Genomic DNA, 168,746 nt, shown 5'->3' with positions numbered 1-168,746 from the left:
GGCCGGCGGCAGCGGCGTCGGCATCCGCTGCAGCGCGCGGGGCGCGGGCGGAGCGGCTGACGGTGGCGAGCCGGCCGAGGGTGGCGACGGCGGTCGCTACGGCGACCAGGCCGCCGGCCAGGAGCGTCCACACGCCCGCTGAGAGCATGGTGGCGCCCACCACGGTGAACACCAGGCCGATGAGCAGCAGCAGGGTGGAGAGGGCACGCATGGTGCGCAGGCGTTTGGCCTTGCCGGCCGGGGTGAGCGCTTTGGGTCGGGCGGCGGCGGCACGCAGTACCGCGGCGCGCCGGGCGGCCGTGGCGGCATCGCCGGCGGCCTTCGAGGCAATCCGGGCGTCTTCCTCGGCCTGGGCGAGGAGTTTGCGTTGAGCGGACACTCCGCGTGCGTTTGTTTCCACGCGTACCTCCTGGGGAATTTCCGACGTCTCGGCGAGGATCCGCAGGGTCTGCTGCAGACGCACGGCATTGCGTTCGGTGGCGAGATATTGCCGGCGTCTCGCCCATGTCGGCATGAGATACGTCACCCAGAGCGCGGCGGCAACGGCCACCATCACTCCCCCACCCAGGACTTCGCTACTCATGCTCCCTAACGTATGAGTCGCGGGGCCTTCCGTGCCTGATTACCGGGGGGTGTGTCACTTGTCGGCCACCTCGAGTGGATGCGCGGCGGCGGCCGTGTCGAACTCGTTCACGGACGCCAGACCCGGCGGCACCAGGCCGTCCTGCCAGCGGCGCAGCACGCCACCGCGCACCTCCTCGGCCACCATGCCGAACGCGAAGTGGTCGCGCCAGGCGCCGTTGATGTGGATGAACCGGCGGCGCAGACCCTCGTACCGGAAGCCGAGCTTCTCGACGACCCTCAACGACGGCGCGTTCTCCGGCCGGATGCAGATCTCCATCCGGTGCAGGCCGAGTTGGCTGAAGCAGTAGTCGGTGGCCAGGGCCACCGCGATCGGGGTGATCGACCGGCCCGCGAACTTCTCGCCGACCCAGTAGCCGATCGACGCGCTGGAGAGCGACCCCCAGGTGATCGACGACACGTTCAGCTGGCCGGCCAGTTCGCCGTTGTACTCGACCAGGAACGGCAATCCGCTGCCGGTGCGTGAGTGCGCGAGCAGGCTGCGAATGCTGGCCCGGGTGTCGAAGGACATCGGCGCGTACGGGTTGGTGGCCTCCCAGGTGCGCAGCCAAGACCGGTTCTCCATCAGCTCACGCTCGAGGGCCCTGGCGTCACGTAACCGGATCGGGCGCAGGGTCACGGCCCCCTCACGGAGCGTAGGAATCGCGGTCGGCACGATGAACCCGTCTACTTGGGGGCCGAAGCCCGATGATGACCGAATCTTAGTCCGGTGCCGACCTGATCAACCTGCACGCTACTCGAGAGTGGAGGTGAACTCCTTGAGCCAGGGGCGCAGTTCCACGCCGAGGTCGTCGCGGTCGACGGCCAGCTGGATGATCGCCTTGATGTAGTCGAGCCGGTCGCCGGTGTCGTAGCGGCGGCCGCGGAAGATGACGCCGTAGACGCCGCCGGTGGTCTCGGGGTTGACGGCCATCTCCTGCAAGGCGTCGGTGAGCTGGATCTCGTTGCCCTTGCCCGGCTTGGTGTGCTCGAGCACGTCGAAGACCTCGGGGCGCAGCACGTACCGGCCGATGATGGCCAGGTTCGACGGGGCATCCTCTGCTGCCGGCTTCTCGACCAGACCGGTGATGCGCACCACGTCGGGATCGTCGGTCTTCTCAATCGCGGCCGCACCGTACAGGTGGATCTGCGACGGGTCGACCTCGAGCAGGGCCACGACGCTGGTGTTGCGGGTGACCTGCTCGGAAAGCATCTTGTCCAGCAGCGGGTCGCGGGCGTCGATGATGTCGTCACCGAGCAGCACGGCGAACGGTTCGCGGCCCACGTGCATCTTGGCGCGGAGCACCGCGTGGCCGAGGCCCAGCGGGTCACCCTGGCGCACGTAGTGCATGTCGGCGAGGTCGGTGGACTCGTTCACCTTGGCCAGGCGGTCGCGGTCACCCTTCTGGATGAGCACCGCCTCGAGCTCGGTGACCCGGTCGAAATGGTTCTCCAGAGCGTTCTTGTTGCGGCCGGTGATCATGAGCACATCGGTCAGGCCGGCGGCCACGGCCTCTTCCACCACATACTGGATGGCAGGCTTGTCGACGACCGGCAGCATTTCCTTGGGCATCGCCTTGGTTGCCGGCAGAAACCGGGTTCCCATACCGGCAGCGGGAATAACGGCCTTTGTAATGTGAGTAACCATGGCATTAGGTTAGCGGCAACCTGTATTGGTTACGCACCTAGGATGACTTGTATGGATTCTGACATCGAGCACCGCAAGCGGGCGCTCCGCGCAGACCTCCGGGAGCGCCGCCACAACATGCCCGCAGCCGAGCGCGAAGCCGCCACCGCGGGGTTCACCGAGAACCTGCAGAGCATCGTCACCGACCTGTCCGCCCGGTCGATCACCTGCTATCTCTCCAGCCCCACCGAGCCGAACACCCGCCCGTTCGTCAACTGGGCCGAAGCCAGGGGCATCCGGGTGCTGTTCCCGGTGTCGCGGGACGACGGCCTGCTCGACTGGACCGTCGGCGAGGAGGAGACCGAGGTGCAGGGCCTCTCGGGTGCCCCGGAACCCCAGGGCGAGCTGCTCGGCCCGATCGCGATCAACGACGTTGACCTGATCATCGTGCCCGCGGCGGCCATCGACAAGACCGGTCTGCGGATGGGGTGGGGCCGCGGCTACTTCGACAAGACCCTCGGGTCGATGGAGAAATGCCCGCCGGTGTACGCCGTGGTCTACGACAATGAATATGTCGACGATGTTCCCCGGGAGGTGCACGACCAGCCGGTGAACGGCCTCGTCACTCCCACTCGCATCGTCGTCTTCTAGACTTTCCCCTTCCGGCACCTGCCGGTCAGCTCCGCACACCCGAACCGAAAAGACGCAGTGCCTACCTATTCATACCGTTGCACCGAGTGCGACACCGCCTTCGACATCCAGCAGGCGTTCACCGACAACACGCTCACGGAGTGCCCCGCCTGCGGCGGCAAGCTGCGCAAGGTCTACTCGTCGATCGGCGTGAGCTTCACAGGCTCCGGCTTCTACCGCAACGACTCGCGCGCCGAGTCCGGCGGTAAGTCGTCGCTCTCCGCCGAGAAGGGCGCCAAGAAGACGGACTCCTCGTCTGAATCGTCCTCGGCCAAGCCGGCCGAGAAGAGCAGCACCCCGGCCGCGTCGACCAGCGGGTCGTCCTCGAGCGGCTCGGGCTCCTCGTCCGGCTCGACGCCCACGGCGGCGCCGAAGGCGTCCTGACCCCTCTCCTCAATTCCTCGCAGTACCGCACCAGAAAGATCCCCGCCATGATCAACGGTTTCAAAGAATTCATCATGCGCGGCAACGTCATCGAACTGGCCGTAGCCGTCGTGATCGGTGCCGCATTCACCGGCCTGGTCAACGCGATCGTCACGGGGATCTTCAACCCGCTGATCGCCGCGATCTTCAACGCGGACACCCTGAAGAACTCCCTGACGGTTCCGCTGGGCGATGCCGAGCTGTCCTTCGGCCTGGTTCTCGCGGCGTTGATCCAGTTCCTCCTGGTCGCGGCCGTGGTGTACTTCGCGTTCGTGATGCCGCTCAACAAGCTCAAGGAGAACCAGGCACGTCGCCGTCAGGCCGGAGTGCCGCTGGACCCGAAGAAGAACCCCGTCACCGACCTCGACCTGCTCACCGAGATCCGCGACCTGCTCGCCGCGCAGAGCGGTACCGTCCTTCCAGTTGCGGCGACGGATGTCCCCGCACCGTTTGCTGCGTCGACCGAGTCCGAGGGCGCCAAGCACACCCTCTAGCCTGAGACCCACCCGGCAGCCGTCACTCCGGTTGCGCCCCCTGGTGCACTCGCAAGCAGTTCGTTGAACATGGCGGTGACGGCGTTCCCCTCTTGATCGAGGAGGCCGGAGTCCCGCAGTGCGTCGACGGCCTTGACACGTTTGGCGTCGGCCAGGTCCGCAGGGGTGACGAGTACCGCGGCAGCCCAGACAGCTCTGCGGTCAGGGTCAGCGAGAGCGCTATGACTCGGCGCCTGTCATTCGTTATGCGCGAATTGTGTCGCCCGGCATCACCCGGCACAAATCAGCGGAAGCGCCCGGGCGCCGTTCCCTTGCGGTCCCTGTTCCTGATCGGCAGCCGCTCCCCCATTTCGCGTGCCGATGGAGGTCCGGCGTTGAACAGTGCTGCCTCATCTTTTCGCCACTTCGGAGTTGCTCACTGCGCTTCAATATCGGTTTGTGGCGTCGCGACAGTGAAATTAAACGACTGAGCCTGCGGCGGCGCGGTCGTGTATACCTCCAGCGTGAGGTAATACCGCCCGCGGGTGTATTGGCGCTCAAAGCTATCCTTTCCCGCAGCCCATTCAGTATCCCGGTTTCGCACCCAGCCCTGTTCCGTAAGCCAAGGCTCCAGATCATCAGCCAACTCGGTCGGCGTGCGAGGGCCATCGGGAAGAAGGACGACCCAATTGACCCAATCATACGATCCCGGCAATTTTTTATCAGAATGGTATATCTGCCAAGGTCCTCCACTGAGTTCAACAGAGATGCTCTCAACCTCGGCGGAGGGGATCTGAGCAACGATATCCTCGCTCCAGTCACGGGCTTGGTCAATGAATCCTTTCAGTTCAATTTCCTCCGCCGCCGCCACTTCTGCCTTATGCGCCTCGGACATTGCACACCCGGACAACAAACACACCACGACCCCAGTCGTGATGACCGCCAAAACGGTCCGAATATTGAGTTGCATCATTTCCACCCCAGATATGCTCACCAATATAATCATCGTGCTAGCGACAGCTTGGCACAGGCTCTGTGACCGGCAGCGAATCCCGTAGACGCTTACCTCTTCGGATGAGCTCTCATGGTTCGTTTCTTCCGCAGGACAATGACAATCGCTCCCGCGATGACGAGCAGGCCACCCACGGCGCGGTAAGACCCGTTCCATCACGGCGATGGTGTGCGTTCGTGAGTAGAAGTCGCTCTCGGCCTCGACGGGTGGGACCTAGCCGATCTCGCCATGGAGACGCCGGTAGTTGAACCAGTCGATGTACTCGGCGACCGCGATCTCGAAATCGTCGATGCCCGCCAAGGCCCGCCGTTGCGGATGAGTTCGGCTTTGAAGAGGGAGTTGAACGCTTCGGCCATCGCGTTGTCGTGGCTGTCGCCCTTGGAGCCGACGGAGGCGACGGCCTCGGCTTCCGCGAGGCGTTCGGTGTAGCGGGTCGCCCGTTACTGCACGCCGCGGTCGGAGTGATGGATGAGCTGGGACGAGTCCCGGCCCGCGCGCCGGCGGGTCCACATGCCCATCGTGCTGCCTCGGCCGCTTCCGTAGGGCCTAAGCACACCCTCTAGACCCCGCCGCGGGATGCATAACTCCTGCAGAATCCCGGTGCCGAGTTGCGCTGCCGCGTGATCGCGGCATCCGTTGCCCGTCATGATGGGAATTGCAGGAGTTGCGCGGCCGGGCGCGACGGCGCGACTCATGCCCGGGAGAAACACGCCGAGATGACAGTTGAGGCCCCTTGAGTGCTCACACACCGGCCCCAACTGGTTTCTCGCGCTTGGGGTGCTCGGGGCTGCGGGGCTGACGGGAGCCGCTACCAGTGCGGGGGCTTGTCCTGGCGCAGGCGGGCGTCGTTCGCGCTCGTGGAGGAGCCGTCGCCGGCGGTCTGGCCGCCCTCCTCGCGGGAGGGCGGTTCCGGGCTGGTGTCGGTGTCCGGCGCTGGCGTCAGTCGGGCCCGGCGGGCTCCGGCCGACTTGACCACCGACTGACGCGGTACCGCGGCGTCGGCGGATGCCGCGGATACGGCCGTGCCATCGGGCGCAGCAATCAGGTCTGGTGTGGCCGCCGCGTCAGGCCGGGACGCCCGACCAGACCCGGTCGCCGGGCCTAACCCCGCGTCCGGGTCAGGCACGATGCGCCGGACCATCCGACCCTTCGGTCGGCGCGACGCCCGTGATGCCCGCGAGGGCGGCGACGCGGGCGGCGACGGCATCCGGGTTGCTGAACAGTTCAAAGCTGTGCACGCGCAGGTAGTGCCAGCCCAGGCGGCGCAGCACCTCGGGGCGCAGCCGCAGGGACTCGCGCAGGCTGGCCCGGTTGACCACGGCGTCGGTCTCCACGACCACGGCGCGGCCGGCGTGCGAGGCCGCCAGCGCCAGCTTGCCGCGGTGCCCGAGGGAGACGGTGAGCCCCTTGCGTTCCAGGCGGCGGCCCAGGTCGACGAGCATGGCCTCGCGGGCATCCGGCACGGCCACCTCGTTGCGGCGGGCTTCGGTCTCGGTGAGCACCTGCGACAGGGCCAGGATGCCGTGCCGTTGCCGGTCGGCGTCGATGTCGATCGGTCGGAAGCAGGAGACGATGTCCATGGCCCGGCGGGCGCGGGTCATGCCGATCGCGAGCAGGCGTTCGCCGCCGGGTTCGCCGAGCGAGCCGAAGTTGCTCAGCAGCCGTCCGTGCGGGGTGCGGCCGTAGCCGATCGAGAAGATCACCCGGTCGCGGCTCTGCGCCACGGCCTGCTCGAGCGTGAGCACCGTGAACGGTTCGGCACGGTCCTTGAGGATGAAGTCGCTCAGGTCGGTGCGCTTGGAGAACGCCGCCAGCACGGCCTGGTGCACCCGCACGGCGTGGCGGGCGCTGGCGGTGATGACCATGAGGGATTCGCGGGGCCGCTTGACGGCATGGTCCATGACCAGGTCGACGACCTTCGCCACCTCGGCGTCAACGCTCTCCACCGCGCCGCTGTCGACGTCGGGCATGCCGTGGCCGCCCTTGACGTAGTTGAGGGTGAGGCTGCCGTGGCCGAGGAAGCTGCCCGCCCAGGGCAGCGAGTCGATGCGGCCGCCGTAGAAGCGGTGGTTGACCAGTTCGGCGAGGTCCTCGCCGCCGGCCCGGTAACTGCGGGTCAGGGTGAGGGTGGGCAGCAGTTCACCCAGCCGGGCCAGCGCGGAGTCGGCGTGCAGGGCGTCGACGTTGGTCTCCTGCGGGCTCGGCACATCGGAGGGTTCGACGATGCCGGTCTCGAAGCCGGACGGCGTCTGGGTGACCGGGTCGCCGAAGGCCACGACCTGCTTGGCGCGGCGGATGGCGCCGACGTTCTCGGCGAGGGTGGTGGCGCCGGCGTCGACGAGGAGCACGGCGTCGAAGGTCATTCTGTCGTCGAGTGCGGCGACCTCGTACGGCGAGGCCAGCCAGACCGGGGCGAGCACCCGGCCCAGGTGCGGGGAGACCTCGTTGATGCGGGCCGGGGTGGCGCGGTCGGCGCGCAGCAGCCGGCGCAGCTGGTCGGCTTCGTCGGGCCAGTCGACCACACCGATCTTCCAGGTCTCGGCGAGCAGCCAGGCCAGGATCTGCCCGGTGGTGGAGGCGTGCGCCTCGTCGACGAGCTTGAAGTCGGCTTCGAGCCTGTCGAGCACCTGGGTGTTGGCGTTGAGCAGGGCCTTGTCGCCGCCCAACATCACCTCGAGCACGGACTGCCACCAGGCAAGTTCGAGCTCGGCGGCGACATCCTTCTCGGACACGTGGCGCTGGGACAGGTCGGTCATCAGCGGGTCGAGGTTGTGCTCGCGCAGGGTGGCGAGCAGGGCGGTGCGCTCGTGCAGGTTGGCGAGCACCTCACTCTCGGCGGCCAGTCCGGTCATCGTGGAGACGAGTTCACGCAGCGGCCGCGAGACCAGCTGACGCGGGGTCCCGGTGTTGCCCAGCGGCACGTCGAGCTTGCCGAGGTCCTCCGCGACGCGCTGATAGGCGACGTGCACGTCGTTGATACCGACCGGCACCTCCGGGGTCACGCCGGCGGCGGCGTAGCGCTGCCACAGGGTGCGCTGCTGCTGGATGCGCCGCAGGCTCTCGTTCATGTCACTCACGTGCACGCCCGGTCGCAGGTACTCGTCGGCGAGCTTGCGCAGCCGGCGCCGGTTGGCGCTGGTCATCTCGGGTGAGTCGCGGCGGGCGGAGGTGGCGGCGATCAGTTCGGTGAGGGAGCGGTCGAACACGGCGGGCTGGAACTTGTCCAGCGTCTCGCGGATGTCCAGCAGCAGGCGCAGGTAGATGCCCAGCTCGTGCACGGTCTCGAACGGGCGCAACCGGGTCTGGCCGATGAGGTGTCCGGCGCGTTCCAGCAGCCGGGGCAGGTCGGTCTTGCTCAGCCGCTTGGCCAGCTCGTGGGATGCGCCGGCGTCGGCGGTGGAAGTGAAGGAGGCTCCGTACCAGGGCGAGTCGCCGGGGCCGTAGCGGAACTGGCCGAGGACGGCGGCCTTGATCAGGATCGCGGCGGCGCTGGCCCGGTCGTGGGCGAGACGCTCCAGGGCGACCCTGTCGAGCCGGGCGGTCGTCGACGGCGGTGCCGGCAGCTGGGCAAGCCTGGCGAGCTCACCGAGGGCGTCGAGCACCGACACGCCGAGCGCGGCATCCTTACGGGTGAGCGCCGACCTGTAGTCCAGCAGCACCTTGCGCAGACGCACGAGGGCGTCGTCGACGTCGCCGACGCGCGGCTGGGTGCTCTTCTCGTTGCGGGTGATCGACTGGATCAGGTCGCGGCGCAGCGTGCGCGGGGTGACGGCGACGCCGGGCAGACCCACCTGCACGAGGCGGTGGGCGATGCCGTCGAGGCTGGAGCGGCGGGCGCTGACCACGAGTACACGCTTGTGCTGGGCGATGAGCGAGCCGATGGCGTTGACGATGGTCTGGGTGCCACCGGTGCCGGGCAGGGTCTTCACGACGAGGGAGTTGCCGGCGCTGATCTGGGCGACGACGTTCTCCTGCTCGGCGTCGGCATCCAGCAGCAGCGTGTCGGTGCCGGGCGGGCGCACGTCTTGAGCGATCGGCAGCACCGGGTTGTAGGCCATTTCGATGGCGCGCTTGGCGGTGGGGTTGCCGGCGACGGCGTCGAGCACCGGATGGGTGAGCTTCTGCGCGTCGGTGGCCATGGCCCGGCCGACGTCGGCGAAGGACGACGCCACCAGGCGGGGCACCACGTTGAACCAGGGCAGGTGCGAGGTGAGGCCCCGCAGCCGGTCGATCACCGGTTGCGGTTTGAACGCTCCGTTGGTCACGGCGAGCGCCACGAACGCGTCGGCGTCGAGGGTGATCTGGAACTGGTCGTGCAACGCCCGCGCCAGTTCGGGGTTGAGGAACGGTGCTCCCTTGAGCTTGAGCTCGAAGTCTCGACCGTAGCGGCGGATGGCCAGGGGGCGCAGCAGCACCGGTGCGGTGAAGTCCACGTCGCCGTAGCGCCACTGGGCCAGCCCGATCGCGAGGTGCACCGATTCGATGCCCCGCATCGACCGCAGCTCGATGCCCTTCTGGGTGATCTCGTTGGCGGCCAGGCGGGCGTTGCGTAGCGCCAGCTCGTCGCGGATGAGGTTGGAGAGCAGGGTGGTCTTGCCGGTGATGAACTGCGGCAGACCGCCGGGGTGGGTGGCGGACAGCTCGATGCGGGAGCGCGGGCTGTCACCGAAGTGCAGCAGCGGCGAGTGGCCGCCGACGGCGGCGAGTTCGTCACGCCAGCGTTGCCAGGTGGGTTCGGCGATGTTCCCGGCGACCAGCGCCGGGTCTCCCAGGCTCACCGAGTCCGGGGAGGTCGCGAGACGCGAGTCGGCAGACGGCGCGTCGGAGTAATCCGACGCGAAGTCGTCATCTTCTGGTTTTCTATCGAGGCGCCACACACCCACACCCTATTTCTCCACCGGCCGGTTCTCGGTTAGGCCACCCGGTTATTTCCCGCATTCGCAGGATTCTCTGCGGATACAGCCGTTTTCGCAGGCGCTATAGCCAGTCCTTGCGTTTGAACACGGCGTAGAGCCCGAATCCCATCGCCACCATCAGGGTGATCGCGAACGGGTAACCGAACTGCCATTTTAGCTCAGGCATGTGAGTGAAGTTCATGCCGTAGATGGTGCCCACCAGGGTGGGGGCGAACAGGATCGCCGCCCAGCTGGAGATCTTCTTCACTTCCTCGCTCTGCGCCAGCCCGGTTTCGCTCAACCGGCGGGTTTCGTCGTTCTGCCGTTGGGCGACGAGGGTGCTGTGCACCGTGAGGGCGTTCTGCAGGAGTTCCCGGAACGCGTCGACACGTTCGACGACCCGGATGGTGTGGTCGAGCACGTCGCGCAGGTGCCTGTGCAGTTCCACGTCCACGCCGTGCTTCTCGAAGCCTTCCTGCAGCGACTCGAGCATGCCGATCAGCGGCTGGGTGGCCCGCTGGAACTCGATGACCTCGCGGGAGAGGTCGTAAATGCGTCTGGACACCGCCTGGTCACCGTCGAAGAGCTGGTCCTCGATCTCGTCAATGTCGTTCTCCAGGCCGGCGACCACCGGCGCGTACTCGTCGATCACCTGATCGAGGATCGCGTAGAGCACCGCCTGCGGCCCGAAGGCGAGGAGGTCCGGGGTGCTTTCCAGCCGGCGGCGCACCGAGGCGAGGTCGGGCGACTCGGCGTGCCGGATGGTCACGACGAAGTCGGGACCCACGAAGACGTGCAGCTCGCCGAACTCGACTCGCTCGACGTCGTCGAGGTATCTGGCCGGGCGCAGCACCAGGAACAGGGTGTCGGCGTATCGTTCGATCTTGGCTCGCTGATGTCCCTTGAGCGCATCCTCGATGGCGAGGTGGTGCAGGGTGAACTCATCGGCCACGCTCCTGACCTCGGCATCGGTCGGCCGGTACAGTCCGATCCAGGCGAACCCGGCCTTCTCCTTGAGTACCTCAAAGACGTCCTGCAACGTTTCCGGGGTTGCCACCCGAAGGCCATCCACATAGATCGCGTCATCAATCAGCGCCACGGCTGCTCCTCACTCGCCGTACAAGTGTGGCACCGGCGACGGGGTGCGGCGCACCGGCGTCAGTGCGGTTGGCTGCCCTGTCGCTGTGGACCCTCGTGCTTGCGGTAGGTGGGGCTGAAGGAGAGCAGCACCAGGCCGACTCCGAGAACCAGCTGGCCGAGCGCCTGGCCGGGCAGCAGCGAGACGGCGCCGCCGGCCAGGATGAAGACGGCCGGCAGCACCCTGTAGACGCGGGCACGCAGGATGGCGGCGCCCAGCAGCATCCAGCCGACCCCGAACACCGCGGCGGTCAACAGCAAGCCGAACGCATAGGAGCCGGGCCGTTCGGCACCGTCGAGTAGGTCAGGTGCGACCCGGCCCAGGGTGGGGTAGAGAAAGGCCTCCGCCCAGAATTGGCCGCTGATCAGGATGGTGCCGGTGCCGGCCATGATCGCGGCGGAGAAGCCGAACGGGCCGATCTGCTTGGCGTGGCGCTCGTAGATCGCCACCAACGAGAGGATCAGCAGCAGTGCTCCGCCGAGCAGGGCTAGAGACCGCAAGGCATACAGCGGGGTCTGCACGAGTTCACTGACCGGTTCGCCGGTGAGGCGCATCGCCTGGTCCAGGATGCCGCCGATCAGGAATGCGGCCCCGGCGGCGAGAGTGGATGGCTTCGCCAGACCTTCGAACCTCTTCACTGGAACCTCACCCACCGCGCCTGGAGCCTCGACAGCCCCGCACTCCATCGATTGGGCTGGTCCCGACGATTCTCGCACCGGCCGGGTGGCGGGACAAGGGCCGCAACGGCCACCTCGGGCAGAAGGGTCGCCGGCGCTAGGGTGATGGCGTGCCCGATGCCTCTTCCCCCCGCGACCTCGACGGTGTGCGGGGCGTGGACCTGTCCACCACCGTGGTGGTGGCGCTGGGCACCCGAGCGGCGACCCAGGACGGCGACCACCGGGCGCTGGCAGAGCTGGTGGGCCGGCTGACCGGCGTCGCCGGCGCATCCATCACTCTCAGCCAGGTCTGCCCGAACTGCGGACGGTCCGGTCACGGCCCCCTCCGGGTCGAACTCGGCGGCGCGGCGGTGGACTCCCCCACCGTGCACGTGAGCCTGGCCCGGGCCGACGGCCGGCTCGCTCTGGCCGTCACTGCGGCCGGCCCGGTGGGCATCGACCTCGAATCCGTCGGTGCGCTCGCCCGGGCACCCCTGGATGACGTGCTGCTCTCCACGGCCGAAGCGGATGCCGTGGCCGCCCTGCATCCGCGATCGGCCACGGCCGCGGTGACCGCCATCTGGACCGCCAAGGAGGCGGTCCTCAAGGCCGCCGGCGTGGGGCTCAGGGTCGATCCTCGTGACCTCACCATCGCTCGTGCGCCCGACGAAGTGCCCGCCGAACACTCCCCCGGCCCGGCCCTGGTCGGCTGGCCGGCTGCGCCGTTTCCGCTGAACCAGGCGCACCTCATATCCGTGGCGGCTCCCGAGGGTCTCGTCGCTACAGTCGCCGTGGTGTGCGCCAGGCGCCCGCGGTTGTGCCTCGATCGGTGACGATCCCTTCGAGGTGTCCCCGCCGCTCAGAGCGTCCCCGACGTGCCGCAAACGCAACTCAGCGAGTGACGCGCGCGAGATCAGGGGGCGGGTTCGAGCGGCGCGGCGGGCTGCAGCCGCGGCAGGCTCTTCGCCGACACCCAGCGGGCGATGATCTTGTCGGCGACACCGGTGCCGGAGGCGATGCGGAAGCAGCCGAGCAGGTCGTCGGTGGTGACGCTGCCGTGCCGGTGGGTGCGGGTGTAGGCGCGCAGGGCGGTGAAGAAGGCCTCGTCGCCGATCGCCTGACGCACGGCGTGCAGGGCCAGGGCCCCGCGCTTGTAGACCCTGTCGTCGAACATGTCGTGCGGGCCGGGGTCGGCCACCACGATGTTCTTGGGCAGCAGGTCCAGCTCGGCGCGGTGCAGCAGGGCGTTCGCGTGGGCGGTAAGTCCGCCGCTGGACTCGGCCCAGATCCACTCGGCGTAACAGGCGAAGCCCTCGTGTAGCCAGATGTCGGCCCAGCGAGTGAGGGTGAGGCTGTTGCCGAACCACTGGTGCGCCAGTTCGTGCGCGATCAGCCGGTCGCTGCCGTGCAGGCCGTCCACGTGGTTACGGCCGAACACGGCCAGGCCGTGCGCCTCGAGCGGGATCTCGAGGTCGTCGGCGGTGACGATCACGGAGAATGCGGGGAACGGGTACGGGCCGAAGACCCGGCTGAACACCGTGATCATCTCGCCGAGCCTGGCGAAGTCCACCGCCACCGGCCGGGCCAGCGCGGGAGGGAAGAACAGGCTGTGCGCCACCGGGGTTGCGGCGATGTCGTGCCGGCGATAGCGACCTATCTGAACGCTGGCCAAGTATGCGGCCATCGGTTCCCGCACGTCGAAGGTCCAGGAGGTGCGACCGGACCGGGTGCTCTTGGCCACCAACGGGCCGTTGCTGACCACCGTGTACGGCGCCTCGCAGGTGAGCTGGATACGGAAGGTGGCCTTGTCGCTCGGGTGATCGTTGCAGGGAAACCACGACGGCGCCCCGCTGGGCTGACCGGCCACGAGCACACCGTCGGTGAGTTCCTCCCAGCCCAGCTCGCCCCAGTGGCTGCGCACCGGATGCGGCGCCCCGCGGTAGCGCACCACCACCTCGAACGCCTCTCCCACGGCCAGCGGCACGGCGGGAGTGATCACGAGCTTGCGGGCGGCGTGCACCGTCTTCACCGGCGCAACACCGTTGACCGTGACCTTGTCGACGCTCAAGCCGGCCAGGTCGAGACTGAACCGCCCGAGCGCGGTGAGGGCCCGCGCCGTGATCGTGGCGGTCGCGGTCAGCCGGTTCGTGGCGACCCTGTAGTCCAGTTCGAGGTCGTAGTGCGCCACCGTGTAGCCACCATTGCCACTCGCGGGAAGGTAGGGGTCACCCGCGGACGCGGACCCCAGGATGGTGGGTGTGGGCTGCAACATAGGGATCAAGTCTTCCATGGCGGCCGGTGCCACGGCGCAATCGGGTTGCCGGACCAGAGCGAATCGGTGGGCACCCGCTCCCCGCGCATCACCAGCGAACCCGGTCCAACGGTGGCGTGATCGTCGATGCGCGCCGCCGGCAGGATCACACTGTTGGGCCCGAGGGTGCCACCGGCGCCGATGTGCACGGTGTCCAGCTGCATGATGCGATCGTGGAACAGGTGGGTCTGCACGACACAGCCGCGGTTGACGCTGCTACCGGCGGCCAGGGTGACCAGGTCCGCCTCCGGCAGCCAGTACGACTCGCACCACACGCCGCGCCCGATCGTGGCGCCCAGCGACCGCAGCCAGAGCGCCAGCCAGGGCGTGCCGGCGGCGTTCTGCGCGAACCAGGGCCGCGCCACCATCTCCACGAAGGTGTCCGACACCTCGTTGCGCCAGATGAACGACGACCAGAGCGGATGCTCGGAGGCGCGGATGCGCCCCACCAGCAACCATTTCGCGGCGGTGGTCAGCGCGGCCGCGACGGCGCCTGCGCCGATCAGCACGAAGCCGGAGAGCAGCAGCGCCAGGCCAGGACCGCCGAAAAGCCAGAGGACCTCGAGGGCCACGAGCACGCTGAGGGCGATCCACGCGGAGGCGAACACCGGCACCAGGCGCAGCACCTCCCAGAGCGACCGGGCCAACACCAGACGCGCCGGCGGGTGGAAGGTGCGGGCCTCGTCGATGTCGGTCACCCGGCGACGCAGCCGTGTCGGCGGGTTGCCCAGCCAGGAGGAGCCGCGCTTGGCCTTGCGCGGGGTGGACGACAGCACCGCCACGAGGCCGTCCCTCGGCACCGTGCGGCCGGGGCCGGCGATGCCGCTGTTGCCCAGGAACGCCCGGCGGCCGATCTTGGCGCGGCCGATGCGCATCCAGCCGCCGCCGAGTTCATAGCAGGCGACCATGGTGTCGTCGGCGAGGAACGCGCCGGGCGCAATGGTGGTGAGCGAGGGCACCAGCAGGACCGTGGACGCCTCGACGCCCGGACCGACCTTCGCGCCGAGCAGCCGCAACCAGACCGGGGTGAGCAGGCTGGCGTAAAGCGGGAACAGCAGGGTGCGGGCGCCGTCCAGCAGTCGTTCGGTCATCCACACCTGCCAGCCCACCCGGCTGCGCACCGGGTGGTGGCCCTCGGTCAGGCCCAGGCCCAGCAGGCGCACGGCTCCGATCACGGAGCCGGCGTAGAGCGTTCCGGCGGCGAGCACGGCCGGCGGCACGGCCAGCGCGGCGCGGGCGACCGCGGCGCCGAGGGTGCCGGCGTCGCCGATCACCACGCCCACGATGAGCACGCCGAGCAGCACCGCCACGGTGGGAATGGCGGTGAGTCCCACCGAGCCGGCGCCGTAGGCGAGCAGCCAGCGGCGGGCGTTCGCCGGTCGTTCCGCGGGCCAGGCGCGGCGGGCCGAGCCGACCCGGGTGGCCGGTGAGCCGGCCCAGCGCTCACCTCGTGGCACCCGGCCGGAGACGGCGGAGCCCGGTTCGATCTCGGCGCCGTCGCCGATCTTGGCGCCGCCGAGCAGGGTGCTGCGGGAGCCGATCACGGCCTCCGCGCCGATGCGCACCCGGCCGATCCGAAGGGTGTCGCCGTCGAGCCAGTAGCCGGCCAGGTCCACCTCGGGTTCGATCGCGGCGCGCTCGCCGATGCTGAGCAGCCCGGTGACCGGCGGCACCGAGTGCAGGTCGACGCCGGGGGCGATGGTGGCGCCGAGCAGCCGGGCGTAGTAGCTGATCCACGGCGCCCCGGCCAGGCTGGCCGCGTCGACGAAGGTGGCCACCTGTTCGGCCAGCCAGAGCCGCAGGTGCACCGAGCCGCCGCGCGGGTAGTTGCCCGGTTTCACGCCCTTGAGCAGCAGCCGGGCGGCGGCAACGGAGATGCCCATCTTGCCCAGTGGGGTGACCAGCAGCACGAATCCGGCCAGCACCGCCCACCATGACACCGTGGGGGCGAAGGATGCGCCGGCGGCGGCGAGCAGATTGTTGGCCGCGGCCAGGTACACCAGCCACTTGGCACCCACGAGCAGGTGCAACGGCACGCTGAGGACGCCCTGCAGCAGCCCGGTGCGGGCCGGGGTGGGCAGCACCTGCCGCGTGGCGCGGGCCACCGTCGGAGTGCGGCCGTCGAGTTCGTCGGCGAGGGAGCCGATCCGCGGGTGGTCGTAGATGTCGCTGATCCGGGTGTTCGGGTGGCGCTCCCGAATCGCGGACACGAATTGGGCGGCCGAGAGGGAGCCGCCGCCGTAGGCGAAGAAGTCGCTGTCGGCGTCGGCGACGGGCACACCGAGGATCGCGGCCCAATGCCCGGCGAGCCAAGCGGCGGTCGGGCTGAGCGCATCCGCGCCGGCCGTCTCGGCGCCGGCCAGGCCGGGCAGCGGCCAGGGCAGGGCGGCACGGTCGACCTTGCCGGAGGTGCGGGTGGGGATGGATTCCACGACGGCGAGCAGCGGCACGAGGGCGGCGGGCAACGCCACCCGGAGGGCCGCGGTGGCCGCGGGCAGGTCGAAGGATCCGGCTGCCTCATCGGCGAGCGCGAGGTAACCCACCAGCACCTGGTTGCCGGCCGGGGTGGTCTGCACGACAGCGGCCGCGCCGGCCACGCCGGACAGCGCCTGCAGGGCGGCGTCGATCTCGCCGAGCTCGATGCGCCGGCCGCCGAGTTTGATCTGGTCGTCGGCCCGGCCCACGAAAACCAGCCCGGCGGGGTCGAAGCGCACGAGGTCGCCGCTGCGGTAGGCGCGTTCCCAGCCGAGCCCGGCGTGCGGGGCGTACTTCACCGCATCCTGGGTTGCGTCGAGGTACCGGGCCAGGCCGACGCCGCCGATGATCAGTTCGCCGGTCTCGCCGGCCCGCACCCGCTGGCCGGCCGGATCCACCACGGCCAGGCTCCAGCCGTCCAGCGGCAGGCCGATGCGCACGGGGTCGCTGCCGTCGAGCAGGGCGCCGCAGGCCACGACCGTCGCCTCGGTCGGGCCGTAGGTGTTCCACACCTCACGGCCGCGGGCGCTGATGCGGGCGGCCAGCTCGGGCGGGCAGGCCTCGCCGCCGAAGATCACCAGGCGCACATTCTCCAGCGCCTCCTCGGGCCAGAGTGCGGCGAGGGTGGGCACCGTGGAGACAACGGTGATGCCGTGCGCGATGAGCCAGGGGCCGAGGTCGGCGCCGCTCCGCACGAGCGAGCGCGGGGCCGGCACCAGGCAGGCGCCGTTCCGCCAGGCCAGCCACATCTCCTCGCAGGAGGCGTCGAACGCCACCGACAGGCCGGCCAGCACCCGGTCGCCGGGGCCGATGGGTTCGCCGGCCAGGAACAGGCCGGCCTCGGCGTCGACGAACGCCGCCGCCGAGCGGTGCGTCACGGCGACACCCTTGGGCACCCCGGTGGAGCCGGAGGTGAAGATGATCCAGGCGTCGTCGTGCGGGCCGGGCATCGGCTCGCCCCAGTGCGCCAGCGACGGGTCCTCCTCGGCGGCCAGGGGCCGCTCGGTGAGCACCCCGGCGTCCAGGCCGTCACGCACCGTGAACAGACCACCGTCGCCGATGACACCCACGACCCGGGCCTCGCCGAAGACCAGCCGGGCCCGTTCCTCAGGGTCGTCGGCGTCGACGGGCACGTAGGCGGCGCCGACGGTGAGGGTGGCGAGAATCGACAGGTAGAGGTCGCGGGTGCCGGACGGGATGCGGATGCCGACCGTGTCGCCGCGGCGCACCCCGGCCCGGCTCAGCCGCACGGCCTGGTCGTTGACCAGCCGCACCAGCCGCCGGTAGCTCAGGGCCCCGGCGGCGTCCTCGAGGGCCAGGGCGGTGGGGTGTTCCTCCGCGGTGGCCAGCAGGATGTCGATCAGGGTGCGCTCGGGGTGCACCAGATAACCGGCATCCAGCACGCCCTGCTCGTGGCCGGGCGTCGGCGCGGCCGGCAGCGGACGCACGATTGCCGGTGCGACGGTCGAGCCGGCGGACCGGGTGCTGGGATCGGGGTGGAACGAGGTCACGCATACTCCTGTCCGGGCTCGCGAGAATCCGCGATGGCGACAGCCTAGAACGACCGGGTGACCGGCGGGTGAACACGCGTCACATGAGTACATTCTTCGGGCGCGTTCCCGTCTCCGGCGGGTTTTTCTCCGCCACCCCTGTTCTCCCGGCGGCCTGCCCGCGTAGCCTTTTGATACCGGATGCGCCTCACGTCTTCGACCGAAAGCCGACCGAATGGATACCTCACCTCTCGTCTGGACCCTGACGGTCCTCGGAATCGTCGGGCTTCTCGCCTTCGACTACGTCTTTCACGTGCGGAAGGCCCACGCCCCCACGCTGAAAGAAGCGGCAATCTGGTCGTCGATCTACGTCGGGATCGCCATACTGTTCGGCATTGGTGTCCTGATCATCGGCGGCAGCACCCCCGGATCCGAGTACTTCGCGGGGTACATCACCGAAAAGGCGCTCTCGGTCGACAATCTGTTCGTCTTCCTCATCATCATGACAAGCTTCCGCGTGCCCCGGGAGGACCAGCAGAAGGTGCTTTTGTTCGGCATCACGTTCTCGCTCATCGCGCGCACCGGCTTCATCTTCCTCGGCGCCGCCCTGATCAACACCTTCGCCTGGGTGTTCTATTTCTTCGGCCTGATCCTGTTGATGACGGCGGGCAACATGCTCAAACCGGAGAGCTCGGAGTCCAAGTCCGCGGACAACTTCATCGTGCGGGTCGCGCGCAAGGTCTTCCACACCAGTCCCGAGTACGACGGCGACAAACTCTTCACCATCCACGACGGCAGGCGCGCACTGACCCCGATGCTCCTGGTGATGGTCGCGATCGGCGGCACCGACCTCCTCTTCGCGCTCGATTCGATCCCCGCCATCTTCGGCCTCACCCAGGATGTCTACATCGTGTTCACGGCGACGGCGTTCTCGCTCCTCGGCCTGCGTCAGCTGTACTTCCTGCTCGACGGCCTGCTGGACCGGCTGATCTACCTCTCCTTCGGGCTGGCGGCGATCCTCGCCTTCATCGGCGTGAAGCTGATCCTGCACGCCCTGCACGAGAACAACCTTCCGTTCGTCAACGGCGGCGAGCCGGTGCCGGTGTTCGAGATCAGCACGGGTGTCTCCCTGACGGTCATCATCGGTGTGCTCCTGGTCACCGTGCTGGCGTCGCTGTTCAGCCCGGCGGGCCGGGCACAAGCGGCCACCGCCAACGCCCGGCGGTACGCAACCGACTACCTGGACCTCGGCTACACCGAGGACCACACCGAACGCATCCGGGTGTACACGGCGCTTCGGGAAGAGGAAGAGTCCATCCATAAGCTCGGCCCGAAGTACCGGCAGGCGGTCCAGGACGACGCGGAGCTCGCCGATCTGCTCCGCAGGGCTCACCTCGAACACGACGCCTCTGTGCGCCGGGCCGCCCGCGAGGGGTGACCCCACGCCGGCCCGACCGTGCCCCGCACGACGGCCGGTCAGCGGATGCGGGCACGCACGGCGCCGGCCGCGCAGAGGATGACCGCGAGCGCGCCGATCAGCACGAGAGGGTCCAGGTCTTCACCGAGGAGCAGCGCCGCCCACGCGATGGTGAGCACCGGTTGCAGAAGCTGGATCTGGCTCACCCGGGCGATCGGCCCGATGGCCAGGCCCCGGTACCAGGCGAAGAAGCCCAGGAACATGCTCACCCCGGCAAGGTAGGCGAAGGCCAGCCAGGCCGACGCATCAGCAGCGGGCCGGCCGGAAGCGAGTCCGGCCAGCATCAGCGGCACCATCACCGGCAGCGCCACGATCAGCGCCCAGCAGATGGTCTGCCAGGAGCCCAGCTCGCGGGCCAGCAGCGCGCCCTCACCGTAGCCGATCGCCGCAAGCACCACGGCCGCCACCAACAGCAGGTCGGCCGGCTGCAGGCCGCTGAGCCCGCCCGCGGTGAGCGCCACGAATCCGACCACGGCCACCACGCCGAGACCGCTGGCCAGCCAAAAGCGCGGAGTGGGCCGTTCCCTGGCCCGCACGACAGCGACCACCGCGGTGGCTGCGGGGAGCAGGCCGATCACAACGGCGCCGTGCGCGGCCGGCACGCTCTGCAGGGCGAAGGAGGTGAGAATGGGGAAGCCCGCGATGACGCCGGCCCCCACCACGGCCAGCCGCCACCATTGGCTGCCCCTGGGAAGACGCTGCCGGAGCACGGCGAGCACAGCGATGGCGAGAATGCCGGCTCCGACGGCACGGCCGGCACCGACGAACAGCGGGTCGAGCTGGGCCACGGCCACCCGGGTGAGCGGCAGGGTGAACGAGAAGGCCAGCACGCCCAGCAGCCCGAAGACCAGGCCGGCGGCGGCGGGCGACGCTTCCGGTGGCGATAGCGCTGGCGGCGCCGCGACGATAGCGCTATTCTGTATTTTCATGAAAGAGGATAGCACCCGAGCGGGTTCCGCGGACAACGAATCGGCGCATCTCGCCATCGAACGCCGGCTGCGTGCCTTGGTCGCCAGCCGGCCGGCCGGCGACCGGCTGCCCTCCACCCGCACCCTCGTGCTCGACCATGCCGCCAGCCCGCTCACTGTGCAGCGCGCGCTGCAGCGTCTGGTGCTCGAGGGCCTGGTGGAGACCCGACCGGGCGCGGGAAGCTTCGTGGCGCGGCCGCATGCCGTGCACCGGGCCGACTTCGGCTGGCAGACCACGGCGCTCGGCGCGGCCCGCACCGGTGCCGACGCGATCGGCACCGCCATGACGAGCGCCGGACCGGGCATGATCGCCCTGCACTCCGGGTACCCGGCCGAGGAGCTGCTGCCCACCCGGCTGGTGCGCACCGCCCTGGTCCGCGCGGCTCGTACCGGCACCGCCGTCGACCGGGCCCCGATTTCGGGGTTGCCGGAGCTCCGCAGCTGGTTTGCGGCGGAACTGGCACCGGTCGGCGCCTCCGCCGCCGCCCCGCCGGCCGCCGACGACGTCGTCATCACCCCGGGCGGCCAGAGCGCGCTGTCGTCGATCTTCCGGGCGCTGGCCGTTCCGGGCGACGCGATCGTGATGGAGTCCCCTACCTACTGGGGCGCCATGGCCGCCGCCCGGCAGGCCGGGTTGCGCATCGTGCCCATCTCCCGCGGCGCCGGCGCCCCCGCGGCTGCCGACCTCGACGACGCCCTGGGCGTCAGCGGGGCCCGCCTGTTCTACGCGCAGCCGCACTTCGCCAATCCCACCGGGGCGTTGTGGAGCAGCGCCGATCGCAGTGCCATCACCGCGGTCCTCCGCGCTCGCGGGGCGTACCTGATCGAGGACGACTGGGCGCATGATTTCGGCATCGAAGCGGATGTGGCCACCCTCGCCGCCGACGACGCCGACGGCCACATCGTCTACGTGCGCTCGCTCACGAAGAGCCTCTCCCCCGCCATCCGGGTGGCGGCGGTCGTGGCCCGCGGCCCCGCCCTGGCCCGGATCCAGGTGGACCGCACCGTGGACGACCTGTACGTCAGCGGGCTCCTGCAGGCGGCAGCGGTCGATGTGCTCACCGACCCGGGCTGGCACAGCCACCTCACCCGGTTGCGTGGGTCGCTGCGCGGCCGCCGCGACGAGCTGGCCCGGCAGGTGCGCGGACAGTTGGGCGCGGACGCCCTTGAGCTGGTCCCCAGGGGCGGGCTGAACCTGTGGGTGCGCGCTGCCGACGGGGTGGACGTGGCCGACCTGGCCCGGCGCAGTCGCGCCGAGGGGGTGCTGTTCTCCCCCGGCGGCGACTGGTTCCCGGCCGAGCCGACCGGTTCCTTCTTCAGGCTGAACTACTCCCGCGCCCGCCCCGAGCTCTTCGAGGCCGCCGTGGCGACCATCGCCGGACTGCTGCCCTAGGCCAGCCGCTCGACGGCGGCGAGCCACTCGGCCCAGAACAGTTTCCACCGCTCGGCCTCGTCGAACGACGCCGGCTTCGAGCGAAGCACCAGGTCGAGACCGGGAAACAGATCGGCGCGGCTACCCTCGTCGAGCAGCAGTTCGCGCACCACGTCGCGGTCCAGGGCCAGCACCCGCGCGCGGCTCACGCTGAAGCTGCCGTCGGGCATCTGGCCGGGCAGCCTCAGGCCGGTGATGCGTTCGTAACCCACGGTCACGCTCTGCGCCCACCAGCCGTCCACACCGTGCGCGGCGTGCACCCAGGCGGCGATGGCGGTGTGCCCGGCCTGGTGGCCGGGGCCGTCGTCGATGAGATCGACCCACTCCTCCCACGCATGCCCGGTGTTCTCGAGGATCGCGTCGTCGGTCTGCACGGGCTCGGCCGCCCAGACCCGGGTGCGTGTGAAGGTTTCGTGTTCGGTCATCGGGACTCCTGTGCTCGGCACGACAATACTGGGTGTCTTCTGCCAGGTCCGACGCCGGGCACCCCGGGCGATGTGATGGCCGCGCGGAGTCCCTAGACTGAGAGCGAAGGGGGCATTTTCGGATGAGCAAGAACAAGAGCGACGAACCGCGCGACGAGTTCGACCGTATCCAGATACCCGAGTTTCTGGCCCGGCCTTTCGAGCGCCTCGCCGGCGGACCGGGCGTCGGCACACCCATCCGGCCCACCCCCAGAGACCGGTCGGACGGCAACACGACTGTTGACGGCGACTCGGATGCCGATCTCCCCGAGGACCTCGAGGACACCGAGCCGGCACCGCGTCAGTGGTGGGCCGGCTACAAGGGCAAGCTGCTGCTCTACGGCGCGGGCACCCTCGTCATGGTCTTCCTACAGTCCCGCGGCTAACCACCACGGTACGCCGACTACATCGCGGGTAGTACCCGGGTTCATCCGTCCAGGGGATGTCTGCGTACCCGTGTTTGGCGACGATGGAGGTACCGATCCCGTTCACCCGGTCGGCAGCCGCCCGTCGAGAGGACTCCCATGACCACGATCCTGCACACTATTCCTGCCCACCGGTCCCTGCGCCCCATCGTCATGACGGCGACCCTGGTCATGGTGTCGGCCGGCACCCACGGTCCCGCCGACCTGCCCGCCGGCCCGCCCGTGGCCGTCGACCGGGTGCCTGCCCACTCCCTCGACCGGATTGCCCTGTGGGCGGCCCAGCAGGCCGGGATCGACCGCGCGGCGTAAACCGCCGCAGGAGGGCCCGTGGGGCTCCCCCGATTAGGGCCCGACCAGCAGAAGTAACACCTCATAGGTCAGATAGACCGGCCAGACGATGGCCTGGAGCAGGCCCAGGATGAAGCCCCAGAACGATCCGTCCGACGTGGAGACGAAGTAGATGGCCGCTCCAACGTAAGCCAGAAGGAAGAAGAACCCCCACCCCCCGTCTCCCACCGTCACGTTGCCACGACCGTCCGATGCCATCAGCTCCTCCGCTCCCGTGAGAACTCCCTGACTACCCGATGGCACACAGGGTAACCGCGCTGACCGCGAAGCGATACCGCCGCACAGCGGCCGCCGGGTCCGATCCGATCGTCAGCGAACGGCATCGGCGAGCAGGGAGCCCGCACGACGACATCGCCGTTTACGCGATAGTGAGGGGATGCAGATCTACTCCGACTACGCCGCCCATCGCTCCCGTCAGGTCGCGGTCGACGTGATCGCCGTCGCCGCCATCGCCGCTTGGATCGGGCTCGGCGCTTTCGTCTACTCGCTCGTGATCGACCTCGCCCGGTTCGGCGAGCAGATGGAGTCCGCCGGCTCCGACTTCTCGACCACGATGACTGACATCGGCGACAGGTTCGGCGGTATGCCGCTCATCGGCGGCGGCATCCGGGCACCGTTCGAGGCCGCCAGCGGCGCGGGCCAGAGCCTGGAGGCGGCCGGCCGCAGCCAGCAGGAGGCCGTGCTGAATCTCGCCGTCGGCCTGGGATGGGGAATCGCCGTCGTGCCTGTCGCGACGATCCTGCTGTTCTGGCTCGTACCCCGCCTGCGGTTCACGCGCCGGGCGGCCACGACACGGCGGCTGGTTCGCGCAGGCATCACCGTGGACCTGCTCGCGCTGCGGGCCCTGACGAATCAGAAGCTGTCGGTGTTCGCGGCGGTCGACGCCGACCCCGTGTCCGCGTGGCGTCGGGGCGACCCCGAGGTGATGCGCTCACTCGCCGCGCTGGAGCTCAAGGCCTCGGGGGTGCGCATCCGCTGAGGCACCATCCGTGCCTGGGACCGCGTGGTGCTGGCGGCTGCCGCCGGTGCGGACGAGGATGGTCCCATGGTCGCAATTCTCACGGATGTCGCTCGGGAACTGTACGGCCTTCGGCCCCAGGACTTCACGGCCGCGCGCAATGCCAGGGCACAGGAGCTGAAGTCATCGGATGCCGCTCTCGCCAAGCAGGTCGCGGTGATGAAGAAACCCTCTCCTGCGGCCTGGGTGGTCAACCTCCTCGCCCGGGAGAACGTCGACGAACTTACTGTGCTCCTCGACCTCGGCGAACAGATGCGCACAGCGCAGGAGCATCTCGAGCGGGACGCGCTCAGGCGGCTCGGCGGCGAGCGCCGAGTCGCCATCGCCGCCCTCGCCGCTGCGGGCGCCGACCTCGCCGCCGGCCTCGGTCACCGGCCTACTGCAAGCGTCGTCGGCGAGGTCGAGCAGACCCTGCAGGCCGCAACGTCTGATCCTTCGGCCGCCGCGGCAATCGCCAGCGGACTTCTGGTCAAGCCGTTGCGGGCGGTCGGTTATGAGCCCGTCGACCTGGACGGTGCCATGGCCGTGTCTGATCCGGAGTCGTGGCCGGCGCCTCGGGGCCGCTCCCGCGGCGCGGCACTGCCGGATCCCGTTCAACTCGCCGACGTCCGCCGCCGGAAGGAGGCCAGGCGGGAAGCGCAACGTCTGGAGCGCAATGCGGACGTCGCCGAGGCGGAAGTCGACGCCCTGGACCGTCGCGCCCACCGGCTCACGCTTCGCCGGACCAGCCTCGAAGCGGAGATTGCGGAGCTTCGGGAACAGCTGGATACGGCCTCCGCGGCGCTCGCCTCCGTCGTCGCCGACGAGAGCGCCCTGGCCGACGCCCGCGCCGAGGCGCACACCGCTGTGGAGGACTCCAGAACCCGCGCCCGCGACGCACGCGAGGTCGCCGACTCCCTCGAGGAGGGCGACTGATCCGGCCGGCGGCACCCGGCGAACCCATCGGTGTCTTCGGCACTCGCCGCCGGCACGCCGACCCTCGCGGCACGCCGTCGTCCCGCCGTCTCGAAGCCCCAGTCTGCTGGCAGCGAACGGCGCCCACAGTCCAATCCGACGGACGTACGCTCTGGTGCCATGAACGATATCCCGGCGATGGATGACGACGGGCTGCTCGACGCCTACTCGAGAACCGTCACGGCCGTGGCCACGCGGGTGCTGCCCAGCGTGGCCAGTGTCTCAGTGCGCAGTTCCCAGGGAGCGGGAGCGGGCAGCGCGAGTGTCATCACCGACGACGGATTCCTCCTCACCAGCGCCCATGTCGTCGCCGGCGCCGGCACCGCTGACGTCGGGTTCGCCGACGGCACCGGGAGCCGGGTCGACGTCGTCGGCCGTGACACCCTCTCCGATCTGGCCGTGCTGCACGCACGCGATGCCACCCCGCCGCCGGTGCGGTTCGGCGACGCCGCGCGGTTGCGCGTCGGCCAGGTGGTGGTGGCCCTGGGCAATCCGCTGGGTCTGGCCGGCAGCGTCACCGCCGGCATCGTCTCGGCGCTCGGCCGGTCGCTCCCCACCCGGTCCGGGCGGGTGATCGACGAGGTGATCCAGACCGACGCCGCCCTCAACCCGGGCAACAGCGGCGGGGTGCTGGCCGACAGCACCGGGCGCATGGTCGGGGTCAACACCGCGGTGGCGGGCATCGGAGTGGGGCTGGCGGTGCCGATCAATGTGAGCACCCGGGCGATCATCACGGCGCTGATGACCACCGGGCGGATGCGGCGGGCCTGGCTGGGCATCGCCGGCGCCCAGGTGCCGCTGCCACCGACCCTGGCGGCCCGGATCGGCTCGCCGACCGGCCTACGGGTGGCGGCAGTGTCCCCGGGCAGCCCGGCAGAGGAGGCCGGGTTGCACCGCGGTGACATCGTGGTCGAACTCGCCGGGCAGCCGGTGGTCACGGCCACAGCAGTGCAGCAGCTGATGGTCGAGGCCGCGATCGACACACCCATCGAGATCACGGTCTGGCGAAACGGCGCCCTGGTCGACGCGATCACCGTGCCGCGGGAACTCGCGGAGTCCTGACCCGGCCCAACACTGCCGGTCGATCAGGCCGCGGCGAACCGCTTCGCCGAGCGAGCCCTGGCCTTGTCCGCCTCCACCTCGCGGTTCTTGGGCGGAGCGGTCGTGACCAGGTCTTCGAGCAGATGCCGCGAGGTGTGGGCGATTTCCGCGACCGCCCGGTTGAAGGCCTCCTCGTTGGCCTTCGACGGCTTGGTCGCCCCGCTGATCTTGCGCACGAACTGCAGCGACGCCGCATACACCTCGTCGTCGGTGGCGGCAGGTTCAAAATTGTGAAGCTGATGAATGTTCCGACACATACTTCGAGGGTACCCAGCCGGGCCCGGCCACGGAAGTGCGAGAAAGTGTTGCGCGAAGAGCGGATTGCCCACTACGGTGATGCCTACGCCATACGACGAAAGGAGCCTCGCGTGATTACTCAGAAGATTGCATTCGCATTCCGTACCACCGCCGGCTTCGTCGGCGTCTTCACCGCCTGATCGGCCAGTAGGTAACCCACCGGTCCAGACGGTGGTGACGCTCTCGAAGCCCGACCAGGCAGCATCCGCACTCTGTGCATCCCGCACCTTCTGCATCCGTCTGCCCGGGTCACTCACCCCGTGAGCGGCGCGCACTCCGCGCGTCGCCCTCGTGCCGCCGTGCGCGGCCACCCTTCATTCTGCGAGCCCGAACGTTCTTCCAGAGCGCCCGGATTCGCGAACCGTCCTCGTTAAGGAACGCATCATCATGAATACCCAACTGGCGCCCGATCCGGGCCGCCACGATCACCCACCCCAACCCGTTCTCTCGCCCGAGGCGCACCCGGCGCGCCGCGTAGGCCTGATCGACCGCGCTGCCATGCACCTCGGTGTCGCGCTGATCCGCTGGGGTCGCCGGCCCGTCAGGGCTCGTCGCCGGGAACGCCCCGCTCTCGCTCCCGAGTCGATCGCAGCCCGCCGGGAGTTAGACCGGGTTCGAGACGAGCATCTGGTCCTGAAGCTGACCCAGTTCCGGTGACCGGTGCCCCCACGTCGCACCCGACCGCGTTATGCGGGTGCCGCGCCGGTATGCGGGTGGCGCGCCACCCGCATACCGGCGCCTGACCCGCCTCACGCGTCGGTACTGGCTTCGGATGCGCTCAGCCGCGCGGTGCCGCGTCCAGTCCAGCCCGCCACTGCGCGAGCAGGCGCGCGACGCTGCGGCTGTGCGCCCACGGCACCTCGGGCGCCTCGGTCCGCCCGTCCAGCAGGGCCAGCGACACGGCATCGGCCTCTGCCGCGAACGGGTCCACCGTCGGCACCTCCACCAGTCGGTCACGGCCATCCGCCCGCACGAGGAACGACGCGGCCGAGTCGCTGCGGCTGCCGAACACATCGGCCAGCTCGATGACCCCGGCGCTCCCGCTGAGCCTCGCCGACCGCGGCAGCTCGGCGACGATGGAGCACTCCGCCTCCGCGGAGAATCCGGCCGCGGCAATTGTCGCGCTGGCGTGCTCGTCCACGCCGGTGTCGCCGACATCGCCCGTGGCGACGGTGACCGTCAGGTCTGCCGGGTCAACGCCGGCAGCAGCGGCGAGTGCCACCGCGAGCGATACGGGGTAGCCGCCCACGTCGAGGATCGCCCCGCCGGCCAGCTCCGGATCGAACAGGCGTCCCGATCGCTGCCCCGCCGCGAAGCCGAACGAGGCGACCAGCTGCAACGAAGTGCCGACCTCCCGGTTGGCGACGGCGGCATCCAGGGCCCGCGCGAACGGTCCGAACCGGTGCTTGTACGCCTCGACGAACGGCAGTCCGGAGGCCGCGGCCTGATCCAGGACTCGTTCGACCTCCGCCACGGTCGGCGCGACCGGCTTCTCGCACAGCACCGCCTTGCCGGCCCGCAGCGCGGCCACGGCGAGGTCCGCGTGGGTCGTGTTCACCGTGGAGATGTACACGGCGTCGATGTCGTCCCGGGAGAGGAGATCCTGGTAGGTTCCGGTGACGGGCGCCCCGTACGTGGCCGCGAACGCGGCCGCCCGCTCGGGGCTGGTGCTGCCGACTGCGTGCAGAGTGCCGTGCGCCGAGCCGGGCAGAGCCCGGGCGAACCAGCCGCCGATATCGCCAGGTCCTAGGATTGCCCACCGCGTAGTCTTCATTCCTCGAAGGTACCAACCTTCGGCGACGACCTTTTCCCGGTGAGGGAGCTGAATCTGTTGCGGCGGTGCGGGGTGCCCCTGGAGGGACTCGAACCCCCAACCCTTTCCTTAGGACGGAACTGCTCTTCCATTGAGCTACAGAGGCTGACCGGGAAAGTTTAGCCGTTATCCGCGCCGGTTGAGCGCAGGTACGCCGGGCTGCCCTCGTTCGGAGGCGGGCACGCCGCGACAGGAACTAGGTCGGCGGGTAGAGGTAGACCGGAACCTCGCTGACCGGCACTGTACGCGTGTGATAAGCGTGCGAGCCGTTCCAGTTGTATTCCTCGAGCACAACGGTGCCGTCCCCCGGCACCGACTGAACATAGGCGACGTGGTTGTAGGTGAACCAGGCCACGGCACCCACGACGGGTGCCTTGCTGCTGGCCCAACCCTTGTTCGCCCAGGCGTTGGCCCAGGCGGATGCGTTGCCGCCGCCGGGAGTCATCGTCGACCAGGTCCACTTGAACGGGCCGGTGGCGCCGGCGTCGCGGTTGAGCCGCCAGGCCACGAAGTCCACGCACTCGCGGTAGTAGTAGCCGAGCGGGGAGAACCCGCCGCCCTGGGATTCGGTGGCGGCGTCCCGCCAGGGGTAGTCGTCACCCTCGGCCCGGATGCCGACCACGGCGTACTCGGCCGCGGAGCTGCGGGTCTCTTCGGCAACCTGCTGCTGCTCGAGGTCCGCCGCGATGTTCGCCTCGATCTCGTCGAGTTCGGCCTGGCTCGTGGCGGTGAAGCTGTCGGCCGAAATAGTCACGGCGGCAGCGGCGGCGCCCACGGTGACGGCCTGGGTGTCCCCGGAGGCCTTGGCAGTGAGAGCGGTCGAGCCGCCCTGCGGGGTGAACGCGTAGGCGGGCAGCGCGGCAGTGAGGAAAATGGCCGGGATCGCCAGCAGGGTAACCATCTTCGCGAACTGCTTGCGGCGCTTGACGGGCCGCCGGGCGGGACCGGTGCGGGCGCCGGCGGGTGCCGTGGACGGTGCGGATGGCGTGGAGAACGGCCGGAACCGGGCCGGGCGGACCGCACGCGGCGGAACGGTGTCGTCCTGGGCTGACGACTCGTCGGCCCAGGTGCTCGCGCTGCCGACGATGACGGCGAGGTCCGGGGACACCGACCGGATCGAAACCGGCGGTACGGGAACCGCGGTGACGACCATCGCCTCGGCGGAAATGACAGCGGACTCGGCGGTGACGTCGACGGACTCAGCGGAGACTTCAACCGACTCGGCGGAAACGATGACGGCCTCGGCGGGCACGACAACGGCCTCGGAAGAAACGACGACGGCGGAAGTGCCGGATGCCTCAGCGGCTGCGCGCTGGGCCCGGGCCTCGCGGCGCGAAGGTAACGCGCCGACGCCCTCAGGCGAGCCGGCGGGGCCGGAATGAGTCACAGATAATCCTCTAAACAGCCACTACCGGAAGGGGGGACTTTTCAACTGTAGGCGATGCGTGGGCGGCTGTCACGTTGAGCGTTACGTTTTCGTGACAATGGCACTACAAAGGGGTGCACATCCACAAAGTCGAGCCGAGCGATGAGACTACGCGGCGGCCGGCGCGAGGAACTCGTCCCACTGCGGCAACGGTCGTTCCACGCCACTGACCACCCAGGTGGTGCCCTGCGGCATCCGGGGGTCGAAGCGCAGGTCCCAGCCCATTTCGGCGGGTGTGCGGTCGCTCTTGAGGTTGTTGCAGCGCAGGCAGCAGGCCACGAGGTTGTCCCAGGTGTCGCGGCCGCCGCGTGACCGCGGCTGCACGTGGTCGATGGTGCTGGCGTTCTTGCCGCAGTAGCCGCAGCGGTGGTCGTCGCGCCGCAGCACTCCGCGCCTGCTGACCGGCACGGCCCGCGACCGCGGCAGGCGCACGTAACGGGTGAGCAGGATGACGCTGGGCCGCTCCCACGACTCCGTCGCCGCCCAGACCGGGTGCCCCTGGTCCGCCTGAATGATTGTTGCCTTCTGGTTCATGACGAGCACGAGTGCCCGCTTGAACGACACGACCGCGAGAGGTTCATATCCCGCGTTGAGGACCAGTGTGCGCATGCGCTCCCTTTCGAAAAAGGCTGGACGGCTTCCAGCCATTCGAACTGCTGTCTGGCGTCGACGGGGAGGAGACGCGGGCAAACAAAAAGGGCGTCGTCATCATGACAACGCCCCATGGGCTTCGGTGTGCTCGGGGCACACGACACCCAGACAGATTTGACTGCTGTGCCGCAGCGCGAAGTGTCCGCGCACATCCATGGTGTGGATCGTGCGTAGCTTGCGCATTGGCTCTCCCAAAATCCCGCAGAACATCAGGGCATCAGGTTAACCCACAAATGGTGCGCTACGAAAACGTGTCGCACCATTTGTGCTATGCGTAACCCAGTGTTTACCCGGGCGGTCTCAGGAGCGGCCAGATCAAACGGCTCAGATGCCCAATCGCACGATGTAATAGTCAGCGGTCCAGATCGGCTGTACCCGCACCGCCGCCCCTTCGTACGGCGCGTGCAGGATGTTGCCGTTGCCGGCGTAGAACCCGTCGTGGCCGTCCATGATCACCAGGTCGCCCGGCTGGGCATCCGCCAGGTCGATCCGGGTGCCGGCCGCGCCCTGTCCGGTGGAAGAGTGAGGCAGGGAGATGCCGAACTGTGCATATACGTACATCACGAAGCCGGAGCAGTCGAACCCGGCCGGGGTGGCACCCCCGTACACGTAGGGAACGCCCTGATATTGCAACGCAACGCTGTAGACCGACGAGAGGCTGAAGCTCGGGTAGGCCGAGCTGGCCAGGTAGTCGGCCGCCGACGGGCCGGTGAACGACTCCGCATAGGTGGTCATTGAGGTCGCCGCGGCCGCTCGCGCGGCCTCGGCGGCCTCGGCGGCCTCGGCGGCGTCGATCTCAGCCTGTGGCGTGGCCGCGAAGGCGTCCTGGGCGACCGAGACCGAAGCGGCACCGTCATCGACGGCCACCCCCTGGGCGCCCGCCTGGGTCAGCTCGGTGGCGTCCGTGGCCGCGAAGTTACCCGCGGGGTCCGCCGGGGCGAACGCGTAGGCCGGCAGCGCCATGGTGGCGACGAGACCGGTGGCCAGGCTCATTATCACGACCGGACCCACTGTGCTGCGGAGTCTGGATCGCCTGACGGGCTCCCCCGGCCTCATGACGATGCGCGGCCCCACCTCGGATTGTGTCGCGCGCATCGGATCGGCCGGAGCGGGGCGTATGGCCACAGCAGTGGCACGTCGACCGCGGCTGGACAGTCTTCTTCTTAACAGAGTCAATTCGGACCTCCGGCGCCTCGACAACACTAGGAAGTTGCCCCGTCCAGGTGCGAGTGAACGCGTGAATTTCCGCAGCAAGCGACGGGAAGGGTAGAGACGTCTTGCGCGGGCCCGACGATCGGTCTCTGATCTGTGGGCAGGTCGAGGCTACGTGACCGAATCCGATTTGTCACCCAAAATGGACGATTTCTAACGAATTGGTAACAGGACGGTGAATTTCGCCGGAAATCCGGTCCGGCTAGGAGCCGGTGACGGGGGTGGTCACGAAGATGTGACCGGCGACCTCGTTGGGTAGTTCCAGGCCAGCGCCGAAGCCCTCCACCTGCACCAGTACGTAGGAGCCCACGGCGGAGAACACACCGGTGTTGCCCGGCAGAACACCGGACTGCTTGAGCTGAGCGAGGAGAACCGGGTCGAACTGCACGGGCTCCCCCAGCCGACGGATGACGGCAGTCACGGGGGCCTCCGACGCCGCGACGACGTCGAGCAGGTTGGTGACGCCCGCCATGAATGCCACGGCCGGGGAGTCGCCCAGTTCGTCGAGGCCGGGAATCGGGTTTCCATACGGGGATTCGGTGGGGTGACCGAGAATTTCGAGGATCTTGCGCTCGACCTGTTCGCTCATCACGTGTTCCCAGCGGCAGGCTTCGTCGTGGACGAACTCCCACTCGAGACCGATGACGTCGCTGAGCAGGCGTTCCGCGAGGCGGTGCTTGCGCATCACATGCACGGCCTTGGTGCGGCCGGTGAGAGTGAGCTCGAGGTGCCGGTCGCCGGAGACGACGACGAGACCATCGCGCTCCATCCGGGCGACGGTCTGGGACACCGTCGGTCCGGAGTGACCCAACCGCTCGGAGATGCGGGCCCGGAGGGGAACGATGTTCTCCTCCTCGAGGTCGAGGATGGTGCGGAGATACATTTCGGTCGTGTCGATAAGGTCAGTCATCCGCAGCCTCCCGCTCGGCCATATGTGCAACGCCACAACACTACCCGTGCGAGGCGGGCAACTAGAATCCTGTTATGCCGGACCTACAGATCCCCACAGAATTGCTGCCCGCCGATGGACGTTTTGGCTGCGGCCCGTCCAAGATCCGTCAGGAGCAGCTGGACTACCTGTCCGGCGCCGGCGCGAGCATCCTGGGTACCTCCCACCGCCAGGCACCGGTGAAGAACCTGGTCGGGCGCGTCCGCACCGGCCTCACCGACCTGTTCCGCGCCCCGGAGGGCTACGAGCTCGTCATGGGCAACGGCGGCTCGACCGCGTTCTGGGACGCTGCCGCGTTCTCGCTCATCGAGACCCGCGCCCAGAACCTCGTTTTCGGTGAGTTCGGTGGCAAGTTCGCCGCCGCCGCCGCCGCGCCGTTCCTCACGGCTCCCGATGTCATCAAGGCCGCCCCCGGCTCGCGCGCCACCGCCGTACCCACCGAGGGCATCGACGTGTACGCCTGGCCGCAGAACGAAACGTCTACCGGCGTGATGGCCCCGGTCACCCGGGTGCACGGAGACGCTGGTGCCCTGACCGTCATCGACGCCACCAGCGCCGCCGCCGGCATCGACTTCGAGGCCGACCAGGCCGATGTCTACTACTTCGCTCCGCAGAAGAACCTCGCCTCTGACGGCGGCATCTGGCTGGCTCTGTTTTCCCCCGCGGCCATTGAGCGCGTCGAACGCATCGCCGCCAGCGGGCGGTACATCCCCGAATTCCTCAGCCTCAAGAACGCCATCGACAACTCCCGTCTCAAGCAGACGCTCAACACGCCCGCCGTGTCGACCCTGCTGCTGATGGAGAACCAGCTCGACTGGATCAACGGCAACGGCGGCTTGGCCTGGGCGTCGGCGCGCACCGCGGAGTCCTCCTCGGTGCTCTACGACTGGGCCGCGACCGTGGACTACGCGACGCCGTTCGTGACCGACCCGAGCCACCGCTCACAGGTCGTCGCCACGATCGACTTCGACGACGCGATCGATGCCGCGGCCATTGCCAAAATCCTGCGTGCCAACGGCATCGTCGACACCGAGCCGTACCGCAAGCTCGGTCGCAACCAGTTGCGTGTCGCCACCTTCACGGCCATCGACCCGGCGGACGTGCGCAAGCTCGTCTCGTCGATCGAATACGTAGTGGCCAACCTGGGTTAGTCGCCCATGCGTTTCTGGCTCAGAGACAGCGAACGGCGGCCCGACCCGCTGCCCGCCCGCGCTAATGCGCGGAAAGCGGTGGCAGCGGGTTCGGTCGGCTGGCTAGTGCTGCTCGTGCTGGCCGTCGTCTTCCGAGCTGAACTGAACGACGCCGGCCTGGGCTGGTGGCTGTGGTGCGCCGTCATCGGTCTGGGCCTCGGCCTCTGCGGACTCGGCTTCGTGCTGTTCAGACGCCGCTAGCGCCTCGTCCACGTCGATCCCGTCGAGAACGTCGACGCCGTTGTCGACGGCGTCGTCGGACTCTGCGCTCTCGTCGTCGTCGTCACTGTCGTCGTCGTCGTCACTGTCGTCGTCGTCGTCACTGTCGTCGTCGTCATCATCATGATCGTCGTCGTCGCTGTCGTCATCGTCGTCGCTGTCGTCGCTGTCGTCGTCGTCGGACTCGGCGAACCCGGCGGCAGCCAGCTCCTCGGCGACCTTGGAGTCAGCGAGCCGGTCGCTCCACGGCACCCATTCCGGAGCGAGCAGGGCATCGTCGCCAGGCATGAGTTCGGTTTCCAGCACCTGCGGCTCGGAGTCGCCGTCGACGCGGGACAGGCTGACCGTCCAGCGCCAGCCCGGGTAACCGGTCATCAGGCAGTCGAAGAGCAGCGACAGCACGTGCTCACCCTCGACGATGTAACCGAGCGGTTCACCGATCGTGTCGGCCGGGGTGATCAGTTCGAGAGCGGACCTGGCCTGGTCGACGGCGGCCACGAGCACCTCATCGGCCTCGAAGACCTCGTCGTCGGCAACGTCGTCGGCGTCCTCGGCGGGACCGTCCCCCGTCGCACCCGCCCGGCCGTCGTCGACGACAGTGGTCTCGTCGGCCGTGGGTTCGTCGACGGGAGCCTCAGCCGCCGGGGTGTCGGTCGGAACGACCGGCGGGGCCTGGGGCGGGGTGGGGTCGAAAGGATTAAGCATCCAGTTCCTCGGCGACCTTGCGCAGCACGGCCGCGATCTTCTTGCTGTGCGCGGAGTCGGGGTACCGACCGCGGCGGAGGCTCGAGCCGATACCGTCGAGCAACTTCACCAGGTCCTCGACGATGATGGCCATGTCGTCAGCCGGCTTGCGGCTGAGCTTGGCCAGGCTCGGCGGAGCCTCGATCACGCGCACGGACAGCGCCTGAGCGCCGCGCTTGCCGTCGGCGATGCCGAACTCGAGCTTCATCCCGGCCTTCACCGTCACTCCGGCGGGCACTGCGGAAGCGTGCAGGAAGACCTCGTGGCCTTCATCGGACGTGATGAAGCCAAAGCCCTTCTCCTCGTCGTAGAACTTGACTTTGCCGGTGGGCATCTGAACCTCGCTGTGATTTTGAGGCGCGCAGAATACGCGCCGCTTCACTCAGCATATTCCGTTGTAGCTGACTATGCCCCGTATCCTTAGGTCTGTGACCACTCAAACTCCCCACGACCCCGGCCGGCTCGAGAAGATCCTGGCCTACATGGTTGCGGGTGTGGTCGGGCTGTCCATCCTGGCCTTCCTCGCCGTGATTCTCGGCACCGCGGCCGGGGCCGGCGACAACGACGGATTCAGCAAGGGCGTCTGGCCCGCCGTGCTCACTCTGCCCCTCTTCGGTCTTCCCCTCGGCTTCCTGTTGATCATCGCCCTGATGGTCGTCAGCGGAGTCCGCCGTGCTCGCGAGGCTCGACAGAAACTGGAGTAACCGACATGCTGACGCTCGCCTCACGCCTCCGCGCACTGAACGACGCAGCACTGCGCCGCACTATCGTGCTCCGATCGATTCCCCCGCACGGCATCCACGACTTCTTCGACCTCGCCGAAGCGCTCCTCGAGCCCGCAGCGATCCAGTCGACGCTCGCGCACCTGGACCGCAGCACCCTCGCCGTTCTGGCCGTGGCCGGCGAACTGGGCGCCGCCCCGATGGCCGAACTTGTCGAACGACTGGCCGACCTCGGGCACGACACCCTGAACGCCGACGACATCTCCGCTCGCGTCGACCGCCTCGACGAGCTGTTGCTCCTGGTGCGCACAGGCGACACCGTGCGGCCGTATGCAGCCGTCGCCGAACGCCTTCGGTCCTGGCCGGAGGAAGGTCTGCCCAGCGCCGCCGAGCTGGCCGGGGTGCCCGCCCCCACCCCACTGGCCCCGCTCTCGGCCACCGACAGCCGTTTCACTGAGCGACTGGCCGCCGAGCGTGCCTTCACCGCCGTCTCCTCGATCGCCGAACTCCTCACCGAACTCAGCCAGGAGCCGGCCCGCGAACTCAGTCGGGGCGGCCTCGGCCTGCCGGACACCAAACGTCTTTCCGTCGCCATGCGGGTCGACCTGGACGCCGTTGCCCCACTTGTGGGCATCGCCGCCCGCGCCGAACTGGTCACCCTGGGCTCCGGTTACTGGTCGGAGTCCGCCGAGGGAGTGGCCTGGCTGCTCGAGAACGCACCGGCCCGTTGGGGCGTGCTGGCCGCATCTTGGCTGGCTGCCCTGCCCGCCGACGTCCGCCAGATCGTCGCCGAGCGGCCCGGCGTGGCCTGGGGCGATGCCCTGCACCGTTTTGTGGACTGGCTGTACCCGGCCGGCGGCACCTGGATGGATGACCGCATCGCCGACTTCGCTCACGAGGGCGAGCTGATCGGCATCACCGCTCGCCAGTCCACCAGCCCGGCCGGCGCCTCAGTGCTCCGCGGCGACATCGACGCCGCCATCGCCGCCATCACCGCGTCGCTGCCCGCCGAGGTGGGTACCGTCTACCTGCAGCACGATCTCTCGATCGTGGCCCCCGGCCCGTTGTCAGCCTCGATCGACGCCCGGTTGCGCACCTTCGCGGATGTCGAGAGCCGCGAGCTGGCGTCCAGCTACCGGTTGAGCGGTGCGTCGGTCAACCGCGCCCTCGCGACCGGCGACGACGCAGACTCCATCCTGCACTTCCTGGCCACGATCTCGCTCACCGGTGTCCCGCAGCCGGTGGACTACCTCATCCGTGACGCCGCCAGCCGGTATGGGACGGTGCGGGTGGGCCGCATCGACCCGGAGGACCCGGCCGGGCCCAGCTACATCGCGTCCGAGGACACCGCGGTGCTCGGCGCCATCGCCGTCGACCAGACGTTCACGGCGCTCGCGCTGACAACGGTCTCCCCCAGCCGCCTCACCAGCCCCCATCCCGCCGGCACTGTGTTCTGGGCGCTCACCGACGCCCGCTACCCCGTCGCCGCCGAGAACGCGGCAGGTGAGGTGGTGCATCCGCGCCGGCACCCCGTCCTCCGTTCGAGCCGGGTGGAGATACCGGACCCCACGGTCGCGCTCGTCGAGGAGTTGCGCGCCACCGACGGCGGCGAGGCGAAGGCCGCGCACGCCTGGCTGGCCCGGCAATTGGATTCCGCCATCAAGCACCGGCAGACGGTGCTGGTGAGCGTGCAGATGCCCGGCGGCGATGTGGTGGACTACCTCCTCGAACCGGCCAGCGTCGGCGGCGGCCGGTTCCGCGCCCGGGACCGTCGGGCCGATATCGAGCGCACACTGCCGCTCTCCAGCGTCGTCAGCATCGTCCCCGCTCCCTGACCCGGCGGCGGGGCCGGTCGGGCGCACCCCCGTACGCGGGTAGGTACGGTCACAGCCCACGGGCGTAGCATTGTTGCTTATGTCCGATGGCCCGCTGATCGTCCAAAGTGACCGCACGGTTCTGCTCGAAGTCGCGCACCCTCTGGCCGAGGATGCCCGGCACGACCTGGCCGTGTTCGCCGAACTGGAACGCGCGCCGGAACACATCCACACCTACCGCATCACCCGGCTCGGCCTCTGGAACGCCCGCGCCGCCGGGCATGACGCGGCCAACATGCTGGCCACGCTCGAGAAATACTCCAAGTTCGCGATTCCGCAGACCGTCACGGTCGACCTCGAAGAGACCGTGGGCCGCTACGGCCGCCTGGTCATCGACCGGGACCCCGAGGGCCAGCTGGTGCTGCGCAGTCTCGACGCGCCGGTGCTCACCGAGGTGGCCGGTGCGCGGCGCATCGCCCCGCTGCTGATCGGCCAGCCCACCCCGGACTCGTTCCTGGTGGCGCCGTGGGCGCGCGGGCAGCTCAAGCAGGAGCTGGTGAAGCTCGGCTGGCCCGCCGAGGACCTCGCCGGCTATACCCCGGGCACCCCGCACGACATCGCGCTGCTGGAAGACGGTTGGGCGCTGCGTGACTACCAGCACAAGGCCGTGGCGAACTTCTTCGAGGCCGGCTCCGGCGTCGTGGTGCTGCCCTGCGGCGCGGGCAAGACCCTCGTGGGCGCCGGCGCGATGGCCACCGCCAAGACCAACACCCTGATCCTGGTCACCAACACGGTCTCTGCCCGGCAGTGGCGCGACGAGTTGCAGAAGCGCACCACCCTCACGGCGGAGGAGATCGGCGAATACTCCGGCCAGGTCAAGGAGGTCAAGCCCGTCACCATCGCGACCTACCAAATCCTCACCGCCAAGCGGAAGGGCGAGTACGCGCACCTCGAGCTGCTCGACGCCATGGACTGGGGCCTGGTGATCTACGACGAGGTACACCTGCTGCCCGCCCCGGTGTTCAAGCTCACCGCCGAGTTGCAGGCCCGGCGCCGGCTCGGCCTGACCGCCACCCTGGTGCGCGAGGACGGCCGCGAGGGCGACGTCTTCAGCCTGATCGGGCCCAAGCGGTTCGACGCCCCGTGGAAGGAGATCGAGGCCCAGGGCTTCATCTCCCCCGCCGCCTGCTTCGAGGTACGCATCGACCTGCCCCACAGCGAGCGGCTCCGTTACGCCGCTGCGCCCGACGACGAGCGCTACCGGATGGCCGCCACCGCGCCGGCGAAGCTGGACATCGTCAAGGAGCTGGTGGCGATGCACCCCGGCGAACGCATCCTCGTGATCGGCCAGTACCTCGACCAGATCGACGAGCTCGCCGAGGCCCTGCAGGCGCCCAAGCTCACCGGGGCCACGCCGGTGGATGAACGCGAACGGCTGTACCAGGCGTTCAGGGTGGGAGAGGAGAACCTGCTCGTGGTGTCGAAGGTGGCTAACTTCTCGATCGACCTGCCCGAGGCCTCCGTCGCCATCCAGGTATCCGGATCCTACGGGTCCCGGCAGGAGGAGGCCCAACGCCTCGGCCGGCTGCTGCGCCCGAAGGAGTCCGGCCTCACCGCCAGCTTCTACACCCTCGTCGCCCGCGACACCGTCGATCAGGACTTCGCCCAGAACCGCCAACGTTTCCTGGCCGAGCAGGGCTACTCGTACACGATCCTCGACGCGCACTCCCTCGCCCGTCCCACCGTGGCCGCGAACTGAGAGAAAAGCCCCAGAATCGCCAAGTTTTAGGGGCTCAGCTCACAGTTCGCGGGCGCGAAGGTAGCGCAGCAGCAGGGTGTCGCCGGCCGGGAGGGCGTGGGCCAGGCGCATCCGGCGCGGCGATGCGTCCGGCGCGCCGGCGATGCGCGCTGCCCGGCCGGACTCCAGCAGCGGGGCCAGGGTGAGGCAGAGCTCGTCCACGGCATCCGCGGCCAGGAGTGAGCCGAACAGGCTCGGGCCGCCCTCGCAGAGCACCTGCGGGTAGCCCCGCGCGGTGAGCGCGCGCACCATCAACGCATGGTCGACGGATGCCTCCCCGCAGACCCACACGTCGGCCACCGCGGCGAGCGCCGCCCGGCGTTGGGCGGGGGCCTGGGCGTGGGTGATCACGATCGGCCGGGTGGCGGCGGCGGTGAACACCGGGTGCGCCGGGTCCAGGTCGAGACGGCCGGACACCAACGCCACCGGCGGGTGCTCCGGTAGCGCGTGGGCAACTCGCCAGGCCACCGCCTCGTCGGTGAACCGGATGCCCCCGTAGCCCTCGGCGCGCACGGTGCCCGCACCGACGAGGATCACGTCGGTGAGCATCCGCACGGTGTCGAAAACCAACTTGTCGGCGTCGTCGCCGAGCCCGCCGCTCAGGCCGTCGTGGGTGGCGGCGCCGTCCAGGCTGCTGATGAAGTTCACCCGCAGGTGCGGGGCGGACCTGTCGTGCACCGTGTAGCGGGCCAGCACGTCGCCGGGATCGATGGCGCTCATCAGGTGAGGTTGTGGCGCAGGTACGCCGGTTCGCGCCAGCCGAGAATAGCTTCGGTCATCCGCACGGCGTCCACCGCGGCCGCCACGTTGTGCACCCGCACGATGCGGGCGCCCTGCATGATGCAGTAGACGACGGCGGCGAGGGTGCCCTCCACTCGCTGGTCGCGGCCCCGGTCGAGGGTCTCTCCGATGAAGTCCTTGTTCGAGACCGCCACCAGCGTGGGCAGGCCGAGCGTGGTGATCTCCGCCAACCGGCGGGTCAGCTCGAGGGAGTGCCGGGTGTTCTTGTTCAGGTCGTGCCCGGGATCGATCACCAGCCGGTCGGCCGGCATCCCGTGGTCGAGGGCGCGCTGCACCCTGGCCTGCAGGAAGCCGGACACCTCGGCGGCGACGTCGGTGTACTGCGGCGCCGGGTACGGCGTGCGGGGCCGGGCCAGGCTGTGCGTGATCACCAGAGTGGCGTCGCTGTCCGCGACGACCTCGGCCATCCGCGGGTCGTGCACACCGGTGGTGTCGTTGATCACGTGCGCGCCGGCGTTGATGCTGGCCTTGGCCACGTCGGGGTCGAAGGTGTCGACGGAGATCACGACGCCGGTGCCCCGTAGGGCGGCGACGACGGGTACCACCCGGTCGATCTCCTCCGCGACCGGAACGGCCGGACCCGGGGCGAACTTGGCCCCGCCGATGTCGACCCAGTCGGCGCCGTCGTCGATGGCCCGATGTGCCGCCGCCACGGCCTGATCGAGCGCGAAAGTGGCGCCCTGATCATAGAAGGAGTCCGGCGTGCGGTTGATCACCGCCATTACCGCCACCTCACGCGCGAAGTCGAAGTCACGCCCGTTGATGCGGCGCCGGGGCACGTCCAGCCGGGGCCGGATGACCCCGGTCGGGTCGGTCGAGCTGACCATCTGACTCCTTGTGGTGTTGGGCCGCGGTGCGACGGCGACGGGTGTGCGTTCAGGCGGCGCCCGGTGACGGATCGAGCAGGTCTTCCCAGGCTATGCTCTCATCCGCCAGTCGGCGCTGGTCCACCCTGACGCGCCGCGGAAGACGACCTCGACCTGCCGAAAGCGCTGTCACCGGATCATCCGCACACATACCGCCCACTCACAGGAAAGCACCAGCTAACGCGCAGATACTAGGGGCATGACTGACGGCCCCCGCATCCTTATCGTTGACGACGAACCCAATATCCGGGATCTTCTCACCACCAGCCTCCGCTTCGCCGGGTTCGCCGTGCGCGCCGTGGGAAACGGTGCCCAGGCGATTTCCGCCGTGCTTGAGGAAGAGCCCGATCTGATCATCCTCGACGTGATGCTGCCCGACATGAACGGCTTCGGCGTCACCAAACGCCTCCGTTCGGCCGGTTACACCGCGCCGATCCTCTTCCTCACAGCCAAGGACGACACCGAAGACAAGATCACCGGCCTCACCGTCGGTGGCGACGACTACGTCACCAAGCCGTTCAGCCTCGACGAGATAGTGGCACGGATCAAGGCCATCCTGCGCCGCACCATGCACGCCGACGAAGACGCGGTCATCCGTGCCGGCGAGCTCACCATGGACCAGGACACCCACGAAGTCCTCGTCGGCGACCAGCCCATCGAGCTCAGCCCCACCGAGTTCAAGCTGCTGCGCTACCTGATGCTCAACCCGAACCGGGTACTCTCCAAGGCGCAGATTCTCGACCACGTCTGGGAGTACGACTTCAACGGCGATGCGGGCATCGTGGAGTCCTACATCTCCTACCTGCGCCGCAAGGTGGACATGCACTCCAGCGAGCCGCTGATCCAGACCAAGCGCGGCTTCGGCTACATGCTCAAGGCCGCCAAGGCATAGACCCAGTTTCCCCTCCTTAGACTGGAACCATGCATGTGGCCCTGATGGACCGTTGGAGCCGGATTTCGCTCCGCTCCAAGATCACCGGTGTGACCGTGCTGATGCTGACCCTCGGCCTGCTCGTCTCCGGGGTGGGCACCATGGTCATCCTGCGCAACTACGTCGTGCAGCAGGTGGATGCCAGCCTGCAGACCGAGGCGCAGACCACCCTGATGGACTATCGCAACTCGATGGCCAACGGCAGCGCCGCCGGGGTGGACTCCGACTACTTTGTCGCGATCTATGACCAGAACGGTGTTCTGAAGGACCGCACCTGGCGGGACCGCCCGCGCTCCAGCCTGCCCGCGGTGACCATGGCGTTGGACCTGCCCAGCGTGATCGCCATGAACGGCGCCGTGCAGAAGCTCTCTGACGCGGAAGGCTCCACCGAGTTCCACGCGGTGGCGGTGCCGTTCGTGATCAACTCCACCGGCACCTACGGCACCCTGCTGATGGCTGTGTCCCTGCAATCAGCGCAGAACACCGTCAACACGTACCTCAGCATCTTCCTCGGCTTCGGGGTGGGCGTGGTGCTGGTGGGCGCCATGCTCACCCGGCTGCTCGTCACCACGACCTTCGCGCCGCTGCGCGAGGCCGAGCGTACGGCGGCGGCCATCGCCGACGGCGACTTCAGCCAACGGCTGGGCGGGGCCACCCCCAATACCGAGGTCGGCCGGCTCAATCGGTCCCTCAACACCATGCTCAGCCGCATCGACCGGGCCTTCAAGGACCGGGCCCGCACGATCGACCAGATGCGCCGCTTCGTCGGTGACGCCAGCCACGAGCTGCGCACCCCACTGGTCTCGGTACGCGGCTACGCCGAGCTCTACCGGATGGGCGCACTGCAGACCCCCGAAGACGTGGCCCAGGCCATGGAGCGGATCGAGAAGGAGGCGATCCGCATGGGCGGTCTCGTCGAGGACCTGCTCGAGCTCGCCAGGCTGGATGAGACCAAACCCCTCGTCCTCACCCGAGTGGACCTGCTGCCCCTCGCCCACGACGCCGCGCTGGACGCGATGGCCTCCTCCCCCGGTCGTCAGGTCACGGTACTGACCAGCCATCCCACCGAGTTCGACGCGGAAGCCCCGGCGTCGTCCATCGATTTGGCGCACTCCACCGGCGAGGTCGCACCAGCCCCGCTGACGCCTTCGCCGACCCCTGCCGCCGAGGGGACACCGGCCAAGCCCGCGGCAGCCAAAGCCGCCGCGACCAAGGGTGCGGCCACGAAGGGCGAAACGTCCGGCACCGGCACCATCTCGTTCGCCGGCGCCACCCTCGCCCGCCTCCGCACGCGCAGGCCCAGGCGCACGGATGCGGCTACTCCCGCCGCCGAGACCCCCGAGGTTGTGGAGGCCCCACCTGAGCTGGACGCGGTGATCATGGCCGAAGAGAACAAGGTGCGCCAGGTCATCACCAATCTGATGGGCAACGCTCTCCGGTTCAGCCCGGCCGACAGCCCGGTGGAACTCGAGGTCTCCGTCGACCGCCGCAACCAGCGGGCCTCCATCTCGATCATCGACCACGGCGAGGGCATCCCGCCACAGATCCGCGACAAGATCTTCCAGCGCTTCTGGCGGGCCGACACCTCCCGCGCCAGGGAAACCGGCGGCAGCGGACTCGGCCTGGCGATCGTGGCGTCCATCGTGGCCAGCCACAACGGGTCGATCGAGGTCGTCGAGACCCCGGGCGGCGGAGCCACCTTCCGGGTCTGGTTCCCGCTGGCCGAGTCGCCCGCCGCCCCGCAGGCGCTCACGTCGCCGACCCTGGACTGACCGGCGCCGGCGGCGGGGCCCCGCTCCTCCCCAGCCCGGTGGGGCGGCCGGTTGTCCTCAGGGCCGCCTCGGGCCCTTCGGCGGCTTCCCGCACGCCGTAGCGTCGCCCGCGGGCGTCACCCCGACGCCTACACGAGCGGACGGAGCCTCTTGATGACCCAGTTCCAGGTCGACAGCGATGCATTGATCACCACCACCGGCGCGGCACGCGCCACCATGGCCCGCATCCAGGCCGAGGTGGCGGCGCTACTCGGTCAACTCACCGGGCTGGAGGGTTCCTGGACAGGGCAGGCGTCGGCCCAGTTCCAGGGGGCCGTCGCGGCGTGGCGCACCACGCAGCTGCACGTCGAGCAGAGCGCGGATGCGCTCAATCAGGCGCTCGGGCAAGCCGGCCAGCAGTACGCCGAGGTGGAGCAGGCCAACGCCCGGCTGTTCGCCCGGTAGCCCGACACCGGATACAACAAAGGCTGGGCGCCTCCCGAAGGAGACGCCCAGCCTGAGGTGGTGCGTTAGTGCAGGGGCTGCGGGACTTAGAAGTCCATGCCACCAGAGGGGTCGCCGGCCGGAGCCGAGTTCTTCTCGGGCTTGTCGGCGACAACGGCCTCGGTGGTGAGGAAGAGTCCGGCGATCGACGATGCGTTCAGCAGCGCGGAGCGGGTGACCTTCACCGGGTCATTGATGCCGGCAGCGATCATGTCGACGTACTCACCGGTTGCGGCGTTGAGGCCGAATCCGACGGGCAGGTTGCGTACCTTGTCGGCGACAACGCCCGGCTCCATGCCGGCGTTGAGCGCGATCTGCTTGAGCGGAGCGTCGATGGCAACACGCACGATGTTCGCGCCGGTTGCCTCGTCGCCGACGAGGTCAAGAATTGCCTTGCCCTCGAATGCGGTCTTGCCGGCCTGGATCAGCGCAACGCCACCACCGGCGACGATGCCCTCTTCGACGGCTGCCTTCGCGTTACGAACGGCGTCCTCGATGCGGTGCTTGCGCTCCTTGAGCTCAACCTCCGTCGCGGCGCCGGCCTTGATGACGGCAACGCCACCGGCGAGCTTCGCCAGGCGCTCCTGCAGCTTCTCACGGTCGTAGTCCGAGTCGGTGTTCTCGATCTCGTTGCGGATCTGCTGAACACGACCGGCGATGGCCTCGGCGTCGCCGGCACCCTCGACGATGGTGGTCTCGTCCTTGGTGATGACGACCTTGCGGGCGTTACCGAGCAGGTCGAGGGTGACGTTCTCGAGCTTGAGGCCGACCTCCTCGGAGATGACCTGGCCACCGGTGAGGATGGCAATGTCCTGCAGCTGCGCCTTGCGGCGGTCGCCGAATCCGGGGGCCTTGACGGCAACCGACTTGAAGATGCCACGGATCTTGTTCACGACGAGCGTGGCCAGGGCCTCACCGTCGACGTCCTCGGCAATGATGAGCAGCTGCTTGCCGCTCTGGATGACCTTGTCGACGATCGGCAGCAGGTCCTTGATGTTGGAGACCTTGGAGTTGACGATCAGGATGTACGGGTCTTCGAAGACCGCTTCCTGACGGTCGGGGTCAGTGACGAAGTACGCCGACAGGAAGCCCTTGTCGAAGCGCATGCCCTCGGTGAGCTCCAGCTCGGTGCCGAAGGTGTTCGACTCCTCGACGGTGACAACACCTTCCTTGCCGACCTTGTCGATGGCCTCGGCAATGATCGCGCCGATTTCGGCGTCACCGGCAGAGATGGAGGCCGTGGCCGCGATCTCTTCCTTGGTCTCGATCTCCTTGGCGCTGGCGATGAGCTCGGCGATGACCGCAGCGGTCGCCTTCTCGATGCCACGCTTGAGGCTGATCGGGTCGGCGCCGGCTGCGACGTTGCGCAGGCCTTCGCGAACCAGGGCCTGAGCGAGGACGGTGGCGGTGGTCGTACCGTCGCCGGCGACGTCGTCAGTCTTCTTGGCGACCTCCTTGACGAGCTCCGCACCGATCTTCTCGTACGGGTCGTCGAGCTCGATCTCCTTGGCGATGGACACGCCGTCGTTGGTGATCGTGGGGGCGCCCCACTTCTTCTCCAGCACGACGTTGCGTCCGCGCGGGCCGAGGGTCACCTTGACCGTGTCAGCGAGGATGTTGAGGCCGCGCTCAAGGCCGCGACGGGCCTCTTCATTGAAAGCAATGATCTTTGCCATATGTGTTTCTCGTCCCTCCCGGACGTTACCAAAACGATGATGGGTTAGCACTCCGAACAGCAGAGTGCTAAACCGATTCTGGCACTCTGGGGTCGAGAGTGCAAGTGAACGGCGGGGGCCGGTGCCGGGTTCCGGTCGACCTACGGCACCAGTTCCACGCTGCCGTCGTCGGTGGGTACCAGTTCGATCCAGGTGTTGCCCGGTGCGAGCTCGATCGTGGCCCCGACAGCGTCGGCCAGCCGGATCGGCGCGGCCGCGGCATCCTTGAACCAGGTGGCGGGCATCGTCGAACCGCCGGTCGACACCCACGCCGTGCCCGACCCGGTCAAGATGGTGCGGGGCACGTCGCTGCCGCGATCGACCTCCACCCGCAGCACCACGACGTTGGTGGCGTTGAGCTGGGCACCGGTACTGTCCAGGTCGGCAGCGCCGTCCTGGCTGCGCAGGTACCCGGTGGCCGCCGGGTCCCAGGCCCAGGCCCTCCCGCCGGATTCGGAGAACCGGGTGACGATGGTGGTGGTCCGATCGCCGGCGAGGGACGCTGTGGCCTCCGCGGCGCTGTCGGCGTAGTCGAACTGGCCGGGCGGCGGCGCGAGGTCGGAGTGCAGGGTGACGGTCTCGTCCGCGGCGAGCACCACATCGTGCGGTGAATCCCGGTCGTCGGACCGGACGAACAGGCCTCCGGCGTCGTCGTCGAAGACCACGTTCAGCAGCGGAGAGGCCCTCATCGCGGCCACGAACTGCGGCTGGCCGCCGGAATACGCCACGATGCCGCCGAACGAGCTCAGGATCTCCGGGTCCATCGGACGGATGGAACGTACCGGGCCGACAGCATCCGGCACGTCGGAGTGCCAGAGGGCGACGTAGCGGGTGATGCCGCCCTCGACCAGCTCTTCAAAGACCAGGTCGGCGCGCTCGAGACCGAGCTGCGGCCTCGCGGCCGGGTGGTTGTCGATCTTCACGGCCAGGGACGGATGCTCGGCACGGGACGGGTCCACCGGTGTGCCGCGCAGCGGCATGATGCCCGGTTGCGGTGTCGGGTCCGCCGACGCCGTCGCTTCGGGCACCGGCGCAGAGCAGCCGACCAGCCCCAAGCTCAGTCCCAGGCCCAGCCCCAAGCACAGGCCCGCGCCGATCAGGGCCGCGCCGCCAGGCGTCCGCCGTCCGGATCGGATTCGACGGGGAGCAGCAGGGAACATCCGAAACGCAGTCACGCCACACACCCTAGCCCGCCCGGTATGTCTGCCCGGGGTCACGGTGGTGGCGTGACTGACACTCGGTGGTCGACCGATCATCCAATGATCAATGGTCGAGCACGTGCGTGGTGTTCTCAGCTGGTTGAGGCTGGCTGCGTTCGACGCCGGGCGGTTAGGCCGGGCGAACCGACTCGGCCTGCGGACCCTTGGCTCCGGTACCGAGTTCGAAGATGACGTGCTGGCCTTCCTCGAGAACCTTGTAGCCGTGCATGTCTATGGCGGAGTAGTGAACGAAGACGTCCTGCCCACCTCCATCGACGGTGATGAAGCCGAAACCCTTTTCAGCGTTGAACCATTTGACGGTTCCGTTCGCCATGTGAAACTCCCCTGTTGCAGTGTTGTGTTTCGGCACTCACCCGTTGGTGCTACCGGGCCTGGCGCAGAAGCTGCGTCCACCGTCTCGAAACGAGCACTCTCGGGTAGAGAGCGCTCAGCCGAGAAAATGAGCGACCACTGCAGACACTAGTGACGGGAGTGAAACTCAATAGGGGGTTGACTGGGAAGGGCAACCCCAGTAGGACGGGGAGTCGTCGGGCCGGGTCAGCCGGCGGGCATCGCGTAGTCGCTGCCCACGACGACGGTGAGGGTGGCATCCGAGCCCGCGAAGTCATCCGCCAGCAGGACCTCGGAACCGGGCAGCAGAGCCGCCACACCGCGTGCAGCGCCCTCCAGGGCCGCGTCCGCGTAGTAGACGGTCGTCGTGACGACGTCCTCGGTGTCTGCGTCGCTGGTGCTGCCGACGGTCCAGCCGCCGGTCGTGAGCAGGTCGCCAACCGACCGGGCCACCCCGCTCGTCGGAGTCCCGTTGAGCACCGTGACACTCGCACTGGGGTCAGTGGTCGGCTCGGCGGTGGGCACCGGCTCCGGCGTGGGCTCCGCGGTCGTGGTCTCGGCCTCGATGCCGGGAATGGTGATATTCAGCCGGTTGTTCAGGACCGTCAGACCGATCGCGCCGACCCCGATGAGGAGGGCGGTCGCGGCGAGGGCCCACCAGACGGCTACCCAGCGACGCCCCTTCTTGGCTGGTGCGCGGTGCGCCCCCACGCGGTCGAGCTTGTGCGGGAGGTCATCGAAGCGGTCTTTCGGGTACGAAGTGGGCATCGTCTGTCTGGTTCGATCCTCGTTTGGCTGAACACACGGTAGGAGGTTCCCTACTCGATGGGGCGGATGGCTCGGGCCGACCGCGCCTGCGACCGTGCGTCACGCATCCGTTGCAGTCGGTTGACCAGCATGGGATCGTGGGCGAGGGCAAGCGGGGAGTCGAGCAGGGCACCCAACAATTGATAGTACCGGGCGGCCGACAGACCGAATTCGGAGCGAATGGCCTGTTCCTTGGCACCGGGGTGTGACCACAGTCGCCGCTCGAACGCGAGCAGGTTTTCGTCACGAGGGCTGAGCCCGACGGAGCCCTCGGCGCCCCGCGTGCTCTCGTCGTGCCCGCTGGTCGCCATACGCGTCATCTTATTTGGCACGGACTGGGTTTTCGCTGACCGGTCCCGCCTGTCGCGCAACACGGACCCGCTAGCGTCGAGGGTGGGAATCGGCTGGGGAATCACCGGGTGCGCCGCATGCGGGAATGCCGGGGACCCCGGCCGAGTTTACGCTGGAGGCAGTTCTCTGCCGAGACTGGATCGAAAGGACGCACCATGGACTACGAGGTCACCAAGTCTGACGCCGAATGGAAGGCGGAGCTCACCGCCGAGCAGTACGCCGTGTTGCGCGGGGCGGCCACCGAACGCGCCTGGACCGGTGAGCTCCTCGACGAGGGTCGTTCGGGCGTCTACACCTGCGGCGCCTGCAATGCCGAGCTGTTCAAGAGCGGCACGAAGTTCGACTCCGGCTGCGGCTGGCCGAGCTTCTACGAGTCCGTGCGGCCAGAGGCCGTGGAGCTCATCGAAGACCGGTCGCTCGGCGTGGTGCGCACCGAGGTGCGCTGCGCAGCGTGCGGTTCGCACCTGGGCCACGTGTTCGACGATGGTTTCGGCACCCCCACCGGAGACCGGTACTGCATGAACTCGATCTCGCTCAACTTCACCCCCGTCGACTAGTCCGGCGCCGGCCTCCGCGGCCGCGACTGTTACCCGTGCGGACAAGTGCACCCGGCATACCGGGTGCACTTGTCCGCAGCGGGACCAGTTGCGTGGTCACCGGGCACCTCAGCCTTCGCGCAGCGGACGCAGCCGCGCCAGCGCCTTCGGGCCCATCCCGTGCAGTCGGGCGAGGACGTCAAGGTCCGTCGCACGCAGGTCGTCAACGGTCAGGATGCCGGCGGCCACGAGCGCGCGCCGCGCTGGAGCAGGGATCCCCTGAGCCAGCCAGACCGCCTCATCCGCACCCGCACTGCCAGAACCGTCCTGAGCCATGTCTCCAACCTACGATTCGGGTTCCGGAGCCGCAACGGTTCCCCGTACGGTGCAGGGTTCAGGCGAAGGCATTCACTCCGGTGAGCTCGGCCGAGAACGCCCAGAGCCGGGCCGCCGCATCCGGATCGATAGCGTGGTACTCGACCCCGCTGATCCGGGCCGTGGAGCTGTCGGGCTCGGTGGGTTCGGCGATGTCACAGTCTTCGCAGTAAACGCCGCCCATCCCGTCGAGCATCGGCGACGTGGCCGCCCAGGTGGAGGTGGCGGCACCCTGCTCCGGTGATTTGAACAGCGGATTGACGGTGCCATTCTCGGTCATCCAACCCGCGGCGACCATCTCCTCCCGGGGCAGGTGACGCTGCAACTCGGTCATGATGCCGCCGGGGTGCACCGCGAAGGCGCGCACGCCACGGGTGGCGCCGAGAGCATCCAGGTGCACCGCGAAGAGGCTGTTGGCGGTCTTCGCCTGTCCGTACGCCTGCCACTTGTCGTAGCCGGCGCTGAAGTCGGGGTCGTCGAAGCGGATGCCGCTGAGCTTGTGGCCCGTCGAGGAGAGGGCAACGACCCGAGCGCCGCCCTCGGCCGTAAGCGCGGGCCAGAGCAGGTTGGTGAGCACGTAGTGGCCGAGGTGGTTGGTGGCGAACTGGGATTCCCAGCCGTCCCCGACCCTGGCCTCGGCGGACGCCATGATGGCGGCGTTGTTGATCAGGATGTCGAGGCTGCGTCCGGTGGCCACGAATCGTTCGGCGAAGGCGCGCACGCTGACCAGATCGGCCAGGTCGAGGGCCTCGACCTCCACGGCGTTCAGGCCGCGCGCAGCCAGGGCGGCCCGGGCCACCTCCGGACGCCGGGCCGGCACGATCACCTGGGCGCCGGCCGCGGCGAGAGCGGCGACGGTTTCGATGCCGAGGCCGGAGTAGCCGCCGGTGACGATCGCCGTCTTACCGCTCAGGTCGACACCCGCGAGCACCTCGGTCGCGGTGGACTGGGCGGTGAATCCGGTGGACAGGGCGTGCTGGGGCGTGAGGGTCATCGCTCCAGCGTACGCTCGCCCACTGCGGGATCCTGCGAGGTCAGCAGGCCGGGGCCGGCCGGCACGGATAGACTTCCCCCGACCGGCCGGGAAGTCCGGCATTGGGGGAACTGATGCTCAGCAATCTGACTGGTTGGCACGCGCTCATCATCCTGGGCGCGCTCAGCACGATGGTCCTGGTCGCCCTCGCGATCGTATTCTTGGCCATTCGCGTGGCGCGCCGTCGGCAGGTGGGCGATCACGCTGACCGGTTGGCGCAGCTGGAGCAGTTGCATGCCAGGGGACTGTTGTCCGACGCCGAATACGCAACCAAGCGCCAGGATATCCTCGGGCGGCTCTGACGCGACGGGTACTGCGGTCCCGCATACGCTACCGGTCGGCGCCGTAAGTCAGGCCACACCCAGGCCGACCCGGTCGCCCGGCCCGATCTCGCGCACCACGCGGGCCGGGTTGCCGGCGGCGATGACCCCGGCCGGCACGTCCTTGGTGACGACGGAGCCGGCGCCGATGATGCTGCCCGCGCCGATGGTCACGCCTGGGCAGACCACGACGTTGCCGCCCAGCCAGACGTCGTCTTCGATGGTGATCGGCGAGACACGCTCGAAGCCGGCGCGGCGTTCCGCAACGTCCACGGCGTGAGTCGGGGTGTACAGGCGGGCGCTGGGTCCGACCAGCACGTTGGCGCCGATGGTGATCTCGCCACCGCCCAAAGCGAGGAAGTCCGCATTGATGAAGGTGTTGGCGCCCACGTGCAGCCGGGACCCGTAGTCCAGGTACAGCGGCGGCCGGAAGTCCGCGCCCGCTCCCACGCTGCCGAGCAGCTCAGTGAACAGCGCATGCGCCGCGGGCTCGTCGTCGTCGTAGAGCGCGGTGATCTGCCGGCAGGTGCGTTGAGTGCTCGTCGTCATCTCGGCGAGTTCGGGACCGGAGCGATACCGGTACCAGTCCCCCGCCACCATCTTGTCGAATTCGGAGCGAGCAGAATCCTGGGGTGTTTTGTTGTCTGTAACCACAAACCCAAGCGTAGCCCGTTGCCGGGTCGGCGTCAGACCGACGACTCACGCCCCTCCGCCAGCCGGCGTCGTTCGGCCAGCTCGGCCTCAAGACGACGGATGCGGGCCTGTTCGGCGTGGAAGTCGATCTCGCGGTCGAGAGCGGCCAGTTCCTCCTCGGTGCTCGACACCCGGCGTGCGGGCAGCACAGCGGATGCCCCGGCCGATGCGGGCCCGCTGCGCGGCGCGCTTCTGCTCGACCGCGCGGCCGGGGCGGGATACTCCCGGCCGATCGCGAACCAGAGCAGGCTGCCGATCACCGGGAGAAAGATCACCAACAGCACCCAGAGGACCTTGGGCAGGTGTTTCACCTGGCCGTCCTGCCGGGTGATGATGTCTGCGAGGGCGGCGACGATGAGAACCAGGAGCACAGCGGAGAACAGCGCATACATGCCGGTCAGCCTAGTGAACGGGGCGCTCGACCGACCAGCCCCCATTTGCGGCCGGATGCTGCGACCGGTCAAACCCGCCCCGGCCGGGTCCGTGGGGCCTTGCGTTGTCGATTCGTCCGGGCCAGCGTGGACTGGGACGCCGGCACGCCCGCACCCTATCGAGGAGGACCCCGACATGGACGCGCACCCCGACCCGTCGGCGCCGGCGAAACCATCGCCCGACCCACTGGCGGTGATCCGCTCCCGCGGCTACCTGCGCATCCTGTTGCTGGCCGGGCTCATCGGGGTGCCGGTGTCGATCGCCGCCTACGGCTTCCTCGCGCTGGTCGACTGGCTACAGGAGTACCTGTTCACCGAACTGCCCGGTGTCCTGGGCTTCGCCGACGTTCCGCTCTGGTGGCCGTTTCCACTGTTGGCCCTGTCAGGACTGTTGGTGGGTCTGTGCATCCAGCGACTGCCGGGCACCAGCGGGCATCCGCCGTCTGAAGGGTTCAAGGCCGGCGGCTTCCCGCAACCCCGGGAGCTGCCCGGAGTGGTGCTTGCTGCTCTGGCCACCCTGGCTCTCGGCGCCGTACTCGGTCCGGAGGCGCCGCTGATCGCGCTCGGTGGCGGTTTGGGCGCCCTGGCGATTCGGCTGATCAAGAAAGACTCACCGCCGTCGGCCGTGGCGGTGGTCGCCTCCGCGGGCAGTTTCGCGGCGGTGAGCACCCTCCTCGGCTCGCCGCTGCTCGGCGCCTTCCTCTTGATGGAGGCATCCGGGCTGGCCGGCGCGATGCTGGGGGTGGGCCTGCTGCCCGGTCTGCTCGCCTCCGGCATCGGCTCCCTGGTCTTCGTGGGCCTGGACTCCTGGACCGGCCTGGGCACGTTCTCCCTCGCACTCCCCGACCTGCCGTCGTTTTCCACCCCCACCGCGGCCATGTTCCTCTGGGCGCTGGGGATCGGGGTCGCCTGCCCGCTGTTGGCGTGGGGCATCCGGGCCCTGGCCCGCATCGTGCGCCCGTACGTGCACGCCCATCGGCTCCTGGTGACCCCGGTGCTCGGCCTGGCGATCGCGGGCCTGGCCGTGCTGTTCGCGCAGGTGACCGGGGAGGACACCGGCGAAGTGCTCTTCTCCGGCCAGTCGGCCTTGCCGTCGCTGATCAATGACGGGGCCTCCTGGCCGCTCGGCGCCGTCGGGCTGCTGATCCTGTGCAAAGCGCTCGCCTACGGCCTGTCGCTGAGCGCGTTCCGCGGCGGTCCGGTGTTCCCGGCCATGTTCGTCGGTGCCGCTTTGGGGATCGCGGCCTCGCACCTGCCCGGCATGGCGCTGGTGCCGGCGGTGGGGGTGGGCATCGGCGCCATGTGCGTGTCGATGCTGCGCCTGCCGCTGACCAGTGTGCTGCTGGCCACGGTGTTGCTCAGCAGCGACGCGTATGCCGTGATGCCGCTGGTGATCGTGGCGGTGGTCGTCGCGCACGTGATCACCGGCCGGTTACCCGAGCCGCCGGGCCGGCGGCTGAGCGGCGCGCTCCCCTCCGCCAGCCCGTCGACGGTCTGACCCGGCCTGCCCGCAATCAGGGTGCGGCGTCCCAGAATCCCGCGTGCACGGAGGCCGCTGCGTCGATCAGGGCGGGGCCGGCGACGATCACGGTGTTGCCGCCGCGGGCGAACACCTCCCGGCAGGGCAGGTCGAGCGTCGCTTCGCCGCCTTGTTCCGGCACCATCTCGCCGAGCATCTGCTCGGGCAGCGCGTAGGCGACCCGGCCGATTCCGGCCCAGTAGATGGCGCCGGAACACATCACGCACGGTTCGGTGCTCGTATAGAGCGTGCTCGCGTGCAGGTCGTCCCTGGAGAGCCGGGCACTGGCAAGGCGAACGAGGTTGGTCTCGGCATGGCCGGTCGGGTCGCCCGCGGTGACCACGCTGTTCTGGCCCTCGATGATCGTGCCGTCACGGGCCACCAAGATGGCGCCGAACGGGTGATTCCCGTTCGCGCCCGCCAGACGAGCCACGTCGATGGCCCGGGCGAGGTGCGTCTCGTCGGCTGCCGAGATCAGGGTCGGGTCGGCGACGGTCTCGCTGTCCGGACGGAATCCGGTCACAGGGCGACGTCCTCCACGGTCTCGGTGAGCAGGGCGCGCGGATTGCGCATCAGAGCAGCCCCCGGACCCTTCCAGAGTTCCTCGAGCGCGACCTTCATCTTCTCGGCATCGGTGCGGGAGCCGAAGTCAAGATCGATCCGGACCGCCGAACGGTCGTCGACCGGGCGCATGACCCGGAAGCTGCTGACGCCGGCCGTCTTGCGGCCGAGCGGATCAGAGTCGAACATCTGCTTCCACGCGTCGTAGTCCCCGACGGAGTGTTCGATGTGCAGGGTGAACATGGGAATCCTCGATTCCGCCGGCACTGAGGCTGGCCGGCACGCGGACATCGTAGCCCGGGCAGTGCCGTCGAGAAGTGCCGAAAAGATGGGGCCGGCCACGGGACTTGAACCCGTAACCCCCACTTTACAAGAGTGGTGCGCTACCAATTGCGCCAGGCCGGCATGAGGCGATCGAACTGCCTCGAGCATTCATCCTAAATCACCCGGCGACCGGATGCCGACGCAATCGTGCATCGGCGCGGCATCCGGCCCGGGAAACGACCGGTTACCCGGCCGGCGTCGGAGTGGGCGTCGGCGTCGCGGTGGAGTACGCCTCGCTGGCGGCCTGCAGCACGAAGGCCGCGAACTCCTTGGCGTCGTCGAGGGCGCCGACGTACTGCTTGCCGTTCACCAGCACCGTCGGGGTTCCGGTGATCGCTTCGAGGGAGGACGAGTTCGGGATCGGTCCGCTCAGAGCCCGATCCGTGGAGGCGAGAACCCAGGACTTGAAGGTGGTCTCGTCGATGCACTCGTTGATTGCGGTGATGTTCTCCGACACACCCGAGCTCTTCACGATCGCCTTGATCTCGTCGTCACTGAGACCGGCGGTGCCTTCGACGGGCTGGGCCGCAAAGAGCGCCGAGTTGAACGCCAGGAAGTCGTCCGGCGCGGAATCCGCCACGCACGCGGCCGCGTTCGCGGCACGCAGTGAGTACTGGGTTCCGGCGGACTTGCTGGTCAGGATCGAGATCGGGTGGATCTCGACGGTGGCGGCGCCGGAGTCTACCCACTGAGAGATCTGCTCGGCGTTGGTGGTCTCGAAGGTGCCGCAGAACGGGCAGAGGTAGTCGACGTAGACGCGGATGTCGGCGATGGTCCCGGTGGCGTCCGGGGTGGACGGCACCGGCTCGGCATCCGGCTGCAGCGCGGGGGTGGTCACCGCGGTCAGGCCCTCGCCGACCAGGAGACCGTCACTGGCCATGTTGCGCGGGCCCGGTCCGGCGGGCTGAACGGAGTTGACGATGATCAGGACGATGGCCGTCACGACGGCGATGGCGGCCAGGGCGATACCGCCCTGCAGGAACACCCGGTTGCGGCGATCCCGCTTCTTCTGCTCGACTCGAATCTGTGCTGCCTTCGTGCGCGCTGCGTCGCGTCGCTGATTCTTCGAGGGACGGGGGTCGCCTGGGCCGCCAGTTGTCATGGATGATCGCTCCGAGTTGAGGGGGTGCGCTCGCGGTTGTGCGCGGTAGCACTCCAAATAGTAGGACCCCAGTCTGGGAAATAACCAACCGGCAGCTCACAGCGGGCTCACTGCGGGCTCACCGAGTCCCTCCGGCGCGCGGTGAGCTGTCAATTCAGCGGTCACCCATCCCGGGCATGCCATACTAGAGAGGTCTTGCGCTGGCGCTACGTCGGCCGGACATAAATCCCATCACAACGGATCGTCCGGCACGTACCTGCCGGTGAAGGAGAATAACGAAATAATGGCTTCAGTAACCTTTGACAAGGCCACCCGTCTGTACCCGGGTTCCACCCGCCCGGCGGTCGATCACCTCGACCTGTCGGTCGCCGATGGCGAGTTCCTCGTCCTGGTCGGCCCGTCCGGCTGTGGAAAGTCCACCTCGCTGCGCATGCTCGCCGGCCTCGAAGAGGTCAACGACGGCGACATCTTCATCGGCGAGCGCAACGTCACCGACGTTCCCCCGAAGGACCGTGACATCGCCATGGTCTTCCAGAACTACGCCCTGTACCCGCACATGACCGTCGCAGAGAACATGGGCTTCGCGCTCAAGATCGCCGGCGTCAACAAGGACGAGCGCGCCACCCGCGTTCTCGAAGCCGCCAAGCTGCTCGACCTCGAGCCTTACCTCAGCCGCAAGCCGAAGGCCCTCTCCGGTGGCCAGCGTCAGCGTGTTGCCATGGGTCGCGCCATCGTGCGTCAGCCTCAGGTGTTCCTCATGGACGAGCCGCTGTCGAACCTCGACGCCAAGCTGCGCGTGCAGACCCGCACCCAGATCGCGTCGCTGCAGCGCCGCCTGGGCGTCACCACCGTCTACGTCACCCACGACCAGACCGAGGCGCTCACCATGGGTGACCGCATCGCTGTCCTCAAGGATGGCGTCCTGCAGCAGGTCGGCACCCCGCGCGACCTGTACGCCAAGCCGAACAACGTCTTCGTTGCCGGCTTCATCGGCAGCCCGGCCATGAACCTGTTCCTGGCCGACGCCGTCGACGGCGGCATCAAGTTCGGCACCGCGACGGTCCCCGTATCCCGCGAGACGCTGTCCGGAGCCAACGGCCCCAAGGTCACCATCGGAGTGCGCCCCGAGGACATCCAGCTGTCGACCACGATGGGCGAAGGCCTCGCCGTTGACGTCGACCTGGTCGAGGAGCTCGGCGCCGACGGTTACCTGTACGGCCACTCCACCGTCGAGGGCAAGCGCACCGACATCGTCGCCCGCGTCGATGGCCGTTCGCACCCGTCGGCCGGCGACACCGTCTACCTGACCACGACGCCGAACCACCTGCACGTGTTCAACGCAGAGTCCGGTCTCCGTCTCGGCGGCGCCGTCACCGACTAAGCACTGATCGACAAACTCGACCGCCGGCAGTTTCGGCGGTCGAGTTTGTCATATCGGCGCCCGGGTTCCCCGGCGCCTTTTCCTCGTCTTCGTGCCGATTCCGGCCGGGGCGGCTTGCGGCCCTGACGGGCCTTTTCGATAGTTAGGCTCCTCATGAGCGGTTCTCTCAACATCACCTCCGCCACGGCCGATCCGGCCCTGCTCGATCTCCCCTGGAACGTTCCGCTGGATGCCTGGCCGAACGAGAACATCGCCTCGCTGCCCAAGGGCCTCTCCCGGCACCTGGTGCGCTTCGCCCACCTCAGTGGCCGTGTCGTGGCCATCAAGGAGACCACCAGTGAGATGGCCAAGCGCGAGTACGAGATGCTCCGCACCCTGCAGAGCCTGGAAATTCCCTGCGTCGAACCGCTCGCGGTGATCACCAACCGCACCGACGAAGACGGTGACCCGCTCAACTCGGTGCTGGTGACCCGGCACCTCAAGTTCTCGCTGCCCTACCGGGCGCTGTACTCCCAGGCCCTGCGCCCGGATACGGCCACCCGCCTCGTCGATGCCCTCGCCCTGCTGCTGGTGCGCGTGCACATGGTTGGCCTGTTCTGGGGTGACGTGTCGCTGTCCAACACCCTCTTCCGCCGGGACGCCGGGGCGTTCGCGGCCTACCTCGTCGACGCCGAGACCGGGCAGCTCTACCCCGGCGGCCTGTCGAACGGGCAGCGCGAGAACGACCTCGAAATCGCTCGGGTGAACATCGCCGGCGAACTGATGGACCTCGAGGCCGGCGGCCGCGTGGCCGACGAGCTCGACCCTGTGAACGTGAGCAACGGCATCGTCGCGGCCTACCGGCTGCTGTGGAAGGAACTCACCGGATCCGAGTCCTTCGCCAGCAGCGAGCGCTGGCGCATCACCGAGCGCGTGGAACGCCTCAACCACCTCGGTTTCGACATCGAGGAACTCGCGATCAAGACCGACGAGAACGGCACGACTGTGCGCATCCAGCCCAAGGTCGTCGACGCCGGCCACCACCAGCGCCGGCTGCTGCGCCTGACCGGCCTCGACGCCGAGGAGAACCAGGCCCGCCGCCTGCTCAACGACCTCGACTCCTACGGGGTCGCCTACGGCAACCCCGATGCCGACGAGGAGATGATGGCGCACGAGTGGCTGGTGCGGGTCTTCGAGCCCGTCGTGCGCGCCATCCCGCGTGAGCTCAAGGGCAAGCTCGAGCCCGCCGAGGTGTTCCACCAGCTGCTGGACCACCGCTGGTATATGGCGCAGAACGCGAACCGGGACATCCCGCTGGCCGAGGCCGTCACCTCGTACGTTCAGGATGTGCTGCGTCACCGCCGCGACGAGGCCACCGTCATCGACCCGCCCACCACGCCGATCGAGGTGCAGGAAGGCGACGACGACGAAGACCTCGAGTCTGACGAGGTCGGCGCCGACGCCGACGATTGGCGCCTGAACGTCTAACACAGCCCCATGAGTTGCGCCAGAATGCCCCTTCGGCAGGTCCGAAGGGGCATTTTGCGCGTTCTCGCGACATTTGGCTGCGCCGACTTGCGCCCAAAGACCCCTTCGGATGCTCCCCAGGGACACTGTGCGGCAACTCGCGCGCCCGTTCGTCCGGTCCGCCGAGTTGCCAGTTGAGGCCCCCTCGGGCGTCCGCAATGGGCGCCAACTGGCAATTCAGCATGAGGTCCGCCGACGAGTTGCCAGTCGAGGCCCCCTGACAGCGTCGCACTGGGCCTCAACTGGCAACTCACGCATCTGGGCCCACGACGTGGCGCACGCAGGGTCTACGGGACGGGACGCGCGGCACCCACCGAAGCACCCGCGTCCATATCAGCACGCCGTGAACCGGGCCACAGCACCTCCACCACCAACAAGAAACGGCGCAGACCGACCCCGAAGGGACGATCCACGCCGTTCTCAGACGAACAACCTGGCGGGTTAGGCCTCCGCCGCCGCGGCAGCCTTGGCGACCTTGGCCGCGAGGGCCTCGGCGCGCAGCTTGGAGATCTCGTACAGGGTGACACCGGCGGCGATTCCGGCGTTCAGCGACTCGGTGTTCGCGTTGATCGGGATCGACACGATGGCGTCGCAGGTCTCGGTGACGAGGCGGGACAGGCCCTTGCCCTCGCTGCCGACGACCACGACGATGGGACGCTCGGCATAGCCGAGGCCCAGCTCGGGCAGCTCGGTGTCGCCGCCGCCGTCGAGGCCGATCACGAGCATGCCGCGCTCCTTGAGCGCCTTGAGCGTCTGGGTGAGGTTGGGGGCCATGGCCACGGGCAGACGGGCGGCCGCACCGGCCGAGGTCTTCCAGGCCGACGCGGTCACGCCGACGGAACGCCGCTGCGGCACGATGACGCCGTGGCCGCCGAACGCCGCGGTGGAGCGGATGATCGCACCCAGGTTGCGCGGGTCGGTGATGCCGTCCAGCGCCACGAACAGCGGCTTGTGGCCGCGGCTGATGGTGAGGTCGAGCAGCTCGATCGGGTGCGCGTACTCGTACGCGGGCACCTTGAGCGCGAGGCCCTGGTGCACGGCGTCCTTACCGGAGAGCCGGTCGATTTCGGGGCGCATGACCTCGAGCACCGGGATGTTGCGGGTCGTGGCGAGCTTGAGGACTTCCTTGACCCGGTCATCCATTTCGATGCGGGTGGCCACGTACAGCGCCGACGCGGGGATCTTGGCGCGCAGCGCCTCGAGCACCGAGTTGCGGCCGGTGACGACCTCGAACTCGGCATCCGACTTTGCCTTGCGGGTAGACGAACCGCCGCCGCCGGTGTTGCCGGTTCCGGTGTTGCGGCCGGTGCGCGGGGCACCGGAGCCGCCCGGGGCGCGGCTGCGGCCGCCGCCGGCCGCGGCGAAGCGGTCCTTGGCGGCCTTGGCCTTACCGGCGGGGTGGTACGGACGGTCTTCGGCCTTGGGGGTGGGCTTCTTGCCCTCGAGAGCCTGACGGCCCTGGCCGCCGGAACCGACCTGCGGTCCCCTGCTGCCCTTGCGCACCGCGCCGGTGCGCGACTTGCGATCTGTGTTCTTCATCAGTCAAAACTCCAATGTGCACCCGACGGGGTGTCTTCGATGGTAATGCCGGCGGCGACGAGCTCGTCCCGGATACGGTCTGCAGCCGCGTAATCGCGGCTCTGCCTGGCGGTCTCCCGGTCGTCGAGCAGGCGCTCGACGAGGGCGGTGAGGGCCACCATGGCGGGTTCATCTGTCGCGACGGCCCAGCCGGGCGACAGGGGGTTGATGCCGAGGACTTCGCTCATCGCGAGAACCTGACCGCGCGCGGCCGCGGCCGCGTGCAGGTCCTCGGCGTCGAGGGCCGCGTTGCCGGCGCGCACGGTGTCGTGCAGCACGCCGAGCGCCTGCGGAACTGCGAGGTCGTCGTCCATGGCCGTGGCGAAGTCATCCGGCACGATCTCGACGCCGGAGCCGGCGAAGCGGGTGTCGGCCAGGCGCCGGTCGGCGCGGTCGAGGAAGCTCTCGATGCGTTCGAGGGCGGCCTCGGCCTCGGCCAGCGACCCCTCGTGGAAGTCGAGGGTGGACCTATAGTGCGCGGCGCCGAGGTAGTAGCGCACCACGATGGCGCGGGCCTGGTCGAGCAGCTCGGCCGCGTAGACCGAGTTGCCCAGCGACTTGGACATCTTCTGGCCGTTGGTGTTGACCAGGCCGTTGTGCACCCAGAAGTTCGCGAAACCGTCACCGGCCGCATTGGACTGGGCCAGCTCGTTCTCGTGGTGCGGGAAGCGCAGGTCGAGGCCGCCACCGTGGATGTCGAACTGCGGGCCGAGGTAACGAGCGGCCATGGCGGAGCATTCGATGTGCCAGCCGGGCCGGCCGGTTCCCCACGGGGAGACCCAGCCCGCCGAGGCAGGTTCGTCGGCCTTGTGACCCTTCCAGAGGGCGAAGTCGCGCGCGTCGCGCTTGCCGCGCGGGTCGGCGTCGGTGGCCGCTTCCATGTTGTCGGGGTTCTGCCGGGTCAGCTCGCCGTACGCGGGCCAGCTGCGGGTGTCGAAGTACACGTCGCCGGAGTCGTCGGCGGCCGGGTAGGCGTGCCCGTTGTCGATGAGGCGGCCGATGATGTCCTGCATCTCCTGCACACTCGCGGTGGCGCGGGGTTCGTAGGTGGGCGCCAGGATGCCCAGCTTCTGGTAACCGGCGGTGAACTCGAGCTCGAAGCGGTAGGCGAGCGCCCACCACTGCTCGGTGGTGCCCGCAGCGTTCAGGAGGATCTTGTCGTCGATGTCGGTGACGTTGCGGATGAAGGTGACATCGTTGCCGCGGTAGCTGAGCCAGCGGCGCAGCTGATCATAGACCAGGGCGCTGCGCAGATGACCGATGTGCGGCGACGACTGCACGGTGGGTCCGCAGACGTAGATTCCCACCTTGCCCGGAACGATCGGCAGGAAATCGCGAAGGGTCTGGGCCTTCGAGTCGTATAGTCGCATGCTCACTGGTTCAGTTTAGGCGAGGGTCGGTCGGATGCTCGGGTGGGGCTGATCGGGTGAAGCAGTGCGGTGGCCAGGGCGGCGATGCCCTCGCCGCGTCCGGTGAAGCCCAGAGCGTCGGTGGTGGTCGCCGATACCGACACCGGGGCGTGCAGGATGCCGGTGAGCAGTTCCTGGGCTTCGATCCGGCGAGGGGCGAGCTTGGGGCGGTTGCCGATGATCTGCACCGTCACGTTGCCGACCCTGTAGCCGGCCTCGGTGACCAGGCGCAGGGTCTCGGTGAGGAACACCTCGCCGTGTGCGTCGGTGAGGCGGGGGTCTGCGGTGCCGAAGACCTGGCCGATGTCGCCCAGCCCCGCGGCGGCGAGCATGGCGTCGCAGATGGCGTGCACGGCGGCGTCACCGTCGCTGTGCCCGGACAGGCCCCGCTCCCCCGGCCAGTGCAGGCCGGCCAGCCACAGGTCGCTGGTGTCATCGAAGGCGTGCACGTCCAGCCCCGTACCCACCCGCGGGTCGGTGGATGCCGGTGCGCCGACGTCGTCGCGGAGCAGGAGTTCGGCGCGGCGCAGGTCCCAGGCGGTCGTGACCTTGAATGCCAACGGGTCACCGGGGATGACGCTGACGGTGTTGCCGGATGCGGCGACCAGCGCCGCGTCGTCGGTGAGATCCTGCGCATCCGCTGACGGCAGGGTCGCGGCCCAGGCGAAGGCGGCGTCGAGCATGGCGCGGGGAAAGCCCTGCGGGGTCTGCACGGCGGAGAGCTGTGACCTGTCGACGGTGCCCAGGATGGTGGCAGCCGCGTCGACGCTCTTGATGGTGTCCACCACGGGAAGACCGGGAACAATTCCGTGGCCGGTGCTGCGGACGGCGGCCACCACGGCGTCGATCAGGGCGGCGGGGGTCAGCGCTCTGGCGGCGTCGTGCACGAGCACCACGGTGGCACCGGACCGCACCACGGCGAGCCCGCGGGCCACGGATGCCTGCCGGGTGTCGCCGCCGGCGACGACGTCGAGGTACCAGGCGGCGGGGCCGGCGACGCGGCCGGCGATGGTCCTGGTCTCGGCCAGGTGCGTCTCGGGCGCCACCACGATGACCTGGGCCGGTTCGTTCAGGCCGAACACGCCGGCGAGGGCGTGCTCGAGGATGCTGCGGTCCCCCAGCGGCACGAACGCCTTGGGCTGGTCTCTGCCGAGCCGGCTGCCGCTGCCGGCGGCGACGACGATGACCGCGACGGCGGATACCGGGAATTCAGTCATGTCTGGAGGCTATCTGGTGGGGCGCGGTGACGCAGGGTGGAAAGGGCTGGCTGAGGCTGGGGCTGAACGTGCGAAAGGCGGCACCGCGGGGTGCCGCCTGTCGTTGGAACAGGATCTTCTACGAGGCGAGCACCTCATCGAGCACGGTTGATGCCTGGTCCTCGTCGGTCTTCTCGGCCAGGGCCAGTTCGGAGATGAGGATCTGCCGCGCCTTCGCGAGCATCCGCTTCTCCCCGGCTGACAGGCCGCGGTCCTGATCCCGGCGCCACAGGTCGCGCACGACCTCGGACACCTTGATGACGTCGCCGCTGGCAAGTTTCTCCAGGTTGGCCTTGTACCGGCGTGACCAGTTGGTGGGTTCTTCGGTGAACGGAGCGCGCAGGACCTCGAAGACCCGGTCGAGGCCGTCCTGACCGATCACGTCGCGCACACCGACAAGATCGACGTTCTCGGCGGGCACCTCGATGGTGAGGTCCCCCTGGGTGACGTTGAGTTTCAAATACAGTTTTTCTTCACCCTTGATGATGCGAGTTTTCACCTCGGTGATCGTCGCAGCGCCGTGGTGGGGATAAACGACTGTTTCGCCGACTTCAAATAACATGTATTGATATCCCTTCAGCAACGTCTATGATACCACCCCTCCCCGGCACCCTTTTGAGGGGATATTCGCGGCTCATCAGGGTCCGCCCTGCCCGGCACGATTCCGTAAGGTAAACTCGAGCCAAATCTGCAGCGTTCACGCCACTTGGGCTGAACGCTGAACTCTTGTGGAGGTCTTGTGAGAGCGCGAACCATGGCAACCGTCGTAGTGGCGGCCGGCATCCTGTTGGGCACCAGCGGATGCAATCTGTTCGCCCCCCAGGCGACGACCATCCAGTACGACGCCAGCGACGGCGTCAGCGGGGACCTGGGCGACTTGGCCATCCGCAACGCGATGCTGATCACCGAGGACGGTGAGAACGCCAACCTCGTCGTGCACGTGGTGAACAGCGCCGACGAAGACATCGAGCTGCTCGTGCAGTACGAGGGTGTCGACGAAAAGGTCGACACGACCCTGACGATCGACGCCAACGCGACCACCGAGATCGGGATCCCCGGTGGCGAGAGTGTCGCCGTCCAGAACCTCAACGCAACAGCGGGTTCGCTGTTCCCGGTGTACTTCCAGTACGGCGACCTGACCGGCCTCGAGCTTCTCGTGCCGGTGCTCGACGGCACCCTGGCGGAGTACTCCACCCTGGTGCCCACCGAACCTCCGGTTCCCACGGTGACACCGACGGAGCCCGCCGCCGAGGTCCCGGCGCCCGCGGCGACACCGGAAGCCACCACGGCCCCGTAACTTCCGCGAACCGCATCACAATGCCCCGTGACCTTGGGTCACGGGGCATTCTGATGTTTCAGGGGCGGATGGCCGCCCGGCGGGTCAGGCCTCGAAGCGGTAGCCGAGCCCGCGCACGGTGACGAGCATCGTGGGCTCCGACGGCGTCGCCTCGATGCGCGAGCGGATGCGCTTGATGTGCACGTCGAGGGTCTTGGTGTCACCGAAGTAGTCGGTGCCCCAGACGCGGTCGATCAGCTGCCCGCGGGTAAGCACCCGGCCGGCGTTGCGCAGCAGGAACTCGAGCAGCTCGAATTCCTTCAGCGGCATGTTCACCACGGCGCCGGACACCGACACCGTGTGCCGTTCGATGTCCATCCGCACGGTGCCGGCGGCGAGGACGCCGTCATCCTCTTCGGCCGGATCGGTGTGCCGGCGCGACACAGCCCGGATGCGCGCGAGCAGCTCCCGGGTCGAGTACGGCTTGGTGACGTAGTCGTCGGCGCCCAGCTCGAGCCCCACCACGATGTCCACCTCGGAGTCCTTGGCGGTCAGCATGATGATCGGCACCGCGGAGCGGGTGCGGATCTCCCGGCACACCTCGGTGCCGGGGAGGCCGGGGAGCATGAGGTCCAGCAGCACCAGATCGGCACCGGCCTTGTCGAATTCGGCGAGGGCGCTCGGGCCGTCCTCGGCCACCGTCACCTCGTAGCCCTCCCGTTCCAGCAGGAAGCTCAGCGGCTCGCTCAGCGCCTGCTCGTCTTCAACAAGAAGGATTCGGGTCATGGGGTGTCTCCTGTCGCCGCTGGTGCGGGGTGGGTCGCCTCTGGCAGGCGAATGGTGAAGGTCGAACCATGGCCGGGCTGTGACCAGACCCGGATGTCGCCGCCATGGATCTGCACGACGTGCTTGACGATGGCCAGGCCGAGGCCGGTGCCGCCGGTGTTGCGGGACCGGGCCTGGTCGACGCGGAAGAACCTCTCGAAGATCCGGTCCAGGTCGCTCTCCGGGATGCCGACGCCCTGGTCGGTGACGGTGACCTGGATCACCCCGTCCGACACTCGTGCCCCCACGCCGACCCTGGAGCCCGGCGCCGAGTAGTGCACGGCATTGGCGACCAGGTTGTGCACGGCCATCACGAGCAGTCTCTCGTCGCCGTAGACCTTGGCGCGGGACTTCTTGCCCAACGCGATGGTGATGCGGTCGGCATCTGCCACGACCCGGTTCTGGTCGATGCCGGCGGCCACGATGTCGTCGATGTCGAGCAGTTCAGGTTCCCGGAGGGCGTCTTGGGCCTGCAGCCTGGAGAGTTCGATGATCTCCTGGGTGAGCCGGGCCAGCCGGCCGGCCTCGGTGGTGAGGCGGTCGGCGAAACGCCGCACCTGCACGGGCTCGTCGGCGGCGTGGCCGAGGGCCTCGGCGAGCAGCCCGACGGCGGCGATCGGGGTCTTCAGTTCGTGGCTGATGTTGGCGACGAAGTCCCGGCGCACCTCGTCGAGCCTGAACGCCTCGGTGCGGTCCTCCGCGAGCAGCAGCACGTAGCGGGAGCCCAGCCGGGCCAACCGCACCCGCAGGTGCATGCTCGCGTCGCCGAACGGGCCCCTGGAGAGCACCAGCTCCTCCGACACGGCCTCTCCGGTGCGGCGCACGCCGCGGGCCAGGTCCAGCAGCTCCGGATGGGCCAGCTGCTGGTTCACCACCAGCCCCATGTTCAACGCCCCCGGCGAGGACTTGATCACGTTGTTCGACGGGTCCAGCACCAGCCCGGCGCTCTCCAACGCGTCGAGAACCTGGTCTATGCCGTCCGGAACCGCCGGGTTGACCACCTCGGCGGCCCGCTTGCCGTGCCGTTCCGCGACATACAGCAAGGTCACGAACCCGGCACCGACGGTGAGGCCCAGTGCCAGAGACAGCAACACAAGCCAGGTCGATTCCATTTCACCAGATTAGTGACTCTGGCACGAGTCGATCGCGACGGCAAGGGTGGGCACACGCTACTTTGGTAATTGTTCAGTCGCACGGCACCTGCCGTTAACCCTCGTTCGCCAATATTGTTCGGGGGCCAGGCGGGTCTCATGCGTTCGCGCGCTTTGGCGCGACCAGGAAGGACCACAGACACAATGCGAGAAGTATTTCAGCAAGAGCTCGCCGAGGTGCAGGACCGCCTCGCCGAGATCGCACGCCTCGTGGCCATCTCCATCGAGAAGGCCACCCAGGCTTTCAACAAGTCCGATGTGGCGCTGGCCGAAGAGGTCATCGCCGACGACGACAAGATCGACGCCCTCACCGTTGAGCTCGATGAGCTGGCCATCACCATCCTGGCCCGGCAGCAGCCGGTGGCCCGGGACCTGCGGATCGTCGTGAGCGCACTGCGCATCAGTGCATCGCTCGAGCGGATGGGCGACATGTCAACGCACATCTCGCAGCTGGCCAGGTACCGGTTCCCCGACAAGGTGATCCCCAAGAGCCTGCGCCCGACGTTCGCCGAGATGGGCGCTCTCGACGTGAAGATCGCGAAGATGCTCGCCGAGCTGCTCACCACCGAGGACATGCAGCTGGCCGAGGACATCCGCAACGAGGACGACAAGGTGGACGCGTTGCACCTGAGCGTGTTCGACGCCGTGCTCGGCGAGACGTGGAAGGGCCAGGCCGCCGACACCGTCGACGCCACCCTCGCCAGCCGTTACCACGAGCGGTTCGCCGACCACGCGGTGTCGATCGCCAAGAAGGTGCAGTACCTGGGCACCGGCGACTGGCACCAGCCGACGCCGACCGAATAGGTCGCATCCGCACACGAAAAAGCCCCCGTCAGTGACGGGGGCTTTTTGTTGGGCTGTGGGTTACTTCTTACCCTGGGCCGCGACGGCGGCGGCGCCGGCTGCGGCAGCGGCGGGGTCGAGGTACTCGCCGGCGCCGATCGGCTTGAGGTCTTCGTCGAGGCGGTAGACGAGCGGGATGCCGGTGGGGATGTTCAGCTCGGCGATGTCGGCGTCGGAGACACCGTCGAGGTGCTTCACCAGGGCGCGCAGCGAGTTGCCGTGCGCGGTGACGAGCACGGTCTTGCCGGTGCGGAGGTCCGCGGCGATGTCGGACTCCCAGTACGGCAGCATCCGGGCGATGACGTCCTTGAGGCTTTCGGTGCGGGGCAGGTCGTCACCGAGGTCCGCGTAACGCGCGTCGTTGGCCTGGGACCACTCGGAGGAGTCGTCGAGCACGGGCGGCGGCACGTCGAACGAACGACGCCAGGTCTGGAACTGCTCCGGACCGTAGGTGGCGAGGGTCTCGGCCTTGTCCAGGCCCTGCAGAGCGCCGTAGTGGCGCTCGTTGAGGCGCCAGGAGCGCTTGACGTCGATCCAGAGGCGGTCGGCCTCTTCGAGGGCGATGTTCGCGGTCTGGATCGCGCGGGTGAGCACGGAGGTGTGCAGGATGTCCGGCAGCAGACCGGACTCGGCCAACAGCTCGCCGGCGCGCAGAGCCTCGGCCCGGCCCTGGTCGCTCAGACGCACATCCACCCAACCGGTGAAGAGGTTTTGCTGATTCCAGGTGCTGTTGCCGTGGCGGAGGAGGATGAGGGTATAGGGAGCAGACATGCTCCAACTCTAGCGAGGCGCACGCGGACACACCGTACCCGTCTGCGTGACGAAAGTCCCGCCGGATACCCCGCATTCAGCCGCGGGGAACCCGCACGCCCAACCGCGGCAACCGCGGGATCTCCGCCACGGACCCGGCCGACTCCGGCACGATGACCTCCTGGCTGGCGGTGATCGAGAGGCCCTGGGAGAGCACGTGCAGGGTCACCGTTCCCGGCACCGTGCGCTTGATGACGGCGAGGGCGATCGGTCCGAGCTCGTAGTGGATGGCGCTGGAGGTGATGGCGCCCACGGTGCGGCGCTCGGGTGCGGCGTTGGCGACGAACCTGTCGCCCTGCACCTCGTCGCCGTGCGCGGGCAACACCGAATCGGAACCGTCCAGGTGCAGCAGCACCAGCCGGCGCGGCGGGTGGCCGAGGTTGTGCACCTTCGCGACGGTCTCCTGACCGCGGTAGCAGCCCTTGTTCAGGTGCACGGCGCTGCGCAGCCAGTCCAGTTCGTGCGGGATCGTGCGCTCGTCGGCGTCCAGGGCGCCGCGGGGGCGCCAGGCAGCAATGCGCAGCGCCTCCAGGGCCAGGAGCCCCGCGGCCTGCACGGTGCCGGCGGCGATGGCGTCACGCAGGGCCGGCAACGCCGACCGCGGGATCAGGACCTCAGTCCAGTGCCAGGCGGCGCCGGGGTGGTCGGTGTCGGCGGCGTACTGCCAGCCGCCCGGAGCGACCTCTGACCACGGGTCGCGCCAGACCAAGGGCACCCCGTTCGGGCTCGCCGGGCCGAGCGGGAGCGCCGCGGGGTCTGCGGCCATGGTGCCGATGGTGGCGTAGGCGAGGGTGTGGTCCACCACCTGCACACGCAGGGTGAACCGCATCCGGTCGAGCCAGGCCTGCAGGCCGGGCAGCTCGGCGGCCTCGACGAGCAGCCAGCTCTCCACTCCGTCGTCGATCAGGGCGATGGCGTATTCGAGGTGGCCGGCGGGGTCGAGCAGCAGGGTCTCGGTGGACTGGCCGGGGGTGAGGCCGCGCAGCTCCTGGCTGGACATCGAGTTGAGCCAGGTGAGCCGGTCGGGGCCGGCGATGGAGAGCACCCCGCGGTGGGACAGGTCCACGATGGCCGTCCCGGCCAGCAGCTTGCGTTGTTCGGCGTTCGGGCTCCCGTAGTGCGCGGCGACGCCGACGTCGATGCCGTCGGCTTGCACGGCGCCGTCGAGTTCGAGAAGCGGCGACCCTGCGGCGGCTGCGAGCGGTTCGGCGGTGGTGGTCATCGAGCTCTCCTTCGGTGAATGCTCCGGGCGCCCTGCCGACGAGACCGCCTGAGCGCTGTCGACAGGGGGGAACTCCGGCCCATATGCTAGCCCAACGGTCTGAGCGGTCCCCCGTATTCCCCTCACGTCCCGGCCGTCACCCGGCAAGGAGCTATAAATGCGTCTTCCCGCCCGTTCGATCGCCGCACTCCGCCTCAGTGCGGCGGCACTGACCCTGATCGCCGTCGGCGCCACGTTCTTCTCCACGGCGTCGCGGGCCACCATCAACCCGTTCAACTTCTTCGGGTTCTTCACCATCCAGTCCAACCTCCTGGCGGCCGCCGCGCTGAGCGCCACCGCGGTGTTGGTGCTGCTCGGCCGGACGGCGCCGGCCTGGCTGGTCCTGGCCAGGGCGGCGACCACGGCATACATGATCGTCGTCGGCCTGGTCTACAACACCCTGCTTGTCGGCCTGCCCGGCGGCGTGGAGCTGCCCTGGGCGAATACCGTGCTGCACGTTGTCTTCCCGGTGTATTGCCTGCTCGATTGGGCGCTCGTGGCTGACCGGGGGCCGCTACCGTGGCGCCGCCTGTGGGTGGTGCTGGTCTATCCGGTGCTCTGGTGCGCGGTTGTCCTGGTGCGCGGCGCGACGGACGGCTGGGTGCCGTACCCGTTCCTGAACCCGGTGACAGGGTACGGCTCGGTGCTGCTCTACGTGCTGCTGATCGCCGTGGCCGTCATCACGGCCGGCGCGGCGGTGTTCGGGCTCAGCCGGTTGCGCCCGGTCACGGTGCGCAGCGAGCCGGTCAGGACGCGCGGCTGAGCCGTCCGGACGCGTGCGATTGCAGGTCCTGGCCGAGCGCGGCGATGTCCCATGCCCAGAGCAGATGGCTGTCGACGAGGCCGTAGAGCCGGGTGGCGGCCGCGTACGGCTTGGCACCGCTGGTCTGCACGATGGCATCGGTGGCGAGATCGATGCGCGGACCCTTCACCTGGCCGAGGTAGAGCTCGATGATGCCGCCAGGATGCACCAGGCTCACCTCGATGTCGAAACCCCCGTCGGTGTTCCGCAGCGTCTCCACGGCTTCCGCGGTCTGGAACGGCGCCGGCCCGACACCGGGCAACAGGCCGGGGCCGGGGTCGCCGGCCTCCTGGGGGCGGCTGAGCCGCCAATAGCCGGTTTCGGTCATCAGCGGGACCGGTGCACCGGTCGGGGCGACGGTGCCGTCGGCATCCGGGGCGGCCGGTTCGGGCTCGAGCCAGGTATACGAGCTGTAGTTCAGGTGCGGCAGACCGTCGTGGCTGAAACTGATCCGGTGCCCGAACTCACGGGTGACCTTCTTGCCGTCAACTGTGTAGTCGAGGATCCCCGACCCCTCCCAGACGCCGATCAGCCACGACAGCGGAACGAGTTCGGACGGGAGGCCGACCGGAAGTTCGTACACGCTGGGTTACCGCTGGCCCCGGAACAGCTTGAACAGCACGATGCCGGATACCCAGGCGATCGACAGGCTGGCCAGCGCGAGGAGGCCCAGGAACAGGATTTCGAGTGCGAGCGTTGACATGCCCCAACTCTAGCCGTTGGCCGGCCGGAAGCCGCCAGGTGAGGCGAAGTGTTATACGAGGCCGATCAGGGCGAACAACCCCGTCGCGGCACCGAGAACGAGCACGGCACCCACCAGGCTGAGCGTGACTCTGTGCACGTAGCCTTCCTTCTGCCCCGTGGACAGTTGGGCGGCGAGGGTGAGGATCGTACAACCGGCCAGGGACAGGCTGACCCACACCAGCCGGTCCGCGGGGGCGACAAGGACGCCGGTCAGCACCGCACAGACGACGGCGACCAACCAAATCATCACTACACTCAAACGCTTCCAGCTCACTGTCCCATTCTGCACGCCCGAGTCGCATTCCGTGGCACGCTAGTATGGGCCGCACGATACTTGGAGGACCTGCGTGGCGCAGCTGTTGATCCTGACCTCGGCCCTGAATAATGACGTTCTACCGGCCCTGGCGTTGCTGTCCCACAGCACACGACTCATTCCGGCCCAGGCCGATCAGCTCGTCACAGCGCCCGATTCCGACCTGATTCTGGTCGACGCCCGGTCCAATCTGATGGCCGCCAAGTCGCTCTGCCAGATTCTGCGCACCACGGGAAGCAGTGTGCCGCTGCTCCTGGTGATCACCGAGGGCGGTCTGACCGCGGTCAGTCCGGACTGGGGTGTCGATGACGTGGTGCTGGACACCGCCGGCCCCGCCGAGGTCGATGCTCGCATCCGGCTCGCCGCCGGCCGCACCCCGCACAACTCGCCCTCCCCCACCATCCGCGCCGCCGGTGTCGTCATCGACGAGGCCAGTTACTCCGCCAAGGTGCACGGCAAACCGCTCGACCTCACCTATAAGGAATTCGAGCTGCTCCGCTTCCTCGCCGCGCACCCGTCGCGGGTGTTCACCCGGGAGCAGCTGCTCAGCGAGGTGTGGGGTTACGACTACTTCGGCGGCACGCGCACCGTCGACGTGCACGTGCGGCGGCTGCGCGCCAAGCTCGGCGACCAGGAGTCCCTGATCGGAACGGTGCGGAACGTCGGCTACCGGTTCAACGTGTACGAGGAAGAAGGAGATCGTGTCCCGCACTCTGTCGGCGCCTGACCTGTCCGACGCCGCTTTCGCGGCGCGCTTCCACGACGTGGCCGATGCGGCTGCGCACACGGATGGCTACCGCCCGTTCAACGAACAGGCCTTGCTCGATGCCCGGTCGGGGCGGCGCAGCCCGCAGCTGCTGCTCGAGGGCGAAGACGCTGTCGGCGCCGCGATCGTCGGGGAGGGGCAGATCGCCCTCGTCGTGCATCCGCGCTATCGCCGGCGCGGCCATGCCACCGCCGCGCTCCGCCGCCTGTTCGAGGATGAGGGCGGCATGTCCGGCGACCTCACCGCCTGGGCCCACGGCGACCTGCCCGGCGCCCGCACCCTGGCCGACAGGTTCGGCTTCAGCGCCGTGCGCACCCTGCTGCAGCTGGAACGTCCGCTGACCGACGCCGACACCGAGGCCTCCCCTGTGCTGCCCGACGGTGTCGCCATCACCGGGTTCCGGGCGGCCACCGCCGACGAGCCCGGCGACAACGCCGACTGGGTGAGCCTGAACGCGCTGGTCTTCGCCACGCATCCCGAGCAGGGCGCCGTCACCGAGGCCGATCTGGCCGCCCGCATGGCCGAACCCTGGTTCGACGCCGGCGACCTGCTGCTTGCCCGGGCGAGCACGGATGACGCCGCGCCCGGACGCATCCTGGGTTACAACTGGGTCAAGATCGAACCGGGCGCCCCGCTCGGCGAAATCTACGTGCTCGGCGTGCATCCGGATGCCGCCGGCGCAGGCCTCGGTCGCGCCCTCATGCTGGCGGGCCTGGCCCGCCTCCGGCGGCGCGGCTGCTCGAGCGTGGAACTGTATGTGGAGGCCGAGAGCACCGGGCCGGTTCGCCTGTACCGCAGCCTCGGATTCACCGACCGCACGGCGGATGTGCAGTACCACCGTTCGCCTCGTTAACGTTCCGTTCACCGTGAACGTCGCGCCCGCTCGGCGCCGGGTGTCAAGATGGACAGATGGACGGCGACAACATCCCAGGCACCTCAGGGCTCGAGAGCGAACTCGACGACGATTTTGACCCCCAGATCGGCAAAAACGATCCGGCGCTACCGAGCGAGCGGTACCTCGACCGGGAGCTGAGCTGGCTGGCCTTCAACCAGCGGGTACTCGAACTCGCCGAGGATCCGGCCCTGCCGGTGCTCGAACGGGCGAACTTCCTGGCCATCTTCGCCAACAACCTCGACGAGTTTTTCATGGTGCGGGTCGCCGGCCTCAAGCGCCGCATCCTCACCGGGCTGGCCGTGCCCACCAATGTGGGCCGAGCCCCGCAGGATGTGCTCTCCGACATCGCCGCCGCCGCCCACGTGCTGCAGGACCGGCACGCTCACGCGTTCCAGGAGCTGGTGCGCCCGGCGCTGGCCGAACACGGCGTGGACATCGTCACCTGGGACAGCCTGAGCGACGTGGACCGCCGGTCGTTGCGCGGCTACTTCGGCAATCAGATCTTCCCGGTGCTGATGCCGCTGGCCGTCGACCCCGCACACCCGTTCCCCTATATTTCCGGTCTGTCGCTGAACCTGGCCGTGCGCCTGCACAGCTCCAAGACCGGCAAACAGGAGTTCGCCCGCCTCAAGGTGCCCTCCATGCTGCCGCGCTTCGTGCGGGTGGACCGCACCGAGTCCGTCGACAAGGTGCGCTTCATCACCCTCGAGGACCTCATCGCCAACCACCTCGAGGACCTCTTCCCCGGCATGGACATCCTCGAACACCACGTGTTCAGGGTCACCCGCAACGAGGACGTCGTCATCGAGGAAGACGACACCGAGAACCTGATCAAGGCCCTTGAGAAGGAGCTGCTGCGCCGCCGGTTCGGCCCGCCCATTCGCCTCGAGGTCACCGAGGACATGGACGAGGTGACCCTGGGCCTGCTCGTGCGTGAACTCGACGTGACCGAGCAGGAGGTGTACAGGCTGCCGGCGCCCCTGGACCTCGGCGGGCTGTTCGACCTGCGCATCGACCGTCCCGACCTGCACTACACGAAGCACGTGCCCACCACGGCCGCGCAGCTACTCACCGGCGAACCCAACGACGAACCCGACATCTTCCGCGCCATCAGCCGCGGCGACGTGCTGCTGCACCACCCGTACGAATCCTTCGCGACCAGCGTGCAGGCGTTCCTCGAGCAGGCCGCCGCGGACCCGAACGTGCTGGCCATCAAGCAGACCCTGTACCGTACCTCCGGCGACAGCCCGATCGTGGAGGCTTTGATTGCCGCCGCGGAATCGGGCAAGCAGGTTCTCGCCCTGGTGGAGATCAAGGCCCGCTTCGACGAGCAGGCGAACATCTCCTGGGCGCGCAAGCTGGAGAAGGCCGGCGTGCACGTTGTCTACGGCCTCGTGGGCCTGAAAACACACTGCAAGCTGGCCCTGGTGGTGCGTTATGAGAAGGGCGTGCTGCGGCACTACAGCCACATCGGCACCGGCAACTACAACCCCAAGACCAGCCGCATCTACGAAGACATGGGGCTGCTGACCGCGGATGACCAGGTCGGCAAGGACCTGACCCGGCTGTTCAACGAGCTCTCCGGCTACGCGATCGAGAAGAAGTTCAAGCGCCTGCTGGTTGCTCCCCTCCACCTGCGCAAGGCCCTGCTCAAGCGCATCGCCGATGAAACCGCGAACGCGCTGGCCGGCAAGCCCGCCGGCATCCGCATCAAGGTCAACTCGATGGTGGACGAGGACATCATCGACGCGCTGTACCGCGCCAGCCAGGCCGGTGTGCCCGTTGACGTGTGGGTACGCGGCATCTGCAGCCTCAAGCCCGGCGTGCCCGGCATGAGCGAGAACATCCGGGTGCGGTCGATCCTGGGCCGCTACCTCGAGCACTCGCGGATCTTCTCGTTCCACACCCTGGGCGAGACCCAGGTCTTCATCGGCAGCGCGGACATGATGCACCGCAACCTCGACCGTCGGGTGGAGGCGCTGGTGCGCCTGGTCGACCCGCGGCACCTGGGCGAGGTGGATGCCCTGTTCACCCGGGCGATGGACGAGCGCACCTCGTCGTGGTGGCTCGACGAGAACGGTGAGTGGACCCGGCACCACCAGGACGCCGACGGGAAGCCGCTGGACGACATGCAGAACCGGTTGATGCAGCAGATCGGCCAGCGCAAGCGACCCGTGAGCCGCCGATGAGCGACCTCGCCCCCGTGTTCGCGGCCGGAGCCGTCTGTTGGCGCCTCATCGACGGCCGGATGCACGTGCTGCTGATCCACCGCACCGTGCACGGCGATATCACCATCCCCAAGGGCAAGGTCGACCCCGGCGAGACACTGCCGGTCACGGCCGTGCGGGAGATCGAGGAAGAGACCGGGCTGGCCATCGCCCTGGGCGTGCCGCTGGGCGTGTCGGAGTACCCGATGCCCAACGGCAAGGCCAAGATCGTGCACTACTGGGCCGCCGAGGTGCTGCCGGAGCACATTCTGCGCTCCACCTTTGTGCCCAACGGTGAGGTCGCCGCCCTGGAATGGGTGACCATCAAGAAGGCCAGGACCTACCTCAGCTACGCCCCGGACGTGGAGATCATCGACGCGTTCGCCCGCCTGGTGGCCCAGGGCATCACGAGCACCTTCGCGATCATCGCGCTGCGCCACGCCAAGGCCACCGCGCCGCACGACTGGTCTGGCCCGGACGCCACCCGCCCGCTCAGCGAACGCGGAGTGACCCAGGCCGCCGCCCTGGTCCCCACGGTGAGCGCCTGGCAGCCGCAGCGCATCTTCACCAGCACCGCCACCCGCTGCGTGACCACCGTGGCACCGCTGTCGGCCGCGACAGGGGTGCCGTTCAAGCGCACCGACCTGATCAGCCAGGATGCGTGGGAGCAGGGCACCTCCGATGTGCGCCACAACGTAGGCAAGCGCATCCGCGCCCGCAAGACCGCGGTGCTCTGCAGCCACGGCCCAGTGCTGCCAGACATCCTGCGCGAGATCGCCCTGGCGACGGGCTCCCCGATGACCCAGCAGCTGGGCAACGCCGCAGCGTTGTCGCCCAGCGGGTTCTCGGTCGTGCACCTCTCCAGCGACAACCCGAGCGCGGGCATCCTCGCCATCGAGACCCACCCGCCGCGCCTCTGACCCGGTTCTCCCAGCGCTCACAGACCCGACCGGGACTGCGGGCGCTGATGTGCGCAGCGCAGGTGGCACGAGGTCCACTCGACGGATGTCGTTTACCTCCCGTTCACCAAGGAGGGGGAGTGTCGTTAACCACACGGATTAGCGTCTACCGAGGGCCAGCACCGGCCCGAAGTTCGCAGGATTCTCCTGTGATCGCATTCCCTGTAGTCAACCTGAAAAGGATCCTTGTGAATCTCATGCGTTTTGGCCGCCCCGCGGTCATTGCTATTGCCGCAGCCCTCGTTCTTTCCTCCTGCGCCTCGAACGAAGCCGGCAGCACGGCTACCGACGACGCCGCCGACAGCACCCTCACCGGCACGATCAACGCCGCGGGCGCCTCCTCGCAGGGCTCGGCCCAGGAAGCGTGGATCTCCGCTTTCCAGACGGCCAACCCGGACGTCACCATCAACTACGACCCGTCGGGCTCCGGCGCCGGCCGCGAGACCTTCATCGCCGGCGGCACCGACTTCGCCGGTTCTGACTCCTACCTGAGCGACGAGGAGCTGGCCGGCACGTTCGCCGCTTGCGCCCCCGACACCCTCGCCGTCGACCTGCCGGTCTACATCTCCCCGATCGCCGTCATCTTCAACGTTGAGGGCGTCACCGACCTCAACCTGGATGCCGACACGCTCGCCAAGATCTTCACCGGCGCCATCACCACCTGGAACGACCCGGCCATCGTCGCGCTGAACGCCGACGCCGACCTGCCGGCCACCGCGATCACCGCCGTGCACCGCTCGGACGACTCGGGAACCACCAAGAACTTCGCGGACTACCTCTTCCAGGCCGCACCCGACGTGTGGACCGAAAAGCCGGCCGACCCGTTCCCGTACGCCACCGGTGAGGGCGCCCAGGGCACCTCCGGTGTCGTCGACGCCGTCACCAACGGCACCGGCACCATCGGCTACGCCGACGCTTCCCGCGCCGGTGACCTCGGTGTCGCCAAGATCAAGGTCGGCGACGAGTTCGTCGAGTACACGGCCGAGGCCGCCGCAGCAGTCGTCGACGGTTCGCCGCTCGTCGAAGGCCGCGCCGACAACGATCTGGCCGTCAAGCTGGACCGCCTCACCACCGACGCGACGCACTACCCGCTCGTTCTGGTGAGCTACGCGCTGGTCTGCACCGAGTACGCGGACGCCGAACAGGGCGCCCTCGTCAAGGAGTACGTCAGCTACATGGCCAGCGAGGACGGCCAGGCTGAGGCTGCGGCATCCGCCGGCGCCGCACCGCTGTCCGCTGACCTGCAGGCCAAGGTTGCCGCTGTCCTCGAGACCGTCAAGTAACTCAACATCCGCTGAGCTTCCGGCTTCAGTAACACCGCCCGGCAGGGCGATCGCGTTGCACGCGGTCGCCCTGCCGGGCACACTGAGGCTTGGGGTCCGGCTCAAGATCCACCCTTACCGGTATCACCTCACCCCTCCAGGGAGACGCTCGGAATGACGACCGCAGTTGACCGTATTGCGATCAAGGCCAAGGAACGACCGGGCGACCGCATCTTCTCCACCGCAACGGTGGTAGCAGGCAGCCTGATCCTGGCCATGTTGGCCGCCGTGGCCCTGTTCCTCTTCGTGCAGAGCATCCCCGCCTTCGTGGCGCCGGCTGACGCCTTCAAGGGCGACTTCAGCAACTTCTGGTCCTACGTGGCCCCGCTGGCCTTCGGTACGGTCTGGTCGGCCTTCCTGGCCCTGCTGATGGCCGTGCCCGTCGCCATCGCCGTGGCCCTCTTCATCTCGCACTACGCCCCGCGCAAACTCGCGCAGGGCCTGGGCTACCTCATCGACCTCCTCGCCGCCGTTCCCTCCGTGGTCTTCGGCCTCTGGGGCATCGGAGTGCTGGCCCCGATGGTGCAGCCGTTCTACGCCAACCTCGTCGACTGGTTCGGCTGGTTCCCGCTGTTCGCCGGCCCCGTGTCCGGCACCGGCCGCACGATCCTCACCGTGGCCATCGTGCTCGCCGTGATGGTGCTGCCGATCATCACCGCCATCTGCCGGGAGATCTTCCTGCAGACCCCGGTGCTCTACGAGGAAGCCTCGCTGGCCCTCGGCGCCACCCGCTGGGAAATGATCACCATGGCCGTGCTGCCCTTCGGCCGCGCCGGCATCATCTCCGCCGCCATGCTGGGCCTGGGCCGCGCGCTCGGCGAGACCATGGCCGTGGCCATGGTGCTCTCCCCCAACCCCGAGGTGATCTTCCAACTACTCACCTCGCAGAACTCCAACACCATCGCGGCCAACATCGCGCTGAACTTCCCCGAGGCACACGGCGTCGGGGTCAACATCCTGCTGGCCACCGGCCTCGTACTCTTTGTCATCACGCTGATCGTGAACATGATCGCCCGCGTGATCATCAACCGCCGCAAGGCCTTCTCAGGAGCGAATTGATGAGCATCACCATGACCGCCTCCTCTCCCGTGACGAACTCCCTCACCGCCGGCAAGCTGCCCAAGAACGCCCCCATGATGGTGCTCGCCGCCAGCTGGCTGGTCGTGGGCGCCATCTTCGTGGTGATCTTCCTCTCCGGCGCCACCGAGAGCTTCAACTGGGCCGGCACGCTGTTCTTCGGAACCGTCCTGTACTGCATCGCCCTGTTCCTGTTCTCCTACTTCGTCGAGGGCACCCGCCGGGCCAAAGACCGCCTGGTCACCGCCCTGGTCACCATCGCGTTCGTGGTGGCGCTGATCCCGTTGATCTCCCTGGTCGGCACGACCATCGTCAACGGGCTGCCCGCCTTCATGACCCCCACCTTCTTCACCGAGTCCCAGCGGAACGTCGTGGGCGCCGGCGGCGGGGCCCTGCACGCCATCGTCGGAACCCTCTTCGTCACCGGGCTGGCCACCCTCATCTCGGTGCCGATCGGGCTGCTCACGGCCATCTACCTCACCGAATACGGTCGCGGCCGGCTCGCCCGCGGCATCACCTTCTTCGTCGACGTGATGACCGGCATCCCCTCGATCGTGGCCGGCCTGTTCGCCTACGCCCTGTTCTCGCTGCTGTTCAACGACCCCGGCATCCGGTTCGGCTTCGGCGGCTCGGTGGCTCTGTCGGTGCTGATGATCCCGGTGGTGGTGCGCTCCAGCGAAGAGATGCTCAAGCTGGTGCCCAACGAGTTGCGCGAGGCCGCCTACGCACTCGGTGTGCCCAAGTGGCTGACCATCGTGAAGGTGGTGCTGCCGACGTCACTGGCCGGCATCGTCACGGGCATCATGATCTCGATCTCCCGCGTGATCGGCGAGACCGCGCCGTTGCTGATCGTCGCCGGCTTCACCGCCAGCATGAACTACGACCTGTTCAACGAGCGGATGATGACCCTGCCGGTGTTCGTTTACAACCAATACGCCAGCCAGGGCGCCGATTCGCAGGCCTACATCGACCGGGCCTGGGCCGGTGCGCTCACCCTGATCGTGATCGTCATGCTGCTCAACCTCGTGGCCCGGCTGGTCGCGCGCACCTTCTCCCCCAAACTCGGCCGCTGACGCAGCCGCCGCCCAGACTCCAGCTTCAACAGATTCGAAGGAACACATGTCCAAGCGCATTGAAGTCAACGACCTCGACGTCTACTACAGCAAATTCCTCGCCGTGGAGGGCGTGTCGCTGACCATTGAACCGCGCACGGTGACCGCGCTGATCGGCCCCTCCGGCTGCGGCAAGTCCACGTTCCTGCGCACCCTCAACCGCATGCACGAGGTCATCCCCGGCGCTCACGTCGACGGTGAAGTGCTCATCGACGGCAACAACCTCTACGGCCCCGGCGTCGACCCGGTGCTCGTCCGCCGTCAGGTCGGCATGGTGTTCCAGCGGCCCAACCCGTTCCCCACCATGTCGATCGGTGACAACGTTCTGGCCGGCGTCAAGCTGAACAACCGTCGGATGGCCAAGAGCGACGCCGACGCGCTGATCGAACGCTCGCTGAGCGGCGCGAACCTCTGGAACGAGGTGAAGGACCGCCTGGACAAGCCCGGCTCGAGCCTCTCCGGCGGCCAGCAGCAGCGTCTCTGCATCGCCCGCGCCATCGCCGTGCAGCCCGACGTGATCCTGATGGACGAGCCCTGCTCGGCGCTCGACCCGATCTCCACCCTCGCGATCGAGGACCTCATCGAAGAGATGAAGACCGACTACACGATCGTCATCGTGACGCACAACATGCAGCAGGCCTCGCGGGTTTCGGACCGCACCGCGTTCTTCAACATCGCGGGCACCGGCAAGCCGGGCAAGCTCATCGAGTACGACGACACCACCACGATCTTCTCCAATCCCACCGTGCAGGCCACCGAGGACTACGTCTCCGGCCGCTTCGGCTAACCACGCACCCGTTGCTCCCGCCGCCCGGTCGACCCCAAGGTCGCCCGGGCGGTCTTTCGTCCCCGACGTGCGTGTTCCCCGTCTACCACCGTCGTGTCGCGAAAGCGGCCAAACGGTCACCTCGTGCCCCGCGAAGCAGCCACGCGGCCGCTCTCGCGGAACCGTCGTGTCGCGAAAGCGGCCAAACGGTCACCTCGTGCCCCGCGAAGAAGCCACGCGGCCGCTCTCGCGCGACGGGTGGCTGCGCTAGGCGCCGGTGCGGGCCAGCAGGGACGCGTTCAGGGCGCGGGTGAGCTCGGTGTCGTGGGGGAACTCCACGCCGTCCAGGGCGATCACAGCGACCGCGAGACGCACGCTGGAGACCAGCCACGCCGCATCCGCCGCCCGCAGCTCATCGACCGTGACATCCCGGTACTCGACGCTCTCCCCGTGCGCGGTGAGGTACTCGAACACGCTCTGCTGGGTGGTGCCGTGCAGGATGGCGCCGCTCGGCGCCGGAGTGACGTAACGGCCGTCGATGCGCAGAATCACGCTCGACGTGGGGCCCTCCATGACATAGCCGTCGTGGGTGAGGAAGATGGTGTCATCGGCGCCACGGCGCTTGGCCTCGCGCAGGGCAGCCATATTGATGGCATAGCTGAGGGTCTTGGCGCCCATCAGCAGCCAGGGTGCCTGCTCGGCGACCCCGCGCGGGTAGCCGCGGTCGAGGGTGATCACCCTGATGCCGTGCTCGCGTACCGCGGTGAAGTCGGCGGCGCGGGTGGCGTGCAGCCAGGCGGTGGGCGCGGGTCCGTGCTCGACGCCGCGGCTGAGCACGAACTTGAGCGCCAGTTCGCCCTCGCCGGGGATCCGGGCCACTGCATAGGCGATCGCGGCGCGCCACTGGGCGGGGTTGGGCACCGGCAGGTCGCAGATCTGGGCGGAGTTGATGAGCCGGCTGATGTGCGGCTCAACCTCTTGCGGGTGCCCGTCGACCACGCTGAGGGTCTCGAAGATGCCGTCGCCGCGTTGGGTGCTCAGCTCGGCGACCCGCAGTGCCGGGGCGCCGGAGTCGATCTCGTGGAACGTGTCCACGAAGTCGGTGCGGGTGGAGTCGGCCGGCTCCGGGTCGATGAGCAGCGTGAAAGGCAGGGTCATGTCTCGAGCCTACCCACCCGGCGCTGCCGGCCTCCAGCTCCAGGGCCCACAGCGAGCATGCGCCAGCGAGTTGCCATTTGGCGCCCCTTCCGGCTCCCTGAAGGGGCCCGAACCGGCAACTCACCGCTGGGTGCGGGGCCGACTTGCCAGTTGCTGCCCCTTCCGGCGGGGGGGGCTTTGCGGCAAGTAAGGATGCTGCCGGCCAGCGACTTCGGTCAAGGTACCGCTTCAGGGCCCCGGACGGGAGACTCTGCGGCAAGTCGGGGTCATCGGGATGCTGGCCTCGCGCCACGCGGGCCGGCGCCGACCGGCACGGGCAGGTACGGGCAGGCCCGGGCGGGTACGTGCCGGCCGGGCAGGTACGTGCCGGCCCGGTCCGGACCGGCAGGTGCCGGCACCGGGTGCGGGCCCGTTGGCGAGCGAGCTAGCTCTGGATGGCGACGATCGGGTCGCTGGTGGGCTGCTCGGATCCACCCGAAGGTTCCACCGTGACACCGACGGCGTCGCCGGCGGACATGGTGCCGTCGAGCACCCGCCAGGCGGTGCCGGAGCCGTCGGAGTCGAAGGTGCCCGCCGGGACGGGCCCTGCGGTTCCGATGTACCAGAGCTGGTAGTCCTGGTCGTCGCCGAGGGCGGGCAGGTCGTCGACGATGATCGCGGACAGGCCGAGCTCTCCGGACCACACCAGCGTGGCATCCTGGCCGTCGGCGGTCTTGGTCGACGCCCGCTGGCTGTCGGAGGCCGCGTTGATCTCGGCGAGGCTGGCGGCCTGCTCTTGGGCGAAGTCCTGGCTGGGATCGCCGTAGAGGGCTTGGCCGGCGAACGTGCCGCCGACGAAGAGGGCGGCGGCGGCCGCTGCCGCGACGAGGTACCCGGCGGGACGCTGGAACCAGCGGCGCTGGGCCCGTTCGGCGGCAGAGCCCGGGGCGCCGGCGGATCCCTTGCCGGCGGCGAACTTGTCGGCCGAGGACGCCGAAGTCGAGGCGCTGCCCGGAACGGCAGCGGCGCGAGCGGACGCGGAACCGATCGGGATGGCCGCGGGCGGCGCATCCGTCGTGGCGGTGGGTTCGTCAGGAGTCACCGAGTCGGCCGCGGGCGGGAGCGGGGAGAGTTGCGGGGTGGAGGCCAGCTGGGCCATCAGGCCGGCCTTGAGCGCGCTGGAGGGCTGCACGGGCGCCACCGACAGACTGAGGGCCACGGCGGTGTCGCTGAGTTCGGCGGCCTCGATGCGGGCCTGCTCCGACTGAGCCAGGTACCGCTCGTATTCGGCGGCCTCGTCGGCGCTGAGGGCGTGCAGGGCGTATGCGCCGGCCAGGTCGGCCGGGTTGTTGGTGGGACCGTTGCCGGTCAGATCGGTGTCGGGCTTGTCGGTGTCGCTCATGCGCCCACCCCCAGTTCATCTCGCAGACGAATTAACCCGTCGCGCAGCCGGGTTTTCACGGTGCCGAGCGGGATGTGCAGGTGGTCGGCGACCTCACGGTGACTGTAACCGCTGAAGTACGACAGGCTCACGGCCTGGCGTTGCAGTTCGGTCAGTCTGGACATCGCCTTCTCCACCCTTTCATGCTCGATTTTGACCTCGACGGTTTCGGCGACGTGGTCATAGGGCACCGCGAGGTCGCGGATTCCGATTTTGGTGTCCCGGTCGCGGCCGGCCTGCGACGACCGAATCCGGTCGATCGCACGTCGGTGCGCCATGGTCATGATCCAGGTCGAGGCCCCGCCACGCTGCGACTCGTACCGCGATGCCGTCTGCCAGATCTCCAGGAAAATCTCCTGGGTCACTTCCTCCGACTGTGCGTGATCGATCAGTACGCGCTTGACAAGGCCAAGCACCCGTGGAGCGATCTGGTCGTAAAGCTCACCGAAAGCCGATTGGTCGCCTTCGGCTACCCGAGCGAGCAGCTCTTCTTTCGAAGGCGCTGTCGACGAGGCGTCGAGGTCGAACTCAGCAGTCATGAGATCCAGCATGTCAGGTCCAGTCCCCTTCCATGCTTAGGGTTCGGTACCGAGTCCCTGCTGGATTGGTCTGGAGCGAAAAAGATCCGCCCGGGTGGCCGCCGGGCAAAGTGAAGGCCGGACCGCAGAACGCCTCTCGGCGTGAGGCCGTTCTAGACGGCGAATATTGGAGCCCGGGGTTACTACGGTCCGGCCAGCATCAAGTGTAAACGACATCGGCTGAGAGTTCATTCCGGGATGCCCGGGAAATTATTCGAGGGAGTCGCTGCGCCACAGCCGGGCGCAGGAGGTGAACTCCTGCGCGGTAGTGGAGAACCGCAGGGCCCGGGTGGTCAGCTCCGAGGAACGGCCAGGTTCGGTGCTGTCCAGGTCGTCGGCGACACTCGCGCAGCCGGCGCCGATCACCCGGCAGAAGGCGGCTGCCCGGTCCAGGGCGACGGCGAAGTCGCCGGTGAATACGCCCCGGAGGATCTCGTCGGCGAGCAGGATGATCTCGGCTGGACCGGTCGGCACGGCCGCACCGGCGACGAGGGGGTCGATGGTGACGGCCACGTCGATACCGCGCTGGTAAAGGAACGCCGTGCCATCGGCATCCTGCCGGATCAGCAACCGCACCAGGTAGATGCGCCAGAGCGCGCCCGGCAGGCTGCGCGGCGTGGCCCGCGACCACAGCTCCGCCACCGCGTCTATGCCGTGCTCGTCGGTGTACGCCACCAGGCGCTCCACGACCTCGGGGTCGGGGCTGTCACGCACCCTGGCGATCAACGCCTGGGCGGTCTCGTGGGCGACCCGGCTGATCTGCGCGGGATCTTCGCCGCCCATCATCGATTCGAACTTGGCGCCCGAGAACTGGGTGGGCTTGTGGAAATCGTCGGCCATCGCTCTCCTCCTGGCTTTCAGGGCAGCGTAGTCGGGTACGTCGCCGGTTGGTGTGGGTGTTGCCGGCCGACGTCTGTGGCGGATGCATCCACGCTAGTCACAAAAACCGTCCGCCAATCCACGCTAAGTTATTAACCGCGGGCCTCTAGCTCAGTTGGTAGAGCAAAGGACTTTTAATCCTTGGGTCGTCGGTTCGAGCCCGACGGGGCCCACTTTCTTAACGCCGGGGGTGTTCTCGGGTGCCGGGACACGGCCGGTCGATCGTGCCGCGTCTGACTGCTCAGGACGGCCCCGATTCGTTGCTGTCGGCATCCTGGATCACCAGGAGCATGGTGCCCTCGGGATCGCGCAGGTACGCGACCCGTTCACCCCACGGCATGTCGGCCGGCGGCACCACGACAGCCGCGGCCGCGGCCTCGACCACGGCCGCCAGGTCGGGCACGTACATACACAGGTCCACGGCGTGGCCGGTCGCCGGGCGGGGGGTCTCGCCGTAGAGGGCCGGCGCCGTGCCCCGACCGAGAGCCACCTGACCGTCACCGATGCGCAGGGTGAGGTAGTCCGGCTCACCGCGCTCGGGAAACCGGTAGTCGACAACGCCGGACAGCACGCTCACATACCATCTCCAGGTGGTCGCGAGATCGACACAATTGACGACCGGGAACAGCTCACCTCTGGCCATGGCCCCACCCTAGGATCGTCACCGCAATCCCACAACGGCCGGCCGAGACTGGGCACGCGCACGGAATGTCCTGCGAGTCTTCAGTGTTTCCCCCTCCCTAGACGCGCATTCTGGTGTGCTGTAGTCCGGCCGCGGGCGCGTAATCGGCGCTTCGGCGCAGGACGGCGCACATACCGCGCGTCAGGAGAGGAGCCCAGTGCGCAAGAACATCGACGTCGAGGTGGAGACCGGCGTGATCGAGAAGTACCGCCGACACCCCAACGGCAATGGGTGGGTGTCCGGCAAGTCGACCGTGCAACCGAGCGCGTTCATCTCCGAGTCCGCCTACATCGAGTCAGGCGCGCAGGTGGGCCGGGAGTCGTGGGTCGGGCCGGGCAGCTGGATCGACCACGACGTCGTCATCGGCGACAAGGTGTTCGTCGGCCAGAACGTGCACATCGGCGAGGGCAGCCTCGTCTCGGGCGGTGCCCACCTGGGCAGCCATGTGCGCATCGGCCGCAACGTGCGGATCGCCGCCGGTGTACGCCTGGACCGGGACACCCGGGTGCCCGACGGCACCGACGTGGCCGCAGGCAACGTGGGCGCGGACGGTCGCCGCTCACACGGGCTGGCCGCGTGAGCATCCGTTTGGCCCGGTAAAAGCGCAAAACCCGCGAGCACCCGGTGCACGCATCCGGCTCCGACAGGAGCAGGATGGGGTCATGACACGTCGCGCACCGGTCAAGGACATCAACGAAGACGACCTCGTTATCGGCACCCCCAAGAAGGCCGCCGCCGGCCTCGAGGCGGTGGTGGTGGCGCTGGACCGCGGCATCGCGCAGGCCGGGGTCGGTCGCACCGCCCGGGCGTTGCTGCGGCTCAACCAGCGAAACGGCACCGACTGCCCGGGCTGCGCCTGGCCGGAGTCGACCGGGCACCGCAAAACCGCCGAGTTCTGCGAGAACGGCGCCAAGGCCGTGGCCGAGGAGAACACCCTCCGCACCGTCGGACCGGGATTCTGGGCCGAGCACTCGCTCGCCGACCTGGCCGACAAGACCGAGTACTGGCTGGGCAACCAGGGCCGCATCTCGCAGCCCGTGGTGGTGCGCCCCGGCGACACCCACTACTCCCCCATCGCCTGGGAAGACGCCTTCGCGCTGATCGGCGAGAAGATCCGCGCCACCACCGCGGACCGCACCGTGTTCTACACCTCGGGCCGCACCGCCAACGAGACCGCGTTCCTGTACCAATTGTTCGCCCGGTCGATCGGCACCAACAACCTTCCGGACTGCTCGAACATGTGCCACGAATCCTCCGGGTCGGCACTGAACCCCACGATCGGCATTGGCAAGGGCACCGTCTCGCTGGAGGACATCCACGTGGCCGAACTGATTCTGGTGGTGGGCCAGAACCCGGGCACCAACCACCCTCGGATGCTGTCCGCCCTGGCCGACTGCAAGGCCAACGGCGGCAAGGTCGTTGCCGTGAACCCGCTGCCCGAGGCCGGGCTGTTCAACTTCAAGGACCCGCAGACCCCCACCGGTCTGGTGGGCCACGGGGTGCCGTTGGCCGACGAGTACCTGCAGATCAAGGTCGGCGGTGACCTGGCCCTGTTCCAGGCGCTCGGCCACCTGCTGCTCGAGGAGGAGGCCCGGGTACCCGGTTCCGTGGTGGACCAGGAGTTCATCGACCTGAATACCGACGGCATCGAGGCGTACCGGGCCGCCCGCACCGAGATCGACTGGGTCGAAACCGAGAAGGCCACCGGGCTGTCGCGTCTGGAGATCAGTGTGGTGGCGAAGATGCTGGCCGCGTCGAAGGCCACCATCATCTGCTGGGCGCTGGGCCTGACTCAGCAGCCGCACTCGGTGAACACTCTCAAGGAGATCATCAACCTGCTGTTGCTGCAGGGCAACTTCGGCAAGCCCGGCGCCGGCGCCTGCCCGGTACGCGGGCATTCCAACGTGCAGGGCGACCGCACCATGGGGGTGTGGGAGAAGCCCAAGGAGGCCATGCTCGCCGCGCTCGACGCCGAGTTCGGCATCGTCTCACCCCGCGAGCACGGCCTGGATTCGGTGAATACCGTCGAGGCGTTCGAGAACGACGACGTCGACGTGTTCGTGTCGATGGGCGGCAACTTCGCGCTCGCATGCAGCGACACCGACCTGCTCGAGGCCGCGATGCAGCGGGTGGGCCTGACCGTGCACATCTCCACCAAGCCGAACCGGTCGCACGTGATGCACGGGGTCACCTCGCTCATTCTGCCGACGCTGGGCCGCACCGACACCGATGACAAGCATCCGTCGGGCCGGCAGGTTCTGTCGGTGGAGGACTCGATGTCGATGGTGCACTCCACCCAGGGCAGGCTCGCCCCGGTCTCCGAGCACCTGCTGGCCGAACCGGTGATCGTGGCGCGGATGGCCAGGGCCACGCTCGGCGACGACCACCCGGTGGATTGGAAGGCGATGGCAGAGGACTACGACGTCATCCGCGACCACATCGCCCGGGTGCTGCCGGGTTTTGAGGACTTCAATAAGCGGCTGCGCGACAAGAACGGCTTTGTGCTGCCCAACCCGCCGCGCGACACCCGCAGCTTCGCCACCGACATCGGCCGGGCCCGGTTCACGGTGAGCCCGCTGGAGTACCTCACCCCGCCGCCCGGGCACCTGATTCTGCAGACCATGCGCAGCCACGACCAGTACAACACCACCTTCTACGGGCTGGATGACCGCTACCGCGGCATCAAGGACGGCCGCCGGGTGATCCTCATCCACGCTGACGACGTCACCGAGCTGGGCTTTGCGGAACGCGATCTGGTCGACGTGATCAGCACCTTCGGCGGGCAGGAACGCCGGGCCGACAAGTTCAGGCTCGTGGTGTACCCCACCCCGCGCGGCTGCGCGGCGGCGTACTTCCCCGAGGCGAACCAGCTGATGCACCGGGAGTTGGTGGCCCGGGAATCGAACACCCCCGGCTACAAGGCCATGAGCGTGCGGTTCATCGCACACGAGGCCGGGCTTCCGGTTCTGAGCTGACGCCGGGCCGCTGAGGCGGACAGCTGTTGCCCGATCGGACTTCTGCGCCCGGTGCGCCGGACGCAGAAGTCCGATCGGGGCACAGTCGAGGCTGGGTCAGACCGCGGCGAGCGCGCCCTGCACGATGCGCTCCTCACCGGCGTAGATCACCATCGAGTCGCCGCGGACGAAGCCGACCAGTGTCAGGCCCACCTCGTGCGCGAACTCGGCGGAGAGCGACGACGGCGCTGACACCGCGGCGAGCACCGGGATGCCGGCCATCAGTGCCTTCTGGGCGAGTTCGAAGCTGGCCCGGCTGGAGACCATCAGCACTGTCCCGCGCAAAGGAAGCAGGTTTTCTTTGACCGCCCAGCCGATCACCTTGTCGACGGCATTGTGCCGGCCCACGTCTTCCCGCATCACCAGCATCTCGCCCGTGGCCCCGACGAACAGGGCGGCCGCGTGCAGGCCCCCGGTCTTCTCGAACACCGCCTGCGCCTGGCGCAGCGTGTCGGGGAACGTCGTGAGCAGTTCGGCGTCGACGCGGACGGCATCCGCGCGCACGTCCCAGGTGGACTTGGTGCGCACGGCATCGATGCTTTCCTTGCCGCACAGCCCGCAGGAGCTGGTGGTGAGGAAGTTCCGCTCCATGCCGGGGGTGGGCCCGGCGACGCCGGGCGCCAGGCGCAGGTCGAGCACGTTGTACGTGTTCACGCCCTCGGCGGTGGCACCGGCGCAGTACCGGGCGGCGGCGAGGTGCTCCGCCTGGGTGAGGATGCCCTCGGAGACCAGGAAACCGGCGGCCAGATCGACGTCGTGGCCGGGGGTGCGCATGGTCACGGCCAGGGAACGGCCGTTGACCCGCATCTCGAGCGGCTCCTCCACCGCGAGCACGTCCTCCCGGCGGATCGGCGGCTGGCCCACCGTAAGCCGGGTGATCTTGCGCCGTGCCGTGACTCTACTCATGGGTGCCCTCCTCGGGAGTGCGTCGGGTGTGCCCGTGCGGGATCACCGGAACCTCCTTCGAGCCTAATCCTCGGATTCGAATGGTGGGAGGGACCGGGCCGTTCGCGAAAGCGGGCCTATGGCTGCTTCGAGCGCCGCGAAGTAGCCATCCGGCCGCTCTCGCGGAAGGGACAACACGCTAGAGCGGGACTGTGACTGCTGGATGGTCGGGGCGGCGTGGGCATGCCGGGGACGATTGCCGCGTACCGTGGTGTCATGGCACTTCCCCCTCTCGTCGAGCCCACCGGCCCGCTCAGCCCCACCGAAACCGCGCGTCTGCAGCAGGTGCGCAACCTGCCCCAGCTGCGACTGCCGCCGATCGATGACCTCGGGCACCGCCGCCTCGCGGCCGCCCGCGTGCTGGTGCTGGGCACCACGGGACTCAGCGCGCCCGCCGTGCGTTCCCTCGCCGCGGCCGGGGTGGGCACCATCGGGCTGGCCGACGTGGGCCCGCTCGACGTCGACGCCCTGGTGCTCGCCACCACCACCATCCTGACCCTCTCCCCCGACACCGCCGTGACGGCGCACGACGAGGACCTCACGGCCGAGTCGGCTACCCGCATCCTCGGCGGCTACGACCTGGTGATCGACGGCAGCGACCTCACCCCGCAGCCGTTCCTCGTTGGCGACACCTGCGCCAGCCTCGGCCTGCCGCTGGTGTGGGGCTCCGTGGCCCGCGGCAACGCCGAGGTGTCGGTGTTCTGGTCGAGCCCACCACGACGCAGCGGCCAGCGCTCGACCCGGTTGCGCGACTTCTTCGGCACGGATGCGGCCGGCGCGGCCGCTGCCCCCGCCGACCCCGGCGTGCTCGGTGCGCTGCGCGGCCAGGCCGGCGCGATCCTGGCGGCGGAGGCCGTCCGCCTGATCACCGGCACCGGCGAGCCGCTGATCGGCCGGGTGCTCACCATCGATGCCGAGTCCGGCCGGTTCGACGCCGCTCAGCTGCCGGTGGCTCAGCCTGCCGCCTCCGGTGCCGTGATCGAGACCGACGGCGCGGAATCCGCGCCCGGTGCCTCACCCGGTGCCACCATTATTGCCACCGCCACCGCCACCGCCACCGAGGAGTGACACCATGAGCACGAACATCCCGCTCCCTCCCGAAGCCCTCGACGAGTGGCTGGCCGCCCTCGCGACCCGGCTCGGCCTCGACGCCGACGTTGTCCCCACCGGACTGCTACTGGACGTGGCCCGGGACGTGGCGCACAATGTGGCCCGGCCGGCGGCGCCGCTGAGCCTGTTCCTGGTGGGGCTGGCTGCCGCGCAGAACGGCGGCAGCGCCGAGGACATCACCGCGGCGAGCGCCGCTGCGACCGAGCTCGCTCTGGGCTGGCCCGCCCCGTCCGAGTAACGGCTCTCCCACCGAGTAGCCCCCGCTCAAACGAGTTGCCCAGGCACACCGGGGCATCTCGTCCGGAACAGGGCATTTCGGCGTTCCCTAGGGCCGCTTCGCGACGGTCAGCAGGATCGCCGCATCCTCTTCGGCCTCGAGGCTGTGCCTGGCGTCGGGCACGATGAGCAGGTCGCCGGTGCGCGCCTGCCAGGAGTCCTCCCCCACGATCAGGCGCACCCGCCCGCTCACCACGAAGACGGTGGCGTCGCCCGGGTTCTCGTGCTCGGCCAGGACGGTGCCCTTGACCATGCCGATGACGGTCTGGCGCAGCACCTTCTCGTGGCCGCCGTATACGGTGTCGGCCGCCCGGCCGCTGCTGGCGGTGGTGGCCGCGGCGAGTTGCTGGCGGGCGAGGGCGTCGATCGAGATCTTCTGCATGTCGCCAGCGTACGACTCCGCCGCCGGTCCGGGTTACCGGGTCGCGCTGGTGGCGCGAATGACCTCGTTGAGGGTGTCCCGCAGGGCGATCAGGGCCTCGGGCGACATCTCCAGGGTGCCGGCCACCCGTTCCGGGATGGTTTCGGCGATGTGGCGCAGCTCGCGGCCGTGCTCGGTCAACGTCACCTGCAGCGCACGCTCATCGGTCGCCGACCGCTCGCGGCGGATGTGGCCGGTCGCCTCCAGCCGCTTGAGCAACGGTGACAGGGTGGCCGGCTCCAACCGCAGCACCTCGGCCAGGCTGCGAAGGGTGCGCGGATGCTGCTCCCACAGCGCCAGCATCACCAGGTACTGCGGATGGGTGAGGCCCAGCGGCTCCAGGATCGGCTTGTACAGGGCCACAGTCGTGCGTGCCGCCACGGTGAGGGCGAAGCAGACCTGGTTCTCCAGGGCGAGCACGTTCGGTTCGGTCATCGCGTCTCCTGAGCGGGCATCCGGGGCCGGGCATCCGTCGTCTGGCACCCGTGGCCACGCCGCCATTTAGTTAGTACACTAACTATTATGACCTCTGCCAAGAAACGCAAACCGACCATCAAGGAGGCCGGCGGCTTCACGGCGTGGTTGAACGGTCGATTGTTGCCCTTCATCGGCCCGCCGCCGCTGGGCCCGTACGACGACGAGGTGCCCGCGCAGGAGCGCCCGGTGGCCCGGTGCCCGCTCTGCGGGGAGCCGATGACCGCGCACGACATCGACCGCAGCGGCGAGCGCACCCAGCTGCGCTGCCCGCAGCCCACGGTGGCCGAGTAGGACCCTGCGCGCCATCCCGTCGCCGGAGAGCGCACGCGGTCAGGTGTGCGGGCGCCGCGCCGTTATGCGGGCGGCGTGCCACCCGCATACCGGCGCCTGACCCGCCGACCGGCACCCGGTACCGCCATCCACCTAGAACTGGGCGTCGATCTCCACCACGAGGTCCCAGGCGCCCTCTTCGGCGTTGCTGAGCACCACCACGTCGAGACCGCTCTTGGGGTAGTGCCGCAGGATGCCGCTGGCGCCGGCGTTGACGCCGTCCTTGTAGTACGAGCGCACCTTGCCGTTGTCGTCGAGGTCGAACTCGAGGCCGAAGCCGTACTTCACGTCGTCGTCGTAATCCACCTGCGGGGTGAAGAACTCGTCGGTGTACTCCTTGGAGAGCAGCTGGCCGCCGCGGACGGCGTTGAGGAAGTTCATCAGGTCACCGGCGGTGGTGTGGGCGCCGCTATCGGGCGAGCCGATCGCCGGGGAGCTGTAGATGTTCGAGACCCAGCTGCCGTCCTCGCGGCGGTCCCAGCCCTCGGCGACCCGCTCCACAGCGTCGCGGCGGTCGAAGAAACCGGAGTCGGCCATGCCCGAGCGGGCAAAGACCTCTTCGCGCACATAGTCGCGGTAGGACAGGCCGGAGGCCCTCTCCACGGCCAGCCCGGCGAGGATATAGCCGACGTTGCAGTCCTCGACCTGCACCCCAGGCGGGGCCAGGCGCGGCTTGTCGGCGAACAACGGCAGGAAGTCGATCGTTTCGATCAGCGAGTAGTTGGGGGTCACAGCCCAGTACTCGTCGTAGTCCTCGCCGGCCTCCTCGTCGACGTCATCGGCGATGCCGCTGGTGTGGGTGAGCAGGTGCAGCAGGGTGACGTCGGTGCCGATCGAGCTGCCCCCCAGGTCCACGTACTCGTGGATCGACGCCTCGAGGTCGAGCCGGCCGGCTTCCACCTGCTGCAGCACGGCCACACTGGTGAAGAGCTTGGTGATCGACGCCGTGTCGAAGCGGGTGTCCAGGGTATTGGGCACCTGCCAACGCGGGGTGGCGAACCCGCGGGCCGCCTCAAAAATGGTGCGGTCGCCGTCACGCACCAACACCACGCCGGAGAAATCGCTGTCATCGAGAAAAGTCTGTATTGCCTGGGTATCCACCCTTCGAGCGTAGCGAACGGCGACGGCTTTCGTGCCGACGGCTGGGCCGGTGCCGGCCGCCCCGCACGCCCCGGCGCTCAGCGATCAGCCGCGGTGCCGGGACTTCTTGGCCAGGGCGGCGAGGTCGATCTTGCCGACGGCCCGCATACTGGCGGCGCGGGCGGCCTCGTAGCCGGGCTGGTTCGGGTCGACGCGCTGGGCCAGGAGACGGGCCGCGAGCGCGTCGTTGATCTCCTGGAGCGCATCCGCTCGGGCCTTCTGTACGAGAGCGGCGACCTGTTCGTCGTCGTCGGCTATCTCCCGCAACCGTTCGGCGACGTGGTCGTGCAGGGTGCGTCGCCGACCCAGCCGCACGACGTCCCTGCGCTTGTTCTCCAGCTCCCGGCTCTTGCCCGCACCGGTGGTGCGCGAGAGGTGGGCGCCGAGGCGTTCGACGCGGGTGGAGTCCTCGTCGTTCTGCCGGGCCACCTCGAGCAGTTCCTGCCTGGCGAGCGCGGCATACTGTGCCGGGTCATAGTCGCTGTGGTCGCGGAGGGCGCCGACGATGATGCGGTTCTTCAGGGCCATCCGCACGGCGGCGAGGGCGATGAGCATGCCCTCGTCGACGATCCTGCCGGTGGAGGGCGTGGCCGGGCCCGGGGTGGCGCTGCCCTGGGTGTTGTGCGAACCGTTCTCCACCGTTTCAGTATGGCTCACCGCGGTGGGCGCCGTCAGAGTGTCCGGGCATCCGCATCGGCCGGATCCGCCAGGTGCCAGGCGGTCACAGGCCGAACACGAGCACCGCCCCCTGGGCGAGCGAGAAGATCAGCAGGCCGGCCAGCGCACCGACGACGGTTCCGTTGATTCGGATGAACTGCAGGTCCTTGCCCACCTGCAACTCGATCTTCTCGGTGGTCTCGGCCGGGTCCCACCGCTCCACGGTTTCGGTGATCACGCCGGCGATCTCGTGCCGGTACTTCTGCAGCAGGTAGCCGGCCGCATCCGCCAGCCAGCGGTCGATGCGGGCGCCCAGCGATGCGTCGCGCACCAGCCGGCCGCCCACATCCAGCACCGTCGAGGTGATGCCGGTGCGCACGGCGCTGGCCGGATCGGCCAGGGCGCTCAGCAGCGACTGCTTGACGGACTCCCACGCGTCGCCGGCGAACTCGCGCAGCTTGGCGTTGTCGACCAACTCGAGCTTCAGCACCTCGACCCTCTCGATCATGGTGTCATCGTGCTGCAGGTCGTCCATCAGCTCGGCCAGGTAGCGGTCGATGGCTGCGCGCAGCGGATGCTCGGGGTCGGCCTGCACCGTCGCCACAAAACCGAGCACCTCGCGATAGGCCTTGTCGTCGACCATTTCGCCGACGAAGCCGGGCACCCAGCGGGGCAGCCGGGTCGACACCGAGGTGCCGAAGGCCTCGGGGTGGGTCTGCAGCCAGCTCTGGGCCTTGTCCACCAGCAGGTCCACCGCGGCGTGGTGCCGGCCGGAGACCACCAGGTTCTCGCCCAACCGGCCCAGGCTCGGCGCCCACGAAGGTTCGAGCAGGTGCTCACGGGCGACGCCCTCGAGCAGGTCCTTGATGTCGTCGTCGCTGAGCAGGTCGAGCAGCCCGGTGCCGGCGTGCGCGAGTTCGTCGGTGAGCCGTTCGGCGTTGGCGGGCTGCACCAGCCAGGCGCCGAGGCGGCGGGAGATGCCGATGGACTCGAGCTTGCCGCGCACCACGGCATCGGAGAGGAAGTTCGACTCCACGAATTCGCCGAGGCTCTCGCCGATCTCGTCCTTGCGGTTGGCGATGATGTTGGTGTGCGGGATGCGCAGCCCCAGCGGGTAGCGGAACAGCGCGGTGACGGCGAACCAGTCGGCGATCGCGCCCACCATGCCGCCCTCGGCGGCAGCACGCACGTACTCGAGCCACGGGTAGCGCTCCTGCAGCGCGAACGACACCGCGAAGACCACGGCCATGGCCACGAGCAGACCCAGGGCCAATCGCTTCATGCCCACGAGTGCGACCCGGCGGGCCTCGTCGGAGGCGCTGAGTGGGGCTCGGCCGCCGGGAGCGGTGGGGGCGGATGTACTCAGGGAGGGTGTTGCCATGGGTCTGGTCGTTCCTCGTCGGTCCGGGAGCGCGGTGTGCGCAGCGCTCCCGCCACCCTAGGCCGGGTTGCTCAGGCTGCGAAACCCGTCGGGGTGATTCCCCAGCGAACGACCCAGTCCTCGCCGGGAGCCAGCCAGCGGAGGCCGTGGCCGGAGTTGAAGGCATCCGCCGGGGCGGTCATCGGCTCGATCGCCACGGCCTGTCCGAGTTCGGTGGTCTCGCCGCCGTCCGCGGTGCCGGTGCGCACCGGGAAGTTGCGCGGCGTGAACGCCTGCACGTAGGCCATGTTCTCGTCGCCCCAGAGTGTGACCCGGCGGCCGTCCGGAGCGGTGAGGGAGTGCTCCCCGCGGCCGTCCCGAACGATCACACCGCCGAACCCGTCGTCAAGGTCGAGGTCGTCCACCCGGGCGCCGGCGCGCAGGTCGAACGCGGTGCCGTCGACGGGGCTGACGCCGATGGGGTTGAGCCGGTGGTCAACGTCGATGTGGCTGGTCGCGTTCAGGCGCAACACGAGGTCGCCGGTGGGCACGTCACCGATCTTGAGGTAGGGGTGGGTGCCCAGGGCGACCGGGGCACTCTCGCTGCCGACGTTGCGGATGGTGTGGGAGACGGCCAGGCCGTCGACCGCGAGCGCATAGCTGACGGTGGTGTCCAGCTGGTACGGGTAGCCGGCCTGCGGGTAGACCGTGGCGGCCAGGGTCACCTCGGCGTCGCTCTGGGCGACCAGCCGATAAGCCGTGACGGCGAGCAGCCCGTGGATGGCGTTCAGCCGCGCCGGCTCGGTGATGGCCAGCAGGTGCCGCACGCCGTGCTGGGTCCAGATCGCGTCGCGGATGCGGTTGGGCCAGGGCACCAGCACGGTCCCGGCGCCGAGCGGCGGTACGGACGTCGCCGCGAAGCCCTCCACCAGGTCTGTGCCGTTGAGTGCATATTCACGGATGCCGGCGGCGACCTCGGTGATGGTCGCCGTGGCCGGGCCCTGCGGGGTCTGCAGGGTGAGGCTGTATTGGGTTCCGGTGGCGGCAGCAAACGACATGGTGGACTTTCGGATCAGCTCGGTTGGAGCACGGCGAGGCCGGCCTCGCGGAGCGGGGCCAGGGTGAGCGGGTCGGCGGCCGCATCCGTCACCAGGGTGTCGAAGGCGGCAAGCGGGCCGATCCGGCCCAGGTGCACCTGCCCTAGTTTGGCACCGTCGGCGACGATGATCGCGCGCGCCGCAGCGGCGAGCATCAGGGTCTTCACGCCGGCCTCCGGCAGGTTGATATTGGTGACGCCGCCGTCGGCGTCGACGCCGTTGCAGCCGATGAAGGCGAGGTCGGCGTGCACCTGGCTGAGCACGGTCGCGGCGAGCGGGTCGACCAGCGAGTGCTGCAGCGGGCGCAGCGACCCGCCGGTGACGATCACGGTGAACCGTGGGATGGCGCTTTCCAGGGCCAGGGCGATGCTCAGCCCGTTGGTGATCACGACGATGTCGGTGAGGTCGGTGCGGGCCACCAGGGCCCGGGCGATCGCGAGAGTCGTGGTGCCCACGTCGAGGATCACGCTCTGGCCGCTGGCCACCAGCGATGCGGCGAGCTCGCCGATCTGCTGCTTGGGGATCACCGAGGAGACGAGCGCTTCCTCGAAGGAGAACTCCCGGTCGGGACGGCTCGTGGTGGCGATCCCTGCGGGCACCGCACCGCCGTGGATGCGGGTGAGCGTGCCGGCGCTCTCCAACTGGTCGAGATCGGCGCGGGCGGTGACGCCGGAGACGCCGAAGGTGTCGCTGAGCTCACTGACGCGCACGAAGCCGCGTTCGTCGACGAGCCGCTGGATCTGTTCCCGGCGCTGGTGGGCGGGCAACAAATCCCGGTCGGTCGGATGTTCCGCTGAGGCCATACCGCAATCTTCACTTATTTTGTGTCGCTTTTCAATACGCAAGTAGTGGTTTCGGTTGCGCAAATCGGCTAGCGTTGATGCCATCATGACTCCCACCCCAGAATTCGTCGCAGACACCGCCATCGCACGCCAGGCGCACACCCTGGCCGACGGCCGCGAGCTCATCTATTTCGATGACCCCGACACCACCCTGTCGCCCGACCGGGCTCCCGACCTGCGCGACCTCGGTCCGCGTCCGGCGAACGCGCGCATGCGCCAGGACCCACTCAGCGGCGAATGGGTGTCCATCGCCGCGGCCCGGCAGAACCGGGTGTTCCTGCCGCCGGCGCACCTGGACCCGCTCGCGCCGTCCACCCCGGAGAACCCCTCAGAGGTGCCCAGCAACTACGACGTGGCCGTGTTCGAGAACAAGTCGCCCTCGTTCGGCCCGCTGCTCACCGACGACGACGCGCCCACCGGCCTGGACGATCTGCGCACGATCGGGCTGGGGCGCATCCGCACCTCGGTCGGCCGCTGCGAGGTCGTCTGCTTCAGCCCCGCCACCGAGGGCTCGTTCGGCAGCCTCTCGGTCACCCGCGCCCGCACCGTGATCGAAGCCTGGGCCGAGCGCACCCACGCGCTCTCCCAGATGCCCGGCATCGAGCAGGTGTTCCCGTTCGAGAACCGTGGCGAGGCCATCGGTGTCACGCTGCACCACCCGCACGGCCAGATCTACTCCTACCCGTACGTGACCCCGCGCACCCAGCGGCTGATCGACTCGATCGAGAGCTACGGCCCCACCCTGTTCGCCGACATCCTGGAAAGCGAACAGGCCGGCGAGCGAGTCATCCTGCGGGGCGAGCACTGGACGGCCTTCGTGCCGTTCGCCGCCCGCTGGCCCGTCGAGGTGCACATGCTGCCGCACCGGCAGGTGGCCGACTTCGCCGGCACCACTCTGGCCGAGCGCGACGAGCTCGCGGTGCTGTACCGCCGGCTGCTGCGCGGCATCGACCAGCTCTACTCCACGCCCACCCCGTACATCGGTGCCTGGCACCAGGCGCCGGTGAACGTGCACCGGGACGACATCCGGCTGATGCTGCAGCTCACCAGCCCGCGCCGCGCCGAGGACAAACTGAAGTTCCTGGCCGGCTCCGAGGCCGCCATGGGCGCCTGGATCGGCGACGTGACGCCCGAGCAGGCGGCCGACAACATCCGTGCAGCGATCGCGCGGTCGGACGCCGCCGATGCCGCAGCCACCGACAGCACCACCGGAAAGGCCCACTCGTGAGCGACCACCAGAGCATTCTCAGCGGCTTCCAGGGCCGGTTCGGCCGCGACGCCGACGGCCTGTGGTTCGGCCCCGGCCGGGTCAACCTGATCGGCGAGCACACCGACTACAACGACGGCTTCGTCTTTCCGTTCGCGATCAACCGCCGTGCCGTCGTGGCCCTCGCGGTGCGAGACGACCGGATGCTACGGGTCGCCAGCTCCTTCACCGACGAGGTCGTCGAGATCTCGCTCGACGACCTCTCCCCCGAGACAGTGTCGGGCTGGTCGGCGTATCCGCTCGGCGTGGCCTGGGCCCTCGGCGAACACGGCGCGGACCTCGAAGCGGTGACCGGCTTTGACGCCTACATCGACTCCGACGTGCCGATCGGCGCCGGGCTGTCGTCTTCCGCGGCAATCGAGTGCGCCACCGCCGTGGCCCTCGACGAGGTCTGGAACCTCGGCTTCGACAAGCGGGTGCTCGTGCGGGTGGGGCAGCTGGCCGAGAACCGGGTCGTTGGCGCGCCCACCGGCATCCTGGATCAGTCGGCGTCGCTATTGGGCCAGACGGATGCCGCCGTGTTCCTGGACTGCCGCAGCTTCGAGTCCGAGGTCATCCCGCTCGGCTTCGACGCCGCGGGCCTCGAGCTGCTGGTGATCGACACCAAGGTCAGCCACGCGCACGCCACCGGCGGCTACGCCGACCGACGTGCCTCCTGCGAAAAGGGCGCGGCGCTGATGGGCGTCGGGTCGCTGCGCGACCTCACCGTGGACGACCTGCCGCGGGCCGCGTCGGTTCTCGACGAGGAGACATACCGCCGGGTGCGGCACATCCTCACCGAGAACCAGCGGGTGCTCGACACCGTGCAGGTGCTGCGCGAAGAGGGTCCCAGCGCCATCGGTGCATTGCTGGATGCGTCGCACGCCTCCATGCGCGACGACTTCGAGATCTCGGTCGCCGAGCTCGACCTGGCCGTGGAGACCGCCCGCACCGCCGGCGCCCTCGGGGCCCGCATGACCGGCGGCGGCTTCGGCGGCTCTGCCATCGCGCTCACCCCGCACGCACTGATCCCCGCGGTGCAGCAGGCCGTGTCTTCTGCGTTCGCCGCCGCGGGCTTCACCGCGCCCGACATGTTCGTGGTGCGCGCCGCGGCCGGGGCCGCCCGCCTCGTCTAACGAGACACCGTCCGCGATCGAATTGCGGACTTCCCGCCTTCGTTTCACGAGCTAAGGCGAGAAGTCCGCAATTGAGTCTCAGGGCGCCCCGAGTGTCGGTGGCTCGGCTCACGCTGTCCACATGAACGAGCCGACCCCCCACCATCCACGACGTCATCCACACCGTCTTTGGCGGCGCCTTCGACGAGAGCACGGGCATCAGGCGCCGCCGCGTGCAGCAGGTCGAACAGGACCTGCGCGACGCGCGCAGGCGGCCGAGAGTCTTGGCCAAGATGTCCGTACAGGACCGCGACCACCTGGAGCGCGTGATCGGCCGCGTCACGGATCACCCATCGTCGACCGGCCCGAGATCGAGGGCAGGCAGTCGACGATCCACCCCAGCTTCGAGTGAGTGAGGCTCCGGAGATCCGCCTCGACGACCTGCCCGAGCTGCCGCGGACGGTTCCAGTGTGCCGAAGGCTGGTGGCGGACGCCTATTTCGCCGGAACGACGGGGGTCGCCTCGCCGCCGGTGAGGCGGAGCAGCTCGGCGAACGTGGTGGGGAAGACCGTGTGCGCGTGCCCCGCCGCGGCCCAGACCACGGGGTAATCGGCCAGGTCCTCGTCAACCAGGGTGCGAATCGGCGACGGATGCCCGACGGGCGCGACCCCTCCGATGACCTGCCCGGTGGCCTCTTTCACCAGGTCTTTCGACGCCCGGCCGATGGTGCCGTCAAGCCGCTCCCCCAGCCAAGCCGTGTCCACGCGGTGCGCGCCGGAGGTGAGCACCAGCAGCGGCGCGCCGTCGAGGGTGAAGACCAGTGAGTTCGCGATGGCGCCCACTTCGATGCCCAACGCGGCGGCTGCCGCGACAGCGGTTGTGGCGGCGTCGTCGAACCAGCGGATCTCGGGGTCGAGACCCTGGGCGTTCAGCGCCAGGCGCACTCTGTCGACGGCCGGATGCGCGGTGTTCACCATTCCTGCATCCTAGATGCCCCCCACCTTCCGCCCACCTGGTCGAACGGTCGAAAGGACATGGGCCGATAAATAGGACGCTTTGGGCCTTGGGCTCAAGGGGTCAGCGCAACACGGCGTCGGATTACTAGGGTGGACCCATGACCGCCGACAGTGCCGCCCGCCTCATCACCCTGCCCGACCGTCCGGGGCCCCGGGTGGCCGAGAGCGCATTCGTCGCCGCCGGCGCCGTGCTGGTGGGAACCGTGAGCCTGGCGGAGCACGCGAGCGTCTGGTACAACGCGGTCCTGCGCGCCGAGGCAGAGCCCATCCGCATCGGCGCGCGCTCTAACCTGCAGGACAACGTCTCCTGCCACGTCGACGGCGGGTTCCCGCTGACCGTGGGCCGCGACGTCTCGGTGGGCCACGGTGCCGTGCTGCACGGCTGCACTGTGGAGGACGGCGCCCTGATCGGCATGGCCGCCACGGTGCTCAACGGTGCCGTGATCGGCGCCGGCTCGCTCGTGGCCGCGGGCGCCGTGGTGCTCGAGGGCACCATCGTGCCGCCGGGCTCCCTGGTGGCCGGCGTGCCGGCCAAGGTGCGCCGCGCCCTCACGCCAGAGGAAATCGAGGGCATCCGGCACAACGCCGTGGCCTACCTGGGCCATGCAGCGCTGCATCGCCTCGCGAACTGAGAGCCCCAGAATCGGCGGGATTCTGGGGCCTACCTCACGGTTCGCGGAACGAGACTAGGGCTTGAGCAGGCGCTCGGAGGCCTTGACCACGTTGGCCAGCAGCATCGCGCGGGTCATCGGACCCACGCCACGGGGGTTCGGCGAGAGGTAACCGGCGACTGACGCGACGTCGGGGTGCACGTCTCCGGTGAGGATGCCCTTGCCGGTCTCCGGGTTCTCCACCCTCGTGATGCCCACGTCGAGCACCGCCGCGCCGGGCTTGATCCAGTCGGCCTGCACCAGGTGCGGCACTCCCACGGCGGCCACGACGATGTCGGCGCGGCGCACCTCGGCGGCCAGATCGACGGTGCGGGAGTGGGTGAGGGTGACGGTGGCGTCCAGGCCCTTGCGGGTGAACAGCAGGCCCAGCGGGCGACCCACGGTGAGGCCGCGGCCGATGACGACCACGTTCTTGCCCGCAATCGGCACGTCGTAGCGGCGCAGCAGCTCCACGATGCCGGCCGGGGTGCAGGGCAGCGGCGAGCTGAGCTCCCCCTCGATGCCGAGTACCAGGCGTCCGAGGTTGGTGGGGTGCAGGCCGTCGGCGTCCTTGGCCGGGTCCATCAGCTCGAGCATGGCGTTCTCGTTGTGGCCCACCGGAAGCGGCAGCTGGATGATGTAGCCGGTGACCTCACGGGCGGCGTTGAGGTCGGCAATCGCGGCGCGCACATCCGCCGACGTGGCGGAGCCGGGCAGGTCGACGCGGATCGACTCGATGCCCACCTCGGCGCAGTCCCGGTGCTTGCCGGCCACGTAGGAGCGCGAGCCCGGGTCGTCGCCGACGAGCAGGGTGCCGAGGCCGGGCACAGAGCCCAGCGCGGCCAACGCGCGTACGCGCTCGGTGAGTTCAAGCTTGACCTGGGTCGCGGTGGCGACGCCGTCGAGGGTGAGTGCGGTCATGCGACATCCGATCTGTTGGTAGTACTGCGCGCCGGCCCCAGCCTGGGGCCACGCGCCAATCGGGCAGCGGCCCTGCCGGCCCCCGACGCGGGGGCGGCGAAGTGCTGCCGGGTGCGGGCGGTGACGGATGCGCTGACGCTAGTGGCCGCATCCGTCACGACCCGACGGACCTACTGGGACAGGCCGGGGTAGAGCGGGAACGCGTCGGTGAGGCCCTTCACCCGAGCGCGGAGCGCGGGGATGTCGGCGCCGGGCTTGAGCGCTTCGGCGATGACGTCGGACACGACGGTGAACTCGGCGTCGCCGAATCCACGCGTGGCCAGGGCCGGCGTGCCGATGCGCAGGCCCGAGGTCACCATCGGCGGGCGCGGGTCGAAGGGCACCGAGTTGCGGTTGACGGTGATGCCCACCTCGTGCAGGGCGTCTTCGGCCTGCTGGCCGTTGATCTCCGAGTTGCGGAGATCGGCGAGCACCAAGTGCACGTCGGTGCCGCCGGTGAGCACGTCGATGCCCGCCGCGCGGGAGTCGTCGGCGGTGAGCCGGTCGGCCAGGATGCGGGCGCCGCGAAGGGTGCGCTCCTGGCGTTCCTTGAACTCGGGCAGCGCGGCGAGCTTGAACGCGGTGGCCTTGGCGGCGATCACGTGCATGAGCGGGCCGCCCTGCTGGCCGGGGAACACGTTGGAATTGAGCTTCTTCGCCAGCGCGGTGTCGCGGGAGAGGATGAAGCCCGAGCGCGGACCGGCGAGGGTCTTGTGCACGGTGCTGGAGACGACGTCGGCGTACGGCACCGGCGACGGGTGCAGTCCGGCGGCGACGAGTCCGGCGAAGTGGGCCATGTCGACCCAGAGCTTGGCGCCCACCTCGTCGGCGATGGCGCGGAACGCGGCGAAGTCGAGCTGGCGGGGGTAGGCCGACCAGCCGGCGATGATGACCTGCGGCTTGTGCTCGAGCGCCTTGTCGCGCACGACGTCCATGTCCACTCGGAAGGTCTCCGGGTCGACGCCGTAGGCGACCGGGTTGTAGAGCTTGCCGGAGAAGTTGAGCTTCATGCCGTGGGTGAGGTGGCCGCCGTGCGCCAGCTCCAGACCCAGGATGGTGTCGCCGGGGGTGGCGATCGCGGAGAGCACCGCGGCGTTGGCGGTGGCACCGGAGTGCGGCTGCACGTTCGCGTATTCGGCGCCGAACAGGCTCTTGGCCCGGTCGATGGCGAGCTGCTCGGCCACGTCGACGTACTCGCAGCCGCCGTAGTAGCGACGGCCGGGGTAGCCCTCGGCGTACTTGTTGGTGAGCACCGAACCCTGCGACTGCAGGATGGCGCGGGGCACGAAGTTCTCGCTGGCGATCATCTCGAGGTAGTCGCGTTGGCGACCGAGCTCCTGCTCGAGGATCGCGGCGATCTCGGGGTCGACGACCTCGAGGGGCTCGTTGAAGGTGGAGGGTACGGAACTGGTAAGCACACTGTCGGACACGGGAAAACTCCTTGAGACTATCGATGGATGTGTCGTGGCCCAGGCGTGCGGTCACTAACCGTGTCAGTCGCTCCCCGATGGTGACCCATCTTTCGTGCTACGCCAGTCGCGACCCGGCAATACTATCAGCCGCGTGCGTTCCGAAGCTCGTCGATCACGAGCAGATCGGGCCGCAGGTGGTCGGTCTGGTAGGAGGCGCGGGCCACGAGGTGCGCGGCCATCGGAGCGGTGAGCGCCTGGAAGAGCACGATCGCGACCACCAGGGTCACGGTGCCGACACTGAAATTGGTCACCGCGATGTCCAGGGTGACCGCCATGAGGCCGAGGATCTGCGGCTTGGTGGCGGAGTGCAGCCGGGTGAGCACATCGGGGAAGCGCAGCAGGCCGACGCCGGCCGCGAGGCACATCAGGGCGGCGAGAAGCACAAGGACCGCGGTGACCACGTCGCTCCAGAGGGCGTTCATGCGCGGTTCCGGCCGGGCAGGAATCGGGCGACGCTGAGCGAACCGAGCACGGCGAACAGGGCCAGCACCAGTAGCACCGGCAGGTTGTCGGTGTGCCGGTTGAACGCCATCTCGGCGCCCAGCGCGCAGATGATGGTGGCGACGAGCACGTCGGAGGCGATCACCCTGTCCAGCACCGATGGTCCGCGGATGATGCGGTAGACGGCGGCGAGGGCGCCGGCGCCGAACATGAGGCCGGCGACGATCGCGACGATATCCATGGGGGTCATGCCGGGGCTCCGTTCTGGGGGTCCGTGGGGGTGTGCGGCCCGGCCGACCGGTCGAGGCCGTGGCGCAGGTCTTCTTCGGCGCGCACCCTGGAGACCCGCTCGACGTCTTCGGCGGAGCCGAACGCCAGCACGATGCGTCGCTCGGTGGCCAGCACCCGGGCCCGGAACTTCTGGGTCGCCGCCACGTCGTGCATGTTGATCACGTGCAGGTACAGGGTGGAGTCGAGCCGTTCGATGTCGACCACGATGGAGCCGGGCACGATGGAGGTGGCCACGGCGGTCCAGGTGAGGATGAGGTCGCTGCGGGTGCGCAGGTGCACCGCGACGATGGCGTTGCTCGGGGTGTAGGTGGGGCCCAGGGCGAGCCAGGACACGTCGACGGAGGCGCGCACGATGTCGAAGAGCAGCTTGCCGAACAGCCAGGCGCTGCGCCAGAGGTTGATTCGGCCGCTCAGTTGCACGGCCGGCAGGTAGAAGACGATGGAGACGACAGCGGCGAAGATCACCCCGGTGAGCAGGTTCAGCCAGGAGAATTTGCCCCATAGCAGCGCCCAGAGCAGCACCAGGCCAAGGAACAGCGGCAATTGGTTCAGGGCGGCGGCGAGGCGCTCCCGGCGCGCGCTCACGGGGCACCGCCGGGGAAGACGGCGTCGATGTAGGTCGACGGCTCTTCGATGTTCGCGGCGGCGCGGGCGGCGAGGTCGAAGGCGGGGCCGGCGAAGACGGTGAGGCACACCGTGAGCGCCAGCATGGTCGCGGTGGCCGCGGTCATCAGCGGTGATGTGGTCTTGGTCAGCACGGTGCCCTCGTCGTGCGGGTCGTCCTGCAGGGCGCTGAGCATGGCGGAGTCGTAGTTTTCCACGTCGCGACGCGGCCGCCAGAACGCCATGTTCCAAGCCCGGGCCAGCGCGTACAGGGTCAGCAGCGACGTCGCCGCACCGCCGGCGAGCAGCAGGTAGTTCAGGCCCCCGCCGACCTGCACGCCCGCGTCGAACAGGGCTACCTTGCCGAGGAAGCCGGAGAACGGCGGGATGCCGCCGAGGTTCATCGCCCCGATGAAGAACAGGATGGCGACGAACGGGGCGGCCTTGAGCATCCCGCCGAGCCTGGCCAGCGAGGTGGTGCCGCCAATGCGCTCGATAAGCCCGGCGCACAGGAACAGTGTCGTCTGGATCATGATGTGGTGCACGACGTAGTAGATGGTGGCCCCGATCGCCGCCTCGGTGCCGATGGCGATGCCGAAGATCATGTAGCCGATGTGGCTGACCAGGGTGAACGAGAGCAGTCGTTTGATATCGGCCTGGGCCAGCGCGCCGAGGATGCCGATGACCATGGTGAGCAGGGCCACGATCATCAGCGGCACCTGCAGTCGGTTGTCGGGGAAGAGCAGCGTCTGGGTGCGCAGGATCGCGTAGACGCCCACCTTGGTGAGCAGTCCGGCGAACACCGCCGTGACCGGGGCCGGCGCCGTCGGGTAGGAGTCCGGCAACCAGAACGAGAGCGGGAACACCGCCGCCTTGACGCTGAAGGCGATGAGCAGCATCAGCCCGAGGATCAGCTGCACGTCGCCGGGCAGCTCCGGGATGCGTTCGGCCAGCAGCGCCAGCGTGACGGTGCCGGTGGCGCCGTAGATCAGGGCGATGGCGGAGAGGAACAGGATCGAGGAGACCAGGCTCACGACGATGTAGGTCACGCCGGCGCGGATGCGTGCACCGGTGCCGCCGAGGGTGAGCAGCACGTAACTGGCCGAGAGCAGCATCTCGAAGCCCACGTACATGTTGAACAGGTCACCGGCGATGAACGCGTTGAACAGCCCTGCCGCCAGGACCAGGTAGGTGGGGTGGAAGATCGACACCGGGGTCTCTTGGTCGCCCTCCACGATGCCCTGGCCGACGGCGAAGAGCAGCACGCCCAGCAGCATCAGCGCCGAGACTATGAGCATGATCGCCGACAACCTGTCGACGACGAGCACGATGCCCCACGGCGCCTGCCAGTCGCCCACGTGCACCACGGCGGGTCCCTGCTGGTCGACGAGCACCAGCAGGATGGCGCTGATCACCACGACGGCCGCCAGCGAGAACACGCTCACCGCCACCTGGTAGCGCGAGCGGCGGCCGAGGGCGAGGGTGAGCGCGGCGCCGAGCAGCGGGATGGCGACCACGAGGGGCACGAGTATGTTCATCAGGTGCCGGCCTCCCGGTCGCTGTTGCCGGTGTTGTCGGCTCCGCTGCTGTCGTCGTCGCTGCCGTCCTCGCTGGCGTCGAGCGACGCCTGCACGGCGGCCTCGTCGTCGGTGGAGGAGCGGAAGGTGACCTCGGAATCCCCGGAGGTCTCCGCGGCGTGCTCGTCGGTGAGGGTGTCGCCCTCGTCGCCGAGCTGGGCCAGCCACCAGGACCGGTAGATCAGCGCGAGCAGCAGTGCGGTGATGCCGAAGTTGATCACGATCGCGGTGAGCATCAGCACCTGCGGCACCGGGTCTGCCATGGTGTCGTCCAGGGACGTGCCGGTGACGATCGGTGAGCTGCCGGGCCGGCCGCTCATGATGAAGATGAGCAGGTTGGTGGCGTTGCCCACGAGCAGGAATCCGATCAGCACCCGGGTGAGGCTGCGCTCGAGCATGATGTAGATGCCCGCGGCGTACATCACCGCCATCACGATCACCAGGGTCAGGGAGGCGCTCATCGCCGGTCTCCTTCCGGTGCGTTACGGCTCTCGCCGGCCGGCTGAGTGATCGGGGCCGTGTCAGGTCCGGTGCCGGGCGCGGGCGCCTCGGCGGGGGTCCACTCCGACGACGCGTCGAAGCCGAGAGCGTCGCCGGCGTCGCTGGAGGCGTTGCCCATCGGTGGCACGGTGGAGTGGTCTTCTCCGTCGTCGCCGGGTTCGTCGAGTTCGCTCTGCCGGTCGATCTCGCTGCCGAGGCTGCGGAGGATGTCGAGGACCAGGCCGATGACCACGAGGTACACGCCGATGTCGAAGATGCTGGAGGTGCCGAAGGAGAGGTGGCCGAGCACCGGCAGGTCCGCCTCGAAGTACGCCGACTCCAGCGGGATCCCGGTGACGAACAGCGATCCCACGGCCGTGCCGACGGCGAGCACCACGCCGAGTCCCAGGATTTTGCCCGGGTCGATCGGGGCGGCTTCGCCCAATTCGTACCGGCCGCCGGCCAGGTACCTGGCCACCAGGGCCAAGCCCGCCAGCAGGCCGCCGGCGAAGCCGCCGCCGGGCAGGTTGTGGCCGGCGAAGAGCAGGTAGATCGACACGATGATGGCCGGGTGGAACAGCAGCCGCACCAGCACCTCGATGATGATCGACCGGTTCTCGGCCGACTGGGTGCGACCGCCGAGCAGCCAGGACTGGCGGGTCACGGCGTGGCCGGCGGAGCTCGCGTGCGGGTCGGCCACGACGCGGCGGCGGTTCTTCGGCTCGCGGCGTTTGCGGGACTCGCGGAGCCTGGGCATTTCTGTGCTGCGACCGGACACGAACAGCAGGCTCGCGACGCCGGTGGCCACCACGATGAGCACTGAGATCTCGCCCATGGTGTCCCAGGCCCGGATGTCGACGAGCATCACGTTGACGATGTTGTTGCCGTGGCCCTCTTCGACGGCCAGCCTGGGCAGTTCCGCGGCGATGCTCTGCGCCTGGCGGGCGCCGAGGGAGATGACCGCGATGGTGCCCATCACGATGCCAACGAGGGCGCCGATGATCGCCCGCCGGCGACGGTGCATCGGGCGGTTGTGCTCGGCGATGCGGCTGGGCAGCCGGCGGAGCACGAGCACGAAGACCACGAGGGTGATCGATTCGACGAGCGCCTGGGTGAGCGCCAGGTCGGGGGCGCCGTGGAAGGCGAACAGGGCGACCAGGCCGTAGCCGGTGACGCCGGCCAGCAGCACCGCGGTCATCCGCTGCCCGACCCTGGCGGCCATCACGGTGGCGATGATCATGACCAGGCCGATGATCACCTGCCCCGGGTAGTCCCAGAGCACGATGGCGTCGGGCCAGGTGCGGTTGACGAAGGACGCCGCGCCCAGCGCGAGCACGAACACCACGAGGATGGTGGACAGGTACTGCGGCAGACCGCCTCGCTGGGCGAGGTGGGTGGTGCGGGCGGCCACCCTGTCGATGAATCGCACGGTGTGGCCATAGCCGTGGCCGGCGTCCACCCAGGCGGGCACGGCGGCCTGCCAGCGGGCCACCCGCTTGCGCTGGGCGAAAATGACCAGGCCCAGCAGCACCACGATCGTGCTGAGCAACAGGGCCGGTTCGAACCCGTGCCAGAGCGCCAGGTGGTAATCGCCGCCGCCGGGCACGGTGTCGGCGTACGCGGCCAGCATCGGGTCGAGCAGCATAACGAATGGGCCCAGCAGCACGGTGGCGACCGAGAGGATGCCGGGGGCCAGAGCGAAGTCCCACCGACTGGCGTGCAGGGGGGTGTCGCTGATCACCGGGTGGGTGCCGAACGCGCCCCAGAAGAACTTGGCGCTGTAGGCGACGGTGAGCACCGAACCGAGCGCGGTACCGGCCAGGGCGATCCAGCCCCAGCCGTCGCCGGCCAGGCCGGCCTCGAGGAACGCGGTGAACACCGACTCCTTGGCGACGAAACCCAGGAGCGGCGGCAGGCCGGCCATCGACGCGACGGCGATGAGGGCGATGGCGGCGAGCGTCGGTTCGCGGCGGCCGATCCCCGAGAGCTTGCGCCAGTCGCGGGTACCGGCGCGGTGGTCGATGATGCCGACCACGAGGAACAGGGTGGCCTTGTACAGCGCGTGGGCGAGCAGCAGCGCCGCCCCGGCGAGGGCAGCGTCGCGGGTGCCGAAGCCGACGACGACCATGAGGAAGCCGAGCTGGCTGACGGTGCCGTAGGCGAGCATCAGCTTGATGTCGTGTTGGCGCAGCGACCGCCAGGCGCCGACGAGCATGGTCCAGATGCCGATGGTGACCAGCACCGGCAACCAGCCCGGCGAGTCCGCGTAGCCAGGCGCGAACCGGGCGGTGAGGTAGATGCCGGCCTTCACCATCGCGGCGGCGTGCAGGTAGGCGCTCACCGGGGTGGGCGCGGCCATCGCGGCGGGAAGCCAGAAGTGGAACGGGATCAGAGCCGACTTCGACAGCGCACCGACCAGGATCAGCAGCACCGCCCAGATCGCGATCGGGGTCCCGCTGGGTTCGGCGACGATCGCGGCCAGCGAGGTGGTGCCGGCGTCGACGGAGATCATCACAACGCCGATGAGCATCACCAGGCCGCCGAAGGTGGTCACCAGCAGGGCCTGCAGGGCGGCACCGCGGCTTTCCCGTTTGGTCGTGTAGTGCCCGATCAGCAGGTAGGAAAGCACGCTGGTGATCTCCCAGAACATGAACATCACCAGGATGTCGTCAGCGGTGACCAGACCGTACATGGTTCCGGCGAAGGCGAGCAGCAGCGCGGCGAACCGGCCCAGGCTGGGCTCGTCGGCGTCGAAGTAGCGAGCGCAATAGATGAGCACCAGCGCACCGACACCGGTGACGACGAGGGCCAGCAGCCACGCGAGCGCATCCACCCGGAAGGACAGACTGATGCCCAGCTGCGGGATCCACGGCAGGCTCTGGGTGACGGCGCCGCCGACGGTGACCACGCTCGTCTGGGTGAGGGTGTAGCCGAACGCCACAGTGGGCAGGATGGCCACGACATAAAAAACGCGCAACCCGATCAGGCGGGTGAGCGTGGGAGTGAGAACGGAAACGAGCAGGAAGACCAGGAGAATTGTCGCCATGGGGCCTCCCGGCTCTCTGTAAAAGAGTGTCGTCTCTACGGTCAGAGTGTCGCTGCCCAGTCTACAGGAGGGGTCTTTCGACCCTGACCGTTGAGCATCCGTCGACTAGTGTTGCCGCAAACCCCAGATCGGATGCTCCACGTGACCACTCGCACCACAGGGCCAGACCGCCCCGAGAACTCGCCCGCACGCACCAGCGCCACCCCGCACCGCTCCGGCCACGAGGAAACCCCGCTCGAGCACATCGACGACGCCCTGAGCGTGCACGAGGACCAGGGCCTGCACAAGGGCCTCAAGGCCAGGCACGTGCAGATGATCGCGATCGGCGGCGCCATCGGCACCGGCCTGTTCCTCGGCGCGGGCGGCCGGCTGGCCATCGCCGGTCCCGCCCTGGTGTTCGTGTACGCGATCTGCGGCTTTTTTGCGTTCCTGATCCTGCGGGCGCTCGGCGAGCTGGTGCTGCACCGGCCGACCTCCGGCTCCTTCGTGTCGTATGCGCGGGAGTTCTTCGGGGAGAAGACCGCGTTCGTGACCGGCTGGCTGTACTGGCTGAACTGGGTGATGACCGCGATTGTGGACGTGACCGCGGTGGCGCTGTACATGAACTTCTTCGGCAAGTACTGGGCCCCGTTCGGCGACGTGCCACAGTGGCTGTTCGCGCTGCTGGCCCTCGCCGTGGTGCTGGGCCTCAACCTGCTCTCGGTGAAGGTGTTCGGTGAGCTGGAATTCTGGTTCGCCCTGATCAAGGTCGTCGCCATCGTGGTGTTCCTGATCGTGGGCACCTGGATGGTCATCTTCGGCACCCCGGTGGAAGGCGCGACGGTGGGCTTCTCCCTGATCGCCGACAACGGCGGCTGGCTGCCCAACGGCCTGCTCGCGTCGGTGCTCGTGGTGCAGGGCGTGGTCTTCGCCTACGCCTCGATCGAACTGATCGGCACGGCCGCCGGCGAGACCGAGAACCCCGAGAAGGTGATGCCCAAGGCCATCAACACGGTGATCGTGCGCATCGCGGTCTTCTACGTCGGGTCGGTCCTGTTGCTCTCGCTGTTGTTGCCGTACACGGCATACGAGGCCGGCGTGAGCCCCTTCGTGACGTTCTTCGGTTCGATCGGTGTCGAGGGCGTCGACGTGATCATGAACCTCGTTGTCCTCACCGCAGCGCTGTCCTCACTGAATGCCGGCCTGTATTCCACCGGACGCATCCTCCGGTCGATGTCCCTGGCCGGGTCGGCCCCCCGGTTCGCCGACAAGGTGAGCCGCAATGGGGTGCCGTTCGGCGGCATCCTGCTCACCGGTGTCGTCACCCTGCTCGGCGTGGCCCTGAACGCGCTTGTTCCCGACGAGGCGTTCGAGATCGTGCTGAACATGGCCGCGATCGGCATCATCAGCGCCTGGGGCATGATCGTGCTCTGCCAGCTGCGGTTGCAGGCGTGGGCGAAGGCGGGCATCCTCACCCGGCCGGCGTTCCGGATGCCCGGAGCCCCGTTCACCGGGTACCTCACGCTGGCCTTCCTCGCGACGGTGCTCGTGCTGATGGCGTTCGACTGGCCGGTCGGCACCCTCACCATCAGCTCGCTCGGCCTGATCATCCCGGCGCTGATCCTGGGCTGGTTCGCCTGCCGTGGCCGGATCCTCGAGATCGCGGCAGCTCGGCCGCCGCTGCCCACCGCCAAACGCTAGGCCGGTCCGCCCCGCCAACTGTTGCCCGTGCGGACAAGTGCACCCGGTACGCCGGGCGCACTTGTCCGTTTCGGCACCAGTTGCGGCGGGGCTCAGACGGCGCGGCGTCGGCGGATGACGATGTCGCTGAACAGCACCAGGGCCAGGGACAGCAGGATGATGGCCACGTACACGAACGGCACCGTGCCGAGCCCCACCCGGTCCAGCAGGAACGCTCCCACGAACGCGCCCAGGCCGATGCCGATGTTGAACGCCGTGGTGTACACGGCGCTGGCGGTGTCGCGGATGCGCACCGACGCGGTGTGCAGCAGCCGGGTCTGCAGCAGCGGCGGGAATGAGCCGAACGCCAGGCCCCAGACCAGGAACGCGATGATCGCCACGGGCAGCACCTCGGTGGACAGTGCCAGCACGCTCACGCTGACGGCGGTGACCGCCAGGCCGAGCACCAGGCCCAGCTGCGGGCGCTTGCTGAACACCACCCCGCTGATGAACAGGCCGATCGCCCCGGCGATGCCGTAGGCGAAGAGCAGGGGTGCCACGGCGTCGCTGCCCACGCCGAGGGTGTCGCTGAGGAACGGGGCGATGTAGGTGTAGAAGGTGTAGTGCCCGATCATGGTCAGCGCCGTGATCACGCAGACCAGCGCGACGGCGCCGATCGTGGCATCCCGCGGCAGCTTCGCGGGCAGCGTGACCGTGCCGGTGGCCGTCGTCACGGGCTGTGCCGGCTTGGCGTTGTAGTGGTCGACCTTGGGCAGGAACCTCCAGATCACCACGGCGCCCACGAGCATCAGCCCGGCGAGCACCACGAACGAGAGCCGCCAGCCGAGCAAGTGGCCGAGGAAGGTGCCCAGCGGCACCCCGAAGACGAACGCCAGTGTGCCGCCGGCGATGGTGATCGAAACCGCGCGGGCGATCTGGTCCCTGGGCACGAGGTGCGCGGAGTACGCGCCGACCACGCCCCAGAACAGGCCGTGCGCCAGCCCGCCGATCACCCGGGAGATCACCACGAAGGTGTAGTCGGGGGCGATCGCGGTGAGCACGTTGCTCAGCGCGAACACGACCAGGACCATCAGGATCAGCCCGTGCCTGGGCATCCGGCGGGTCAGCAACGCCAGCGGTGTGCTGGTGATCACGACGGTGAAGGCGAACCAGGACACGAGCAGCCCGACCTGGGACTGGCTCACGCCGAGCGAGCTGCTCATTTCCGGCAGCAAGCCGGTGGGCAGCATCTCCGAGGTGACCGAGAGGAACACAGCGGCGGAGAGGGCGATCAGGCCGATCCAGGGGAACGGTCCGCTGGGGGCTTTTTCGTTCGGACCGGGAACGCCGGTCGATGGCAGCGTGATGGGCGCGGTGAATGACATGGGTGCTGTGGCTCACAGACAGGATGCCGCTTGCCCGAGGCCAGCGGCTGTCACGGCTGGCTGCGCGGTTCTTCAAGCGGTGCGCGCCGACGTGCGCGCCCGGGGCCGGTGAGATTCCGCCGACCACGGACTAGCTTAGCCGAGTGAGCCCGCAAACGACAGGGTCGCCCGGCGTAACCGGCCGGCCGGCCGCTGATGCCGGTGTGCACCGGCAGTCCCGGTAATCTGGTTCGATGAACCCCAGTCTTCCGGCTCCCGTGCACCACCACCACCTGGTCGTCACCCTCGTCTGCCCCGACCAGCCCGGTATCGTGCACGCCGTCAGCGGCGCGATCGTTCAGGCCCGTGGCAACATCACCGAGAGCCAGCAGTTCTCCAGCGCCGACACCGGCCGGTTCTTCATCCGTCTGCAGGTGGAGTCCCCCGCGAACCGCGACGAACTGCAGGCCGCGCTCGCGCCGATCATCGAGCGGTACGCCATGGCATCCGTCATCGACGTTGTCGGGCGGCCGCTGCGCACCCTGGTGCTGGCCTCCACCGCCGGGCACTGCGTCAACGACCTGCTCTTCCGCCAGCGCGGCGGCCAGCTGGCCGTCGAGGTGCCACTGGTGCTCAGCAACCACGGCACCCTGCGCGACCTGGTCGGGTTCTATGGCGTGCCGTTCGAATCGCTGCCGATCACGGATGCGGCCAGCAAGGCCGCGTTCGAGGCTCGCGTGGTCGACGCCGTCGAGGCGAACGACATCGAACTGGTGGTGCTGGCCCGGTATATGCAGATCCTCTCCCCCGAGCTGTGCGCGTATCTCGAGGGCCGCGCGATCAACATCCACCACTCGTTCCTGCCCGGCTTCAAGGGGGCCAACCCGTACAAGCAGGCCCACGCCCGCGGTGTGAAGCTCATCGGCGCCACGGCGCACTTCGTCACCAGCGACCTGGACGAGGGTCCGATCATCGAGCAGAACGTCGTGCGCGTGGATCACTCCCGCACCCCCGCCGAACTCGTCGCGATCGGTCAGGACGAGGAGAGCCGCACCCTCACCCAGGCGGTGAAGTGGTTCGCCGAGAACCGGGTGCTGCTCGACGGAGCACGCACCATCATCTTCAAGTAGCCCGGTCGGTAGGATTGGCGGGTGAACGACACCCGCCCCACCCCGACCATCGGCGCCAACGACATCCTGCGTTTTGTGCTTGAACTGTTCGCCTTCGTGAGCCTGGCGCTCTGGGGGTTCCTGGCCTGGCCGCTGCCGTGGCCGGGCATCCTGGTGGGCATCCTCGCGCCGGCCTTCGCGGTCCTGGTCTGGGCGCTGTTCCGCTCGCCCAAGGCCGTGTTCCGGCTCGACCCGTTCGGCAAGGCGATCGTGGAGATCTTCGTGTTCGGCGCCGCGGCGTTGGCCTGGTGGGACCTGGGCCAGCCGATTGTTGCCGGCGTCTTCGCGGTGGTGGCCACCGTCAGCGGTGTGCTCTCCGGCCGCAAGGAGCTCGGCGCCTGAGCGTTACTGCAGCAGACCGATGATGGCGCCCATCACGGTGAAGGACACCACGTTGTACGACCCGTTGATGGCGAACAGCACGAGGCTTCTCCGTTCGAACAGGTAGTTCACGCCGAAGGCTGCGGCCACGAATGTCGAGCCGGTCGCGAATCCGGCGAACGTGCCGAAGCCCGGCCCGTTCGAGCCGATGAACACGGCCAGGCTGATCGCCATGACGATCGCCAGGATCGCCGAACCGATGAAGACCCGCGCGGTGCCGTGCCTCAGCTGTTCGTCGGTGACGCCCGCAGCGCGCTGCCACGGGCGGGCGAACACCACCGAGTACCAGAGCCCGCCGATCACGAACGACGAGAGTGCGGCCAGCGCGACCGCCAGCCAGTTGAATGACACGTCCATGTCTACTCCCGGGATACCTGGTCCCGGCCACTCCGGGACACTGTCACGCTAACCATCAGGGCGCGGTGCGTCTTGTAGAAAATTCCGGCACCGTCGGCGACGGCACACCCTCCGGCTCATCCAGCGGCACGAAGGCGGCGTAGTCCACACCGAAGCGGGTGACGATGTCGAGGTACCGGCTGGGCGAGAAGCCCGTGAACGCCCGGAAGACCCTGATGAAATGGGGCTGGTCGTAGTACCCGGACGTGGCCACCAGATCGGCCCAGCTGGGCATCGGCCCCTGCAACGGCAGTGCCTGGATGAACTGGCGGAACCGGACGATGTCCGCGTAGGCCTTGGGGGTGACCCCGCACCAGGACTTGAAGTCGTCGATCAGGCGGTGGTGGCTGAGCCCGGCGGCCGCCGCGATCTTCGGCACCGGCGCATCCGGGTTCTGGTGGATGCCGGCCCAGGCCCGCAGCACCGCCGGCGGCGCCGAGCCTGGCCGTCGCCGGGCGCGCAGGTGGTCGATCAGCAGCGCCACCGCCACCGCCGGGTCGGGGGCCCGCCGCGCGGTCTGCCGCAGCGCGTCGGTGTCACCGAGCAACCCCTGGCTCTCTCGCACGGTGCCGGTCAGCTCGTCGGCGGGCAGATCGAGGAACCTGGCGGCGGCGAACGGCGCCAGCTCGGCGGCGACGTGCCGGATCGCCGACGGGCTCTGGGTCATCAGGAACCGTGGCTGCAGCCCGGACAGGAAGCCCGCCCCGAGCGTGCGCGCCGCGCCGGTCTCCAGGTCGAATACCCGATACGGGTCGGACAGGTTAAGGATCAGGTGCAGGGCGGGCTGCGGGAAGATGCGCTCGTAGCGTTGCTCCGCGGGCTGCTCGAGGTACCACAGCCGCAACACGTCCGGGGCCAGATCGGCCGGCACGGGCACCTCGAGGTAGGCCATGCCCCCACCGTAGGACCGACGGCTGCCGCTGGCTACTCGACCGGGCAGGGTCTGCAGGAGTTGTGCGGCTCAGCGGTCGACGGCGTCGGTGACCGGCGGCTCGGCGGCGGGGTGCGCGGGCAGGCCGGCGGGCATCCGCAGGGCGTAGAGGGAGGTGGCGACGAAGAGCAGCCCGCCGAGCAGGAACGCGGCCGGGTACGAGACGGTGTCGGCGAGCAGGCCCGCCACGAGGGGGCCGACGATGGCGCCGAAGTCGGAGAACATCGAGAAGATCGCCACCGGGCGGCCACCCGCGGTGCCGGCCGCGTCGCCGACGGATGCCGCCGGCGCGGTGCCCATGAATGCCGCGGCGACGCCGTAGACACAGAGCAGCGCGGTGAGCAGCCAAATGTTCGGGGCGAATGGGATCGCCGTGATCGTCACGGCCGCCACCAGGAAAGCGCCGATGATGGCAGGTTTCCGTCCGACGGTGTCGACGAACCTGGACGCGGGCGCCAGAGCAAGGGTCTGCGCGACCGCGGCGACGGCGAACGCGATTCCGGTCCAGGCGCTCGGTCCCTTGAGTACCTCGACGACGAGCACCGGCACCAGGGCGCCGCGCACCCCGAACGACGACCAGCCCTGGGAGAAGTTGGCCAGGCAGGCGGCGCGGAACCGGGGGTCGCGGAGCACGCTGCGGAGCGGGAGCATCGGTGTCGGAGCGCCCGTCAAGCCGGCGCCGGCGCGCGTGGCCGGCTGCAGCAGAACCAGCCCGATCACCCCGGCCACGGCGAGGGTGCCGGCGTAGAAGAAGAACGGCGCGGTCAGCGAGATGGTGGCGAGCAGGCCGCCGAGCGCCGGCCCGGCCATTCCGCCGATGAGGAAGCCGCCCTGGTAGAAACCCACGGCGCGGCCGCGGATGCCCGGCGCGGTGGTGCGCAGCAGCAGGGTCATCGCCGCGACGGTGAACATCGCCGAGCCGATGCCGCCCACTCCCCGCAGCAGCAGCAGTTGCGGGTAGCTGCCGGCGATGCCGACCAGGCCGCTGGAGACCGCCACGATGCCGATGCCCACGGCGAGGATGGTGCGTTCGCCGGCCCAGTCGATGAGCTTGCCGCAGACCGGGCTGGCGACGAAGCGCATCAGGGCGAACGCCGACACCACCGCGCCGATCTCGAGGTTGCCCACGCCGAAGCTCTTCACGTACACCGGCAGTACCGGCACCACGACGCCGAAGCCCACCATGACGAAGAACGCGATCACACCGAGCACATAGACATCCCGGCCGAGGCGGGGTTCGTTAGCCGTTCGGCTGGTGGTGGGCCCGAACGGCAAACGGATGCGTCGCATCCCTCCAGATTAGGCGCTCGCGGGCCCCTGGAAGATCGCCAGAGTCAGCGGGTGGGCACCGGCTGTGTGGCCGCGGGAATTCGGGCGGCCACCCCGCGGGCCCGCACGTCGCGGCGCCCGCCGATGGCCCGCAGCGCGTTGAGGATGGTGGCCAGGTCCACCAGCTCCTGCAGCAACGCGCCCACGGTGGCGGGGATCAGCCCGAACGCGGCGGCGATCATCAGGCCGATGCTGAGCGCGATGCCGAGCCAGATGCTCTGCAGGGCGATCCGCACGGTGTCCCGGCCGATTGCGACGGCCCGGGCGGCGCGGGACAGGTCGTCGAGCAGGATCACGGCATCCGCCGATTCGCTGGCCGCGGTGGACCCCTTGGCGCCCATCGCGATGCCCACGTCGGCCACGGCGAGCACGGGCGCGTCGTTGACGCCGTCGCCGACCATGATCACCGGCCGCTCCCGGATGGCCCGCACGGCGTCGACCTTGTCGGCCGGCAGGCAGTCCGCCCGCACCCTGGTGATGCCCACCAGCCGGGCAATGTGGTTCGCGGTCGGCCGGGTGTCGCCGGTGAGCATCACGGATTCGCGCACGCCCAGCCGCTCGAGCGCCGCGATGGTGGCGCGGGCGTTGTCGCGCACCTGGTCGCTGGCGACGATGCAGCCCGCGTACCGGCCGTCCACGGCCAGGTAGATGGCCAGTTCGCCGCCGTACAGGTCGGCCGGGTAGGCATCCGGGGCGTGCTCGGCCACAAACGACAGCTTTCCTACGACCACCTCCTGGTCGCCGAACCGGGCCGTGACGCCGTGCGCGGGCACCTCCACGGCCGACTCGGTGCGCTGCAGCGCGAGGCCGCGCGTTTCGGCGGCGGTGATGACGGATGCGGCGAGCACGTGCGACGAGTACTGCTCGGCCGACGCGGCCAGGCTGAGCAGCTCGTCCTCGCTGAACGGGTCCTCCGGGCAGACCCGGGCGATGGCCGGCGTGCCGTAGGTGAGGGTGCCGGTTTTGTCGAAGACCACAGTATTGGCGCGGGCGAGTTTCTCGAGCACTCCCCCGCCCTTGACGATGATGCCGTTCCGGGCCGCCCGGCTCATCCCGCCCATGAACGCCACCGGGGCGGCGAGCAGCAGCGGGCACGGGGTGGCGACCACGAGCACCTCGGCGAAACGCACCGGGTCACCGGAGACGAACCAGGCCAGGCCGGCGATCAGCAGCGCCCCCGCGGTGAACGGCACCGCGTACCTGTCGGCGAGGCGCACGACCGGGGCCTTGCTCGCGGCGGCCTCCGCCACCAGCGCCACGATCTGCTGGTACTGGCTGTCGGCGGCCAGGGCGGTGGCGCGCACTGTCGCTGCGGCCTGCCCGTTGATGGAACCGCTGAGCACAGGGTCGCCCGCGTGCCGCTCAACGGGCAGGCTCTCGCCGGTCAGCGAGGACTCGTCGAACGCGGCCGAGGCGGAGACCAGGTCGGCGTCCACGGGTACGATCTCGGCGGGCCGCACCAGCAGCAGGTCGCCGATCTGCACCAGGGTGGCCGGCACGTCGTCAACGTCGGAGGAGCCGCCCCGCAGCAGGTGCGCGATCTGCGGCACCCGGTCGAGCAGGGCGTTCAGCTCCCGCTGGGCCCGCCCCGCGGCGTAGTCCTCGAGCGCGGCGCCGCCGGAGAGCATCAGCACGATCAGCAGGGTGGCCACGTACTCGCCCACCAGGATGGTCGCGATGATGGCCATGATCGCCAGCAGGTCCACGCCGAACGAGCCCTGGCGCATCCGTTTGATCATGCCGACGCCCTGGATGCCGACCACGACCAGGCCGAGGGCGGAGAACAGCCACTGCACGGCGACCGTCAGCCCGGCGGCCCACAGCAGCAGTCCGAGCAGGCCGATGAGGATGGTTGCCGCCACAACCGGATACCGGCGGAATGCTCCCGTGAGCGTGGACATGGCTCCATTGTCACCTCGGATGCCCGTAGGCACCAGCAAGGTGAGCCTCCGCTTGTCGCCGTACCCGTCGGGCCAACTGTTCCCGGTGCGGACAATTGCGCCCGGCGTACCGGGCACATTTGTCCGTTTCGGCGACAGTTGGGCGCAGAAAAGGCCCCGCCGGATCGACGGGGCCTTTTCGGGTGCGGGCGGGCGGGTTAGGCCAGGCGGGTCTGCAGGTTCTCGGCGATCGCGGCCAGGAACTCCTCGGTGGTGAGGTAGCCCTGGTCCGGGCCGACCAACAGCGCGAGGTCCTTGGTCATCTTGCCGCTCTCGACGGTCTTCACGACCACATCCTCGAGGGTGTGCGCGAACTCGGCGAGCGCCGGGTTGCCGTCGAGCTTGGCGCGGTGCGACAAGCCGCGGGTCCAGGCGTAGATCGACGCGATCGGGTTGGTCGAGGTGGGCTTGCCCTGCTGGTGCTGGCGGTAGTGCCGGGTCACGGTGCCGTGCGCGGCCTCGGCCTCGACGACGCTGCCGTCGGGGGTGGAGAGCACGCTGGTCATCAGGCCGAGCGAGCCGAAGCCCTGCGCGACGGTGTCGGACTGCACGTCGCCGTCGTAGTTCTTGCAGGCCCAGACGTAACCGCCCTCCCACTTCATCGCCGATGCGACCATGTCGTCGATCAGGCGGTGCTCATAGGTGAGGCCGGCGGCCTCGAAGCGGTCCTTGAACTCGGTGTCGAAGATCTCCTGGAAGATGTCCTTGAACCGGCCGTCGTACGCCTTGAGGATGGTGTTCTTGGTCGACAGGTAGACCGGGTAGTTGCGCTCCAGGCCGTAGTTGAGCGAGGCGCGGGCGAAGTCGATGATCGACTTGTCGAGGTTGTACATGCCCATGGCCACACCGCTGCCCGGCGCCTGGAAGACCTCGAACTGCTGCGGGTCGCCGCCGTCCTTCGGGGTGAAGGTCATGGTGAGGGTGCCTTCGCCCTCGAAACGGAAGTTGGTGGCGCGGTACTGGTCGCCGAACGCGTGGCGGCCGATGATGATCGGCTTGTTCCAGCCCGGCACCAGGCGCGGGATGTTGGAGATGATGATCGGCTCACGGAAGATGGTGCCGCCGAGGATGTTGCGGATGGTGCCGTTGGGCGACGCCCACATCTTCTTCAGGCCGAATTCTTCGACCCGGGCCTCGTCCGGGGTGATGGTGGCGCACTTGACGCCGACGCCGTGCTTCTGGATGGCGTGAGCCGCGTCGACGGTGATCTGGTCGTCGGTCTCGTCACGCTTCTGGATCGAGAGGTCGTAGTACTCGAGGTCGATGTCGAGGTACGGGTGAATCAGGGAGTCCTTGATGGCCTGCCAGATGATGCGGGTCATCTCGTCCCCGTCAAGCTCGACGACAGTACCTGCAACCTTGATCTTCGACAATGGATTCTCCTCAGTGAGTCGGGGCGTGGTGGCCGTCAACAATCCTAGCCGAGGGCGGTAACTGTCTCGACATCGAGACAGTTGGCCGGCGTTTCGGTGACGGTCGCCGAGTCCCCCACAAACCCGACTACCTGCCGCCGTGGCCGGGCGATAGCCTTGGGTGTATGCCTGAACTCCGACTTGAAGAACTGTCCGCGCGCAACATCGTCGCGGCCAATAATCTGAGCCTCAAGCCCGGTCAGGAGCAATTCATCGCGCCGGTCTCGTATTCGGTCGCCGCATCCGTGATCAACCCGGCCACCGCCTGGCAGCGTGTCGTATTGCTCGACGGCGAGGTCGCCGGGTTCATCCACGGTAATTTCGACCCCGAATCCGCCCAGGAGGAATTCCGCGCCTGCATCTGGCGGATCAACGTCGACGCCGAGGCCCAGGGCATGGGTGTGGGCAAGTTCGCCGCCGATGCCCTCGCCGAAGAGGCCCGTCACCGCGGTTTCGACCGCATCACGGTGATCTGGGAGCCCGGCGAGGACGGCCCTGAGGCCTTCTTCCACCGCATCGGCTTCGTCGACATCGGCGAAACCGAGTTCGGTGAGGTCATCGGCGCGCTCACCCTCTAGCCGGTGCGCCTCAACCCGGCCAGCCCGTTCGTGGAGGCCGTGCTCGACGTCGTCGAGGCGATCCCACCCGGCCGGGTGATGACCTATGGCGACGTCGCCGCCGCCCTCGGCTCCCGCGCCGCCCGGGTGGTGGGCCAGACGATGGCGCAATTCGGGTCGGATGCGCCGTGGTGGCGGGTGATCCGCGCCGGTGGGCATCCGCCGATCGGCCACGAGAGCCGGGCGCTGGTGCACTACCGGGCCGAGCAGACACCGTTGCTGCCCGGTCCCGAGCCGGAGTCCGGCTACAGGGTGGACCTCAGCCGAGCGCGCTGGCGTCCCTGACAGGGCCGGCCGGCCCGGCAGTGTCAATGTGGGCGTCGGTGTCGGTGTCGGTGTCGGTGAGGCTCAGGCTGAGCTCGAGCAACCGGGTCCGCCACTCCTCGACCCGCCCGGGCTGGTCGATGCCCAGCACCGCCACCGGCGTCTCGCCACGGCGGTAGACGGCCAGCAGGTCGCCGGTGTCGACCCCGCCCGCCTCGATCGTCATCGACTCGCCACCGTGCACCCGGCCGGCGAACTGCACCAGGGCGCCGGCCTGCTCCGAGGTCAGCGTGGCGGGCGCCCCCGCCCCGCCCGGGTCGACCCCGAGCAGCGCGGCCATGGCGATCGACGGTCGGTTGCGGGTGTCGCTGAAGTGCGCGATGCGGCGGTGCGCCCCGGTTTCCGGGTCAAGCCAGGCCGCACAATCACCGACCGCGACGATCCCGGGCACGCCGGTGCCGCCGGCCGCGTCGGCGACCACCCCGCCGTGCAGGTCCCGGCCACCCGGGTCGAGTGCGGAGCCGCCGAGCCAGCCGACCAGCGGCACCGCGCCGATGTCCAGCAGCACCAGGTCGGCTCCGATCTCTTCCCCGCTGCTCAGCCGCACCCCGGACACCCAGCCGGGGCCGATCAGCTCGGTCACCCGCAGGTCGGTGCGCACGGTGATGCCCCGGCGCTCGTGCAGCCCGAACACGGCGCCGGCGACGGTGGCGCCGAAGGCCGTGTGGAGCGCATCCGTGCTACTGACGAGCACCGTCACCCGCAGACCCAGGTCACGGGCGGTCGACGCCACTTCGAGGCCGACGACCCCGGAGCCGACCACGACCAGGTGGGCGCCGGGCAGCAGTTCTTCGCGGAGCGCCAGGGCGTCCTCCACGGTGCGCAGCGTGTGCACCCCGCGGGGCATGGTCGCCATGCGGCGGGCGGCGGAGCCGGTGGCGATCACCACGGCGTCGGAGTCGACGGTGCGGCCGTTGGCCAGCGTCACCCGGTGCGTGGCCGCGTCGAGCGCGACGGCCGCGACCCCCAGGCGCCAGTCGGCGTCGAGGTCGTCGTGAGGGGCCTCGAGCGCCAGTTCATCGATCGTGGTCTGCCCGGTGAGGAAGCCGCGGCCGAGCGGCGGCCGGTCGTAGGGCCGGTGGCGTTCGCTGCCGAGCACGGTGATGCGGCCGGTGTAGCCGTGGGCGCGGAGGGCGACGGCACTGGCGTGGCCCACCACCCCCGCACCCACGATGGTGACTGAGTCCATGCTGGGTGATCCCCCGATCAGACAGGCTGACACCTACGGATGACCGTGCGGCGCCGGCTCGGAAACGAGGCTGCTCGTTCACGGCGGTTGTGTTCTCTGGCACCAGATTCGCTGCCAGCCCAGGGAGTGTCAAGCGCGTCGGGCCGGTTCCCGGCAAGTGGTTCCCGACCCTCAACATCCCCGAAACACCCCCGACTCAAACCACCCGCGAACCGCGACCCAAGCACCGAAAGCCTCAAGTTTCGGGTACTTGGCTGACAGTTCGCGAGTGGTCAGACGAGGGACTCGCGCCAGGCGGCGTGCAGTCGGGAGAACCGGCCGGTTCCCGAGATGAGCATGTCGGGGGTGCCGTCCTCGACGATGACGCCGTTCTCCATCACCAGCACCCGGTCGGCGATCGCCACGGTCGACAGGCGGTGCGCGATGATCACCGCGGTGCGGTCGCTGAGCAGCGTCTGCAAAGCCTCCTGCACCAGCCGTTCGCTGGGGATGTCCAGCGAACTGGTGGCCTCGTCGAGGATCAGCACCGCCGGGTCGGCCAGGAACGCCCGCGCGAACGAGATCAGCTGACGCTGGCCGGCGGAAACCCTGCCGCCGCGCTTGTTCACGTCGGTGTCGTACCCGCCGGGCAGGCCCACGATGAAGTCGTGCGCGCCGACGGCCCGCGCGGCCGCCTCGATCTCCGACCGCGTCGCATCCGGTTTGCCGATCGCGATGTTGTCGGCGACGCTGCCACTGAACAGGTACGCCTCCTGGGTCACCATCACGATGGCCCGGCGCAGGTCCTTGGGGTGCAGGTCGCGCAGGTCGACGCCGTCCAACAGCACCCGGCCGTGCGACGGGTCATAGAACCTGGAGATCAGCTTCGCCAGGGTCGATTTGCCGGCGCCCGTCGAGCCGACCAGGGCGATGGTCTGCCCGGGTTCCAGGGTGAGGCTGAAGTGCGGCAGGATGACCCGGTCGGCCTGGTACTCGAACTGCACGTTGTCGAAGTGCACGGCACCCTTCGAGGTCCACAGGTCCACCGGCGTGACGGGGTCGGGCACACCGGGCTGCTCCTCGAGCACCCCGGAGATCTTCTCCAGCGCGGCTGCGGCCGACTGGTAGGAGTTGTAGAACATCGCCATCTCCTCCATCGGGTCGAAGAACCGGCGGGTGTACAGCAGCGCGGCGAGCAGCGCACCGATGGCCAGCTGCCCGTCGGCCACGCGGAAGCCGCCGACCAGCAGCACCGCGGCGACGGTGACGTTGCCGATCAGGATCAGCCCGGGATCGAACACGCCGAACAGTTGGATAACGCGGGCGTTGACCAGCCGGTACGACTCGACGAGCTTGCCGAAGACACCCTCGTTGCGCTTCTCGGTGCGGAACGCCTTGACCGCGCGGATGCCGGTCATGGTCTCGACGAACTGCACGATCAGGCTCGCGGACGCGGTGCGGGACTGGCGGAACAGGTGCTGCGAGCGCACCTGGAACCAGCGGGTCAGCGCGAGCAGTGGCACGAGTGCAACGAGCAGCACCAGCCCGCTGACCCCGTCGAGGGCGAAGAGGGCGATGCCGGTGAAGGCCATGTAGAGCAGGCCCTGCACGAGCTGGTTGATGCCGGAGTCCAGCAGCTCCCTGATCGCATCCAGGTCGCTGGTCTGCCGGGAAATGATGCGTCCGGAGGTGTACGACTCGTGGAATTCGAGGCTCAGCCGTTGGGTCTGCAGGAACACGCGCTTCCGCAGGTCGATGAGCACGGCCTGGCTGATCCGGGCGGAGAGCACGGTGTACCAGGCGATCAGTAGCGCCCCGGTGATGCCGGTGATCAGGTAGATCGCCCCGGTCGCCGCCAGCGGCACCCAGTCCTGTTCGAGCAGGGCGGGCAGGCCCTTGTCGATGCCGAACGCGATCAGGGCCGGGCCGGCGACCTGCGCGGCGGTGGACACGACGACGACGAGCATCGCCATGACCACCGACCAGCGCACCGGGAACAGCAGCGAGCCGAGCAGGCGCAACGACCGGCGCCGGATCTGCGCGCTTTCGGCCTTGGTGTAGTCGAGGCGCTCTTCGCCTTCGACACCGATGACACTCACAGTGCTTCTCCCGCTCGCTCGGACTCTCGTCGTTCTTCGTCCTCCAGGCTGGAGATGACGAACTTGTAGTGCGGGCTCGAGGCCAGCAGCTCGGAGTGCGTGCCGACGGCGGTGATCTTGCCCGCCTCGAGCAGCGCCACCCGGTCGGCGAGCATCACCGTGGACGGGCGATGCGCCACGATCAGGGCGGTCGTGGACGCGAGCACCCGGCGCAGGGCGGCCTCGACCAGCGACTCGGTGTTCACGTCCAGCGCGGAGAGCGGGTCGTCGAGCACCAGGACGGCGGGTGCCGCGGCCACGGCGCGGGCCAGCGCCACGCGCTGTCGCTGCCCGCCGGAAAGGCTCATGCCCTCTTCGCCGACGAGGGTGTCGACACCGTTGGGCAGGTCGTGCACAAACGCCGCCTGCGCGATCTGCAGCGCCTCGGCCAGCGCGTCGGCCTCCGGGGTGCGCTCGGCGAACTCCGGGCGGCCCAGCAGCACGTTGTCACGCACGGATGCCGAGAACAGGGTGGCGTCCTCGAACGCCATGGCGATGTGCCGGCGCAGCTCGTCGCGGCGGAGGGCCCGCACATCGACCCCGTCGAGGGTCACCGAGCCATCCGTCACGTCGTACAGCCGGGTGGTGAGCGCCGTCAGGGTGGACTTGCCGGAGCCGGTGAGACCGACCAGCGCCATGGTCTCGCCGGGTTCGAGCACCAGGTTCACCCCGTCGAGCAGGTCGGGAAACCGTTCGGGTGAGTCCGCGTAGCGGAAGTGCACGTTCTCGAACGCGAGTCGGCCGCGCGGGCTGGTGATCGTGACCGGGCGGGGCGGGTCGGTGATGGTGTTTGGCGTGTCCAGGATGTCGAAGAACCTGTCGGTGGCGGTGCGGGTGTCAAAGGTCATCGACAGCAGGAAGCCGATCGACTCCACCGGGAAGCGCAGCACGGTGGCGGTGGCGAAGAACGCCACCAGCTCGCCGACGCTGAGCTGGCCCTGGCTGGTCAGCCAGACGCCGGAGACCAGGCAAAGCGCGAACGCGACGTCGGGCACCAGCAGCAGCCAGAGCCAGATCCCGGCGATGGCGCGGGCCTTCTCGATCTCGGTGCCGCGCAGCTCCTCCGCCTGGCTGGCGAAGCTCTTGAGCGCGAAGCTGCCACGGCCGAACGCCTTGAGCACCCGGATGCCGTGCACCGACTCCTCGACGGCGGTCGCCAGGTCGCCGGACTGGTCCTGGCTGCGCCTCGCGATCACGGAGTACTTCTCCTCGAACACGTAGCCGTAGATCCAGATCGGGATCGAGCAGACCAGGAAGATCACGCCGAGGATCCAGTTCATCGACAGGAGGATCACCACGCCGGCGATGATGGTGAGGAAGTTCACCACGAGCAGCACCAGACCGAACGAGATCCAACGGCGGATCATGTTGAGGTCGCTGACGGCGCGGGAGAGCAGCTGCCCGCTCGGCCAGCGGTCGTGGAAGGTCACGGGCAGGTCCTGCAGCCGGGCGTACAGGGCGTTGCGCATCCGGGATTCGATGTGGGTACCGGGAACGAGCACGAACCAGCGGCGCAGCGCGATCATGCCGGCCTCGAGCACGCCGAGGCCGAGCACGATGAGTACGGCGGGCCAGATCGGTGCAGTGTCTCCCTGGCTGAGGGCGCCGTCGACGAGTTGCTGCAGCACCTGCGGGATGGCCAGGGCCACCAGCGAGGCCAGCAGTGCCGCGAGCATGCCCAGGCCCAGCCTCGGCAGCGCGGGCTTGGCATAGGGATAGAGCCGCAGCAGGGTGCGGAAGGTGTTGGAGCGCGCAGCGGGCGTGGGCGCAGTGTGCGGCGGATGCTGTGGAGCAGTGGTGGTCATGAGAGAGGTTCCTGGCTGGGCCGGCTCCGGCGCTGAAACGCCGGTGGGCTGGATGGTGCGGGGCTGGGTGGGTGCGGGACCCGCGACGAAGCCGTTGGTGCTGGCGGCGGTGCCGACGGTGCTCCTGGCGGCGTGCGGTGGTGCCCGGTGCCGGCGCGGAATGACCACGTCCGGAAGAGGAAGCGGGCGGTGACGCCCGCTGAAATGTGCGGCCCGCGCAGACGCGGGCGGTTGGGGTTCTCTGGCCGGGACCTTAGATTGAGGCGAGTCGGAGCGCCGGGACGAAGGCAGCGCCGGTCGCAATCGATGCGTACCTGGTGCGAGCTGTCTTGGTCATGTCGGCCTCCTGAGCGTTTCGTGTCATCGTCTTGTGCCCCCCCTTGTTCAGGCAGCCTTTCAGGATAGGGCCACGGACGACTCCGGCGCAAGCAGAATTTTCGCTCAGCGAACGCGCACGCTCAGGCAGGTGACACAGCCCTCGAGCTTCTCGAACTCGGTGATGTCCACGGTCACGGCCCGATAGCCGAGCCCGGTGAGCAGCTCGGTGGTGCGCGGCGCGGCGGCCGACATCAGCAGGGTGTGCGCGTCGAGCACAACCACGGCGGTACCCTCCGCTTCGGGTACCGGCACGAACCTCTCGAACAGTCCCGGGTCGTCCACGAGCGGCGGGTAGCCGATGATGGTGCCGTCCGGCAGGGCGGTGATAGCGGTCTTGAGGTGCAGGGCTCGGGTCACCGGAACCGGGACCACGGTGTAGCCGAGGGGTTCGACGATGTCGGCAAGCTGCGCCGCACCCTCAGCGTTGGTGCGCAGGCTCTGCCCCACGTAAACGGTGGCGCCCACCTTGAGCACGTCACCGCCGTCAAGGGTGCCGGGCAGGTCGATCCGGCGCACCGTGAGTCCCAGGGCGCGCACGGCCGCCTCGGCACCGGCCGTCTCGCCGCGTCGGCTGGGCGCACCAGGGCTGGCGAGCACGGCGGTGTCGCCGAAGAGGATCACGGCATCCTCGATGAAGACGGAGTCCGGCTGGTCGGGTGCCGGATCCACCTCGGTGATGGCCCAGCCCTCCGACTGCAGCGCCGCCACGTAGCCGTCCCACTGCGCCCGGGCCAGCCCGAGGTCGATCGGCACACGATCGATGTGGGTGATCTCGCCCTCGGCGAGGATGTCGACGGGCCGGCGGACCAGCACGCGCCGAGCGGTGCCCGGCAGAGTCACATCGCCAGGGAGGGCCGAGTCGCCGGAGATTGTCATGCGCACAGCCTAATCGCAGACGAATTGTTCCCCGTGCGGACAACGCGGCAAGCGCAGCATCCGTCAGTTGCCGCAAAGTGCCCTCTCACCCACCGCGAAAGGGCCGGATGCGGCAAGTCGGCGAGCGAAGCATCCGTCAGTTGCCGCAAAGTGCCCTCTCACACGCCGCGAAAGGGGAGGATGCGGCAAGTCGGCGAGCGAAGCTATTGGGCGGACAGGAACTCGAGGGTACGCGCGACGACGACCTCGGGTTGTTCCTCGGCGATGTAGTAGCCGGTGCCCGGAACGTGCTCGAGCGTGAAGTCGTCGGCGTCCCCTTCGTAGCCGCCGAGGATCTCCGGGTGCTCCCGGGTCGGGTCGTTGTTGCCGTAGAGGACGGTCCCGTAGAGCGACAGAGTCGGAGTGGTCAGACGTGTGCCGCGGTAGGCGCCGGTGCTGCTGCGTTTGGCCTCGCTCAGAATGAAGTGCCGGTACAGTGCCGATCCGGCATCCGCTCGCGCCGGGTCCTTTAGCCGGGACACAAAGGCGTCGATGTCTTCGGGTGCGAAGACCGACGGGTCGCTCGTGTCACCGGTCATCAGCCGGCGCGGCAGCCGTTGTCGTCCGGTGCGGAGGAGCCAGGGTCCCAGACCCGGTATTGCGATGGCGAACATCGACCAGATCCGCCAGACGTACAACAGCGCCCGGGGGTGGAATTCGGGGTACGGGTGCGGGGTGGCAAGTGCGACGAATCTCTCGACTCTCTCGGGATGAGCCAGGCACACCCGAAACCCGACGATGCCGCCCCAGTCGTAGCCGAGAATATTCACCTTGTCCAGGTGCAACGCGTCGAGCAGCGCAACGACATCCGCTACCAGCTGCTCGCTCGTGTATCCGTCGGGCGGGGCCTCGGTCCAGCCGGCACCGCGAAGGTCCGGGCAGATCACCCGGTAGTTCGCGGCGAGGGCCGGGATGACCTTGCGCCAGGCCCACCAGTGCTGCGGGAACCCGTGCAGCAGCACGAGCGGCGGGCCGCTACCGGCCTCGGCCACGTGCATCCGCAGCCCCGGAAGATCGAGGAACCGATGTCGGACCCCGGCCAACTCCGGCCACGAGCCCGTGCCATCGAGGCGGCTTGTTCCATGACTGAATTTGCCCGAGGGCTTCATCGCACTCATGCCGCCATCATACTACGGACATAGTGCCTCGTCCACTATGTCTATAGTGAAAGGATGACCCCGATTCGAGTGCGCGTCCTGGAAGCCGCGATCGACCTCCTCGCGACGGGCGGGTTGCGTGCGCTCACCCACGTTCGTATCGACGAACGCGCCGACCTGCCGAAGGGGTCCACCTCTAACTACTTCCGCACGCGGGCCGCCCTGCTGATCGGCGTTTCCGAGTGGATCGTGGAGCAGGAGCTTCGTCCAGTGCGAGTGGCGTTCTCGCCGCGTTCACCGGCCGAGCTCATCGACGCGATGTGCACCCTGCTCGAGGTGACGACCCACGAGAACAGGGACCTGACCACGGCGAGGCTCGTGCTGTTCATGGAAGCCAACCACAACGCCGAGCTTCGAGAGGCGCTGTCCCGGGGCCGGGCGGCCCTGGGCGAGGGCATCGTGTCCGCTCTCGCCGAGCTGGGCGCCCGTGATCCGCAGGCCGCGACGGAGGCCATTGCCGCCTGTTTCGAGGGCCTCCTCCTGCACCGCATCGCCCGGCACGACAGCACCGATCCCCGGCCGATCTTCGAGACCGTCGTGATGGGCGCGCTCGCCTGACCCGCACCCTTGCCCGGCCTCGGCGCCGCCCCGCAACGCCGACGCGGCCGCTCCCGAGTTGCCGCAAAGTGCCCTTTCGTGCGGCGCGAAGGGGCCGGATGCCGCAAGTCGGCGAACGCCACCTCTGTCAGTTGCCGCAAACCTCGCCTAAACGCGGCGCGACGAGGCAGGATGCGGCACATCGGCGGCCCGACGGAGGGCGCCAGACTAGCGCGGCGCGGGCAGGGTCTCGGGGGCGTCTTCCCAGTCCTGCACGGTGATGGACTCGGTGAAGTGCTGGGCGCGTTCCTTGCCACCCTCGTCGCCGGAGAACAGTCCCGGCGCCTCGATCACCGGGCGCGCGGGCTTGCGCGAGTGGCTCGACGGGCGCACCGGCGGGGTCTCCGGCTGCTGGCGCACCTCGACACGGTTCAGCGGCAGGGCATCGGGGTTCTCGGCGTTGACCCAGTCGATCAGGTTCTCCCGCACGAAGCAGCGCAGGTCGAACAGGGTGGGTGCGTCCTGCGCCGTCACGAGCACCCGCACGCGCACGAAGCCGCCCACGGCATCCGTCACCTGAAGAACGACAGCCCGGCCGTCCCACAGGTCGGTCTGGGCGACGACCCGGTTGAGCTCGTCGCGCATCGCGGCGGGGTTGACACGCCAGTCCAGGTCGAAGTCAATCTGGCCCAGCAGTTCGCTGTTGTGCCGGGTCCAGTTCTGGAACGGGGTGGTGGTGAAGTAGGTGGACGGCAGCACCATCCGCCGGTCGTCCCAGATGTGCACGACGATGTAAGTGAGGGTGATCTCCTCGATCTTGCCCCACTCGCCCTCGACGATCACGACGTCGTCGACCCGCAGCGCGTTGTTGAACGCCAGCTGCATACCGGCGAAGATGTTCGCCAGGGTGGACTGGGCGGCCAGGCCTGCCACGACACTGAGCAGGCCGGCGGAGGCGAACAGGCTCGCACCCACGGTCGCGGCGCCGGGAATGCTCAGCAACACCGTGCCGATGGCGCAGATGATGATGATCACAACGCCGATGCGGCGCAGCATCCGCAGCTGGGTGCGTACCCGGCGGGCCACCCGGTTGTCGCGCACGTCGATGCGGTACTTGTTGGCGGTGATTTCCTCGGCGTAATACAGCAGCGCGCACAGCAGCCAGGTGGCGCTGCCGATGAACAGGGCCCGGAAGACGAAGCCCACCGTGGCCTCCCAAGCTTCGGGCACATCGAGGTAGCCGGCGACAGCCAGCCACAGCGCGCCGATCAGCACGGTCATGCGGAACGGCACCCGGATCAGCTTCACGAGCACCCGCGCCCAGGACCTGCGCTTGCCGACCATGCGGAAGGAGAAGGCGGCGATCGCGGTGATCGCGAGGGCGAGAACGATCGCCGCGACAACGGCAACCGGGAAAGCGGGCAGGGACAGCCCGAAAACTTCGATCACAAGGGACCTTTCCGTGTCAGGTCTGAGGAGGACTGCAACGGCGGTGTCACGTGGACCTCCCATCATGTCAGCCCAGACTGAGAAGAGCCACACAACGACGAACGCCGGGGCGACATCCGAGAGATACGGATGCCGCGCCCGGCGTCAGGTCACTGCCTCACGGTCAGTGGAAGAAGTGGCGCTCCCCGGTGAAGTACATCGACACACCGGCGGCCGTCGCCGCGGCGATGACCTCCTCGTCGCGCACCGAACCGCCGGGCTGCACGACCGCGGTCACGCCGGCCTCCAGCAGCACCTCGAGACCGTCGGCGAACGGGAAGAACGCGTCGGACGCGGCCACGGCGCCTTCGGCCCGCTCCCCCGCCCGACTTACGGCCAGGTGGCACGAATCGACCCGGTTGACCTGGCCCATGCCCACACCCACGGATGCGCCGGCGTGCGCGAGCAGGATCGCGTTGGACTTCACCGCACGGCAGGCCTTCCAGGCGAACTCGAGGTCGGCGCGCGTGGCGTCGTCGACCTCGGGGCCCGACACCAGGCGCCACTCGGAGGTGTCCAGGGTGTCGAAGGTGTCGGTCTCCTGCACGAGCAGGCCGCCGGAGATCTGGCGCAGCTCCAGCGACGAACGACGGTAGTCGGCCGGCAGCTCGAGCAGACGGATGTTCTTTTTCGCGCTGAGCAGCTCGAACGCGGCCGGCTCGAAGCCGGGCGCAACGAGCACCTCGGTGAAAATCTGGCTGACCGTCTCGGCCATACCCAGCGTGACGACGCGGTTGGCCGCGATGACCCCGCCGAACGCGGAGACCGGGTCGCAGTCATGCGCACGGTGGTGCGCAGACGCGATGGCGTCGGGGGCCTTGGGGTTCGCCACGGCGATGCCGCACGGGTTGGCGTGCTTGATGATCGCCACGGCCGGTTCGCTGAAGTCGAACGCGGCGCGCACGGCGGCATCCGCGTCGACGTAGTTGTTGTAGGACATCTCCTTGCCGTGCAGCTGCACGGCCTGGGCGATGCCCTGGCCGCCCTCGCCGAGGTAGAGAGCTGCGGCCTGGTGCGAGTTCTCGCCGTATCGCAGCACGGCCCCGCGGCTGGCTTCGATCGCGAGGGTCTCCGGGAACAGCAGGTCGGTGGGGTCATCGCTGTCGGCGCCGACGATGGAGTCGAACGCCTCGAGGATATCCTCGCCGAGCGACTCCGCGTCGTCCTGCCACTGGTCGTAGACGTTCTCGGTGAACCAGGCCGACACACTCAGGTCGTAGTTGGCGGTGTGTTCGAACGCGAGCGAGGCCAGCTTCTGCCGCAGCCGAAGGGTGCTGCCGCCGGCGCCGACGGCCGTGATGATCTCCGGGTAGTTCTCCGGGTCCACGACGATGGCCACGTTGGGGTGGTTCTTGGCGGAGGCACGCACCAGCGCCGGGCCGCCGATGTCGATCTGCTCGATCACGTCGGCGGGTTCCGCACCCGACTCTACGGTTTCGACGAACGGGTACAGGTTCACCACCACGAGCTGGAACGGGGCGATCGACAGGTCGGCGAGCTGGTTCTCGTGCGCCTCGAGGCGCAGGTCGGCGAGGATGCCGGCGTGCACGCTCGGGTGCAGGGTCTTCACCCGGCCGTCGAGCGACTCCGGGAACCCGGTGACGGCGGCGACATCCGTCACGTCGTGGCCGGCGTCACGGATGGTGGCGGCGGTGGAACCGGTGGAGACCATCTCGACCCCGGCGGCGGCCAGGGCGTTGGCCAGTTCGACCAGGCCGGTCTTGTCTGAAACCGAGATCAGCGCGCGCTGCACGGGAATGACGTCCCGGTCGCGGTAGAGGCTCCGGGCGTTGGTGTGACCGCTCATATGGGGGAATGCTCCTTGAGATCGACGTGTCCGTTGGCGATGTCGAGCACGGCCTGCACGAGCAGGCGGCGTTCGACGAGTTTGATGCGGTCGTGCAGCGAGTCCTGGGTGTCGTCGGTCAACACCGGCACCCGTTCCTGGCTCACGATCGGTCCGTCGTCCACGCCGTTGTCGACAACAATGATGCTGGCGCCCGTCTGGGTCGCCCCGGCGGCGAGCGCGTCGCGCACCCCGTGGGCGCCGGGGAACTCGGGCAGGTAGGCGGGATGGGTGTTGATCAGGTGCGGCGACAGTGCGCCGACGACCCGCGGCGGCAGCAGCCTCATGAAGCCGCTGAGCACGGTGAGGTCGGGCTCCCAGTGCTGGATCTGCTCGAGCAGCGCGTCGCCCCACGCGTCACGGTCGGCGTAGGAGGCGAACGGCACCGTGAAGGTCGGGATGCCGAATTCCTCGCCGAGAGCGAGCCCCTCGGCGTCGCGGTCTGCACCGATGGCGATCACCCGGGCGGGGAACTCCGCATCGGCGGACGCCTCGAGAAGCGCGCGCAGGTTCGAGCCTCCGCCGGAGATCAATACGACCAGTGACAGCACCATCCGAGCCTACCGTTTCGTTGAGAGTTCCTCGGCACCGGAGTCCGTGCTCCGGGCCCGTCGGCCACCGACGAGCATACCGAGTGCGGCGGCGATGCCCACCTCCAGGGCGGTCAACGCCCCGACGAGCAGCGGGTTGGGACCGACTTCGGCGAGCCGCCCCGGTCCCATCGCCCCGGTCGACCACCAGGCGAGCAGGCCAAGCAGGATGCCGGCGACAACGCCCATCAGGGCACCGGTGCCGAGCATCCGCGCCGTGCCGTGCAGGGCGTTGGCGCGCTTGTCGACGCTTTGCCGCACGAGCACCGCCACCACGAAGCCGATCAGCACCGGAACGAGCAGGCCCAGGAAACCGAACTCCAGGGTGCCGTTCGGCAGCGCGCCGAACAGCGGCAGGCCGGGCACGGAGCCGAGCGTCGTGCCGAGCGGGGAGACGCTGTTGCCGGTGCCGAGGGCGATCCCGGGGCCGACGAACCAGCTGGCCGCCCAGACGACGACGTTCGGGATGAAAGCGAGCTGCCCGATCGTGAGGGCGATGCCGCCCATCACCCCGGCCTGCAGAGTCTCGTAGAGCCCGATCACGGTGGCGAAATTGGCCAGCACCGACACGCACACGGCCACGGCGGAGACGACCATGATGCCGGCGGCGACGGCGGTGCCACCGCGGAGCGCGGTGCCGAGCTGGCTGCGCAGTTCGGCGGGGATCCGGGCCAGCTGGTTGGCGACCGGTCGTCTCACCCGGTCCGGCAGCACCGTCCCGGCCGTGCGGTTCGCACCGGCCAGGCCGATCAGCACACCGGTGGCGAAGACCAGGGTGGGCAGCAGGATGCCCTGCACCGGCGCCGGTGTGACGACGGCGGTTCCGGCGGAGAAGGTGAGCAGCGCGGCGAGCATCCCATAACTGAGCACGGCCACACCTGCCGCGGTGAGGCTGTACTCGGTGCCGGCGGCGCGGCGGCCGGTGCGCACACCCAACAGCACCGAGAGCAGGGCGAAACCGAGCAGCGCGATGCTCAGGGTGAACGGCAGTTCTGCGCCGGCCAGGCCCAGCGAGGCCGAGACGTCGACAGGCAGCTGCACCGCGAGGTCGACGCCGTTGCCGAGCAGCCAGACGTCCACGGCGGCACGCCAGAAGACGAACCAGTCGATGCCCAGACCGTAGTGGGTGCCCCACAGGATCGTGAGCGGCACCAGGGCGATGCCCACTCCGATGGCGACGACAATGAGCGCCTCGAGCGCGGCGAGCAGTGCAGTCGTTATACGGTTCATATCCGAGAGGGAGCTTATCCTGGCCCGGCTTCGGGTTCGTCGTACCCCGCCGGGCTCGGGCCGAATCCCCGGCGAATCCGCCTTAGATCCCGCCGTCCACCGACCGGATCACCGGCAGATCCTCGTCGGGCACCAGCACCGCGGTGTCCCGGTTGAGCGACTCGCCGCGGAAGAACGGCTTGGCGCCGGCGAAGAACGACCAGACGATCATCAGCAGCACCCCGAACAACAGCGACCCGACGCCGACCACGAAGACACCGCCGACGCCGAACAGCACCGTGTAGCCGTAGTCGGGATCGAGCATGTCCCACACCGAGAACCCGAACGCCGCGGTGAGCAGCAGCGACCCGAGCAGCGGGAAGACGAAGCGCATCCAGGCGTTGCGCCAGCTGGTGAACAGGTCGTGCCGGAAGTACCAGACGCAGGCGTAGCCGGTGATGGCGTAGTAGAACGCGATCGCCAGGCCCAGGGAGAGGATGGTGTCGTTGAGGATGTTGGAGCTGACCAGGGTCATTCCCACGTAGAAGGCCACCGCGACGATGCCCATGATCAGGGTGGAGAAGGACGGGGTGTGGAAGCGCGGGTGTACCTGGGCGAACCGGCTCGGCAGGGCCTTGTAGACGGCCATCGCGAGGGTTCCCCGGGCGGTGGGCAGGATGGTGGTCTGGGTCGACGAGATCGCCGAGATCATCACGGCGGCCACGAGCAGCCAGGCCCACGGCCCGAACACGGCGTCCTTGAGCGCAAAGAAGACGTCATCGGCGTTGCCCTCGTTGCCGAGGCCGAATCCCTCGGTGCCGAGGCCGGCGTAGGCCATGGCCGCGACGGCGACGCCCACGTAGGTGACCAGCAGGATGATCGTGGTCAGCACCGCCGCCTGGCCCGGGATCCGTTTGGGATCCTTGGTCTCCTCGTTCAGCGACAGGCAGGTGTCCCAGCCCCAGTAGATGAACAGGGCCAGCAGCACGCCCTCGACAAGGCCGGAGAACGAGGTGAGGGCGAACGGGTTGAACCACTCCGCCTGCGGGGTGGTCGAGCCGGCCGGGGCGGTGCCGTCGAACACTGCCCACAGGGTGAACACCGTGAAGAGGATCAGCGCCAGGTACTGGAAGCCCAGCAGCACGTTCTGCAGCTTTTCGCCGATCTCGATGCCCCGGTAGCTCACCCACACCATCAGAGCGATGAATACCACCCCGGTGAGGGTCACGAGAAGCGCGTTCTCGGCCAGGTCCGGCGCCACCAGCAGCCAGAAGTAGATTCCGCCGATCTGGGCGAGGTTGCCGAGCACCACGATGCCGGCCACCGCCACGCCCCAGCCGCCCATCCAGCCCACCCACGGGCCGAACGCCTTGGTCGCCCAGGTGAACGTCGTGCCGCAGTCGGGGATGTCCCGGTTCAGCTCCCGGTAGGCGAACGCCACCAGCAGCATCGGGATGAACGCGATGACGAACACCACGGGGGCCTGCGCACCCACGGCGAGCACCACAAAACCCAGCGTGGCGGCCAGGGAGTACACCGGGGCCGTGGAAGCGAGCCCGATGACCGTGGAGCCGAATAGGCCCAGCGTTCCGGCGGCCAGGCCCTTGCCCGAGGCGGGGGCGGGCTCGGGCCGGACCGGGGCCGTGGCGTCGTTGCGGGACATGGTCCTCCGATCGAAGGCCGCGGCATCCGCTTGTGCGGGTACACGCGTGCGTGCATAGTACTCGCCGCCCCGCGCGCGACAAAGGGCCCGCCGGATCGGCGGGCCCTTCGTCGTTCGGTGCGGTCTACAGCGCGGCGAGGACCTCGCGCAGCAGGGTCGCGGTCTCGCTCGGCGTCTTGCCGACCTTGACCCCGGCAGCCTCGAGGGCCTCCTTCTTTCCCTGCGCGGTTCCTGCCCCGTCGGAGACGATGGCGCCGGCGTGGCCCATGGTCTTGCCCTCCGGTGCGGTGAAGCCGGCCACATAGCCCACGACAGGCTTGGTGACGTGTGCCTTGATGTACTCGGCGGCCTTCTCCTCGGCGTCGCCGCCGATCTCGCCGATCATGACGATCGCGAGGGTCTCCGGGTCGGCCTCGAACGCGGCGAGCGCGTCGATGTGGGTGGTGCCGATGATCGGGTCGCCGCCGATGCCGATGGCGGTGGAGAAGCCCAGGTCGCGCAGCTCGTACATCATCTGGTAGGTCAGGGTGCCCGACTTGGAGACCAGGCCGACCGGTCCCTTGCCGGTGATGTTCGCCGGCGTGATGCCCACGAGCGCCTCACCGGGCGTGATGATGCCGGGGCAGTTCGGCCCGATGATGCGGGTCTTGTTGCCCTTCTCCTGGGCGTAGGCCCAGAACTCGGCGGAGTCCTGCACGGGCACGCCCTCGGTGATGATCACGAGCAGGCCGATTTCGGCGTCGATCGCTTCGAGAACAGCGTCCTTGGTGAAGGCCGGCGGCACGAACGCGATGGAGACATCCGCGCCGGTCTTCTCCATGGCTTCGGCAACCGTGCCGAAGACGGGCAGTTCGACGTCGCCGTGGGTGACGGTGGTGCCGGCCTTGCGGGCGTTGACGCCGCCGACGATCTGGGTACCGGCCTTGAGCATCAGGGCGGTGTGCTTGGTGCCCTCGCCGCCGGTGATGCCCTGAACGATGACCTTGGAGTCCTTGTTGAGGAAGATTGACATTCTGTTCCCTTACTTCGCGGCGTTGGCGAGTTCGGCGGCCTTGGCGGCGCCCTCGTCCATGGTGGCGGCCAGGGTGACCAGCGGGTGGTTGGCCTCGTTGAGGATGCGGCGGCCTTCTTCGACGTTGTTGCCGTCGAGGCGCACCACGAGGGGCTTGTTCGCGGCGTCGCCGAGGGTGGCGAGCGCGCCGACGATGCCGTGGGCCACGGCGTCGCAGGCGGTGATGCCGCCGAAGACGTTGACGAAGACGCTCTTGACCTGCGGGTCACCGAGAATCACGTCGAGGCCGGCGGCCATGACGGCAGCGGATGCTCCGCCGCCGATGTCGAGGAAGTTGGCCGGCTTGACGCCGCCGTGCTCCTCGCCGGCGTAGGCGACCACGTCGAGGGTGGACATGACCAGCCCGGCGCCGTTGCCGATGATGCCGACCTCGCCGTCGAGCTTCACGTAGTTGAGGTCGTTCTGCTTGGCCTTGGCCTCGAGCGGGTCGGCGGCGGCCTTGTCCTCGAGCGCGGCGTGGCCCGGGTGGCGGAAGCCGGCGTTCTCGTCGATGGTGACCTTGCCGTCCAGGGCGATGATGTCGCCCTCTTCGGTGAGCACCAGCGGGTTGACCTCGACGAGGGTGGCGTCTTCGCCGGCGAACACGCTATACAGCTGCACGAAGACCGGGGCGACCTTGTCAACCAGCTCGGCCGGGAACTTCGCCTGGACGGCGATCTCCTTGGCCTTGGCCAGGTCGATGCCGGCGGTGGGGTCGATGGCCACGTAGGCGAGAGCCTCGGGCTTCTCCACCGCGAGGACCTCGATCTCCACGCCGCCCTCGTAGCTGGCGAGCGAGAGGTAGGAGCGGTTGGAACGGTCCAGCAGCACGGAGAAGTAGAACTCCTGCTTGATGCGGGCTCCCCCGGCGACCATCACCCGGTGCACGGTGTGCCCCTTGATGTCCAGGCCCAGAATGGCGCGCCCGGCGGCTTCGGCTTCATCCGGGGTCTTGGCGACCTTCACGCCGCCGGCCTTGCCGCGGCCGCCGACCTTGACCTGCGCCTTGACGACGACGACACCGCCGAGCTTCTCGGCTGCGGCGCGCACCTCCTCGGGCGTGTCTGCGATGATGCCCGGCAGAACCGGGACTCCATACTGCTCAAACAGGTCTCTGGCCTGGTATTCGTAAAGATCCACGCTGCTCTTCCAATCCGCGTCATAGCGTTCCGTGCATGGGGTAGGTGTGGTCTGGCTCCCGGCGCGAAACTAGCTCGACGTCGAGAGATACTGACCATCTCAAACTCTACCTTCTCAGATGAGCGGCCGTGCCCGCTGGCCGAGCGCCGGTATTCTGGGCCCATGCCGTATCGCAATGCCAGCCTCGCCCTCGTTTCGCTTGCGGCAGGTCTGGATGCGGCCATGCTGCTGCTCTTCGTGGTGATCGGTCGGGCCAGCCACGGTGAGGGCCTCTGGGGCGTGCTGGGCACCTTGTGGCCGTTCCTGGCCGGTCTGGTCGTTGCCTGGCTGGTTCTGACGGCCCGGCGCACACCGCTGCGGATCGTCTGGACCGGGGTGGGCGTGTGGCTGATCACCGTAGTCGTGGCGATGCTGCTACGAGTCGTCAGCGGTCAGGGCGTGCAGCTCAGCTTTGTGATTGTGACCTTCCTCGTCCTCGGGGTGTTCCTGCTCGGTTGGCGCGCCATCGCGCTGCTGGTGCAACGCCAGCGCCGCCGCGGCGCATCCGTAGAGGGCTCCCGCGTCGCCGGTTGAGCCTGCCCTCGCGGGTTGAGCGTGTCGAAACCCGGTGACGTGCCTGCGATACCCGGCCCGCTCGCGCGCCCCGACCCCGCCGATGCCCTGTGCCCGGCCGCCGGGCTGGGCCACAATATCTGCGAACGGTTCGCTCGCCCTGGCATCCCCGGGTGGCCCGACCCCGCAGGAGGATCACTCATGAGCACCCTGTCGATCGACCCGAAGACCCTGGCCGAGGAGGCCTACCTCTACCTGTACCCGCTGGTGTTGATGGAGGTCACCCGGCAGCAGAGCATCAACACGGCGCCGGGACGGATCTTCGGCCGGGGTCCCGAGAACACCTTCGTGCATACCCGCAGCTTCCCGGCGGCCGAGTTCCGCGACGTCGTGCGGCCCAACTTCGACACCCTGTATTCGATCGCCTGGCTCGAGCTCGGCGCGGGCCCTGTCGTGATCCACCTGCCCGACACAGCCGACCGCTACTACCTGTTGCCCCTGATCGACATGTGGACCGAGGTCTTCGCCAACCCGGGCAAGCGCACCACGGGGACCGCGGCGCTGGACATCCTCGTGGTGCCGCCCGGCTGGTCGGGCGAGCCGCCGGACGGCCACGCGCTCATCCAGGCGCCCACCCCGCGCGTCTGGGTCGTGGGCCGGTTCCAGACCAACGGTGTCGACGACTACCCGGTGGTGCGGGCGCTGCAAGACCAGCTGTCGCTCACCCTGCCGCCGGAATACGTGGAGTTTCCGCTCGACCCGACGGTGGACTCAACCACTCCGCCGTTGCGCACGGTGGCCCAGCTGAGCGGCGTGGAGTTCTTCCGCCGCGCCGCCTCGGCGTTGCGGACCGTGCCGGTGCACGGGACCGACTTCTCGGTCCTGGCCCGGATCCGGCACCTCGGCATCGTGCCGGGTCTGTCCTTCGACAGCGCGCGGCTGGATGCGGCGGACACCGCGTTGTTGGAGGACGGGGTGGCCGAGGCCAGGGCGACCATGCTGGCCACCCTGCCGCTGCTGGGCCGGCGCGTGAACGGCTGGTTGCTCAACGTGGAGACCATGGGCAACTACGGCAACGACTACCTCAAGCGCGCCGTGGTCGCGCTGGTGGGCCTCGGCGCGAACCCGCCGGAGGACGCGGTCTACCCGATCCTCATGACGGATGCCGACGGCCGGCCCCTCGACGGCGGGAACCGCTATCGGCTGCATTTCGAGAGGCACGAGCTGCCGCCCGTCGACGCGTTCTGGTCCCTGACCATGTACGACGCGGACGGTTTCCCGGCCGCCAACCCGATCGACAGGTACGCGATCGGCGACAGGGATGCGCTGCACTACAACGCCGACGGGTCCCTCGACCTGATCCTGCAGCACGAGCGACCGGCGGATGACTTGATCGCCAACTGGCTGCCGGCGCCGCTGGGGCCGCTCGGGGTGACGATGCGCCTGTACGGCCCTCGCCGCGAGGTGCTCGACGGCGCCTGGGTGCCCCCGGCGGTCACCCGGCTTGAGGTAAGGAAAAGGTGACTTTACCAGGACGGGATCGGACGCAGCATCCCTTTTTTTAGACGGATGTCCTGATCAACGGCCGTCAGCCGCACGAGGCCCCGCACGAGCAGTCGCCCAGGCGCGACGCTGCCGATCCGTCCCACCAGGGTCAGCGGTCGACGGACTCGTCATCGTCAGTGTCGTCGCCGAGGTCGACGAGCCGGTTGTCGGCGTCGTCGCCCCACTCGTCGGTGGTCTCCACGTCGGTCGGCGCGATGTCCTCGGCGTTGGGAAGCAGCTCTTCGTCCGCGGGGATCTCAAGGTCGTCGACGACGCGGTTATCGTCGAGCGCCTCGGGGTCGTGCGGCCACAGGCCGTCGGATTCCTGGGTCATGATCGAACCTCCTTCGGACGCGAGCCGACGCTGAACGGTGCGGGTATCGGGTGACCGGGACGGCTGCAGTGCGCGGGTCCCGGTGCAGGACACCGTACCGTCGTCGGTGGTCGGCGACAAGGCGTCGGTGGCCCACACGGCACGGGTCAGAGTGGGGTGCCGGCGCGCCGGGCCAGGCCCGCGCGGGTGGCGACCACGATCACCAGGGCGACGGCGCCGCCCAGAACCGTTTCCACGACCCTGTCGACCAGAAGGTCCGACACCGGCACCGGGCTGCCCAGGTGCGACACCGTCAGCGCCAGCGGTGTGATGAACAGCAGCGCGGCACCGTAGTGTTTGCCCACCAGGATCTCGGCGCCGAACTGGCCGATCGCGATCACCAGGATCAACACCCAGACGGGCGGGCCCGGCAACAGCACCAACCCCGTCACCAGGACCCCGAGCGCGGTGCCGAAAATACGGTGGAACGCGCGGGAGGTGGAGTGCCTGGCGCCGGGCGGCGGCAAGACTGCCACCACGCTCACCACCGCCCAGTACGGATGACCGATGCCCACGAGAATGGCCAGGCCGCCGGCGACCAGGCTGCCCACCACCATCTGCCCGATCGACAGCCAGACCCGGCCGTCACGGTACGCGGTCGGGTTGAGGCGGGGCTGCCTCGGCAGCTGCTTGAACAGCGGGGCCGACCGCTCCGGCGCGGCCCTGCGCAGCAGAGCGCCCGACATCGTCACCAGCCAAGCGAAGGCGGCACCGGCCACGCCCACGAGCAGCCGGGTCAGCACCTGGTCGGGCTCGGTGGGCACCTGGGCGCACACCGTGTAGGCGAACACGAAGAACAGCGGCGTGCCGGGGAACAGTCCCATCGTGTTGACCAGCAGCACTCCGAGAACCAACACCACGATCAGGCCCAGCGTCAGCAGGCCGAGCGGCGCCCCGAGCGCCGCCAACAGCAACCCGAAACCGATGCTGCAGACCATCCCCACGGCCGCCACGCTCACCGACCTGGCCCGCAGCCGGTACGGTTCGCTGCGTCCGAACAGGGCCGTCATGCCGCCGAACGAGGCGTACACGGCCCAGTCGATGCGCCCGGCAAGCACCAGCACGATGAGCGGAATCACCATAGCCAGCGTCGCCCGGGTGGCGACCTCCAGGTCGAGGGCGCGCAGGGACCGCGCCCACTGCCTCAGTGTCTCGGGCCGGGAGCGGGCATCCGCTGAATCGTCGTGGTGTGGCGCCGTCACTCGATCTTCTCGATCGGGGCGATCTTGATCAAGAGCTTCTTCGCCCCGCTGGTGTCGAACTGCACGTGCGCGATGCGTTTGGTGCCTTCGCCGGTGACCTGGTTGACCTTGCCGTCACCGAAGTCGACGTGACGGATGCGGTCTCCCGCGTTCAGGCTGAGGTCACCGTTGTCGCGCACCTGCGCGGTGACCCGGTTGGCCCACTCGGTCTTCGGCTTGGGTGCCGGCGGCAGCTGGCCCGGGGTGCCGCTGCGGCTGCCGAAGCCGCCGCCGTCGCGGCGCGCGTTGAGCGCCCGTGGCTGGGTGCCGCCGCGGGAATTGGCCATGCCGGGCGACTGTTTCCAGTCGATCAGCGTGGCCGGGATCTCCTGCAGGTAGCGGCTGGGCATGGCCACGTTGACCTCGCCGAACTGGGCGCGGGTCATCGCCAGCGACAGGTAGAGCCGCTGCCGGGCCCGGGTGATGCCCACGTAGAAGAGACGCCGTTCCTCGGCGGGCCCGCCGGGTTCACCGGCCGACATCTGGTGCGGCAGCAGCCCCTCCTCGACGCCGGTGAGGAACACGGCCTCGTATTCGAGGCCCTTGGCGGTGTGCAGCGTCATCAGCGACACGGTGCCGGAGGCGTCGTCGAGGTCGTCGGCGGCCGCGACGAGGGACACCTGGGTGAGGAAGTCGACCAGGCCGGCGTCGGGGTTCTCCCGGTTGAAGTCCTTGGTCTGGGCGACGAGCTCCTCGATGTTCTCCGCCCGCACCTCGTCCTGCGCGTCGCGGCTGGCGCGCAGCACCGCGAGCAGACCGCTGCCGTCGAGCAGGAAGGTGAGCAGGTCGCTGACGTTGGCGGCTCCGGCCGGGTTCTCCGGGTCCATCATGAGGGCGGCCGAATCGAGCAGGGTTGCCAGCTGCAGAATCGCGCCGGTCACCTTGGGCCCCAGGCCCAGCCCGCCGGAGTCGCGCATGGCCTGGCGGAAGGAGATGCCGTTGGTCTCGGCGAAGCTGGCCAGCTGGGTTTCGGTGGCCGGGCCGATGCCGCGCTTGGGGGTGTTCAGGATGCGGCGGAGCGCCAGTTCGTCCAGCGGGTTGGCGACGGCGACGAGGTAGGCCAGCGCATCCTTGATCTCGGCGCGTTCGTAGAACTTGGTGCCGCCGACGACGCGGTACGGCACCGCGGCGCGTACCAGGATTTCTTCCAGCGCACGGGTCTGCGCGTTGGTGCGGTAGAACACCGCCATGTCGCGGTAGGCCATACCAGCGCGGTGCAGCACCTCGATCTCGTCGGCCACGAATTGGGCCTCGTCGTGCCCGTTGTACGCGGTGTAGCCCACGATCTTCTCGCCGTCGCCGCCGGCGCTCCAGAGCCGCTTCTCGCGGCGGTCGAAGTTGTTGCCGATCACGGCGTTCGCGGCCGAGAGGATGTTCTGGGTGGAGCGGTAGTTCTGCTCGAGCAGGATCACCTTGGTGCCGGGGAAGTCCCGTTCGAACTCGGTGATGTTGCGGCTGGAGGCGCCGCGGAACGCGTAGATGGACTGGTCGGAGTCGCCGACGACGGTCAGCGACGCACCGGGGATCTGGCCGGAGGCATCCTGCAGGTTCTTGACGTGCAGGCCCGCATCCTCCATGTCGTCGGCCAGTTCGGCGTCGACAGGGCGGGTGAGCTCACGCACCAGCGCGTACTGGGCGTGGTTGGTGTCCTGGTATTCGTCGACCAGGATGTGCCGGAACCGGCGCCGGTACAGTGCCGCGACCTTGGGGAAGGCCCGGAACAGGAACACGGTCTCGCCGATCAGGTCGTCGAAGTCGAGGGCGCTGGCCGCGCGCAGCCGCCGCGTGTACTGGCGGAAGATCTCGACGAACATGACCTCCTGCGGGTCGCTCATGTTCGCGTTGCGGGCGTAGGAATCGACATCCGCCAGCTCGTTCTTGAGCTTGGAGATCTTGGACGCCACGTTGCCGGGTGTGAAGCCGAGGGTATCGGCGTCGAGCTGTTTGATGATGCGTTTGATGGTGACCTTGGAGTCGGCCGAGTCGTAGATGCTGAAGTTCGCCGACAGTCCCGCGCTCTCGGCCTCGCGGCGCAGGATGCGCACGCACGAGGAGTGGAAGGTGCTGATCCACATGCCGTCGGATGCCTGACCGAGCAGGGCCTTCACTCGTTCGCGCATCTCGGCGGCGGCCTTGTTGGTGAACGTGATCGCCAGGATCTGGCTGGGCCACGCCTCGCGGGTCTCGATCAGGCCGGCGACCCGGCGGGTGAGCACGCTGGTCTTGCCCGAGCCGGCGCCGGCGACGATCAGCAGGGCCGGGCCGCGGTACTTGACGGCCTCGAGCTGCTGCGGGTTGAGGCCGTCGAAGAGCGGGCTCTGCTGCTCGGAACCGGCGTCGGGGCCCGCTCGTCCGTCGAGGATGATCGGGGTCGCGGACGCCCTGGTCGCGGGGGCGTTGGGCAGGTCTGGAGACAAAGTCATGGCCAGCCAATTCTAGGCGCAGCCGCCGACATCCGCCCCGCGGCGGGTAGGGGTCAGGCGGGTGAGAGCGGATGCGGCAGCCCGGCGGACAGCCCGTCGCGCACGTGTACCGCCAGGTCGGGCTGGTCGGCGAAGACCCCGTCGATGCCGGTGTCCATGATGGTGCGGAACTCGGCCTGCCAGTTGCCGAAGTCGGCCTTGCGGGTGCCGACCCTGAAGCTGGGGGCCAGGAACCGGTTCTCCGGTCGCAGCGTCCAGGTGTAGATCGCCAGGCCGGCGGCGTGGGCGGCGTCCACCAGGTCTGAGGCGCCGTCGATGTTGCCGTCAGGGCCGGTGTGCAGGATGAGGGATTTGGGCACGCTGATGCCGTCGAGCTGGTGGCCGAGCTGGTACAGCGCCAGGTCGGTGAGGTAATCCGCGTAGGTGGTGGCCCGGTCGCCGAACCTGGCAACGAGATCGGCGGGTGCTCCGCTGGCCTCGAGCAGGAACACCCGACGGCCGAAGACGCCGCGCGCCTGCACCTGGGCCAGCACCGTGCGTTCGAAGCTCTCGATGGTGACCCGGCCCTCCCCGGTGTTCCAGCCGGCTTCGTTGACCTCGGCGGCGAACAGTTCGTCCAGCGGCAGCCCGATGGACTCGAAGTAGCTGGCGTGCTTGATCTCGGCGACAACGCCGAGCTCCCGATCCAACGGCGCCTCCACCCGATCAACCAGACGGAACACATCGCGCAGCCGCAGGATCGGGAAGAGTCCGTCGAAGCTGGCGCTCAGGCCGCGCAGGGCGGGCAGCCGCTCGCGGGCGCGCAGGGTGCGCAGCTCCGCCCAGGTGAAGTCCTCGGTGAACCAGCCGGTCATGGCGACACCGTCGATCACCTTCTCCGTGCGGCGGCCGGCGAATTCGGGGTGGGAGGCCACATCCGTCGTGCCGGAGATCTCGTTCTCGTGCCGCACCACCAGCACGCCGTCCTTGGTGGCGACGATGTCGGGCTCGACGGCGTCGGCGCCCAGGGCGAACGCGAGCCTGTAGGCGGCTTCGGTGTGCTCCGGGCGGTAGCCGCTGGCACCGCGGTGAGCGATCACGAGGGGTGGCATGTCCCAAGGTTAGCCGCGGCCTGCCAGAATCTTGTGTTGTGACCACCTGGATCGACCCGACACCCCGCGTTCGCTGGGGCGACCCCCGATGGCGGTATGCGGTGGGCCTCCTGATGATCCTGCTCGGCGCGGCCCTGACCAACATGGTCAGCACCTACAGCCTGTGGTTCGTGGTGGTCGGGCCCTGCGCGCAGCTGCTCGGCTGGCTGATCCTGCCCGGTGCCCTCTGGCGCCGGCTGGTCGTGATCCTGCCGTGCCTGCTGGCCGCGCTCGTGCTCATCGCCGGCCCGGATTTCGCGGGAGCATTCGCGGTGTTGCTGGCCGGATGGCTGTTCACCCGGCACCGGCCGGGGCGCAGCTATCTGGCCCTGATCCCGGTGATCGTCCTGAGCTTCGTGCTCAAGGGCGCCCTGAACGAGTACAGCCAGCACTGGATTGGGCTGCTGAGCGGTTCTCTGGCCAGTGTGGCGTGCGCCTGGTTGGGCTGGGCGCTGGCGCTCTGGCGTCAACGCGAGATGGCCGCCGGGCCCGCCGCAGCCACCGTTCCCGACCCGGTCAAGGCTGAGTAGACTCTCAGCAAACTACGGGTTGATCCGGTAGATTTGTGGCACAGACTCGCGCGTCGGACACCGGCGCGCACCCCTCACCAGCTGATTGTTAGGCAGGAAACCATGGCTACCTCCAACCCCGCATTTAGAAACGCCGCGTTCGGCGCTCCCGGCGCCGTTGCTACGTCCAAGGTGCTCTCCGACAACGACCTGCAGGCGCTCTACAACTCGCCCTCCGCCGGTTCGCAGGACACCGACCGGATGACCTACGAGGACACCATCGGGAAGACCGTCCTGGCCTTCGCGATCCTGCTGGCCGCCGCGGCGACAGCGTGGGTGCTCACCCCGGTGATGCCGTTCCTGGTCATCCTCGGTGCGATCGGCGGGCTCGTGCTCGGCCTGGTCAACGCCTTCAAGAAAGAGCCGTCGCCGCCCCTGATCCTCGCCTACGCAGCGCTTGAGGGACTGTTCGTCGGTGGCATCTCCCGCATCTTCGAGCAGATCGCCCCCGGGGTCGTCGTGCAGGCCGTCATCGCCACCCTCGTGGTCGTCGGTGTCACCCTGGCGCTGTTCTCCAGCGGCAAGATCCGCGCCTCGAAGCGGGCCACCAAGGTGTTCCTCATCGCGATGGTCGGCTACGCGGTCTTCTCCCTGGTCAACTTCGGCATGATGATGTTCGGCGCCGTCGACGGTGCGTTCGGCATGCGCAGCGGCACCATCGCGATCGCCGGTTTCGAGATCAAGCTGGGCCTGCTCATCGGGGTGCTGGCCGTGCTGATGGCGGCGTACTCCCTCGTGCTCGACTTCGACTTCATCCAGAAGGGCGTCAATAACCGCGCTCCCCGCAAGTACGGCTGGAGTGGCGCGTTCGGCATCATGGTCACGGTCGTCTGGCTCTACATCGAGCTGCTGCGCATCTTCATGATCGCCCGCGAGTAGCGCTCCCCCGCACACCCCGAAAGGGCCGGCCCACCTCGGGCCGGCCCTTTCGTCGTCTCGCAGGCGCCAGCGCCCAGTTTGGGCTAAGCGGGCTAGGCGCCGTTATGCGGGTGGCGCGCCACCCGCAGAGCGGCGCCTGACCCGCATACCGCGCCCGTGGCCCCCTAACGACGGAAGCACCCTCGCGCAAGGCGAGGGTGCTTCCGGCACAACTACGGGAGCGGCGGAACGCCTACTCCCATTCGATGGTCCCCGGCGGCTTCGACGTGACGTCGAGAACCACGCGGTTGACCCCGTCGACCTCGTTGGTGATGCGGTTGGAGATCTTCGCGAGCAGGTCGTACGGCAGGCGGGTCCAGTCGGCCGTCATGGCGTCCTCGGAGGACACCGGGCGCAGCACGATCGGGTGACCGTAGGTGCGGCCGTCGCCCTGCACGCCCACCGAGCGCACGTCGGCCAGCAGCACCACGGGGCACTGCCAGATCTCCCGGTCAAGGCCCGCGGCGGTCAGTTCGGCGCGCACGATCGCATCCGCCTGGCGCAGCAGGTCCAGACGCTCCTGGGTCACCTCGCCGACGATGCGGATGCCCAGGCCGGGTCCGGGGAACGGCTGGCGTTGCACGATCTCGGCGGGGAGGCCCAGCTCGGCGCCGATGGCCCGCACCTCGTCCTTGAACAGGGCGCGCAGCGGCTCGACCAGCTCGAACTGCAGGTCCTCTGGCAGGCCGCCCACGTTGTGGTGACTCTTGATGTTGGCGGTGCCGCTGCCGCCGCCGGACTCGACGACGTCGGGGTACAGGGTGCCCTGCACGAGGAAGCGGATCGGGTCGCCGTCGATCTCCGCGGCCTCCTTGATGAGCTCGGCCTGAGCCTGCTCGAAGGTGCGGATGAACTCGCGGCCGATGATCTTGCGCTTGGTCTCCGGGTCGCTGACGCCGGCCAGCGCGTTGATGAACTGCTCGCGCACATCCACCGTGACCAGGCGGATGCCGGTGGCCTTGACGTAGTCTTCTTCGACCTGGCGGCGCTCATCCTCGCGCAGCAGGCCGTGGTCCACGAACACACAAACCAGCTGGTCGCCGATGGCCTTGTGCACCAGGGCGGCGGCGACGGCGGAATCGACCCCGCCGGAGAGACCGCAGATGACCTTGCCCGTGCCCACCTGAGCCTGAATCAGCGCGACCTGCTCCGCGATGACGTTGCCGCTGTTCCAGTCGGCGGGGATGCCGGCGGCGCGGTGCAGGAAGTTCTCCAGCACGTGCTGGCCGTGCGCGGAGTGCTTGACCTCGGGGTGCCACTGCACGCCGTAGAGCTGGCGTTCGTCATTGGCGAACGCGGCCACAGGGGTCGACACCGTGGAGGCGAGCACCGTGAAGCCGTCGGGGGCCTTGGACACCGAGTCGCCGTGGCTCATCCACACGGTCTGCTCGGCGGGCTGGTCGGCGAGCAGCGCGTTGGTGCTGTCGGAGACGACCACCGGGGTGGAACCGTATTCGCGCTGGCCGGTGTGCGAGACCTCGCCGCCGAGGGCGGTGGCCATCACCTGGAAGCCGTAGCAGATGCCCAGCACCGGGATGCCGAGGTCGAAGATCGCCGGGTCGAAGGTGGGGGCACCCTCGGCGTAGACGCTGGACGGTCCGCCGGAGAGCACGATGCCGATGGGGTTCTTCTCGGCGACCTCCGCGGCGGTGATCGAGTGCGCCACGATCTCCGAGTACACGGATGCCTCGCGCACGCGCCGGGCGATCAACTGCGCGTACTGCGCGCCGAAGTCCACCACGAGCACCGGGCGGCTGATGCCGGAGGTGGCAACTGAAGCGGCGCCTTCCTCGGTTCCGATCAGGTTCTCCAGGCCCTCAGCGCCCTCGGCGCCGTCGGCGCCCACGACGTCCATCGGGTTCACGGCGCTCATGCGCGGACCCCGCTTTCGACGGCGGCGACGGGGTGCGCGGCGAGATATGCCTTGACCCGCTGGCCGACCTTAGCCTCGAGGAAGAAGGACAGGAATGGGATGATGCCTCCGAGTGCGATGAGTAGGAAGGTGGGGAAAGGCCAGCGCATGATGCTCCAGATGCGGAAATCGGCGAACAGATACAGAACGTAGAACCAGCCGTGCACCATCAGCAGTCCGGTGCTCAGATTGACGGCCGTTACGGTGCCATCCGGCACCAGGGCCAGGAAACCGTTCGGGCCGCCGGCTTCAAGCTCGGTGCCGAAGAGGTACTTGGCGATCACCTCGGCGCAGAGCAGTAGCAGCAGAACACCGGTGATGATCGACGAGACCTGGTACAGCCGAAGCGCACCGGGGATTCTGGGCAGGTCGGCGGGCTTGGGTTCAAGTGGCATGGGCTAATTCTACGGGGCGTTGGCGTGCGACCGGTCGGTGCCAGCGGCCGGGCCGGCTGCCTCGTCCGGCGTACCGGCGGCGTCCTCGGCCGCAGCGGCAGCGGCGACCTCGGCCTCCTCGGTTTCGCGCTCCCAGGCATCCCGCACCAGGCGGTACCAGAGGAACACGGCGAAGCCGGCGAAGACGACCCACTCGAGGGCGTAGAAGATGTTCAGCCAGTTCAACGGAACCTCGACTTCGGGCTCCGGGGAGTCGATGACCGTCAGACCGTCGGGGGCGACGGTGTCGACGATGTAGCCCTGGTAGACGGACTGGTCGGACCAGTTGGCCCAGAGGTTGATCAGCGCCGCGGTGGACACCGTGGTCATCGTGTGCGGGTCGGCGTCTTCGTCGGGCAGCGCGGGCGCCTCGGACGAGAGGAACCGGCCGGTGAGCGGCTGGAGGGACAGGATCGACATCTGTGTGGCGAGCCGTTCGCGGACCGCGGCCGCCTGGTCGGCGTCTGCGGTCCAGCCGCGGGCCACCGCGATGCTGGCACCCTCATCGGTGACGAAGTGGCTGACTACCCAGAAACCGGATCCGCCGCCGTTGTGTCGGCCGCTGATGATCTGCTCGTCACCGGCCACGAACGAGCCGATCGTCTCGATCATCTGGCCCTCCGCGACCTTCGCGGGCGGCCCATCCGGTGACACCGTGTCTTTGAGTGGTTGCACGGTCTCGGTGGTGCGCTCGATGACCTCGCCGGACGAGATGGCGCGGGCCAGCTGCCACTGGCCGAGGGCAGCGAAGGCGCCGGCGATGGCCAACGCCAGCAGCAGCGCGGCGATCCACCGGGGCCGCACCATCATGCGCATCATGAGTAATCACCCGTCTGGTCGTCCTGGCCGGCCTGGTCGGTTTTTTTCTTCGGGGTCGGGTACGTGTCGGAGATGAAGTCCACCATCGGGTCGCCGGATTTCTGGTCATGGGTGACCGCCTCAACCAGAGCGATCTCTTCGGCGCGCATGGCGTCTCGCTCCGGGGTGCGGGTGGGCGGATGCGCCGCTCGGGAGCGCCGGCTGAGGGCAGCGCCGATCTTCTCCGAGTTGGCGGTGAACAGGGGGCCGAGGATCGCCATGGTCAGCACGTAGAGGCCCGCGAAGGGCTGCAGCCGCGGGTCAAGGCCGGCGCTGACCGACAGGGTTGCCAGGATCAGGGTGAACTCGCCGCGGTTGACGAAGATCGCGGCGGTGTTCAGTCCTTCGCGCAGCCCCATCTGGTGCATCCGGGCCAACAGCGCGCCCGAGGCCAGGCTGAGCGCGAAGGTCATCACGATGGCGATTCCCACCAGGACGATGACCGAGCCGAATTCGGCCACGTTCAGCGCCAGGCCGAAGTTGAGGAAGAAGAACGCCCCGAAGACGTCGCGCAGCGGCACCGCCACCCGTTCGATGCGGCCCCGGTAGGTGCTCGCGCCCAGGACCACGCCAATAAGGAATGCGCCGATGGCGTCGGTGACGCCGATGATCTCGCCGATGCCGGCGAAGAGCACGGCCAGGCCGAAGAACAGGATGGTGAAGAGTTCGTCGTCCTTGGTGCGCATCAGTCTGGACACGACCCGGCCGCCCCACCGGGCGACGGAGAACATCACCACGAGGAACAGGAACGCGATGCCCAGTTGCAGCACGATCGGCCAGATCTCGGTCTTGCCGCTGAGCACCACGGACACGATGGCCAGGTACACGGCGATGAAGATGTCACCGACGACGGTCACCCCGAGGATCATCGGGGTTTCCTTGTTGGCCAGCCGGCGCAGTTCGATGAGCAGTTTGGTGATGATCGCACTGGACGAGGTGCCGGTCATGCCCGCGATGACCAGGGCTTCCCTGGCGCCCCAGCCTGTCATCAGGCCGAACGCGAACCCGGCGCCCATGTTGATCAGGATCCAGGAGCCGCCGGAGATCAGCAGTTTTCCGGCGTCGCCGAAGAAGGCCTCCTGGTCGAACTCGAGCCCCAGGCTGAACAGGAGCAGGATGAGCCCGAAGACCGCGATCAGTTCGATGTCGGCCGAATTGAAGTCCAGCGGGAACCATCCGGTGTACGGGCTGGCCAGCAGGCCCACGATCATGTAGATCGGGATCGACGGCAGGCCGATCAGTTTGCCCAACCGGCCGAGCACGTAGGCCACCACGAGCAGGATGCCCAGGGTGAGGAGATCTTCACCGAGGTGCATCGGCTACCCTCCTGGCGGCGCGTCGGCGGGCTTGGACGTGATCGCACCGGTGCGGAAGAAGGCGAAGGCCTTCGCCACCTTCTCGGGAGAGCCGGCCACGACGAGGGTGTCGCCGGGGAAGACCTTGAAGTCGGGCGCGGGCGCGGGGTTGGCGGATTCGCCGCGCACCACGGCCACCACCGTGAGCCCGGCGATGCCGCGCTCGGCGGGGTTGCCCAGCGGCTGGCCGGCGATGTGGTCTTCGTAGTCCACGGTGAACCAGTCGATGCTGAGCCCGGGGATCTGGTCGAGCGCGGTGAGCGACTCGGTGATCTGGGTGCCGCCGAGCAGTTCGGCGAGGGTGTGCGCCTCGTCCTCGCTCAGGCGCAGCGACACCTTGCTGGCGTCGGGGCCACCCTCGTCGTCGGCGAAGGTGATCAGATCGCTGTGACCGGAGCGGTGCGCGATGACACCGACCTTGCCGCCGTCGTCGGTGATGAAGGTGTGCAGTACACCCACACCGGGGAGCTTGACCCGTCGAACGTCAACCATGGTGCGACTCCTGAAGGCTTGAGGGCGGTCTAGTCATTCTACCGGAGCGTGTTCGCCGGTCGGGCGGGCCGCGGCACCGGCGCATCCGCTCGGCTCGCCCCGCCCCGTGATTGCCCCGGGACGGGTTCGGTGCGCCTCCTACGGGTGACGGCGCCCGCTATAGCGGGCGCGATCGGCCACACGAGGTGCAGTGACGGGCGGGTCGGGCGGGCGGGTTGGGCGGTCGGTCTGCGATCCACAGCCTGGGGACGGGCCGAGGAAGTGCACAGATACGTCCCGCCGCCGCCGCCGGGCCCGACGATGCGCCAGCCTCGGGGCATGACCACCACATCATCAGGCAGCCTGGACGTCCTCGCCGCGTTGTCCGGCCACAGCGGGCTCATCCTGGCGAGCGACGCGGCGCGAGTCGGCCTCCACCACGAGCTCCGCCGAGAATACGAACGTCACACCGTCATCCGCCTCCGCCGCGGGGTGTACACACGCGCTGCCGAGTGGGATGCCCTGGGCGCGGATGCGCGTTACCTCCGTCGGATCCACGCACATGCCGCCACGGCGGAGGCACCGGCTGTGTACTCGCACGTCTCGGCGGCGGCGCTATGGGGATTGCCGATTGTTGGTGCCTGGCCGGCGGATATTCACCTTGCCACCACGACGGCGGCGGGCGGACGGTCCCGGCGCGGCGTGATCCGTCATCCGCAGGAGCACAGCCTCGACGTCGTGGAGCACGAGGGGCTTCGGGTGACCTCGGTCGCGGCGACCGCGGTGGCACTCGCCAGGGTGCTCAGGTTCGGCCAGGCGGTGGCGGTCGTGGACAAAGCCATCCACCAATCACGCGACGGTCACGCCCTGGCGACCCGAGCAGACCTCGACCGCGCGTTCGACCAGCTCGGGCGGGTTACCGGTCGCGCGGCCGCTGGGCGGGTCCTGGAGTTCGCTTCACCGCTCTCCGGGTCGTCCGGAGAATCGATCAGCCGGGCCGGAATCTTCTTGCTGGGTTTTCTCCTGCCCGAGTTACAGGTGCCACACTGGGATCACGCGGGCCTGATCGGGTTCACCGACTTCTTCTGGCGCTCCGTCGGCAGGGTCGGCGAATTCGATGGGCACGGTAAGTACCTGCGCGACGAGTTCACCGGCGGACGCTCCACTGCCGATATCGTCATGGCCGAAAAGATACGGGAAGACCGACTGCGCGCACTGGGGTTGGGCGTGTTCCGGTGGGACTGGTCGGTTGCCACATCCCTCCCTGCTCTGGGAGATCTCCTCACCCGCAACGGCATCCCCCGGGCTCGCTGAGAGCGCGACCTCACCCGCTGCGACCCGCGCCGCTCACTGCACCTCGTACGGGCGACCGCGCCCGCTATAGCGGGCGCGGTCGCCGACAGGAGGCGCAGTGACCCCGCGGGCTCAGCTCGTCACGATGTCCGGCGCCTCCAACCGCACCCGGTCGGCGGATTCGTCGTCGGGCTGGGTCTGCGAGGCCCGTTCGGCGGCGACCCGCTTGAGGTAGATCGACACCTCCCGCTCCTCACGCTCGGTGTCCCAGCCGAGCACCTCGGCCAACAGCCGGGCCGCGACGGGTGCCGCGGACACCCCGCGGTCCCAGGCCTCGATGGAGATGCGGGTGCGTCGGGCGAGCACGTCCTCGAGGTGCAGCGCGCCCATGTGGGTGGCGGCGTACACAACCTCGGCCTGGATGTAGTCGTCGGCGCCGGGCAACGGGTCGGCCAGCTCCGGCTTCTCTTTGATCAGGTCGAGCAGTTCGTCGGTGAGGGTGCCGTAGCGGTTGAGCAGGTGCTCGATGCGCACGGTGTGCAGGTTGAACGCATGGGCGATCTTGCCGCGCTTGTTCCACGCCGCCCGGTAGCCCTCGGCGCCGAGCAACGGGATCTCCTTGGTCGTGGACGGCGGAACCAGCCCGTCGAGGGCATCCACCGCGGCGTCGATCGCGTCCTTGGCCATCACCCTGTAGGTGGTCCACTTGCCGCCGGCGATCACTACCAGGCCGGGCACCGAGTGCCCGACGAGGTGCTCGCGGGAGAGCTTGGAGGTCTGCTCGGACTCCCCCGCCAGCAGCGGGCGGAGGCCGGCGTAGACACCCTCCACGTCTTCCCGGGTCAGCGGCACCTGCAGCACGGCGTTGACGTGTTCGAGCAGGTAGTCGATGTCCGCGGCCGTGGCGGCCGGATGCGCCTTGTCCAGGTGCCAGTCGGTGTCGGTGGTGCCGATCAGCCAGTGCCGACCCCACGGGATCACGAAGAGCACGCTCTTCTCGGTGCGCAGCAGCAGGCCCATCGACGACTGGAACCTGTCCCGCGGCACGACGAGGTGGATGCCCTTGGACGCGCGCACCTTGAAGGTGCCGCGTTCGCCGACCATCCGCTGGGTGTCGTCGGTCCAGACGCCGGTGGCGTTGACGACCTGCTTGGCCCGCACCTCGAAGCGCTCCCCTGTCTGCAGGTCGTGCGCCTGCACGCCGACGACCCGTTCGCCCACCTTGAGGAAACCCTCCACCCGCACCCGGCTGGCCACGTGGGCGCCGTAGGCCGATGCCGTGCGCGCCAGCGACGCCACGTAGAGTGCGTCGTCGACCTGAGCGTCGTAGTAGGTGATGCCGCCGACGAGGGCGTCGTGGCTGAGGCTGGGCACCAGCTTCGCCACCTGGCTGCGGCTGAGGTGCCGGTGGTGCGGCACGCCGGGCCGACCGCCGATATAGGAGAGCACGTCGTAGAGCAGCATCCCGGCGCCCACATAGCCGCGTTCGACGACCCGCTTCTGCAGCGGGTAGAGAAAGCGCACCGGCTTGACCAGGTGCGGGGCGATGCGCTTGAGCAGCAGACCGCGTTCGGTGAGGGCCTCCCGCACCAGCCGAAAGTCGAGCTGTTCCAGGTAGCGGATGCCGCCGTGCACGAGCTTCGACGAGCGGCTGGAGGTACCCGACGCCCAGTCTCTGGCCTCGAGCATGCCCACGCTCAGCCCGCGGGTGACGGCATCCAGCGCGCTGCCGGTGCCGACGATGCCGCCGCCGACCACGAGAATGTCGAGTTCCTTGGATTTGAGGCGTTCGATCGCCGCCGCGCGTTCCTCAGGTCCGAGCTTCGTGGACCTGGTAACCGAGTTATCGTGCGTCATCTGCAAACTCCCATCGCCATCGGTGGTGCTTGCTTCGACGCTAGTTCACTCAGTACGGCGCGACAACTACCTCAACCCGTTGAAATTCCTTGATTCCGCTGTAGCCGGTGGTCGCCATCGAGCGGCGCAGGGCGCCGACCAGGTTAGCGGTGCCGTCGGCGACCGGTGCCGGTCCGTAGAGGATCGCCTCGAGCGGGGCGACGGTGCCGACCTCCACGCGCTTGCCGCGGGGCAGCTGCGAGTGGTGGGCTTCGGCACCCCAGTGGAAACCGCCGCCGGGGGCGTCGGTGGCGCGGGCCAGGGCGGTACCGAGCATCACGGCATCCGCACCGCAGGCTATGGCCTTGACGATGTCGCCGGAGGTGCTCAGCCCGCCGTCGGCGATCACGTGCACGTAGCGGCCGCCGGATTCGTCCATGTAGTCGCGGCGAGCGCCGGCGACGTCGGCCACGGCGGTGGCCATGGGGGCGTGGATACCGAGGCTGGTGCGGGTGGTGGACGCCGCGCCGCCGCCGAAGCCGACGAGCACGCCGGCCGCGCCGGTGCGCATCAGGTGCAGCGCCGCGGTGTAGGTGGCGGCGCCGCCGACGATGACGGGAACGTCGAGGTCGTAGATGAACTTCTTGAGGTTCAGCGGCTCCTGGTTGCGCGAGACGTGCTCGGCACTGACCGTGGTGCCGCGGATGACGAAGAGGTCGACGCCGGCGGCGACGACGGTCTCGTAGAGCTCCTGGGTGCGCTGCGGCGACAGGGCGGCCGCGACGGTGACGCCGGCGGCGCGGATCTCGGCGAGACGCTCGGTGACCAGGGCCGGCTTGATCGGCTCGGCGTAGATTTCCTGCATGCGCGCCGTGGTCTTGTCGGCGGGCAGCTCACGGATCTCGGCCAGCAGCGGCTCCGGGTTCTCGTACCGGGTCCAGAGGCCCTCGAGGTCCAGGACACCGAGGCCGCCCAGCTGGCCCATCATGATCGCCGTCGTCGGGGAGACGACGGAGTCCATCGGGGCGGCAAGGAACGGGATGTCGAACTGGTAGGCGTCGATGGACCAGCCGACCGACACATCCTCGGGGTCACGGGTGCGCCGACTGGGCACCACCGCGATGTCGTCGAAGGCGTATACGCGGCGTGCGCGCTTGGACCGGCCGATTTCGATTTCCATACTCACCCGCTCAGTTTAGTCGCAGCCCGCACTCAGCCCCGCCCCCGACCCTTCTGTTGCCAAAACGGACATGTGCGCCCGGCGTACCGGGCGCACATGTCCGTTAGGGCAACAGTTACGGGATGTTAGCGGCGGTAGTTGGGCGCCTCGACCACGATCTGCACGTCGTGCGGGTGGCTCTCCTTCAGGCCCGCGGCGGTGATGCGCACGAACTTGCCCTTCTGCTTGAGCTCGTCGATGGTGCGCGCGCCCACGTAGAACATCGACTGGCGCAGCCCGCCGATGAGCTGGTACGCCACGTTCGACACCGGGCCACGGTAGGGCACCTGGCCCTCGATGCCCTCGGGGATGAGCTTGTCGTCGCTGGGCACATCCGACTGGAAGTAACGGTCCTTCGAGTAGGAGGTCTTGTTGCCACGGGTCTGCAGCGCGCCCAGCGATCCCATGCCGCGGTAGGTCTTGAACTGCTTGCCGTTGACGAAGACGAGCTCGCCGGGGCTTTCGTCGCAGCCGGCCAGCAGGGAGCCGAGCATCACGGTGTCGGCGCCGGCGACGAGCGCCTTGGCGATGTCACCGGAGTACTGCAGTCCGCCGTCGGCGATGACCGGCACGCCGGTCTCCCGTGCGGCCAGGGAAGCCTGGTAGACCGCGGTGATCTGCGGCACGCCCACGCCGGCGACGATGCGGGTGGTGCAGATCGAGCCGGGGCCCACGCCCACCTTGATGGCATCCGCGCCCGCGTCGATGAGCGCCTGCGCGCCGGAGCGGGTGGCGACGTTGCCGCCGATGACGTCGACGTCGGCGAAGGCCGAGTCGGACTTCAGCTTGCGGATGATCTCGAGCACGCCGGCGCTGTCGCCGTTGGCGGTGTCGACCACGAGAACGTCAACGCCCGCCTCGAGCAGGGCGGATGCCCGGCGCCAGGCGTCACCGAAGAAGCCGATGGCCGCGCCGACGCGCAGGCGCCCGGCGTCGTCCTTGGTGGCGTTGGGGTATTCCTCGCTCTTGTCGAAGTCCTTGACGGTGATCAGGCCGGTCAACCGGCCGGCGTCGTCGACGAGCGGCAGCTTCTCGATCTTGTGGGTGGCGAAGATGGCCACGGCGTCCATGGGGGCCATGCCCACCTTGCCGGTGATCAGCGGCGACGTGGTCATGACCTCGCGCACCCGGGTGGTGTGCTTGGCCACGGCGGAGACGAAGCGCATGTCGCGGTTGGTGATGATGCCCACGAGCACACCGTCGTTGTCGACGACCGGCAGGCCGCTGATGCGGAACTGCCCGCAGAGGGCATCCACCTCGGCCACGGTGGCGTCGGGCGAAGTCGTTACCGGATTGGTAATCATGCCGGATTCGCTGCGCTTGACCAGGTCCACCTGCTCGGCCTGGTCGGCGATCGACAGGTTGCGGTGCAAGATGCCCAGGCCGCCTTCACGAGCCATGGCGATGGCCATGCGGGTCTCGGTGACGGTGTCCATCGCGCTGGACAACAGCGGCGTCGCGACGCTGATTCTGCGGGTTAGCCGGGACTTTGTCTCGGCCTCGCTCGGAATGACGTCGGTGTGACCCGGCAGGAGAAGGACGTCGTCGTAGGTGAGTCCGGTGAAACCGAACGGATCTGGCTGATCCATGAAACCCCTTTTGCATTCGCGGATATGGAAAAAAGTCCGGAAATCCCTGGGATGCAACCGGTACTCAATGTTAAGCGACGATGCGCTTGGCGCATTCCGCGATCCAAAATCGATTGCCCTGAATTCGGCGTACGAAACATATGCGACATAATCGGCACGTACTGTCAGCAAGGTCGCTGGCAGGCAAGTCCGTGCCAGTTCGAATACGCACCGACGGTGCCGCCATGGAGGTGCAGTGAGCAATACACACGCTGTCCGCAGATTCACGCCCAGGATGATGGTGCTGCTTTTCGGCCTACTCCTGACCGCCCTGACGTTTTCAACGTTCGCGGCGAGCGCGGCTCATGCCGACGAGATCAACACTGACCAGTACGAATATGTGCTCTCGGGAAATGTGCAATTCGGTGGCGAACCCATCGAAGACGTGCTCATCTCCGTTGAAGGCTCCGGCTACGAGGCCGAGGTCGTCACGGATGCCGAGGGCAAGTGGCGCATCGGCGTTCCGGAGAAGGAGACCTACACGGTCACCCTCGACGAGGACACTCTCCCTAAAGGTGTGGTCGTCGCCAAGGGCGGTGCCGAGATCGAAGCCGAGTTCGGCCTCACCCAGGTGAAGTCGGTGAACTTCTTCCTCGGCGAGGGCGAACGCACGACGGTCAGCTTCTTCGACCAGTTCGTGAACCGCTTCGTCAACGGTCTGAACTTCGGTTTGCTGCTGGCCTTGGCCGCGATCGGCATGTCGCTGATCTTCGGCACCACGGGCCTGAGCAACTTCGCGCACGCGGAGATGATCACCTTCGGCGCGTTGGCCACCCTCACCCTCAGCACGACGCTCGGGCTGCCGATCTGGCTGGCGATCCTGTTGGCGATCGCCCTCAGCGGGCTGTTGGGCTTCGGGCTCGACGCCACCATCTGGAAACCCCTGCGGAAGAAGGGCGTCGGGTTGATCCCGCTGATGATCGTCAGCATCGGCCTCTCGCTGGCGCTGCGGTACACCTTCCAGCTGTTCTACGGCGGCGGCACCAGCCAGCTGCCCGGCTCCGGCATGACCGACCTCAAGTTCGGCCCGATCTCGCTGTCGCCGATCGACCTCGCCAGCATGGGTATCAGCATCGTCGTGCTTCTCGCGGTCTCCTACTTCCTGCTGCGCACCCGGATCGGCAAGGCCACCAGGGCCGTTTCCGACAACCCCAGCCTCGCCTCCGCCAGCGGCATCGACGTGGATGGTGTCATCCGCATCGTCTGGATCGTCGGCGGGTCGCTCGCCGGCCTCTCCGGTGTGCTCTGGGCCTACTTCCGGCCGGGGGTCAGTTGGGACATGGGCTTCCAGATCCTGCTGCTGGTTTTCGCTGCCACCACCCTCGGCGGTCTCGGCACGGCGTTCGGCGCCCTCGTGGGATCGATCATCGTGGGCCTGTTCGTCGAGATGTCGACGCTGTGGATTCCGTCCGACCTGAAATACGTCGGTGCACTTGTCGTTTTGATCCTGGTGCTGCTGCTTCGGCCGCAAGGCATCTTGGGTCGCAAAGAGAGAATTGGCTAGGGGCTGACGATGATCGACTGGGGAGCAATCTTTAGCAACGCGGCCGTCGAGCTGATCAGCCCGACCACCGCCGCCTACGCCCTCGCGGCGTTGGGACTGGCAATTCACTTCGGCTACACCGGCCTGCTCAACTTCGGCCAGGCCGGCTTCATGGCCCTCGGCGCCTATGGGTACGCCATCTCGACCCTGAGCTTCGGCTTCCCGGTCTGGGCGGCGGTGCTCGTCGGGATCGGCGCATCCGTGATCTTCGCGTTGGTTCTGGGTATCCCGACCCTGCGGTTGCGGGCGGACTACCTGGCCATCGTCACCATCGCGGCCGCGGAGATCGTGCGCCTACTGTTCACGACCAACACCTTCGAACCGATCACCGGTTCGGCCAACGGGCTCAGCGGGTACAAGGGCGGATTCGCTGCCCTCAACCCGATCCCCGACGGCACCTACGGGTTCGGTCCGTTCGAGTACAACGCCTACGACTGGTGGCTGCGCATCGTGGCCTGGACCATCGTGATCCTCGCCTGCCTGTTCACCTGGCAGATCATGCGCAGCCCGTGGGGCCGCGTGATCAAGGGCATCCGCGAGGACGAAGACGCCGTTCGCGCCCTGGGCAAGAACGTGTACTTCTACAAGATGCAGTCGCTGATCCTCGGTGGCGTCTTCGGCACCATCGCGGGCATGATCTTCGTGCTGCCGCGTGCCGTGGTGCCGTCGAACTACCAGACCTCGCTGACGTTCTTCGTCTACGCCATCCTGCTGCTCGGTGGAGCGGCGACCATCCTCGGTCCGGTCATCGGCTCGATGGTCTTCTGGGTGCTGCTGTCGTTCTTCTCCGGGTTCATCGCCCGGGCCGTGGAGGCCGGCTGGATCCCGTTCCTGACGAGCATCCAGGCCGGACAGCTGCGTTTCATCCTGGTGGGCGTCGCGATCATGCTCATTGTGATCTACAGACCCCAGGGCATCTTCGGAAACAAGAAGGAGCTGGCTTTTGTCAAGTAACAGTGTTCCCACCGGCAAGCCCGTCAAGACAGTTGACATGCACATCGGCGAGGCCGTCCCCGGCTGCAAGAAGAAGGACCCGATCCTCGTGGTCGACGGCGTCAGCCGCACCTTCGGCGGCCTCAAGGCGGTGGATGTCGAGCACCTCGAGATTCCCCGCGGCGCCATCACCGCTCTGATCGGGCCGAACGGGGCCGGCAAGACCACCCTGTTCAACCTGCTCACCGGGTTCGACAAGCCGGACACCGGCTCGTGGACCTTCGAGGGCACCCCCATCGGCGGCATGGCCGCGTTCAAGGTCGCCCGGATGGGTCAGGTGCGCACCTTCCAGCTCACCAAGGCCCTGGGCCTGCTGACGGTGATGGACAATATGCTGCTCGGCGCGAAGGCGCAGGTGGGCGAGAACCTGTTCCGCGCCGTCCTGCCGTTCCTCTGGCGTCAGCAGGAGGCCGACAACAAGGTCAAGGCGCTGGACCTGCTCACCCGGTTCAAGCTCGACACCAAGAAGGACGACTACGCGGCCAGCCTCTCCGGCGGGCAGCGCAAGCTCCTCGAAATGGCACGGGCGCTGATGAGCGACCCCACCCTGGTGATGCTCGACGAGCCCATGGCCGGCGTCAACCCGGCGTTGACTCAGTCGCTGCTCGACCACATCCTCAACCTCAAGGCCGAAGGCATGAGCGTGCTCTTCGTTGAGCACGACATGCACATGGTGCGGCACATCGCCGACTGGGTGATCGTGATGGCCGAGGGCAAGGTGGTCGCCGAGGGCGACCCGCACGAGGTGATGCGCAATCAGGCTGTCATCGACGCGTACCTGGGCCAGCACCACGACGAGGACCTCGGTGAGGATCCCGACGCCGAGAAGGAACATGTCGGAGCCATTAAGGAGCTGCTCGATGACGAACTCTAGCCCGCTGATCGACGCCACCCCGGCCCCGGTGCGGAAGGCGGTCGTCGAGGTCAAGAACGTGACGGCCGGGTACGTGCCCGGCGTCAACATCCTCAACGAATGCTCGCTCACCGCCTACGACGGCGAACTGATCGGCATCATCGGCCCGAACGGGGCCGGCAAGTCGACCCTGCTCAAGTCGATCTTCGGCCTGGTCAAGGTACGCGAGGGCGAGATCCGGTTGCGCGGTGACGACATCACGAACCTCAAGGCCAACAAGCTGGTCGCCAAGGGCGTGGGCTTCGTGCCGCAGACCAACAACGTCTTCCCGACGCTGACGATCCAGGAGAACCTGGAGATGGGCATGTACCAGAAGCCCAAGGGCCTGGCCGAGCGGCTCGAGTTCGTCACCGAGATCTTCCCGGAGCTGCGCAAGCGCCTCGGCCAGCGGGCCGGGTCGCTTTCCGGCGGCGAGCGCCAGATGGTGGCGATGTCGCGGGCGCTGATGATGGGCCCGCACGTGCTGCTGCTCGACGAGCCTTCGGCCGGTTTGTCCCCGGTGCGTCAGGACGAGGCGTTCCTGCGGGTGAAGGAGATCAACAAGGCCGGCGTGACCACGATCATGGTGGAGCAGAACGCCCGCCGCTGCCTGCAGATCTGCGACCGAGGCTACGTGCTCGATCAGGGTCGGGATGCCTACACCGGCACCGGGCGGGAGCTGCTGAACGACCCCAAGGTGATCGGCCTGTACCTGGGCACCCTGGGTCAGGACGACTAACCCTCCCCGCACCATCCGCACCACCGACTTGCCCCGTTGCGGACGAGTTGCCCCGGTCTACCGGGGCAACTGGTCCGCAGCGGGGCATCTCGCGTTTCACCGGCGGCGCCAGGAGCCGTTCTGACGCCCTTGGCCGCCCCAGCCGCGCAGCTCCGCGCCTCCGCCGCCTTAAGACCCGCAGCGGGCCCGTGGCGGCCGCCATCTACTGGCCGGCCTCCGCTGCTGCCGCCCACGGCTGCCGCTCCCCCTGGCCGGCATCCGGCGCCCCGTCACTCGGCGGTGACCGGCCACTGGGCACGCGAAAGGGCCCCGGCCGAAGCCGGGGCCCTTCTGTGCGTGTCGCGGTACGTCTGCTGTGGTGTACCGCGAGTCAGCGGGGGTGACTAGTTGATGCGGCTGTACTTGTTGTCTGCACCGAATTCGAAGATGCCGATGGTTGCGTCGGTCGGGTCGCCGTTCTCGTCGAACGTGATCGTGCCGGAGTAACCGTCGTAGTCGATCTGCTTGCCCTCGGCGAGGAGCGCGGCGCCCGACGCGAAGTCGGTGACCTTCTCGCCCTCACCGGAGCCACCGGATACCTGCTGGAGGTACTTGGCGATCGACTCACCCGACACGTCGTTGGCTGCGTACGCAGCCAGGGCGATCAGGATGACGGCGTCGTAGGATTCAGCCGCGTAGCTGAAGTCGGTCAGGGCCGGGTCGATCTCGAGCAGACGGCCGGTGAAGTCACCGAGGGTCGCGGTGTCCAGGCCGGGCAGCGTGCCCTTCGAGCCCTCGATCAGGCCGGCAGCGAAGTCCTCGCTGTAGTCGGCCAGGTTGCCGTCGACGAAGTACAGCTTGTCGCCGGGGAAGCCGCTCGCCACGAGGTCCGGGGTGATGACCTTGGCCTGGTCGAACGTGATCAGAGCGATCGCGTCGGGGTTGGCCGCGGTGACTTCGGCGATCTGGGCCGAGAAGTTGGCGTCGCCCTCGTTGAAGCTCGCGCTGGCGACGACCTCTCCGCCGGCAGCCTCGAAGGCCGTGGTGGTGAACTCGGCCAGGCCGGTTCCGTAGGCGTCGTTGAGCACGATCAGGCCCAGGGTGCTGTTGCCGTCTTCGGCGATCAGGTTGCCCAGGACTTCACCCTGCAGGATGTCGGACGGAGCGGTGCGCCAGAAGAGCCCCTTGTCGTCGTAGTCCGTGAAGTCGGCCGAGGTGTTGGCCGGCGAGAACTGCACGACGCCGGCGCCGGTGATCTGGTCGATGACGGTCTTGGAGACACCCGAGGACGCCGCACCGACGATCGCCGAGACATCCTGCGAGAGCAGGTCGGTCACGGAGACGGTGGCGGTATCGGTCGTGGTGTCGCCCGAGTCGCGGAGGATGGCTTCGATGTCGATGCCCAGGCCGGCAGCTTTGATCTCCTCGACGGCGAGCTGAACACCGGCTTCTTCGGGCGGGCCGAGGAAGGCGAGCCCACCACTCTGGGGGAGGATCGTGCCGACCTTCAGGTCCAGGGCGCGGTCGCCGGCGGTGATCTCAGCGACAGTGCTTTCCGCCGCGGGTGCGTCCGAAGCGGCCGGCTCGGCTGCGTCGGTGCTGCATCCGGTGAGCAGAAGGGCGCTGACGCCGAAGATGGCGACGCCGGTGACGACGGCGCGGGCCGAGCGGGAGGCCGAGGCCTTCGCGAATACGCTCATGTTGCTCCTAGGGTAAGGGGAATCGAAGGTTAGAGCACGGCAAACGATCGTTGCCGTGCTGCAAAGGTATTCACCCGAACGACATCAAACAAGGCGGTCGTGTTACAGCCGTGTAACGCGACCAAATCGTTACGAACGGCCCCCTGATCAGGATGCTTGGCTCTGAGCCCCTAAATCGGGTCGATAACCGGCCGGCGCTGCGCCCGCCCCGCCCGCACCATATCGACGGTCAGCACGATCAGCGCGAGCCAGACCAACCCGAATCCGAGCCACCGTTCCGGCGGCATCGGCTCGTGCAGGATGACCACGCCGGCGATGAATTGCAGCACCGGTGCGAGGTACTGCACGAGTCCCATCGTGGTCAACGGCAGGCGCCGGGACGCGGCCGCGAAGAAGAGCAGCGGCACCGCGGTGAGCACACCGGTGCCGATCAGCGCGATGGTGTGCACCGTCGAGACGGTGCCGAAGGTGAGGCCGGAGATCAGCGAGACCACGACCAGTTGGATGATCGCGATCGGCGTGAGCCAGAGAGTTTCCAGGGTCAGCCCGGAGAGCGCGTCGATGTGACCGCCGACCCGCTTCTTGATCAGGCCGTAGAAGCCGAAGGAGAACGCCAGGATCAGGGAGATCCAGGGCACGGTGCCGTAGCCGACGCTGAGCACGATCACGGCGATGAAGCTGATCACCACGGCAGCCCACTGGGCCCTGCGCAGCTTCTCGTGTAGCACCAGGACGCCCAGCAGCACCGTGATGATCGGGTTGATGAAATAGCCCAGCGCCGTTTCGACGACGCGGCCGCTCAGGGTGCCGAGGATGAAGGTCTGCCAGTTGATGAAGATCAACACCCCGGCCAGCCCCATCGTCCACACGATGCGCGGCGAACGCAGTGCGGCCACGAGCGGCCGCCAGGCCCGGGTGGCCAGGATCAGGACCGCGCAGAACACCAGCGAGAACAGCACCCGCCAGGCCACGATCTCGAACGCTCCGGTCGGGGCCAGGAAAAGGAAATACAGCGGCAGGAATCCCCACATGCCGTAGGCGCAGATCGCGAAGATGAGGCCCGTGCTCGCGGAACTGCGGACCGGGCGCATCCCGCTCCGGGCCGCATCCACCGGCTCGGTCGGCTCGGCGGCCCCGGTGGGATCTGTCGGATTCTCGTGCACGTTGCTACCCCTCTGGACGCGAAAAATCCCGGATGGCCGAGGCCATCCGGGATTCAACGATATGCGGTGTGACTAGCGAACGACGACCGCGAGAACGTCGCGAGCCGACAGAACGAGGAGGTCCTCGCCACCGAACTTGACTTCGGTTCCACCGTACTTGGAGTAGATCACCTTGTCGCCGACGGCGACGTCGAGCGGGATGCGGTTGCCGTTGTCGTCGATGCGGCCGGGGCCGACGGCGACAACTTCGCCTTCCTGGGGCTTCTCTTTGGCGGTGTCCGGGATCACAAGTCCGGAAGCGGTGGTCTGTTCTGCATCCACCTGCTTGATGACGATGCGATCTTCGAGCGGCTTGATGGAGACCGACACGGTTGACCTCTTTCTTAGCTAAGACGTAGTTAGCAGACTCACAGCGAGAGTGCTAAGTCGAGTTTAGGGCGCAACTGGCACTCACGCAACGTGAGTGCCAGAGTGCTCGGGGTGCGGCCCGGTTTGGCTTGATAGGTTTGCGGGATGGAACGCGCCGAGCTCGTTGAGCTGCTCTCACCCGAAGGCCTGCGCCTGCTGGACTCCCTGCCCGTCTACGAGGCCGGTGCCGACGTCGTGCGCACGGTCAGTGCCCTACGCAAGGCCGGGCACTCCCCCGCCCTGGTCAACGCGGTGCTCTACCAGTCCCGGCTGCGGGCGAAGGCGACGGGCAAGTTCGGCGACTTTGCCAGCCGGATGCTGTTCACCGAGGCCGGCCTGGAGCAGGCCACCCGGTTGCGGGTCGCCGCCCTGCACGCCGGCCGGTTCGTGGAGGCCGGCCTCACCCGGGTCGCCGACGTGGGCTGCGGCATCGGCGGCGACGCCATGGCGATGGCCGCGATGGAGCTGACGGTGACCGCGATCGACGTCGACGAGGTCACCGCCACGGTCGCCAGCTTCAACCTGGCCCCCTTCCCGACCTCCTCAGTGCGCTGCGCCGACGCGGCCGACATCGACCCCACCGAGTTCGACGCGCTCTGGTTCGACCCGGCCCGCCGCACGGCCGGGCACGGCAACACCAGCCGGCTCACCCGGTCAGAGGACTACTCCCCCAACCTCGATGACGTCTACGCCCTGAGCAAACGGATGCCCGTCGGCGTCAAGCTCGGTCCCGGCCACGACCGCGACCAGATCCCCGAGACCGCGGAGGCCCAGTGGGTGTCGGTGGACGGCAAGCTGGTGGAGATGGGGCTGTGGTTCGGTGCGCTCGCGCGGCCGGGCATCCGCCGGTCGGCGCTACTGCTCAGCAAGGACGGAGTCGCGGAGCTGACCGCGCCTGCCGACAGCGAGGATGTGGCTGTCGGCGAGCTCGGCGACTACGTGTACGAACCCGACGGCGCCATCATCCGCGCCCGGCTGATCGGTGACCTCGCCCGATCGATGGATGCGTCGATGCTCAGCGAGGGCTTGGCCTACCTGACCAGCCCGACGCTGACCCGCACCCCGTTCGCCACGGCGTTCCGGGTGCTCGAGGTGCTGCCCACCGACGAGAAGAAGCTGCGGCTGGCGCTGGCTGAACGGAAGATCGGCACCCTGGAGATCAAGAAGCGCGGCGTGGATGTGGATCCGGCGACCCTGCGCACCCGGTTGAAGCTCAAGGGCCCGGAATCGGCCACCCTGGTGGTGACCCGCGCGGCCGGGCACAAGGTGGCGCTGCTGGTGGAACGGGTCTGACCGGCGTCAGCCGGCTCGCGGGTTCGGCTCAGCCGAAGTAGGCGGGCAGCATCCGGGTGATCACGACGAACCACAGCACCGCCATCAGGATGCCCAACAGACCGCTGAGCAGGCCGAGGAGCCAGAGGCCGCCGGAGCGGCGCTCCACGTACCTGGCCACCAGAGCGAGCACGACCGCGGCGATGCTCAGGGGCGCCCCCCAGATCACGAATATGCCGGCCAGCACCCCGAGCACCCCGCAGACCGCGGCAGCGACGCCGAGACCACGGCGGGCCGCATGGGTCTGGATCTCGGCGGTGGTGTACACGTACGGCACCCACTCGGTGGGCGCGGTGATGGTGGACTCGTAGGCGAGCTCGCCGGCGACCGGCGGCCGGGTCAGGTCGGGCGAACGCCCGGCGGGTGCCCGCAGCTCAGCGGCCCTGGCCTCGGCAGCCCGCGCCTGTGCGCGCGACAACGCCGGCGTCCCGGCGGGCGGAACTGACTGCTCCCGCTCCGCCCGGGTTTCGGGCTGCCCGGACTGCGACATGCGTGTGGACTCGATTCTCGACTACTCGCTGTGCGGTTAGTAGTTGTAATTGTTCATCGGCACGGTCGCGAACACCAGCGCCCAGAGCAGAATGCTGAGCAGCGCCAGGGCGATACCCACGAAGCCTGTGATGATCCCGGTCAGCCAGAAGCCCTTGCCGTTCGGTTCCTTGTTGCGGGCGATGAAACCCAGGACCACGCCGGCGGCCGGCAAGATGATGGCGAGGATGCCACCGAAAATCGGGAAGAACGCAACCGGGGACCCGAGGATGCCGATGACACCGGCGATCATCGACAGGATGCTCAGGATCGGCTGCTTGGTGGCCGACGGCATCCCGGGCTGGCCGGCGTAGTAGCCGGCGGCGGGGCCGCCAGAGGGCGGCGGGGTGCCGTAACCGGAGCCCGGCGGGGTGTAGCCCGGCGGCGGCGAACCGTAGGGCGGCGGGGTGCCCTCGCTCGGGGCGGGCGGGCCGTAGGCGGGCGGCGGCGTCGGCTGGCCGGCCGGACTCACCGGCGGAACCGGCGGCGGCGGCTGGGCGCCCGACGGGGTGGATTCGGCATCGCCGGCGGGGCCGCTCTGGCGATCCGGTGGGCCGCCGGCCATGCTGTCCTGCGGGAAGTCGGGCACCTGCGGCACGTCGGGGACCTGCGGCACGCTCGGAACCTGGGGAACCTCGGGATGTGGTGTGTTCGGATCGGTCATGATCGTCATTCCTTTCCTGTGAACGCCTGGTCTGATCCAGGCCGCCCGGCCGCCCGATCGGGCGGCCGGGGTGGCCGGCGAGCGCGGTCTGCCGAGCCTTCTAGTAGGTGGTGTACGAGCCTTCGCTGATGCCCGCCATGATCACGCCGATCGTGACGATGAGGAAGATGAGTCCGCTGATCAGGCCGACGTAGCCGAGCACGAGGCCGGCGATGGCGAGGCCGCGACCCTTTTCGCCGGTGCGCTTGATCTGGCTGAGCGCAATGTGGCCGCAGATCACGGCGGCGAGGGACACGATGAACGCGCTGACCAGGGAGATGATCGCGAGAACGTTCCACTTATCGCCGGCGGCCGGCTGCCCGTAGCCCTGCGGTGCGTAGGCCTGCGGGGCGGCGGGTGCGGCGCCGTAGGCCGGGGCGGCCGGGGTTGCACCGTAGGCCGGCGGCGCGGGCGGGGAGTAGGCCGGCGGCGGCGTGGGCTCGTTCGAGTCCGGCTTGTTCACGGCGGGCTGGTTCGGGTCGGTCATGGGTGACTCCTTCACGTGGTGCAGCGTAGGGAATGCAAGGGCACTGGGTGCGATGGGTGCGATGGGTGCCATAGTGGCACCCGCGCCGTGGGGGTGTCAACGTGCTGGCTCTGCGTAAAACCCCCACCATGACAGTATCGCGTCCGCGCGAGAAACTCTTGGTGAGATGCGGTTTCAGGCCTGGATGAGGCCCACCGGGAGGGTAGAGTCCGCCCCGAAATCGAGGGTGGAGGGCGCGCGCCCCGCCATGATCAGCTGCGCGCCGAGCGCCGCGATCATGGCGCCGTTGTCGGTGCAGAGCGACAGGGGCGGGATGCGCAGCGCGATACCGGCCGCATCCGTGCGTTCCTGGGCCACCTGGCGCAACCGCGCATTGGCGATCACCCCGCCGCCGAGCAGCAGCCTGGGCACCCCGAGGTCGGTGCAGGCCGCGACGGCCTTGGTGAGCAGCACGTCGACGACGGCCTCGCGGAAGCTCGCCGCAACGTCATTGATCGGCACGGTTTCGCCGGAGTCACGCTTCTGTTCCACCCACCGGGCCACCGAGGTCTTCAGGCCGGAGAAGGAGAAGTCATAGCGGTGCTTGGCGACATCCTTCTGGTGGCTGAGGCCGCGCGGGAAACGGATGGCGGTGGGGTCGCCGGTGACCGCGACCCTGTCGATCTGCGGCCCGCCGGGGTAGGGCAGGCCGAGCACCCTGGCGACCTTGTCGAAGGCCTCACCGGCGGCATCGTCGATGGTCTCGCCGAGCAGCTCCACGTCGGAGACCAGGTCGCGCACCAGCAGCAGCGAGGTGTGCCCCCCGGAGACCAGCAGGGCGATGGTGGGGTACTCCAGCGGCGCATCTGTGTCGACGCCCTCGCCGCGCAGCAGGTCGGCGCCCACGTGGCCGACGAGGTGGTTGACGGCGTAGATCGGCACGTCCAGCGCCACCGCGAGCGATTTGGCAGCGCCGACGCCGACCATGAGTGCACCGGCGAGGCCGGGTCCGCTGGTGACGGCGATGGCGTCGATCTCGTCGAGCCGGATGCCGGCTTCAGCGACGGCCGCGTGGATGGCGGGCACCATCTCTTCGAGGTGGGCGCGAGCGGCAACCTCCGGCACGACGCCGCCGTAGCGGGCATGCTCGTCCATCGACGAGGCGATGGTGTTGGAGAGCAAGGTGGTGCCGCGCACAATGCCGATGCCGGTCTCGTCGCAGGAGGTTTCGATGCCGAGCACCAGCGGGTTGGTGCGGTTGAGCGGGCGGGCCGGGGCGGCTGATGCGGCAGGGTCGGCGGCGGGTGCGGCCGGGTCGGCAGCGGGTGCGGCCGGGTCGGCAGCGGGTGCGGCCGGGTCGGCAGCGGGTGCGGCCGGGTCGGCAGCGGGTG

162 protein-coding genes, 3 tRNA genes, 2 pseudogenes and 1 riboswitch are annotated in these 168,746 nt (G+C 68.7%); of the genes and pseudogenes, 61 read left to right on the top strand and 106 right to left on the bottom strand.

Annotated features, from left to right (window positions below):
- From E3T22_RS05555 to galU, 3 genes and pseudogenes are all read right to left on the bottom strand, one after another.
- Nucleotides 1-583, bottom strand: a pseudogene (locus E3T22_RS05555) (hypothetical protein); the annotation flags it as partial.
- 54 nt (nucleotides 584-637) lie between these two features.
- Complete coding sequence (locus tag E3T22_RS05550) at nucleotides 638-1,297, bottom strand: GNAT family N-acetyltransferase (protein WP_134479864.1); 660 nt, start codon at nucleotides 1,295-1,297, stop codon at nucleotides 638-640.
- 78 nt (nucleotides 1,298-1,375) lie between these two features.
- Nucleotides 1,376-2,269, bottom strand: a complete 894-nt coding sequence (galU, locus tag E3T22_RS05545) for a UTP--glucose-1-phosphate uridylyltransferase GalU (RefSeq protein WP_088456999.1) — start codon at nucleotides 2,267-2,269, stop codon at nucleotides 1,376-1,378.
- Between the two features lie 51 nt (nucleotides 2,270-2,320).
- Between galU and E3T22_RS05540 the strand changes: the two genes are divergently transcribed.
- From E3T22_RS05540 to mscL, 3 genes are read left to right on the top strand one after another with little or no spacing between them, the layout of a single operon-like run.
- Nucleotides 2,321-2,899 carry a 5-formyltetrahydrofolate cyclo-ligase gene (locus tag E3T22_RS05540; RefSeq protein ID WP_103432297.1) on the top strand — a complete coding sequence of 193 codons (579 nt, stop codon included), beginning with the start codon at nucleotides 2,321-2,323 and terminating at the stop codon, nucleotides 2,897-2,899.
- A gap of 57 nt (nucleotides 2,900-2,956) precedes the next feature.
- A complete protein-coding gene (locus tag E3T22_RS05535; RefSeq protein ID WP_088457001.1) occupies nucleotides 2,957-3,322 on the top strand; it encodes an FmdB family zinc ribbon protein in 366 nt (121 codons plus the stop codon).
- A gap of 47 nt (nucleotides 3,323-3,369) precedes the next feature.
- Nucleotides 3,370-3,855, top strand: coding sequence for a large conductance mechanosensitive channel protein MscL (mscL, locus tag E3T22_RS05530; RefSeq protein WP_134479866.1), 486 nt, complete (start codon nucleotides 3,370-3,372; stop codon nucleotides 3,853-3,855).
- Nucleotides 3,856-4,270: 415 nt separating this feature from the next.
- On the opposite strand, the gene E3T22_RS05525 is transcribed toward mscL, so the two are convergent.
- The 5 genes from E3T22_RS05525 to E3T22_RS05505 all read right to left on the bottom strand — a co-directional run bounded on the left by E3T22_RS05525 (nucleotide 4,271) and on the right by E3T22_RS05505 (nucleotide 11,517).
- The gene (locus E3T22_RS05525) at nucleotides 4,271-4,813 is read right to left on the bottom strand and encodes a hypothetical protein (RefSeq protein WP_134479868.1); all 543 of its coding nucleotides are present in this window, start codon (nucleotides 4,811-4,813) and stop codon (nucleotides 4,271-4,273) included.
- A gap of 841 nt (nucleotides 4,814-5,654) precedes the next feature.
- Nucleotides 5,655-5,972: a hypothetical protein gene (locus E3T22_RS05520; RefSeq protein WP_241983601.1), complete on the bottom strand. Its 318-nt coding sequence runs from the start codon at nucleotides 5,970-5,972 to the stop codon at nucleotides 5,655-5,657.
- Nucleotides 5,965-9,723: an ATP-binding protein gene (locus E3T22_RS05515; protein ID WP_134408134.1), complete on the bottom strand. Its 3,759-nt coding sequence runs from the start codon at nucleotides 9,721-9,723 to the stop codon at nucleotides 5,965-5,967. Before E3T22_RS05515 ends, E3T22_RS05520 begins: the two co-directional genes overlap by 8 nt.
- 100 nt (nucleotides 9,724-9,823) lie before the next feature.
- A complete protein-coding gene (locus E3T22_RS05510) occupies nucleotides 9,824-10,840 on the bottom strand; it encodes a magnesium and cobalt transport protein CorA (RefSeq protein WP_088457004.1) in 1,017 nt (338 codons plus the stop codon).
- 59 nt (nucleotides 10,841-10,899) lie between these two features.
- Entirely contained in the window at nucleotides 10,900-11,517 is a 618-nt protein-coding gene (locus tag E3T22_RS05505) for a hypothetical protein (RefSeq protein WP_134479870.1), read from the bottom strand.
- A gap of 149 nt (nucleotides 11,518-11,666) precedes the next feature.
- Between E3T22_RS05505 and E3T22_RS05500 the strand changes: the two genes are divergently transcribed.
- Nucleotides 11,667-12,368 carry a 4'-phosphopantetheinyl transferase superfamily protein gene (locus tag E3T22_RS05500; RefSeq protein WP_134479872.1) on the top strand — a complete coding sequence of 234 codons (702 nt, stop codon included), beginning with the start codon at nucleotides 11,667-11,669 and terminating at the stop codon, nucleotides 12,366-12,368.
- An 80-nt stretch (nucleotides 12,369-12,448) separates the two neighbouring features.
- On the opposite strand, the gene E3T22_RS05495 is transcribed toward E3T22_RS05500, so the two are convergent.
- Both E3T22_RS05495 and E3T22_RS05490 read right to left on the bottom strand, forming a co-directional pair.
- The gene (locus E3T22_RS05495) at nucleotides 12,449-13,807 is read right to left on the bottom strand and encodes a M1 family metallopeptidase (protein WP_166788976.1); all 1,359 of its coding nucleotides are present in this window, start codon (nucleotides 13,805-13,807) and stop codon (nucleotides 12,449-12,451) included.
- Nucleotides 13,808-13,812: 5 nt separating this feature from the next.
- Complete coding sequence (locus E3T22_RS05490; protein WP_370291318.1) at nucleotides 13,813-17,832, bottom strand: Pls/PosA family non-ribosomal peptide synthetase; 4,020 nt, start codon at nucleotides 17,830-17,832, stop codon at nucleotides 13,813-13,815.
- A 214-nt stretch (nucleotides 17,833-18,046) separates the two neighbouring features.
- Between E3T22_RS05490 and E3T22_RS05485 the strand changes: the two genes are divergently transcribed.
- Entirely contained in the window at nucleotides 18,047-19,249 is a 1,203-nt protein-coding gene (locus tag E3T22_RS05485; RefSeq protein WP_134479876.1) for a TerC family protein, read from the top strand.
- Between the two features lie 38 nt (nucleotides 19,250-19,287).
- Here E3T22_RS05485 and E3T22_RS05480 read toward each other — a convergent pair whose 3' ends face one another.
- Complete coding sequence (locus E3T22_RS05480; protein WP_088457009.1) at nucleotides 19,288-20,217, bottom strand: DMT family transporter; 930 nt, start codon at nucleotides 20,215-20,217, stop codon at nucleotides 19,288-19,290.
- On the opposite strand from E3T22_RS05480, the gene E3T22_RS05475 reads away from it, so the two are divergent.
- Nucleotides 20,216-21,649 carry a PLP-dependent aminotransferase family protein gene (locus E3T22_RS05475; protein ID WP_134479878.1) on the top strand — a complete coding sequence of 478 codons (1,434 nt, stop codon included), beginning with the start codon at nucleotides 20,216-20,218 and terminating at the stop codon, nucleotides 21,647-21,649. The genes E3T22_RS05480 and E3T22_RS05475 overlap by 2 nt on opposite strands.
- Here the strand turns inward: E3T22_RS05475 and E3T22_RS05470 are convergent.
- Complete coding sequence (locus E3T22_RS05470) at nucleotides 21,646-22,113, bottom strand: hypothetical protein (protein ID WP_134479880.1); 468 nt, start codon at nucleotides 22,111-22,113, stop codon at nucleotides 21,646-21,648. The two genes, E3T22_RS05475 and E3T22_RS05470, sit on opposite strands and share 4 nt — an antisense overlap.
- Nucleotides 22,114-22,235: 122 nt before the next feature.
- On the opposite strand from E3T22_RS05470, the gene E3T22_RS05465 reads away from it, so the two are divergent.
- Together E3T22_RS05465 and E3T22_RS05460 are read left to right on the top strand one after the other, a co-directional pair.
- Nucleotides 22,236-22,538: a hypothetical protein gene (locus E3T22_RS05465; RefSeq protein WP_088457012.1), complete on the top strand. Its 303-nt coding sequence runs from the start codon at nucleotides 22,236-22,238 to the stop codon at nucleotides 22,536-22,538.
- A 138-nt stretch (nucleotides 22,539-22,676) separates the two neighbouring features.
- Complete coding sequence (locus E3T22_RS05460; protein WP_088457013.1) at nucleotides 22,677-22,886, top strand: hypothetical protein; 210 nt, start codon at nucleotides 22,677-22,679, stop codon at nucleotides 22,884-22,886.
- 33 nt (nucleotides 22,887-22,919) lie between these two features.
- Here E3T22_RS05460 and E3T22_RS05455 read toward each other — a convergent pair whose 3' ends face one another.
- Nucleotides 22,920-23,123 carry a hypothetical protein gene (locus E3T22_RS05455; RefSeq protein WP_088457014.1) on the bottom strand — a complete coding sequence of 68 codons (204 nt, stop codon included), beginning with the start codon at nucleotides 23,121-23,123 and terminating at the stop codon, nucleotides 22,920-22,922.
- 178 nt (nucleotides 23,124-23,301) lie between these two features.
- On the opposite strand from E3T22_RS05455, the gene E3T22_RS05450 reads away from it, so the two are divergent.
- The 3 genes from E3T22_RS05450 (at nucleotide 23,302) to E3T22_RS05440 (ending at nucleotide 25,959) form a co-directional block, all read left to right on the top strand.
- Complete coding sequence (locus E3T22_RS05450) at nucleotides 23,302-23,904, top strand: hypothetical protein (RefSeq protein WP_088457015.1); 603 nt, start codon at nucleotides 23,302-23,304, stop codon at nucleotides 23,902-23,904.
- Nucleotides 23,905-23,970: 66 nt separating this feature from the next.
- Nucleotides 23,971-24,858 (top strand): hypothetical protein, encoded by an 888-nt coding sequence (locus E3T22_RS05445; RefSeq protein WP_088457016.1) that lies wholly within the window; start codon nucleotides 23,971-23,973, stop codon nucleotides 24,856-24,858.
- Between the two features lie 159 nt (nucleotides 24,859-25,017).
- Entirely contained in the window at nucleotides 25,018-25,959 is a 942-nt protein-coding gene (locus E3T22_RS05440) for a S1C family serine protease (protein ID WP_240632252.1), read from the top strand.
- A gap of 23 nt (nucleotides 25,960-25,982) precedes the next feature.
- Here E3T22_RS05440 and E3T22_RS05435 read toward each other — a convergent pair whose 3' ends face one another.
- The gene (locus E3T22_RS05435; RefSeq protein ID WP_088457018.1) at nucleotides 25,983-26,255 is read right to left on the bottom strand and encodes a DUF2277 domain-containing protein; all 273 of its coding nucleotides are present in this window, start codon (nucleotides 26,253-26,255) and stop codon (nucleotides 25,983-25,985) included.
- A gap of 427 nt (nucleotides 26,256-26,682) precedes the next feature.
- Here E3T22_RS05435 and E3T22_RS05430 point away from each other — a divergent pair, with 427 nt between their 5' ends.
- Complete coding sequence (locus E3T22_RS05430) at nucleotides 26,683-26,952, top strand: hypothetical protein (protein WP_088457019.1); 270 nt, start codon at nucleotides 26,683-26,685, stop codon at nucleotides 26,950-26,952.
- A 121-nt stretch (nucleotides 26,953-27,073) separates the two neighbouring features.
- On the opposite strand, the gene E3T22_RS05425 is transcribed toward E3T22_RS05430, so the two are convergent.
- From E3T22_RS05425 to E3T22_RS05400, 6 genes are all read right to left on the bottom strand, one after another.
- Nucleotides 27,074-28,069 carry a Gfo/Idh/MocA family protein gene (locus tag E3T22_RS05425; protein WP_088457020.1) on the bottom strand — a complete coding sequence of 332 codons (996 nt, stop codon included), beginning with the start codon at nucleotides 28,067-28,069 and terminating at the stop codon, nucleotides 27,074-27,076.
- 73 nt (nucleotides 28,070-28,142) lie between these two features.
- A tRNA-Arg gene (locus E3T22_RS05420) sits at nucleotides 28,143-28,214 on the bottom strand.
- Between the two features lie 90 nt (nucleotides 28,215-28,304).
- On the bottom strand, nucleotides 28,305-29,495 hold the full coding sequence (locus E3T22_RS05415; protein WP_088457021.1) for a CHAP domain-containing protein: 1,191 nt from the start codon (nucleotides 29,493-29,495) through the stop codon (nucleotides 28,305-28,307).
- Between the two features lie 147 nt (nucleotides 29,496-29,642).
- Nucleotides 29,643-30,143: an HNH endonuclease gene (locus E3T22_RS05410; protein ID WP_088457022.1), complete on the bottom strand. Its 501-nt coding sequence runs from the start codon at nucleotides 30,141-30,143 to the stop codon at nucleotides 29,643-29,645.
- A gap of 366 nt (nucleotides 30,144-30,509) precedes the next feature.
- Nucleotides 30,510-31,178, bottom strand: a complete 669-nt coding sequence (locus E3T22_RS05405) for a C40 family peptidase (protein WP_134479881.1) — start codon at nucleotides 31,176-31,178, stop codon at nucleotides 30,510-30,512.
- Between the two features lie 421 nt (nucleotides 31,179-31,599).
- Entirely contained in the window at nucleotides 31,600-32,307 is a 708-nt protein-coding gene (locus E3T22_RS05400) for a metal-dependent transcriptional regulator (protein ID WP_088457024.1), read from the bottom strand.
- Between the two features lie 74 nt (nucleotides 32,308-32,381).
- On the opposite strand from E3T22_RS05400, the gene serC reads away from it, so the two are divergent.
- Both serC and E3T22_RS19340 read left to right on the top strand, forming a co-directional pair.
- A complete protein-coding gene (serC, locus tag E3T22_RS05395; protein ID WP_088457025.1) occupies nucleotides 32,382-33,497 on the top strand; it encodes a phosphoserine transaminase in 1,116 nt (371 codons plus the stop codon).
- Nucleotides 33,498-33,503: 6 nt separating this feature from the next.
- Nucleotides 33,504-33,674: pseudogene (locus E3T22_RS19340) on the top strand (DUF2530 domain-containing protein); the annotation flags it as partial.
- On the opposite strand, the gene E3T22_RS05390 reads toward E3T22_RS19340, so the two are convergent.
- Both E3T22_RS05390 and E3T22_RS05385 read right to left on the bottom strand, forming a co-directional pair.
- A complete protein-coding gene (locus tag E3T22_RS05390; RefSeq protein ID WP_134479883.1) occupies nucleotides 33,600-34,460 on the bottom strand; it encodes a DUF3027 domain-containing protein in 861 nt (286 codons plus the stop codon). The pseudogene E3T22_RS19340 and the gene E3T22_RS05390 sit on opposite strands and share 75 nt — an antisense overlap.
- Nucleotides 34,453-34,833: a cold-shock protein gene (locus E3T22_RS05385; protein ID WP_088457027.1), complete on the bottom strand. Its 381-nt coding sequence runs from the start codon at nucleotides 34,831-34,833 to the stop codon at nucleotides 34,453-34,455. Before E3T22_RS05385 ends, E3T22_RS05390 begins: the two co-directional genes overlap by 8 nt.
- Before the next feature lie 94 nt (nucleotides 34,834-34,927).
- Here E3T22_RS05385 and E3T22_RS05380 point away from each other — a divergent pair, with 94 nt between their 5' ends.
- The 3 genes from E3T22_RS05380 (at nucleotide 34,928) to E3T22_RS05370 (ending at nucleotide 38,794) form a co-directional block, all read left to right on the top strand.
- Complete coding sequence (locus tag E3T22_RS05380; RefSeq protein ID WP_088457028.1) at nucleotides 34,928-35,203, top strand: hypothetical protein; 276 nt, start codon at nucleotides 34,928-34,930, stop codon at nucleotides 35,201-35,203.
- Nucleotides 35,204-35,208: 5 nt separating this feature from the next.
- Entirely contained in the window at nucleotides 35,209-37,056 is a 1,848-nt protein-coding gene (locus tag E3T22_RS05375; RefSeq protein ID WP_134479885.1) for a helicase-associated domain-containing protein, read from the top strand.
- Nucleotides 37,057-37,135: 79 nt separating this feature from the next.
- Nucleotides 37,136-38,794: a DNA repair helicase XPB gene (locus E3T22_RS05370; RefSeq protein ID WP_088457030.1), complete on the top strand. Its 1,659-nt coding sequence runs from the start codon at nucleotides 37,136-37,138 to the stop codon at nucleotides 38,792-38,794.
- Between the two features lie 39 nt (nucleotides 38,795-38,833).
- Here the strand turns inward: E3T22_RS05370 and E3T22_RS05365 are convergent, their stop codons facing one another.
- Nucleotides 38,834-39,553 (bottom strand): pyrimidine reductase family protein, encoded by a 720-nt coding sequence (locus E3T22_RS05365; RefSeq protein WP_088457031.1) that lies wholly within the window; start codon nucleotides 39,551-39,553, stop codon nucleotides 38,834-38,836.
- Nucleotides 39,553-40,461 (bottom strand): dihydropteroate synthase, encoded by a 909-nt coding sequence (gene folP, locus E3T22_RS05360; RefSeq protein ID WP_134479887.1) that lies wholly within the window; start codon nucleotides 40,459-40,461, stop codon nucleotides 39,553-39,555. The genes E3T22_RS05365 and folP overlap by 1 nt, the downstream gene beginning before the upstream one ends.
- Before the next feature lie 238 nt (nucleotides 40,462-40,699).
- Between folP and E3T22_RS05355 the strand changes: the two genes are divergently transcribed.
- From E3T22_RS05355 to E3T22_RS05345, 3 genes are all read left to right on the top strand, one after another.
- Nucleotides 40,700-41,392 (top strand): response regulator transcription factor, encoded by a 693-nt coding sequence (locus E3T22_RS05355; protein WP_066597326.1) that lies wholly within the window; start codon nucleotides 40,700-40,702, stop codon nucleotides 41,390-41,392.
- Between the two features lie 29 nt (nucleotides 41,393-41,421).
- Nucleotides 41,422-43,203, top strand: coding sequence for a cell wall metabolism sensor histidine kinase WalK (locus tag E3T22_RS05350; RefSeq protein WP_088457033.1), 1,782 nt, complete (start codon nucleotides 41,422-41,424; stop codon nucleotides 43,201-43,203).
- Nucleotides 43,204-43,356: 153 nt separating this feature from the next.
- Nucleotides 43,357-43,647, top strand: coding sequence for a WXG100 family type VII secretion target (locus E3T22_RS05345; RefSeq protein WP_088457034.1), 291 nt, complete (start codon nucleotides 43,357-43,359; stop codon nucleotides 43,645-43,647).
- A gap of 86 nt (nucleotides 43,648-43,733) precedes the next feature.
- Here the strand turns inward: E3T22_RS05345 and groL are convergent, their stop codons facing one another.
- The 5 genes from groL to E3T22_RS05320 form a co-directional block, all read right to left on the bottom strand.
- Nucleotides 43,734-45,362, bottom strand: coding sequence for a chaperonin GroEL (gene groL, locus E3T22_RS05340; RefSeq protein ID WP_088457035.1), 1,629 nt, complete (start codon nucleotides 45,360-45,362; stop codon nucleotides 43,734-43,736).
- A gap of 140 nt (nucleotides 45,363-45,502) precedes the next feature.
- A complete protein-coding gene (locus E3T22_RS05335; protein ID WP_166788781.1) occupies nucleotides 45,503-46,576 on the bottom strand; it encodes a DUF3048 domain-containing protein in 1,074 nt (357 codons plus the stop codon).
- 154 nt (nucleotides 46,577-46,730) lie between these two features.
- On the bottom strand, nucleotides 46,731-46,934 hold the full coding sequence (locus tag E3T22_RS05330; RefSeq protein ID WP_088457037.1) for a cold-shock protein: 204 nt from the start codon (nucleotides 46,932-46,934) through the stop codon (nucleotides 46,731-46,733).
- 224 nt (nucleotides 46,935-47,158) lie between these two features.
- Nucleotides 47,159-47,719 carry a LytR C-terminal domain-containing protein gene (locus E3T22_RS05325; protein ID WP_134408123.1) on the bottom strand — a complete coding sequence of 187 codons (561 nt, stop codon included), beginning with the start codon at nucleotides 47,717-47,719 and terminating at the stop codon, nucleotides 47,159-47,161.
- A 50-nt stretch (nucleotides 47,720-47,769) separates the two neighbouring features.
- On the bottom strand, nucleotides 47,770-48,069 hold the full coding sequence (locus E3T22_RS05320; RefSeq protein WP_198415021.1) for a DUF3263 domain-containing protein: 300 nt from the start codon (nucleotides 48,067-48,069) through the stop codon (nucleotides 47,770-47,772).
- A gap of 195 nt (nucleotides 48,070-48,264) precedes the next feature.
- Between E3T22_RS05320 and msrB the strand changes: the two genes are divergently transcribed.
- On the top strand, nucleotides 48,265-48,666 hold the full coding sequence (gene msrB / locus E3T22_RS05315; protein WP_088457040.1) for a peptide-methionine (R)-S-oxide reductase MsrB: 402 nt from the start codon (nucleotides 48,265-48,267) through the stop codon (nucleotides 48,664-48,666).
- A 108-nt stretch (nucleotides 48,667-48,774) separates the two neighbouring features.
- Here the strand turns inward: msrB and E3T22_RS05310 are convergent, their stop codons facing one another.
- Together E3T22_RS05310 and E3T22_RS05305 are read right to left on the bottom strand one after the other, a co-directional pair.
- Nucleotides 48,775-48,981: a helix-hairpin-helix domain-containing protein gene (locus E3T22_RS05310; protein WP_088457041.1), complete on the bottom strand. Its 207-nt coding sequence runs from the start codon at nucleotides 48,979-48,981 to the stop codon at nucleotides 48,775-48,777.
- Between the two features lie 58 nt (nucleotides 48,982-49,039).
- A complete protein-coding gene (locus E3T22_RS05305; RefSeq protein ID WP_134408122.1) occupies nucleotides 49,040-50,014 on the bottom strand; it encodes an SDR family NAD(P)-dependent oxidoreductase in 975 nt (324 codons plus the stop codon).
- 113 nt (nucleotides 50,015-50,127) lie between these two features.
- On the opposite strand from E3T22_RS05305, the gene E3T22_RS05300 reads away from it, so the two are divergent.
- Nucleotides 50,128-50,355 carry an SHOCT domain-containing protein gene (locus E3T22_RS05300; RefSeq protein ID WP_134408121.1) on the top strand — a complete coding sequence of 76 codons (228 nt, stop codon included), beginning with the start codon at nucleotides 50,128-50,130 and terminating at the stop codon, nucleotides 50,353-50,355.
- A 48-nt stretch (nucleotides 50,356-50,403) separates the two neighbouring features.
- Here the strand turns inward: E3T22_RS05300 and E3T22_RS05295 are convergent, their stop codons facing one another.
- Nucleotides 50,404-51,027: a sugar O-acetyltransferase gene (locus E3T22_RS05295; protein ID WP_241983600.1), complete on the bottom strand. Its 624-nt coding sequence runs from the start codon at nucleotides 51,025-51,027 to the stop codon at nucleotides 50,404-50,406.
- A gap of 32 nt (nucleotides 51,028-51,059) precedes the next feature.
- A complete protein-coding gene (locus E3T22_RS05290; protein ID WP_134408120.1) occupies nucleotides 51,060-51,458 on the bottom strand; it encodes a PLD nuclease N-terminal domain-containing protein in 399 nt (132 codons plus the stop codon).
- Between the two features lie 175 nt (nucleotides 51,459-51,633).
- Between E3T22_RS05290 and E3T22_RS05285 the strand changes: the two genes are divergently transcribed.
- Nucleotides 51,634-52,995 carry a chloride channel protein gene (locus E3T22_RS05285; protein ID WP_134479889.1) on the top strand — a complete coding sequence of 454 codons (1,362 nt, stop codon included), beginning with the start codon at nucleotides 51,634-51,636 and terminating at the stop codon, nucleotides 52,993-52,995.
- Nucleotides 52,996-53,011: 16 nt separating this feature from the next.
- On the opposite strand, the gene E3T22_RS05280 is transcribed toward E3T22_RS05285, so the two are convergent.
- The 4 genes from E3T22_RS05280 to E3T22_RS05265 all read right to left on the bottom strand — a co-directional run bounded on the left by E3T22_RS05280 (nucleotide 53,012) and on the right by E3T22_RS05265 (nucleotide 55,003).
- Nucleotides 53,012-53,539: a nucleoside deaminase gene (locus tag E3T22_RS05280; RefSeq protein WP_241983599.1), complete on the bottom strand. Its 528-nt coding sequence runs from the start codon at nucleotides 53,537-53,539 to the stop codon at nucleotides 53,012-53,014.
- Nucleotides 53,536-53,820: a hypothetical protein gene (locus E3T22_RS05275; protein WP_103459229.1), complete on the bottom strand. Its 285-nt coding sequence runs from the start codon at nucleotides 53,818-53,820 to the stop codon at nucleotides 53,536-53,538. Before E3T22_RS05275 ends, E3T22_RS05280 begins: the two co-directional genes overlap by 4 nt.
- An 86-nt stretch (nucleotides 53,821-53,906) precedes the next feature.
- Nucleotides 53,907-53,982 (bottom strand) — tRNA-Thr (locus E3T22_RS05270).
- Nucleotides 53,983-54,085: 103 nt separating this feature from the next.
- The gene (locus E3T22_RS05265; RefSeq protein ID WP_088457048.1) at nucleotides 54,086-55,003 is read right to left on the bottom strand and encodes a thioredoxin domain-containing protein; all 918 of its coding nucleotides are present in this window, start codon (nucleotides 55,001-55,003) and stop codon (nucleotides 54,086-54,088) included.
- Nucleotides 55,004-55,286: 283 nt separating this feature from the next.
- Between E3T22_RS05265 and E3T22_RS05260 the strand changes: the two genes are divergently transcribed.
- Together E3T22_RS05260 and E3T22_RS05255 are read left to right on the top strand one after the other, a co-directional pair.
- A complete protein-coding gene (locus tag E3T22_RS05260) occupies nucleotides 55,287-56,384 on the top strand; it encodes an ABC transporter ATP-binding protein (protein ID WP_088457049.1) in 1,098 nt (365 codons plus the stop codon).
- Nucleotides 56,385-56,537: 153 nt separating this feature from the next.
- Entirely contained in the window at nucleotides 56,538-57,851 is a 1,314-nt protein-coding gene (locus E3T22_RS05255; RefSeq protein ID WP_088457050.1) for a DUF4032 domain-containing protein, read from the top strand.
- 480 nt (nucleotides 57,852-58,331) lie between these two features.
- Here E3T22_RS05255 and rlmB read toward each other — a convergent pair whose 3' ends face one another.
- The 4 genes from rlmB to E3T22_RS05235 form a co-directional block, all read right to left on the bottom strand.
- Nucleotides 58,332-59,429: a 23S rRNA (guanosine(2251)-2'-O)-methyltransferase RlmB gene (rlmB, locus tag E3T22_RS05250; RefSeq protein ID WP_088457051.1), complete on the bottom strand. Its 1,098-nt coding sequence runs from the start codon at nucleotides 59,427-59,429 to the stop codon at nucleotides 58,332-58,334.
- On the bottom strand, nucleotides 59,429-60,844 hold the full coding sequence (cysS, locus tag E3T22_RS05245) for a cysteine--tRNA ligase (protein ID WP_088457052.1): 1,416 nt from the start codon (nucleotides 60,842-60,844) through the stop codon (nucleotides 59,429-59,431). Before cysS ends, rlmB begins: the two co-directional genes overlap by 1 nt.
- Nucleotides 60,841-62,094 (bottom strand): 2-C-methyl-D-erythritol 4-phosphate cytidylyltransferase, encoded by a 1,254-nt coding sequence (gene ispD, locus E3T22_RS05240; protein WP_088457053.1) that lies wholly within the window; start codon nucleotides 62,092-62,094, stop codon nucleotides 60,841-60,843. Before ispD ends, cysS begins: the two co-directional genes overlap by 4 nt.
- Nucleotides 62,095-62,212: 118 nt before the next feature.
- Nucleotides 62,213-62,695, bottom strand: a complete 483-nt coding sequence (locus E3T22_RS05235; RefSeq protein ID WP_088457054.1) for a CarD family transcriptional regulator — start codon at nucleotides 62,693-62,695, stop codon at nucleotides 62,213-62,215.
- A 192-nt stretch (nucleotides 62,696-62,887) separates the two neighbouring features.
- Here E3T22_RS05235 and E3T22_RS05230 point away from each other — a divergent pair, with 192 nt between their 5' ends.
- A complete protein-coding gene (locus E3T22_RS05230) occupies nucleotides 62,888-63,430 on the top strand; it encodes a hypothetical protein (protein ID WP_088457055.1) in 543 nt (180 codons plus the stop codon).
- A gap of 84 nt (nucleotides 63,431-63,514) precedes the next feature.
- On the opposite strand, the gene E3T22_RS05225 is transcribed toward E3T22_RS05230, so the two are convergent.
- Together E3T22_RS05225 and E3T22_RS05220 are read right to left on the bottom strand one after the other, a co-directional pair.
- Nucleotides 63,515-64,195: a response regulator transcription factor gene (locus tag E3T22_RS05225; protein ID WP_088457056.1), complete on the bottom strand. Its 681-nt coding sequence runs from the start codon at nucleotides 64,193-64,195 to the stop codon at nucleotides 63,515-63,517.
- Nucleotides 64,192-65,346 (bottom strand): cell wall metabolism sensor histidine kinase WalK, encoded by a 1,155-nt coding sequence (locus E3T22_RS05220; protein WP_088457057.1) that lies wholly within the window; start codon nucleotides 65,344-65,346, stop codon nucleotides 64,192-64,194. Before E3T22_RS05220 ends, E3T22_RS05225 begins: the two co-directional genes overlap by 4 nt.
- 183 nt (nucleotides 65,347-65,529) lie before the next feature.
- Between E3T22_RS05220 and phoU the strand changes: the two genes are divergently transcribed.
- Nucleotides 65,530-66,189 (top strand): phosphate signaling complex protein PhoU, encoded by a 660-nt coding sequence (phoU, locus tag E3T22_RS05215; RefSeq protein ID WP_088457058.1) that lies wholly within the window; start codon nucleotides 65,530-65,532, stop codon nucleotides 66,187-66,189.
- Nucleotides 66,190-66,249: 60 nt separating this feature from the next.
- On the opposite strand, the gene E3T22_RS05210 is transcribed toward phoU, so the two are convergent.
- Together E3T22_RS05210 and E3T22_RS05205 are read right to left on the bottom strand one after the other, a co-directional pair.
- Complete coding sequence (locus E3T22_RS05210; protein ID WP_088457059.1) at nucleotides 66,250-66,999, bottom strand: phosphoglyceromutase; 750 nt, start codon at nucleotides 66,997-66,999, stop codon at nucleotides 66,250-66,252.
- Nucleotides 67,000-67,075: 76 nt separating this feature from the next.
- Nucleotides 67,076-68,260, bottom strand: a complete 1,185-nt coding sequence (locus E3T22_RS05205; RefSeq protein WP_088457060.1) for a folate-binding protein YgfZ — start codon at nucleotides 68,258-68,260, stop codon at nucleotides 67,076-67,078.
- Nucleotides 68,261-68,417: 157 nt separating this feature from the next.
- On the opposite strand from E3T22_RS05205, the gene E3T22_RS05200 reads away from it, so the two are divergent.
- The gene (locus E3T22_RS05200) at nucleotides 68,418-69,062 is read left to right on the top strand and encodes a Pr6Pr family membrane protein (protein ID WP_088457061.1); all 645 of its coding nucleotides are present in this window, start codon (nucleotides 68,418-68,420) and stop codon (nucleotides 69,060-69,062) included.
- On the opposite strand, the gene E3T22_RS05195 is transcribed toward E3T22_RS05200, so the two are convergent.
- Both E3T22_RS05195 and E3T22_RS05190 read right to left on the bottom strand, forming a co-directional pair.
- On the bottom strand, nucleotides 69,046-69,684 hold the full coding sequence (locus E3T22_RS05195; RefSeq protein WP_088457062.1) for an FABP family protein: 639 nt from the start codon (nucleotides 69,682-69,684) through the stop codon (nucleotides 69,046-69,048). The genes E3T22_RS05200 and E3T22_RS05195 overlap by 17 nt on opposite strands.
- A gap of 171 nt (nucleotides 69,685-69,855) precedes the next feature.
- Nucleotides 69,856-70,092 carry a hypothetical protein gene (locus E3T22_RS05190; RefSeq protein ID WP_088457063.1) on the bottom strand — a complete coding sequence of 79 codons (237 nt, stop codon included), beginning with the start codon at nucleotides 70,090-70,092 and terminating at the stop codon, nucleotides 69,856-69,858.
- A gap of 100 nt (nucleotides 70,093-70,192) precedes the next feature.
- Between E3T22_RS05190 and E3T22_RS05185 the strand changes: the two genes are divergently transcribed.
- The 8 genes from E3T22_RS05185 (at nucleotide 70,193) to pstB (ending at nucleotide 79,283) form a co-directional block, all read left to right on the top strand.
- Nucleotides 70,193-70,885, top strand: a complete 693-nt coding sequence (locus E3T22_RS05185) for a response regulator transcription factor (RefSeq protein WP_088457064.1) — start codon at nucleotides 70,193-70,195, stop codon at nucleotides 70,883-70,885.
- Nucleotides 70,860-71,777: a mycothiol synthase gene (mshD, locus tag E3T22_RS05180; protein WP_241983598.1), complete on the top strand. Its 918-nt coding sequence runs from the start codon at nucleotides 70,860-70,862 to the stop codon at nucleotides 71,775-71,777. The genes E3T22_RS05185 and mshD overlap by 26 nt, the downstream gene beginning before the upstream one ends.
- Nucleotides 71,778-71,833: 56 nt before the next feature.
- Nucleotides 71,834-74,008, top strand: a complete 2,175-nt coding sequence (locus tag E3T22_RS05175) for an RNA degradosome polyphosphate kinase (RefSeq protein WP_088457066.1) — start codon at nucleotides 71,834-71,836, stop codon at nucleotides 74,006-74,008.
- Nucleotides 74,005-74,946 (top strand): NUDIX hydrolase, encoded by a 942-nt coding sequence (locus E3T22_RS05170; RefSeq protein WP_088457067.1) that lies wholly within the window; start codon nucleotides 74,005-74,007, stop codon nucleotides 74,944-74,946. The genes E3T22_RS05175 and E3T22_RS05170 overlap by 4 nt, the downstream gene beginning before the upstream one ends.
- 227 nt (nucleotides 74,947-75,173) lie before the next feature.
- The gene (gene pstS, locus E3T22_RS05165; RefSeq protein WP_370028165.1) at nucleotides 75,174-76,268 is read left to right on the top strand and encodes a phosphate ABC transporter substrate-binding protein PstS; all 1,095 of its coding nucleotides are present in this window, start codon (nucleotides 75,174-75,176) and stop codon (nucleotides 76,266-76,268) included.
- A gap of 153 nt (nucleotides 76,269-76,421) precedes the next feature.
- Nucleotides 76,422-77,366, top strand: a complete 945-nt coding sequence (gene pstC, locus E3T22_RS05160) for a phosphate ABC transporter permease subunit PstC (RefSeq protein ID WP_088457069.1) — start codon at nucleotides 76,422-76,424, stop codon at nucleotides 77,364-77,366.
- Nucleotides 77,366-78,457, top strand: a complete 1,092-nt coding sequence (gene pstA, locus E3T22_RS05155) for a phosphate ABC transporter permease PstA (RefSeq protein WP_088457070.1) — start codon at nucleotides 77,366-77,368, stop codon at nucleotides 78,455-78,457. Before pstC ends, pstA begins: the two co-directional genes overlap by 1 nt.
- Nucleotides 78,458-78,503: 46 nt before the next feature.
- Nucleotides 78,504-79,283, top strand: a complete 780-nt coding sequence (pstB, locus tag E3T22_RS05150; RefSeq protein WP_088457071.1) for a phosphate ABC transporter ATP-binding protein PstB — start codon at nucleotides 78,504-78,506, stop codon at nucleotides 79,281-79,283.
- A gap of 246 nt (nucleotides 79,284-79,529) precedes the next feature.
- On the opposite strand, the gene E3T22_RS05145 is transcribed toward pstB, so the two are convergent.
- From E3T22_RS05145 to E3T22_RS05130, 4 genes are all read right to left on the bottom strand, one after another.
- The gene (locus E3T22_RS05145; RefSeq protein WP_134479893.1) at nucleotides 79,530-80,420 is read right to left on the bottom strand and encodes an aminodeoxychorismate lyase; all 891 of its coding nucleotides are present in this window, start codon (nucleotides 80,418-80,420) and stop codon (nucleotides 79,530-79,532) included.
- A gap of 424 nt (nucleotides 80,421-80,844) precedes the next feature.
- Nucleotides 80,845-81,801: an anti-sigma factor gene (locus E3T22_RS05140; RefSeq protein WP_088457073.1), complete on the bottom strand. Its 957-nt coding sequence runs from the start codon at nucleotides 81,799-81,801 to the stop codon at nucleotides 80,845-80,847.
- Nucleotides 81,798-82,379 carry a sigma-70 family RNA polymerase sigma factor gene (locus tag E3T22_RS05135; protein WP_240632256.1) on the bottom strand — a complete coding sequence of 194 codons (582 nt, stop codon included), beginning with the start codon at nucleotides 82,377-82,379 and terminating at the stop codon, nucleotides 81,798-81,800. Before E3T22_RS05135 ends, E3T22_RS05140 begins: the two co-directional genes overlap by 4 nt.
- 249 nt (nucleotides 82,380-82,628) lie before the next feature.
- A complete protein-coding gene (locus tag E3T22_RS05130; protein WP_088457075.1) occupies nucleotides 82,629-83,258 on the bottom strand; it encodes a DNA-directed RNA polymerase subunit beta in 630 nt (209 codons plus the stop codon).
- Between the two features lie 139 nt (nucleotides 83,259-83,397).
- On the opposite strand from E3T22_RS05130, the gene E3T22_RS05125 reads away from it, so the two are divergent.
- Nucleotides 83,398-83,470: transfer RNA gene (locus E3T22_RS05125), tRNA-Lys, on the top strand.
- A gap of 68 nt (nucleotides 83,471-83,538) precedes the next feature.
- Here the strand turns inward: E3T22_RS05125 and E3T22_RS05120 are convergent.
- Entirely contained in the window at nucleotides 83,539-83,940 is a 402-nt protein-coding gene (locus E3T22_RS05120) for a glyoxalase/bleomycin resistance/extradiol dioxygenase family protein (protein WP_088457076.1), read from the bottom strand.
- A 196-nt stretch (nucleotides 83,941-84,136) separates the two neighbouring features.
- On the opposite strand from E3T22_RS05120, the gene E3T22_RS05115 reads away from it, so the two are divergent.
- Together E3T22_RS05115 and E3T22_RS05110 are read left to right on the top strand one after the other, a co-directional pair.
- Nucleotides 84,137-84,559: a hypothetical protein gene (locus E3T22_RS05115; RefSeq protein ID WP_165787893.1), complete on the top strand. Its 423-nt coding sequence runs from the start codon at nucleotides 84,137-84,139 to the stop codon at nucleotides 84,557-84,559.
- A gap of 82 nt (nucleotides 84,560-84,641) precedes the next feature.
- Nucleotides 84,642-86,954: an FdhF/YdeP family oxidoreductase gene (locus E3T22_RS05110; protein ID WP_134479895.1), complete on the top strand. Its 2,313-nt coding sequence runs from the start codon at nucleotides 84,642-84,644 to the stop codon at nucleotides 86,952-86,954.
- A 96-nt stretch (nucleotides 86,955-87,050) separates the two neighbouring features.
- Here the strand turns inward: E3T22_RS05110 and fdhD are convergent, their stop codons facing one another.
- The gene (gene fdhD / locus E3T22_RS05105) at nucleotides 87,051-87,899 is read right to left on the bottom strand and encodes a formate dehydrogenase accessory sulfurtransferase FdhD (RefSeq protein WP_134479897.1); all 849 of its coding nucleotides are present in this window, start codon (nucleotides 87,897-87,899) and stop codon (nucleotides 87,051-87,053) included.
- 255 nt (nucleotides 87,900-88,154) lie between these two features.
- Between fdhD and E3T22_RS05100 the strand changes: the two genes are divergently transcribed.
- Nucleotides 88,155-89,006, top strand: a complete 852-nt coding sequence (locus tag E3T22_RS05100; protein WP_134497739.1) for a ThiF family adenylyltransferase — start codon at nucleotides 88,155-88,157, stop codon at nucleotides 89,004-89,006.
- 4 nt (nucleotides 89,007-89,010) lie between these two features.
- Entirely contained in the window at nucleotides 89,011-89,286 is a 276-nt protein-coding gene (locus tag E3T22_RS05095; RefSeq protein WP_134479901.1) for a DUF6457 domain-containing protein, read from the top strand.
- Between the two features lie 87 nt (nucleotides 89,287-89,373).
- Here the strand turns inward: E3T22_RS05095 and E3T22_RS05090 are convergent, their stop codons facing one another.
- The gene (locus E3T22_RS05090; protein WP_088457082.1) at nucleotides 89,374-89,706 is read right to left on the bottom strand and encodes a cupin domain-containing protein; all 333 of its coding nucleotides are present in this window, start codon (nucleotides 89,704-89,706) and stop codon (nucleotides 89,374-89,376) included.
- A gap of 33 nt (nucleotides 89,707-89,739) precedes the next feature.
- On the bottom strand, nucleotides 89,740-90,180 hold the full coding sequence (locus E3T22_RS05085) for a MarR family winged helix-turn-helix transcriptional regulator (protein WP_088457083.1): 441 nt from the start codon (nucleotides 90,178-90,180) through the stop codon (nucleotides 89,740-89,742).
- An 87-nt stretch (nucleotides 90,181-90,267) separates the two neighbouring features.
- Between E3T22_RS05085 and E3T22_RS05080 the strand changes: the two genes are divergently transcribed.
- Entirely contained in the window at nucleotides 90,268-90,513 is a 246-nt protein-coding gene (locus tag E3T22_RS05080; RefSeq protein ID WP_088457084.1) for a hypothetical protein, read from the top strand.
- A gap of 132 nt (nucleotides 90,514-90,645) precedes the next feature.
- On the opposite strand, the gene E3T22_RS05075 is transcribed toward E3T22_RS05080, so the two are convergent.
- From E3T22_RS05075 to E3T22_RS05055, 5 genes are all read right to left on the bottom strand, one after another.
- Complete coding sequence (locus tag E3T22_RS05075) at nucleotides 90,646-91,653, bottom strand: serine hydrolase (protein ID WP_088457085.1); 1,008 nt, start codon at nucleotides 91,651-91,653, stop codon at nucleotides 90,646-90,648.
- 84 nt (nucleotides 91,654-91,737) lie between these two features.
- Complete coding sequence (locus tag E3T22_RS05070; protein ID WP_134408110.1) at nucleotides 91,738-92,331, bottom strand: hypothetical protein; 594 nt, start codon at nucleotides 92,329-92,331, stop codon at nucleotides 91,738-91,740.
- An 82-nt stretch (nucleotides 92,332-92,413) separates the two neighbouring features.
- Nucleotides 92,414-93,730: a DUF445 domain-containing protein gene (locus E3T22_RS05065; protein ID WP_134479903.1), complete on the bottom strand. Its 1,317-nt coding sequence runs from the start codon at nucleotides 93,728-93,730 to the stop codon at nucleotides 92,414-92,416.
- A 71-nt stretch (nucleotides 93,731-93,801) separates the two neighbouring features.
- Nucleotides 93,802-94,767: an aldose 1-epimerase family protein gene (locus tag E3T22_RS05060; RefSeq protein WP_134479905.1), complete on the bottom strand. Its 966-nt coding sequence runs from the start codon at nucleotides 94,765-94,767 to the stop codon at nucleotides 93,802-93,804.
- Between the two features lie 14 nt (nucleotides 94,768-94,781).
- Nucleotides 94,782-95,609 carry a DeoR/GlpR family DNA-binding transcription regulator gene (locus tag E3T22_RS05055; protein WP_088457088.1) on the bottom strand — a complete coding sequence of 276 codons (828 nt, stop codon included), beginning with the start codon at nucleotides 95,607-95,609 and terminating at the stop codon, nucleotides 94,782-94,784.
- 85 nt (nucleotides 95,610-95,694) lie between these two features.
- Here E3T22_RS05055 and galT point away from each other — a divergent pair, with 85 nt between their 5' ends.
- Nucleotides 95,695-96,876 carry a galactose-1-phosphate uridylyltransferase gene (gene galT / locus E3T22_RS05050; protein WP_088457089.1) on the top strand — a complete coding sequence of 394 codons (1,182 nt, stop codon included), beginning with the start codon at nucleotides 95,695-95,697 and terminating at the stop codon, nucleotides 96,874-96,876.
- Entirely contained in the window at nucleotides 96,873-98,030 is a 1,158-nt protein-coding gene (galK, locus tag E3T22_RS05045) for a galactokinase (protein WP_134408108.1), read from the top strand. The genes galT and galK overlap by 4 nt, the downstream gene beginning before the upstream one ends.
- Before the next feature lie 473 nt (nucleotides 98,031-98,503).
- On the opposite strand, the gene E3T22_RS05040 is transcribed toward galK, so the two are convergent.
- A complete protein-coding gene (locus E3T22_RS05040) occupies nucleotides 98,504-98,986 on the bottom strand; it encodes a YbaK/EbsC family protein (RefSeq protein ID WP_088457091.1) in 483 nt (160 codons plus the stop codon).
- Between the two features lie 137 nt (nucleotides 98,987-99,123).
- Between E3T22_RS05040 and E3T22_RS05035 the strand changes: the two genes are divergently transcribed.
- On the top strand, nucleotides 99,124-99,657 hold the full coding sequence (locus E3T22_RS05035; protein ID WP_134408107.1) for a gamma carbonic anhydrase family protein: 534 nt from the start codon (nucleotides 99,124-99,126) through the stop codon (nucleotides 99,655-99,657).
- Between the two features lie 54 nt (nucleotides 99,658-99,711).
- Here E3T22_RS05035 and E3T22_RS05030 read toward each other — a convergent pair whose 3' ends face one another.
- The 8 genes from E3T22_RS05030 to E3T22_RS04995 all read right to left on the bottom strand — a co-directional run bounded on the left by E3T22_RS05030 (nucleotide 99,712) and on the right by E3T22_RS04995 (nucleotide 108,545).
- Nucleotides 99,712-100,596, bottom strand: a complete 885-nt coding sequence (locus E3T22_RS05030; protein ID WP_103432208.1) for a bifunctional methylenetetrahydrofolate dehydrogenase/methenyltetrahydrofolate cyclohydrolase — start codon at nucleotides 100,594-100,596, stop codon at nucleotides 99,712-99,714.
- A 170-nt stretch (nucleotides 100,597-100,766) separates the two neighbouring features.
- Entirely contained in the window at nucleotides 100,767-102,065 is a 1,299-nt protein-coding gene (glyA, locus tag E3T22_RS05025) for a serine hydroxymethyltransferase (RefSeq protein WP_279327050.1), read from the bottom strand.
- 30 nt (nucleotides 102,066-102,095) lie between these two features.
- A riboswitch (ZMP/ZTP riboswitch) is annotated at nucleotides 102,096-102,185 on the bottom strand.
- Between the two features lie 5 nt (nucleotides 102,186-102,190).
- The gene (gene mnhG, locus E3T22_RS05020; RefSeq protein ID WP_103432207.1) at nucleotides 102,191-102,529 is read right to left on the bottom strand and encodes a monovalent cation/H(+) antiporter subunit G; all 339 of its coding nucleotides are present in this window, start codon (nucleotides 102,527-102,529) and stop codon (nucleotides 102,191-102,193) included.
- Nucleotides 102,526-102,798: a monovalent cation/H+ antiporter complex subunit F gene (locus E3T22_RS05015; protein ID WP_088457095.1), complete on the bottom strand. Its 273-nt coding sequence runs from the start codon at nucleotides 102,796-102,798 to the stop codon at nucleotides 102,526-102,528. The genes mnhG and E3T22_RS05015 overlap by 4 nt, the downstream gene beginning before the upstream one ends.
- The gene (locus E3T22_RS05010; RefSeq protein WP_121678497.1) at nucleotides 102,795-103,424 is read right to left on the bottom strand and encodes a Na+/H+ antiporter subunit E; all 630 of its coding nucleotides are present in this window, start codon (nucleotides 103,422-103,424) and stop codon (nucleotides 102,795-102,797) included. Before E3T22_RS05010 ends, E3T22_RS05015 begins: the two co-directional genes overlap by 4 nt.
- Nucleotides 103,421-104,980 (bottom strand): Na+/H+ antiporter subunit D, encoded by a 1,560-nt coding sequence (locus E3T22_RS05005; protein WP_134408106.1) that lies wholly within the window; start codon nucleotides 104,978-104,980, stop codon nucleotides 103,421-103,423. The genes E3T22_RS05010 and E3T22_RS05005 overlap by 4 nt, the downstream gene beginning before the upstream one ends.
- On the bottom strand, nucleotides 104,980-105,480 hold the full coding sequence (locus E3T22_RS05000) for a sodium:proton antiporter (RefSeq protein ID WP_088457098.1): 501 nt from the start codon (nucleotides 105,478-105,480) through the stop codon (nucleotides 104,980-104,982). The genes E3T22_RS05005 and E3T22_RS05000 overlap by 1 nt, the downstream gene beginning before the upstream one ends.
- Nucleotides 105,477-108,545 carry a Na+/H+ antiporter subunit A gene (locus E3T22_RS04995; protein WP_134479907.1) on the bottom strand — a complete coding sequence of 1,023 codons (3,069 nt, stop codon included), beginning with the start codon at nucleotides 108,543-108,545 and terminating at the stop codon, nucleotides 105,477-105,479. The genes E3T22_RS05000 and E3T22_RS04995 overlap by 4 nt, the downstream gene beginning before the upstream one ends.
- Nucleotides 108,546-108,788: 243 nt before the next feature.
- Here E3T22_RS04995 and E3T22_RS04990 point away from each other — a divergent pair, with 243 nt between their 5' ends.
- Nucleotides 108,789-110,225, top strand: a complete 1,437-nt coding sequence (locus tag E3T22_RS04990) for an amino acid permease (protein WP_240632507.1) — start codon at nucleotides 108,789-108,791, stop codon at nucleotides 110,223-110,225.
- A 92-nt stretch (nucleotides 110,226-110,317) separates the two neighbouring features.
- Here E3T22_RS04990 and E3T22_RS04985 read toward each other — a convergent pair whose 3' ends face one another.
- Complete coding sequence (locus E3T22_RS04985; protein ID WP_134479909.1) at nucleotides 110,318-111,589, bottom strand: MFS transporter; 1,272 nt, start codon at nucleotides 111,587-111,589, stop codon at nucleotides 110,318-110,320.
- Between the two features lie 233 nt (nucleotides 111,590-111,822).
- Here E3T22_RS04985 and purU point away from each other — a divergent pair, with 233 nt between their 5' ends.
- Both purU and E3T22_RS04975 read left to right on the top strand, forming a co-directional pair.
- A complete protein-coding gene (purU, locus tag E3T22_RS04980; RefSeq protein WP_088457102.1) occupies nucleotides 111,823-112,698 on the top strand; it encodes a formyltetrahydrofolate deformylase in 876 nt (291 codons plus the stop codon).
- A 21-nt stretch (nucleotides 112,699-112,719) separates the two neighbouring features.
- Nucleotides 112,720-113,079: a YrdB family protein gene (locus E3T22_RS04975; RefSeq protein ID WP_088457103.1), complete on the top strand. Its 360-nt coding sequence runs from the start codon at nucleotides 112,720-112,722 to the stop codon at nucleotides 113,077-113,079.
- Between the two features lie 3 nt (nucleotides 113,080-113,082).
- Here the strand turns inward: E3T22_RS04975 and E3T22_RS04970 are convergent, their stop codons facing one another.
- The 5 genes from E3T22_RS04970 to E3T22_RS04950 form a co-directional block, all read right to left on the bottom strand.
- Nucleotides 113,083-113,475, bottom strand: coding sequence for a DUF1761 domain-containing protein (locus E3T22_RS04970; protein ID WP_134479911.1), 393 nt, complete (start codon nucleotides 113,473-113,475; stop codon nucleotides 113,083-113,085).
- 55 nt (nucleotides 113,476-113,530) lie between these two features.
- On the bottom strand, nucleotides 113,531-114,406 hold the full coding sequence (locus E3T22_RS04965; protein WP_134479913.1) for an AraC family transcriptional regulator: 876 nt from the start codon (nucleotides 114,404-114,406) through the stop codon (nucleotides 113,531-113,533).
- A gap of 69 nt (nucleotides 114,407-114,475) precedes the next feature.
- Complete coding sequence (locus E3T22_RS04960; RefSeq protein ID WP_088457106.1) at nucleotides 114,476-115,735, bottom strand: MFS transporter; 1,260 nt, start codon at nucleotides 115,733-115,735, stop codon at nucleotides 114,476-114,478.
- A gap of 44 nt (nucleotides 115,736-115,779) precedes the next feature.
- A complete protein-coding gene (locus E3T22_RS04955) occupies nucleotides 115,780-117,675 on the bottom strand; it encodes a heavy metal translocating P-type ATPase (RefSeq protein WP_134479915.1) in 1,896 nt (631 codons plus the stop codon).
- A gap of 197 nt (nucleotides 117,676-117,872) precedes the next feature.
- Nucleotides 117,873-119,087 carry an NADP-dependent isocitrate dehydrogenase gene (locus E3T22_RS04950; protein ID WP_103432194.1) on the bottom strand — a complete coding sequence of 405 codons (1,215 nt, stop codon included), beginning with the start codon at nucleotides 119,085-119,087 and terminating at the stop codon, nucleotides 117,873-117,875.
- A gap of 164 nt (nucleotides 119,088-119,251) precedes the next feature.
- Here E3T22_RS04950 and E3T22_RS04945 point away from each other — a divergent pair, with 164 nt between their 5' ends.
- Nucleotides 119,252-119,704 carry a GNAT family N-acetyltransferase gene (locus tag E3T22_RS04945; RefSeq protein WP_088457109.1) on the top strand — a complete coding sequence of 151 codons (453 nt, stop codon included), beginning with the start codon at nucleotides 119,252-119,254 and terminating at the stop codon, nucleotides 119,702-119,704.
- Between the two features lie 3 nt (nucleotides 119,705-119,707).
- Nucleotides 119,708-120,028 carry an MGMT family protein gene (locus E3T22_RS04940; protein WP_134408912.1) on the top strand — a complete coding sequence of 107 codons (321 nt, stop codon included), beginning with the start codon at nucleotides 119,708-119,710 and terminating at the stop codon, nucleotides 120,026-120,028.
- On the opposite strand, the gene E3T22_RS04935 is transcribed toward E3T22_RS04940, so the two are convergent.
- From E3T22_RS04935 to E3T22_RS04915, 5 genes are all read right to left on the bottom strand, one after another.
- Entirely contained in the window at nucleotides 120,003-121,256 is a 1,254-nt protein-coding gene (locus tag E3T22_RS04935) for an NAD(P)/FAD-dependent oxidoreductase (RefSeq protein ID WP_174776220.1), read from the bottom strand. The two genes, E3T22_RS04940 and E3T22_RS04935, sit on opposite strands and share 26 nt — an antisense overlap.
- Before the next feature lie 272 nt (nucleotides 121,257-121,528).
- Nucleotides 121,529-123,334, bottom strand: coding sequence for an ABC transporter ATP-binding protein (locus tag E3T22_RS04930; RefSeq protein WP_088457111.1), 1,806 nt, complete (start codon nucleotides 123,332-123,334; stop codon nucleotides 121,529-121,531).
- The gene (locus E3T22_RS04925; RefSeq protein ID WP_134479947.1) at nucleotides 123,331-125,178 is read right to left on the bottom strand and encodes an ABC transporter ATP-binding protein; all 1,848 of its coding nucleotides are present in this window, start codon (nucleotides 125,176-125,178) and stop codon (nucleotides 123,331-123,333) included. The genes E3T22_RS04930 and E3T22_RS04925 overlap by 4 nt, the downstream gene beginning before the upstream one ends.
- A gap of 441 nt (nucleotides 125,179-125,619) precedes the next feature.
- Nucleotides 125,620-126,432, bottom strand: a complete 813-nt coding sequence (ddaH, locus tag E3T22_RS04920) for a dimethylargininase (RefSeq protein ID WP_134479916.1) — start codon at nucleotides 126,430-126,432, stop codon at nucleotides 125,620-125,622.
- 203 nt (nucleotides 126,433-126,635) lie between these two features.
- Nucleotides 126,636-127,463 carry an alpha/beta fold hydrolase gene (locus E3T22_RS04915; protein WP_198415019.1) on the bottom strand — a complete coding sequence of 276 codons (828 nt, stop codon included), beginning with the start codon at nucleotides 127,461-127,463 and terminating at the stop codon, nucleotides 126,636-126,638.
- A gap of 180 nt (nucleotides 127,464-127,643) precedes the next feature.
- Between E3T22_RS04915 and E3T22_RS04910 the strand changes: the two genes are divergently transcribed.
- A complete protein-coding gene (locus tag E3T22_RS04910; protein ID WP_134479918.1) occupies nucleotides 127,644-128,186 on the top strand; it encodes a TetR/AcrR family transcriptional regulator in 543 nt (180 codons plus the stop codon).
- Between the two features lie 207 nt (nucleotides 128,187-128,393).
- On the opposite strand, the gene E3T22_RS04905 is transcribed toward E3T22_RS04910, so the two are convergent.
- The 7 genes from E3T22_RS04905 to sucC form a co-directional block, all read right to left on the bottom strand.
- Nucleotides 128,394-129,614: a mechanosensitive ion channel family protein gene (locus tag E3T22_RS04905; RefSeq protein ID WP_241980198.1), complete on the bottom strand. Its 1,221-nt coding sequence runs from the start codon at nucleotides 129,612-129,614 to the stop codon at nucleotides 128,394-128,396.
- A 163-nt stretch (nucleotides 129,615-129,777) separates the two neighbouring features.
- Nucleotides 129,778-131,460 (bottom strand): bifunctional phosphoribosylaminoimidazolecarboxamide formyltransferase/IMP cyclohydrolase, encoded by a 1,683-nt coding sequence (purH, locus tag E3T22_RS04900; RefSeq protein WP_134479919.1) that lies wholly within the window; start codon nucleotides 131,458-131,460, stop codon nucleotides 129,778-129,780.
- Nucleotides 131,457-132,050 carry a phosphoribosylglycinamide formyltransferase gene (purN, locus tag E3T22_RS04895; RefSeq protein ID WP_088458107.1) on the bottom strand — a complete coding sequence of 198 codons (594 nt, stop codon included), beginning with the start codon at nucleotides 132,048-132,050 and terminating at the stop codon, nucleotides 131,457-131,459. The genes purH and purN overlap by 4 nt, the downstream gene beginning before the upstream one ends.
- Nucleotides 132,051-132,059: 9 nt before the next feature.
- Nucleotides 132,060-133,319: a DUF6350 family protein gene (locus tag E3T22_RS04890; protein WP_134479921.1), complete on the bottom strand. Its 1,260-nt coding sequence runs from the start codon at nucleotides 133,317-133,319 to the stop codon at nucleotides 132,060-132,062.
- A gap of 82 nt (nucleotides 133,320-133,401) precedes the next feature.
- A complete protein-coding gene (locus E3T22_RS04885; RefSeq protein WP_134479923.1) occupies nucleotides 133,402-134,961 on the bottom strand; it encodes an APC family permease in 1,560 nt (519 codons plus the stop codon).
- Nucleotides 134,962-135,085: 124 nt separating this feature from the next.
- Entirely contained in the window at nucleotides 135,086-135,973 is an 888-nt protein-coding gene (sucD, locus tag E3T22_RS04880; protein WP_088457117.1) for a succinate--CoA ligase subunit alpha, read from the bottom strand.
- A gap of 9 nt (nucleotides 135,974-135,982) precedes the next feature.
- On the bottom strand, nucleotides 135,983-137,152 hold the full coding sequence (sucC, locus tag E3T22_RS04875) for an ADP-forming succinate--CoA ligase subunit beta (protein ID WP_103432187.1): 1,170 nt from the start codon (nucleotides 137,150-137,152) through the stop codon (nucleotides 135,983-135,985).
- Between the two features lie 162 nt (nucleotides 137,153-137,314).
- On the opposite strand from sucC, the gene E3T22_RS04870 reads away from it, so the two are divergent.
- Nucleotides 137,315-137,725: a DUF3054 domain-containing protein gene (locus tag E3T22_RS04870; RefSeq protein ID WP_103459186.1), complete on the top strand. Its 411-nt coding sequence runs from the start codon at nucleotides 137,315-137,317 to the stop codon at nucleotides 137,723-137,725.
- Between the two features lie 180 nt (nucleotides 137,726-137,905).
- Nucleotides 137,906-139,228, top strand: a complete 1,323-nt coding sequence (locus tag E3T22_RS04865; protein ID WP_134479925.1) for a DUF1254 domain-containing protein — start codon at nucleotides 137,906-137,908, stop codon at nucleotides 139,226-139,228.
- Nucleotides 139,229-139,358: 130 nt separating this feature from the next.
- On the opposite strand, the gene E3T22_RS04860 is transcribed toward E3T22_RS04865, so the two are convergent.
- The 4 genes from E3T22_RS04860 to E3T22_RS04845 all read right to left on the bottom strand — a co-directional run bounded on the left by E3T22_RS04860 (nucleotide 139,359) and on the right by E3T22_RS04845 (nucleotide 144,377).
- On the bottom strand, nucleotides 139,359-139,583 hold the full coding sequence (locus E3T22_RS04860) for a hypothetical protein (RefSeq protein ID WP_133159732.1): 225 nt from the start codon (nucleotides 139,581-139,583) through the stop codon (nucleotides 139,359-139,361).
- A gap of 146 nt (nucleotides 139,584-139,729) precedes the next feature.
- Nucleotides 139,730-140,824 (bottom strand): FUSC family protein, encoded by a 1,095-nt coding sequence (locus tag E3T22_RS04855; protein ID WP_241983597.1) that lies wholly within the window; start codon nucleotides 140,822-140,824, stop codon nucleotides 139,730-139,732.
- Nucleotides 140,821-143,286, bottom strand: a complete 2,466-nt coding sequence (locus tag E3T22_RS04850) for an ATP-dependent helicase (protein ID WP_088457122.1) — start codon at nucleotides 143,284-143,286, stop codon at nucleotides 140,821-140,823. The genes E3T22_RS04855 and E3T22_RS04850 overlap by 4 nt, the downstream gene beginning before the upstream one ends.
- Nucleotides 143,287-143,339: 53 nt before the next feature.
- Nucleotides 143,340-144,377, bottom strand: coding sequence for a glycerophosphodiester phosphodiesterase family protein (locus E3T22_RS04845; protein WP_134479927.1), 1,038 nt, complete (start codon nucleotides 144,375-144,377; stop codon nucleotides 143,340-143,342).
- 38 nt (nucleotides 144,378-144,415) lie between these two features.
- Here E3T22_RS04845 and E3T22_RS04840 point away from each other — a divergent pair, with 38 nt between their 5' ends.
- Together E3T22_RS04840 and E3T22_RS04835 are read left to right on the top strand one after the other, a co-directional pair.
- A complete protein-coding gene (locus E3T22_RS04840) occupies nucleotides 144,416-144,946 on the top strand; it encodes a hypothetical protein (protein ID WP_134479928.1) in 531 nt (176 codons plus the stop codon).
- 102 nt (nucleotides 144,947-145,048) lie between these two features.
- Entirely contained in the window at nucleotides 145,049-145,864 is an 816-nt protein-coding gene (locus E3T22_RS04835) for a Bax inhibitor-1/YccA family protein (protein WP_134479930.1), read from the top strand.
- A 232-nt stretch (nucleotides 145,865-146,096) separates the two neighbouring features.
- On the opposite strand, the gene guaA is transcribed toward E3T22_RS04835, so the two are convergent.
- Genes guaA through E3T22_RS04810 form a run of 5 tightly spaced genes read right to left on the bottom strand, consistent with a single transcriptional unit; the run spans nucleotide 146,097 to nucleotide 150,954 of the window.
- Nucleotides 146,097-147,776, bottom strand: coding sequence for a glutamine-hydrolyzing GMP synthase (gene guaA / locus E3T22_RS04830; protein ID WP_255416755.1), 1,680 nt, complete (start codon nucleotides 147,774-147,776; stop codon nucleotides 146,097-146,099).
- Complete coding sequence (locus E3T22_RS04825; RefSeq protein ID WP_103432178.1) at nucleotides 147,773-148,210, bottom strand: DUF3817 domain-containing protein; 438 nt, start codon at nucleotides 148,208-148,210, stop codon at nucleotides 147,773-147,775. The genes guaA and E3T22_RS04825 overlap by 4 nt, the downstream gene beginning before the upstream one ends.
- 9 nt (nucleotides 148,211-148,219) lie before the next feature.
- Nucleotides 148,220-149,059, bottom strand: coding sequence for an SURF1 family cytochrome oxidase biogenesis protein (locus E3T22_RS04820; protein ID WP_206750958.1), 840 nt, complete (start codon nucleotides 149,057-149,059; stop codon nucleotides 148,220-148,222).
- Nucleotides 149,060-149,064: 5 nt separating this feature from the next.
- Entirely contained in the window at nucleotides 149,065-150,423 is a 1,359-nt protein-coding gene (locus tag E3T22_RS04815) for a cation:proton antiporter (protein WP_088457128.1), read from the bottom strand.
- A gap of 3 nt (nucleotides 150,424-150,426) precedes the next feature.
- Complete coding sequence (locus E3T22_RS04810; RefSeq protein WP_134479934.1) at nucleotides 150,427-150,954, bottom strand: cation:proton antiporter regulatory subunit; 528 nt, start codon at nucleotides 150,952-150,954, stop codon at nucleotides 150,427-150,429.
- A gap of 318 nt (nucleotides 150,955-151,272) precedes the next feature.
- Between E3T22_RS04810 and E3T22_RS04805 the strand changes: the two genes are divergently transcribed.
- Nucleotides 151,273-152,247 carry a hypothetical protein gene (locus E3T22_RS04805; protein WP_134479936.1) on the top strand — a complete coding sequence of 325 codons (975 nt, stop codon included), beginning with the start codon at nucleotides 151,273-151,275 and terminating at the stop codon, nucleotides 152,245-152,247.
- 111 nt (nucleotides 152,248-152,358) lie between these two features.
- Here E3T22_RS04805 and E3T22_RS04800 read toward each other — a convergent pair whose 3' ends face one another.
- From E3T22_RS04800 to guaB, 3 genes are all read right to left on the bottom strand, one after another.
- Entirely contained in the window at nucleotides 152,359-154,083 is a 1,725-nt protein-coding gene (locus E3T22_RS04800; RefSeq protein ID WP_088457131.1) for a glycerol-3-phosphate dehydrogenase/oxidase, read from the bottom strand.
- 49 nt (nucleotides 154,084-154,132) lie between these two features.
- Nucleotides 154,133-155,242, bottom strand: a complete 1,110-nt coding sequence (locus E3T22_RS04795; RefSeq protein ID WP_088457132.1) for a GuaB3 family IMP dehydrogenase-related protein — start codon at nucleotides 155,240-155,242, stop codon at nucleotides 154,133-154,135.
- Nucleotides 155,243-155,367: 125 nt separating this feature from the next.
- Nucleotides 155,368-156,870: an IMP dehydrogenase gene (gene guaB / locus E3T22_RS04790; RefSeq protein ID WP_103459177.1), complete on the bottom strand. Its 1,503-nt coding sequence runs from the start codon at nucleotides 156,868-156,870 to the stop codon at nucleotides 155,368-155,370.
- 235 nt (nucleotides 156,871-157,105) lie between these two features.
- On the opposite strand from guaB, the gene E3T22_RS04785 reads away from it, so the two are divergent.
- The 4 genes from E3T22_RS04785 to E3T22_RS04770 are packed head-to-tail and all read left to right on the top strand — an operon-like array spanning nucleotide 157,106 to nucleotide 161,076.
- Nucleotides 157,106-158,413 (top strand): branched-chain amino acid ABC transporter permease, encoded by a 1,308-nt coding sequence (locus tag E3T22_RS04785; protein WP_370291329.1) that lies wholly within the window; start codon nucleotides 157,106-157,108, stop codon nucleotides 158,411-158,413.
- Between the two features lie 12 nt (nucleotides 158,414-158,425).
- Nucleotides 158,426-159,406, top strand: coding sequence for a branched-chain amino acid ABC transporter permease (locus tag E3T22_RS04780; RefSeq protein ID WP_088458110.1), 981 nt, complete (start codon nucleotides 158,426-158,428; stop codon nucleotides 159,404-159,406).
- 37 nt (nucleotides 159,407-159,443) lie between these two features.
- Nucleotides 159,444-160,319 carry an ABC transporter ATP-binding protein gene (locus tag E3T22_RS04775; protein WP_088457135.1) on the top strand — a complete coding sequence of 292 codons (876 nt, stop codon included), beginning with the start codon at nucleotides 159,444-159,446 and terminating at the stop codon, nucleotides 160,317-160,319.
- Complete coding sequence (locus tag E3T22_RS04770; protein ID WP_088457136.1) at nucleotides 160,306-161,076, top strand: ABC transporter ATP-binding protein; 771 nt, start codon at nucleotides 160,306-160,308, stop codon at nucleotides 161,074-161,076. The genes E3T22_RS04775 and E3T22_RS04770 overlap by 14 nt, the downstream gene beginning before the upstream one ends.
- A 383-nt stretch (nucleotides 161,077-161,459) precedes the next feature.
- On the opposite strand, the gene E3T22_RS04765 is transcribed toward E3T22_RS04770, so the two are convergent.
- The 3 genes from E3T22_RS04765 to groES form a co-directional block, all read right to left on the bottom strand.
- Nucleotides 161,460-162,755 (bottom strand): ABC transporter substrate-binding protein, encoded by a 1,296-nt coding sequence (locus tag E3T22_RS04765; protein WP_088457137.1) that lies wholly within the window; start codon nucleotides 162,753-162,755, stop codon nucleotides 161,460-161,462.
- Nucleotides 162,756-162,925: 170 nt separating this feature from the next.
- Nucleotides 162,926-163,846 carry an EamA family transporter RarD gene (rarD, locus tag E3T22_RS04760; protein ID WP_088457138.1) on the bottom strand — a complete coding sequence of 307 codons (921 nt, stop codon included), beginning with the start codon at nucleotides 163,844-163,846 and terminating at the stop codon, nucleotides 162,926-162,928.
- 144 nt (nucleotides 163,847-163,990) lie between these two features.
- Nucleotides 163,991-164,287 carry a co-chaperone GroES gene (gene groES / locus E3T22_RS04755; protein WP_066597535.1) on the bottom strand — a complete coding sequence of 99 codons (297 nt, stop codon included), beginning with the start codon at nucleotides 164,285-164,287 and terminating at the stop codon, nucleotides 163,991-163,993.
- 144 nt (nucleotides 164,288-164,431) lie between these two features.
- Here groES and E3T22_RS04750 point away from each other — a divergent pair, with 144 nt between their 5' ends.
- Complete coding sequence (locus E3T22_RS04750) at nucleotides 164,432-165,619, top strand: SAM-dependent methyltransferase (protein ID WP_134408923.1); 1,188 nt, start codon at nucleotides 164,432-164,434, stop codon at nucleotides 165,617-165,619.
- 28 nt (nucleotides 165,620-165,647) lie between these two features.
- Here E3T22_RS04750 and E3T22_RS04745 read toward each other — a convergent pair whose 3' ends face one another.
- The 4 genes from E3T22_RS04745 to tsaD all read right to left on the bottom strand — a co-directional run bounded on the left by E3T22_RS04745 (nucleotide 165,648) and on the right by tsaD (nucleotide 168,600).
- Nucleotides 165,648-166,148, bottom strand: coding sequence for a hypothetical protein (locus E3T22_RS04745; protein ID WP_088457140.1), 501 nt, complete (start codon nucleotides 166,146-166,148; stop codon nucleotides 165,648-165,650).
- Between the two features lie 36 nt (nucleotides 166,149-166,184).
- Complete coding sequence (locus E3T22_RS04740; protein ID WP_166789263.1) at nucleotides 166,185-166,850, bottom strand: DUF4190 domain-containing protein; 666 nt, start codon at nucleotides 166,848-166,850, stop codon at nucleotides 166,185-166,187.
- Nucleotides 166,851-166,950: 100 nt separating this feature from the next.
- Nucleotides 166,951-167,376, bottom strand: a complete 426-nt coding sequence (locus tag E3T22_RS04735) for a DUF4190 domain-containing protein (RefSeq protein WP_134479939.1) — start codon at nucleotides 167,374-167,376, stop codon at nucleotides 166,951-166,953.
- A 174-nt stretch (nucleotides 167,377-167,550) separates the two neighbouring features.
- Nucleotides 167,551-168,600, bottom strand: coding sequence for a tRNA (adenosine(37)-N6)-threonylcarbamoyltransferase complex transferase subunit TsaD (gene tsaD / locus E3T22_RS04730; RefSeq protein WP_134479952.1), 1,050 nt, complete (start codon nucleotides 168,598-168,600; stop codon nucleotides 167,551-167,553).
- Between the last annotated feature and the right edge of the window lie 146 nt (nucleotides 168,601-168,746).

It is taken from the genome of Cryobacterium sp. TMB3-10, assembly GCF_004402305.1.
GTDB lineage: Bacteria > Actinomycetota > Actinomycetes > Actinomycetales > Microbacteriaceae > Cryobacterium > Cryobacterium zongtaii.
This window is presented reverse-complemented; position numbering and strand designations above follow the sequence as displayed.

Coding starts and splice junctions, on each gene's coding strand:
- rlmB (WP_088457051.1), bottom strand. CDS start 59,429: ATGAAGAACACAGATCGCAAGTCGCGCACCGGCGCGGTGCGCAAGGGC.
- E3T22_RS05365 (WP_088457031.1), bottom strand. CDS start 39,553: ATGAGCGCCATCGATCCCGGCGACGTGCTGGCCCGCTACACGGTGCAC.
- guaA (WP_255416755.1), bottom strand. CDS start 147,776: ATGAGCGCCGTGAACCCGATGGACGTCGTGGGCGCCGACGGCGCCGAG.
- E3T22_RS05290 (WP_134408120.1), bottom strand. CDS start 51,458: ATGTATGCGCTGTTCTCCGCTGTGCTCCTGGTTCTCATCGTCGCCGCC.
- E3T22_RS05200 (WP_088457061.1), top strand. CDS start 68,418: ATGCGTCTTCCCGCCCGTTCGATCGCCGCACTCCGCCTCAGTGCGGCG.
- E3T22_RS04750 (WP_134408923.1), top strand. CDS start 164,432: ATGGAACGCGCCGAGCTCGTTGAGCTGCTCTCACCCGAAGGCCTGCGC.
- folP (WP_134479887.1), bottom strand. CDS start 40,461: ATGGTCAGCTCGACCGACCCGACCGGGGTCATCCGGCCCCGGCTGGAC.
- E3T22_RS05375 (WP_134479885.1), top strand. CDS start 35,209: ATGCTGACGCTCGCCTCACGCCTCCGCGCACTGAACGACGCAGCACTG.
- mscL (WP_134479866.1), top strand. CDS start 3,370: ATGATCAACGGTTTCAAAGAATTCATCATGCGCGGCAACGTCATCGAA.
- E3T22_RS05055 (WP_088457088.1), bottom strand. CDS start 95,609: ATGGCCTCAGCGGAACATCCGACCGACCGGGATTTGTTGCCCGCCCAC.
- E3T22_RS05305 (WP_134408122.1), bottom strand. CDS start 50,014: ATGACCCTCACGCCCCAGCACGCCCTGTCCACCGGATTCACCGCCCAG.
- E3T22_RS05210 (WP_088457059.1), bottom strand. CDS start 66,999: ATGTCTGCTCCCTATACCCTCATCCTCCTCCGCCACGGCAACAGCACC.
- E3T22_RS04945 (WP_088457109.1), top strand. CDS start 119,252: ATGCCTGAACTCCGACTTGAAGAACTGTCCGCGCGCAACATCGTCGCG.
- E3T22_RS05330 (WP_088457037.1), bottom strand. CDS start 46,934: ATGGCGAACGGAACCGTCAAATGGTTCAACGCTGAAAAGGGTTTCGGC.
- E3T22_RS05005 (WP_134408106.1), bottom strand. CDS start 104,980: ATGAACATACTCGTGCCCCTCGTGGTCGCCATCCCGCTGCTCGGCGCC.
- pstB (WP_088457071.1), top strand. CDS start 78,504: ATGTCCAAGCGCATTGAAGTCAACGACCTCGACGTCTACTACAGCAAA.
- E3T22_RS04860 (WP_133159732.1), bottom strand. CDS start 139,583: ATGACCCAGGAATCCGACGGCCTGTGGCCGCACGACCCCGAGGCGCTC.
- E3T22_RS05400 (WP_088457024.1), bottom strand. CDS start 32,307: ATGACTGACCTTATCGACACGACCGAAATGTATCTCCGCACCATCCTC.
- E3T22_RS05370 (WP_088457030.1), top strand. CDS start 37,136: ATGTCCGATGGCCCGCTGATCGTCCAAAGTGACCGCACGGTTCTGCTC.
- mnhG (WP_103432207.1), bottom strand. CDS start 102,529: ATGAACGCCCTCTGGAGCGACGTGGTCACCGCGGTCCTTGTGCTTCTC.
- E3T22_RS05445 (WP_088457016.1), top strand. CDS start 23,971: ATGGTCGCAATTCTCACGGATGTCGCTCGGGAACTGTACGGCCTTCGG.
- E3T22_RS04765 (WP_088457137.1), bottom strand. CDS start 162,755: ATGAGCGTATTCGCGAAGGCCTCGGCCTCCCGCTCGGCCCGCGCCGTC.
- E3T22_RS05405 (WP_134479881.1), bottom strand. CDS start 31,178: ATGAGCCTGGCCACCGGTCTCGTCGCCACCATGGCGCTGCCGGCCTAC.
- E3T22_RS05425 (WP_088457020.1), bottom strand. CDS start 28,069: ATGAAGACTACGCGGTGGGCAATCCTAGGACCTGGCGATATCGGCGGC.
- E3T22_RS05190 (WP_088457063.1), bottom strand. CDS start 70,092: ATGATTTGGTTGGTCGCCGTCGTCTGTGCGGTGCTGACCGGCGTCCTT.
- E3T22_RS05260 (WP_088457049.1), top strand. CDS start 55,287: ATGGCTTCAGTAACCTTTGACAAGGCCACCCGTCTGTACCCGGGTTCC.
- E3T22_RS05310 (WP_088457041.1), bottom strand. CDS start 48,981: ATGGCTCAGGACGGTTCTGGCAGTGCGGGTGCGGATGAGGCGGTCTGG.
- E3T22_RS04770 (WP_088457136.1), top strand. CDS start 160,306: ATGACGAACTCTAGCCCGCTGATCGACGCCACCCCGGCCCCGGTGCGG.
- E3T22_RS05345 (WP_088457034.1), top strand. CDS start 43,357: ATGACCCAGTTCCAGGTCGACAGCGATGCATTGATCACCACCACCGGC.
- galU (WP_088456999.1), bottom strand. CDS start 2,269: ATGGTTACTCACATTACAAAGGCCGTTATTCCCGCTGCCGGTATGGGA.
- E3T22_RS05090 (WP_088457082.1), bottom strand. CDS start 89,706: ATGCAGAAGATCTCGATCGACGCCCTCGCCCGCCAGCAACTCGCCGCG.
- E3T22_RS05455 (WP_088457014.1), bottom strand. CDS start 23,123: ATGGCATCGGACGGTCGTGGCAACGTGACGGTGGGAGACGGGGGGTGG.
- E3T22_RS05320 (WP_198415021.1), bottom strand. CDS start 48,069: ATGGCGACCAGCGGGCACGACGAGAGCACGCGGGGCGCCGAGGGCTCC.
- E3T22_RS05265 (WP_088457048.1), bottom strand. CDS start 55,003: ATGACAACTGGCGGCCCAGGCGACCCCCGTCCCTCGAAGAATCAGCGA.
- ddaH (WP_134479916.1), bottom strand. CDS start 126,432: ATGACAATCTCCGGCGACTCGGCCCTCCCTGGCGATGTGACTCTGCCG.
- E3T22_RS04870 (WP_103459186.1), top strand. CDS start 137,315: ATGCCGTATCGCAATGCCAGCCTCGCCCTCGTTTCGCTTGCGGCAGGT.
- E3T22_RS04890 (WP_134479921.1), bottom strand. CDS start 133,319: ATGAACCGTATAACGACTGCACTGCTCGCCGCGCTCGAGGCGCTCATT.
- E3T22_RS05225 (WP_088457056.1), bottom strand. CDS start 64,195: ATGACCCGAATCCTTCTTGTTGAAGACGAGCAGGCGCTGAGCGAGCCG.
- E3T22_RS04845 (WP_134479927.1), bottom strand. CDS start 144,377: ATGCCACCCCTCGTGATCGCTCACCGCGGTGCCAGCGGCTACCGCCCG.
- E3T22_RS05300 (WP_134408121.1), top strand. CDS start 50,128: ATGCTCAGCAATCTGACTGGTTGGCACGCGCTCATCATCCTGGGCGCG.
- E3T22_RS04835 (WP_134479930.1), top strand. CDS start 145,049: ATGGCTACCTCCAACCCCGCATTTAGAAACGCCGCGTTCGGCGCTCCC.
- E3T22_RS05450 (WP_088457015.1), top strand. CDS start 23,302: ATGCAGATCTACTCCGACTACGCCGCCCATCGCTCCCGTCAGGTCGCG.
- purH (WP_134479919.1), bottom strand. CDS start 131,460: ATGAGCGGTCACACCAACGCCCGGAGCCTCTACCGCGACCGGGACGTC.
- E3T22_RS04965 (WP_134479913.1), bottom strand. CDS start 114,406: ATGGCCTACCTCGAGGTGCCCGTGCCGGCCGATCTGGCCCCGGACGTG.
- E3T22_RS04935 (WP_174776220.1), bottom strand. CDS start 121,256: ATGGACTCAGTCACCATCGTGGGTGCGGGGGTGGTGGGCCACGCCAGT.
- groL (WP_088457035.1), bottom strand. CDS start 45,362: ATGGCAAAGATCATTGCTTTCAATGAAGAGGCCCGTCGCGGCCTTGAG.
- msrB (WP_088457040.1), top strand. CDS start 48,265: ATGGACTACGAGGTCACCAAGTCTGACGCCGAATGGAAGGCGGAGCTC.
- E3T22_RS05235 (WP_088457054.1), bottom strand. CDS start 62,695: ATGTTATTTGAAGTCGGCGAAACAGTCGTTTATCCCCACCACGGCGCT.
- E3T22_RS05350 (WP_088457033.1), top strand. CDS start 41,422: ATGCATGTGGCCCTGATGGACCGTTGGAGCCGGATTTCGCTCCGCTCC.
- E3T22_RS04960 (WP_088457106.1), bottom strand. CDS start 115,735: ATGCGACGCATCCGTTTGCCGTTCGGGCCCACCACCAGCCGAACGGCT.
- E3T22_RS05255 (WP_088457050.1), top strand. CDS start 56,538: ATGAGCGGTTCTCTCAACATCACCTCCGCCACGGCCGATCCGGCCCTG.
- E3T22_RS05410 (WP_088457022.1), bottom strand. CDS start 30,143: ATGCGCACACTGGTCCTCAACGCGGGATATGAACCTCTCGCGGTCGTG.
- E3T22_RS05430 (WP_088457019.1), top strand. CDS start 26,683: ATGAATACCCAACTGGCGCCCGATCCGGGCCGCCACGATCACCCACCC.
- E3T22_RS05480 (WP_088457009.1), bottom strand. CDS start 20,217: ATGAAAATACAGAATAGCGCTATCGTCGCGGCGCCGCCAGCGCTATCG.
- rarD (WP_088457138.1), bottom strand. CDS start 163,846: ATGCGCCCGGTCCGCAGTTCCGCGAGCACGGGCCTCATCTTCGCGATC.
- E3T22_RS05390 (WP_134479883.1), bottom strand. CDS start 34,460: ATGCTTAATCCTTTCGACCCCACCCCGCCCCAGGCCCCGCCGGTCGTT.
- galT (WP_088457089.1), top strand. CDS start 95,695: ATGACTCCCACCCCAGAATTCGTCGCAGACACCGCCATCGCACGCCAG.
- serC (WP_088457025.1), top strand. CDS start 32,382: ATGCCGGACCTACAGATCCCCACAGAATTGCTGCCCGCCGATGGACGT.
- E3T22_RS05385 (WP_088457027.1), bottom strand. CDS start 34,833: ATGCCCACCGGCAAAGTCAAGTTCTACGACGAGGAGAAGGGCTTTGGC.
- E3T22_RS05170 (WP_088457067.1), top strand. CDS start 74,005: ATGAGCGACCTCGCCCCCGTGTTCGCGGCCGGAGCCGTCTGTTGGCGC.
- E3T22_RS05230 (WP_088457055.1), top strand. CDS start 62,888: ATGGCAACCGTCGTAGTGGCGGCCGGCATCCTGTTGGGCACCAGCGGA.
- E3T22_RS05475 (WP_134479878.1), top strand. CDS start 20,216: ATGAAAGAGGATAGCACCCGAGCGGGTTCCGCGGACAACGAATCGGCG.
- E3T22_RS05205 (WP_088457060.1), bottom strand. CDS start 68,260: ATGACCACCACCGCCGAACCGCTCGCAGCCGCCGCAGGGTCGCCGCTT.
- purU (WP_088457102.1), top strand. CDS start 111,823: ATGAACCCCAGTCTTCCGGCTCCCGTGCACCACCACCACCTGGTCGTC.
- E3T22_RS04740 (WP_166789263.1), bottom strand. CDS start 166,850: ATGACCGATCCGAACACACCACATCCCGAGGTTCCCCAGGTTCCGAGC.
- E3T22_RS05000 (WP_088457098.1), bottom strand. CDS start 105,480: ATGAGCGCCTCCCTGACCCTGGTGATCGTGATGGCGGTGATGTACGCC.
- E3T22_RS04745 (WP_088457140.1), bottom strand. CDS start 166,148: ATGTCGCAGTCCGGGCAGCCCGAAACCCGGGCGGAGCGGGAGCAGTCA.
- E3T22_RS04995 (WP_134479907.1), bottom strand. CDS start 108,545: ATGGCGACAATTCTCCTGGTCTTCCTGCTCGTTTCCGTTCTCACTCCC.
- E3T22_RS05060 (WP_134479905.1), bottom strand. CDS start 94,767: ATGTCGTTTGCTGCCGCCACCGGAACCCAATACAGCCTCACCCTGCAG.
- E3T22_RS05275 (WP_103459229.1), bottom strand. CDS start 53,820: ATGTTCACCCTGCACATCGAACACTCCGTCGGGGACTACGACGCGTGG.
- E3T22_RS04775 (WP_088457135.1), top strand. CDS start 159,444: ATGCACATCGGCGAGGCCGTCCCCGGCTGCAAGAAGAAGGACCCGATC.
- E3T22_RS04810 (WP_134479934.1), bottom strand. CDS start 150,954: ATGGTTGACGTTCGACGGGTCAAGCTCCCCGGTGTGGGTGTACTGCAC.
- E3T22_RS05110 (WP_134479895.1), top strand. CDS start 84,642: ATGACACGTCGCGCACCGGTCAAGGACATCAACGAAGACGACCTCGTT.
- guaB (WP_103459177.1), bottom strand. CDS start 156,870: ATGGATCAGCCAGATCCGTTCGGTTTCACCGGACTCACCTACGACGAC.
- E3T22_RS04985 (WP_134479909.1), bottom strand. CDS start 111,589: ATGTCATTCACCGCGCCCATCACGCTGCCATCGACCGGCGTTCCCGGT.
- fdhD (WP_134479897.1), bottom strand. CDS start 87,899: ATGAGTAGAGTCACGGCACGGCGCAAGATCACCCGGCTTACGGTGGGC.
- E3T22_RS04815 (WP_088457128.1), bottom strand. CDS start 150,423: ATGCACCTCGGTGAAGATCTCCTCACCCTGGGCATCCTGCTCGTGGTG.
- pstA (WP_088457070.1), top strand. CDS start 77,366: ATGAGCATCACCATGACCGCCTCCTCTCCCGTGACGAACTCCCTCACC.
- E3T22_RS05285 (WP_134479889.1), top strand. CDS start 51,634: ATGGACGCGCACCCCGACCCGTCGGCGCCGGCGAAACCATCGCCCGAC.
- E3T22_RS05140 (WP_088457073.1), bottom strand. CDS start 81,801: ATGAGCGACACCGACAAGCCCGACACCGATCTGACCGGCAACGGTCCC.
- E3T22_RS05030 (WP_103432208.1), bottom strand. CDS start 100,596: ATGACCGCACTCACCCTCGACGGCGTCGCCACCGCGACCCAGGTCAAG.
- E3T22_RS05100 (WP_134497739.1), top strand. CDS start 88,155: ATGGCACTTCCCCCTCTCGTCGAGCCCACCGGCCCGCTCAGCCCCACC.
- E3T22_RS04805 (WP_134479936.1), top strand. CDS start 151,273: ATGACCACCACATCATCAGGCAGCCTGGACGTCCTCGCCGCGTTGTCC.
- E3T22_RS05540 (WP_103432297.1), top strand. CDS start 2,321: ATGGATTCTGACATCGAGCACCGCAAGCGGGCGCTCCGCGCAGACCTC.
- E3T22_RS05440 (WP_240632252.1), top strand. CDS start 25,018: ATGAACGATATCCCGGCGATGGATGACGACGGGCTGCTCGACGCCTAC.
- E3T22_RS05175 (WP_088457066.1), top strand. CDS start 71,834: ATGGACGGCGACAACATCCCAGGCACCTCAGGGCTCGAGAGCGAACTC.
- E3T22_RS05065 (WP_134479903.1), bottom strand. CDS start 93,730: ATGGCAACACCCTCCCTGAGTACATCCGCCCCCACCGCTCCCGGCGGC.
- ispD (WP_088457053.1), bottom strand. CDS start 62,094: ATGACTGAATTCCCGGTATCCGCCGTCGCGGTCATCGTCGTCGCCGCC.
- sucD (WP_088457117.1), bottom strand. CDS start 135,973: ATGTCAATCTTCCTCAACAAGGACTCCAAGGTCATCGTTCAGGGCATC.
- E3T22_RS05130 (WP_088457075.1), bottom strand. CDS start 83,258: ATGGCCGACGATTTCCACAAGCCCACCCAGTTCTCGGGCGCCAAGTTC.
- E3T22_RS05325 (WP_134408123.1), bottom strand. CDS start 47,719: ATGCCCACTTCGTACCCGAAAGACCGCTTCGATGACCTCCCGCACAAG.
- E3T22_RS05080 (WP_088457084.1), top strand. CDS start 90,268: ATGACCTCTGCCAAGAAACGCAAACCGACCATCAAGGAGGCCGGCGGC.
- E3T22_RS04825 (WP_103432178.1), bottom strand. CDS start 148,210: ATGCCACTTGAACCCAAGCCCGCCGACCTGCCCAGAATCCCCGGTGCG.
- E3T22_RS05435 (WP_088457018.1), bottom strand. CDS start 26,255: ATGTGTCGGAACATTCATCAGCTTCACAATTTTGAACCTGCCGCCACC.
- E3T22_RS04885 (WP_134479923.1), bottom strand. CDS start 134,961: ATGTCCCGCAACGACGCCACGGCCCCGGTCCGGCCCGAGCCCGCCCCC.
- E3T22_RS04970 (WP_134479911.1), bottom strand. CDS start 113,475: ATGGACGTGTCATTCAACTGGCTGGCGGTCGCGCTGGCCGCACTCTCG.
- phoU (WP_088457058.1), top strand. CDS start 65,530: ATGCGAGAAGTATTTCAGCAAGAGCTCGCCGAGGTGCAGGACCGCCTC.
- E3T22_RS04820 (WP_206750958.1), bottom strand. CDS start 149,059: ATGATGGTGCGGCCCCGGTGGATCGCCGCGCTGCTGCTGGCGTTGGCC.
- E3T22_RS05120 (WP_088457076.1), bottom strand. CDS start 83,940: ATGGCCAGAGGTGAGCTGTTCCCGGTCGTCAATTGTGTCGATCTCGCG.
- E3T22_RS05040 (WP_088457091.1), bottom strand. CDS start 98,986: ATGGTGAACACCGCGCATCCGGCCGTCGACAGAGTGCGCCTGGCGCTG.
- E3T22_RS05495 (WP_166788976.1), bottom strand. CDS start 13,807: ATGTTGCAGCCCACACCCACCATCCTGGGGTCCGCGTCCGCGGGTGAC.
- E3T22_RS05135 (WP_240632256.1), bottom strand. CDS start 82,379: ATGACTGCTGAGTTCGACCTCGACGCCTCGTCGACAGCGCCTTCGAAA.
- E3T22_RS05035 (WP_134408107.1), top strand. CDS start 99,124: ATGACCGCCGACAGTGCCGCCCGCCTCATCACCCTGCCCGACCGTCCG.
- E3T22_RS04865 (WP_134479925.1), top strand. CDS start 137,906: ATGAGCACCCTGTCGATCGACCCGAAGACCCTGGCCGAGGAGGCCTAC.
- E3T22_RS05095 (WP_134479901.1), top strand. CDS start 89,011: ATGAGCACGAACATCCCGCTCCCTCCCGAAGCCCTCGACGAGTGGCTG.
- E3T22_RS05470 (WP_134479880.1), bottom strand. CDS start 22,113: ATGACCGAACACGAAACCTTCACACGCACCCGGGTCTGGGCGGCCGAG.
- pstC (WP_088457069.1), top strand. CDS start 76,422: ATGACGACCGCAGTTGACCGTATTGCGATCAAGGCCAAGGAACGACCG.
- E3T22_RS05085 (WP_088457083.1), bottom strand. CDS start 90,180: ATGACCGAACCGAACGTGCTCGCCCTGGAGAACCAGGTCTGCTTCGCC.
- E3T22_RS04850 (WP_088457122.1), bottom strand. CDS start 143,286: ATGACTTTGTCTCCAGACCTGCCCAACGCCCCCGCGACCAGGGCGTCC.
- E3T22_RS05355 (WP_066597326.1), top strand. CDS start 40,700: ATGACTGACGGCCCCCGCATCCTTATCGTTGACGACGAACCCAATATC.
- E3T22_RS04925 (WP_134479947.1), bottom strand. CDS start 125,178: ATGACCACCACTGCTCCACAGCATCCGCCGCACACTGCGCCCACGCCC.
- E3T22_RS05015 (WP_088457095.1), bottom strand. CDS start 102,798: ATGACCCCCATGGATATCGTCGCGATCGTCGCCGGCCTCATGTTCGGC.
- E3T22_RS05485 (WP_134479876.1), top strand. CDS start 18,047: ATGGATACCTCACCTCTCGTCTGGACCCTGACGGTCCTCGGAATCGTC.
- E3T22_RS04795 (WP_088457132.1), bottom strand. CDS start 155,242: ATGGAAATCGAAATCGGCCGGTCCAAGCGCGCACGCCGCGTATACGCC.
- E3T22_RS05460 (WP_088457013.1), top strand. CDS start 22,677: ATGACCACGATCCTGCACACTATTCCTGCCCACCGGTCCCTGCGCCCC.
- E3T22_RS04800 (WP_088457131.1), bottom strand. CDS start 154,083: ATGACGCACGATAACTCGGTTACCAGGTCCACGAAGCTCGGACCTGAG.
- E3T22_RS05465 (WP_088457012.1), top strand. CDS start 22,236: ATGAGCAAGAACAAGAGCGACGAACCGCGCGACGAGTTCGACCGTATC.
- E3T22_RS04955 (WP_134479915.1), bottom strand. CDS start 117,675: ATGTCCACGCTCACGGGAGCATTCCGCCGGTATCCGGTTGTGGCGGCA.
- E3T22_RS04910 (WP_134479918.1), top strand. CDS start 127,644: ATGACCCCGATTCGAGTGCGCGTCCTGGAAGCCGCGATCGACCTCCTC.
- E3T22_RS05145 (WP_134479893.1), bottom strand. CDS start 80,420: ATGACCCTGCCTTTCACGCTGCTCATCGACCCGGAGCCGGCCGACTCC.
- E3T22_RS05220 (WP_088457057.1), bottom strand. CDS start 65,346: ATGGAATCGACCTGGCTTGTGTTGCTGTCTCTGGCACTGGGCCTCACC.
- E3T22_RS04735 (WP_134479939.1), bottom strand. CDS start 167,376: ATGACCGACCCGAACCAGCCCGCCGTGAACAAGCCGGACTCGAACGAG.